The sequence below is a fragment of the Massilia agrisoli genome (genome assembly GCF_020831365.1).
In the GTDB taxonomy this organism is placed as follows: Bacteria; Pseudomonadota; Gammaproteobacteria; order Burkholderiales; family Burkholderiaceae_D; genus Telluria_A; species Telluria_A agrisoli.
The window spans coordinates 55147-275388 of sequence record NZ_JAJHPV010000002.1 but is presented as its reverse complement, the minus strand read 5'-3'; the positions used below and the strand labels follow the sequence as shown (position 1 = coordinate 275388).

Sequence of the window (220242 nt, the reverse complement as noted above, 5' to 3'; positions counted from 1 at the left end):
CGCCAGGTTGCCCCGCGCTGCCGTTCGACTTGCATGTGTAAAGCATGCCGCCAGCGTTCAATCTGAGCCAGGATCAAACTCTTCAGTTTAATCTCTGTTTGTTGACATTTCTGTCACTCGCATTGCTGCGAGGTCGCTCACTCAAAATACTGACCGTTACTCATTGCTGAGCAACGTATTTCTTTTTTGTGAACATTTGATAATTTAAGTATTCAAGAACCGAAGTTCTTGGCACCTTCATCAAACGCCCACACTTATCGACTGTTAATTTTTAAAGAACTTTATTCGGTGCTACTTGCTGCTCATCGACAAAGCGTTGTGTTTGTCAGCAACAGAGAAGTGAGATTATGCAGTGTTTCGCGATGATCGTCAACTTCTTTTTTGCTACCGTCTCTTCAGAAGACGCCCGATGAATACTTCGCAACTACTTGATTTCGTGTGCAAAATCACCGGGAGGCGAACTATAGCAAACCTTGGCGCGGGCTTGCAAGTATTTTTAATCGGACTGCTTACCCCTGGCTAAGCCGCCTCCAACTCCACACGGCCAGAATCAAAGCCAGCGGCAACATAAGCCCGTGTACTACTGCCGTCCAACCTGGATTGACGCTCACATTCAACACTGCGACCTCGTTTAAAGCCAGGTACCCAAACACACAGGCCAACAATTCAAAGGTCCGGGAGTTTCCCGTCAGCGCGCCGAACGCCAGCGACCATGCGGGGATCGATGCGGCAACAATCACAATCGCGACAGCGACAACAGGCTCGGACACGCTGAAGCGCAGCACGGCAGGCAGGTTCACCAGCACTCCGAGGGCGGACAGGACGATCCATCGCGCCTGCAAGACCCGTTTGCCCGCCCCGCTAGCGCTAAAGACGATCGCGCCTGTACGAGTGCTGCGCTCCTGCAATGCGGCCTGCCCATACTTATCGAGCAGCAGCCCCCAGCTCACAACGACCGCCAGCGCCGCACCGGGCATCGGCGCAATCATCCCTGCACCGGAAGCAGCTAGTACAGCAAGCCACCACCAGCCAGCCCTCTGCCGCAGGGTCAGCTGAAGCTCGGCGGCAACGAGGGTGCCCAACTGCGTTTTCTGGAGCGGCGTCATCATCACTTCCAATAAACGCAGCCTGCGCCCGCTGCCGTTGGCGGAGTTAGTCCGTGTCTTTTCGCAGCTGGCCGCCGCTCGGTCAATCCACCGCGAGCTTAGCAGAACGCCACCGACGGCCAGAAGCAGCCATAGCATGCGGCCCAGTACCATCGTTCCATCCAGCCTCCACTCGTCCCACATGAAAGTGGCTCGTTGGTCTTTTTTAACACCGCAGACCACGCAGAAGCCATTCTTCATCTGCTCGTCTTTAAGCTGGGGCGCCACCTGGCGGGCTACCGAGTGCTGAAATGCCACCATGCCGCGCGGATCACCGAGCCAGGGCGCGCCCTCAGCCGGATTGACCGACTGGATCGCCGGCGCGGTTGCCGCCAGCGAGGCTACCCATAAAATAAAGAACAGCACATTGCCCGCAGTGCGCCGCAGCCAAGGGACCAGATCGAACACCAGCGCCAGCAAGGAAGTCAGTGCCAGGGAGGGAAGCGCCAGCAGCAGCGCCGGCTTGACCAGCTCGACCAGGTTCACATGCATGTTTTCCGCGCGCACCAGCTGCGCCACGACGCCCACGGCCAGCGCGCCGGCCATCACCAGCGACAGGACAGCCATATTGCTGCACCATTTGGCCAGCAGGTACGAGGAGCGGGTCAGCGGCGTCGCTACCAGGAGCTGCCATACGCGCGTCTCGAAGTCCCGCACCAGCGTCCCGCGCACAAGATAGAAGCCGATCAGCGACAACCATATCGCCAGCATGGCAACGACCATGCCGATCCACGCGCTGGAGTATTCGCCGCGCAGGTGCCCGTTGAGCGCCAGCACCATATAGTCCTTCTCCATGGTCGGAAAACTCCACCAGCTGGCAATGCACAGCAAGCCCTGGATCACCCAGAACCGCGCCGAGCGTATCCGTTCCAGCAAGTCGGCGCCGACGATGGCGCCAAATCGGCGCACGCTTTCCATATCAGTTCCCCTCGCTGTCGGCCAGCAAGGACACGTAAGCATCCTCCAGCGATGGCATCACCGCCTCCGCTCCCTGCCCCGGCGACACAGGCGACATCAGGCGCACGCGCACGCCATCGGCACGGCGCAGGCTGTTACTGACGTGATACGCGGCGCGCACCTCGTCCAGGCGCTCGGGCTGGACAGTCCAGTCCCACACCTTGCCATGAGCGCGGCCGAGCAACGCATCCGGGCTGCCGGAAAACACCAGCTTACCCTTGCGCATGACGGCCAGCGAGGTGGCGGACGCTTCCACATCCGACACGATATGCGTGCACAGGATCACCAGGCGCTGTCCGCCCAGTTCCGTCAGCAGATGCCTGAAGCGCAGCCGTTCGCCCGGGTCGAGGCCGACAGTCGGCTCGTCCGCGATCAGCAGCTGGGGGTCATTGAGCAAGGCCTGGGCGATGCCGACGCGCTGCCGCATGCCTCCGGAAAAGTCGCCCAGCCGCCGGTCGGCGTCCCCGGCCAGGCCTACCTGTTCGATGCACGCGTCAACGCGGTGGCGCGCAAGCTTCTGCGGCAGGCCCTTGACCGCGGCGAGGTAGCGCAGGAACTCGCGCGCGCTCAGGGCCGGATAAACCCCAAAGTCCTGCGGCAGGTAACCGAGCGACACGCGCAGCCCATCGGGATGGCGCGCAATATCAACGCCATTCCAGATAATGCGCCCTGCCGTTGGCCGGGTCAGCGTGGCCAGCATGCGCATCATGGTCGACTTGCCGGCGCCGTTGGGACCGAGCAGCCCCAGGATGCCGGGACCCAGTGACAGGCTGACGTCATCCACCGCCGCGTGTCCGCCCGGATAGCGGAAGCTTACCCCGTCGAGTCGAAGCAGGCCGCCCTGCGCCATATGCGTTGGCGGCGCGGCGTGAAAGGTTTGGTCGAATGGCGCCATTGTTGTCTCCTGATTTTAAATCCAGGCTGTATTAGACGGCAGGGGCGGCGCCGGCGGTACTGTCAACACTGACAGTCGGCGATGGGGAACTAGAGTAGCCGAAGCATGGCCGCCTTGATGACGGCGGCGGTCTTGTTGGTCGTGCCCAGCTTTGCGATGGCATTGTTAACGTGAAAATTTACCGTGCGCTCGGAAATATTCATGATTTCGCCAACCTCGCTGGACGTCTTGCCGTCCGCCGTCCAGCGCAGCACCTCGGTTTCGCGCGCGGTCAACGCAACCGGTTCATCGCTGCCACCCTTGGCCGACAAAAGCGAGGTCATCCGCTCGTGGGCAAGCTGCACCAGCCAGGCCATGCGCGGGGCGTTATGGCGCAGCTCCGCTTCGGACAGTGATTCTTCGGAACGGGCCAGCGACAGCAAGCCGGCCACGCCCCTGGCGTCGAAAGAAGACTGCGCCCAACCCACCCGCACGCCGTGCGAATTGGCGTCTTCCCAAAAATGCCGGCAGTCCTCGAACACCTTGTCGGACCACACCAGCGGCATGACCGACTTCATGCCATGCGCGACTGTCGGGTCGATGGACAAATAATTTTCGGCGACGTAACGCTCCTGCCACGCTGGCGCGTAGTTATTGAGCATGAAGGTTTTGGGATTGGAAAACGGCAGCGGCTTGCGCATGCCGTAAGCGCAATAGTCGAAGCCGAGCTCTTTGGCCGCCTTCGACAGGCTGGCAAAAAACTCTGCTTCTGTTTTGGCAGACAGGAAAGCGTGCAGGTGCGCGTCCTGCCAATCGATCATCTTGTAACCCACAACGCTCCTGGTCGCGTCAGTCGTATGCAAACACCATATTGACGCGACAGTAGCATGACGGTTACAGGCGGGCAAGTCAAAAAAGCAACTCGCCCGCTGCAGTGCGCTTGCTTACAGGCCGTCGAAGTTCGGCGTGCGCTTTTCGAGGAAGGCGTGCATGCCTTCTTTTTGGGCAGGGGTGCCGAAGCCGGCGTGGAAATAACGGCGCTCGTAGCGCACGCCTTCGGTCAGCGTGGTTTCAAATGCGCGGTTCACCGCGTCCTTGATCTGCATGGCAACCGACACCGGCATCGCCGCGATCTGGGTCGCAACGGCGATCGCTTCTTCGAGCAGTTTTTCGGTAGGCACAACGCGCGACACCAGGCCGGTACGTTCCGCTTCGGCCGCGTCGATCATGCGGGTGGTCAGCAGCATGTCCATCGCTTTCGACTTGCCGATGGTGCGCGGCAAACGCTGGGTGCCGCCGGCGCCCGGGGTGACGCCGACCTTGATCTCCGGCTGGCCGAACTTGGCATTCTCGGCCGCGATCAGGAAATCGCACATCATGGCCAGTTCACAGCCGCCGCCCAGCACGTAGCCAGCGCAGGCGCCGATGACAGGCTTGCGGATGTTCAGGATATGTTCCCAGTTGCGGCCGATGTAGTTGCCGCCGTGCGTATCCTGGTAGTTATAGTCGGCCATGGCCGCGATATCGGCGCCCGCGGCGAAAGCCTTCTCGCTGCCGGTCAGGACGATGCAATTGATGTTGCTGTCGGCGTCAAACTTGTACAGCGCGTCGCCCAGCTCGTTCATCATATTGTCGTTAAGCGCGTTCAACGCTTTTGGACGGTTCAGGCGAATGACGGCAACCTTGCCATGGGTTTCGATCAGCAAATCAGAGTACTGCATGGGACACCCCTTTATTAGAATGGTACGGAATTCGCGATTGTAGCGTCTGTTACCCGGTCCGGGAAACGCCCGGCGCAGACGCGCTTACTGGCCGACACGCTTGGGCATCAGCACCCACACCTGGCCGCGCTGCTTCATGCGCCCCGCCTTGTCCCCCGCTTCGCTGCCGAAGCCGTAGAAAAAGTCAGCCCGCACCGCACCGCGAATGGCGCCGCCGGTATCCTGCGCCATCATCAGGCGCTGCATCGGCACTTCGCTGGCGGCCTCGGTAGTGGACAGGAAGATCGGCGCACCAAGCGGAATGAACTTTGGATCGATCGCCACCGAGCGCGCCGGCGTCAGCGGCACGCCCAGCGCGCCCTTCGGCCCCACGCGCGGGTCAGGCAGGCGCTCCTCCTTGAAGAAGATATAGCTCGGGTTGGCGTTGAACAGCTCCTGGCGGCGGGTCGGGTTGGCTTCGATCCAGCCCTTGATGCCTTGCATCGTCGCCTGTTCGACGGTCAGCTCGCCCTGCTCCACCAGCCAGCGGCCAATCGCCTTGTACGGATGGCCGTTCTGGTCGGCGAAAGCAACGCGCACTGTCTCGCCGGTATCGGCCAGCTCGACCCGGCCTGAACCCTGCACCTCAAGGAAGAACGCATCGACCGGGTTGTCGACCCACAGCAGTTCCTTGCCGTTGGCGTCGGCTCGCTCGATCTCGGCGCGGGTGCCGTACGGGATGACTTTCTTGCCCACCAGGCGGCCGCGCAGGCGCATGCCCTTCAGGCTCGGGTAGACGCTGGCCAGGTCCACCGTCAGCAAATCATCCGGCACTCTGTATAAAGGCGTCTGGAATACGCCGCCGCGTTTGCGGGCGCCACGCAGCAAGGGCTCGTAGTAGCCGGTGATCAGGCCGGTGTCCGACCCGTCTTCGGCGCGGATCAGGTTCGGTACGAAGTAGTTCTCGAAGAAGGCGCGAACGGCGGCGCCATCATTGGCATCGATGACCCGCGCGGCGTTGCACGCCTCGGTCCAGTCGACCCTGCGCACCAGCACGATGCACGAATTCATGAACGACGGCCATGCTTCGCGCACTTCGTCTCGGTCCCAGCCTGGCAAGGCGCTGAACGTGGTCGGCGTCATCAACGGCGCTGGCTCCGGCTTGGGAGGCGGAACCGGCACTGGCTCAGGGGGCGGAACCACTTTGACCGGCGGCGGCATAATGATGGGCGGCGCCGGCTGGGGCGGCGGCGTGGTCGTGCAGGCAGTCAAGGTCAATGCGACGACTCCCAGCGAAACGAGTAAACTGCGGCGTGTAGATAACATAAGGAATGATATGTGGTTGCTGATGATTGAAGCGGGTATCGCGCTGTTCTTACTGCTGTTTATCGTATGGTGGACCATGTTTTCTGGCCCCAAGCCTACCGATGACCAGCAAGCCGATACGCCGAACGTGCCCGCCGATGACAAAGCGCCGGGCGAGCAGGACCGCTGATCAGTGCAAAGTGCGCGGCAGCGACAGCACAAACTCGGGAATCTTTACCTCGAACTGATGGCCGTCCTCCGCAACGCAGAAGTATTCGCCGAACATGGACCCCTGCTGCGTCGCCAGCTGGGTGCCGCTGGTGTATTCGAACTGCTCGCCGGGCTTGAGCAGCGGCTGGTGGCCGACAACGCCCAGTCCGCGCACTTCCTGCACCTGGTTATTAGCGTCGGTAATGACCCAGTGGCGTGAAATCAGCTGCGCCGGCACGGTGCCGGTGTTCTTGATGGTGATCGAGTACGTGAAAAAATAATTGGTGCGGCTTGGATCGGACTGCTCCGGCAGGTATTGGGTCCTGACGGTTACAGCGAAGTCATAAACGGCCATCGGTGCCCCTCGCGTAATGCTGTTTGTGTTGCTCTTGTGAACTAAAGGTGCCCGCAGGGCGGGTGTTCCGTCCATGATACAACGGGCCGCAAAATATAGGCGTGGCGCAAGGGCCGGTGGCGAACAGCGTAAAATAGCGCATCTTTAATCCAATGCAAGACCACGTCATGACCACTTTCCGCATCGCTCCCAGCATTTTGTCCGCCGACTTCGCCCGCCTTGGCGAGGAAGTCCGCAATGTCGTCGCAGCCGGCGCCGACATCATCCATTTCGACGTGATGGACAATCATTATGTTCCCAACCTGACGATTGGGCCGCTGGTATGCCAGGCGATCCGCCCGCACGTGCAAGTGCCGATCGACGTGCACCTGATGGTCAAGCCGGTCGACCGCATCATCCCCGACTTCGCCAAGGCAGGCGCCAACATCATCACCTTCCACCCTGAAGCGTCCGAGCACATCGACCGCACACTGCAGCTCATCCGCGACAACGGCTGCAAGGCCGGCCTGGTGTTCAACCCGGGCACGCCGATGCACTACCTCGACCACGTGATGGACAAGATCGACATGATCCTGATCATGTCGGTGAACCCGGGCTTCGGCGGCCAGTCGTTCATTCCTGAAGCGCTCAACAAGATCGCCTACGCGCGCAAGAAGATCGACGAATCCGGCCGCGACATCATGCTGGAAGTCGATGGCGGCATCAAGATCGACAACATCGCCGCCGCCGCAGCCGCTGGCGCGGACACCTTTGTGGCCGGCTCGGCCATCTTCGGCCAGCCAGACTACAAGGGTGTCATCGACGCGATGCGCGAACAGCTGGCCACCACCGGCAAATAATGAAGGCCGGCGCTTCCCCGATCCGCGCGGCGATCATCGACCTGGACGGCACGATGCTCGACACGATTCCTGACTTCCACGTCGCGATCAACCGCATGCGTGCGGAGTTCGACCTGGCCGCCATCACGCAGGAAGCCATTGCGCTGATGGTCGGCAAAGGCTCCGAGAACCTGATCCGCAGCGTGCTGGCGCAGGACTACGACGCCGCCGGCGTCGAGCACCGCATCGGGGAGGCGCTCGATTCCTACCAGCGCCACTACCTGGATATCAACGGCCAGCACAGCACGCCCTACATCGACGTCGAAGCGGGCCTCAAAGCCATGCGAGCGCAGGGCCTGCGCCTTGCGTGCGTGACCAACAAGCCGGTGGCGTTCGCGCTGCCGCTGCTGGCGCAGAAGGGCCTGGCGCCCTACTTCGAGATCGTCTACGGCGGCGACTCCTTCCCACGCAAGAAGCCTGACCCGATGCCGCTGCTGCAGGTGTGCAGCGACTTTGGCCTGAAACCGCATGAGGTGGTGGCCATCGGCGACTCATCCAACGACGCCGAAGCGGCGCGCGCGGCCGGCTGCTACGTGCTGACTGTGCCATATGGTTATAACCACGGACAGTCTATACACGAAACGGATTCCGATGGTATAGTTGAATCGTTGCTTCAAGCAGCAACCCTGATTCAAACGCATAACCACAGCGCACACTGAACAAAAATCGCATGTTTTTCATCAAAAAACACAATGTCACGCAAGCCGGCTCGATTGAGGCCTGGCTTTGGCGACGCTGGCAATCCTGGGCTAAGTAACCCGTACTGATTGCTGTCGCCTGCACCTGCACGTCGACAGGTTTTTTGAAACCCACCGCCATCCCCAACTATGCCTGGCGGCCCGGAGAAAAGCATGACCGAACTCGAATTCCAATCGCTGGCCGCTGAAGGCTACAACCGTATTCCACTGATCGCGGAAGCCTTCGCCGATCTCGAAACGCCGCTCACGCTCTACCTCAAGCTGGCCCAGACGCAGAACGCGGGCAAGAACACCTTCCTGCTCGAATCGGTGGTCGGCGGCGAACGCTTCGGCCGCTACTCCTTCATCGGCCTGCCTGCGACCACCGTACTGCGTACCTTTGGCAGCCGCACCGAGATCGTCAAGAACGGCAGCGTCATCGAAACCCACGACGGCAATCCGCTCGACTTCATCGAACAGTACCAGGCGCGCTTTAAAGTCGCGCTGCGCCCAGGCATGCCGCGCTTCTGCGGCGGCCTGGCCGGCTACTTCGGCTACGACACGGTGCGCCACATCGAACGCAAGCTCGCCGAGGGCGCGCCGAAGGACGACCTGGGCCTGCCGGACATCCAGCTGATGGTGACCGAGGAACTGGCGGTCATCGACAACCTGTCCGGCAAGCTGTACCTGATCGTCTACGCCGACACCACCCAGCCAGAGTCGTTCTCGAAGGCGCGCCAGCGCCTCAAGGACCTGCGCATGATGCTGCGCCGTGGCGTGGGCGCGCCGGTGACATCGAGCTCGGTACGCACCGAAGCGATCCGCGACTTCAGCAAGGAAGACTACCTGAAGGCGGTCGCCCGCGCGCACGAGTATGTGATGGCCGGCGACCTGATGCAGGTGCAGATCGGCCAGCGCATCCGCAAGCCCTACGTCGACAATCCGCTGACCCTGTACCGCGCGCTGCGCTCGCTGAACCCGTCGCCGTATATGTATTACTACAACTTCGGCGACATGCAGATCGTCGGCGCCTCGCCGGAGATTTTGGTCCGCAACGAGACCCTGCCTGACGGCGGCCGCAAAGTCACGCTGCGCCCGATCGCAGGCACACGCCCGCGTGGCGCGACACCGGAACGCGATGCCCAGCTGGCCGAAGAACTGCTGGCCGACCCGAAGGAAATCGCCGAACACGTGATGCTGATCGACCTGGCCCGCAATGACCTGGGCCGCATCTCGGAGATCGGCAGCGTGGCTGTCACCGACCGCATGGTGATCGAAAAATACTCGCATGTGCAGCACATCGTCTCGAACGTCGAAGGCAAGCTGAAAAAAGGCATGTCGAACCTCGACGTGCTGCGCGCGACCTTCCCGGCCGGGACCCTGACCGGCGCGCCGAAAGTGCGCGCGATGGAGGTCATCGACGAGCTGGAGCCGACCAAGCGTGGCATCTACGGCGGCGCCTGCGGCTACCTGTCGTTCGGCGGCGAGATGGACGTGGCCATTGCGATCCGCACCGGCGTGGTCAAGGACGGCATGCTGTACGTGCAGGCAGCGGCAGGCATCGTGGCCGACTCGATCCCCGAGATGGAATGGCAGGAAACCGAAAATAAGGCGCGCGCCGTGCTGCGCGCGGCAGAACAGGTGCAAGACGGCCTGGATGGGGAGCTCTGACATGCTGCTGATGCTCGATAACTACGACTCGTTCACCTACAACCTGGTGCAGTACTTCGGTGAGCTGGGCGAGGAAGTGCACACCGTGCGCAACGACGAAATCACGATCGAAGAGATCGAGGCGATGAATCCCGACCGCATCTGCATCTCGCCAGGGCCTAAAACCCCTGCCGAAGCAGGCATCTCGATTGCGATCCTCGAACACTTCAAGGGCAAGCTGCCGATCCTTGGCGTCTGCCTCGGCCACCAGGCCATGGGCGCCGCTTTTGGCGGCAAGGTTATCCGCGCCAAGCAGGTCATGCACGGCAAGACCTCGCTGATCGCCCACACCGGCGAAGGCATGTTCAAAGGCATTCCAAGCCCGTTCACCGTGATCCGCTACCACTCGCTGGCGATCGAACGCTCGTCGCTGCCAGCCTGCCTGGAGGTCACCGCGTGGACTGACGACGGCGAAATCATGGGCGTGCGCCACAAGGAATACGACATCGAGGGCGTGCAGTTCCACCCCGAGTCGATCCTGTCGGAACACGGCCACGCACTGCTGAAGAACTTCCTCGAGCGCACAGCGCGATAACCCAGGAGCCACCATGCCTATCACCCCACAAGAAGCCCTGCTGCGCTGTATCGACCACCGCGAAATTTTCCACGACGAGATGCTGCACCTGTTCCGCCAGATCATGTCCGGCGAAATGTCGCCGACGATGGTTGCGGCACTGACCATGGGCCTGCGCGTCAAAAAGGAAACCATCGGCGAGATCGCCGCCGCGGCGCAAGTGATGCGCGAGTTCTCGACCAAGGTGCCGATGGCCGACACCACCAACCTGCTCGACATCGTCGGCACGGGCGGCGACGGCGCGCACACCTTCAATATCTCCACCGCGTCGATGTTTGTCGCCGCCGCCGCTGGCGCGCGCGTTGCAAAACATGGCGGACGCAGCGTGTCCTCCTCGTCCGGCAGCGCCGACGTGATCGAAGCGCTGGGCGCCAACATCAACCTCAAGCCAGAGCAGATCGCGCAGTCGATCGCGCAGACCGGCATCGGCTTCATGTTCGCGCCGAACCACCACGCAGCGATGAAGCATGCAGCGCCGGTGCGCAAAGAGCTGGGCGTGCGCACCATCTTCAACATCCTCGGGCCGCTGACCAATCCGGCCGGCGCACCGAACATCCTGATGGGTGTTTTCCACCCCGACCTCGTCGGCATCCAGGTGCGCGTCCTGCAGCGCCTCGGCGCGCAGCACGCGGTCGTGGTCTGGGGCCGCGACAACATGGACGAAGTATCGCTGGGCGCCGCGACGATGGTCGGTGAACTGGTCAACGGCGAAATCCGTGAATACGAAATCCACCCTGAAGACTTCGGCATGCAGATGATCGCGAGCCGCAACCTGAAGGTAGCCAATTCGGCCGAATCGATGGCGAAAATGATGGAGGCGCTGAACGGCGAGCCGGGCGCGCCATACGACATCGTCTGCCTGAACGCGGCGACTGCGCTGTACGCCGCCGGCGTGGCATCCTCGATCGAAGACGGCCTGGCCAAGGCGCGCGCAGCAATCAACTCGGGCGCGGCGACTGCCAAGCTCCAGCAGTTTGTACAAGTTACCCAGCAACTCGGAGCGGGATAATGTCCGACATCCTCAATAAAATCCTCGCCGTCAAAGCTGACGAAGTCGCCGCCGCAAAAAAGCACCGTGACCTGGCCAGCCTGCGCCGCGAAGTCGAGGCAGACGACGAGGGCCGGCGTGGCCTGCGCGGCTTCGAGGCCAGCCTGCGCAAGCAGATCGCCGCGGGCAATGCCGGTGTGATCGCGGAGGTTAAAAAGGCCTCGCCGTCGAAAGGCGTGCTGCGCGCGGACTTCCGTCCGGCTAATATCGCCGAGAGCTACGCGCGCCACGGCGCCGCGTGCCTGTCCGTGCTAACGGACGTGAATTTTTTCCAGGGCTCGGTCGAGTACCTGAAGCAGGCCCGCGGGGCTGTCGACATTCCGGTGCTGCGCAAGGACTTCCTGGTCGACCTGTACCAGGTCTACGAAGCGCGAGCGATGGGGGCCGATGCGATTTTGCTGATCGTCTCGGCGCTCGACCATGGGCTGATGGCGGAGATGGAAGCCTGCGCGCTCGAACTGGGACTGGATGTGCTGGTGGAGGTGCATGACGGCGATGAGCTGACCGCGGCGCTCAAGCTGCGCACGCCGCTGGTAGGCATCAACAACCGCAACTTGCGCACCTTCGAAACGTCGCTGGACACCACCATCGGCCTGCTGCCGCGCATTCCGGGCGATAAGCTGGTGGTGACCGAATCGGGGATCATGGTGCCCGATGATGTGAAGCGCATGCGTGACGCGAATGTGCATGCGTTCCTGGTTGGCGAAGCGTTTATGCGCGCGCCTGACCCAGGCGTTGAACTGGAGCGCCTGTTCGGATAAAAAACGGCGGATGCGGCCTTCGGCCTTATCCGCCCTACAAGTAAGCAACCACGTAGGGCGGATAAGCGCGAAGCGCGCATCCGCCGATTTAAAAGCTCAACGCGCCGCGCTTGGCCGCATCAAACCCTTCACCTTTTTCTCCGGCGCCGCCAGCGTCACCGTCGGTACCCGGTCACCCTGCAGCACCACATCGAACGTCATCAGCTCATCGCGCCTGAACGCGTGCACCGTCACCGTATCGCCAACCTTGAAGCGCGACAGCAGCCCGTCCAGGTTGTTCGGATTACCCGCCACCCGCAGCCCATCCACCGCCACCAGCAGGTCACCCGCCGACAAGCCCGCCGCATGCGCAGCGCCGCCCTCGTGCACCTGGCTCAATTTGCAGTCCGCGCCTTCGCGCCCGATGCTCGCGTCGAGTGAGGGCTTGGCGTTCTTCCGCTCGTCCGTCAGCTTCACGCCAAATGGCGCATACAGTTTCGCCAACGGCAGGTCTTCGGTGCCGCGTACATAGCGCTCGAACATCGGTTTGAGTTTCAGCCCGCTGACTTCATCGAACAGCGCCTCGACTTCCGCCTCGGTGACGCCGCGCCCCACGCTCGGATAGAAGTCATGCCCGAAGCGCTGCCACAGCGCCAGCATGATGTCGTCGAGCGATTTGCGGCCTTCCGTCTTCGCGCGGATCGTCAGGTCGAACGCCAGCGCGATCAGCGAGCCTTTGCCGTAATAGCTGACGATCGCGTTCGGCGCGTTTTCGTCCTGCCGGTAGTATTTGCTCCACGCGTCAAAGCTCGAATCGGCCACGCTCTGCTTGGTGCGGCCGCTGCCGCGCAGCACGCCGCCAATCGATTTGCCCAGCAGCTTGAGGTAGACCGCTTCGGTAATCAGGCCGCTGCGAAGCAGCAGCAGGTCGTCGTAATAGCTGGTGAAGCCTTCGAACAGCCAGAGCAGCGGCGTGTAGGTTTCGGCTTGCAGGTCATATGGGGCAAAGGCCGCAGGCTTGATGCGCTTGACGTTCCAGGTGTGGAAGTACTCGTGGCTGCACAGCCCGAGGAACTTGACGTATCCGTCGCCCGGCTCGGAAAACTTGGGCGCGTTGGTACTCGGCAGGTCGTTGCGGTTGCAGATAAGCGCGGTGGAAGCGCGGTGCTCAAGCCCGCCGTAGCCGTCGCCCACTGCCATCGTCAGGAACACGTAACGGTCCATCGGCGCGCGCTTGGTGCGCGGCTCAAAGAACGCGACCTGGGTTTCGCACAGCGTTTTCAGGTCCGACTGCAGGCGAGCCATGTCCAGGTTGGGAACGCGGCCGGTGATGACGATGTCATGCGGGACGCCGTGCGCCTTGAAAGTGCCAAGCGCGAAGTCGCCCATCTCGACCGGGTGGTCGATCAGCTCATCGTAGTTCGATGCCACATACGTACCAAAGCCATAGCGCCTGGCGCCAAGCTCTGCCATCGCCGTCGCGACGCGCCACGTGGTGGCGGCAGGGTCGAGCGGGCGCTGGATATCGACTTCATGCGCCAGGTCCTCTTGGCCCGCCACGCGCAGGAATACGCTGGTGCCGTTGAAGAAGCCGTGGGTCTGGTCCAGGTGGGCGGCGCGCACCGACAGGTCCCATGCATATACTTCATACAGCAAGGTCAGCGGCCCGGCCACGGGCGCCGCGCGCCAGGTGTGCTTGTCCACCTTGGTCAGGGCAACCGACTTGCCGTTCGATTCGGCGCGGATCTGGACGATATTGCGGGCGAACTCGCGGATCATGTAACTGCCGGGGATCCATGCGGGCAGCGCGAACTCCTGACCGTCCGGCGCAGGCGCCGCCACTGTGACGGTGACGTCGAACAGGTGGCCCGCGAGGTTCTTTGGAATGATGGTGTACTGGATGGCTGGCGTCTTTTTCGCCGATGTCTTTTTCATACTTATCCTGTAGGTCGTCACGCTTGACGGCATAGTTTAGCCTGAAACACCCCGGGTACTGAGGTCGGCGGCGGTGTCGATGTCCTGGAATATGCCTGGATCGTCGACCTCGACCTCACGCACAGGATTCGCCTTGACGATATTGCGGGCGCCCTGGTCGCCACCCGCCGCCAGCAGTCCCGCCAGATGCTGGCGGCCGAAGGCAACCGGGTTGCCGCGCCGTCCCTGCATTACCGGTACCGCGATGCCGCTACCCTCTTCCACCGCATTCGCGAGCGCGGCGATGGTCGACGGCTGCACATGGGGCATGTCGCCCAGGGCGATCAGCCATCCGCCTGCCTGGCCAGACTGGCCGATGGCATGCGCCAGCGAGGCGCCCATGCCATCGTCGGCGCGGGCACACACCGTCACGTCGCAGCCGAGGTCGCGCAGCAGGGCTGCAACCTCCCCGCCCTGCGGCCCGACCACGGCAACCACCTTGGGCAGCGCAGCAAGCATGGCCTTCGCGCTCGACGCGACGACCGTTGCGCCGCCGGGCAAGCACTGCAACAGCTTGTTCCGTCCACCGGACGGATCAAAGCGCCGCCCCCTGCCGGCGGCAAGAAGGATGCCGACAATGGCCATGGCGCCTTACGCCGACTTCAGGTCGAACGGCAGCTTGCGCAAGCGTTTGCCGGTAAGCCGGAACACGGCATTCGCAAACGCCGGCGCCAGCGGCGGGAGGCCCGGCTCGCCAATCCCGGTCGGCGGATCGGACGACGGAACGATGTGCACGTCGACCTGCGGCATGTCGTTCATGCGCGCGACCGTGTAGTCGCCAAAGTTCTGCTGCTCGACGACGCCGTCTTTCAGCGTAATCGCGGCGCCCGGCAACGTGGTTCCAAGCGCCATCAACGCCGCGCCCTGCACCTGCGCTTCAATCGTCAGCGGATTGACGGCGAGGTTACAGTGCACGCCGGCGGTCACCTTGTGCAGCTTCGGCACGCCTTTTGTCACCGAAGCTTCGACGACATACGCCACCACCGAGTTGAACGACTCGTGCACCGCCACGCCCCATGCGCGCCCCTTCGGCAGCTTCTTTTTACCGTAACCCGACTTGGCCACTGCCAGGTCGAGCGCCGCGAGGTGGCGCTTATGCTTCTCGCCGATCAACTTGCGGCGGTACGCGACCGGATCGGCGCCCGCGATGTGCGCGGCTTCGTCGATCAGCGTTTCCATCACGAAGGCGGTGTGGGTCGAACCCACCGAACGCCACCACAGCACCGGCACATTCACTTTCGGCGAATGGACCGACAGGTTGAGCGGCACATCGTATGGCGCCCCCATGCCCTCCACGGTGGTGGCGTCGACGCCGTTCTTGACCATGAAGGCTTCGAACATCGTGCCGGACGTGATCGACTGGCCGACGATCGTATGGTCCCAGGCGACGATGTTGCCCTTCGCGTCCAGGCCGATGTCGGCGCGGTGTACGTACGACGGGCGGTAGTATCCGCCCCGGACGTCATCCTCGCGGCTCCACACCACCTTTACCGGCCCGCCCTTGCCCGTAGCATTCCAGGCCTTGGCCACATGGACCGCTTCGACGATGTAGTCGGAAGTAGGCACCGCCCTGCGGCCGAAACCGCCGCCCGCCATCATCGTGTTGAGGGTCACCTGTTCCGGCTTGAGGCCGGAGGTTTTGGCGATGGCCGCGTGGTCGGTGGTCTGGAACTGCGAACCCGCCCACACGGTGCAACTGTCCGCCTTCAGGTCGACCACGCAGTTGAGCGGCTCCATTGGCGTATGCGCGAGATACGGGAATTCGTATTGGGCCGATATCTTCTTTGGCGCGGTGCGCAGGGCCGAAATGTCAGCCTTCATCGCAACCGCGCCCGGCGTCTTGGCCAGTGCGGCAAATTCCGCCAGCTGCTTGTCGCTGCTGACCTTCTCGACGCTGGCGGTATCCCACTCGATGGCCAGCGCTTCGCGGCCCTGCTTCGCAGGCCAATAGCCGGTGGCGACAACCGCTACGCCGCTGCCCCCACGGTCGGCCGGGACTTCGAACACGGCGAGCACGCCCTTGATGGTTTTCGCCTTGGTCGCGTCAAACTTCGCCACCCTGGCGCCAAATACCGGCGGATGCGCAATCAGCGCAACCTTCGCGTCCGGCAGGGTGAAGTCAATGCCGAATTGCTGCGTGCCGTCGGACTTGGCGCGCGCGTCGAGCCGCTTGGCGGGTTTGCCGATGAAGCGGAAGTCCTTCGGGTCCTTGAGCGTGACGGTTGTTGGCACCGGCAGCTTCATCGCCGCATCCGCAAGCGAACCGTAATCCGCCTTCTGGCCCGCAGGCCCGATGACGAAGCCATTCCCGGTGCGGCACTGCTCCGGCTTGACGTTCCACTGCTGCGCGGCGGCCTGGACCAGCATCGCGCGCGCTTTTGCGCCGATTTCGCGGTACTGCATGAACGAGTGGGCGACGCTACCCGAGCCGCCAGTCATCTGCATGCCGAACGCGGGGTCCTTGAAGGCGTCGCCGGCCGGGGCCAGCGCCCCGCGTACCTGCGACCAGTCGGCATCCAGTTCTTCGGCAATCAGCATCGGCAGCGCAGTGTGCACGCCCTGTCCGAATTCGAGGCGGTTGACCATGACAGTCACCGTATTGTCCGGCGCGATGCGCAGGAAGGCGTTGGGTGCGAATACCGGTTTCGGTGCGCCGGCGGCCTGCGCGATCTTGTTCGCGCCTGGCAGGAAGAAGCCCAGCACCAGGCCACCGGTAGCAAGCGTGCCGGCCTTGATGAAGCTGCGGCGCGACATGCCGCCTTGCTCAGGTCGCGCGAGCGCGGCCTGGTCGATCCATTCTTTACGCATGGTGCTCTCCTCAGGCCAGGGTTTTCGCGGCGTCCTTGATGGCGGCGCGGATGCGTTGATAGGTGCCGCAGCGGCAGATGTTTCCGCTCATGGCGGAATCGATGTCGGCGTCGCTCGGCGCCTTGTTCGTGCGCAGCAGCGCGGTCGCGCTCATCACCTGGCCGCTCTGGCAGTAGCCGCACTGCGGCACGTCGTGGCGTACCCACGCATCCTGCACTGCCTTGCCGACCTTGTCGGCTTCCATCGCTTCGATGGTGGTGATCTTCTGGCCCACGGCCGCCGCGATCGGGGTGACGCACGAGCGCACCGGCGCGCCATTCAGGTGCACGGTGCACGCGCCACACAGGGCCGCACCGCAGCCGAACTTCGTGCCGGTCATGTTGAGGTTATCGCGCAGCGCCCACAGTACCGGCGTCGAGTCGTCGGCGTCGACCTGCATGTCGCGCCCGTTGATATTTAGTGTGACCATGCCCTGCTCCCGTTTGGACTGATATTTTTTTGTATTTGGTACCGCAGATGTGAAACGCGGGCCCAAAGGCCCGCGTACAATTTATTTGATTGAAGCGAACTTCGCTTCGAGCACCTTCAAATCCACAGCGCCCGGAATCCGTGTGCCGTCGGTGAAGAAGATGGCCGGCGTGCCCTCAATGCGCATCTTGCGGCCCAGCGCGAAGATCTTGTCATGCGGGTCGGTGCACTTGGCCGGCGCGGCGGCGGCGACTTTACCGTTGAGCATCCACTCGTCCCATGCCTTGTTGCGGTCAGCCGAGCACCAGATGTTGCGCGACTTGGCGATTGAGTCTTCCGACAAGATGTTGTACATGAAGGTGTAGACGGTGACGTTATCGACTTCCTTCAACGTGGTCTGGCGGAAGCGCTTGCAGTAGCCGCAGTTAGGATCTTCGAAGATCGCCATCACACGCTTGCCATTCCCCTTGACCATCTTGAGCGCCGATTCAAACGGCAGGTCGGCGAAATTGATCTTGTTGATCTCGTCGAGGCGCGCCTTGGTCAGGTTCTCCGAGGTCTTTGCGTTGAACACCTGGCCGATGAACAGGTATTCGCCTTTCTTGTCCGTGTAGATGACATCGCCGCCGGCGCGGATTTCGTACAGCCCGGAATAAGGCGTGGCCTTGACCGAATCAATCTTGACGCCTCCACCGAGGCGCGGCTCGATCACTTTCTTGATGTTTGCTTCCACTGGCGTCTGGGCATTGCCGCATCCAGCGGCCAGCGCGGTCAACATCAACAGTGCGAGTTTACTTTTTACCATGACTTCTCCGGTTGTCCTGCAAGTGAATTTGAGCCGGTAAAGGCTCATTTGCCCATTGCATGCGTGATGAGCCGACGCTTGAGCATCGGCAACTTATCCAGCAAGTTTAATCCCAAATTGCGCGCAACGCGCACGGGTTCGAGGTCGGTGCTGAAAAGACGCGCCAGTCCGTCGGTGGCAAACTGCATCAGGAAGATGTCTTCCTTGCGCGCGCGGGCATAGCGGGCCAGCACGCGCTCGTCGCCGATCGCGCGGTGGGACTCGCGGCCGGCGACAGCCTTGAGCAGTTCGGCCACGTCGGCGAAGCCGAGGTTCATGCCGTGGCCGGCCAGCGGATGCACGACGTGGGCGGCGTCGCCCACCAGCGCCACGCGCGGCGCGGTAATGGCATGCGGGCGAATCAGCGCCAGCGGGAAGTCCCTGACCGTCTCGGGCTGCAGCGGCCGCAGTACGCCCAGCTTTTCTTCGGCCAGCTCGGCCAGGCGGATGGCCAGTTCACCCTGGCTTTCTCGCATCAGGGTATCGGCCAGCGCATCGGGCGCGGACCAGACCAGCGACACGCGGTTGCCCGGCAGCGGCAGCAGCGCCACGATGCCATCGGCGCCGGTGAACCACTGGTAGGCCACGCCGTGGTGCGGCTTCTCGCACGAGAAATTGGCGACCACAGCGCGCTGGTGGTATGAGCGGTAATCGAGGCCGATGTCGCACTGTCCGCGCACCCACGAGTGGCCGCCGTCGGCGCCGACGAGCAGCGAGCTCGCCACCGTCTTGCCGCCTTCGAGGTGGACCAGCGCGCCGTCGTCGCTGGTCTCGATGCGGATGGCACGGCCACTGACGATGGTCACGTTCGGTGCAAACTTGAGCGCTGCGTCGAGCGCCTGGCACAGGTTGCGGTCTTCGACGATCCAGGCCAGCGCGCCGACGTGGGCGCCGAAGGCGTCGAATTCGACATCCCCGGCTTTTTCGCCGTCGCCGTTGACCGCCATCGAGTCGACTGCCTGCACGCGCGACTGGTCAAGCGCGCCCCAGACCTTGAGCGAAGACAGCAAGGTGTGGGCCGTGTGGTTGAGGGCGTAGACGCGCACGTCCCAGGGCTGCTCACCGGCGGCTGAAGGGGACGATGCGCCCGGCGCCGCAGGGGGAACGATCATGGTCACGCTGTGGCCAGCCTGGGAGAACCCAAGCGCCGCGGTTTTGGCGATGGCGCCATTGCCGACGATGCAGACGTCGCCCGTGGTGCGCGCAGTAGGAGAAGTTGGAGTAGTCATGGCTTCCATTATAGCGGGTAGAAAAAGCAACGTTTCCGTGCACGCTAGCTGGCATTTTGAAAAAATTGTCTTGCCTGCCCTTGCAATCCGCAAACTGGCTGACTATAATCATGCCTCTTGGCCTGGTAGCTCAGTTGGTAGAGCAGAGGATTGAAAATCCTTGTGTCGGTGGTTCGATTCCGCCCCGGGCCACCAAGAATAAATAAAACGCCACCTTCGGGTGGCGTTTTTGTTTTTGGCCGTCGTTCCCGCGAAGGCGGGAATCCATGCAAGGTGCGCTTAGTCAGAAAACTGGTACCACTAAGTCAGGGCCGAGTGGGTTCCCGCCTGCGCGGGAACGACGGATCTGGCGGTGATATCGCTTTACCGCCCCGCTCTCACACGGCCTGCAGCCCAAGGGAACGATCAGTCCGATTTCCTCGGTAACCGAAATGAAGTCGTTCGGCGACACCAGGCCGCGCTCCGGGCTGCGCCAGCGCACCAGCGCCTCCATCGCCACGACGGCGCCGCTGGCCACATTGATCTTGGGCTGGTAATGCAGCTCGAATTCATTGTTGTCCAGCGCCCGCCGCAGTTGCTGCTCCAGCAGCAGGCGGGCACCGGCCGCCGCATTCATCTCCGGCGCAAAAAACTGGTGGTTGGCGCGGCCCATTCTTCTTGGCGTGGTACATGGCGCTGTCCGCGTTGCTCATCAACTCGCGCAAGGTGGTGCCATCGGCCGGGAACATGCTGATACCGATACTTACCGACACGCTCTGCTGTTGCTCCTCGATCACGATCGGCAAGGCGAGCGTGTCGAGCAGTTTTTGGGCAATGTTGGCGGCCGCGGTCGGCCCGCTCACTTCGTCCAACAGCACCACGAACTCGTCGCCCCCGAGCCGCGCCACGATGTCTTCGACGCGCAGGCAGCCGGTGAGGCGGGCCGCCACGCCCTGGAGCAGTTTGTCGCCGTAATGGTGGCCGAGCGAATCGTTGATGGTCTTGAAGCGGTCGAGGTCGAGAAACATCAGCGCAAAGCGCTTGCCGCCACGTCCGCCTGCCGCAATGGCGTGTTCGATACGGTCTTCAAGCAAGGTGCGGTTGGGAAGGCGGGTCAGCGCATCATGCAAGGCAAGGTGGTGCAACTGGCGGTTGGCGTGGCTGAGCGAATGCACCAGCCTGGCTAGACGGAACACTCGATGGGCGATCTGGCCAGCGTCGGGGCGCTCATGTAAAATACTGGCCCTTGGCCTGGTAGCTCAGTTGGTAGAGCAGAGGATTGAAAATCCTTGTGTCGGTGGTTCGATTCCGCCCCGGGCCACCAAGAACATCCCAGTGCAAACGCCAACCCTCCCGGTTGGCGTTTTTCATGGAGCACCCAGGCAACCTGGGCCGCTGCTCCGGCACCGATCGCAAACAAGCTCCCTTTCGCGCGTTCATGGCGCGTCCGATTGACACTCCTTGAAAATTGGCACAAACTCATACACAGTTTTGGAATCGTTTCCAATTTCAGCTTACGCGGTCCGATTGAAGCGCTTCCAAGACGCTAACTATAAAAAATTCACGGAGATACTGCAAAATGCACAACATCGATTCATCCCGGTTTACCCCGCTACGCTCGCTGCTGTTTGCCTGCGCATTCCTGGCTGCCCCTGCTTCCTACGCGCAGCAATGCCCAAGTGCCACGCCCGTTTTTGCCGACGAGTTCAACGGCACCGCCGTCGACACCAGCAAATGGCAATTCCAGAACGGGGACGGCTGCAGCTACGGCATCTGCGGCTGGGGCAACAACGAACTCCAGTCCTACCAGACCGCGAACGCCACGGTCGCCAATGGCGTGTTGTCGATCACGGCCAAGAAGCAGCGCGTCGGCTCAAAGGCATACACATCGGCCCGCCTCAGGACGCTGAACATGCCCGGCAGCGGGCAGTGGACGCATGGACGTTTTGAAGCGCGCATGAAGATCCCTACCGGTGGCGGCATGTGGCCAGCCTTCTGGGCGCTGCCGGCCAATACCACCGTGGCCTGGCCTGCCAGCGGCGAAATCGATGTGCAGGAGTCAACCGGCCAGAAGCACATGTTCGCGCTCGGAACGATCCACTACGGTTCGTCGAATGCCAATCACCAATTCCTTACCAGCAGCATCTACAAGCAGCCCGACAGCTGGGCCGACGCGTTCCATGTGTACTCGGTGGTCTGGACACCGTACAAGATCAGCTGGTACATCGACGACCTGCTCTACGCCACCAAGACACCGTCGGACATGGCCAATCCGGCTGACTGGACGTTCGAGAATTATGCCTATTACCTGATACTGAACATGGCGGTCGGCGGCAGCCTGGGCGGCAAGGTCAACGACGCCGCCCTGCCCCAAACCCTGCAGGTCGACTATGTGCGCGTCTACGCCAATCCGCAGCCATCGCTGAGCGGTCCGCACATCGTGGAACCGAACACGGCAGCCACGTACAGCATCGTCGACGAGGCGGGTACCGGATCAAGTTATGTGTGGACCTCGCCAACCGGCCAGACCTCGAACGCCAAGTCGCTGACGGTCAACTGGGGCAGCACCGGCGGCCCGGTGTCGGTTGCCATCAGCAACAGCTGCGGTACGTTCAACAAGAGTGTGCCGGTCCTGGTCTCGCCGCAACTGACGCGCACCGCCATCCTGGACGACTACGAAAGCAATCGTAAAGTCAGCTACACGACCGTCACCGGCCAGCTCACCCAGTCGAGCGCAAATCCCGCCCCGAATGCCGTCAATGGCTCGCCAACGGTGGCGAAGTACGTGCGCAGCGCGGCCAGCAGCTATGACCTGATCACCATGGGGACGACGCTGGTGCCTGACGCCTCGTTCTATGTGCGTGGCGACAAGGCCTTCTACCTCGACGTCTACAGCAACGCGCCGGTCGGAACGCCAATGCTGCTCCAGCTTGAAAACGCGAATGTGGCAACTGCGAGCAATTTCCCGCTCGGGCGGCACTCCAAATACATCGCCTACACGACGGTGCAAAACAGCTGGCAGCGCCTGAAATTCCTGCTCAATGACAGGATCGACGGCAGCACCGCCGATACCGCTGTCAACCAGTTAGTGTTGCTGCCGAATCCCAACACCCTGACCGGGGACACGTACTACCTCGACAACCTGGCGATCTACGGTCACTGACCCCTGCCTGCTGACGTATCGCATAGGCAAACTGAGGGCTGCCGCGTACTAGCCACGTACCTGGTCGCTCTCGATGTTGCCGTCCACTAGCCTGATCGTGCGGTCGCACTGCTCGGACAGGCGTGGATCATGCGTCACCAGCAGGACCGCACAGCCGAACATGCGGTTGAATTTGCGGAACAGCTCGAACACTTCGGCGGCGGATTTGGTGTCAAGGTTGCCTGTGGGCTCGTCGGCCAGCAGCAACGCCGGGCGGGTCACCAGCGCGCGCGCCACCGCCACACGCTGCTGCTGGCCGCCGGAAAGCTGGTCTGGCTTGCGCTGTTCGAGCCCTTCCAGGCCCACCTCGGCCAGCAGGTCCTTCGCGCGCGCGAGCTGTTCGGGCGTGGGTTTGCCGGTGGCCACCATCAGCGGCATCAGCACGTTTTCGAGCGCGGTGAACGCCTGGATCAGATGGTGGAACTGGAAAACGAAGCCGATTGCGCTGCCGCGCAGCGCGGTGCGGCGGGCGTCGTCCATGTTCCGGGTCGGCTCCCCAAGTAGCAGCAGCTCGCCCGCGGTCGGCCGGTCCAGCAGGCCGATCACGTTCAGCAGCGTGCTCTTGCCCGATCCCGACGCGCCCACCAGCGCAGCAAAGTCGTTGCGCTGCAGGCGCAGGTCCAGCCCATGCAGCACTTCCACTTCGGTGGGCTTTCCAACGTTGTAGCTTTTCCGAAGTCCCTGCAGGCGCAGGACCTCCTGGCTGGCATCGTGCTCAGACATGGCGAATTGCCTCCACCGGGTCGAGCGCGGCGGCGCGGCGCGCCGGCACCGCTGCCGCCAGGATGCCGGTGACCGTGGCCAGCCCCATCGCGGCAACCGGCAGCCATGGATCCACCGGGATATAGAACAGCCTTGGACCGAAGGTGTTGAACGCACCCACCAGCCCATAGCCCGCAAGGCCACCCAGCAGCGAGCCGGACAAGCCGAACAAGGCGCCCTGGACCAGGAACACGCGCAGCATCTGTTGCCGTGTGGTGCCCATCGCGCGCAGGATGCCGATCTCGCGCGTGCGCTGGACCACGCTCACCGACAGCACGCTGGCGATGCCCAGCGCGACGCTCAACGCCACAAATACGCTAATCATCCGGGTGGACAGGCTTTGCGAGCGCAGCGCGTTCATCAGCTGGGCGTTGGTCTCCATCCAGCTTTCCGCCTTCAGCCCCGTCAAGCGGGCGATATGCGCGGCGATGGCCTGCGCGTCGAAGATCTCATCCACCGTCACGTCGATGATGGTGGCCGCGCCAGGCAGGTTGAGCAGGGACTGCGCCTGTTTCATGTCCAGGTAGACGTAGCGCGCATCAAGCTCGCGCACGCCCAGTTCGAAGATGCCGGCCACGTTGACGACGCTCTCGCGCCCCTGGCCGCCGTCCAGCCGGAGTTTGTCGCCCACCCGCATGCCGAGGTCGCTTGCCAGTTGCTTGCCGATCACGGCGTCGCCGGCGCCGATGCGGAACACGCCGGCAATGATGTCGTCCTGGATCGGAATGATGCGCTGGTAGCGCGGCGCGTCGATGCCTACCAGCGCCACCGACTGCAGCGCCTCGCCGCGCCGCGCGAAAGCCGGTCCGGAGATCAAGGGCGACACCGCCGCAACACGCGGCAGCGTGTCGAGCACGTCGCGCACCTGCTGCCAGTTGTTGATCGAGCGCAGGCGCTGGGCGCGCTTACTCTCCAGCAGCAGCTGCGCGCTTCCCGCGGCAGGGGCGAAGACGTGGTTGCGCTCGTCGGGAGGCAGCACCTTGATATGGGCCTGGGTGCCGAGGGTGCGTTTGATAATGTTGCCTTGCAGTCCAGTGATCAGCGCGGTGAGGAAGACAATCACGGCGACACCGACTGCGATACCCACCAGGATCAGCGTGCTCTGCACCCTGCCTTCGCGCAGGAACCTGGTGGCGATGGTCCACTCGATCCACATCGGGTCAGTCCAGCTTGACCGGCAATTCTTTGCGTGTGGCAGGATCGGCGCCCGCGCCCGCAGCTACCACGCGCACGCGGTCGCCTTGTTCGAGCGCGGCCTGCGCATCCGCCAGGACCCAGTCGCCGGCCTGCAGGCCGGACGTCACTTCTGTTTCGGTCAGGCCGCGCAGGCCGAGCTGCACCTGGCGGCGCGTGGCGCGGCCATTGGCCACCAGCCACAGCGCGGCGCGGTTGCCGTCCATGGCAGCCAATGCATCGTTAGGCACGACGATGGCCCGGTCCCGGCGGCCCGTTTCCACGTTCACGGAGACCGTCATCCCCTGGCGCAAAAATGCAGTGGCCGGAGGCACGGCGAGGCGAATATCCACGGTGCCGCGTTGTGGATCGACGCTGGGGGCAATGAAGCTGACCGTGGCGGGGAACGGCCGCGCCGGGTGGGCGTCGGCGACGCACATCGCGGCTTGGCCGATGGCAAGCACGTCGAGGTTTTTCTCATCCAGCGGAACCAGGATTTCGGTGTCGCCGGCGCGGGCGATTTCGAACAACACGCGGCCGGGCTGCACCAGGTCGCCCGGTTCGGCGTTGCGCGTCAGAAGGGTGCCGGCGACTTCGGCGCGGATGATTGTCTTGGCCAGCTGCGCCCTGGCGCTGGCGACCCGCGCGCGCGCAGCGGTTTCATTCGGATTGCCGGCCAAGAATGACCGCGCAGCCAGTTGCGCCTGTTCGACCGCGATGCGGGCGATGGTTTCGGCTTGTGCCGCCTGCTCCATGGCTTCGCGCGTGATCATCTGGCGCTGGTACAGGTCGCGGCGCCGCCGGGCTTCACGGCCGGCCTGCTCCAGCCTTGCCTGCGCCTCGCGCAATGTGGCTTGCGCCTGCGGGCGTGTCGATTGCTGTAACTGGGCCAGGGCAGCCTCTGCTTCACGGACGGATGCCTCAAGGTCGTCGGCGCGCAGCACCGCAAGGACGTCGCCAGGCTGCACCTTGTCGCCCTCGCGCACGCGCCGTTCGACCACCACGCCGGTGACCTGGCTGCCGACCTGTGCGCGCGACACGGCGGCGACCCGGCCGGTGGCCACGACGGTCTGCACCAGTGGCCGCGCGGCCACTTCGTAACCGGGCAGCGTCGGCCCGCGCATCCCCTGCACCAGCCCCCATGCCACGACGCCGACGGCCACGAAGGCGAGAGTGACTAGCAGCGGGCCGCGTTTCATCGAGTGAGGTGGAATGTAAATGATGACAACGATTTTAACCGATACCGCGCAGGGCCACGGCACGGCGCGGTCACATCGTCGTTTCCGTCATTCTTTCTTTTCCCTGAATTCGCCATCGATCACCATGTCGTCCTTGGCGGCAGGAGGGTTTCGGCCAGCGAATGTGAGGAAAGACGATAACATTCGCTCGAAGATTGCTCGCCTCAACCAGGGATAGGCAAGAAGAAAAGTCGTCGTGAAACCAGTAAAAGCTGCGGGCACGTACTCGCCTCGGGCCAGGAAGTTCAGCAAGCAAAGCGCCAGCAAGCCCACCATGAGCGGACGACGGACAGGTTGAGGCAATACGCCAACGATGCGCAGCTTGCCTTTGCTTATCCAAGGAAATCTTGCAAAAAGGGCGGCAAGCAGCAAGCCTGCCGCGACGCGCCCTGTGCCGAGGTGATCAGCCAACACCCCGACGACAAGGAAACCGGTGTAGGTCATCGCGCTGGCCAACGCTGCCAGCACGAGTAATGCAAGGGCGATCGTCAGCTTCGGCATGCGCATCGCCGCTATGAGGAAAAAACGTAGGATTTTGTGTACTCCGGCAATTGGAAATCGGAAGGCTGCCGCAAATTTTACAGCACGCTCCGGCGCCCTGCGCGTTCGCGCCGGTTCAACGATAATGATGATCATTTGTTCACAAGAGGATGACCATGACCGGAATCGCCGACTTCCCCATCCATGCCAAATGGCCTGCAGCCTTTCCCGACCGCATCCAGCTGTATTCGCTGCCCACGCCCAACGGCGTCAAGGCCTCGATCATGCTCGAAGAAACCGGCCTGCCCTATGAACCGCACCTGGTGAACTTCGAGACCAATGACCAGCTGTCGCCGGAGTTCATGTCGCTGAACCCGAATAACAAGATACCGGCCATCATCGACCCGAACGGTCCGGACGGCAAACCGCTGGCGCTATTTGAATCCGGCGCCATCTTGCTGTACCTGGCCGACAAGAGCGGCATGCTGTTGCCGAAGGACGCAGGCGCGCGTTACCGGGCCATCCAGTGGCTGATGTTCCAGATGGGTGGGGTCGGGCCGATGTTCGGGCAGTTGGGCTTCTTCCACAAATTCGCCGGCAAGGACTACGAGGACAAGCGCCCGCGCGACCGCTACCTGGCCGAATCCGTGCGCCTGCTCGGCGTGCTGGAGCGCCACCTCGAAGGCCGCGAGTGGATGATGGGCGAGCAATACACCATCGCCGACATCGCGATCTTCCCGTGGGTGCGCAACCTGGTCGGTTTCTATGCCGCAGGCGACCTGGTCGGTATCGACAATTTCCCCAACGTGCAAAGGGTGGTGGCCGGCTTTGCCGCGCGCCCTGCCGTCGAGCGCGGACTGAACATTCCAGCCCGGCCTTAGAAGACTGTCGTCCCTGCGAAGGCAGGGACCCATAGCACGTCAGGTCAGCTGGTGTACAGGTTCCTGCTTTCGCAGGAACGACGTGCTGTCGTCCCTGCGAAGGCAGGGACCCATGGCACGTCAGGTCAGCTGGTGTACAGGTTCCTGCTTTCGCAGGAACGACGCTAATTTGCTGGCTTACTTGCGTTCAGCTGCGGACTTGTCGCGCGCCGCGCGGAACTCCGAATCGACTGACCAGTTCGGCCAGGTCTTCGAATTGGCCAGGTCGGCGCCCAGCGAGTACAGCACTTCGAGGTCGCGCGCCATGCCGGTGAAGGTCCACTTCGGATCGAATTCGTCGGCAGGCTGGTGGTAGGCCTTCTCGGTGTACTCGGCTTCGGCCGCTTCGCCAGCTTTCACGCCGCCTTCCACCCAGTCGTTCCCCGAACCGAAGGACAGCGCAGGCACGCCGCGCTTGGCGAACGGGAAGTGGTCGGAACGGAAGAAGTAGCCTGCTTCCGGCTTCGGATCAGGCGAGTAGGCGATGTCCCACTGCTTGGCCTTGGCCACCAGCTGGTCCAGCAGGTCGAGCCGGGCGCTGCCCGAGATGTTGAAGTTGCGCGAAGGGCCACGCGGGCTGAGCGCGTCCATGTTGATCACGCCGACGGTCGACGCCAGCGGATACAGCGGGTTCGACGCGTAATACTCGGAACCGAGCAGGCCCTTTTCTTCCGCGGTCACCGCCAGGAACACCACGCTGCGCTGCGGCGCCGGCTGCTTGGCGTAGACGCGCGCCAGTTCCAGCATGGCGGCGATGCCGGTGGCGTTGTCGACAGCGCCGTTATAGATCTTGTCGCCGTTGGCGTCTGGCTGGCCCACGCCAAGGTGGTCCCAGTGGCCGCTGTACATGACGTACTGCTTCGGCAGCTTGCTGCCTTCGCGGATCGCCACCACGTTCTTCGACTTGATGACCTGAGCATCGACGGCGTAGTTGGCCGACAGGGTCACGCCCTTGAGTTCGATCGGCTTGAAGGAGCGGGCCTGGGCCTGCTTCTTGGCTGCCTCGAAATCGATGCCGGCCGTCTTGAACATGTTTGCTGCCAGATCGCGCTGGATCCACGCTTCCATCGGCGCGTGCGATTTGCGCGGCTCCTTGCGCACGACGTCGTACATGACGTTGGTGTTCGAGTTCTTCACCGTCGGCCAGCCATACGATGCCGGCGCGGTCTCGTGGACAATGATCGTGCCGAGCGCGCCGCGGCGCGCCATCTCTTCGTACTTGTAGGTCCAGCGGCCGTAGTAAGTCATCGCCTTGCCGCCGAAATCGCCCTGGCCGGTTTCGAAGTCGGGATCGTTGATCAGCACGACCGCCAGCTTGCCCTTCAGGTCCATGCCCTTGAAATCGTCCCACTTGCGCTCAGGCGCAGTGACGCCGTAACCGACGAAGACCAGCGGCGCGTTCTTGAAGTCGACGGTCTTCGCGCCGCTCATCGACGCGCGCACCGCCATGTCGTCGCCCTGGGCGAGCGGGCGGCTGTTCTTGCCTTCGTGCAGGGTCAGCTTGACCGGGCCCTTGATCTCGAAGCGGCCGAGCGGAACGTCCTGCGTCCAGCTGCGCTTGCCGCCCGCCAGGTCGCCGCCCGGCTGCAGGCCGGCGGCCTTGAATTGTTCGACGAGGTAATTCACGGTTTTGGTTTCGCCGGCGGTGTTCGGGCCGCGGCCCTCGAACTCGTCCGACGACAACACTTTGACATCCTGGGACAGGCGCTTCGGATCGAACTTCGGCGTGTCAGCAGCGTGCGCGGACGCTGCGGCAAGGGTCAACAATACTAAGGTGGCGTTTTTCAATGCTTGTCTCCATCAAATAAGAACGGCAAGATCGGCACAGTATCATAGCCGGCTCAGCGGCGGAACAACCAGACCAGCAGTGACAGCACCAGGGAAATCACGATGCAGGTCACGATCGGGAAATGAAAGCTGACGCCTTCCCGGACGATATGGATATCACCCGGCAGGCGGCCCAGCGGCAGCTTGCTCAGCCATGGCCACGCGAGGCCAGCGGCGGCGATCAGCAATCCAATGACAATCAGTGCGCGTTGCATGGCTATGCCCTCCTCATCCGGCGCGAGATTAGCAAGAATTGCCTTTCGGTGGCGCGGCCACGGACATTGACAAGGGTGGTGGGAAGAACCCGCGCCGGCTGCCTAAATTTTTTTGAGCGCACTTGCCTTGTGTGCAGCTTCGGCGCCGGTCTTGTCGCTGACCACAAGGTACTCCGGATGGTCCGGCGATGCGGCGACATGATGCCCCTTGATGTCGGTTGGCGCGGTCAGCTTTTTCTTGATCTTCCCATCTACCGTTCCCTGCGGCGAATGCCATTGCACCTTGTCGCCGACCTTGAATGCGTCTGCCATGCTGAGCTCCCTGGAGTGTCTGCGCGGACGATTTGAACATACAATCGCTGATTTCCGGCGCTTCGCAGGCCAGTTTCCTTAAGAGCAAGAACGTATGCAGAACTTTGAACGGCGGCGCGACCGCTTTGAACTTTTCGACCGGATGGACAGCCCCGCAGTCAATCTGAGTTTCACGATGGACTTGCCGGACTTCCGGCCATGGTGCAAGGCGCAGGGCTTGCCGCCCTTTCATGTGCTGCTGTGCGCCGTGCTGCGCGCGGTGCTGAAGGTCGAAAACTTCCGCTACCGCATTTTCGAGGGTGAAGTGATTTGCATCGACCGGCTGACGCCTTCCTATACCGTGGTCAACCAGCACCATGACCTGAATTTCGCGCAGTTCGCGTGGTCGGATGACCTGCGTGAATTCGTCGCGCGCAGCCTGGTGGCGCGCGACGAAGCGAGCCATATGGGCGCCTTGAACGACACTTACCAGGGAATGTCGCCACGCGAGTGCAAGAACCAGGTGTTCGTCACCTGCATCCCGTGGCTGGATTTCACATCCATCCAGCACCCGATGGCGTCGGTGGGCTCGCCGGACATTCCTTCGCTCGCATGGGGGAAATTCAGGGACGGCGCGAACGGACGGATGCAGCTGCCCTTCTCGGTCCAGGCGCACCACGGCTTCGTCGATGGCTATCACATCCACCTGTTGGCCCAAACCATCGCCGCCGAACTGTCCTCCCTTATTCAGTAAGCCCTGTTGCCGTCGAGCCCCTCCGCCAGCGCCAGCCGTTCCATTGCTGCCTCGAGGACCGTGCGGGCAGCGCCCGCCGCATGCTCCAGCTCAGCGTGCAACCGTGCGTCGGCCTCGTTGCGTGAAGCGCACTGCGCGCTGTAGCGTTCGAAGCTGCCAACCATCATCAACAGATCGGCCAGGTGGCGCGGGCATTCGCATTCGAGCCTGTTGCCAGCGGCCGCATACGCGGCCAGGGTAGCGTCGTCGAAGCGGCGCGGCGCGACCGCCTCGCGCGCGGGCAAGGCCAGCAGCGGCTTGCCTGACGAAGCGGTCCGGCACAACATCACCAGCTCGCCCAGTTCCGCCGGCACCCGCGCGACCAGGCAGCCCTGCGCGCGCAGTTCGCGAATCGTCGCGCTGGCGCAAAAGCGGTACATCACCAGGGTTGCCGCAGCGCCTGCCTGCTGGCGGGCCGCCGCAATTTTTGGCAAGGCGGCGTCGTCAAGCTCGGACAATTCGACCAGCAGCACTTCCGGCCTGATATCGTGCAGCATCGATTCGGCCTGCTCCAGGCGGCCGCAACTTCCCACCATCTCCAGCTGGTTGGCATAGCGCCCGTCGGCGGCGATGCGGCGCCGCAAACCCTCGCCGATGACGGCCACCCGCACCGGCCCCGCATGGCTCGCCGCACCGGCTGCAGCCGGGGCCGCGAGCGCACTGAGCTGGTCCGCCGGCAGGCCGGCGATCGAGCCGATTGGATGTCCCTGGTCGACCAGCTGCTTGAGCAGGCCGAGGCGCCGGACCTGGTCGGCCGAATACAGGCGCTGGCCATGCTCGGAACGCTGCGTGTCCGACACCCCGTAGCGCCGCTCCCACACCCGCAAGGTCTCTACCGGCAGGCCCGCTAACCGGGCGGCAACTCCGCTGCGGTAAGCGGCCTGGCCTGCCTCGGCTTTATCTTTGGCTTCCATTCTCATGACCCGTTCTTGAACCGATAATGTCTGTATTTTATCGCGTCATCAACGGGACGGCTAGAAATTCAGGCGCATAATTCTTTACATAACGGTTCAAAAACAGTGCAGAGCCGTTGAGCGGTTCAATCTCATCTACCCAAGGAGCGAGCAATGAAAAAAGTTTTGATGGCAGTCTCAATGTCCCTGGCATTTGGCGCGGCGCAAGCGGCAGACATCGTCGATACCGCCAAGTCGGCAGGCAACTTCAACACCCTCGTCACGGCAATCGAAGCGGCCGGCCTGGTCGATACGCTCAAAGGTCCCGGCCCATTTACGGTCTTTGCCCCGACCGACAAGGCGTTCGCCAAGATCCCCAAGGCCAAGCTCGATGCCCTGCTGAAGGATAAGGCCGCGCTGACCAAGGTGCTGACCTACCACGTGGTTCCAGGCAAGGTCATGGCTGCTGACGTCAAGCCGGGCGCCGTGAAATCCGTCGAAGGAAGCGCGCTGACGGTCAGCATGATGGGCAACAAAGTGCGCCTCGACAAAGCGACGGTCGTGCAGACCGATATTGCCGCTGACAATGGCGTGATCCACGTGATCGACACGGTAGTGATGCCGAAGTAATGCGCAAGGGAAGCGCCATCCTCGGGGTGGCGCTCCTAGGATGTTCCAAAGCGTCATCAACTGAAGGCAATGTTCAGCCCACTCGGTTAATCCGCCAACACACACCGGGCAGCGTGATTGATAGGATGTCCTGAATCAGTCAGCCGAGGAGCACTTCATGGATTCAATCAACAAGCAGCAGCCCGAACATAATTTTGAAGACCTGTCCGGGGCGCCGGCAATCAAAAAACTAACGGAACTGGTGAAAGAAGCGGAAACGTGTTTCTTCTGCACCGAGGGCGGAACGGGCGGCAGCTCAGGCGTCCGGCCGATGAGCGTGCAGCAGGTCGACGAGCAAGGCAACCTGTGGTTCCTCAGCGCCAGCGACAGCTACAAGAACCGCGAAATCGCAGCGAACCCTTCCGTGAAGCTGTTCTTCCAGGGTTCAAAACACGCCGAGTTCCTGAGCCTGGAAGGGCATGCCAGCATCTCGCGCGACAAGGCCAAGATCAAGGAGCTGTGGAACTTCATTCTCAAGACCTGGTTCACCGAGGGCGAGGACGACCCGCGCATCACGGTCATCAAAGTGGCGCCGTCGCACGGCTACTACTGGGACAACAAGCATGGCAGCGCCATCGCGGGCGCGAAGATGCTGATCGGCGCCGCCATCGGCAAAACCCTGGACGACTCGATTGAAGGAAACCTGCGGGTCTAAGGGTTTTCGTCGCGCACTACCCGGCGCTGCCTGTGGGGCCGCGCCGCCATCCCGTATGCCAGCCCTTGTCGGCTACGTGGATCCTGGTTTTGACGTGCTTGAGGTTGGCAACGATCGTGAAGGTCATGATCACCATCAGCGACCATGAGCTCCATTTGCTGACGTGCACCAGTGACCATGCGCCGAGCTGGTTGGGATAGCGCCACACGCCCCAGAAAGTACCGACGTTTTCGGCCAGCCAGACGAAGAAGCCGATCAGCACAAATCCCAGCATCAGCGGCATCTGGCGGTCGCGGTCGAGCGGCCGGTACACCACTGAAGTGCGGAAATACAGCGCCAGCGCGCAGGCCGCGAGGTACCAGCGGTAGTCGCCGATGTAGTGGTGGGTAAAGAAGTTTGCGTAAATGAGGATGGCCACCGTCGCCGCCATCCAGTACGGCGGGTGGTGGCGGATGCGCAGGTCGAACAGCCGCCAGGCCTGCACCACATAACTGCCGACCGCCGCATACATGAAGCCCGCAAACAAGGGCACGTCGAGTATCTTGGTATAGCCGAAGTCCGGATAGCTCCACGACCGGATGCTGCCCGATACCTTGAACGCCTCGAGGGCGAAGCCGACCATGTGGAACAGGCAGATGGCTTTCAGCTCGTCCATGGTTTCAAGCTTCGAACAGACCATCCAGAACTGGATGAGCAAGGCCACCGCCAGCAGTACATCGTAACGCGGCATGCCGCCGATGCCCGCGCGCGGTATCGCCATCATCGCGATGAAGAACAGGCCGACGAACAGGCAGGCGCGCGCATTCTTGATACCGAAATACCAGAACTCAACCAGGCCGCGGCGCCAGCCGCTCAGTTCCCGCGCGCGCATGTCGAGCAGGTGTACATCGAGGGCGGACAGTACCCTCATTGCGCCGCCCGCTGTGTTGCACAGTTGTCTGAAGCTGCAGGATTGTTTTTCATGTTTACGCCAAGCAGGTGTGCGGGACCGGCGCCATACCGGATCGAATTGATGCCTTGACGTAAAACTTACCCTAAATCATAAGTGGGCGCACCAAAAACATTGTCTTGGCCTGTTACCACATCAAGTCGTCAGGAATCTGGAAGGCTGCGTATGGATCGTCTTCGTCCACTTCGTTGCTGACTTTTTTGACGCGCACCACCAGCGAGGCATCGCGCTCGGCGATCTTGTCGGCGATGACCTTCGGCACCAGTTCGGTCACACCGCCCAGGCACACGATCACCAGGCGCCCTGCCATCAGGTGGGCCTGGACCGCCGCCGAGACGTAGATGCGCTCGATCTTGCTACCGTGGGTGAAGTTGTAGGCGATGTCGCCATTGCCCTTGCTTTGGCGGTTCTGCTTGACCATCTGGGCAATCTGCGCCGCAATCGCCTTCTGCGACGCCGCCGCATCGCGCTGCGCGTTCAGCTCACGCGCCCGCTCGGCGTTCTTGCGCTGCAATTCCTGCGCGGCGATGCGCGCTTCGTCGACGCTGACCGTGCCGGTGCGGCGTTCGACCTTCTTCTGCTTGCTCTTGTCCTGGTTGACCAGCTTGACCTTGTTCTTGTCGACCAGTCCGGCTTTCAAAAACTGCTCTTGCAAAGAGGCCATGTTTGCTACTCCATAAATGAATTGCGCCAGCGCGGGTCGCGTCCCGGCCTTTGAAAGCCGACAGCATAGCAAACTGCGGCTGCGGCGGACGAAATCGCCGCGCACGGATCAGCCGGGGCCTGCACGCGCACGGGGTTGCGGTGTATGCTTTCCCGTTAGTTAGTGAATTACAGGCAGGTCATTTGAACATCAAGCTCCCGGCCGTGAGGCCACACGCGATCTTCGCTTGCGTTCTCGCCAGCGCCGGCCTGTTTGCCGCACACGCTGCGCATGCCAAGGGCAACGACCAACTGGTCAGGCTGATCAACGCATACCGCGCAGCCCCGCCTTCCTGCGGCGGCAGCCAGGTGAGGCCAAGGGCGCCGCTGGCGGCGCATCCTGCGCTGGCGCGCGTCAAAGTCGCGGCCGGCACATTCCTTGACCAGGCCATCGAGCAGGCCGGATACCAGGCCGCAAAGGCAGAGGCGATCTACGTCGCCGGACCGCCCGACGCGCCGGCGGTGATGGCTTCCATCGAAGCGAAATATTGCAATTCGCTGCTGAATCCGGATTTTTCCGATATCGGCGCAATCCGCTCTGGCGACACTTGGCTGATCGTGCTGGCCACGGCCGCGCCACCGCCCGCGATCAACCTGCTTCCGGACCCGGAAACCGCGGGCAAGGCAGTACTTGAGGCGGTCAACGCCGCGCGCGCCACCCCGCGCAACTGCGGCGCCCGCTATTTTCCGGCCGCCCGCAGCGTGTCGTGGAATGCTTTCCTGGGCCATGCGGCGCTCACGCATAGCCGCGACATGGCGGCGACAAGGGATTTCAGCCACAAGGGCAAGGATGGCAGCAACGCGGCGGAACGCGCCAGGCAAGCCGGCTACCGCTGGTTGCGTGTCGGCGAGAACATTGCTTCAGGACAGACTTCACCGGAAGAAGTGGTGGCGGGCTGGCTGACCAGCCCCGGCCACTGCGAAAATATCATGAACAACGCTTTTACCGAGATGGGCGCCGGCTACGCCGTCGACCGGTCGCGCAAGGTGCCGCGGGCGTACTGGACGCAGGTATTCGCCGCGCCGCGCTGATTGCCCGGCTATTTCACTTTCAAACGGCCTTTCCGTCCCCATAACAGGAACAGCAACCGCCCTTACCGCAAGCGAAAGAAGCCATGATTCCCTTTTCCGTCCTCGACCTCTCCCCGATTACCGAAGGCAGCGATGCCCGTACGTCGTTCCATCGTTCCCTCGACCTGGCCCAAAGCGCCGAGCGCTGGGGATTCAATCGCTACTGGCTGGCCGAACACCATGGCATGCCAGGCATTGCCAGTGCTGCCACAGCGGTGTTGCTTGGCTATATCGCGGGAGGCACGTCGACCATCCGGGTCGGCGCGGGCGGCATCATGTTGCCCAACCATTCGCCGCTGGTGATCGCCGAACAGTTCGGCACGCTTGAATCGCTCTACCCGGGCCGGATCGACCTGGGCCTGGGCCGCGCGCCAGGCTCAGACCAGGCCGCCGCGCGCGCGATGCGCCGCAACCTCGCCTCGAGCGCCGATGAGTTCCCGCAAGATGTCGTGGAACTGATGGACTATTTCGCGGGTTCCTCGCGGCGTTCCGTGCAGGCAGTGCCGGGCGCTGGCCTCAAGGTGCCGGTCTGGATCCTCGGTTCCAGCCTGTTCGGCGCGCAGCTTGCCGCGTCGCTGGGCCTGCCGTACGCGTTCGCATCGCATTTCGCGCCGACCATGATGATGCAGGCCATCGACTTCTACCGCAGCAACTTCAAGCCGTCCGCGCAGCTGGACAAGCCCTACGTCATGCTCGGCTATAACGTGTTTGCCGCAGACACCGACGCCGAAGGCCAGGTGCTTGCCAGCTCGATGCAGCAAGCCTTCGTCAACCTGCACAGCGGACGGGCGTCACGCCTGCAGCCGCCGGTGGCTGGCTACCTTGACCAGATCGGGCCGACTGGGCGCGCGATGCTCGACCAGGTGCTGGCCTGCTCGGCAATTGGTTCACCGGACACGGTGTCGCGCGAGATACAGGCATTCATCGCCCGCACCGGCGCCGACGAACTGATGATTACCTCGCAGATCTACGACCACGCGGCGCGCCTGCGCTCGTACCAGATTACCGCCCAGGTGCATCGCGACCTGTCGCAGCCGCTCGACCCTGCCGACAAGCACCACAAAGCGTAAGCGCCTGCGGCGAAAAAAAAAGGCTATGTCACGGTTAAGTGTGGAAGCGCTACACCCTCGTCGTTCCCGCGCACGCGGGAACCCATACTGAAGACGATCAGTAATAAAGCGATTCGACGTCCAGCGCATCATAGTATGGGTTCCCGCTTTCGCGGGAAGTCGGGTCCGCCAGTGGCGGGCACGACGTGCTCAATTCCATACCTAACGGTGACAGAGCCAAAAAAAAGGCGGCGCACCATGCGCCGCCTGTTTGTCTCGCAAGCAGGTTCAGTAGAGAACGACCGAGCGGATCGATTCGCCGCGCTTCATCAGGTCGAAACCTTCGTTGATGCGCTCGAGCGGCAAGGTGTGCGTGATCAGCTCGTCAATGCGCAGCTTGCCGTCCATGTACCAGTCGACAATCTTCGGCACGTCGGTACGCCCGCGCGCGCCGCCGAACGCGGAGCCTTTCCATTCGCGGCCCGTCACCAGCTGGAACGGACGGGTGCTGATTTCTTCGCCCGCCGCCGCCACGCCGATGATGTACGACTGGCCCCAGCCCTTGTGGCAGCACTCGAGCGCCTGGCGCATCGTCGTGGTATTGCCGATGCACTCGAACGAATAATCGGCGCCGCCATCGGTCAGCTGGACGATCTGGTCGACCACATTCGCCACTTCTTTCGGGTTGATGAAGTCGGTCATGCCGAACCGCGTCGCCATCTCGACGCGCGCCGGGTTGATGTCGACGCCGATGATCTTGTTGGCGCCCACCATCTTGGCGGCCTGGATCACGTTCAGTCCGATACCGCCCAGGCCGAACACCACCACGTTGGCGCCCGCCTCGACCTTGGCCGAGAACACCACCGCGCCCACGCCGGTGGTCACGCCGCAGCCGATATAGCAGGCCGTCGCGAAGGGCGCGTCCTTGCGGATGTTGGCCAGCGCGATTTCAGGCACCACGATGTAGTTCGAGAACGTCGACGTGCCCATGTAGTGGAACAGCGGCTTGCCGTCGATCGAGAAGCGCGAGGTGGCGTCCGGCATCAGGCCGCGGCCCTGGGTCGAGCGGATCGCCTGGCACAGGTTGGTCTTGCGCGAGAGGCAGAACTTGCACTGGCGGCATTCCGGCGTGTAAAGCGGGATCACGTGGTCGTCCTTCTTCACCGTCGTCACGCCCGGCCCCACATCGACCACCACGCCGGCGCCCTCATGCCCCAGGATCGCCGGGAAGATTCCTTCCGGGTCCGCGCCCGACAAGGTGTAGTAGTCCGTATGGCAGATGCCGGTGGCCTTGATCTCGACCAGCACTTCGCCGGCCTTCGGGCCTTCCAGGTCGACTTCCTCGACCGTCAGCGGGGCGCCGGCCTTCCATGCGATAGCGGCTTTTGTTTTCATAGTGAGCAATTGGTAATTGGAAAAAATGAAGAAAGATCATAGCGCACCTGCGCCGCGCGCGCCGGCGGCCCGGTCAGGACGCTGCCTGCGCCAGGGTTGGGTAATCGATATAGCCTTCGGCACCGCCGCCGTAATACGTGGCCGGGTTGGGCGCATTGAGCGCCGCGCCGCGGCGCAGGCGCTCTGGCAGGTCGGGGTTGGCAAGGAATGGCTGGCCAAACGCAACCAGGTCCGCCAGGCCCGCCTTCAGCACCGCATTCGCGCGCTCGTGGTTGTAGCCGCCCGCAACAATCAGGGTGCCCGGATACAGCGGGCGGAAATAGCGCGCCGACAAATCGGGCAAGGGGTGCTCGCCTGGCGTGGAGGACGGTTCGATCAGGTGCAGGTAAGCCAGGTTCAAGGTGGACAACTGCCTGACAACGTAGCCGAAGGTATCGTGCGGATGCGATTCGCACATGTCGTTGAAGGTGCCGCCGGGCGACAGGCGCACCCCCACCCGGTCGCTGCCCAGCACCTGGCTGGCTTGCGCGATCACTTCAAACAGCAGGCGCGCACGGTTTTCGATGCTGCCGCCGTAGTCGTCGCTGCGCTGGTTGGTGCCGTCTTCGAGGAACTGGTCGAGCAGGTAGCCATTGGCCCCGTGGATCTCGACCCCGTCGAAGCCGGCCGACTTGGCGTTCGCGGCGGCGGCGCGAAATTCGCCGACGATGGCGGCAATCTCGTCCTTTTCGAGGGCGCGCGGGGTCGGGATGTCTTTCAGCCCCTGCGCGGTATAGGTCTGCACGCCGCGCGGGGCGATGGCTGACGGCGCAACCGGCGCCTCGCCGTTGCGGAAATCGGGGTGCGAGATGCGGCCCACGTGCCACAGCTGGACGAAGACCAGGCCGCCCCGCTGGTGCACGGCGCCGGTGACCTTGCGCCATGCGGCCACCTGTTGCTGGCTGTGGATGCCGGGCGTGGCGATGTAGCCTTGCCCGCCAGCACCTGCCTGGGTGGCCTCGGTAATGATGAGGCCAGCGCCGGCGCGCTGGCTGTAATACTCGGCGGCCATGTTCGATGGCAGGTTGCCAGGCTCGGCGCGGCTGCGCGTCAGCGGCGCCATCACCATGCGGTTTTTCATTTGCAGCGGGCCAAGCCGGTATGGAGAAAAAATATCGATGGCGCCGGGGTCGATCGCGTTCATGGTGTTTCCTCCTTCCTTGCTGTGATGGCGGGTTGCGGCTGCTGGCCTATCCGCCCGACTGGTCAAACCTCCACGTTACTCCCGACCCGCGCCCGGCGTAGCACGCCAGGGACCCAACGGGCAGCCGGGGAGGTCGATATAATCCTCGCAAGGCCCTCGGGGCCGGCAACCCGGCGGCGTAGCCGGGCCACACCCAATACCGGCCGGGGACGCCCATGCATGAACTTCTCCTTACCCCCATCGTCTTCCTCGTGGCGGCAGTCATGCTGGTGCCCCTGGCCCAGCGGCTCGGACTCGGGTCGGTGCTGGGCTACCTGATCGGCGGATGCATCATCGGGCCGTGGGGCCTGGCGCTGATCGGCAATCTCGAGCTGATCAGCCATGTGGCCGAGATCGGCGTGGTAATGATGCTGTTCCTGATCGGGCTGGAGCTGCAGCCGAAGAAACTGCTGGCGATGCGCGCGCTGGTGCTGGGCGGCGGCGCCTTGCAAGTGGCGGGCTGCGGCGCGGCGCTGGCCGCGGGCGCCTGGGTACTGGGCATGCAGTGGACGGCGGCGCTGGTTGCCGGCTGCGCGCTGGCGCTGTCATCGACGGCCATCGTGGTGCAGAGCATGCAGGAACGCCATCTCGACCACACCCCCGCCGGCAGGGCCGCGTTTGCCATCCTGCTGTTCCAGGACATGGCCGCCATTCCCCTGCTGGTCGTGACGCCGCTGCTGGGCTCGGCCGCCGCCAGCGGCCCCGGCTTCAACTGGGCGCTGGCCGCCGCCGTGATCGCCGCCGTGCTGGTTATCGGCCGCTACCTGATGCCGCTGGCGCTGCGCCTCATCGCCAAGACCGGCCTGCGTGAAATCTTTACCGCGTTCGCACTGCTGCTGGTGCTGGGCATCGCCCAGCTGATGACCCTGGCCGACCTGTCGATGGGCCTGGGCGCCTTCCTGGCCGGCGTGCTGCTGGCCGGCTCTGAATACCGCAAGGCGCTGGAGGCCGACCTGGAGCCATTCAAGGGATTGCTGCTGGGACTGTTCTTCACGTCGGTGGGCATGTCGGTGAACATTGGGCTGCTGTCCGACGGGCCGCTGCAGATTGTTGGCCTGACCATCGCCTACATGGCGCTCAAGATGGCGCTGCTGGCGCTGCTGGCGCGCGCCCTGCCGATACCGGCCGTGCAGCGCTGGCCGTTTGCCGCCCTGCTGGCCCAGGGCAGCGAATTTGCGTTCGTGGTGTTTGCCGTGGCGCGGCAGGCGCAAGTGCTGCCGCCGGCAATGAATGAAACCCTGGTCGTGGTCGTCGCCGTGTCGATGGCCCTGACGCCACTGGCGCTCGTAGCCGGCAACTGGATCAGCGCACGCCTGCACAGCCGGCCTGCGATGGAGCCGGACGTGATTGAGCCAGAAGGCGCGCGCGTGATCATCGCCGGCCTCGGCCGGGTCGGCCAGATCACGGCGCGCCTGCTGATTGCCTCGGGCATCAAGGTGACGGTCCTCGATAACGATCCCGACCTGATCGAGACGGTACGCAAATTCGGCATGCGGGTGTTCTACGGCGACGCGACCCGCCTCGACCTGCTGCGCGCTGCCGAAGCGCACAAGGCGCACCTGCTGATCAACGCGATCGACGACATGGAGGGAAGCCTCAAGCTGACCGACGTGGTGCGCGAGAACTTCCCGCAGCTGAAGATCATTGCGCGGGCGCGTAATGTGACGCACCTGTTCGAATTGCGCAGCCGCGGCGTCGAACTGGTGGAACGCGAAACCTTCGACACGGCCTTGCTGATCGGCCAGCACGCACTGGAAAAAATGGGCATTGACCCGGTAACCGCCGAGCGCGCGCGCCTCAAGTTCCGCGCGCACAACCTGTCGACGCTGGACACCATTTTCCCGAACTACCGCGACGAGAAAGCCATGATCTCCATCGAGCAGGCCGCGCGCGACGAGCTGGCACGCTCCTTTGAACAAGACCGGATCGGGCTTGGACAAGGAAAGGGCTGAGCGCCCGCCCTGCGCACCACGTGCGCGAATGTCAGGTGCTGCGCTTGGTAACGACCACCTCAAGGTATTCGGCCGGCACCACCAGCGACGCCGGGCCCGCAATGTTGAAGCGGTCCAGCAAGGCAAGGATGTCCTTTTCCAGGGCTTGCTGGCCTGCGGGGTCCAACGCGGCAAAGGCCTTATGGGTGGGTCCGTAGAAATCACGGAATACCTGCAGCCAGTGCGACGGCGACGCGTAGCGGAAATTGAACATTTTGCGCGCCGCATGGATGCTCGCCGCCTGCTGGCCGAACAGCTGGCCGAGATGGGGCTCGGTCCCCCACAGCGCGGGCGATTCCAGGCCGGCCGGCGGCGCGATGTGCGCGCCGATGGTTTTGAACAGCTGGCCGACGAAGCCTTCCGGCGTCCAGTTGGCAAGCGCGATACGGCCGCCGTCGCGCACCACCCGCAGCATTTCGCTGGCGCAGCGCGCGTGGTCGGGAGCGAACATGACGCCAAAGGTGGATATCGCCACGTCGAAGCTGGCGTCGGGAAACGGCAGGTTTTCGGCGTCGGCTTCACGGAATTCCACCTGCAGCCCTTCGGCCTCGGCGCGCCGCCGGCCTTTTTCAAGCAGCGCCGGGACATAATCGGTGGAGGTCACTTTCGCGAAGCGGTGCGCCGCCGCCAGGGTGGCGTTGCCGTTGCCGGCGGCGATATCGAGCACGCGTTCGTTGGCGCGGATATCGGCCGCTTCGGCCAGCGACTCACCGACAATCTGCAAGGTGACGCCGATAACGGCAAAGTCGCCGCTTGCCCACGTGGCTTGCTGGCGCTGCTTGATCGCGCCGAGGTCCGGCATGTCGGGCGGCCGCGGCGCCTGGCCGGCGGCCGGGGATGGAACAGGTTCGGTCATGACGGATCCTCCTGGTTATCGGAAGCCACTCTTCATACCGTTTGACGCGAACCGGCCTGCCAAGTTCGCGCCTACCGTCGCCGTCTTACTGGCGGCTCTTGACCACTTCCCCCGCCTTCATCACGAAATCGACTTTCTTGAGCACGGTGACATCGGCCAGCGGATTCGCGGCAACCGCAATCAGGTCGGCGCTCTTGCCTGCCTCGAGCGTTCCCGCCACGGCGCTGATGCCGAGCAGGTCCGCGGCGTTCACGGTGGCGGCCTTGATCGCTTCGGCCGGGGTCATGCCGAACTGGACCATCAATTCGAACTCGTCGGCATTGCGGCCATGCTTGGACACGCCGGCATCGGTGCCAAACGCAATCTTGATACCGCGGCTATGCGCCTGGCGCAGCGCCTTGCCGGTAATGCCGATGCGCCAGTCGATCTTGGCGCGCACCGCTGGCGGGTAGGCGTCCGGGTTGTTGGCGATCCTTTCCTTGTAGCCGTTGACGGTCGACAGGGTCGGGACGTAATACGCGCCGGATTTGAGGAACAGCCTGATGCCTTCCTCATCAAGCAGCGTGCCATGTTCGATCGAATCGGCCCCGGCCGCCAGCGCCAGGCTGATGCCGGTGGCGCCATGCGCGTGCACCGCGACCTTCTTGCCGTACAGGTGGGCAGCCTCGATCAGCGCCTTGGCCTCGTCGTCGAACATCTGCTTGCCGACGCCGGCGCCGACCACGCTGTTGACGCCCCCGGTGGTGGCAATCTTGATGACATCGACGCCCCGGCCGATCTGCACCCGCACCGCCTTGCGGCAGCTCTCGGGGCCGTCGCACAGGTTGGTGGTCGGCACGGCGTGCTGCACCCAGTCGGCGTAGCCGAGCCGGCCGTCCATGTGTCCCGACGTCGCTGAAATCGGGCTGCCCGCGTCAATCACGCGCGGTCCCTGCACCCAGCCCCTGGCGATGGCGTCGCGCAGCGCCAGCGTCACGCCGCCGCCGTCGCCCAGGTTGCGCACGGTGGTGAACCCGGCCTGCAGGGTCTTGCCGGCGTTCATCTGCGCCTCGTAGGCCGATGCGGCGACGTTGTCGGTAACGCCGGCGAGCTGGCCTTCGATTCCGGCGCGGTCACTGGTCAGGTGCACATGGCTGTCGATCAGGCCAGGCAGCACGTAGCGGTCGCGCAGGTTGACGACCGCTGCGCCGGCGTAGCGATCGGGGCTGACGAAGCCGTCCAGCACTTCGGCCACCTTGCCGTCCTTGATGACCACAGTCGATGCGCCGCGCTGGGCATGTCCCGGGCGGTCGAGCAGGTGGCCGGCATGCACCAGCGTAACGGCCCCGGCGGCAGCGGCATTGATCGACAGCGCCAGCAAGGCGCCGGCAAGCAGTGTTTTCATCGGTATTGTCGGCATCGGGTTCATAATCCAGGGAGTTGGGGTTAAACGGCAAACCGCCCATGCTGGCACAAGAATGTGCTGGAGGCAAATGCGCTCACGCACGCCAGAAACTGCGCGGAACTCGGAAAAGCCATACGACTCTAAACACCAGCCCCGTTCAACCTGGTGGTTCCTTCCGAAAAGGGGACGCTGATGAATAAGAAAAAGCTTGCAGCCGCAATTGCGGGCGTGGCTGGCGCTCTGCTGGCCTTTACGCCGACACTGGCCGAACGCCAGCCCGCTGGCGGGGCCGCCTTCGATCCCTTGTTTGCCAGTGGCGCCAATTGCGCGCCGCGGCAGGGTGGCCGCCCGCCCCTGCTCGAGCAGCTGGTGCTGGCGCAAGCGCAGGCCGAAACCGCGCCATTCAAGCCGGGCCAGCAGGCAGCAGCGTCCGCCGCTGCCGACAAGCCTCCGCTCTACAAAGACCTCGGCAAGCTGCACGTACCGGTCAGCACACGCAATCCCGCCGCGCAGGCCTATTTCAACCAGGGCATCCGGCTGGCCTACGCCTTCAACCACGCCGAAGCGGCGCGCGCATTTCGTGCCGCCCAGCAGCTCGACCCACGATGCGCGATGTGCTTCTGGGGCGAGGCGCTGGTGCTGGGTCCTAACATCAATGCGCCGATGTTCCCCGCTGCGGTAGCGCCGGCAGTGGCGGCGGCGGCCAACGCAAGCCGCCTTGCCGCAGGGGCCACGCCGGCAGAACAGGCGCTGATCCGCGCCGTGGCGCGCCGCTACGATCCAGCCGCTGGCCCGGACCGTTCGGCGCTGGACAAGGCCTATGCCGACGCCATGGCCGATGCCGCCAAGGCATTTCCCAATAACGACACCATCCAGGTGCTGTTTGCCGAATCGCTGATGGACCTGTCGCCCTGGGATTACTGGGAAGGCGGCGGCACCCGGCCCAAGAACCGCACCGCCGAGCTGGTCGATGCGCTTGAACGGGTGCTGGAGCGCAACCCGACCCATCCAGGCGCTGCGCACTACTATATCCACGCCATGGAGGCCTCGGTGCACCCCGAAAAAGCGCTCGCCCCGGCGCGCGTGCTGGCCAGGCAGATTCCGGGCGCCGGCCACATCGTGCACATGCCCTCGCACATTTACTACAGGGTGGGCCTGTACAAGGAAGCGCTGAAGTCGAACCTCGACGCCATCGCGGCGGACGAAAAATACTTCCGCCAATCCGGCAGCGACCCTGTCTACCGGGGCGCCTACTATCCGCACAACATCCATTTCGTGATGGTGTCCGCGCTGATGGGCGGCGACGGCAAGACGGCCCTCGACGCGGCGGCCAAGCTGGACAAAGCGCTGCCGCCCGAGCTGCTCAAGGATTTCGCCGGCATGCAGCCGGTGAAGGCCGCGCCGTATTTTTCGCACGTCCAGTTCAGCAGCCCCGAGGTGCTGGTGGCACTGCCCGACCCGGGCCCGGACTTTGTGCTGGTCAAGGCGATGTGGCACTACGCGCGCGCCACCGGGTTTGCCCGCCAAGGGGCGCTGGCTGACAGCCGCAAGGAAATTGACGCGTTGAGGCAGCTGGAACGCGCGGCGGATTTCAAGCCGATTCAAGCATGGGGCGTGCCGGCGAAAGAAATTGTGCACACGGCGCGCGCCGTCGCCACTGGCCGGCTGGCCGATGCGCAAGGCGATGGGCCCGGGGCCATCAAGGCTTACCAGGAAGCGATTGCGGTCCAGGATGCGCTGCCCTATACCGAGCCGCCTTACTGGTATTACCCGGTGCGCCAGTCGCTGGGAGCGGCGCTGCTGCGCGCCGGCCAGCTCGACGCGGCGGAACAGGTGTTCCGCGCGTCGCTGGCGCGCACGCCGAGCAACGGATGGGCGCTGCGCGGGCTGATCGAGGTATACGACAAACGTGGCGACACCGCAGCGCTGGCGGCCGCGCGCAAACGGTTCGACACGACGTGGCTGGGCAAACGTGAGGGGCCGGACCTGGCGTTGCTGTGAAGGTGGTTCACGCGAAAACGGCGGATGCGCAGCACGCATCCGCCGAATTGCACGACCCCGCGCCCCGTAGGGCGGATAAGTGCGCAGCACGCATCCGCCGAATTGCACGGCCCGCAGCACCGTAGGGCAGATCAGTGCGCAGCACGCATCCGCCAAACTGCACAGCCTCGCAGTGCCCTGGCCTTTATTTCGGTGCGTCCGCCACGCACTTCTTCATGAACGAGCTTTTTGCAGCGCCCGCCAGGGCCTTGCCATTCTTGCCCATCGCCTTGGCCTCGCAGTTGCGCGCCACCGGGTCCATGCTGTCGGCTTCGCATTTCTTCATAAACGACTTTTTCGCCGCTCCCGCGAGCATCTTGCCGTTCTTGTCGATGGCGCGCGACTCGCAGCCCTGCGCGCCGGGCGCGGTTGCCACTGAGGAAACAGGGGCTTGGGCGACAGCGAGGCTGGACAAAAACAGGCCGGCTACAGCAAAGATGAACTTGTTCATTGCGTTTTCCTCAGTAAATGGCGAAATGCTAAGAAAGAAAACGCGCCGTAACCCTGTCTCGTTGACATCTTTCTCTGGCAGGATCGGCCGGCGGTTCAGGCCAGTGACTTGTTTGCCTCGAGCAGCGCCATCACCTGGTCGGCGCTGACGGCGCGGCTGAACAGGAAGCCCTGGAATTCGTCACACTGCATTTCGCGCAGCATCGCCAGCTGCTCTTCGGTTTCGACGCCTTCCGCCACCACCGCAAGCTTCAGGTTGCGCGCCAGGCTGATGACGGAATGGACAATGGCGGCGCTGTCATCGTCCTGGCCAAGGTCGCGGATGAAGGTGCGGTCGATCTTCAGCCGCTGTACCGGGAAGCGCTTCAAGTAAGCAAGGCTGGAGTAACCGGTGCCGAAGTCGTCGATGGACAACTCGACTCCCAGTGCGCGAATGCCGCGCATCAGCACGTCGACTTCCTGCTCGCGGCTGACCAGCGCGGTCTCGGTGATTTCAAGCTCGAGCGAGCCCGGTGGCACGCCCCAACGGCCGACGCAGTCGCGGATGCTCGGCAGCAGGTCTTTCTGGTGGAACTGGCGCGGCGACAGGTTGACCGCCACCTTGACCGGCACACCGGTTCGCGCCGTCCAGCTGCGCATCTGGCGGCAGGTCTCCTCCAGGACCCAGGCGCCGATTGCAATAATCAGTCCGGTCCGCTCGGCAATGGGGATAAACCGGACCGGCGACACTTCCCCCAGCATCGGGTTGGCCCAGCGCAGCAGTGCCTCGAAACCGACGATGCGCCCGTCTGCGATGTTGACCTTGGGCTGGTATTCAAGGCGAAACTCCTGCCGCTCCAGCGCGCGGCGCAACTGGGCCTCGATCGCCAGCCGCTCGTCGAGGTCGTGATGGGTGCTGGCGGAGAAGAAGTGGATGGCCTCATCATCATTGCCTGTTTCGCGGTTGCGGGCGCTTTCCGCGCACCGGTAGAGTTCGTCCGCCGTCGTTCCGTCTTCAGGAAACACCGACACGCCCATCACCGGTCCCAGGTAAAAATCGCGCCCGCCGATGGTCATCGGCCCGGACAGCCGGTGCTGCAGGTCGCCCACGAAGTCTTCGATCGCCAGGCGGCCACGGTCCGCCGCGACGATGACGGCAAATTCCGTACTCTTGATACGCGCGACAATCACCGCGCGCGGTTGCAAGGCGCGGAAAGTCTCGCCGACTTGCCGCAGGGCGCGCTCCCCGGCCTCCTGTCCCAGCAGGTCGCTGATTTCATGCAGCCGGGTCAGCGATACCACCACGGTGCCAACACTGCCGTTATGTTGCGCGGCATCGGCCGCCACCGCAGCGAGCACGCGCCGGAACTGGTTCTGGTTCGGCAAGCCGGTCAGCACGTCAAAGTCGGCCAGGTAAGCCAGGCGCTGCTCGGCTCGCTGGCGCTCGGTAATGTCGGTCAGCACGCTTACCAGCTGGGCCTGGCCGTCCTGGTCGACCAGTTTCGAGGTGAGCTGGATCACGGTGCGCGTTTGCCCCGCCCCATCGCGCAGTTCGCCCAAGGCTTCGCGCGTCCGCGCGTCGTCGAGCACTTCCCGATAGCGGCGCTCGCGCTCGTCCAGGTTGCCCGGGTCGAGCACCTCGTGCTCGGCCCGACCGCCCAGCTCCTGTGCGCGACGGCCGACAAAGCGGGCGAAGGCTTCATTCATCATGACAAACTTGCGCGCACTGTCGAGCACCCAGATCGGCGTGCCGACCGCGTTGAGGATGTTTGCAAGATAACCGGCGCTCGCTTCAGCCCGCGCTTCGCTGGCTGCCAGCCGTTCGATCAGGCGGGCCTGGCGCGAGGCGTCGCGCGCGACCCGCCATGCCAGGAAGACCAGGGCCAGCGCGACCAGCGAGAAGAACCCGAGCGCGGTCCACAGCCTGCCATACCAGGTCGCCAGCGCATCGCCCATGTTCATGCCGGTGACAATTACCAACGGAAAACCGGGCACGGTATCGTAACCGTACAACCGTACCACAGCATCGATCGGGCTGACCTCTCGCATGCCGCCGCGCTCGGCGGCAGGCAGGTAGCGCGTGAACAGCGGCGTATCGCGGAGATTGCGGCCGATGCGCGCAGGAAGGCTGGGACCGCGCACCAGCATGGTGCCGTCGCGCTGGAACAGTGTGACAGAACCGCCCTTGCCCAATTCCACCAGGCCATAAATTTGTTCGAATCGCCTTGAATCGACCTGGGCCAACACGGTGCCGATACGCTCTCCCCGCGCGTTGCTGATGGCGCGCGAAAAATTAATCACGCCGCGCCCGGTTTGCCGGTCGATGCCGCTGATCGTGATGCCGACCCCGTCGCGGCTTTCAACAGCAGGCGCCCGGTCCGGCGCACGCGCAGCCTCGGACGCAATTGCCACGCTGGCCGGGGTGCCGCTGGCGATTGGCTGGCCGGCCGCGTCGTACAAGTGTACCGCGAGCAGGTATTCCTGGGCCGGTCCATTCTCCGTAAACAACGGCGCCAGGGACACCGCACCGGTCCGGTAGGCCCGTCCAACCTGCCGCATCAGCTGGTCGACGGCTTGCGCGACGGTCAGCGTCTGGGCTGCAAAGGCAATTGACAGGTTGCGCAGGCTGGCCTGCTGCGCCCGCAATGCGTCATGGTAGCTGGCGTACAGCATCACCGACGTGGCGGCGCCCAGCACCGTGATCAACAACGCCGTCGCGGCGGCCAGGCGCCTGAGGGAATATGGCCTGGTCTTGCCAGCTGGTGCTGTCGGATCGGGGGACAAGGTCATATGCGATCTGCAATCGATGGCGGCGATAAAGGAGCCAATTCTACACGCCGCAGCAATTCGCTCCGTTCTTCCAATACATGCAAATTGCATAGATCGAAGCGCGGGGAATAGGCGTCCGGGATGACCGGTGTTGCGCGCCTGTGTTTAATTTTAAAACATTGGTTTTCCATATGTTTATTTCCCTGAAGAAATAGCGTATTGTGCATGGCGCGACGGCGCGTGCCGTATTGATATGACTTCTTCCCGTGGAAAAATTGTGAAGCAACCAATAACGATTAAGAAACTTTTTACGCTTGCCTTGTTCGGCTGGCTGGCCTTCGCGCTGGTGTTCATCGGCGCACTATTCCAGGTGTGGCGTACCGGGGCCGAAGTTGCCGCCACCAACGAGATGCGGTACCAGTCCTATATCCTGGCCGATGAACTGCGGCAGAGCTCGGACGACCTGACCCGCCTCGCCCGCACTTACGTGGTGACCGGCGACGCGAGCTACGAGCGCCAGTACATGGATATCCTCGACATCCGCGGCGGCAAAAAGCCGCGCCCGCTGAACTACGAACGCATCTACTGGGATTTCGTGGCGGCCGGACAAGCCAGCCCGCGCGGCGAAGGCGAGACCGTCGCCCTGACCGAGCTGATGAAGCGCGCCGGCTACTCGGACGCGGAATTCGCCAAGCTGAAGGAGGCGCAGGACAATTCCAACGCGCTGGTGAAAACAGAAGTCATCGCCATGAATGCCGTGAAAGGCTTGTTTGATGACGGCAGCGGCAAGTTTGTCCCGGGCGCCGGACCAGACATGGAGATGGCGCGCCAGCTGGTGCACAGCCCTGACTATCACAAGTACAAGGCGCAGATCATGAAGCCGGTTGACGAGTTCTTCGTCCTGCTCGACGAGCGCACCGGGCTGGCCGTACGCGCTGCAACCGAGGCGAGCGAGCGGGCGTTCATGGCCGCCGCCGCACTGATGCTGATGTCGGTGGTCGGCATCGCCGGCGCGTTCACCGTGTTATATCTGCGCATCAGCCGCCAGCTTGGCGCGGAACCGGCTACCGCCCAGCAACTGGCAAACGAAATCGCCGCGGGCAACCTGGCCGTGGCCATTCCGGTCGCGCCCGGCGACCAGACCAGCTTGCTGCACGCGATGAAGACCATGCGCGACAACCTGGCCGGCATCATCGGCAACGTGCGCCAGGGAACGGAAACGATCGCCACCGCTTCGGGTGAAATCGCATCGGGTAACCAGGACCTGTCCGAGCGCACGGAACAGCAGGCCTCGGCGCTGGAAGAAACCGCGTCGTCGATGGAGGAGCTGACCTCCACCGTCAGGCAAAATGCCGACAACGCCCGCCAGGCCAACCAGCTGGCGGTATCGGCGTCGGAGGTGGCGGTCAAGGGTGGCGCGGTGGTCGCGCAGGTGGTCGACACGATGGGATCGATCGATGCGTCGTCCAAGAAGATCGTCGACATCATCAGCGTCATCGACGGCATCGCGTTCCAGACCAACATCCTGGCGCTGAACGCGGCGGTCGAAGCCGCCCGCGCCGGCGAGCAGGGCCGCGGGTTCGCGGTGGTTGCCGCGGAAGTGCGCAGCCTCGCGCAGCGTTCGGCGGCGGCAGCCAAGGAAATCAAGGACCTGATCGACGACTCGGTCGAAAAAGTCGAGGTGGGCAGCAGCCTCGTCAACCAGGCCGGCTCGACGATGAATGAAGTGGTCGACAGCGTACGCCGGGTCACCGACATCATGAGCGAGATCATGGCCGCCAGCCAGGAGCAGAGCGCGGGCATCGAACAGGTTAACCAGGCCATCAGCCAGATGGATGAAGTGACCCAGCAAAACGCGGCGCTGGTCGAAGAAGCGGCGGCCGCATCGGCGTCGATGCAGGACGAGGCGCAGCGCCTGTCCGACGCAGTCGGCGTCTTCAAGCTGGCTGGCGGCAACGCCTCACCAGCGCGCGCCCGTGCCGTGGCCCCATCCCGGCACAAACCGGTCGCCGCGCACCGCCGCATTGCGCGCCCGCAACCGGCAGACCAGTTCGAATCGCTGGACGCCTGACCGGCCCGGCGCACGGCCCCCGGAAGGGGGCTTTTTTACGCCTGCGCTGATAAGCATTGCAGAATTTCTTGGTTCGGTTTCGCGAACCCGGCCGTTAGACTCGATCCCTGTCCATTCCACCAAAGATCGAGGAAACCATGCTCCGCCCTGCCCGCCGTTCGCTCATCCTTGCCACCCTGCTTGCCGGCTTTTCCGGCGCAGTACTGGCGCAAACCACCTTGCTGAACGTGTCCTACGATCCGACCCGCGAACTGTACGCGGAATACGACCAGGAATTTGCCAGGTACTGGAAGGGCAAGACCGGCGACACCGTCACGGTGCGCCAGTCGCACGGCGGCTCCGGCAAGCAGGCGCGCGCCGTGATCGACGGGCTCGAGGCCGACGTCGTCACGCTCGCGCTGGCCTACGACATTGACGCCATCGCCGAGAAAACCAAGCGCCTTCCCGCCGACTGGCAAAAAGCCCGTCCCAACAACAGCTCGCCTTACGTATCGACCATCGTGTTCCTCGTCCGCAAGGGCAATCCGAAAGGCATCAAGGACTGGGGCGACCTGGTCAAGCCGGGGGTGCAGGTCATCACGCCGAACCCAAAAACTTCCGGCGGCGCGCGCTGGAACTACCTGGCCGCCTGGGGCTACGCCCTGAAGCGCCCGGGCGGCAACGAAGCCAGGGCCAAGGCCTTCGTGGCCGAGCTGTTCAAGCATGTCCCGGTCTTCGATTCCGGCGCCCGCGCCTCGACCAATACCTTTGTCCACCGTGGCCTCGGCGATGTCCTGCTGGCATGGGAAAACGAAGCCTTCCTTTCGGTAAATGAGCTGGGCCCGGACAAATTCGAAATCGTGGTGCCGTCGGTGTCCGTGCTGGCCGAGCCGCCGGTGGCGGTCGTACCCGGCGTGACCGAGCGCCGCGGCACCACAAAGGTAGCGTCCGCCTATCTGGACTACCTGTATTCGCCTGCGGGCCAGAAGCTGGTGGCGAAGCACTACTACCGCCCGGTCAAGCCGGAACTGGCCGACCCAAAGGACGTGGCGCGCTTCCCGAAGCTGAAGACGTTCACGGTCGACGACACCTTCGGCGGCTGGCAGAAGGCACAGAAGACGCACTTCGCCGACGGCGGCACCTTCGACCAGATCTACGCGTCGAAGTAAGCTGGCGCTGCGGCGCTTAGCTCTTTTCGTAATAAATTGTTGAGTTTTTTGTATTTCCGGATACAGCGCCACCCGGCATAGACTGGCTGCCACACCAGGTATCCGGACCCATCATGAACTTCCAGCAATTGCGCATCATCCGCGAAACAGTGCGCCGCGGCTTCAACCTGACCGACGTGGCCGGTGCGCTGTTCACCTCGCAATCGGGGGTGTCCAAGCACATCAAGGACCTCGAAGACGAGCTGGGCATCGAGCTGTTCGCGCGCAAGGGCAAGCGTTTGCTGGGCCTGACCGAGCCGGGGCAGGAATTGCTGGCCATGGTCGAGCGCATGCTGCTGGAGGCGGCCAACATCAAGCGCCTTGGCGACCAGTACAGCCAGCGCGACGTCGGCCAGCTGACCGTCGCCACTACCCACACGCAGGCGCGCTACGCGCTGCCGGCCGTGATTACCGGGTTCAAGCGGGCCTACCCGAAAGTCCACCTGAAGCTGCACCAGGCCAGCCCGGGCGAAATCGTCAAGCTGCTGCTCGACGGCGAGGCCGACATCGGCGTGGCGACCGAGGCGCTGGCCGATGTTCCGGCGTTCGCCTCGTTTCCTTTTTATCGCTGGCATCACTCGGTGATCGTGCCCGCCGGCCACCCGCTGGAAGACGTGCGCCCGCTCACGCTGGAAGCGATCACCGAGCATCCCGTCATTACCTACCACGAGGGTTTCACCGGCCGCACCCACCTGGACAAGGCGTTTGCGGCGGCCGGGGCGGTACCGGACATCGTGATGTCGGCGCTGGACGCGGATGTGATCAAAACCTATGTCGGGCTGGGGCTTGGCGTGGGGATCGTGGCGTCGATGGCGGTCGACCCGACGCGCGACAGCGAACTGCGCCAGCTCGACAGCGCCCACCTGTTCCCGGAAAACGTTGCGCGCATCGCCGTGCGGCGCGGCCATTACCTGCGCCGTTATGCCTACCGCTTCATCGAGCTGTGCGCCGCCGAACTGAGCGAAGCCAGGGTCACCCAGGCGCTGCGCAAGGAAGCAGAAGCCGAAGCCTTCTAGCCGCCGCGCAACGCGCATTGCCGATCGATAAGCTTGCGCTTGTGATGAAGTCCTTGAGGGGGCGAAGGATGCGTGCCATTTGCGACACAGGCCCATCAATACGTTGACCTGTTTCCTGGCGAGGACTACTATTTCCTTACGGAATCATCGGGACGGCACGCGCTCCCGCCCTCCTGGTTCCGCATTGTTAGCCCGCATCTCATGCAGGGGGACGCCGGTCCCCGCTGCCATCGTTGAAGGATAGCGCCATGAATTTCCTGTCTCTGCACTCCATGAGCATGGCAAAGAAACTCGCCGTGCTGATCGTCAGTTCCTTCGTCGGCATTGTCTTGCTGACATCATTTTTCCTCGTTTCCGAACGCAACCTGATCCTGGAAGAACGCAAGAGCAATGTGCGCCAGGCGGTAGAGACCGCGCACGGCGTGCTGGTCCACTACCACAAGCTTTCCGTGAGCGGCGCGATGACGGATGCCGATGCCCGCAAGGCGGCGCTGGCCGCCTTGCGCGGACTGCGCTACGGCGGCACCGAATATTTCTGGGTCAACGACATGCAACCAGTGATGGTCATGCATCCGATCAAGCCCGAACTGGAAGGCAAGGATCTTTCCACGAACAAGGACCCCGATGGCAAGTTCCTGTTCGTGGAATTCGTCAACACTGTCAAGGCGAACGGCGCCGGCGCGGTCGACTACAAGTGGCCAAAACCGGGCAGCGACCTGCCGGTGCAGAAAGTCTCTTACGTGCAAGGCTTTGCGCCATGGGGCTGGATCATCGGCTCGGGCGTGTACACCGATACCGTCGCGGCAACCATCACGGGCCGAATCATCACCTTCTCGCTGGCGGCGCTGGCGATGGCGGCCGTGCTGATGGGGATCGGCTTCGTGATCCGGCGCGCACTGCTGCAACAGCTGGGCGGCGAACCGGCCTACGCGGCCGGCATCGCGCGCCGCATCGCCGAGGGCGACCTGGGCGTGCAGATCGAGGTCGCGCAGAACGACCGCTCCAGCTTGCTGCACGCGATCCGCGCCATGCGCGACGACCTCGCCAAGATCGTCACGGAAGTGCGCGACGGCACCGACACCATTGCCACCGCCTCGAGCGAAATCGCCTCGGGCAATATCGACCTGTCGGCACGCACCGAAGAACAGGCCAGCTCGCTGGAGGAAACCGCCGCCTCGATGGAAGAGCTGACCAGCACCGTCAAGCAGAATGCCGACAACGCGCGCCAGGCCAACCAGCTGGCCGCGTCGGCGTCGGAGGTGGCCACGCGGGGCGGCGCGGTGGTCTCGCAGGTGGTCGATACGATGCAATCGATTAACGATTCGTCGAAGAAGATTGTCGACATCATCAGCGTCATCGACGGCATCGCATTCCAGACCAACATCCTGGCGCTGAACGCCGCGGTGGAAGCGGCCCGCGCGGGCGAACAGGGCCGCGGCTTTGCGGTCGTGGCCTCGGAAGTGCGCAACCTGGCGCAGCGCAGCGCGTCGGCGGCCAAGGAAATCAAGGCGCTGATCGGCGACTCGGTCGACAAGGTCGAAGTCGGCAACAAGCTGGTGTCGGATGCGGGCCAGACGATGGATGAAGTCGTGGCCAGCGTGCGCCGGGTCACCGACATCATGGGTGAAATCACGGCCGCCAGCAGCGAGCAAAGCGCCGGCATTTCGCAAGTGAACCAGGCGATCGCGCAGATGGATGCGGCAACCCAGCAGAATGCCGCATTGGTCGAGCAGGCCGCGGCGGCCGCCGAAAGCATGCAGGGCCAGGCTGCCCGCCTGCTGCAGGCGGTACGCGTGTTCCACCTCGAGACGGCGGGCGCGCCAGCCGGACGCCAGCTGGCGGCGGCGCGTCCCCGCCCTGCCCTGGCCAGCAGCAGCCACTAAAAGCGCGACTCCCAAAAAAAACCCGCCTGATGAAAATCAGGCGGGTTGTTTATTGGCCAGGCCAGCGGAACGTTTGACGTCGTTTCCACGAAAGCGGGAATCCATACTTTGCCAGACAGTACCGCGGCGCCCTTGCTCAGGCAGTCACACGGAGCATGGGTTCCCGCCTGCGCGGGAACGACGCTGCCGGGGGATCTTATTTCTTCGGCTTCAGGTACTGGTCGAGCCAGCCGATCACCGTGTGGTGCCACATCAGCGAGTTGGCCGGTTTCAGGACCCAGTGGTTCTCATCCGGGAACACCAGCAGCTTGCTGTCGATGCCCTGGCGCTGCAGCGCGGTGAAGGCGCCCAGCGCCTGCGAGGTCGGGATACGGAAATCCTTCTCGCCCTGGATCACCAGCATCGGCGTCTTCCACTTGGCGACGTGGTGCACCGGGTTGAAGCGCTCGTAGTTGTCCGGCACCGCAAAGTAGGTGCCGCCGTTTTCCCACTCGGTGAACCACAGTTCCTCGGTCGAGTACGCCATGCCGCGGTTGTCGAACACGCCGTCGTGGTTGACGATGCAGCGGAAGCCATCGGACCAGTTACCCTGGATCCAGTTCATCATGTAGCCGCCATACGACGCGCCCAGCGCGCAGCTACGCTCGCGGTCCAGCCATGGGAACTTCTTGACGGCTGCCTCCAGGCCCTTCTGCAGGTCGACCAGCGGCTTGCCGCCCCAGTCGTTGCTGATCGAATCGGTAAAGGCCTGGCCGTAGCCGGTCGAGCCGTGGAAATCGATGAACACGGTGGCGTAGCCGGCGCCCGCGTACACCTGCGGGTTCCAGCGGTAGCTCCAGCCGTTGCCGAAGCTGCCTTGCGGGCCGCCGTGCACCAGGAAGGCGACCGGGTATTTCTGGCCCGGCACCGCATTCCATGGCTTCATCACGTGGCCGTACACCGTTGCGCCATTCGCGCCGGCAAACGAGAACTGCTCGTACTGGCCCCAGCGCACGTCGGCCAGCGCCTCGCGGTTCTGCCAGGTCAGCTGCACCGGCTTGCCTTTCAGGCTGGACTTGAACAGCTGCGCGCCCGACTCCAGCGTCGACAGCGTGTACGCGATGGTGTCGCCGCGCACGTCGAAGCCGCCGACGGAACCGGGGCCGGTCAGGGCAGTCACCTTGCCGCTGGCGACATCGATGCCGAACAGGCGGTGCTGGCCGATGTCCTGCGCATCCACCACCAGGGTCTTGCCGTCGGCAGTCCAGCGCAGCTCGCCTGCGGAACGGTCCCAGCTTTCGGCCAGCTTGCGTTTCTTGCCGGTGGCGACATCCATCAGCATGACCTGGAAGCGGTCCGCCTCAAAACCCGGGCGGGCCATGGCCAGGTACGCCAGGGTGCGGCCGTCCGGCGAGAACGTGCCCTTGGTGTCCCAGGCCGGGTTCTCGGCAGTCAGGTTGCGCGGGGCGGCGCCACCGGCCGCGGGAACGCTGTACAGGTCGAAGTTGGTCGACCACGATTCTTCCTTGCCGGCGATGCGCACCGAGAACACGATGCTCTTGCCGTCCGGGCTGAAGCGGTATTCCTCATGGTCGCCGAAGGGCTTGGAGGGCACGTCGCCGTCCAGGGCGCCGGTCAGGCTGACCGGGGAGGCGGTCACCTTCCCGCTGCTGTCGACCGGCGCCGAGTACAGCACCGCGTTGCGGCCGTCCGCCCAGGTATCCCAGTGGCGCACGAACATGCGGTCGTATACGCGGCCGGACGCTTTGCGCTTGCCGGCCTGGTCGAGGCGGGTCTTGGTGCAGGCCAGGTCGGCGCAGTCGCGGAACACGGACAGGCTCATGGCCAGGCGGTCGCCGGTCGGCGCCAGCCGGAAGTTGTCGACGTCGAGCGGCAGGTCGGTGACGCGCGCGGCTTCGCCGCCGGCCAGCGGCAGGCGCCAGATTTGCGACGAGCCGGAGCGGCCAGACAGGAAATAGATGGCGTCGCCGGCCGGCGCCCATTGCGGGTCGCTGCTGCTGGCGGCATGGTTGGTCAGGCGCTGCGGTACCGGCTTGGCGGCGCGCAGGTCGACCATCCACAGTTCGGTATGGCCGCGGTTTTTGTCCAGTTCGGTCGTGCGCACCGTGTACACGGCGCGGCTGGCGTCCGGCGACAGCACCGGGCTGCCGATCCGCTCCATCGCGACCAGGTCTTCCACGGTAAAGCCGCGCGGCGCGGCGATGGCGCTGCCGGCCGCGACAGCCGTTCCCAACAACAGCAAACGTAACTTCATGCAATCCCCTCCTGGCGCAAAGGCCAATGATTTATCGTGTAGTGATTCAGGAGGGGGATTGTAGCCGATGCGGGGGCGCCATCAGGAAGGGCTGGCCCGCCAGCAGCTGTTCGAATTCGGCCGGCAGGAGCGGCTGGCCGAACAGGAAACCCTGCAGGTAATCGCAGTGCTGCGCCGCCAGCCAGTCGCGCTGCTCGGCCGACTCGACGCCTTCGGCAATCACTTTCAGGCCCAGCTTGTGCGCCATCACGATGATGGTTTCGGTAATCGTCTGGCTGGTGCGGTCATGCATCATTTCACTGACGAAGGAGCGGTCGATCTTCAGGTAGTCGATGTCGAGCCGCTTCAGGTAGGTCATCGATGAATAGCCGGTGCCGAAGTCGTCGATCGACACTTCCATGCCGCCGCGCTGCAGCTCGTGCAGCTTGTCGAACACCTCGTCGGTCAGGTTCAGCAGCAGGCCTTCGGTGATTTCCACCGCGATGCTGTTATGCGCCAAGCCGGATGCGTCAAGGTAGCTGACCCAGTCCATCGCGCGCGCGTGCGGCTGGAACTGGACGGGCGACTTGTTGATGCTGACCTGGAAAGGCCGCCCCAGCATGCCGCTCCAGCGTTGCGACCAGGCCGCCGCCTCGCGGAACACCCAGTTGCCGATTTCGTGGATCAGGCCGGTTTCTTCGGCGATGCCGACGAATTCGGCCGGCAGCGCCAGCGCGCCGCCCGGCCTGCGCCAGCGCAGCAGCGCTTCGGCCTTGCAGACGCTGCCATTTTCGACGTCGATGATGGGCTGGAAATGCAGCTCGAGCTGGTCGTCGGCCTGGGCGCGGCGCAACTCGCTGGTCAGCTTGAGCCGCCGCATCGCCGCTTCCTGCATCCCCGACTCGAAGAAGGTCAGCTGGTTGCGCCCGGCGGCCTTGGAGCGGTACATCGCATGGTCGGCGTTGCGCATCAGCTCTTCCGGCCCCTGGCCGTCGCCCGGATACACGGTGATGCCGATGCTGGCCGATACATAGGCCTGCTCGATGCCGAGCTGGAAGGGCTGGCGCAGCACGTCGAGGATGGCCTGCGCGGTTTGCTCGACGTGCGGCAGCTCCGCCATCTCGGTGAGGATGACGGTGAATTCGTCGCCGCCCAGCCGCGCCACCGTGTCGCCCGGGCGCAGGCAGCCTTCGATGCGGCGCGCGGCGCCGGTCAGCAGCATGTCGCCGGCGTCGTGCCCCAGCAGGTCGTTGACTTCCTTGAAGCGGTCGAGGTCGATGAACAGCAGCGCCATCGTGTGCGAGGCGCTGTGGGCGTGCTTCATTTCCTGTTCCAGCCGGTCGCGGAACAGCACCCGGTTCGGCAGGCCGGTCAGGGCGTCGTAATGGGCGCGCCGCTCCAGCTTTTCATTGAACAGGCGGATCGTGTGCTCGTGGCGCTTGCGTTCCGAAATGTCGGTGGTGAAGCCATGCCAGACAATCGCGCCGTCCTGGCTGCGGGTCGGCTTGGCGCTCAGCTCGCGCCAGCACACGCCCTTGTGCGGCAGCATCACCCGGTAGTCGATGTGCCAGGTCTGCATCTTGTCGGCCGCCTCGCGCAGCGACTGGCGCATCCTGGGGCGGTCCGGACGGTACACGCGGCTGTGCAGGCAATTGATGTCGTCCTCGATCTCCCTGGGCGTGCGCTCGAAGATCTCCTCGCTCATCGCGCTGATGAAGGTGCAGCCGAGGCGCCCGTCGGGCTGCATGACGAACTCGAACAGCGCGCCCGGAACCTGCTGGGTCAGCTTGGCGAACAGGTTGTGGCTCGCTTCGAGCTCCTCGCGCAGCAGCTTGGTGGCGGTGATGTCGGCGATGGTGCCGACCATCCGGCGCGGCTTGCCGCCGGCGTCGCGAGCGACGATGCTGCCGCGCGTCTCCACCCACACCCAGTGGCCGTCCGCGTGCCTGAGCCGGTGTTCGCAGACGAACAGCTGGCGGTCCAGGCCAAGCAGGTACTGCGCGAACGCAACCGGGTCGGCCACATCGTCCGGGTGGATGCGGCCCCACCAGTAGCCGGTGTCGTTGCGCGGATCGTCCGGGAGGCCCAGGATGGCGCGAAAGCGCGCCGAATAGAACACCGTGCCGGCGGCGATGTTCCAGTCCCACACGCCTTCGCCGGTGCTGTCGAGCGCAAACGCCAGCCGCTCCTCGCTGATGCGCAGGTCGTTGGCCAGCCGCGCCTGTTCGGCCCCGGCGTGCTCGAGGTTGGCGTTGGCCACGCGCAGCGCATCTTCGGCATTCTTGCGGTCGGTGATGTCATGCACTGTGCCGATCAGGTCGGTACAGTTGCCGAACGCGTCGAACACCGGCGTGACCGACACCGAGCCCACCTTGCGCCCGGTCGGATAGTCGGTGACTTCTTCCCAGTGCACGGTGGCGCGGCGCGCCATCGCGTCGCGGTAGTGGCCAAGCACCAGCGAATACGAGGGTTCGGGAATGACTTCCTGCACCAGCTTGCCGATCACATCCTGCTTGCACAAGCCGGTAGCGTCGAAGAATGCCTTGTTGACCGAGACGAAGCGGAAGCGTTCGCCCGGTTCGACGGTGGCGTGGTACACCACTTCCTCCATGTTGGAGTACACGATGCCGTATTCGGTGTCGCGCGCGCGCGCCGCTTCCTCGAGCTGGGCGACGCGCTGGCCGAGGCGGACCTGGGCGGTGCGGTCGGCCACGGCGCACAGCACCGCCGCGACCTCACTGTTGCCATCGAGCAACGGCGTGCAAACCAGGCTGAACCACATCGCCGCCTGCCCGCGGGCGTGCCGCGCCGGGACGGTGAAGGTGCGTCCGTCGGTGGGAATGCCATTGAAGCAGGCGTCGGCGCCGGCGCGCGCGGCGTCCTCCACGGCGGCCAGCAGCGCATCGACGGGCACGCCGTGGGCGTGCGCCAGCGCGATGCAGCTGTCGTTGAAGGCCAGCCTGCGTTCCGCCCCGCTCACCAGTACCAAGGGGACGCGCGCATCAGCCAGGGCGGCGCCGGGATCGACGCCTGCAGGCCATTCGAGGCGCGCGCAGCCACCGGACAGCCCTTGCGGCGATCCGCCAACGGCGCGTGTTGGCCGCGTAGTGATCGACATCGTTCCCCCTCAGCCTGCGCGCGGCAACAGGACAGTTTGACATCGGGAAATCCTGCTGGTTCCGCGCCTGAATAAGGCAGTGACCTAAATGAAAATCATACCTTTAAAACCATGCTGGTACGGTGCGCACGCGCCCGCTGTTGCTGTTCGCGCGACAGCCGAGTATCCTAAGAGCACGAAAAGGATGGCTGCCCATGCTCGATAATTTCGAAATATCCATAGACCAGCTTGAAGTCGGCCTGTACATCCACCTTGACCTGAAGTGGTTCGAGCATCCTTTCGCCTTCAGCCATTTCAAGATCAAGAATGAAGAGCAGATCCGCACCATTGCCGGCCTCGGCCTGGCCAAGGTGCGCTACGATCCTGCGCTGTCGGACGTGGCGCCGCGCCTGCCGGCGGCGGCCCAGCCGGCCGGCGCCGCGGCCGCGCCCGCCGCGCCGGCCGCGGCGGCGCCGATGTCGCCGGCCTTGCAGGCCAAGCTGGCGCTGATGGAGCGCATCAAGGACCAGCGCGCCGCCGCCGCGCGCATCGAAGACGCCTTCCTGAACACCGCGCGGGCCATCCGCGACATCGAAAAAAACCTGTTCCCCCAGCCCGAAGAAAGCCTGCGCAAGGCCACCGCGCTGATCGGCCAGATTGTCGACTCGATCCTGGTGGCGCCCGAGATGGCGATCCACGTGATGGGCGACAAGATGGGCGGCGAGGAGGTCTACTACCACTCGCTGAACGTGACGATGCTGTCGATGATCATCGCGCGCGACATCAAGCTGCCGCCGGAAGTGGCGGCGCCGATGGCGCTGTCGGGACTGTTCCACGATGTCGGCCACAAGAACATCCCGGACAAGATCCTTAACAAGCGCGACCCGCTGACCCAGGCCGAGCGCAACTTCTACGAACTGCATACCCAGTACGGCGTCGAGATCGGCGAGCGCCTGCACTTCCCGGCGCCGGTGATTTCGGTCATCCGCGACCATCACGAAGCCTTCGACGGCACCGGCTACCCGCGCAAGCTCAAGGGCGATGCCATCGGCGTGCTGCCGCGCATTATCGCCATCGCCAACTGCTACGACGAACTGTGCAACCCGCTGAACGTGGCGGCGGCGCTGACGCCGCACGAGGCGCTGTCGATGATGTTCACCAAGCTGCGCAGCAAGTTCGACCCGAAGCTGCTGCAGGTGTTCATCCGCTGCCTGGGCGTGTATCCGCCCGGGACCATCGTGCAGCTGTCGAACGGCGTGATCGGCATGGTCGCCACCGTCAACACCACGCGGCCGATGAAGCCGGTGCTGGTGATTTACGACCAGGGCGTGCCGCGTGAAGAAGCGATCCTGGTCGACATGGACCGCGAGACCGACCTGAACATCGTCAAGTCGATCCGCCCGGCCCAGGTGCCGCGCGAAATCTATATGTACCTGAGCCCGCGCAAGCGGGTCAGCTACTACTTCGACCCCGGCGCCGGAGCACCTGCCTGATGAGCAATCTTCAGCAACTGATGCTGGACCACAGCCCGAACATGATGCTGCTGGTCGAGCCGGCCGGCCTGCGCATCGTGCTGGCCAACCGGGCGGCCGCGCAGGCGCTGGGCTACAGCCAGGAACAGCTGCTGACGATGACGATCACCGATATCGAAAGTTCGCTGCAGGACGTGTTTTACTGGGAAGACGTGCGCAACGGCCAGTACCTGGACATCGATGCCCAGGAAGGCGAGTACCAGTGCGCCGATGCCTCGCAACTGACCGTCACCAAGCAGGTACGGGTGGTCGACCATGACGGCGCCGCGCTGCTGCTGGTGCAGGCGCGCGACAGCCGCCATGAACGCAAGGTCGAGGACGCGCTCGACCATACCTTGTCGCAGCTGCGCGCCACCCTGGAGTCCACCGGCAACGGCATCCTGGTGCTGGACTGGCACGGCAAGATCGCCAGCATGAACCGGCTGTTCAGCAAGATGTGGGCGATCCCCGATGCCTTGCTGCAAGAGCGCAACGACGCTGCGATCCTCGACTACCTGTGCAGCCAGGTGGTCGACCGCGCATTGTGCGTCACCCGCCTGCACGAGGTGGTGGACCGCAACGAGGCCGAGGATGTGTTCCGGCTGCGCGACGGCCGCGTGTTCGAATGCCGCTCGCGCCCGCAATACCTGGGCGAACGCATCATCGGCCGGGTGTTCGGGTATACCGACATCACCGAGCGCCAGCTGGCCGCCGAAGCCCTGCGCGAATCGCGCGACCAGCTTGAACAGCGGGTGCGCGAACGCACCGCGGCGCTGCAGCAGGCCAATGCCACGCTGGAGACGGAAAAGTCGCTGCAGGCCGACCTGATCCGCAAGCTGGGCGAGGCGCAAAGCCAGCTGCTGCAGTCGGAGAAGATGGCCTCGATCGGCGTGCTGGCGGCCGGCGTGGCCCACGAAATCAACAACCCGATCGGCTTCGTCAATTCCAACCTCGGCACCTTGCAGCGCTACACCACCGACATGCTGCGCCTGATTGATGCCTACGAGCAGCGCGAGCCGGGCCTGACGCCGGCCGAGCGCCAGGAGCTCGGCAAGATCAAGCAGGAAATCGACGCCGCCTACCTGCGCGAAGACGTTGGCAGCCTGCTGGCCGAGTCGCTCGACGGGCTGGAACGGGTCAAGCGCATCGTGCGCGACCTGAAGGATTTCTCGCATGTGGACAGCGGCGGGCACCAGCAGGCCAACCTCGAAACGGGGCTGGACAGCACCCTGAACGTGGTCTGGAACGAGCTCAAGTACAAGTGCGAGGTCGTCAAGCAGTACGCGGGCATTCCCGCCATCGACTGCTACCCGTCGCAGCTGAACCAGGTGTTCATGAACCTGATCGTCAACGCCGCCCATGCCATCGAGGACCGCGGCAAAATCACCCTGCGCACCGGTTTCGACGACGACTTCGTCTGGGTCGAAGTCGAGGACACGGGCAAGGGCATTCGCGAGGAAAACCTGGGCCGCATCTTCGAGCCCTTCTTCACGACCAAGCCGGTTGGCAAGGGCACGGGCCTGGGCTTGTCGCTGTCTTACGGCATCGTCAAAAAGCACGGCGGCCAGTTCGAGGTGCGCAGCGAAGTGGGCACGGGCACCGTGTTCAAGGTTGTGCTGCCGCGCAAGGCCGTGTTTGACGCCGGCGAGGCTGGCGGCGGCGCCGCCGCTTAAGCCACCCGCCCGGCGGTTTTGCCTCCGTCGCCGGCAAGGTTTGACTGCATCATGTCGATCACGCGGCAGTCGCCGCACATGCGGATGCGGTCGAGGTTGCCCTGGAAGGCGCTGTGCTGCGCCAGCTTGCCCAGCATGCTCTGGATCATCAGCAAGGTGCCGAAGGGCTTGTTGCAGCGGATGCAGCAGAACGGCTCTGTTTCGTTGAGCACCACCGCCTTGTTCCAGGTATCGGCAAACGACATGCGCGGCACCAGCGCGATCGCGTCCTCCGGACAGGTGTTGGCGCACAGTCCGCACTGCACGCAGTTCTTTTCCACGAAACGCAATTGCGGGGCCGCATCGCTGTCCATCAGGGCCGACGACGGGCAGGCGCCCACGCAGGACATGCACAGGGTGCAGCTGGCCTTGTCGACGGCGATCGCGCCGAACGGCGAACGCGGCGGCAACGGCACGTGCACCGGCTGGAGCGTGGCGTGCCGGAACAAGTGGTCGAGGGCCATGTCGAGGGCGTTGCGTTTTTCCTGGGCCAGGTGGAAGGTGGCGGCCTGGCGCGGCGCGACGCCGGCCGGCGCGTTGGCCAGCGCCTGGCCAAGCCCTGCGGGCGTTGCGGCCCGCACCAGCTGGAAATGCACGCCGGCGTAACCGAGCGCCGACAAAATTTCCTGCGCCATGCCCATCTGGTCTTCCAGCGCGTCCGCGTACTGCGGCGCTTCCTCGTCGGTGACCAGCACAGAGATGCCGCTGGCGCCGTAGGCGATCGCGCTCAGCCACACGTCGATGCCGGTCGCCGCCATGTGGTGCAGCTCCAGCGGAATCACGCGCGCCGGCAAGCCGTATGGCTGGCCTTCGCTGTTGGCGTCCAGCATCGAGACGACACTGCTTCCCTGCCCCGCGCCATGGAACAAGATGACCGGGTCGAGTCCGCCCTCGCGCGCATAGCTGGCCAGCACGGCGCGCAGGCGGTCGCCCGTGTAGGGCGCGCCTGGATAGGCGTAGGCCAGGGCGCCGGTCGGGCACACGGTCGTGCAGGCGCCGCAGCCGGCGCACAGGTAGGGGTTGACGCGGACCAGGTCGCCCGCGCTGGCAATCGCGCTGGCCGAGCAGATGTCGATGCAGGCGCTGCAGCCGGCCTGGCCATTGCGGCTGTGCGCGCACAGCCTGTCCTTGTACCTGAAGTATTTGGGCTTGTCGAACTCGCCGATCATCTGGGCCAGGCTGTCGATCGCGGCGGCGATGTCCGCGTCGCCGGCCCCCGGCGCAAAGTAGCCGTGCGGCTTCTGGTGCGAGCCGATCAGTGGTGCGGGCGACAGGTCGAGCACCAGGTCGAAGCGGCCCTCCCGGCGCAGCACGCCGCGGCCAGCGTCGCGCCAGCGCGCGTCGAATGCGCCCAGCCAGCCGCTGAGCTCGATTTCGCTGCAGTGCAGCGCCTGGTAGGCAGGCGACGCTGGCTGCGCGGCCGGGCCGGTCAGCAGCACCGTCACTGGCAGCACGCCGCACAGCTGGTCGGCGCACCTGAGCGCCAGGTCGGGGCTGCCGATCACCAGGGTCTTGCCGGCCGACGTATAGGACACCGTCTGCAGGCTGTCCGGCGGCGGCGCCAGGACGACGGCGAGGGCCGCCTCGCGGGCGGCGGCGTTGCGGTGTTCCTGTACCCAGTCAATTGCTGGCCTGTCGTTCATGCCTGGTCCTCGGTGATGGTTCTGGTGGCGGCGGTGGTGGCGGCAGCTGCTGCTGTGACTGGCGTCGATGGTTCCGGGATGCAGGGCGCAGGCGCGCCGGCGGCTTGGTCCACGGCTGCCAGCGTGCCGGTGTCCACGCCCTGGCTGTCCTTGTCCTCCTCATCGGCCTTCTGGTCCGGATAGGCCTGGGCAAAGAAGCTCTGCGTGTGGCGCAGCGCGCTCATCATGGCCGCCGGGATCGGGTCGGGCTTGTTGTAGTCGCCCATGTACAGGTCAAGCCCGTCGCCAATGTTGAAATGCGGGTCGGCAAACAGCTTCTTCAATGCGCCGCGCCGCACCGAGGTGTCGACACCGCGCGCGACGAAGGCGGAATAATCGGAGTCGGGCCGCAGTTGCGCCACATCGTCGAGCGTCGGCGGGCGTACCGCCGGCTGCTGCCCGTCGGCCTGCGGTTCCGGCTGGGCGGGCCGGTTGTCCGGCACCGGCGCGACCTCGCGCTGCGCGCCAGGCGGCCTGTCGTCCGCCACCGTGCCAGCAGGCACCGGTTCGGTTTTCAGGCGCGACCAGCGCTGGAAGAAGCCTTCAGCCGGCATGGCCGTCCTGCTTGCGTTGTTTGTATTCCTTGCCGCGCCGGACCGGTGGCGCGTAGTGGGTGCGCAGGTACTCCGCCAGCCACGCATGGATGTCGGACGGCATCGGCACACCGTCGGCGCTTTCACCCGAATCGAACATGCGGGCGCCGTCGGCGTAGCTGACCGAGGCCTGCACCGGCATCGCCCGGCCTTCTTCCATGCGCCACTTGATGAACACCTTTGCTTCGGGCGCCACGCAGTTCTCGAAGTAGCCGTCGTTCTCGTCAGGGTACAGCTCGAGCGTCAGGCCGCCGACCAGGTAGGTCTCGCGGTGCTCGTCCTGGCTGAGCACCCGGTACGGCGGCAGGCCGCCGTCGGCGACCACGCCAACGGCCGACCATGCCTCGGTGGCCCAGCGGTGTTGCAACGAGCGCCGCTGCATGATGACTGCAATCGGCAAGCTGGCCATGCGCATGCTGTTTCCTTTACTTTTTTTGCTGGTAGGGCTTCGACGGCGCTTTTTTCACGTCGGCGCTGGGGGCGGCGGTGCCGCTTTTTTCGCTGGTCATCGGCGCAAGCTTGGCGGCCGGCCCCATCACCCCGCCAGGTTGGCCCGACGGGCTGGTCTGGGTGTTCGGCTGCACCAGCGCCGGCAGCGGGGCGGCAAGCGACACCGGGGGATTGGCCTTCCAGCCTTCGCTGGCGGCGCGGCTGCGCCAGCGCGCCGACAAGGCGTCCATCGACGCGACCAGCGCCAGCTTGTCCTTTTCGGCCTGCGCCGCGGCCTGGGCCTTTTTCTCGGCAGCTAGCTGCGCCTGGGCCGGCGTGGGTGGCGGCAGCCTGGCCAGCCCCAGTGCGGGCATGGCCAGCAGCAGCAAGACCGTCGTGGTTTTTATCAGGGACATGGGATCACCGTTGTTCAGGGTTGGGGCGGGCGGGGCGGCGGCTCGCTGCCCGCCGTCGGTATCTGGCCGATGGTGGGGGCCGTGCCGCCACGCGGCGAGGCGCCCGCGGGGGGCACGGTGCCCACAGGCGCGGCCGACGGCGCAGGGCCGCCCGGCGCGATTGGCGCTACCGGGCCGGCGCCCGCTCCGGTCACCGGCGCAGTGCCCGACGATGGGCCCTGCCCCGCTTCGACGACGGTGCCCGCGGTGGCGGCGCCACCGGTGTTGCCGCCGCTGCCGCCGGCAATGCCCGGGGTGCCGCCCGCGTAGGTGGCGTCGGTTTCAGGGCGCGCGGTGCGCGCCATTACCGCACCGCTGGTGCCGCCGCCGGCGGTAATTTGTCCGGGGAAGGTGGTCTGGCGCACGCCGGTGGTCGCGCTGGTGGCGGCAAGGTCGCGCTCGCCGCAGCCGCCGGCCAGGGCCAGCAGCGCCAGCGCCGCGGGAAGGTGGAGATGTCGTTTCATGTGCCTTTTCCCTGCAAGGTCAGTGCGCGCGGCCGGGACTGGTCGTATCCGGCCCATAGGGGCCGGAACCCGGCGGCGCCGCGCCCGGGGTGCCGTCGATCACTTTCTGGTACCAGATCTCGTGGTGGGTGCGCGCCCATTCCTCGTCGACCGTGCCGTGGCGCATGCCCTCGTAAGCGCCGGGCGTGCCCAGGGTGCCGATGTAGATGTGGCCGAGCGAGGCGGCGATGTACAAGGTGGCGCCGACGATGTGCAGGATGTTCGCGACCTGCAGCACGTAGCGGGTCTGGCCGACGGTGACGAAATCGAGTATCAGCCCGGTGACCGACATCACGAGGCCCAGCAACACCACGCCGCCCCAGAACCAGATTTTTTCACCGGCATTGAAATAATCGGCGGGAATATGCTTGTGGCTGATCAGCCCCCCGCCCTGCTTGATCCAGGTCCAGTCCCAGCGCCGGAAGACATTGCGTCGCAGGAAGGTGAAGAACATGATCACCGAACAGACGATGAACAGCGGCCCGATGAAGTTATGCACGTATTTGGAAATGATGGCCAGCCATGAGAAGGCGGTGGCGCCGACCAGGGGAATCAGGAGCTTGCCGAACATGATCAGGAGGCCAGTGACGGCGAGCAGGATGAAGCTGATCGCCGTGGCCCAGTGCACCAGCCGTTCCCATGCGGTGAAGCGGACGATGCGCCGCCCCGATTCGCGCTGCTCGACGCGGGCCGGCCCCGCCATCAGGTAAAAGCCGAACAGCAGCAGCGGCACCACCAGCAGCACGGTGCCGCTGAGGGTGGCCATGGGGCCGTTGCGCAGCACGCGCCAGGTATTGCCGCCCCGTTGCAGGATGACGTTGCCTTCGCTGGCGCCGTATTGCCCGAGGAAGTTGCGGTCGACATGCACCTTGCCCGATGCCGACGAACCCCACCCGGGCGAGCGCGCCACCGAATCGTGTTCGGCCTGCATGATGGTCTGTTCCTCGGCATAGGCCGGCACCGCATCCTTGTTGGGCACCTCGGCCCGGGCGGCTGAAGGCAGCAGCAGCAATGCGCACAGCAGCGCCAGCAAGGCGGCAAACGGCAGCCGGCGCAGGAGGTCGATCGGAGTCATTGTGTGTCCTTCCTCATGGCATGGCGCGCAGGTACTCGTTCTGCTTGAGCGTGCGGTTCTGGATCGCCGCCGACCACGCCAGCTTGTCGTTGTGAAACCAGACCTGGTACGGCAGGTTGTCCGGCTTGCCGGCGATCTGGCCTTTCACCCATACCGGGTGCTGCTCGACTTCCAGGCAGCCGCCGAGCAAGGCGCACAAGGCTGCCAGCGCTGCGATGCGCGCCGGCCTCATGTCGGGAACCTGCGCGGGTTGTTCTGGGCGTCGCCGGTGTCCTGGTTCTCGCGCCTTGCCTTGGTCGCCTCGGTGCGCTGCTTGCGTCCGTAGGCGATTTTCCAGCCCCACAGTTCCGGGCCGTAGCCGCGGATTTCCACCCGCTGCCGGTAGATGTCGGCGATCACGTCGGCGTCGCCGGCCAGCAGGGCCTTGGTCGCGCATTGCTCGGCGCAGGCGGGCAGCTTGCCTTCGGCGATACGGTTGCGCCCGTACTTCTTGAACTCGGCCGAGGAGGTGTCGACTTCCGGGCCGCCGGCGCAGAAGGTGCACTTGTCCATCTTGCCGCGGTGGTTGAACATGCCGGTCTCGGGGAACTGCGGGGCGCCGAACGGACAGGCGTAGTAGCAGTAGCCGCAGCCGATGCACTGGTCCTTGCTGTGCAGGACGATGCCGTCTTCGGTATGGTAGATGCAGTTGGTCGGGCACACCGCCAGGCAGGGCGCGTCGGTGCAGTGCATGCAGGCGACCGAGATCGAGCGCTCGCCCGGTATCCCGTCGTTGATGGTGACCACCCGCCTGCGGTTGACGCCCCACGGCGTCTCATGCTCGCTCTTGCACGCCGTAACGCAGCCGTTGCAGTCAATGCAGCGCTCGGTGTCGCAAATGAACTTCATCCTTGCTGCCATCTTCGTCTCCTGTTGTTCGCGCGGGCAGCCCTCAGGCGGCCGCCAGCCTGCATAACGACACCTTGGTTTCCTGCATCATCGTCACCGCGTCGTAGCCATAGGTCCAGCCGGTATTGACCGCTTCGCCGCGCGCCAGCGGCGCCGCGCCGGCGGGGTATTTTTCCAGCTGGTCTTCGCCCATCCACCATCCGGCGAAGTGGAAAGGCATCCAGACGATGCCGGCCGGCACCCGCGGCGTGACCATCGCCATGATCTTCAGGCGCGCGCCGCTCGGGGTTTCGACCCACAGGTAGCGCCCGGTCTGGACCCCGGCCTGGGTGGCGTCGTGCGGATTGACTTCGATGAACATGTTCTGCTGCAGCTCGGCCAGCCATGGGTTGGAGCGGGTTTCGTCGCCGCCGCCTTCGTATTCGACCAGCCGGCCCGAGGTCATGATCAGCGGGTAGTCCTTGGCGAAGTCGACCGTCTGCACCGACTTGTAGAGGGTCGGCAGGCGCCAGAAGTTCGCCTTGTCGTCGTAGGTCGGGTATTTGGCCACCAGGTCGCGGCGTGGCGACATCAGCGGTTCGCGGTGCACGGGTACCGGGTCGGGGAAGTTCCACACGTTGCAACGCGCCCTGGCATTGCCGAACGGCGCGCAGCCATGCGCGATGACGACCCGGATGATGCCGCCGGAGGCATCGGTTTTCCAGTTCTTGCCTTCGGCCTGGGCTTGCTCGGCCGGGGTCAGTTCGCTCCACCAGCCCAGCTTTTTCAGGAACACGTGGTCGAATTCGGGGTAACCGGTGTCCAGTTCACTGTCCTTCGTGGCCGAGCCGTCCGCCGCGAGCAGGGTCTTGCCGTCGCGCTCGACGCCCCAGTTGGCGCGGAACGGCAGGCCGCCCTCGGCCACCGACTTCGACTCGTCATACAGGATCGGCGTGCCCGGGTGCTTCATTTCCGGCGTGCCCCAGCATGGCCACGGCAGGCCGTAGTAGTCGCCCTTGCAGGGGCCGGCCTCGGCGCGCAGGGTGGTCGGGTCGAAGGTGTGCTTGTTTTCCATGTGCAGCTTGAGGCGCTCGGGCGAGCAGCCGGTGTAGCCGATGGTCCAGCACGAACGGTTGATCTCGCGCAGGATGTCCTCGATGACCGGCTCGTTGTGCACCACCTTGATGTTCTTGCAGAACTCGTTCGCGAAACCGAATTTTTTGGCGAACAGGTACATGATCTCCTGGTCGGTCTTGCACTCGAACAGGGGCTGGATGACCCGCTCGCGCCACTGGATGCTGCGGTTGGACGCCGTCACCGATCCCTGGGTTTCGAACTGGGTGGTGGCCGGCAGCAGGTAGACGCCGTCCTGGCGCCCGTGCATGGCGGCGGTGGCGGTCGGATAAGGGTCGATCACCACCAGCAGTTCCAGCTTTTGCATCGCCTCCTTCATGTCGGGCAGGCGGGTCTGGCTGTTGGGCGCGTGGCCCCAGTACAGCACGGCGCGCAGGTTGGACGGCTGGTCGACATAGTCGTTCCGCTCCAGCACGCCATCGAACCAGCGCGATACCGTCAGGCCCGGCTTTTCCATCAGCTCCTTCGAGCCGTAGCGCGACAGCAGCCAGTTGTAGTCGACGCCCCAGGCATTGGCGAAATGCTTCCAGGCCCCTTCGGCGATGCCGTAGTAGCCGGGCAGCGAATCGGGATTCGGGCCGACGTCGGTGGCGCCCTGCACATTGTCATGGCCGCGGTAGATATTGGCGCCGCCGCCCGCCACGCCGATGTTGCCAAGCGCAAGCTGCAGGATCGACAGCGCGCGCACATTGGCGGTGCCGACGTGGTGCTGGGTGATGCCCATGCACCAGACCACCGACGAGGGCCGGTTCTTGGCCAGCATCTCGGCCGCCATGAACACGGCCGACTCCGGCACGCCGGTGACGTCCGATACCTTGTCCGGCGTCCATTTGGCCACTTCCTTGCGCACTTCTTCCATGCCGTAGGTGCGCTGTTCGATAAAGGCCTTGTCTTCCCAGCCGTTCTGGAAGATGTGCCACAGCAGGCCCCACACCAGCGGGATGTCGGTGCCCGGCCGCACCCGCACGTAGTGGTCGGCAAAGCGCGCGGTGCGGGTGAAGCGCGGGTCGATCACGATCATCTTCGCGCCCAGCTCCTTGGCGTGCAGGAAGTGCAGCATCGAGATCGGGTGCGCCTCGGCCGGGTTGGAGCCGATGAACAGCACCGCCTTGCTGAAGTGCAGGTCGTTGAACGAGTTGGTCATCGCGCCGTACCCGAAGGTCTGCGCCACGCCGGCCACGGTGGTCGAGTGGCAGATGCGGGCCTGGTGGTCGCAGTTGTTCGAGCCCCACATCGACGCGAACTTGCGCATCATGTAGGCCTGCTCGTTGTTGTGCTTGCTGCCGCCGATGATCATGATCGAATCGGGCCCGGCCTGCTGGCGCAGCGACAGCATCTTGTCGCCGATTTCGTGGATGGCCTGGTCCCACGAGATGCGCTGGTATTTGCCGCCGATGAGCTTCATCGGGTAGCGCAGCCGGTGTTCGCCGTGGCCGTGCTCGCGCACCGAGGCGCCCTTGGCGCAGTGGGCGCCCATGTTGATGGGCGAATCGAAGGCCGCCTCCTGGCGGATCCAGACGCCGTTGCTGACCACGGCCTCGATCGAACAGCCGACCGAGCAGTGGGTGCACACGGTGTGCTTGATTTCGGGCGGCGCGGCCGCGGTGGTTTTGTCGGCGGCCTGGGCCGGCTGGATCACGTTGAGCGGCAGCTTGCGCGCCAGCGCGGCCGCGCCCGCCGTTACCCCGGCGCCGACCAGGAAGGAGCGGCGCCGCAGCGTGGCCCCTGCCGAACGGCTTATCCCCTGGGGCAGCGCGGCGCTTGCCGTGGACGCGCCGCTGCCAGCAGTCTTGTCAGTCTTTACCAGCGTCATGGAGTAGTGCTCCTGTGCTTGCCCGCCTTACCAGTAGCGGGCGGTACTGTAGTACTTCTGGATGTGTTCGGTAACGCGGTAGCCCTTCGCTTGCGGCGCGGCCGCGGCCGGCTCCGGCGCGGGCGCGGCCTCGGCGGCACCGCCGGCAGCCGCGGCCGCCAGCACGCCGAGCGCGCCGGCGCCCCTGGCCGCCTTCAGGAACGAACGCCGCGATTCATCGGGCATCTCGGTATCGTGCTTGTCCATGTGTACTCCGTTGGCGCCGCTCACGCGGCTTCGCATTGTTCGCCGAGCGCGAAGGCTTCGGCTTCGACGTCGAGGAACGCTTGGGCAAAATCGGCGACCAGGCGGTAGAAGTTCGCCTCCGGGGCCGAGCGGATGTCGTGCAGGCAGCGCCCGTACCAGGACGCGATATGGGTGTCGAAGAACTGCTGCTGCAGCGCCAGCGGCTGCATGGCGCCGCCGCCGGCCCCGCTGATCATCAGGCGCATCGCTTCGCACAGGGCGCCGAGGTGGTCTTCCATTTCGCGCTGGCCCGGCGCGCGCCCCAGGCCGAGGCGCGCGAGGTCGTCGCGCAAGGCCACCAGCGGCTTCTCGTTGATGAAGCCGGACAGGTAGAGCGAAGCGTAGGGGTTGATGCCGGGGGTGCCGACGCTGATGAACAGCGCGTCGAATTCTTCCGCCACGGCGCGCTCGTCCATGACGCCGGCGGCGAGCACCAGGCGTTCCCAAGCGCGGTCGAGCGGATGGCCGGACTGGCCGGCCACGATGGCGTCGGCGCCCGCGAGGGTCGCCAGCATTGGCGCGTCGGGGGCGGCATGCAGCATGCGCGCAAGCAGCGCGTACATGTCGGCGCGGGCCTGTTCCTCAGGCGCCACCGCCATGCCATCGCTTGCGCCTGCATCGAGCTGCCCTGCTGTCGGCGGCTGCCTCACATGACCCCCTGTCGTAATGGACAAAACCGAGTCTATGCGGGTATGTATATCTTGTCTACCCCGCACGATTGCCGAGCAGGGAAGATTTTTTTACAAGCTGTGCAGGGGAAGACGCGGCCCGGCCCCTCCGCATTCACGGGCGGCGCCGCGTTCGCGGGCCGCCTTACCTGGCCGGGTTTGTCTTGTGCAGTGCGGCGAAATCGAAGCCGTTGACGGCTTCGGCGGACAGGGTCCCGAGGCGCGCGTACAGGTCGAGGATGTTGTTCCGGTCGTCCGGATACACCCGGTTCGACAGCAACACATAGAAGGTGCCCGACGCCGGGTCGATCCACAGGATGCAGCCGGTGAAACCGGTATGGCCGTAGCTGCCCAGCGGGAACAGCTTGCCGCGCGGGCGCGCGAACGGCGAGTCGATGTCCATGCCCATGCCGCGCTGGGCCACGATGGCCGGTCCGGTCTGCGCTGTCGTCATCAATCGCACGCTGTCGCGCGACAGCACCCGCACCCCATCGAGCTCGCCGCCGGCCAGCAGCATGCGCGCGAAGCGGGCCAGGTCGGCGGCGGTGGTAAACAAGCCGGCCGAGCCGGCCACCCCGTCCATCCGGCGCGCGGTCGGGTCGTGCACCTCGCCCTGCAGCAGGCGCAGGCCGTCGCCGGCAAGGCGCTGGGTGGGCGCGATGCGGGCCGCCTCCAGCGCCGCCAGCGGCACGAAGCGGCTGTCGCGCATGCCCAGCGGCGTAAAGATGCGCTGCCGGGCGAAACGGTCGAGCGGCTGGCCCGAGACGCGCCGCACCAGCTCGCCCAGCAAGATGTAGTTGACGTCCGAATAGCGGAACGCCGTGCCGGGAGGGTCGGTCGGGGTGCGGCTGCAGGCCAGTTCAAGCGCGCGCGCCAGCCCGTGCCAGCCCGGGGTGGCCGGCAAGCCGGCCGGCAGGCCCGAGGTGTGCGTCAGCAGGTGGCGCACGGTGATCGGGTCGCGCCCCTGGCCGGCGCATTCCGGCAGGTAGCGCACCAGCGGCGCGTCGAGCGCGATGCGGCCTTCCTCGGCCAGCAGCATGACCGAGGGCGCGGTGGCCACGATCTTGGTCAGCGAGGCGGCGTCAAACACGGTCGCGGGCGTCACCGCGGCGGCGCCCTTTTCATAGCTGTAGCTGCCGTAAGCCTTCTGGTAGGCCATGCCGGCGCGTTCGAGGTGGAACACCGCGCCCGGCATGCGCCGTTCGGCAATCACGCTGCCGATCGCATGGTCGATGGGCGCGAAGCGCGCCGCATCGAGCGGGGCCGGGCGCGGCCCCAGCCAGGCGCAGCCGGCCGTGCTGAAGGCGATACAGGCGCTGGCGGTCATGGTAATCGCACGGAGGAGCACCCTCATTGGCAGGTCGGCATGGCGTAGTCCAGTCGGAGAATGGGCGGTTGAACGAAGGCCGGCTCCGCTTGGCGAACACGGCTGTACGCGAAAAGCATAGATAGTTCGCCCGGCCAGGTCAAGGCCGCAGGCCGATCCGCCACCTCAGGCCGGCAGTCCAGCGGCCAGCTTCGCCGCCGCCCTTGCCCCCTTCCGCGCTGCCTGCCCCGCCGCGGCACTGCCCTCAGCGCCCTGCGCGCCCGCCCGCTGCGGCGCTGCGCCGCGCCGCCCGCTTGTTGGCCTCGGTGATGGTCCAGTAGTAAATCGTGCGGCCGTCCACCTCCTCTACCCGCTCCGGCGGCCACTCGTCGCCCATGTCGAACGCGTGCGAGACCACGCGCGTGCCGACCTTGAGCTGCTTCCACAATTGCGGGCGCAGGTCGCGGTTGACGCTGTTTAGCAAATACAAGGTCACCACACTGGCCTTGGACAGGTCGGTCTTGAACAGGTCACCGTTGATGAACTGGACCTTGCCTTCGACCCCGGCTTCGCGCGCGTTCTCGCGCGCTTCGCGGATGCGCTGCGGGTCGAGGTCGATGCCGACGCCGCGCGCGCCGTAGCGTTTGGCCGCGGTGATGACGATGCGGCCGTCGCCGCTGCCGAGGTCGTAGATCAGGTCGTCGGGCTGCACCTTGGCCAGGTCGAGCATGCGGTCGACCACCGGCTGGGGCGTCGGCACGAAGGGCACGTCCAGGCGCGGCGACTGGCTCCAGGCCTGGGCGACGGCGGCGCCGGCAAGCAGCAGCAACAGGGCCAGCCGGGACAACAGGCCGGCCAGGCCGGGGGGATGTTCGATGCGGTGCGGGTATCTCATGTTGACTCCTTAAAAAGACCGATGGAAGAAGGGATCAGGCCGCCGCAGGCTTGCGGCCCGCGGCCAGCAGCAACAGGCCGCCCAGCGCCAGCACGGCGACCCCGACCCACGCCGCGTTCCATCCGCCCAGCGACTGGCTGTACACGTATGACAGGCTGGACCACAGCATGTAGGCGCACATGGCGCAGAAGGCCAGCGGCACGAAAGGAAACAGCGGCACCCGGAACGGCCGCGCGGTGGCCGGCTCGCGCACGCGCAGCACGAACAGCGAGAGCCCGGCCAGCAGGAAGAACAGCCAGAACACGGGGGCGGTGAATTCGACCATCGACTTGAAGCCGCTGCCGGTCCATGCGCCGGCCAGCACCAGCAGCAGCGCGGCGGCGCACTGGACCCGCAGCGCGTTGGCGGGGGTGCCGCGGCGCGGGTCCCACACCGCCAGCCGGCGCAGCAGCGGCCAGTCGCGCCCGGCCGCGTAGCTGCAGCGCGCGCCGACGATGATGGTGGCGTTGATCGAGGTGAGTGCGGCAATCGCGATGACCAGCGAAATGATGGCGGCGCCGGGTGCGCCGAAGGCGGCGCGCAGCAGGTCGGCGGCCACGGCGTCGGAGCGGCTCATGGCGGCCATGCCGAGGCCTTTCCAGTAGGCCCAGGTGACCAGCAGGTAGAGCGCGGTGATGATCAGCAGCGACAGCACCAGCGCGCGCACCATGTTGCGGCGCGCGTCGAGCAGCTCGGCGGAGAGGTAGGCCGCCTCGTTCCAGCCGCCGTAGGTCAGCAGCACGAACACCATCGCCAGGCCGAACGATGCCGGCCAGGCCGGCGCCGCGGCGGCCGGGTCGGCCGGCGGCGCGCCCCCGCCCGCCACCAGGAACAGCGCGGCAAACACGATCAGCACCAGCCCGCCCACCTCGATGGTGGTCAGCCAGGCCTGGGCGAAGGTGCCCGCCTTCACGCTGCGCATGTTCAGCCACGACAGCGCGATGATGGCCAGCGCGGCGTAGGCCGCCGCGCCCCACGGCGCCTGCGGGTCGCCCAGCGGCAGCACGCGTTGCATGTAGTCGCCGAACACGAAGCCGAGCAGCGCGATGGAGCCGGTGGCGATGACCGAGAAGCGGGCCCAGGCAAACAGGAAGGACACCTGGCGGCCGTAGGCGCGACGCAGGAAATGGTAGTCCCCGCCGACGTGGGCGTAGGCGGTGCTGAGCTCAGCGTAGCAGAGCGCCCCGGCCACCGACATCAGCCCGCCCAGCGCCCAGGCCGCAAACATCCAGCCGGGCTGGCCGGTGAGGCCGGCCACCAGCGCCGGCGCCTTGAAGATGCCGGCGCCGACCACCACGCCGATGATCAGCGCAACCGCCTCGGCCAGCCCGATCACCTGGCGCGGGGCGGCGGCGCCGGCGGCGACGGCAGCTTGCTGGTCGGGGGGAAGTTTGGCCATGGGGAAGCACGCGCGGTAGTCGGGGTCCATGTAGGATGGACCTGCGCGCGCTTCGTTTTGGCATTCGGTCGCGCGCTTGAGGCATCTCAATCATGCCCGCGCGGCCCGTTTATTTCGAGAACGTATCGCCGAAGAAGTCGTCCTTGTTCCAGGCCGGGCGCGCCGGCGCGTCGGCGATCTCGCGCGCGATCATGTAATTGAGCTGGGCGAAGCGCGCGGCGGCGTCGTAGTTGATCGGCTGGGTCAGGTCGTCGTTGGGCTGGTGGTAGCGTTTGGTGAGGAATTCGTTCCACAGCCTGCCCGGGTTTTCGTCCTTGCGCGCCGAGCCCATGCCGGTGGCGAGGAAGATCGACGGAATCCCCTGGCGCACAAACATATAGTGGTCGGAACGGGTGAACAAGCCCATTTCAGGCCACGGGTCGGCAATCAGGTCCATCCCCATTTTTTTCAGCGCGCGCGTGGCGGTGTCCTTCAAGGTCGAATGCTCGGCGCCGAACGCCATCACATTGTTAAAGTCGTAGACCAGCAGCGGCATGTCGAGGTTGACGTTGGCCACGATCGAGCCGCGCGGCACGGTCGGGTTGGTGGCGAAGTAGTCGGCGCCCAGCAGGCCTTTTTCCTCGCCGGTGACGGCGATGAACAGGACCGAGCGCTTCGGCTTCACGCCCGAGGCCGTAAACAGGCGCGCCGCTTCGATCAGGGTTGCCACGCCAGTGCTGTTGTCCATCGCGCCATTGAAGATATTGTCGCCGCTGCGCTCCTTGACCTGGCCAAGGTGGTCGAGGTGGGCGGAAAACACCACGTATTCGTGCTTCAGCACCGGATCGCTGCCTTCGATCATGCCGGCCACGTTGCTGCTGGCCACCTCGCTACGCACGCTCTTCTTGAACATGCGCATCGACAGCTTCAGGTCCAGGCGCGGCAGCGGCCGGTTGGCCTGGGCCAGCGCGTAAATGTCGTCGAGCCGCAGGTCGACTTCCGAGAACAGCTTCTTCGATGCCGGAATGCTGAGGCTGATCCGGTTCTGCATGGCCGCCGCTTCGCGCGCCGGCGTGCCGTCGGCCTGCACCCAGCTCATCGACGGGATATGGCGGTAGTCCCTGTTCCTGGCAAACGGCGCGGCCTTTTCCGCCACCGGGGTCTGCAAGGTCACCATGCCGACCGCGCCGTGCTGCAGCGCCAGGCTGCGCTTGTGCTCGCCGCTGGCGAAATGGGCCCCCTCCTCGGTCGGGAAACTGCCCGGCTTACCGGACAGCACCACCACGATCTTGCCTTTCACATCGATGTTGGCGTAATCGTTGTGGCGCAGGCGGTCGGCGTGGATGCCGTAGCCGACGAACACCAGTGGCGCCGCCACCTCGGACTGGTCCTCCAGCAAGCTGCCGCTGACCGCGTAATCGTCGAGATAGGCAAGCGTTTCGGCGCCGCGCGCGCTGCGCAGCTCGACCACCGGCGACTCCTGCACCAGCCGGGTCGCGCGCAGCGGCACATGTTGCAGGAAGCCGCCCTTGTCGCCCGCCGGCCTGACCCCGTACTGGAGGAACTGCGACGCCACGTAGCGGGCCGCGATGTCGTAGCCGCGGCTGCCGGTTTCGCGGCCCTCGAGCAGGTCATCGGCCAAAAAGCTCAGGTGGGCGCGCAGCATGTTCTTGTCGGCGACGGCTTCGGCGCCGGCGCTGCAACTGGCGGCCAGCGCGAGCATGCCGCTGGCAAGGATCAGTCGGTGTTTTAGCACGGTAATTCCTCGGGGATTCGGGGGGTGGATCGGAGGCACACTCTAGCAGATGCGATGGGCCGATGGTGCTGCACTGCAATGTGTCGGCAAACGTGCGGCGCTTGCCATTTTGGTATTGACGGTACAAGATAGGCGGCATGAACAATCCGACACTGCTCCGCTCCGCGCGCTTTGGCGCGCTCGCCCTGTTGCTAGGCCTGGCCGCCTGCAGCGGCGTTTCCGCTAACGGCGATGCGCCCGCGGCGCCCGTGCCGCCCGCGGCTGCGCCGCCCGCGTCCACGTCACCGTCACCGTCACCGGCGCCGGCCCCGGCTCCGGCCCCGGCGCCAGGCGGGCAGGCCCACCTGGCGCTGTGGAAGAAGATCCAGGACGAAATCGGCACTGCCGAGTGCGACAACGCCAGCCAGTGCCGCACCATGCCGGTCGGCCACAAGGCCTGTGGCGGGCCGGAAGGCTATGTAGCGTACTCGACCAAGTCGGGCAACAGCGCGCGCCTGCTGGCGCTGGGCGAGCAGTATGCGGCGGCCCGCAAGGCCGAAAACGAGCGCAGCGGCATGTTGTCAAACTGCATGGTTGAACGCGACCCGGGCGCCACCTGCGTGGCCAATCGCTGCGTGCTGGTCAAGGGCGGCGCCGGGGTCAGCGCCGAATAAGGCTTGCCAGGCTGGCAAGCCCGCCAGGGATGGCGGCGTGCATGCGCACGGTTGCATGCACGCTTTGGCTCGTCCGTGTATCATGGAAGGTCTGTGAACATGGAGGAGGACCACCATGAACCAACGCCGTTCTTTCCTGAAAAGCTCAGTCGTCCTGGCTTCTGCCCTCAGCGTCCCGGCCTTTGCCCGCGCTGCCCAAACCACCAAAGTCGAGCCTGTCGAGCGCACCTTGCGCCTGTACAACACCCACACGGGTGAGAGCCTGCGCAGTATTTTCTGGGCCGAGGGTCAGTTCGTGCCTGACGCACTCAAAGACATCAACAAGCTGCTGCGCGACCACCGCAGCAATACCATCGCGGAAATTGATCCGCAGCTGCTGATGCTGCTCGACCGCGTGTCCGGCAAATTCGGCGGCAGCGATGTGTTGCACGTCATTTCCGGCTACCGTTCGCCGGAAACCAACCGCAAACTGGCGGCGGCCAGCGGCGGCGTGGCCCGCCACAGCATGCACCTGGACGGCAAGGCCATCGACATCCGCCTGCCGGGGCGCGACCTGGCGCAGCTGCACAAGGCGGCGCTGGCGGCGCGCGGCGGCGGTGTCGGCTACTATCCCAAATCGCAGTTCGTGCACATGGATACCGGCCGCGTCCGTACCTGGTAGCAACGGGGGGCTGAACTCAGCCCCCCACCCCCGTGTCTAATGGTCTTTCTCACCAAAGCAGGTGAAGGCAATGCACAGTCACGGGCCGCAAGCACACCTGGTCCAGTTTTACGAAAACGACCGATTCCTCATCAACGGGCTGGCCGATTTCATCGGTTCGGCCCTGTCCGCCGGCGACAAGGGCATCGTCATCGCCACGCGCAAGCACCTCGACCAGCTGGAAAAAACGCTGGCCCAGCGCGGCCTGCCCGGCGCTGCGCACCGGGACAATTACATCCCGCTCGACGCCAACCACATGTTGCCGCTGTTCATGGCCAACGGCCTGCCGGACCAGACCCGCTTCCACGAAGCCATCGGCAATGGGCCTCCGACGCCCACCAGGGCGACGTCTACATTTTTGGCGAAATGGTGGCGCTGCTGTGCGCCGGCGAGTACTGCCATGTGCACACGGTCGGCAAGCACCAGGCCGCGATCCACGTCGAGAACTATTTCAACGAACTCCAGCAGCAGCACCCGTTCACCTTGTTGTGCGCCTATCCGCTGAGCGCCTTCCCGCATGGGGACGACCGCGCCATGTTCGGCGAGGTGTGCCGCCTGCATACCGAAGTGCTGCCGGCCGAAAACCTCGACATGGGCGCCGACCTCGACACCATGCGCCGCACCATCGCGCTGCTCCAGCAACAGGCTTACGCGCTGTCGACCGAGGTGTACGACCGCAAGCAGGTCGAACGGGCGCTGCGCGAAGTCAATTTCGACCGCCTGACCGGCCTGCCCAACCGCAGCGTGTTCCACGACCGCATGGAAATGGACATCAAGCGCTCGCGCCGCACCCAGCGTCCGGTGGCCCTGCTGTTCATCGACCTTGACCATTTCAAGGAAATCAACGATACCCTCGGGCACGCCACCGGCGACGTGCTGCTCAAACAGGTGGGCAAGCGGCTGGCCTCGTACGTGCGCGCCAGCGATACCGTCACCCGCCTCGGCGGCGATGAATTCACGATCACCCTGGCCGAACTGACCAACATTGCCACCGTCACCGACGTGGCCCAGAAAATCCTCGACGACCTGTCCCATCCGTTTCAGCTGGATGACGAAGTCGCCTATATTTCGGCCAGCATCGGCATCACCTTGTATCCGCAAGACGCCGCCAGTGTCGGCGAACTGCTGCGCAACGCCGACCAGGCCATGTACGAATCCAAGGCGCTCGGCCGCAACCGCTTCTGCTACTTCACGCACAGCATGCAGGAGGCGGCGCAGACGCGCATGGCGATCAGCAACGACCTGCGGCGCGCCATCGGCAATGACCAGCTCACCGTGTTCTACCAGCCCATCGTCGACATGCATGCCGGCGGCATCGTCAAGGCCGAGGCGCTGCTGCGCTGGCAGCATCCCGAGAACGGCGAGATCAGCCCGGTCGATTTCATTCCCATCGCCGAGCACACCGGCATGATTGTCGGCATCGGCAACTGGGTGTTCCAGCGCGCGCTCCAGCAGGCCGGCGAATGGCGCATCACGCAGCCGGACTTCACCGTCAGCGTCAATGTGTCGCCGGTCCAGTTTTACCGCAGCAACGAGGCCTATTACCGCGAATGGCTGAACAACTGCAAAACGCTGGGCGGGCCGCCGGGCGCCGGGCCGGCCGTCAGCATTGAAATCACCGAAAGCCTGATGATGGCGTCGGACGAAACCGTGATGGACAAGCTGGCCGCCTTCCAGAACGCGGGCATCAAGATCTCGCTCGACGACTTCGGCACCGGCTACTCGTCGCTGTCCTACCTGCGCAAGTTCAACCTCGACTACCTGAAGATCGACCAGTCCTTCGTCCACAACCTGGAACAAGATACCGCCAACTGCGCGCTGTGCGAAGCCATCATCGTGATGGCCCACAAGCTCGGCCTGAAGGTGATCGCCGAAGGCATCGAGACGCCGGGACAGCGCGACATGCTGGCCCGCGCCGGCTGCGACTATGGCCAGGGCTACCTGTTCGGCCAGCCGATTCCCGCCGACCAATTCGATGTGCTGCTCAAAAATGCGCCGCCCCGGCTCGCCGGCCAGCCTGTCCACGCCTGACCCGGCGCGGCACGGCAGCGGTGCGCCGGACACAGGCGCGAAGGCCTAAACTTGGCCCATGTTCACACCCTTGCTCCCAGCCGCCGCCCTGGCCATGCTCGCGTCGACGGCCGCCGGGCCGGCGCTGGCCGCACAGGACAGCCAGGCCGCGGCGGCGCCGGTTGCAACCGTGCACGTTCCCTATGTGCGCGACCCGGTTGACAAGTCCTACCGCAAGATGATCAATGGCATGGACAGGTTCGCGCGCGACCGCGCCTACGCGCCCGCCGCCATCCTGCGCTTTCGCCTGCTGCCCCGGCTGCCGAACGCAAAGATGGAAGGCATCACCTTGCGCGTGGCGGGCGACAACATCACCTTGCCGATCAAGCTTGCCCCGGACAACAGCTTCACCCTGGAACGCAATGAGCAGGCGCTACGCGAGGACGCGGCCGTCGTCGCCAACCGCAAGTCGACCAGCATGACCTGGCGCGCCTGGGTGCAGACGCCGGGCCTGCCGGAAGGAAGCCGGCGGCTGGGCGACCTGCGCCTCGAATGCCGGGTCGGCATGGATTCCGGCCTGATCTCGAACACCTCGCCGATGTTCGCCTGGCTAACCAACGCGCTCACCGACACCGAGCAGGTCTGCTCCTCCGAGGACGGCAACTACCTGTTCTTTGCCGAGCGGCCCGTGTTCAGCGTCACCCTGCGCCACGGCGGCCGCAGCGAAGTGCTGCCGTTCAAGCTGCTCTACGCAGGCGGCAATGAAACGAAAGCGTCGCTGCCCTTCTGCGACTGCCAGGTGCTGCTCGACCGCAGTTACTACGCGCCGCTGTGGGACAAGTCCTGGCCCGACGACACCCTGGTCGAGTTCGAGTACATGGAAGATCCACCGGGAGCGCCGCAATGAATCGGCTGCGCACCCGCGTGTTGCCGGTGCTGTGTGCGCTGCTGGTGCTGGGCGCCTGCGCCAGCGCCCCGCCGCCGCCCGGCACCGTCGTGACCGCGGCGCGCTTCGCGCAGGCGGTAGTCCCCGGCGTCACCACCCGGGCCGAGCTCGCCGCCAGGCTGGGCAGCACCCGGTCCGTCGTGTTCGACAGCGGCTATGAAGCCTGGCTCTACCTGTCCCCGGCCGGCGCCGGCCGCTACACCGAGTTTGTCGTGCTGGTCGGCCCCGACGGCGTGGTCAGGAAAGCGCGCACGCGCGATCCCTGATGCCGCGCCCCCTATACCTGGCCGTTCCCGCGCAAGCGGGAATCCGAGCTGGGGCGCCCGCAACTGCATCAGGCCCAAGCCGGCAATTTCTTCCAAGCATGTTATTCTTTCACGATCGGTGCGAGTGCAAGCGCCAACCCGTGAAGACATGAACAACGCCGCGCCCGCCCGCAACACGATCCCGATTCTTGCCGTCACTCAGGTGATTGCCTGGGGCACGCTGTACTACGCGTTCGCGATTCTTGCGGGCGACATCCAGCGCGAACTCGGCTGGCGCGCCGAAACCGTGTTCGGCGCTTTTTCCTGGTGCCTGCTGGTCGGGGGACTGGTGTCGGCGCCGGTCGGCATGCTGCTCGACCGCTTCGGCGGTCGCTTCGTGATGGGCGCCGGCTCGCTGGCCTGCGGCCTCGGCTTCCTCATGCTCAGCCAGGCGCGCGACCTGGCTTCCTACTACCTGGCCTGGACCCTGCTGGGCGTGTCGATCGCCGCGACCCTGTACGAAGCCGCGTTTGCCACCATCAACCATCAATACGGCCTGTCCGCGCGCAAGGCGATTTCCACCCTGACCTTGTTCGGCGGCTTTGCCAGCACCGTGTTCTGGCCGCTGACCCTCAAGCTCAACACCCTGGTCGGCTGGCGCGACACCTATCTGTACTATGCCGCGCTGCAGCTGTGCGTGTGCCTGCCCCTGCACCTGATGCTGCGCGGCAGCGCGCCGCGCCACGGCCAGGCCGCCCGGGCGCCCGGCGCGCCCGCCGACTTCACCCTGAAACAGGCGCTGCGCCACCCCGCGTTCTGGACCCTGGCTTTTGCCTTCTCGGCCAACAGCTTCATCTTCTCGGCCCTGTCGGTGCACCTGATCCCTATCCTGCAGCGCTTCGGCCATCCAATCGGCACCGTCGTGTTCATGGCCGCGCTGATCGGGCCGATGCAGGTGGCCGGACGGATCGGCGAAATGACGCTCGGGCGCAAGCTGATGCCCCAGACGGTCGGCAAGATCACCTTCGCGCTGCTGCCTGCGGCCCTGCTGGCCCTGCTGTTCTTCGGCGCCCGCCAATGGGCGATGGCGCTGTTCTGCACCTTCTATGGCTTGTCCAACGGTATCCTGACGATCGTGCGCGGCACCGTGCCGCAAGCCATGTTCGGCACCAGGAACTATGGCGCCATTTCCGGCGCGATGGCCGGCCCGTCGATGCTGTCGAAAGCGGCCGGGCCGCTGGCGGTCGCCGCCATCATCCAGTACAACCCGGCGCCGCTGCTGCTGTTTAGCGTGCTGTTGACTGTCGCCGTCGCTTCACTGATGTGCTACCTGATGGCGGTCCGCACCACGCCCCGCCTTGCCCATGACCTCCCGAGCCCGACCTGATTGGAAACCCCAGCTTATGAAACCTTGCGCCCTCGTCCTTGCCCTGCTGTCCGCCCTGTCCGCCAGCGCCGCCCACGCCCAGCAGTTGTCGCCGGTCGAAGAGCGCATCGTCGCCGCAGTCCGGGCGCGCGCGCCGGCCGCGCTGGCCCTGCTCGAACGCAGCGTCAACATCAACAGCGGCACCATGAACCACGCCGGCGTGCGCGAAGTGGGCAAGGTCTTCCGTAAAGAGTTCGACGAACTGGGCTTTTCGACCCGCTGGATCGAGATGCCGGCCGCCATGCAGCGCGCCGGCCACCTGCTTGCCACCCGCGACGGCAAGCAAGGCAAGCGCCTGCTGCTGCTCGGCCACCTCGACACCGTGTTCGAACCCGACAGCCCGGTCCAGAAATGGCAACTGAAGGGCGACCGGGTCAGCGGCCAGGGGGGTGTCCGACATGAAGGGCGGCAATGTGGTCGTGATCGAAGCGCTGCGCGCGCTGCACAAGGTCGGCGCGCTCGACAACACCAGCATCGCCGTCATGTTCACCGGCGACGAGGAAGACGCGGGCGACCCGAAAGAGGTCTCGCGCGGCGACATGATCGCGCTGGCGAAAAAGAGCGACATCGCGCTGGCCTTCGAGGGCACCGTGCTCGACAAGGAAGGACGCGCCACCGCCACCGTCGGGCGCCGCTCATCGTCGGCCTTCGCGCTCGAAGTGCGCGGCAAGCAGGGCCATTCTTCGGGCATCTTCAGCGAGCGCGCCGGCTACGGCGCGGTCTATGAAGCGGCGCGCATCCTCGACGGCTTCCGCCAGCAGGTCATCGAGCCGGACCTGACCTTCAACCCGGGCGTGATCCTTGGCGGCACCCAGGTCGGCTACGACGAGGCCGGCTCGCGCGGCACCGCATTTGGCAAGACCAACGTGATCGCCAACACCGTCACCGTCAAAGGCGACCTGCGCTACCTCGACACGGTCCAGCGCGACCGCGCCCACGCCAGGATGCGCGCCATCGTCGCGCAGAACCTGCCGGGCACCAGCGCCAGCATTGCCTTCGAGGAGTCCTACCCGCCGATGGCCGTCACTCCCGGCAACCTGAAGGTGCTCGAACTGTATTCCCAGGCCAGCAGCGACGCCGGCCTGGGCGCGATCGCCGCCGTGCCGGCCGGGCTGCGCGGCGCCGGCGACATCCAGTTCGTCGCCCCCTACGTCGACAGCCTCGACGGCATCGGCGCCACCGGCAGCGGCGCCCACTCGCCGCTGGAAGACCTGGAACTGGCGTCGATCGAACGCGCCGCCATCCGCACCGCCATCTTCCTCTACCGCCTGACCCGCTGATAGCTTGACGCGGCGCGATGGCGCATCATTTTGCGCGCCTTGCGGCGCCCGAAAAGGGGTAGACTGGCAGCTGGCCACAGCCACCAATCTGCCCCGCGGAGAACCAGATGCTGACCGATCGTGCGCGCCTCATCCTGTTGTCGTTTGCGTTCTCCCTGCTGGCCGCCTGCGGCGGCAGCGGCGATGACCGCGACGATCCGCCGCCAGCCGGCACCGCCAGCCTCGCCATTACCCTGGCCGGCCTGCCCGCCGGCGTCGGCGGCCCGGTCAAGGTCGCCGGCCCGGCCGGCTTCGCGCGCGACCTCAGCCAGACCACCACGCTGGCTGGCCTGGCCGCCGGCAGCTACACCGTCACCGCCCAAAGCGTCGTCGGCGGCGCCACCACCTACTCGCCAGCCCTGCCGGAACAGACCGTGGCGCTGGCCGCGGGGGCCAGCGCCACGGTGACCGTCAACTACCGCGCGGCGGCGCTGGCGCTTGGCCTGCGCGAGGTCGCCGATGTCGAGAATGCCGTCTTCGTCACCGCGCCCGAGGGCGACCCGCGCCTGTTCATCGTCGACCGCAGCGGGCGCATCCGCATCATGCGCGACGGCCGCATGCTGACCCAGCCCTTCCTCGACATTTCAGGCCGCATCAGCATGCAGGGCGAAGGCGGCCTGCTGTCGATGGCCTTCCATCCCCAGTTTGCCAGCAATGGCCACTTCTTCGTCTATTACACCGACTTCGACCGCAATATCGTCGTCGACCGCTACACCATCTCGCTGAACCGCGACCTCGCCAGCCCCACCTCCGGCTTGCAGATCATCAGCATCGCGCACCAGGCCTTCACCAACCATTACGGCGGCCTGGCCGCGTTCGGCCCGGATGGCTTCCTCTACCTCGGCACGGGCGACGGCGGCGGCGCCGGCGACCCGCTGCGCAATGGCCAGAACCTCACTTCATTGCTCGGCAAGATGCTGAGGCTGGACGTCAACAATTCCAGCGCATCGAGCCGCTATGCGATCCCGCCCAGCAATACGTATGTCGGCATGAGCTCGCGCCGCAACGAAATCTGGGCCAGCGGCCTGCGCAACCCGTGGCGCTTCGCCTTCGACACCACCGGCCTGTACATTGCCGACGCGGGCCAGGACCGGCGCGAGGAAATCAATATCGCCACCCTGTCGCAATCTGCGCTGAACTACGGCTGGAACATCATGGAAGGCACCTTGTGCTTCGGCGCGGCCACCTGCAACCAGGCCGCGCTGACCTTGCCGGCCTTCGAATACGACCACGGCACCAACGACATCAACGGCTGCTCGATCATCGGCGGCTACGTCTACCGCGGCAAGGCGCTGCCCGAACTGGCGGGGCGCTACTTCTATTCGGACTTCTGCGGCGGCTACCTGAAGAGCCTGCAGGCGACCGGCGCCGGCAACGGCGTGCGCGAACATGTGGACTGGAATATCCCCGATATCGGCAACGTCGTTTCCTTCGGGCGCGATGCCGATGGCGAGCTGTACATGGTGGCCTCGGACGGGCGCATTCACAAAATTATCCGGAGTTCGCCGCCGGCAGGCTAAAATTTGACTCCGCACATTGCGAGAGACCAAGCACATGGCACGCCTGCACCTGGATTTTCCTGAAGACCAGTACTACTACACCACACCGATGTCGGTCCGCGTCACCGACATCAATGCCGCCAACCATCTCGGCAATGATTCGATGATCTCGATGATTTCCGAGGCGCGCGCGCGCTTCCTGTTCGAGTTCGGCGTGCCCGAGACCGAACGCGACGGCACCGGCATCATCGTCACCGACCTGGCCACCACCTACCGGGCCGAAGCGCACGCGCGCGACCAGTTGCTGTTTGAAGTGGGGGTCATGGACTTCAATAAATACGGCGGCGACATCACCTTCCGCGTCACCCGTCCCAAGGACAAGGTGCTGGTCGCCATGGCCAAGTCCGGCTTCGTCTTCTTCAACTACAAGTCCAGCCAGGTGGTCGCCATGCCTGAAGAATTCCGCAACAAGTTCAGCCGGGTTAACTGGATCGATTAGCGCCAAGCGCCATCGTCGCAAAATAGCTGGAACTTTTTGGCCCCGTGCCGGGAATACAGTGAAAGAAGACGACGATGACCACGACCACGCACCCCATCCCTGACACCGAACTGCTGCGCCAGATGCGCAGCGGGACGGCAGCCGCTTTCCAGGCGCTGTACCGGCGCCACCAGGGCCCGCTCTACCGCTTCGCGGTGCTGCGCTGCGGTTCGCCCGAAGTGGCTGCCGACGTGGTGCAGGAAGTCTTCATGGGCGTGCTCACCGACGCCCTGCGCTTCGACCCGCTGCGCGGCCAGCTGCAGCATTTCTTGTTCGGCGTGGCGCGCAACCTGATCCTCAAGCACGAACACCTGCGCGGCCGCGGCGCCAGCCTGCCCGACGATGACGACCCGGATTCCGACGGCGCCGCCGACGACGGCGCCGAACCGCTGGCCCGCATGCTCAGCAACGAACTGGCCGAACAGGTGCGCTGCGCCCTGGCCCAGCTGGCCCCGCATTACCGCGACGCCCTCATCCTCTACGAAATGCACGACCTGTCCTACCAGGAGATCGCCGGCATCTGCCAGGTAGACATCGGAACGGTACGTTCGCGCCTGTCGCGCGGGCGCGCCCTGCTGGCCAAACGCCTTCGCGCCTACCGCCCCGGCACGGTCAACGCCTGAATCAGGAAAAACATGGACACCACTACCCACAACGACGGCCTCGACGGCCACCTCACTGCCTTGCGCACCGCGATGGACGAGGTCGACGCACCACGCTGCGTCGAAAAGGAACTGATGGCCGCCTTTGCCAGGCAGCATACGCGCCGCCGCTGGTACCAGCGCATCCCGCGCGCGGCCTGGGCCGGCGCCGGCAGCCTCGCCGCGCTGGCCGTGGTGGCCGTGCTGGCCCTCGGCTTGTCCGCGCCCCAGTCCGGCGGCCCGCAACTGGTCCAGCGCGACGAGCGCGGCTACTTCATCGCGCTCGACTCGCTCGAGCGCATCGAGGGCGAACCAAACCCGCGCATGATCGAAACCGAGGTGCCGCGCATGGAGCTGGCCAGCCTCGGCGTGCCGGTCAGCCCGGAAGACGCGGGCGAATCCGTCCTTGCCGAAATGCTGGTCAGCGCCGACGGTGAGCCGCTTGCCCTGCGCCTGACGGCGACCCACTAACCCCCACCAGAAAGAGGATGACATGAAGACCAAGCAACTCGCACTCGCCGTATTGATGGCCGCCTGCCTGCCCGCGTTCGCGCTCGCCGCTCCGTTGATGATCCATGAAGGCAAGGTCGTCAAGAACGCCCCCTACTCGGCCCAGGCCGTCTCGGAAAAGGTGCAGTCCCTGTCCGACGGTAACCAGATCACGGTGCGCAACGTCAGCACCTTTTACCGCGACAGCGCCGGCCGCACCCGCCGCGACATGACGGGCGATGATGGCGAGGCGCGCAACATCATGATCCGCGATGCCGACGGCGTCACCTATGTGCTGCGCCCGCGCGACAAGACCGCTATCCGCATCGGCGCCCGCGGCGAAATGGCCGCGGCCGCCCGTGAAAAAGCCCGCGCGCGCATCGCGCAGTTGCGCAAGGAGGGCAAACTGCCGGCCAGCGCCGCGGCGCGCGAGGCGATCATCGTCAAGCGGGTCGAGCGGATTGCCGGCGAAGCCGGCCACCGCCACGGTCACGGCCTGGGCATGCGGATTGCCGGCGCATTCGCCGACCGCGAATGGTCGTCCAAGGCAGTCACGCGCGAGCTCGGCAGCCGCGAGTTTGGCGGCATCAAGGCGGAAGGGAAAATGCGCAGCTACGAGATCCCTGCCGGGGAGCTGGGCAATCGCAACCCGATCGTCGTCACCCACGAAACCTGGTACTCGCCGGAACTACAGCTGACGCTGTACACCAAGCACAGCGACCCGCGCACGGGCGAGAATACCTACCGGGTGGAAAACCTGAAGCGGGAAGAACCGGCGGCCTCGCTGTTTGCGGTGCCGTCGGACTACACGGTCACGGATGCAGGCATGCGCATGGAAAAGCGCAAGGAAGAAAAGCAGTAAGGCCGCAAACGGCCACAGCGCCAGGTACCGCGGCGGGTACCTGGCTTGGAGCCTGCGCCTAGCCGACGCGCTTGGGCGCGATCTTCTTATTGAACCATTCGTCGATCATGCGCTTCTCGTAGCGCAGCGGATCGCCGGACGAATAGCGGTTGCGCAGGTTATCGAGGTACATCATGTCGCGCAGCCGCTCTTCGCCGCTGGCGATCACCGCGCCGTTTTGCACCAGGGTGTAGCGCAGGTGGATGACCGGCCAGTCGGCGCCATTGTTGCGCATCACCCGGATTTCATTCGCGCGCCGGTGGTGCAGCCGTCCGGCCAGGTCGATGTCGAGCACCTCGACATTCATATCGACGCCAGGCGGCAGCGTTTCCGCCAACTTCTGGAAATGCTTGGTCAACGCATCGAGTACATCCTTGCGCTCCCAGGAGGCGAACGGCAGGTCGGAATATTTTTCCGGCTGCGAATACGATACCGTGACGCCGGCGAATGCGCTGCCGGACGACATCAGCACCATGCTGGCCAGGGCCAGCCCCTTGATCGCGGTTTTCATGCTGGTTTCCTTTCGAAAGACACGTGTTCCTCATCCCAATATACGCCGTTTCGCCACGCGCGGTTAGCGACGAAATGTCGTGTTTTGTATCGAAATGTTAGGCACCGCACCGGGGCTTTCCTTGTTCCCCACGACAATCGGCGGAAAGGAGGCTCATCCATGCCCGAAGGACCATCACTTGTTATCCTGCGTGGAGAAAGCAGCCGCTTTGTCGGCAAGACCATCGCCACTGCGCAAGGCAACACCAGGGCGATCGACCCGGAGCGGCTGGCCGGACAAAAAATCGTCTCGATGCGCACCTTCGGCAAGCAGTTCCTGATCGAATTGCCCAGCCTCGCCATCCGCATCCATTTCCTGCTGTTTGGCAGTTACCGCATCGACGAACGCAAGCCCGGGCGGGTGCCGCGGCTGTCGCTCGGCTTCGCCGACGGCAGCGAGCTCAACTTCTACGCCTGCTCGGTGCGGGAGATCGGCAAGGACCTCGACGCGGCCTACGACTGGAGCGCCGACGTCATGTCGCCCAGCTGGGACGCGGCCAGGGCGCGCAAGAAACTGCGCGCCGCGCCGGACATGCTGGCCTGCGACGCCCTGCTCGACCAGGACATCTTCGCCGGCGTCGGCAACATCATCAAGAATGAAGTCCTGTTCCGCATCCGCCTGCACCCGCTGTCCACCATTGGTGCGATGCCGGCGCCGAAACTGCGCGCGCTGGTCGAACAAGCGCGTGAATACAGTTTTGACTTTTTGGAATGGAAGAAAAAATACCAACTGAAAAAACACTGGCTCGCGCACGCGAAGGCCATTTGCCCGCGCTGCAACATCAAATTCTCGAAAGCGGTACTGGGGCGCGCCAAACGCCGCAGTTTTTACTGTGACCGTTGCCAGAAGCGCTATTCGTAAAGACAGCGCGGCAAATCCCTCAAACAATATGTCGTATTCCACATAAAGCCCATCTATTGCCTGTTGTTAATAGACTGGGGGCATACTACAATCGGAGCGAAGTGGACCGTTAAATATCGATGGCGGCAACCGCGCTCACACGAAACATCACCGGTATCGGAATCGCAACCATGTCATTCTTGTCCTCAACTACGCCTAAGTTAGCGCCATGGAAAGTCTTGCTCGTCGACGACGAACCGGACATCCATGACATTACCAAGCTGACGCTCAACCGGTTCCGCCTCGACGGCCGGGCGCTGACCTTCCTGCACGCCTACAGCGGTGCGGAAGCGAAGGAGGTGCTGGCGCGCGAACCGGACATCGCCCTGGTGTTCCTGGACGTGGTGATGGAAAACGAAGACAGCGGCCTCGAGGTGGCGCGCTGGATGCGCGAAGACCTGAACAACACCTTTACCCGCATCGTGCTGCGCACCGGCCAGCCCGGCCAGGCCCCGGAAGAGCGCGTGATCGTCAACTACGACATCAACGACTACAAGGAAAAGACCGAGCTCGACCGCACCAAGCTGTTCACCACCACCTTTGCCGCGCTGCGCGCCTACCGCGACATCATGAAGGTGGAAGACGCCCGCCGCGTGCAGATGACCTACCGCGAAGGCCTCGAGCGCGTGATCGCCGCCTCGGCCCACATTTTCCAGCAGCGCAACCTGAAAGACTTCGCCAGCGGCTTGCTGCAGCAGGTCGTGGCCCTGCTGCGCCTAGAACAAAGCATGCTGCTGCGCATTTCCGGCGCCAGCATCCTGGCCGGCGACACCGAATACGAAGTGCTGGCGCAGATCGGCGACATCGGCGCAGAGATGCTCGGGCCTGAACTGATGGCCCAGCTTGACGACGCGCGCAGCAACCGCATTTCCAAGCTGCAGGGCGACACCTATGTCGGCTACTTTCCGAACAACAGCGGCAAGGCGTCGCTGCTGGTGCTCAAAGGCGTGGAAGAAATTTCCGAGATCGACGCCCAGCTGCTGGAAGTGTTCTGCTCCGGCGTGGCGATCGCCTTCGACAATATTTTGCTGACCCAGGAAATCACCGACACCCAGGCTGAGCTGATCCTGCGCCTGGGCGACGTGGTCGAATCGCGTTCCAACGAAGCGGGCAACCACGTGCGCCGCATGTCGCAGGTCTGCCATTTGCTGGCCCAGGCATCCGGACTGCCGGACGATGAAACCGCCGTGCTGATGCACGCCGCGCCGATGCACGACATCGGCAAGATCGCCACCCCGGACGCGGTGCTGCTCAAGCCGGGCGCCCTGAGCCCGGAAGAGTGGGAAATCATGAAACAGCACCCGACGGTGGGCCTGTCGATCCTGGATGGCTCGACCCGCCCGATCCTGAAGGCGGCGGCGGTCATCGCGCACCAGCACCATGAGAAATATGACGGCAGCGGCTATCCGCAGGGCCTGAAGGGTGAAAACATCCACAAGTACGCGCGGATCGTGGCGGTGGCCGACGTGTTTGACGCCCTGAGCCACAAGCGCTGCTACAAGGAAGCCTGGCCGATGGAGCAGGTGGTCGGGCACATGCGTGAAGTGGCGGGACGGCATCTCGACCCGCACTATGTCGAGCTGCTGATCCAGAATATCGACAAGGCGCAGGAAATCAACCGCAACTGGCCGGATTAAGGTTTAATTCGGCGGATGCGGCGTTCGCCTTATCCGCCGAATTCGCCGCTTACGCCGCCGCCTTCGCCTCCCGCCGGCTGCGCGGGAACCGCAAGCAATACTGCAAGCCCTTGCCCGGCTCGCTTTCCACCTTCACCGTGCCACCCAGCGGCCCCGTCGCCAGGTTGTACAGGATGTGCGCGCCCAGCCCGCTGCCGCCCTGCCCGCGCCGGGTCGTAAAGAACGGGTCGAACAGCTTGGCCAGCATCTCCGGTTCCATTCCCGCGCCATCGTCGCTGTACGCGAACACCACCGTGTCGTCATCCTCCAGCGCCGCTGAAATCCGGATCTTGCCGGCCTGGTCGCGCTGGTATCCGTGCACCAGCGAGTTCATCACCATGTTGGTCACGATCTGCGATACCGCGCCCGGGAAACTCTCCAGGTGGATGTCGTCGGCGCAGGCCACTTCCACTTTCACCGGCCGGCCCTTGAGCTTGGGCTGCAGCGACAGCAGCACTTCATCCAGGTAGCTCTTCAGCCTGAAGGTGCGGATGTCGTCGGACGACTGGTCCACCGCCACCTGCTTGAAGCTGCGCACCAGCGCCGCGGCGCGCTGCGTGTTGGTCGTCAGTATCCGCAGCGACTGGTCGATAATTTCCAGGAACTGCTGGAGGCTGTCTTCGGTCATCTCGCCCGCTTCCAGTTCCTCGCGCGTCAGCTTGAGCTCTTGCACCAGGTGGCTGGTCGCCGTCACGCAAATGCCCAGCGGGGTGTTGATCTCATGCGCGACGCCGGCCACCAGCCGGCCCAGCGAGGCCAGTTTCTCCTGGCGCACCAGTTCCGACTGCGCTTCCTGCAGCGCGGTCAGCGCCGAGTTCAGCGCGGCATTCTGTTCCTCCAGCCTTTCCTTGGTTTTGCGGATCGCCTGGTCGGCCTGCATGCGCGCCAGCGCCACCGCCACATGGCTGGCCATGAAGGCCAGCAACTCCAGGTCGGCCGCCGTGTAGACGATGGCCGGGTCATAGCTCTGGACAATGATGACCCCGTACGCCTGGTCGTTCACCAGCATCGGCGCACCCATCCAGCTGGCGATCTCGGTGCAGCCAAGCGGCTCGTCGACCAGGCCGTCCGCCACCAGCCTGGCGAAACTGGCGCCGTCGTGCAGGCTGGCCTGCTTGCTGGCCAGTACGTACGAGCTCATGCCGATGCCATAGCGGAAGCGCGCCAGTGGCGCCTCGGCGTGCTTCTGGTCGACAAAATACGGAATGCTGATTTCTTGCGAGCGCGGGTGATACAGCGCGATCAGGAAATTCTCGGCAACGATCAGCTCGCTGATGATGCGGTGCAGGCTGGCCGACAGCTTGTCCGATTCGATCGCCGCCGCCGACAGGTTGGCGATCTCATACAGCGCGTGCTGCACCGACTCGGCGCGGCGCCGCTCGGACACCTCATGCGCCAGCAGCGCGGTGCGCTCCTGCACCGCGCGTTCCAGGCGGTCCATGCTCTGCAGGCCCTGCAGGGCGTTCGAGACGTGGCTGGCGATCAGCGCAAACAGCGCCTGGTCTTCGTCGCTGTAGGTGTGTTCCGGGGTGTAGCTCTGGATGACGATGGCGCCCAGCGCCTGGTGCTGCTGGTCGAGCAGCGGGCAGCCCATCCAGTGCTCCGACATGCTGCCGCGGCCCCAGCCGCTGCCGTCGCCGCGCGCGTTGAACTCGTCGGCCGTGACGACCATGTTGCGCCGGTTCAGGATCACCCAGGCGGTAGGCGACTGGTCTGGCGAAGCCAGCGTCACCCTTTCGGCCGGGTCGGGGGTTTCGTCGCGTTCGTCGACGAAGTAGACGAAACGGACGGTGCCGTCCTCGCGGTCGCTCAGCGCCACATAAAAGTTTGCGGCGTACATGATGCGCCCGAGCGCGCGGTGCACGGCGCGGATGAATTCGGTGATGTCGACGCAGGAGGTCGACAGCTGGCCGATTTCCAGCACCATGGCTTGCACCGCTTCGAGGCGTTTAAGACGGCTTTCCATCAATATTCCCTTTTCTAATGCACTCGGGAAATACTATCAGGAGAGGGGGAAAAAGCGAAGCAGGATCACCGCCAGGCGCCGGGGCGGGGCCCCGGTTTCGCACAGCAGCAACTAACGCGGGGCGCGGAAGCCCGATTCGACCCAGGCCGCGGCGCTGCCCGGCGACAGTTTGAAGCTGGCCGCGACTTTCTCCTGGGCCAGCTGTTCGCCCATTTCGTCGATCGCCGTGAGCACCGCGTAAGGATGGTCGTCGTCCGGAATGATGTCCAGCGTAACCTTGATGACCGCCTCGTCGGTCGCAACGACCGTGCTCTTGTGCAACTGCGCGTGCAGCTGCTGTTCGTGGCGGCGCAGCACCTCGGATGCGGTTTTCACCAGCGTATTGAAGGCGTTGGTATCGAGCGGCTTGGGGTTTTTCTTGTCGCGGCCCATCGTCCACGGGCCGACCAGCGCCGGTTCCGGCTCGCCGTCCTTGATCATCGCCACGGCCCAGCCTTCGTCGTCTTCATTCTTGATGACACGTGCCGTCCAGCCGTTGCCTTGCCACACGCGCGCCTCCTGGATGGGCGCGTCGTCCGGCAGCTCAGGTCCTTCATCAATCATTGGGTAACTTTACTAATAAACATCGAAGTGACGCATGATAGACGAATTCGGCCGGGCGCACACGAGCGTGTCCGCAAAACCAGCTGTGTTTACAGGTAGTTAGCTGGGAAGTGCCGCGGCGCGGATGCGCGGCTGGCCGGGCGGCACCAGCGGCGGCCGCGCCGGCGTGATGGCCGGATCGATCGCCGGACGGGGTGTGTGGTAGCTGAACGGATTGATGATGATCGGGGGCACTGCCGGCGGCGCGGAAGGCGGGCCTTTTTCGCCAAAGTAGTCGTATCGCATCTGATCCCCCAAAGCAAGGCAGGCATTCAGTATAGGAAAGGACCGAAGTTTTACAAGGCTGAACCCGGCAAAACTCTTCGTCACGCATTCTGGCTGGCCCGACCCGCAAAAATTGCAGTCTGTCGCAATCCGATGGCTGATGCATATGGGCATGGCTACAGTGGAGCCATACCAACGACACCACCACGAGGTCCTGCCATGAAAAAGATCGCCCCCTACATCATCCTGTTCCTGGTCGCACTGATCGCCTGGGACATGTTCGCCGACACCAGCGGCTTCCACATGGACATCGACGGTGAAGAATTCGACGGCCCGCTGGGCGCCCTGCTCGGCCTGCTGTTCGGCAGCCTCGGCCTGATCATCGGCACGATCGTCGCCGTGTGCGTCGGCGCCTTGCTGGTGGTGGTGTTTGCCGGCGTGGGCGTGATGCTGGTGGGGGCACTGGCGCTGGCCGCCTGCCTCGGCTTGCTGGCGGTGTCGCCGCTGCTGCTGCCGCTGCTGATCCCGGTCGCGATCGTGTGGTTCTTCGTCAGCCGCTCGCGCCGCAACCGCATGAAGCAGGAAGCGCCTGCCATCTGAGCCTGGCCGGCCTCAGATGCCTTCCACCAGCCGCATCGCAAACACGATCGGCAAGCCTTCCGCGATCACCCGCCGCGCCGCGGCGCCGTGATCGTAAGCCACCCTGAAGTAAGTCAGTTCGCGTGCTTCGTCATCGTAGATGGCGTAGCACGCGGCGCAGTTGCCGTCGCGCGGCTGCCCCACCGACCCCGGGATCACCAGGTACTGGTGCTGCGGCGCGATACGCACCATTGCCCCCGGCTTGGGCGCATGGGCGCCCATGCGGCCGTCGTCGGCGCGGCGGTACAGCGCCGGCGCGTGCACATGGCCCGAGAACACCATCCGGCTGTGGCTGGCGCGCAGGCTGCGTTCCGCTTCGGCTACGCCCATCACGTACTCCCAGCGCTGCGGCTCGTGCGCGCTGGCGTGCACGAACATCATGTTGCCCAGTTCAGAGGTCAGGGGCAGCGCATCGAGCCAGGCCAGCTGCGCCTCGCTGAGCTGGCCGCGCGTCCAGGCGATTACTTCGCGCGCCTCGGCATGCATGCCCGGACGCGGGCCGCTGGCGGTGGCTTCGTCGTGATTACCCTTGACGACGATGGCGCCGCGCGCGGCATGCGCCATCACCGTGTCGAGCACCCGCGCCGGGTCGCCGCCGTAGCCAACCAGGTCGCCGGTAAAGGCATACTTGTCGGCGCCCTGCCGGCCCGCATGCGCAAGGCAGGCGTCCAGCGCTTCGCGGTTGGCGTGCAGGTCGGTCAGCAGCGCGATCCGCATGCCTTAGCGGGCGCCTTTGGACTGCACGAACTGCTGGTAGCCGCGCGCGCGCAATTCGCACGCCGGGCAGGCGCCGCAGCCATAGCCCCACGGGTGCAGGGCACCGCGCTCGCCGAGGTAGCAGGTGTGCGTTTCAGTGCGGATCAGGTCGACCAGCGCCTGGCCGCCGCTCGCTTCGGCCAGCTCCCAGGTTTCCTTTTTATCGATCCACATCAGCGGCGTCTCGACCTTCAGGCGCGTCGCCATGCCCAGGTTGAGCGCGACCTGCAGCGCCTTCATGGTGTCGTCGCGGCAGTCGGGGTAGCCGGAAAAATCGGTCTCGCACATGCCGCCCACCAGCACGGTCAGGCCGCGCCGGTAAGCCAGGGTGGCCGCGACCATCATGAACATCAGGTTGCGGCCCGGAACGAAGGTGTTGGGCAGGCCATTGGCCTGCATCGCAATCTCCACGTCGCTGGTCAACGCGGTATCCGAAATTTTGCCGATCAGGGACAGGTCGATCATGTGGTCTTCGCCGAGGCGCGCGTCCCATTCCGGCGACAAGGCGCGCACGCCGGCAAGCACGCTCGGTCGCACCGCCAGTTCGATGGCATGGCGCTGGCCGTAGTCGAAACCGATGGTTTCGACCCGCGCGTAACGCTCGAGGGCCCAGGCCAGGCAAGTGGTAGAGTCTTGTCCGCCGCTGAACAAGACCAGCGCGCTGTCGGATTGATGCATGTTGTCGATTCCAGAGAGTGTTAGGCGTTCGCCATCATTTTTGCCGATCCGGTAATATGTTTTCAACATTTTCCCAGACGGAGAGACATGTTTCTCGCAAGACCAACAATAAGCGCAGTGCAGGCGGGGCGAACACGAATTTTGGCACAGATTGCCGTCATCGTGTTCGCCCTTCCTGCCGCTGGAAGCGCCTGCGCCCAGGCCATCGACTACACCGTGCAGATCGATGCGCCGGGCCGTCTCGACGATCTCCTTGAAGACAACCTCGACCTGGTGCGCTGGCGCGGCAACCCGCGCCTCGACCTCGAACAGCTGCAGCGCCTCGTCAAGGACGCGCCCGAGCAGGCCCGCACCCTGATCGCCACCGAGGGCTATTACTCGCCCAAGGTCAGCGCCGGCCTCGATACCAGCACCACGGTGCCGGTGGCGCGCGTGATCGTCGATCCGGGCGAGCCGGTGCTGGTCGGCGACGTCGACCTGGCCTTGCGCGGCTTCGAACCGCTCGCCCCGGGGAGCAAGCCGTTCGACCCGGCCACCTTGCGCAACAACTGGACCCTCAACGTCGGCGAGCGCTTCCGCCAGGCCGACTGGGAAGCGGCCAAGCGCAACCTGCTGCGCCAGGTGATGCAGACCCGCTACCCGCGCGCCCAGCTGGTGGAAACCAGCGCCACGGTCGACCCGGACGTGCGCCGCGCGCTGCTGCGCGTGGTCGTCGACAGCGGCCCCGAAGTGCGCCTGGGCAAGCTGCGCATCGAAGGCCTGAAGCGCTACCCTGAGCGCATCATCACCAACCTTAACCAGATCAAGCCGGGCGACGAGTACAGCGAAGCGGCGCTGCAGTCGTTCCAGGCGCGCCTGCAGGACACCGGCTACTTCAGCACAGTTGAAGTCTCGGCCGACACCGCCGCTGTGCTCGACGAGAACATCGAGGAACTGAAGGAGCAGCAGCAAGGCGCGCCGGCGCTGCGGCCCTCCGGCCCCGAAGTGCTGCCGGTGCTGGTGCGCGTCACCGAAAACAAGCGCCGCAATGCGTCGGTCGGCCTTGGCTACTCGACCAACACGGGCGCGCGCGCCCAGGTCAACTACGACGACCTGAACGTGTATGGCCTGCGCATGAAAAGCCAGCTGATCGCCGAAACCAAGCGCCAGGCGGCGCGCGCCGACTTCTACTTCCCGACCACCGCCAAAGGCTACAACGACAGTTTCGGCGCAGGCTTCGAGCGCAACGACGTGCGCGGCGAAATCACCAACGTCGCCACCGTCGCGGTGCGCCGCTCCTGGGGCACCCCGCTGCTCGAACGCAGCCTGACTTTTGAATACCTCGCTGAAAAGCAGACCGTCGAAGGCCAGCTGTCGCGCAACAGCAAGAGCCTGCCGCTCACCTACAGCATCACCAAGCGCAAGCTGGACAACCTGGTGCTGCCGACGCGCGGCTACGTCATCAACGCGCAGCTGGGCGGCGCGCTGCTGCCGGTGCTGACCGACGAGCGCTTCGTGCGCGCCTACACCCGCTTCGTCAACTACCGGCCGATCTCGGTGGACTCCACCCTGATCCTGCGCGCCGAAGCCGGCGCCCTCGGCTCGAAAGACAAGGAAGGCGTGCCAAGCACCTTCCTGTTCCGCGCCGGCGGCGACCAGTCGGTGCGCGGCTACGGCTACCAGGAGCTGGGCGTCGAGGAAGGCAACGCCGTCGTCGGCGGGCGCTACCTGCTGACCGGCGGCGTGGAGTACCAGTACTGGTTCCGGCCGCCATGGGGCGTGGCGGTGTTCGTCGACGCCGGCAACGCCGCCGACCGCATGGCCGACCTGAAGCCGGAGTTCGGCTACGGCATCGGCGCGCGCTGGCGCAGCCCGGTCGGCCCGATCAATGTCGACCTGGCATATGGCCAGGCGATCAAAAAAGCACGCCTGCATTTCTCCGTCGGGTTCACGTTCTGATGACTACTGAAGAAACCACACCACCCCAGGCGCCGGCGCCACACAAGCGCCGCTGGCCGCGCTACGTCGCCATTGGCCTCGGTGCCACCGGCGTGCTGCTGGCTGGCGCCTACTGGTACCTGGGCCGCGAGACCACCTTGCAGATGCTCGCGCAGAGGGTCGCCAGCGCCAGCGGCGGCAGCATCGTCATCACCGGCGTGCGCGGCTCGCTGTACGGCGCAATGCAGATGGACAGCCTGGTCTACCGCAGCCCGGAACAGCTGATCACCGCCAAAAAACTCGATATCGACTGGTCGCCGTGGCAGTACCTGTCGAGCGGGATCGCGATCAGCAAGCTGCACGTGGCCAGCGTGCAGGTCGACACCCTGCGCGAATCGGAAGAGCCGGCCAAGATGCCGGTGTCGCTGGCGCCGCCGTTTACCTTGTCGATCGCCGACGCGCGCGTGGCCAGGCTGACGATGAATAACGCAGGCGCCAAAACCGTCATCGACGACGTGCGCTTCAAATTAAACGGCGACAAGCAAAAGTGGGAACTGCGCGACGCCACCGCGCTGACGCCGTGGGGCAAGGCCGCCGCCAGCGGCAGCATTGAATCCACGCGGCCGTTCAAGCTCGATGCCGCCGCCACCCTGGTCCAGACCGGTGCCAAGGCGGGGCAAACACCGGCGCAGCTGTCCGTGCGCGCCGGCGGCGACCTGGTGAGCACCCAGGTCAACGCGGCCGGCCAGGCCGGCAAAGCCGTGGGCGACATGAAGCTCACGCTGGCGCCGTTCGAGCCGGTTCCGCTACGCGCGCTCGACCTCCAGGGCCGCAACATCAACCCCGGCTTCTTCAACCCGGCCCTGCCCGCCGCCGACCTGTCGATGGCGGTCAAGGCGAAAATCGACCCGGCCAAGGCCATCTCCGGCGCCGTCGACATCGCCAACGACGGCAAGGTCGGGCCGCTCGACAAGCAGCTGCTGCCGCTGCTGTCGATGCGCGGGCGGCTGGGCGGCACGCTGGCGGCCATGCAGATCGACGATGTGCTGGTCGACCTGGGCGCGGCCGGTAAATTTACCGGTGGCGGCGCCGTGCAGCGCGGCCCCGACGAAAAAGGCATCGGCGGCGCGCAGTTCAAGCTGCACACCGACCGCATCAACCTGAAGGCCCTGTACAGCACCATGAAGGCGACGGCCATCGCCGGCGACATCCAGCTCGCCAGCACCGGCGACATCCAGACCTTCGGCGCCCAGTTGTCCCAACGCGGCATGCGCCTCGATGCGCAGGCCACGCTGGCCAAGCAGGTGCTCGACATCAAACGCGCGCGGCTGACGGCCGGCAGCGGCCACCTCGACCTGGCGGGCAGCGCCAGCCTCGAAGGCAAGCGCGAATTCAAGGTCGGCGCCACCGCGGTGCACTTCAACCCGGCGGCACTGGGCGACTTTCCTGCCGCCGACATCAATGCGCTGGTCAACGCCAGCGGTGCGCTTTCGCCTGCATTGCGGGTGTCGTCCGACTTCACGCTGCGCCCGAGCCGCCTGTTCGGACAGCCCTTGTCCGGCAAAGGCAAGTTCAGCGCCGACGCCGAACACGTCACCGGCGTGGACGCCAGCTTCGCCATGGGGCAGAACACGGTCGACCTGCGCGGCAGCTTTGGCGCACCGGGCGAACGCCTGCTGTGGAAGCTCGATGCCCGCCAGCTGTCGGCCCTGCGCGCAGGCCTTACCGGCGCGCTGGCGGCCAACGGCGTCGTCAGCGGAACGATGGAAGCGCCGCGCACCACCTTCGTGGCCGATGCGCGCGGCCTCGGCTTCGCCCGCAAGGCCGGCAAGGCCAACAACAGCGTGCTGCACGCCAGCGGCGAGGCATGGCTGGCCGCCGGCGACATCAACCTCAAGACCAGCGGCACCGCGCGCGGCTTCGACCCCGCCGCCTTCGGCTCGCCGCTGGCTGGCAGCATCAACGGCAAGTTCGACGCCAATGGCCGCCTCGCCAAAAACTGGAGCGGCAGCGCCGGCATCGTGCTCGAACCGTCGACCTTGTCGAACGCCCCGCTGTGGGGGCACGCGCGCCTCGGCGGCAGCGCGCAGCGCATTTCCAGCGCCGACGTCGACCTGCACGTCGGCCCCAACGTCATCGCGGCCAAGGGCCAATTCGGCGCCCCGGCGGACCGGCTCGACTGGCGCATCGATGCGCCGCAGCTTGCCGTGCTGGGGGGCGACTTCGGCGGCCTGCTGCGCGGTTCGGGCACGCTGTCGGGCACCGCTCAGGCGCCCGCACTGACTGCCGCGCTCGAAGGCCAGAACGTCAAGGTGCTGGGCCGCCACCAGGTCAGGGCGCTGCGCGCCAGCGCCAACATCGGCGCGCGCCAGGGCGGCGCGACCCCGATGGTATCGAACGTCGAGATCACCGGCTACACCAGCGGCGACACCAGCATCGACAGCGCGCGACTGCAAACCACCGGCACCCGCGCCGCGCACACCCTCAGCCTTGCCGCGCGCGGCGAGGCCTTCGACGCCGCGGTCCAGGCCAGAGGCGGCTGGAACGGCGATGCATGGTCCGGCGTCCTCGAAAGCCTGCAGAACCGCGGCCGCTACGCGATGTCGCTCGCCAGGCCGGTGCCCCTGCGCCTGGCCGTGGCGCCGGGTGCCGGCGCGATGGGCCTGGCGCGGCCGCAGCAGATCGCATTCAACGGCGCAGTCATCGCCCTGCCAGCCGGCACCATCAACATCGCGTCGCTGGTCAAGGACGGTTCGCGCTGGAGCAGCAAGGGCACGGCGACCGGCGTGCCGCTCAGCTACCTCGCCCAGTTCTCGCCCGCGCTGCAGGACAACATGCGCGGCGACCTTGCGCTCGGCGGCGAATGGGGGCTCGACCTGCAGGCCGCGGGCGCGGCGGGCGGCGCGCCGCAACTGGCCGGCATGGTCCACGTATTCCGCGAACGCGGCGACCTGATTGTCGGCTCGCAGGTGCCTGTGGTGCTTGGCCTGCGCACGCTCGACCTGCGCGCCGATGTCGCCGGCGGCGCTCTGCGCACCCGGGTCAATGTCGACGGCGCCAAGGCTGGCGTTGCGCGCATCGACGCCACCACCCAGCTGCTCAATGGCCGGCTCGGCACCGGCAGCCCGCTGCGGCTGTCGGCCAATGCCGACATGGCCTCGATCGCCTGGATGGCTCCCCTGCTGGCCCAGCCGGGGCTGGAACTGAACGGCGCGATGAAGCTCGCGGTCACGGGCGCGGGCACCATTGGCTCGCCGACCCTGAACGGCACGGTCAGCGGCGACAACCTGGCCGTGCGCTGGCCCGAGCAGGGAGTCAGGCTGCGCAACGGCCAGCTGCGCGCCCAGCTGGCGGGCGACCAGATGCTGCTGCAGCGCCTGAGCTTCGACGGCGTGCAGGGCAATGCGGTGGCCGACGGCGCGATCCGTTTCGCCGGCGGCGAAGCCACCATGCAGCTCAAGCTGGTGGCCAACAAGCTCGAAGCGCTGTCGCGGCCCGACCGCACCGTGGTCGTTACCGGCACCGGTACGGTCAACCGCACCGCAACCAGCTTCAATGTCGACGGCAAGTTCCGCGTCGACCGCGCACTGGTGGAACTGGCGCCGCAAGGCCGCCCTACCATGTCGGACGACGTGATCGTGCTGGGCCGCACCAGCGCAGCCGCCAAGGCGCGCGAGAAAGCCGCCATCCCGCTGGAAGCGGACGTCGAGATCGACATGGGCGACGCGTTCCGCCTGCGCGGCATGGGCGCCGACGCCGAACTGGCCGGCACCGTGCGGGTGCGCACCGGCGACAACCGGGCGCCGCGGGTCAACGGCACCATCCGCGCGGTTAACGGCACCTATGCCGCCTACGGCCAGAAGCTGGCCATCGAGCGCGGCATCCTGACCTTCAGCGGGCGTTACGACAACCCGGCCCTGAACATCCGCGCCGTGCGCAAGCGGCCGGAGGGCGAGCAGCTGTCCGAGACCAATGTGGAGGCGGGTGTGGAGGTACGCGGCACGGCGCTCGCCCCGGTGGCGAAGCTGGTGTCCACGCCATCGGTGCCCGACAGCGAAAAGCTGTCATGGCTGGTGCTCGGCCACGGCATGGAAGGCGTTTCGGGTAACGAGGCGGGCCTGCTGAGCGCTGCCGCAGGCGCCTTGCTGGGCGGCTCGGGCGGCAGCGGCGGATTCCAGTCGCGCCTCAAGGATTCGCTGGGCGTGGACGAACTGGGCGTCTCCCAGGCCAAGGGGCTGGAAAGCACCGTGGTCACGATCGGCAAGCGGCTGTCCTCGCGCGCCTACCTGAGCTTCGAGCAGGGCGCGACCTCGGCATCGAGCCTGGTGCGTATCCGCTACAAGCTCAACCCGCGCGTGACCCTGCAGTTCCAGACCGGTACCAACACCGCCCTGGACGTGCTGTATTCGTGGGCCTTCGATTAATGCAGGACCTTGGGATTGTGGTCAGGTACCGGGTCTTCGTTCTGCGGCGTCTGCACCGGCGGATGGTGCGGATGCGGATTGTCGAACGGCTCGGGCGTCGGTTCGTCGATGGGGCCGGGCGGCTCCGGGGCGCGGTGGGCTTCGATGGCGGCAAGGTTCATGTTCGGGTCCTCGATTGTCATTAAATTATGACGTTACCATGGGCTGCGACGGGTGGGCGTACGGTACGCAGCGGTGGTTTACAATTGCCGCTCTTTATAACTTTCAGACTCCATGAACATTCAGACTATCGCCCTGCTCATCCTGGTTCCGCTGCTGATGTGGCGCGTGTATGCGCGCCTGAAGCGCATGATGGCGCGCCAGCAGTCGGTCATGTCGCGCCACTGGACCGGCCTGGCGGTGTTCACCGCGATGGTGCTGGTGCCCGGTTCCGAACTGGTGGTCCAGCAACCGGCCTCGATCGGCTGGCTGGCGGTCGGCACGGCGGCGGGCATCGCCTACGCCGTCTGGGGCCTGCGCAAGACGCGCTACGAAGTCACGCCTGAGGGCTACTTCTTCACGCCCAATGCGCGCCTCGGCATGCTGGTGGCGATGCTGTTCGTCGGCCGCATCATCTATGTCGGCCTCGAGATCTTCGTCAACCAGGGCACCGCCAACACGCTGCCGCGCTTTACGGACAGCCCGCTGACCCTGATCTGCCTGGGCGTCTTCGCCGGCTACTTCGGCGCCTACTCGGCCGGCATGCTGCGCTGGCGCTACGCCATGAAAAAAGCCGCCGCCAACGATTAAGCTGGCGACGGCTTGGCGGGACCGTGCGGCTGCTTTATGCAGCCGCTTTTGCTTCCAGGGTACGGCGCTGCAGCACGAAGATCGGCTGCGCCCACGGCGTGTCCTTCTTCTTTTTGCTGGTGATGAGGGTCAGCTCGGATGGATCGTAGACGTCGGTGTTGTGCGTCAGCGGCGTCGTCATCAGGTACTGCGCCTCGGTGTTCTTGAGGAACTCGCCGACCAGCTGGATGTTGCGGATGTCGAGGTGGGCAAACGGTTCGTCGATGAACACGAAGCCGCCCGACCCTTCCTCGGACTTTAGCAATCCGATCAGCAGCACCAGCGACTTCATCACCTGCTGGCCGCCCGACGCTTCGCCGTCGTTCATGCCGATCTGGTCCTTGCCGTCGAACTTGAAGCGCACGTGCAGGCCAGCCTGCGACAGCTGCACGTCGTCGTTCTCCAGCCGCACCGGGTCGGCATGCACGTCGATACCCGCCAGCTCGCCCAGTTCCCTGATGTTCTTGCTGTAGGTCTTGATGGTGTAGCGCAGCCGCTCGATGTAGGCGCCGCGCGCGTTGGCGGTCGCTTCGATCGCGCGGTTGTTCTGGTAGCGCCGCTCGTCGGTCTCGGACTGGCGGCCATGCAGCTGGTCGTTCAGGCGCTGGTACTGGTCGATCACGGTGGCGTCGAGCTCCCAGTCGTCGCGCGCCAGCGAATGCTGGAGCGAAGTGACGCGCAGGTCGACCTGGTGCGAGTTCTGGTGCTCGGACACCAGGGACGCGCGGCGCGCGGCGCGGCGCCAGCTTTTCGGCAGGTGGCGCCAGTTGCGGCGCAGCTCCAGCAGCGCCTGCGCGTGCTCGGCGCGTTGCTCGATCTGGCGGCGGTGGCCAAGGCGCAGGCCCGCTTCCGCTTCCGACAATGCCATGCGCGCGTTCTGCCAGGTGGTGTCGGCGCGGGTGCGCGTTACGGTGGCCGCCTTGGTCAGCGACTGCAGCTCGCCCAGGCGCGAACCGACTTCAAGGCGCTCGGCCTTAAGCGGTTCGATGCTGCGCAATGCTTCCTCGAACTCGGCCTGGCGCGCGGCCAGTTCCTTGGCGGCGTCGACGCCGGCGATGCGGCCCTTGAGCGCGCCCACTTCCGAGGCCAGCTTGCTGATTGCCAGCGTCAGCGTATCTTCCTGTGCTTCCAGCGCGGGCAGCGACTTCTGGATCGCTTCCATGCGCTGGGTGCGGCCGGCCTGGCCGAAGCGGTAGCGCGAGGCTTCCACGAACAGCGAGCGGCCGCCGCGGCGTTCGCGGTGGTAGGCGTCCGGCGTGATCCACTCTTCGTCTTTCGACAGGCGGAAGCCTTCGTCGACCGAGTCGACCCGGCTGATGCGCGACAACTGGTCGATCAGCCATGACGGCGCCGGCGCGGAGAAGCGCACCACCGACAGCAGGCTGTCGTCCTTCGACTGCGGCGCTTCGACGCATTCCGGCACGATAAAGTGGCGGTAGCGCTCCTTCTCCGCCAGGCGGTACGCGGCGGCAGCGTCCTTGGCGCGCTCCAGCAGCACCACCGATGCATAGCCGCCCAGCACGCCTTCGACGGCGCCCTGCCACTTGGCGTCAGTCACCTCGACGATATCGGACAGCATCGCATGCGGGATGCCGGCGTCGCGCAGGGCGCGGCGCATGCCGCGTACCGCTTCCGGCTCCGGCATCGCGGTCTTGCCCTGCAAGGCGGAGATGGTCGACATTTCGGAGGCGATGCGCGCCGAGATGGCCTCGCGCGCCTGCTTCTGGCGCGCCAGTTCGGCTTCCTTGGCTTCCAGCTGGGACGCGACTTCGGCGATGTCCGCGCCGGCGTCCGCCGCCAGCTTCTGCAGGCGGTCGCGCTGTTCGATCAGGCTGTCGAGCGGCTTGAGCTTGCCGTTAAGCTGGGTCAGGCGGCTGGCCAATGCGGCTGCCTCCTGCTCCAGCAGCGTTTCCTGCTGCTGTGCGTCGGTCAGGGCGCGCGCCTGCGCGGCGACCGCATTGCGCTTTTCGGTCAGCTGCGAATCGGCCTGCGCCAGCGGACGGCGCGCGTCACGCAGCGATTTGCTGACCGAGGCGGCCTTCTCGCGCGCTTCGTGGTACTGCAGGCTTGGCAGCACTTCTTCGAGCAGGTTGCGGCGTTCCTTGTGCAGGTCTTCCCACTGGCGGTAGTTGGCCACGCGCAGGCGCAGGCCTTCCAGGTTGGTGCGCGAGGCTTCCAGCTCGGATTCGAAACGCTTCAGTTCCGTCTCGGTGTCGCGCTGGTGGCGCTTGGCCTCGTCGTAAGCGTCCAGCACTTCCTTGTCGCCGAAGACCTGGAACACCAGGTCGAGCAGCTGGCGCGGCGCGTATTCGCACAGCTTGTCGGTTTCGCCCTGTTCGAGCGCCAGTACTTTGGCCATCGCCGGCGACAGGCCCGCGTTGGCCAGGCGCTTGCGGTAGTTCTCGACGCCGAGCCAGTCGGTCGCCTCGGTTACTTCCTCGATCTGCACGTTCCCGGGGCGCATCAGGTACTGGCGCTTCCAGTCGCCGCCATTCTTCTGGATCTGGCAGAACAGCGTCACTTCATCGTCGCTGAAAAAGCCGGAGCTGCGGAACGGGCGGTTCGACAGCTGGCGTCCGACTGCCTGGTTGTCGACCACCGCGCGGATCCACGCGGTCTGCTGGCCGGAGTGGCGCGCGTAGTGCTTGTAGGTGCGGCCCATCGAGCAATCAAGGCCGAACAGGGTGCGCAGCGCGTCCAGCAAAGTGGTTTTGCCCGAGCCGTTCTGGCCTGCGATGGTGATGATCTTCGCGTCCAGCGGGATGTTCTTGATCCGCTGCCAGTAATCCCAATGGACCAGTTCTAGTGATTTGATGTGGAACATGGATCAGCCTCAGGTTGGGGTGTCGATGGCGTCGGGCGCATCGGTGTGAGGGTCAGGCTCGTCGATGGCGGCTTCTTCGACAGCCACCTCCCCGGCCGGGGCGCGCCGCGCTGGCGCCACCGCCAGCGGCGCGCGCTTGAACACGTCGGCCAGCGCGCCGTTGATGATGCGCTCCTTGAGCACGTCGGTGTCCATCATCAGGTCGAGCAGCGGGCCTTCGAGGATCACGTCGCCGCGCCGTTCGATGAAGCCCAGCTTCGACAGCGTGCCGAGGTTCATGTCCATGCGCGTCTTCTTGCCCAGCTTTTCGCCGAAGTCCGCCAGCAGCGCGGTGTACGAGATGCCGATCGAGGTATCTTCGGCGCGCGGCATCGGCTTTTCCTTGCCAAACAGGTCGGTCTGGTCGTCGTCGGCGCTCTGGTGGGTCTCCTGGCGTTCGCGCTTGGGCAGGATGATCTGCGCCCACAGCACCACCAGCAGCGCCACGCCGTCGCGGGTCAGGCCGAAATTATTGTTCTGCCAGATGTCCTTGGCGCCGAAGATCTTCGGTTCCACCGCGCGGTGCAGCGCCAGCGTGACATGGTCGGCATAGACGTTATCGAGCAGCTTCAGTCCCGATTCGAGCAGGCGCTTGTCGACTTCGGCGCGGAACTGTTCGTCCGACAGCACGCGCTTGACCATCTTGTCGTCGCGGCGCAGGGTCTGGTGCGTCAGCAGGCGCGCAATCAGGATTTGGGAGTCGTCATTCATCAAGCGGGCCGCTTTCGAGGTCGAGTGAGAGGGTCGCAATCGAGATGGCGGCGACGTGCGGATCGTCCAGCTGCACCATTTCGTCGGTCGGGGTGAAGGTCACGGGCAGGCGCGCCAGCTGCGCGGTGGCGCCCTGCAGGCTGGCCTCGGCAGCGTCGCCCAGCAGCGGCAGCATCGAGGCGCGGTAGGACGCGACGGCAAAGCTGGCCGGCAGCAGCGAATCCTGGATCGGCACCGATTTCGGCCCCTCTTCCGAGAAGCTGGGGAAGTTGCCCAGGTTGGCAAAGTCGGACAGGCGCGCCAGCCAGTCATCGAGTTCGACCTGGATGGCCGGCGCATCGTTGACGGTTAGCGGCGCATCCTGGCCTTCCGGCAGGCCGGCCGGGCCGGCCACAAGGCTGCGTTCGGCGAGCAGTTCGGTTTCGGCGACGTCGATCATCTCGGCCGGGGTGCCGAACAGCGGCACCACCGGGCGGTCGATCGCGCCCGCGGCCAGCGACGACAGGTCGTCGTGCGCCAGCAGCCAGCGCTTGACGTCGGTGGTCGACAGGCCGGACTGGCCGAGGTGCACGCGCTGGCGCTCGATCTGGTTGAGCGCGCGCGAGAACATGCCCTGCATGTTCAGCAACGCGCTCTGGGCGCGGCCGATCGCCTGGGCCGCCTTGTGGGTGGCCGAATCGGCGCGCTCGTCGGAGGTGATCGCGCGCAGGATCTCGGACCCCTTCTCGACCCAGTCGCAAGCCATATGCCACTTGGCCTGCGAGGTACGCAGGCGGAATTCGGAACCGGAGGCGATCGCGTCGCGGAATTCTTCGGTCAGGTCGACCAGGCGGCCGAGCAGGTGCTTCAGTTGTTCGACGGTGACGCCGCCGACCGCCTGCGCGCCCGCGACCTGCGACAGCAGGAAGCCCATTTCGGCTTCGTCATCGGCCTGGCCCATCGACAGCATGGTGTCGAGCGCGGACAGGACATTGCGCGCCATCGGCGTGATGCGGTAGACGGCAGCCGACGCATCCCAGGCCAGCAGGCCGTGCGAGCGCAGGCGCCCCAGCACGGTTTCCAGGCTTTCGGGGATCAGGTAGGCGAGCTTCTGGTTGATGTCGGAGCGCGAAAAGCCGGCGCTCGCGGTGTCGGAAGCCAGTTCGCGCAGCACCAGCAGGCGGATCAAGACGCCGTCGAAGCCGCCATGGAACAGCGCCGTGAAGGCCTGCAAGGTCGGCTGGGCGCGCTTGAGGTGGAATACCTGCTCGATTTCATCGGCGGCGATGCCGGCGTGGAAATGCGCCTGCAGCGAATCCGCGTCGTCTTGCCCGATTGTCAGTATTTCCGCGGCCGAGGCCGCACCTGCCGTTAATTCCATCATTGTTTCGGGCGTTTCTTTAACTCATACACGGGGCGTCAGTATATCAGTTAAGCCCGAGCAACCAGAACCAAAACCATCCCCCTAAGCAACAGTCGCCCGAGGGGGAAAGCAGCCGCTCAGCGTTTTGTAATTTTGGAAATGGTTTGTTCGACGACGTCGCCGCCGTCGTTGTCGCTGAAGCGTATCTTCACCGGGTACCACTCGTGCGCCGGCGCCAGCCAGATGTCGATCTGCTGGTCCTTCGAGCCGCTTGAGGGCGCCTTCACCAGGTGGACGGCGTCGAGCTGCCCCATCTGGGTGCGCAGCTTGTCGGTCTTGGCCACCTTGAACAGCCACGACTCGGCATCGCGCCGCCCCGCGACGACGATGCGCCACTCGGACCCGGCGACGAACTTGCCCGGCATGCCGCGCGCCATGCCCGACAGCTGCCAAGGCACCGAGGCGCGGTCCTGCTCGCCGCCCTTGATCGGATAGCCCTGCTTGCCTTCGGTGAAGTGGATGGCGCGCGCGGCGCGGTCGAACGTCACCGAATACGGGTCCTTGCGGAAGCGCTTCTCGGTATATTTTTCCGGCGCCAGGCCCTGTTCGTCGACCAGGCCTTCGCTGCGGTTCTCGTTGATCTTGCCCAGGATGGACGCGCGCGATTCGCTCGACAGCGAGTATTTACCATCGCCGGCGCGCCATTTGACGGTCGCCTCGCCGTCCAGCGCCAGTCCTTTTTGTTCAGCCTTGATGGCGTACTTGAGGTCCGCCGGGGGCGGCAGGCTGAAGGCGCGCGCCGGCGCCGCATGGCTAGCGGCCATCGCCAGCGCAAGCGCCGTTCCCGCCATGGCCGTCTTGAAAACATTATTGTGCATTTGCTGTTCCCGAATCTCTGACTACGATCTGCGTAACCGTCTGCGTGGTCACTGCGCCATTAGCCTCCGTGTTGCGGATGCGGACCGGATACCATCCCCGGTCCGGCGCCAGCCACACGTCGAGGCGCGAATTGTACGAACCGGGCTTCGGAGGCCGCGACAGGCGCCAGGTTTGCAGCTTGCCCAGTTTGGTCTCGATCTCTTCCTGCCCCAGCACGACAAAGCTATAAACGCTTGCGCCGCGTTCTTCGCCGACAGTAATTTCGAGGCCGCCCTCGAATTGCGCCGGATCGGCGCGCGCAATTGCCGCAAGCTGCAGCGGCAGCGTGGCCTTGTCCTGCGCGCCAGGCACCAGCGGCACGGTATTTTGCGACGCCGAAAACGTGATGCTGCCCTGCCCGGCATTGAAGTGGGTAGCCGTCTGGGGCCTGCCCCGGCGCTGTTCGGTCGCCACCCGCGGCACAAAGCCGCTCTCGCCGATGCTGCCCTCGCTCCCCATCGACAGCAGGTTGAACCGCGTGACCACCATGCTGATGCCGGCGTCGACTTTCACCGCGTAGCTGCCGCCGCTGGCCTGCCACGACATTTCGGCCACCCCGTGCCAAAGCGTGCCTTTGGCGTCAATACGCTCCAGGTCCAGCGCCAGTTCGGACGATGGCGGCACGTCTGCCCTGTACTGCCGCGGCAGCGCTTCGGCGGGTGCTTCGTCAGGCTTTTCTTCCGCCGGTGCTTCGTCGGCCGCCACTGCCGGCGGCGCTTCCTGCGCCGCTGGAGCAGCTTCCTCCAGCACCGGCGCTTCTGCCGGCACAGGTTCCGTCACCGGCGCGGGCGCCGGCGCCCGTGCCGCCATCTTGCGCTGGGGCGCAGGCTTTGGGCTCGCCTCGGCGGCAGGGGCCGGCGGCGGCGGCGCGCGCAGCTGCGCCACGATTGGCGCCGCTGCTGCCGGCTCGACCCTTGGCTGCGGCAGCCCGATGCCCTTCCCCACCCAACTGATCGCGGCATAATGCAGCAACAGCGTCGCGCCCAGGAGCAACGGCAGGCGCAAGCGGAATGATGGCAAGGCAAAGGTCATATTGCTAGTGTAACGCGGCATGGCAAATTTCCGCTGAACACTATTGAGCACCACCTGATGGCGCTTGGCTTTTGCACAAGAATCGTTTGAGCGGCGCTTGCATAATCTGCTACGCTAAGGGTTCAACCCGACGGAGAGAGACGATGCAAAATTCCCCAATGCCAAACATGTCCGGCGCCGGCGCCGTGACCGACACACTCGAGTTCGTCAAGAATTTGTGGGGTGGGATGGGCGTGCCTGGCATGGCTGCGCCGACGCTCTCCGTCGACGACCTCGACAAAAAAATCGCCGACCTGAAGGCGGTCGAAGCCTGGCTTGCGCTCAATTCGTCGATGGTGCGCGGAACCATCCAGGCGCTGGAAGTACAGCGCGGGACCCTGGCGGCGCTAAAATCGATGGGCGACGCGTTCGCCAAGGCGGCGGCGCAGCCGGCCGGCGGCAAGGAGGGACAACCCGCCGAAGCCGGCGCGGCGGCGCCGCAGTTTGCCGATCCGGCCGCATGGTGGAACATGCTGCAGGATCAGTTCAAGCAGGCGGTCAGCAGCGCGATGTCGCCCGACGCCATGGCCGAAGCGACGGCGCGCGCCCAGGAGGCTGCGGGAAAAATGGCGGCGGCCATGCCTGGCGCCGAGATGGGCAAGGCGGTGGTGGAGTCGATGGCGAAGGCAGCCGATGCCGCGCCCAGGAAAAACCCAAGCAAGCCACGCGCCGCCAAGCCCTAGTTTGGCGCGGCTTCCCCGGCCGGCGGTTCGGATGGATCGGCCGGCGCCGGCGTCAAGGCTGCCAGCTGCTCCATCAGCTGCGCGAAACGCTGCTGGCCAGGCTGGATTTTATCGACGTGCAGCAGCACTCCGGACGTCTCGGCCGACAGCTCCGCGTCATAGCCGTGCTTGTCCATGTGCGAGATCAGGATCTGCGCGGAGTTGAACAGGATGCGCAGGTTGTTCGGCAGCGCCGCGCGGGCGTCGCGCATCCACGCCACCGCTTCGGCCAGCTTGCCGGTCTTCCATAGCAGGACGCCCTGGTTCATCATGTCGGTCGCCTCCTTGCGCGACTTCCTGATCAAGGCCTCGCCCTCTTCGCCCAGCCGGGCCTTGTCGAAGATCCGCTGCACCTCGTCGAGCAGCAGGATGTTGTCGTGGTTGTTGCGGATGACGTAGCACAGCAGCTCGGCCGGCGCATCCTTGACGCCCACGGCGAACAGCAATGTCGCCAGTTCGATGCAGGTGGCCGTATCCGGCCGCGCCGGGTCGGCATTGAGCATCTCTTCCAGCTCGTCGCCGGTCTTGCGCGCGCGGCGGAAGTCGCCGCTTTCGTGGTACACCAGGCCTTCGGTGATCTTCGCGCGCAGCTCGATGTCCTCGTCCGGAAAATCGCGCCGCGCGGCCGCCAGCAGCTGCAGCGCTTCCTTGGTCTCGTTCTTCTGGCCGCACACGCGCGCCAGGCCGAAGTAGGCGTCGACTGACCTCATCACCGAGTATTCGCCGATCGCGATGCACTTGCGGAAGGCCTTCTCCGCCACGCCGATATTGCCCAGCTTGAGCGACACGTCGCCGAGCCTGCGCTGGCGCTGTACCGAATTGGGTGACAGCTTGGCGGCGCGTTCCAGCACGTCGCAGGCCGCCTCGGGCTGGCCCATGTGCTGGTGCGCGAGCGCCATCTGGTCGTAGGCATCGATGTAGTTGCGGTTCTCCGCGATCACGCCCTGGAAAATCTGGCGCGCCTGTTCGTACTCGCCATTGGCCATGCGGATCTTCGCCAGGCCCGACCTCGCCCACTGGTACTCGCGCTCCTTGAGCACGCGCTCGAACGCTTCGCGCGCCTTTTCCGGCTCGCCGCTCTTGAGCATCAGCGTGGCCTTCATGCGCAGCAGTTCTGTTTCGTGGACCTTGTTCGCTTCGATCTGCTCGTCGCACAGCCTGGCCGCGCGCAGGTAGTCCTTCTCGGCGTAAGCCTGGTCGATCGCGCGGAACACCTGCTTCTTGTGCCACACGCGGTTCAGGCGCGTCAACAGCATGCCTTCGGTGATCGGCTTGATCAGGTAGGCGTCGGGCTGGTGCTCGGCCGCGCCCATCACCGATTCGACGCTCTTCTCGGCCGACACCATCAGCCACACGCTGCTGGGCAGCAGCAGGTTGCGCACGCGCGCTTCTTCCAGCACCTGCTGGCCGTTCTTGCCTTCGCCGAGGTTGAAGTCGCACAGCACGACGTCGTAGCGGACCTTGGCGAGCATGCCCATCGCCTCGCCGCCGGACGAGGCCTGGTCGATATTCTTCGCGCCCAGGTTGCGCAGGCTTTCGCGCAGCAGCTGGCGGATGCCGACAAAATCATCGACTACCAGGTAGTTCTTGCTGGCCCAGTCGACCGCGCGTTCATCGAGGCTGGCGACGCTCATGGCAACCTCAGTACAAAGCACCCGCCGCCGTAGGCGCCGCCGTTTTCAAGCCTGATTGCGCCGGTGCGCTCGCGGTGCTTGTGCATCTTCGCCACTTCGCTTGAAAAGTAGAGGCCAAGGCCGGTGCTGTTGGTAAGGAAGTTGACGCCCGAGTGGATACCGCTCATCGCCGACACGCCCGCGTCCAGCATCGACTGCGGATAGCCCTGGCCATTGTCCTCCACCCGGATCTCCAGGCAGCCGTCGACGACGCCGATCGCAAAGCGGATCTTGTCGAGCGTGTAGTGCACCGCATTGTTGATGGCGTGCCCGATCACGCCGATGACCAGGTCCTCGTCGAAGTGCCAGATCAGGGCCGGGTCGACATCGGTTTCCAGCGTGACGCCGCGCGAATCGAGCAGCACGCGCACGCTGGCGATCACCTGGTCGACGAAACCGCCGATTTCGAGCGCCTGCACATCGAATGGATAGTCGGGCTTGCCCACCTGCTTGTACAGGGCCAGCAGCTGGATCAGGTTGTCGTTCAGGCGCTTGGTCTGGTACAGCATGTGCGCCATTTGCGGATACGCGGCCTCGGTCTCGGGCGAGGCGCCGGCCAGCAGCTTTTCCAGCGTTCCAGCCAGGACGCTGACGGAATTCTTCATGTCATGCGCGGTGGATGCGAGGAACAGGGATAGCTCGTTCGAGCCAGGGTTGTCATTCATCGGCGGCGTCTCTGCTTGGGGTTGGCGCCACTATATCGTGTTTTCGCGCGCGGCCGAGCATGAAACGGGCGGGGTCGAGCGCTTCGGCCAGCGCGCGTTCCAATGGCAACGGTTCGCCTTCCAGCTGCGCGGCCAGCAGTTCGGCGGCCAGCGGCGCCCAGATCAGGCCGCGCGATGCATAGCCGAGCAGCCCGTACAGGCCCGGATGGCGCGGCAGGTCGCGCAGCCGCTCCGCGCGCCCGGTCGGCCTTGCGTCGGCCAGCGCGCCGACCAGCGGCAGGCGGTCCGGCGCCACGCAGCGAAACCCGGTGCGCCCGCGCAGTGGCGCGCCGCGCGCGGCGTCTTCCATGCCAAGCAGCGAACGCACCTTGGCCAGGTTCTCGTCGTGGCTCGACTGGCGCACCTGCGGGTCGGGGTCGTTCAGGTCGTAGGTCGCGCCGGCGCACTGGACTGCCCCCGGCGCGCTCGTCAGGTAGGCTTCGCGGCACAGCACGAACGGCAGCGCTGGCAGCGTGCCCGCCGCCAGGTGCGACACCTGGCCGCGCACCTTCGCCAGCGGCAGCTGGGACGCTTCGCTGACCGAGGTCGCGCTTGTGCCATTGGCCAGCACCAGCACTGGCGCCTGCGCGATGACGCCGCCGGCAGCGTCGAGGACCCGCCACTGGCCGTCCCGGCGTTCGATGCGGGTGCTGCCCGCATTGAATACCGCGGCCAGCCGGTCACCGCAGGCAGCCAGCATGGCTGCGCACACACTGCCCGGACGCGCCCAGCCGCCCTGGCGGAAAAGCCAGGCGCCGTCGGGCGCTGGAGAGCCAAGCATGGCGCCCGCCTCTGCGGCTTCCAGCCATTGCGCGAATTCGGCGGGATAGCGCCACTGCTGCGCGATCTCGCGCTGTACCCTGGCGTGCGCGGGGTCGCGCGCCAACTGCATCACGCCGCACTGGCCGCCATCGATGGCCTGGCCGATCCCGCCCAGGTTGTTCCAGTAGTCCAGCGCAAACAGGTAGGCGGCGCGCGTCAGGCGCGTGGGGATGTTGTCGTCCCGCGACAGCAGCGGCATGAAGATGCCTGCCAGGTTGCCGGACGCTTCCATCGCCGGCTGCGCATGGCGCTCGACCAGCGTCACCTGCCAGCCGCGCGCACACAGGCGCTCGCAGGCAGCGCTGCCGGCAACGCCGGCGCCCACCACGATGGCGCGGCGCTCGGCGGGCGATGGGCGTGGCGCGAACGGCTTGCGGCTGGCGAAGATCGACGGCCCGTTGGCGCTGCTGGCGAAGCCGGCCTTCGCCAGCGCTTCTTCCTGCTCGCCGTCCAGGCCTTCGGAGAACAGCACCGTGCCCGGCGCCGCCAGCTTGGCCAAGGGTCGCACGAACGCTACGCCGGCGCCTTCGAGTTCGTGCAGGACGATGGCGTCCGCGCGTGCATCAAGCTGCGCCAGCGCCTGTTCGATCGGCGCATGCAGCAGGTCCAGCGTGACGTTGCTGTCTTGCTGGGGAATGCGCCGGAACCCCGGCAGCGCGGGGTCGGCGATGGCGATGTAATGCAGGCGGCGCGGCCGCTGTTCGTCGGCGCGCCAGGCGGCAAGGACGGCGCGCAAGCGCTCGCCAGCGCCCCAGGCGGAATCGAGGATGACGAAGCGGTCGCGCCCGCGCCAGTGCGGCGCCAGGTCCACCTGTGTCACCCCGTGCGGCAGAAGCATGCCATGTCATGGTCGTTGACCATGCCGATGCCCTGCATGTAAGCGTAAATGATGGTCGAGCCGACGAACTTGAAGCCCCGTTTGGCCAGGTCTTTCGAGATGCGGTCCGACAGTTCGGTTTTTGCCGGACGCTCGCCGTTGGGGAAGCTGTTCACGATCGGCTCTCCGCCGACGAAGCCCCACAGGTACTGGTCGAGCGAGCTGCCTTCGGCGCGCAGGCGCAGGTAGGCCTGCGCATTGGTGATCGCCGCTGCCACCTTCAGGCGGTTGCGGACGATGCCGGCGTTGGCCAGCAGCTCGGCCACTTTATCGGGACCGTAGCACGCGATTTTTTCGGCATCCCACCCATCGAAGGCGAGCCGGTAGTTCTCACGCTTGTTGAGGATGGTCTCCCAGCTCAGGCCCGCCTGCGCGCCTTCGAGGTTGAGCATTTCGAACAGCCGGTTCTCGTCGTGGCAGGGCACGCCCCATTCCTCGTCGTGGTATTGGACGTAGCGGGGGTTGGCCATATTGGCCCATGTGCAGCGGATCGGAGTCATGGCGGGAGTATAAATCATCGCGTCTTGCGAAGCACCGACGCCAGCACGCTGACGCCTTGCCTGATCTCCGCGGGAGGTATGGCCGAAAAGCCCAGCAGCAGGCCGGGAGCAACCGCGCATGCGTGCGTGGCGGCCCGGTTGGCGTAGTACGACAGCGGCCGCAGCTCGACGCCCTTGGCGAGCGCATCGCGCACCACTGCGGCTTCGTCATGCGGCTGGCGGAAGTGCACGCACAGGTCAAGGCCCGCGTCCGATGGTCCGCAAGCGAGTTCTTCGTCAAGTTCGCTTGCTATCGCCGACAGCAGCGCCTCGCGCCGCTCCGCATACGCATCGCGGGTACGCTTGATGTGGCGCCCGAAGTGGCCGCCCGCCATGAAGTCCGCCATGACCATCTGCGCAACGATCGGGCTGTGGCGGTCGACGACTGCCTTGGCGCGCACCAGCGGCTCGACCAGCGCGGGCGGCGCCACCAGGTAGCCGAGGCGCAGGCCCGGGAACAGCACCTTCGACAGCGTGCCGACATAGATCGCGCAGCCCGTGCGGTCCAGGCTTTGCAGCGAGGCCAGCGGCGGGCCTGTGTAGCGATACTCGCTGTCGTAGTCGTCCTCGACGATCCAGGCCTTGTTCGCCCCGGCCCAGCGCAGCAGCGCAAGGCGGCGCTGCAAACTCATGGTGACGCCCAGCGGAAGCTGGTGCGATGGCGTGGCCAGCACCATCTTCGCATCGGGGTAGTGGCGCGCCGCGTAGTCCACATCCATGCCTTCGGCGTCCACTGGAACCGTGCACACCCGGGCCGACGCGGCGAACAGCGGCGCGCTCGCGCCCTGGTAGCCGGGCGACTCGATCCATACACCATCGCCGGGGGCCAGCAGGAGCTGCGACAGCAGGAACAAGGCCTGCTGCGAGCCCGACGTGATCACTATCTGGTCGGGCGAGCAGTTGACCCCGCGCGAGGCGCGCAGGTAGACGCACAGCAGCTCGCGCAGCGGCAGGTATCCGGCGGGGTCGCTGTAGCCCAGCTGATGGTCCGGGCGGCGCCAGCGGCGCGCCTCGAGCCGGCTCCAGGTATCGAAGGGGAACAGGTCGATGCCCGGCATGCTGGCGCGGAAGGCGCGCAACTTTCCCTCGTGGTAGCGCACGTAGGCCATGGCGCACGCGTACTCCTCGCCGCGGGCCGACAAGGGCCGCAGCAGGCCAGTACTGGCGGGCGCAGCGTCGCGCGCGGCGACCGGCAAGTGCGCGCTGACGAAGGTACCCTTCCCGACGCTGCCGCTCAGGTAGCCCTCGGCCGTCAGCTGGTCATAGGCGTTGAGCACGGTCTGGCGCGAGACGCCGAGCAGGCGGCAGAACTCGCGCGTCGGCGGCAGCTGCATGCCGGGGCCAAGCGTGCCGCGCAAAATGGCGTCCCGCACCCCGGCGTACAACTGGCGAAACAACGGTTCCGGCGCGCCGCGGTCGAGCGGCAGTGCCGCGAGGATGTCCGAACTATGCATGCTGGGTCAAAGTGGATTGGTATTTCAATATTCGCGCTTATTGGCCATTTAAGCAAGCCAAATCAGGCGTTACGATAGCCTGTCTTTTCGACCAATAGCAGGAGCACAGCATGAAGCAGTTCGAGGCAAAGCTGGCATGGCAGCGCGGCGGGCAGTCGTTCGCGGACCAGCGCTACAGCCGCGCGCACGAGTGGATTTTCGACGGCGGCCTGCGCGTGCCGGCGTCGTCGTCGCCGCAGTCGGTGCCGGTGCCGATGTCCGATCCGGCCGCGGTCGATCCGGAAGAAGCGCTGGTGGCCGCCGCGTCCAGCTGCCACATGCTGTTCTTCCTGTCGATCGCGGCGCAGCGCGGATTTGTGGTCGACGATTACCACGACCACGCGGTCGGCTACCTGGAAAAGAACGATGAAGGGAACATCGCGATGACGAAGATCGTGCTGCGCCCCGCCATTACCTTTTCGCTGACGCCGCCGAACGCCGCCGAGCTGGCGGCGATCCACCACGCAGCGCATGCAAAATGCTACATCGCCAATTCGATCAGGGCCGATGTGGTGGTGGAAGAGGCGCGCTGACGATGTACATTCCCGCGAAATATGAAGAGGCCCGCACCGACATCCTGCACGGCCTGATCGCCGCCCATCCGCTCGGCATGGTGGTCACGCACGGGGCCAACGGCCTGTCTGCGGACCACATTCCGTTTGAAGTATCGGCCCCGACCGCGGACGCGCCGCTTGGCGTCCTGCGCGCCCATGTCGCGCGCGCCAATCCCTTATGGCGCCGCGATGGCGCCGGGGTACTGGCCGCGTTCCAGGGCGAAGCGAGGTATGTGTCGCCGTCGGAGTTTGAAGAGAAGGCTGTCAGCGGCAGGGTCGTGCCGACCTGGGATTACGCCGTGGTGCATGTGCACGGCGCCTTGCGCGCGGTGGACGACCCGGCGTGGCTGGCGGCGCTGCTCAAGCGCCTGACCAGCCGCCACGAGGCGGGCCAAAGCGCGCCGTGGGCCGTCAGCGATGCCCCGCCCGACTACATCGGCAAGCTGATGGCGGCCATCGTCGGCATCGAGATCCGCATCGACCGCATGGAAGGCAAGTGGAAGGTAAAGCCGGCCCGCCCTACGCCTTGAGCTCGGCCGGCATCACCAGCCGGCGTTTCTTCGGCCCGGCTGTCACCAGCGGGCTTTCGAGATTGGTCACCAATTTCACCTCGCCGTCGGCCAGCACTTCGTCGAAATGGTGGATCAGGCGCTGGAACAAGCCGTCGGGATTGGCCTGCGGCGTGCTGTAGATGGCCGCCCAGGCATTGCGGCCGGAGCGCTTGGCCAGGTACAGGCCCTGGTCGGCCAGTTCGACCACCTCGGACCACGACATCAAGCGTGGCTGCGACTGCAGGAACGGGAAGCAGGCAAAGCCGATCGAACAGGTTTTCTTCAGGCGGGTGCCGTCGGGAAGCTCGAAGTCGCGGTTGGCGACAGCGCTGCGGATCCGCTCGGCCACCAGCTTCGCATCGTCGCGGTAAGTGGCGCGCGCCAGCACCAGGAATTCTTCGCCGCCCCAGCGGATTACGTAATCGGACTCGCGGAACACTTCGCGCAGGCGCTCCTGCATCTGCACCAGCACCGCGTCGCCGCTGGCGTGGCCGTGCTGGTCGTTCACTTCCTTGAAATGGTCGATGTCCACCATGAAGAAGACCAGGTCGCGCGGCGGCGAATCGCGGTCCGCCATGTTCGGGCGCTTGGTTTCGTCGTAGCTGCGCATGCTGAGCCCAACGTCCGCATCGACGTGCTGCAGGAAGAAGCGGCGGTTGCGCAGGCCGGTCAGCTGGTCGGTAAGGCTGACGTCTTCCAGCGCCTTGTAGGCCTCTTCGAGTTCGAGGTTCTTTTCGACCAGCTGCGCCTGCGTGGTGCGCAGCGCCTTCAAGGTGGCGGCAACCTGGCGGTAGGCGTCGGCGTTGTCGAGCGCGATCGCGCCGTAGGCGCACAGCGTGCGGAAGATCAGCCGTTCACGTTCGCCGTAGGCGCGCGGCGCCAGTGACTGCACCGTCATTACGCCCATCACGCGCTCGCCGATCAGCAGCGGAGCAAACAGCAGGCTGAGTGTCGGCAGCGTGCCGGGGATCAGGTTCGGAGTGGTTTCCTGGGCGTCGATTTCGACCAGGATCTCGCGCCGCTCGCGCACGCAGCGTACCGAGTTGGCGTGGGTGTCGGACAGTTCGAGCTGGGTCGCCGGCAGCGGCTGGCCCGCTTCGATACCGAAGGCGCAGCGCAGCGAGCGGCCGTCCGGCTCGATCATGAAGATCGAGAAGTGGGTCGCGTCGAGCAGCCCGTGCACATGGCGGTCGAGCGCGCGGAATACGGCGGCGGCGTCGAGGTGGGTAGTGATCTCCTGGCCGATGGCGGACAGGTGTTCGAGGGTTGCGCTGGTTTGCAGCAGCACTTCAGCGCGCTGCGCCTCGGCCGCGGCCAGTTCGCGGTGGTGCTCCCCTTCCGTTTCGGCGCGCTCGGTCTGGTACTGCACCTGCATCGCAATGGCGCGGTTGGTCGCTTCCTGGCTGTGGGTCTGGTCGCGCGCAGCGCTGGCCTGCAGCGCCACCGCGTAGGCCTGGGCGTAGTCGCCGATGCTCGCATACTCGCGCGCGACGGCGTCGAGCAGTTCGCCGGGCACGGCAAAGCCTTCGATGCCTGAGGCGACATCGAGCGCCTGCTGCAGGTAGTGCAGCGCCGGACTTGGCGCGGCCATCGCATCTGGCTGGGGCAGCGCATGGCGCGCGTGGATCGCGGCCAGCACCCGCAGCGCGGAAATCTGGTTGCTGGCGTCGCCGTATTCGCGCGCCAGCGCCAGCGCGGCCTCGGCCACGGCCAGCGCTTCCTGCGGGCGGTTCAGGTGCGACAGCGCGTGGGCCTGCCCGCGCCGCGCGCCGCTGCGGAAATCGGCCTGGCGCAGTGCGTCGCCGCGTGCTTCCAGCTGGCGGAAGCTTTCCAGCGCGCGTTCGTAGTCGCCCACGTCGAGCGCCAGGTCGCCCTGGTATTCCAGCGTGATCGCATATGCGCGCGACCTGGGCAGCGGCGCGAGGGTTACCAGCGCCTCGGCCAGCAGTTCGCAGGCGGCGTCGCGCTGGCCTAGCTGGCGCAGCGTTTCGGCGCTTTGCATCAGGCCCAGGCCGATGCACATCGGCCAGCCGGTCGGACGCGCGAGGTCGAGCCCGCGCTGCATCCATTCAAGCGCGGCGTGGTGCGCGTTCAGTCCCGTGAAGGCATTGCCGATGTTGGTGGCGATGCTGGTGGCGCGGCGCAGCTGGCCGGTTTCCATCGCGGCCTGGTAGGACCTGGTCAGCAGGCTGACCGCACGGCCATAGTCACTGGCGTGGAAGGCGGCGATGCCGCGGAAGTCGTTGATCCACCCGCTCGCGGCAGGATGCAGTGCGTCCGTGTCGGCATCGAAGCGCTTGCCCCAGCGGCCGAGGGCCTGGCGCAGGTCGCAGAACACGGCGAACAGCGCGGCCGCCGCGTCGAAGACATCGGTGCGCACAGGGTCGCCGGCTTCGCGGGCATCCAGCGCGCCCGCCGCCAGCGCGGCGTCGCAGGCTTCGGAATGGCCCAGGTCCGATTCGATCCAGGCGCCCAGCCAGCGCGCGTCGGCGCGGCCAGCCGCGTCGCCATGCTGTGCAAACAGCGCGAGGGCGTCGTTGGCCAGCGCGCGCGCCGCCTCAAGCTCGCCGGAGAGCCAGCGCGACTCCCCTTCGACGAGTATGAAGCGCGCTTCGGCGCTGCGGCGGACGGCGTCGGGGAGCATGTCGAGCATGGGCGAGGCTTCGCGCGCCAGCGCGGCGGCGCGCTGCGGGTCGCGCTGGCGCAGGTGCCACGCCAACCGGATAGCCAGGTGCACCCGCGCAGCCCCGCGCACGGAAGGCAGCTCGGCCTCCCATGGCAGGAGGTCCCGGTCCAATGCAAACATGTCTAACACTTGATGTCCCTCGTTAACCGTTTAACCGCGACAAAACATGCGATTATTTCACGAACTGGCGATTAACAAAAGACAACTTTTTCATTCGGAAAGAATAATTTCTCCGAAAGGCAGTATTTACTGCTTGGCAAGTGCTGGGTACCAGCGCGCCAGCGCCTTGAGCCTGTCGGCCACCAGTTTGCCGACGGTGTCCGGGTGCAGCTGGCGGCGCACGTCGCGCGCGGCGCGCTGGCCGATCGCTTCGCGCAGGCCAGCATCGTCGAGCAGGCGGCGGATGCATTCGGCGGCGTGCCCGACGTCCGCTTCGGCCCACAGCGGGCCGGCGGGGTAAGCGCCGACGGCCTCGGCAAGCGGCGCCAGCGTGTAATGGACCGGCATCGAGTTTTCGGCATCCATGAAGTCCATATTGGCCGACCAGCCGGTCGCGACCACCGGTTTACCGAGATACATCATCTCGGCAGGCGCCAGGCCGAAGCCCTCGGCGCGGTGCAGGGAGACCAGCATGTCGCAGCAGGACTGCAGGTCCCAGGTCTGCTGGCGCGTCAGGAATTCGTCGATCACCACGGTGCCCGGCAGGTCGGCCAGGCTGGCGCGCAGCTCGGCCTCGGCTTCGGGATGATGGCTGCCGTTGATCGTCTTGACCACCAGCGCGCAGTCGGTGCGGCCCGCCTGCGCCATGCGGAAGGCGGCGATGGCGGCCTGCGGGTTCTTGCGGTGCTGGTAGGAGTGGAAGTCGTACATGACCAGCGCGAGCGTTTTGTCGTCAGGCAGGCCGAAGGCGCTGCGCGCGATGCCGGGCGTGGGCGCGAACTGCAGGGCGTGCGGGATCACCACCACCGGCAGCGGCGACACCGCGGCCACCGCGTCGCGCACGAAATTGGAGGGCACCCATATTTCGTCAAGCTCGCTGAATGCGCCCAGGTGGGCGTCGGGCAGCTGCGGCTGCTCCCAATGCCAGAAGCCGATACGGTAGCGCGACGACAGGCCCTTCGACTTCAGGTGCGCGACGGTGCGCGGGGTCTGGTCGGCGTTCACGTACAGCAGGTCGATTTCGTAGCGCCTGGCGCTGGCGTTGGCCAGTGCCTGGGTGTCGCGCTGCAGGTTCGAGGTCTGGTAGCCGACATCGACCACCGAATACGGCACGCCCGAGGCAGCGCAGGCACGCGCCAGCGAGCGCGCGGCTTCGCCGATCCCAAGCTCCGCGGCGATGTAGCCGACCAGGTTGATGCCGGGCGCGCAGTCGGGCGCCGGCGCCGCCTCATGCGCCCTCGCTCGTGCAGGTTCACCTGCCGGCGCGGCGTCCGGCATGGCTGCCGGCGCGTGCGCGGTGGGCGTCATGCGCATGCCGGCCACGGGCCACATCAGCAGGCGCCACACCCAGCCCGGCTCCCTGCGGCTTTCGGCCGAACGGCCAACGCCGATCGCGGTGCGCAGGTAGCCTGGCAGCGTGGTGCAGCGGTGCGAGAAATCCCTGAGTGCGCCCACGTCCGCAGGACGGCCGAGGAAGTATTTGTAGATGCCCGTCAGCCGCGCCGGGCCGGTGAACGCGCTGCTTCGCGCCAGTGCGGGATGATCGAATGGCTTGCCCGCTGCGAGCAGGCGAAGCTGGCCGCTTACCCGGTACGCCGCGCGCACTGGCGCGGGGATAGGCGAACCGTCGCGGAACGTGGCGTACCCATACGGCAGCTTGCGGTAGTTTTCCTGGCCGTTTGCGACAACCCGCTGGCAGTATTCGACGAACAGGCCGCGCACAATGGCGCCGACGCTGTCGAGGTTATGGCGGTCCTGGTGCTTCGACACCGGCTGCGGGTTCTGCGGATCGATGCCGCTGTAGTGGAAGAACATCAGCGGCTCGCCGTTGACCAGCAGGCCGCCCTCGCCCTGGGCAAAGCTGCGCTGGGCGAGGTTCCAGTACGCCACGTTGTAGCCGGGATGGCGCAGGATGCGCACATTGTCGAACATGCCTGGCACGAGGTCGATCCAGCTTTGGTCGACGAACACGCCGTTGGGCATGTCGACCACGCAGTCGCGCGCGAGCTTTCCTTGCCACCAGCGCAGGAAAGCGCGCGTTTCGAGACGCTCGGCGATGGCGCAGAAACCCAGGTTGTAGGTGCCGGCCATGCGGATCGACGCTTCGGTCGGGTTGCGGTCGTCGTCGTACGGGGCCAGCATGTGCGGCGTGAGGACGATGCTGGCCCCGCTCGACAGGTGCCGCATCACGTCTTCAAGCGGGCGGTACAGGTAGATGTCAGGATCGATGTACAGCACTTCGCTGTGCCCACGATCGAGCAGGTGCTCCAGCGCCCATGGCTTGACGGCGGTATTGAGCTCCAGGATGGTGTACTGGAAGTAGAAATCGTCGCCGTATGGCAGCCCGAGTTCCGGCATGGCGATGGCGGTGAATTCATCGGCCAGCGCAGCGCCCGGCGCCATGTCGGTATCGACAATCACGCAGTAGCGTTCGGCCTCGGGATGCTGGAGCGCCACGCTCTGCATCAGGGTGCGCGCATAGTGAAGGTAATTGTTCGAGACGATCGTGACGACGGCTGTTTTTTTCATTGGGGCGGGCTGAAAGTGAGTTCCGAGCGACACTCTACAATAAATTCGCCCGTTACCAAGCCCTCGCAGGACACAAGCTCGCCAGCGCCAGCCCCGCTGCGCGCCCGCTGCCCGCCCTGCCCTGCCTAGCTTCGCAGCCGCGCTTCGCGCAGCGGCTGGTCGACGATGGCATCGGTCATCAAGGACAACTCCATCGCCAGCAGGTTGATCAGGTCATCGGCGGTGACGATGCCGAACAGCGCGCCGGTCGAGGTGACCACCGGCAGCCGCCGCACTTTGTGGCTGCGCATCATCCGCAAGGTCTCGACAATGCCGGCCTCGTCCGGCACGGTCGCCAGCGGCATGCTCATCAGGTCGCCGGCGGTGAAGGCGGCAACGTCCACCTGGAGCGCAATGGTCTCGATGACGATGTCGCGGTCGGTGACGATGCCAACAGGCACCTTCTTGCCACCCTGATCTTCGGTGACGATGACGTCGCCGACATGGTGCTTGCGCATCAGTCCCGCAACGTCCGTCACGGCGGTATCGGCGTCGCAGCAGACGACGTCGACATTGCAGCATTCGCTCACTGGCATGGCTGGTCCCTGGAGTGATGAGGCATCGGCAAGCCGCTAGACGCGCTCAAGCGCCAGCGCAATGCCCTGGCCGCCGCCGATGCAGAGGGTGACGATGCCGCGCCTGAGTCCGTCGCGCCGCATCGAATGCATGAGCCGGGTGACGAGCACTGCGCCCGTCGCCCCGATCGGGTGGCCGTGCGCAACGGCGCCGCCATCCACGTTGACGATCTCTTCGGGAAAGTTGAGCTCCCGCAGGCAAGCGAGCGCGATGGCGGCGAACGCCTCGTTGATCTCGACACGTTCGACGCTGGCTGCCGACCAGTCTGCGCGCACCAGCGCCTGGTGCACGGCAGGCACCGGGCCAAGCCCGAACATGCCTGGCTCGACCGCGGCGATGCCAAAGCCCGCCAGCCGCGCCATGGGTTCGAGGCCGTTGTCCTCAGCCCATCCGCGGCCTGCGACCAGCATCGCAGCGGCGCCCGAGTTCAGGCCAGGGGCATTGCCGGCGGTGATGGTGCCGTCCTTGCGGAACGCTGGCTTGAGTGTGGCGAGCATCCCGGCAGTTGTGTCCGGACGGTTTTGCTCGTCCTTGTTGAAACTCACCGGCCCTTTGCGCGAGGCAAGCTCCAGCGTGACGATCTCTGCATCGAAGCGGCCGGCGGCTTGCGCCTGGGCGAACCGCTGTTGCGAACGCAAGGCCCAGCGGTCTTGCTCCTCGCGCGCGATGGCCAGCTTGTTGACCAGGTCCTCGGTATGCCAGCCAGCATGCTGGCCGCTGAACGCGTCGTGCAGGCCGTCGCGCAGCATGGCGTCGCACATCGTGACGTCGCCCATCCGCGCACCCCAGCGTCCTTCGGGGAGCAGGTAGGGTGCGCGGTCCATGTTTTCCATGCCGCCGGCGAGGGCGCAGTCGATCAGCCCGGCGCGAATGTCGGTGGCGGCGCTGACGATAGCCTGGGCACCGGAGCCGCAGACCCGGTTGACGGTCAGCGCGGGGACCTCGACCGGGACGCCTGCGGCAATAGCCGCCTGGCGCGCCGGGTTCATGCCGACGCCGGCCTGGATGACGTTACCCATGAAGACGGACTGCACTGTATAAGGGGGCAGGCTGGCGCGCTGGATCACCTCACGCAGCACGGCCGCGCCCAGGGTCGGCGCCGGCGTGTCTTTCAGCACGCCGCCGTAGGCGCCGATGGCCGTGCGCACGGGATGGCACAGGACAATGTCTACCGGGTTCATAGCGTTCACCTCTGCAGGTGGTGGATGCGAAGGTCCAGATTAGGCCAGCGGCCCTGGGCTGGTTTGAGGTCGCTCAATTTCGCGGTGCAGCACCAAGAAAGGGATGGAGGTTATGGCCGCCGGTGCGCCCGGCCAGCCGCTTTATGCCGCCCGCGCGGGCGCCGCGTCAATCCACAATTTCTCATGAAACCGGTTGACCTTCGTCCCCATCGCGTCGCTCAGCGCGGTGATGCGCCTGGCGATAAAGTCAAACTGCGCGCCAGTCGCGGGACGTGCCTGGCAGTCGCCGATGAACACGGGATGAAGCAAAATCCTTTGCACGGCGCCGTTGTCGATCTCCATGTCGTACAGAAGCTGGTGGTCGTTCCTCAGCACGGGATCGACTGCATAATCATCGACCAGGTCGCCAGCGGCATACAGGATCGGACAACCGCGGTAGAACTCGATCCCCTGGAAAATATGCGCGCTGTGCCCGAACAGGATCTTCCAGCCCATCTCGATGGCGGCGTGCGCAATGCGCCGGAACAGCGGCGACGGCTCGGGAACCATGTTCGGCCCCCAGTGCAGCGACAAGATCGGCCAGTCAGCGCCGGCATTGCGCACAGGTGCAAGCACTTTCTCGATGAGGTCGAGCGCTTCGGACTCATCGGCAAAGTCGATGTACGCCATCCCGGGCCGGTCTGGCGTGGCGGCAAAGTCGGCCTGGTGGTCGCACATGGCCACCATCGCGAAGCGCGAACCTTTGCGCTCGATAACGGCCGGGGCGAGCGCCTCGCCGATGTCCGCGCCCGCGCCCGCGTTGGCGATGCCTTGCGCGTGCAACTGCCACAGCGTATCGGCCAGACCCTCGAATTCGTAATCGAGGATGTGGTTGTTGGCCAGGCTGACGAGATCGATGCCGGCATCGGACAGCGCATTGACGGCCGCCAGCGGCGCGCCGAAATAGAATGCCTTGGGTTCACCCTTCCAGCGTTGCAGCGATTCGGTGATGGCGCACTCAAGGTTGACTACGGCCAGGTCGGCATCGCGCAACTGGCGCGCCACACCCTTGAGCGGATAATGCGGGCCGAAACGCCTGATCCAGGCGGCCACAGTCCGGCCGAGCATCACGTCGCCGCCAAACACCACACGCACGGGCGGCCTTGCAGCTTGCGTGCCGGTGGCCATGGTTAGCTTGCTGCTTCCGGATGCACCGCCATCGCCGCCGCAGCGCTAGCGCCTGGTGCGCAAGTAAGCGCCGACCAGTTGCGCGGCCGGATACAGTATTTGCTCTTCTTCGGCCGCGTGGGCGGCCAGCTGGTCAGCAAACGCGACCGCATCGGCATTGCCATCTTGCAGCGCGGCCTTACGCAGCGTGCCCAGCGCCGCCGCGATGCCCTGGTGTTCCCGCAACATCTCAGGCATTTGGGCCGTTAGCTTGTCGGCCAGCGCAAGCGCACCTGCCGGGTCCGCCGGTGCGGCGCCCTGCGCCAGCCCGGGCAGCAGGCCTAGCAGCGGCAGCGCCAGCTGCTCCTCCTTGCGGAAGTGCGGTTGCAGTATCCGGTCGAGCTCGACAGCCGCAGCGCCGGTGCGCCCGCCCGCGTTGGCGATGGCCGCCAGGCGCACATGCAGCTGCCGGTGCGCGGCTTGCACCGGGCCTGGAATGGACAGCGTGGCCGTCGCAGCGCGGGGGGCCGGCTGCGTGGCTGGCGCCTGGGCGTGCGCGGATGGCCAGAGCAGCAGCGCGGCCACGGCCGACACCGCCGCAAGTCGTATGGGTAGCATGGTGATGCTCCGAAAAGTCCGAGTGACCGATCCATGATCGGCCACCGAATCGATCCGGGTTTGAGGTGTATCAGTCGTGCGCTGCGCTCAGTACTTGGCGGTGAAGCAGGCGAAGGCGCGTTCCACTTGCGCATGGGCGCCAGTGTCGATAATCGCGTCATGCGCGACGATCGCGCGCTCGAACGGCCACGCCAGGATGCGGCGGGCGCTGGCCGCGAACGCCACCGGGTCGCGCACGCCGGCACGGATGGTGCGCGGCACGCCGAGCCGGGCGCGCACGCCGGTGACGCCGGCGTACAGCTTTGCAGGAAGGTTGAGGTCGCCAGTCCACCACTGGCACAGGTCGGTCATGATGACGGTGCGCGAGGCCTTGTGATAAAACACGGTCTCATTGGCAAACGGAAAGCCTTCGGCAAACACCTGGTCGAGCTCGGCGGCCCATTCCTGCGGTACCGTGGGCGTAAGCGTCTGCAGGTTGCGCAGGCCGGGACGCTTTTGCGCCAGGCCCGGCGCGCCGTACAGCACGGCCTTGGGGAACGCCTTGGCGGCATCGCCTGCGAACATGTGGTGCACCTTGTTCGGCGCGACAATGAAGGCAACCTCGCCCAGTCCGGCGAGCTGCTCGCGCACCGGCGCACTGAGCGGTACCGGGGAGTGCAGCCACAAGCGCCCGTCATCGAAGCGCACCACCGTCATGCGCGCGCTGATGCCGATACCCAGCGCGGAAAATCCATGCTGGAGATGCCAGAGGTTGGGTGCAATCTGTTGCAGCAAGGCAGGCTCCTGTTGAGGTAAAGAAACCTGATACTACCTTGAAAATGTAATGACGGAAACTACCTGGCTTGCCCGGGCAAGGCGCCCGCGCGGCTCATGTCGCGCCGCTGCGTTGTCGTCAGCACGCGCACGGCCACATGCATCGGGACCCCGCGCGCCAGCAGGTACTGCGCCGCGTCCTGGGTTGACGAGCAGCGCTGGATGATCAGTCCCTTTTCTACCTTGAGTGCGGTGTGCCGGTCCGTACGCTCTTGTTTCATGACAGCCTCCCGCCGCCAATATACCTTAGGCGAGGGCGGCAAGCCCACGCGCCCCAGCCGGCGCAGTGAGCCCTTGTGCAAGGTTTCCATTGTATGATTGCCCGAACCCAACTGGAGGAATCACGAACATGCGCCAATCCCTGCTCTCGCTTTGCTTGCTGTCACTGGTGTCCTCCGGCGCGTTCGCCCAGCAAGCGTGGACCCCGGTCCAGAGCGGCACCAGCGCCGAGCTGCGCGGGCTGTCGGTGGTCAGCGCCAGCGTCGCATGGGCCAGCGGCGCACGCGGCACCGTGCTGCGCACCGCCGACGGCGCGCAATGGCAGGCCATCAGCGTCCCCGGCGCCGAGAAGCTCGATTTCCGCGACATCCATGCGGTCAATGCCGACACTGCCCTCGTGATGAGCGCGGGCCCGGGCGATGCGTCGCGCATCCTGCGCACTGACGATGCCGGCAAGACCTGGCGCCAGGTGGCGCTCAACAGCTACAAGGATGGCTTCTGGGATTCGATGGGGTTCTGGGACGCCGATAACGGCATCGTGTTCGGCGACCCGGTCGACGGCAAATTCCAGGTGTACGTGACCGCCGACGGCGGCGCCACCTGGCGTGAGCTGCAAGCGGCGGGACTGGAGTCGCAGAAGGACGAAGGCGCGTTTGCCGCCAGCGGCACCGCGTTGACCGTGCACGGCTCGCGCGACGCCTGGATTGCCACCGGTGGCGCCCAGGCCGCGCGCGTGCTGCGCTCGTCAGACCGCGGCGCGAGCTGGCGCGCGGCAACGCTGCCGATCCCGGCGGCGGCGCCGGGCAAAGGCATCTTCTCGGTCGGTTTTCTTGATGCGCAACACGGCATGGCGGTCGGCGGCGACTACAAGCAAGCGCTGCTGGAAGGCGTGAATGGCGCGCGCACGGCCGACGGCGGCGCCACATGGCAAGCGGCAGCGGTACTGCCAACTGGCTATATGTCCGTGGTCATGCCGGTGCCAGGCGGCGGGCGCGCGCTGGTCGCGGGCGGCCTGGCCGGTTCGGGCTACTCGGTGGACGGCGGCCAGAGCTGGAAAGTGCTCGACCGCACGCCAATCAACACGGTGGGCTTCGCCAGCCCCGCTACCGGTTGGGCAGTCGGGCCGAAGGGCCTATTAATGAAATATAGCGGCCCTTCGCTGGCTGCAGCGGCTAAATAAACGCCACGTTGTTGATGTCCATGCCGCGGTAGCGGCGGCGGTAGAGCACCAGCGTGGCCGCCGCGGCAAGGGTGACGAACACGGCGAGCAGGAATTTCGTTCCGCCCTTGTCGACAACGGGCACGGCGGTTGAGCGCATCGTTGCCGCCTCCAGCTTGCGGTTGTAGGTTGCGCCAATCACCTGCTCCACGTCGTTGATGCTGTTGATCAGGTGCAGGCCCTTGCCGCCGCGGTGGACGGTCATCACGCCGTCGCGCCAGACGAAGGAGCGCCGCTCGTCGCCGATCAGCACGGTGCCGACCACATGGCCGGCATTGTTGATGTCGGTGGCATAGCTTGAGCCGTAGCCGATCAGGGCGCCGAGGTCGACCATCCGGGTGCCGTCATGCAGGAAGGCGCGCCACCGGCGGTCGCTTGTTTCCGAAGCGCCAACGACCACGCCGGCGTCATTGATTGCTGTTGCCGAGCTGGAGCGCCCGCCCAGCGTGCCGAGGTCGACCATGCCACGCTTGGCGTCCCAGATGAATGCGTGGCGGTAGTTGCTCGGCAGTGCAGCCGTACCGACGACCTGCCCGGCATTGTTCACCCCCGCCGCGTAACTGATCTTGCCGCCAAGGGTGCCCAGGTCCGCCAGCGCGCCGCTGCCGGTGTACAGGAAGGCGCGGTAGTCGCCGTCGAGATTGTCGGCATACCCGGCGACATGTCCGGCGTCGTTGATGGCCGTGCCGAAACTGCCCGGGCCACCCAGTGTCCCCACGTCGCGCATGCCGCCCGGGCGGTCGTAGATAAAGGCGCGCCAGCGGCCATCGGCGTCCTGCGCCGCACCAACCACCTGGCCGGAACGGTTGATCGCGCGGGCCTCGCTGTAGTCGCCGCCCAGCGAGCCAAGGTTGGTCACTTCGCCCTTTTCGAACATCACCGCGCGCCGGCGGCCGTCTGAGTCTTCCACCACGGCCGCAACCTGGCCGCGCACGTTGACGTCGTAGGCAATCGCCGCGTCATCGGCCGGGATGGCGATCGGCTTGGTGACGGTGGCGGTGGGAATGGCGCCAGCGTGGCCGGCGGCAAGGGAGAGCAGGACCAGGCAGCCTTTCAAAACTCGTGACATGGGCGAATCCTTTCGGTGGGTTAAGGGCGGGAGGTGTTCAAGATGTTGGGTAAATATACGCCAATATTGATGAAATAAATACAAATCTCGCACCAGCTGTCCGGTTCCGGACACCGCCCTGCTCACCGCAAGAATGTCACTCGGGGTGGAACTCCTCGGCCGAAGCAAACAGGTCCCACGCGGCAATGAACAGCGCCGCGATCACCGGGCCGATTACAAAGCCGTTCAGTCCGAACAGCGCCATGCCCCCAAGGGTCGACAGCAACACAACGTAGTCGGGCATCTTGGTGTCCTTGCCTACCAGGATAGGGCGCAGCACGTTGTCGACCAGCCCGATCACCAGCACGCCGAAAGCGATCAGCACAATGCCCTTCCAGGCCACGCCCGTGATCAGGAAATAGATCGCGACGGGCGCCCAGACCAGGGCCGCGCCCACGGCAGGCAGCAAGGACAGGAAAGCCATCAGCACGCCCCACAGCAGCGCGGCCTGGACACCGAGGAACCACAGGATCAGCCCGCCGAGCAGGCCCTGCGCCGCAGCGACCAGGACATTGCCCTTGACGGTGGCGCGGATCACGGTGGTGAAGTTGGTGAACAGGCGCTGCTTGTACTTGCGGCTCATCGGCAACGCATGGCGGATGCGGGCCGCCAGCCCCTGGCCGTCGCGCAGCAGGAAAAACAGCAGGTACAACATGACGGTCAGGCTGACCAGGAAGTCGAAAGTATTGCGGCCAAGGTTGATGGCCTGGGAAGCGATCAATTGGCTCACCTGCGCAGCGCCAGCGGACAGGCGTTGTTGCAGGGTCGCGAAGTCGGTGAGGTTGAAACGTTCCAGCAGGTTGACCAGCCATTGCGGCAGGGCCTGGATGATTTGCTGGAATGAAGCGGCCAGGTCGAGCCGGGCCGGGCTAAGCAGTTCATAGGCCCGGGCCGCCTGGTCGATCAGCGAGGCCCCGACCAGCGACAGCGGCAGGATCACCATGACCAGGATCGATAGCAAGGTGATCAAGGCTGCGGCGTTCGGCTTTTGCCTGGTGCCGGCCAGCAGCCGGCGGTACAGCGGCGCAAACAGGATGGCGAAGACAACGCCCCAGAAAACCGCGCCGAAGAATGGCCAGAGGATCCAGCCGAAGCCGATGGTGACCAGGGCGAGGAGAAGCAGGAAGGTTTTTTGCTGGAGCGAATATTGGTTCATAAAGGAGGTTGCAATATTATTTAATAAATAAGCAACCTCATATTAAACGATCCTGCGCCGGTCAGTCACATAACGATGGGATTAGCGATCTACACTCCGGGTCGAATGTTCTGGTTACTGCGGAACAGGTTATCCGGATCGTACTGCGCCTTCACTTCCTTGAGCCTGCGGTAGTTGGGGCCGTAGGCCGCGGCGATCCGGTCCGCTTCGTCCTCATTGAGGAAGTTGATGTATACGCCGCCGGCGGCATGGGGAGCCGCCGCCTTGAAGAACTCGCGCGCCCAGGCCAGGCAGGCTGCGTCTTCGGCAGGGTCCAGCCAGCGCGTGTGGACGTTCATCGCGTACAGCGCCTCGCGGTGCGGGTAGGCCGTCGCATCCGGGGCGTGGGTATTGGCGGCGCCGCCGAGCAGTCCGAGGAAAATTTCGCTTTGCTCGGACGGCAGCTTGCTGGCATAGGCGATCACCACGTCGATGGCAGCGTCGCTGAGCTGATTGAAGTTGTGGGACTTCCAATAGTTGCGCGCCGGCGGTATCAGGAGCGGATCGAAGACCTGCTGCCATGCGGCATAAGGCACGGCGCCGACATGTTCGCCCACCGGCTCGCCGAAGGCGCGCACGTCGGCAATGGCAGACTGCACAGCTTCGGGCGGCTGCGGCGAGAAGAATGCGAGCGCGACGACATCGGTTCCGTGCACGGCCGCAGGCAGGAACGGCAGCGGCGGCGCCTTGCGCAACACTGCCCACACAGAAACGTTGTCGTCCAGCGCCTCGACATAGTCCCGGTATTTCCTCAACACAGGCCCGGCCTGGGCAAACGGAAAGACGATCAAACCGCCGGTGACCATCGGCCCGACGGCATGGAGCGCGAATTCAAAGGTGGTCACGACGCCGAAGTTGCCGCCGCCGCCGCGGATGGCCCAGAACAAGTCGGGATGGCTGTCGTGATCGATATGCAGCCGTTCGCCACTGGCGATGACGATGTCAGCCGAAACCAGGTTGTCGACCGCCAGTCCATGTTTGCGCGTCAGCCAGCCAAAGCCCCCGCCGAGCGTCAGGCCGCCTACGCCGGTGGTGGAATTGATGCCGAGCGGTGTTGCTAACCCAAAAGATTGTGCCTCGTGGTCGACGTCGCCCAGGATGGCCCCACCCTCGACCCAGGCCCGCATGTCGTGCGCGGCCACCTGCACCGAGCGCATCCTGCTCAGGTCGATTACCAGCCCGTCGTTGACGAGGGCGCTTCCGGCAATATTGTGGCCACCACCGCGAACCGCCAGCGGCAGGCCATGGTCACGCGCGAAGTTGACCGCTGTGCGTACATCGGCCGAGCCGGCACAGCGCGCGATCATGGCTGGACGCTTGTCGATCATCGCATTCCAGATCTTGCGTGCTTCATCGTAATCCGGTTCGCCCGGCACCAGCAAGCTGCCCCTGAGACTACGCTGGAGCTCGTCGATCTCGCTCACCCCTATCGTACTCATCACGCACCTCCGCGAAGATTCGCTGACAATACTTCATCATAGGGAAGCGAGGCAGATATACAAGCGGAGTCACCGTTCGCCGTGCCGGGCGCAGCTTTACGCGAACCTCGAGAAATCCGGCTTACGCTTTTCCATGAAGGCCGTCATGGCTTCCTTCGCTTCAGGGGCCAGCAGCATCGCGGCGAACAGCTTGTTCTCCGCGGCAATGGCGTCATTGATCGCAGGGGTGCGGGCGCGCTTCATCAGGGCCTTGGTGGCGCGCACCGATGCCGCCGGCAGCGCCACCAGCTTGGCGGCCTGGCTTTCGGCGAAGGTGCGCAGCTCTGCCAGCGGCATGACTTTCGATACCAGCCCCATCTCCAGCGCTTCCTGGGCCAGGAAGGCTTCGCCCAGCAACAGCTTTTCGGCGGCGCGCGGATAGCCGGCCAACTGCGGCAGCAGCAGGCTTGACGCGAATTCAGGGCACAGGCCGAGCTGCGAGAACGGCATCGAGAACTTGGCGTTGTCGGCTGCGTAGACCAGGTCGCAGTGCATCAGCATCGTGGTGCCGATGCCGACCGCCGCGCCGGATACCGCTGCGACCACCGGCTTGGTGCTGCCGGACAGTGCGCGCATGAACTGGAAGACTGGACGCGCTTCCGGCGGCACGCCTTCGACAGGCTTGGAATTCTGCAGGAAGTCGGGCAGGTCGTTACCGGCCGTGAAAATCTCAGGCTTGCCGACCAGGAGGATGGCGCGCACGGCGCTGTCGGTTTCCGCTTCGTTGATCGCGTCGGCCATCGCCTGGTACATCACCGCGGTGATCGCATTCTTGCGCTCCGGGCGGTTGAATTCGATGGTCAGGATGCCGTCGGCTTTGCTGGTGAGGATATCCATTGTCTCTTGTGTTCCTTTGTTAGCCCGTCGTTCCCGCGAAAGCGGGAATCCCATTGACACTCAGTATGGGTTCCCGCTTTCGCGGGAACGACGGAGGGGGATGAACAAAGGGCGCCGGGTAATCTACCGCAGCGCCCTTTCTACTCAACTATTCTAAACGACGTTTAAACGCGTTCGATGATACCTGCTGCGCCCATGCCGGCGCCAACGCACATCGTCACCATGCCGTACTTCAGGTTGTTGCGGCGCAGTGCGTGCACGACGGTCGCGGCGCGGATCGCACCGGTGGCGCCCAGCGGGTGGCCCAGCGCAATCGCGCCGCCCATCGGGTTGACCTTGGTGGTGTCGAGGTTCAGGTCGCGGATCACGGCCAGCGCCTGCGCTGCAAACGCTTCGTTCAGCTCGATCCAGTCCAGCTGGTCCTGGGTGATGCCGGCAGCAGCCAGCGCCGCAGGAATCGCGAACTTCGGACCAATGCCCATGATTTCAGGTGGCACGCCGCGCACCGCGAACGACGAGAACTTCGCCAGCGGGGTCAGGTTGTGCTCGCGCAGGATCTTTTCGCTGACGACGATCAGCGCACCGGCGCCGTCCGACATCTGCGACGAGGTAGCGGCGGTCACCGTGCCCTTGGCCGCGAACACCGGCTTCAGCTTGCCCATCGATTCCATGCTGGCGTCCGAACGCGGACCTTCGTCCAGGTCCACTGTGCGCTTGCCGATCTTGATCTCGCCGCTTGCCAGGTCCGGCGTGCGGGTGGTGATTTCAACCGGGGTGATCTCGTCCTTGAACTGGCCGGCCTGCTGCGCGGCGATGGCGCGGCGGTGCGATTCCAGGCCAAATGCATCCTGGTCTTCGCGCGACACTTTCCACTGCTGCGCCACTTTTTCAGCGGTCAGGCCCATGCCGTAGGCCAGGCCCACGTTCTCGTCCTTGAAGGTGTCCATGTTGATCGATGGGTGGTGGCCCATCATCGGCACCATCGACATCGACTCGACGCCGCCTGCGATCATCACGTCGGCTTCGCCAACGCGGATGCGGTCAGCGGCCATCGCCAGCGCGGTGATGCCCGATGCGCAGTAGCGGTTGACGGTGACGCCGCCGACGGTGTTTGGCAGGCCTGCCAGGATCACCGAATTACGCGCCACGTTGAAGCCCTGCTCCGCTTCCGGGAACGAGCAGCCGATGATCGCGTCGATGATCAGCGCCGGGTCGAGGTTGGGAACCGCTGCCATCGCGCCGCGGATCGCGTGCACCAGCAGGTCGTCCGGGCGGGTCTTGTTGAACATGCCGCGCGGCGCCTTGCCGATCGGGGTGCGGGTCGCTGCGACGATGTATGCGTCTTGAAGTTGTTTGCTCATGATTTTCGTCCTAAGTGTTCTGCGGCGATCAGTTGCGGACCGGTTTGCCAGTCTGAAGCATGCCCATGATCCGTTCCTGCGATTTAGGGTTGTTCAGCAGTTCAAGGAATGCCTTGCGCTCCATGTCGAGCAGCCACTGCTCGCTGACCATGCTGCCCTGGTCGATGTCGCCGCCGCTCACGATCTCGGCGATCATGTCAGCCAGCTTGAAGTCGTGCGCCGAGATGAAGCCGCCGTCGCGCATGTTGACCAGCTGGCCGCGGATCGTCGCCCAGCCGTAGCGGCCGGTGACCGGCACCATGCGCTGGATCGGCGCGCGGTAGCCTGCGTCGAACATCGAGCGCGCGGTCACCTTCGCCACGTGCAGCAGTTCGTACGGGTTGAAGACGATGATGTCGTCTTCCTTCAGGTAGCCCATCGCCTTCGCTTCCAGCGCCGACTTCGACACGTTGGCCATCGCCGCGTTGGTGAAGCCGTTCTTCAAGAATTGCAGGATGTCGTTGCCCTTCGCGTCACGCGCTGCGCGCACTGCCGCTTCTTTCAGGCCGCCGCCCGCAGGAATCAGGCCCACGCCCACTTCCACCAGGCCGATGTACGACTCGATCGAGGCCACGCGCTTCGATGCGTGCAGCGCCATTTCGCAGCCGCCGCCCAGCGCCAGGCCAGCAACCGCTGCCACGACGGGGACGTTCGAGTACTTCAGCTTCATGAAGGTGTTCTGCAGTTCGGCCACGATCGGGCCGAGCGCCTTGGCGCCGCCTTGCATGAACAGCGGGAGCGATTCCTGCAGGTCCGCGCCTGCCGAGAATGCGCCGCCGTCGGCTGCATCGGTGTTCCAGATGACTAGGCCCTTGTAGCCTTTTTCAGCTTCTTCCAGGCCGCGCTGCAGGCCCTTGATGACGCCGCCGCCGATGACATGCATCTTGGTCTTGAGCGACAGGACCAGCACTTCGTCGCCCGAATGCCACAGGCGCACGGATTCGTCCTCGAACACGGTGGTGCCCGCGGTCTTGGCGTCGGCACCGCCGGTGCCGATGACCGGCGCACGGAATTCCTGGCGCTTGTAGACGTCCAGCGTCGAACGCGGCACGTAGCTGTTCGACTTGGCCGAGTACGAACCTTCGGCGGTGTGTACGCCCTTCTCTGCCACCGGGCCTTCGAACACCCATGCTGGCAGCGGTGCGTTGGTCAGCGCCTTGCCTTCTTCGATGTCCTGCTTAACCCATTCAGCGATCTGGGTCCAGCCTGCGGCCTGCCACGTTTCGAACGGGCCGACGCTCCAGCCGAAGCCCCAGCGCATTGCGAAGTCGATGTCGCGCGCGTTGTCGGCGATGGTGTCGAGGTGGTACGCGATGTAGTGGAAGGCGTCACGGAAGATCGCCCACAGGAACTGGCCTTGCGGGTTGGTCGACTCGCGCAGTGCCTTGAATTTCTTGACCGGGTCCTTCTCTTTCAGGATGCGGCCGATGATGTCCGCTGCCTTGGCGCCGCCAGCGACGTATTCGCCGGTGGCGAAGTCGAGGCGCTGGATGTCCTTGCCGACCTTCTTGTAGAAGCCTGCGCCGGTCTTCTGGCCCAGCGCGCCCTTTTCGACCAGCTTGGCCAGTACGTCAGGCGTCTTGTACAGCGCGAAGAACGGGTCGTCGGCCAGGTTGTCCTGCATGGTCTTGATTACGTGGCCCATCGTGTCCAGGCCGACCACGTCCGCGGTGCGGAAGGTGCCCGACTTGGCGCGGCCCAGCTTGGCGCCGGTCAGGTCGTCGACCACGTCCACCGACAGGCCGAATTTTTCGGCTTCGTGGATGGTGGCCAGCATGCCGAAGATGCCGACACGGTTGGCGATGAAGTTAGGGGTGTCCTTGGCGCGCACGACGCCCTTGCCCAGCACGGAGGTCAGGAAGGTTTCGAGCTGGTCGAGGATTTCTGGACGGGTCGCTTCGGTCGGGATCAATTCGACCAGGTGCATATAGCGCGGCGGGTTGAAGAAGTGGACGCCGCAGAAGCGCGCCTTCAGGTCCGCGTCGAAGCCCTCGGCCAGCTTGTTGATCGACAGGCCGGAGGTGTTCGATGCGAAGATCGCGTTGGCGCCAATGTGCGGGGCGACCTTCTTGTACAGGTCGTGCTTCCAGTCCATGCGCTCGGCGATTGCTTCGATGATCAGGTCGCAGTCGGCCAGCTGGTCGAGGTTGTCTTCGTAGTTCGCGACCTGGATCAGGGCTGCGTCTTCCTTGTCGCCGAACGGCGCAGGCGACAGCTTCTTCAGGTTCTCGATGGCGCGCAGCACGATGCCGTTCTTTGGCGTTCCTTCCTTGCCTGGCAGGTCGAACAGGACGACCGGCACTTTCGCATTCACGCAGTGGGCGGCGATCTGCGCACCCATCACGCCGGCGCCGAGCACGGCTACTTTTTTAACGGTGAAATTGGTCATTTTTTATGTCCCTAAATTTACCGTCGTTCCCGCGAAAGCGGGAACCCATACTGAGCCTGCGTGGTATAGGTTCCCGCCTGCGCGGGAACGACGGGGTAGCGGTGTTAGAACAGGTCTGCGTCGAGAGCCATCAGGTTGGCCGAGCCGGAACGCGCCTGGCGAATCAGCATCGCGGTTTCCGGGTACAGGCGCGCGAAGTAGAAGCGCGTGGTCGCCAGCTTGGCCTTGTAGAAGTTATCACCCGAGTCTTCCTTGGCCAGCGCGATCTTCGCCATCTGCGCGAAGAAGTAGCTGTACACCAGGTGGCCGACAACGCGCAGGTATGGAACCGCAGCGGCGCCGACTTCGTCCGGGTTCTGGAAGGCCTTCATGCCGATTTCCATGGTCAGCTTGGTGACCTTATCGCCCAGGTCGCCCAGCGGGGTGATGAACTCGGACAGTGCTTCGTCGGTGCCGTTCTCTTCGACGAAGGTCTTGATCTTCTCGCCGAACTTGCGCAGCTTGGCGCCGTTGTCCATCAGGATCTTGCGGCCCAAAAGGTCGAGCGACTGGATCGTGTTGGTGCCTTCGTAGATCATGTTGATGCGCGCGTCGCGCACGTACTGCTCCATGCCCCACTCGGCGATGTAGCCATGGCCACCGTACACCTGCATCGCTTCCGAAGTAGCGATCCATGCGTTGTCGGTGATGAAGGCCTTGATGACTGGGGTCAGCAGCGCGACTTCGTCGGCGGCTTCCTTGCGCACTTCTTCGTCAGGGTGGTTCAGTTCGCGGTCGATCTGCAGCGCGACGTACGACGAGAATGCGCGCGCGCCTTCTGCGTAGGCCTTGGCGGTCAGCAGCATGCGGCGAACGTCCGGGTGGACGATGATCGGGTCGGCTGCCTTCTCGGGCGCCTTGGGGCCCGACAGGCTGCGCATCTGCAGGCGGTCCTTGGCGTAGACCAGCGCGTTCTGGTACGCGACTTCGGTCAGGCCCAGCGACTGCATGCCGACGCCGAGGCGCGCTGCGTTCATGAACACGAACATCGCGTTCAGGCCCTTGTTCGGCTGGCCGATGATCCAGCCTTTCGCGCCGTCCAGGTTCATCTGGCAGGTCGAGTTACCGTGGATGCCCATTTTCTCTTCGATCGCGCCGCAGGCGATCGGGTTGCGCTCGCCAACGGAGCCGTCGGCGTTCGGCAGGAATTTAGGCACCAGGAACAGCGAGATGCCTTTCGAGCCTTCCGGTGCGTCCGGCACGCGTGCCAGCACCAGGTGGATGATGTTCTCGGACATATCGTGTTCGCCAGCCGAGATGAAGATCTTCGAGCCGGTGATGCTCCACGAACCGTCTTCGTTCGGCAGCGCCTTGGTGCGCAGCATGCCGAGGTCGGTGCCGCAGTGCGCTTCGGTCAGGCACATGGTGCCGGTCCACTCGCCCGACACCAACTTTGGCAGGTAGTATTTCTTCTGCTCGTCGGTGCCGTGCTCCAGCAGGCACTCGTAGGCGCCGTGCGACAGGCCTGGGTACATCGACCATGCCTGGTTGGACGAGTTGAGCATCTCGTAGAACGAGTTATTCAGCACGATAGGCAGGCCCTGGCCGCCGTATTCAGGGTCGCACGCCAGCGCCGCCCAGCCGCCTTCGACGTACTGCTTGTATGCTTCCTTGAAGCCCTTCGGCGTGGTGACGCTCTTGGTGCCGGCGTCGAAATGGCAGCCTTCGCGGTCGCCCGAGTGGTTCAGCGGGAACAGCACGTCCTGCGTGAACTTGGCGCCTTCTTCCAGCACCTGGTTAATGATGTCGGCGTCGACATCTTCGAATTTCGGCATCTGCTTCAATTCGTCGGAGACGTTGAGGAACTCGTGCAGCAAGAACTGCATATCCCGAATTGGCGCGACGTACTGACCCATGATTTTCTCCTGACGAACGATGATTGAATGACTGAGCGAGCGGTGGCTGCGCTTAAGTTTTTTGCGGATTCTGGTAATTCTGGATGAGGCGCTCAAAGCCGGCGCGGGCACGGTCGACGCTGCCCGGCATGCGCAGGAAACGCGCGTCGTGGTGCAGGGCCAGGATCAGGCCGTACATCTCGTAGACCAGCTGCTGCGCATCGGTACCGGGCTTGAGGTCGCCCACTTCGATGCACTGCTCGACGCAGCGCAGCAGCGCGCCCTGCCAGGCGCGCACCATGGCCACCAGCTCCTCGCGGATCGGGCCCGGACGGTCGTCATACTCGACGGCGCCACTGATGTAGATGCAGCCGGAGGCGATTTCGACGCTGACCCGCTTGATCCAGCGCGTGTACATCGCCTTCAGGCGCGTGATGCCGCGCGGCTCCTTCAACGCAGGGTAGAACACTTCCTGCTCGAAGCGGTGGTGGTACAGCTTCAGGACTTCAAGCTGCAAATCCTCGCGCGAGCCAAAGTGCGCGAACACGCCGGACTTGCTCATGTTCATCTTATCGGCGAGCAAGCCAATGGTCATGCCCTCGAGACCGTCGCGGCTGGCGAGGTCGAGCGCTACGTCAAGGATGGCGGCCCTGGTCAGTTCGCCCTTGCGCATGAATTTGACTGAAGTATTAATAGATCTACCCATCAGAGGTTAAAAATCCGAACGCTCGTACTATTATCCACTAGAAGTGAAATGTCAAACACGAACTTTAGAGGGCAGGTTCTATTGAGCCCGGACAAGGGGTGGCTGTCCTTGGCGGATCATGGCGGATGCGGGCCTTACCCTTATCCGCCCTACCGGTACCACGGGCATGTAGGGCGGATAAGGGCACCGCATCCGCCATGAGTCGCCGTGGCAGGGTTATTCGCCTGCTTTCCCCAACTGCCTCCGGTCCCGCTTGGTTGGCCGCCCCTTGATGGTACTTGCCGGCTCGCGGTAGATCTTGCGCGCCTGCGAATCATTTTCCCGCTTCACGATGCTTGCCTCGGTCTCCTCGTACAACGCGCGCGCGACCGGCGCCGAGCCGCGCTTGTCCGAAATCCCCAGCACCACCACTTCCCAGGCATCCGAGCCGTTGTCGATGCTGAGCTTGTCGCCCACCTTGACGGCGCGCGCAGGCTTGATGCGGTCGCCGTCGAGCTTCACCCGCCCGGTGTCCACCGCGTCCGTCGCCAGCGAGCGCGTTTTGAAGAAGCGCGCCGCCCACAGCCATTTGTCGATCCGTACGTTATCCATGTGTCGTCAAGCGTAACCGATTGCGAAGATCCGCATCGTCAATTTATAGAAAAGATAGGCCACGCCATAGCCCGCGCGCCGCACCCAGCTTTCGTTGGCGAATTCGTCGCGCTCCACGGCCACGCCATCGGCCATGCCGCGCTCGATGTGCTCGCGCACGCTGGCCGCGAAATTGATGTCCCTGACCACGATATTGGCTTCCTGGTTCAGGAACAGCGACAACCCGTCGCAGTTGCTCGATCCGACCGTCGACCAGTCGTCGTCGATCACCGCCACCTTCGCATGCAGCTGCGTCTTGCGGTACTCGATCACCTGCACGCCGCTGGCCAGCAGCTTCGGGTAGAACGAGCGCGCGACCATATCCTGCAGCCAGATCTCGCCCACGCCGATCAAGAGCTTCACCTCGACGCCGCGCTGGGCGGCCATGGCGAGCGCCTTGCGGAACTTGTGGCCCGGCGCGAAATAGGGGTTGGCGAGCAGGATGCTGTTTTTGGCGCGGCCGATTGCCTGCAGATAGGCGCGCTGGATGGTGTGGCGGTTACGCAGGTTGTCGCGCACAACAAAGGCGGCCAGCATCGGCTTGTCGCCATCCATCGGCAGCTGCTTGCGCATCTCGCGGAACAGGCCGATGCGCCGGATCAGGCCGAGGTGGCCGACACGCGCCCACTGCACCTGCATTTCGAAGTGGATGGCAGCGACGAGGGGCCCGCGCACCTGGGCCGCAAAGTCCCAGCGCGGCGCCGGCAGGCGTGTCTCGGGATCGTAGTCGCAGTACCAGTCGTCGTTGACGTTGATGCCGCCGACAAAAGCCACTTCGCGGTCAATCACCGCGATCTTGCGATGGGTGCGCGTGACGCCGCGCTTGAACCATGGATTGAAGACGCGGTAGCGCACGCCGGCCTCGGCAAAGGCCAGGCCAAGCCGCGTGCAGCCGCGGTGGCCGGTGCCCCACCAGTCGGCCAGCACGCGCACCTTGACGCCACGCCTGGCGGCGCGGATCAGCGCCTCCTGGACCGCATTGCCGGCGTCGTCGCAGGCCCAGATGTAGGTTTCGAAGTAGATGTCGTGTTCGGCTGAATCAATCGCCGACAGCAGCGCCGGAAAAAGCGCGAGTCCGCTTTCCAGTAGTTGAATGTCGTTATCGGAGACAAATTGTATCTGGCGCATTTTCAGGTGTGTTGCCGGCCTCAGGACAGCTTCAGTTCCGCCACGATCGGTGCGTGGTCCGACAGCTTTGCCCAAAGCGGGCCATGCAACACCAGCGCCGAGTCCACCTTGAAGCCACGCACATAGATGCGATCCAGCCGGAACCAGGGCAATGCGGCAGGGAAAGTGCGCGCCGGCGTGATGGCGGGCTGGCGGCGTGAGAAGTTGTTGACCAGCTGGCGGATCTTGGAGTGCGACTTCGCCCCGCTCAATTCGTCGAAGACCTCGGCCACGCCCAGTTCCTGGCGCAGGCGGTCGCTGAGCGTATTGCGCCAGTCGTTGAAGTCGCCCGCGATGATCACCGGCTCGCCATTCGGGGCCGAATCGTTGACGGCGTCGATCAGCGCCTGGGTCTGGCGCCCGCGCCCGGATTCGAACAGGCCGAGGTGGACAACGTAGCAGTGCACCGGGCCAACATCGGTTTTCAGGACGCAGTGAAGGATGCCGCGCTGTTCGTACGAGTGGTCCGACACGTCGTGATTGCGCGCATTCTCGATCTCGAAGGTACTGAGCAGGGCGTTGCCATGGTGTCCGTGGTCGTAGACGGCGTTCATGCCGTAGGCGCAATGATGAGAATCACCCGCAAAAAACTCATGCTGGGCGCGTGCCGGCCAATTGCGGTGGCCGCGGCTTTCCTCGCCATAACGCGCCGTCAGCCGGTCATGCCGCCCCTGCACTTCCTGCAGGAACACCACATCGGCGTCGAATGCGGAAATTGCCTTTTTCAAGGCGTGCACGCGCGGCTGGGTCCGGATCGAGGACACGCCTTTGTGGATGTTGTATGTTGCTACACGAATCTTCATGGGAACATTCTAACCCCATCAGTCCGTGTTTTTCAGAAGCAACGCAATCGTGCGCGGTGGAGCAGGCCCGCGCAAGTGACTACTATCAACTTGCTGGTGACTGGATGAGCCGGAAACGTTGGAGTTGTCCTCTAACTGGAAACAGAGGCTCGGGTACGATCCCAGTGCCCCAATAGCAAATGCTCGACGCTGATGTCCTCATCCAACTTATCCCAGTGAATGCCCGTACCGCACCACTGATGACGTACTGGAAAATGTTCCTTCCATGCTTTGGCAAATGCATTCTTACGCTCGCGCGGTATGCCTTCATTAGAATAAAAGAAGAACGTGTACCCCTTGTATCGTAACACCACAGGCATGGTGATGCTCCCCGCCTCATTCAGGAATGAGATGCTAGCGTGCGAATCACCCTAGACGGCTTAATGCGCGTCAAAGCAAGCTAGTCTTGCGGGGATGTGAGGTGCCTGGGGAGCTGAAGAATTGCCTCTGCATTAGATGATGAGAAACAACGATCAGCCGCTTCAAGGTAAGGCAGCCATGCGTATTGAAGGTGTTCGCGGTCACTCAGCACGATCGGAGTATTTCGCGGCACGCAAACGCTGAATACGTGCTCGGTGTTGCGCGTGACGCCGGGCGCATAGCGGTGCCGCCAGGTCGGGTAGATTTCGTAGATGTTGGAGAGGTGCCAGTCGTGCAGCACGATGCTGCTGCCGTCGGCGACGATGCCGGTTTCCTCGAACAGCTCGCGCGTGGCTGTGTCGAGCAGCGGTTCGTCAAGGGTGTCGAGGGAGCCGGTGACAGATTGCCAGAAGCCTGGACGGTCGGCGCGCTCGATGAGCAGTACTTCCAGGTCGGGCGTGTGGATCACGACCAGGACTGATTCGGGGATTTTGTGGGGGGTGGTCACGCTTGCTCAGCATGGGTTCCCGTCTTCACGGGAACGACGCATTCCTGCCGTCGTTCCCGCGCAGGCGGGAACCCAATTTGGATTTAGCTTACGCCACCTTCGGCTCTGCGTTACGCAGGCGGATGTGCAGTTCGCGCAGTTGCTTCTCATCGACCTCGGAAGGTGCGTTGGTCAGCAGGCACTGTGCGCGCTGGGTTTTCGGGAAGGCGATCACGTCGCGGATCGAATCGGAACCGGTCATCATGGTCACGATACGGTCCAGGCCAAACGCCAGGCCGCCGTGCGGCGGCGCGCCGTACTGCAGCGCGTCGAGCAGGAAGCCGAACTTCAGCTGCGCTTCTTCCGCGTCGATCTTCAGCGCGCGGAATACCTTGCTCTGCACTTCTTCGCGGTGGATACGGATCGAGCCGCCGCCCAGCTCCCAGCCGTTCAGCACCATGTCGTAGGCCTTGGCGATGCAGGCGCCCGGATTCGTCTCGAGCATGTCTTCGTGGCCGTCTTTTGGCGCGGTGAACGGGTGGTGGGTCGCAGTCCAGCGGCCCGACTCGTCGTCGTAGTCGAACATCGGGAAGTCGACAACCCACAGCGGCTTCCACACGTCGTCGAACAGGCCGGCCTTCTTGCCGAAGTCCGAGTGGCCGATCTTCACGCGCAGCGCGCCGATGGCGTCGTTGACGACTTTCGCCTTGTCGGCGCCGAAGAAGATCAGGTCGCCGTCTTCCGCGCCCGTCAGTTCAAGCACTTGTGCCAGCGCTTCGTCCGACAGGTTCTTGACGATCGGCGACTGCAGGCCGTCACGGCCCTTGGCCTTCTCGTTGACCTTGATGTAGGCCAGGCCCTTGGCGCCGTAGATCGCGACGAACTGGGTGTACGCGTCGATTTCCGAACGCGCCATCGAGCCGCCCTGCGGTACGCGCAGGCCGACCACGCGGCCGCCTTCCATGTTCGCAGCACCTGCGAACACCTTGAATTCGACCGACTTCATTACGTCGGTCAGGTCGGTGAATGCCAGCTTGACGCGCATGTCCGGCTTGTCCGAACCGTACAGGCCCATCGCGGTGGCGAAGTCCATGACCGGGAACGGGTTAGGCAGTTCGATGCCGAGGGTGTTCTTGAAGACGACGCGGATCATGTCTTCGAACAGGTCGCGGATTTCCTGCTCGGTCAGGAACGAGGTCTCGCAGTCGATCTGGGTGAATTCAGGCTGGCGGTCGGCGCGCAGGTCTTCGTCGCGGAAGCACTTGGTGATCTGGTAGTAGCGGTCGAAGTTCGACACCATCAGGAGCTGCTTGAACAGCTGCGGCGACTGCGGCAGCGCGAAGAAGTTGCCCGCGTTGACGCGCGACGGCACCAGGTAGTCGCGTGCGCCTTCCGGGGTCGACTTGGTCAGCATCGGGGTTTCGATGTCGATGAAGCCCAGGTTGTCGAGGTACTTGCGCACTTCCATCGTGACCTTGTAGCGCAGGCGCAGGTTGTTCTGCATCTGCGGGCGGCGCAGGTCGAGCACGCGGTGGGTCAGGCGGGTGGTTTCCGACAGGTTGTCGTCGTCCAGCTGGAACGGCACCGGTACCGATGCGTTCAGCACTTCAACCTGCGAGGCCACCACTTCGATGGTGCCCGACTTCAGGTTGGCATTGGCCGTGCCTTCGAGGCGCTTGTTGACCACGCCGGTGATGCGCAGGCAGTACTCGTTGCGGACGTGTTCCGCAGCCTTGAATACGTCTGCATTGTCTGGATGGCAGACTACCTGCACCAGGCCTTCACGGTCGCGCAGGTCGATGAAGATCACGCCGCCGTGGTCGCGGCGACGATGCACCCAGCCGCACAGGCTGACGGTTTGGCCGAGCAGCGCTTCAGTGGTGAGGCCGCAGTAGTGTGAACGCATGGTGGACATAGGATTTTCAGTCTAGGTTGGTTATTCGGTGGAGGCGGTGAAGCGCGCCTCAGATCTTGGTTGGCGAATGCTCGGGGGCGACGACGCCCATCGAGACGATGTACTTCAGGGCCGCGTCGACACTCATGTCGAGTTCAACGACCTTGGAGCGCTCCATCATCAGGAAGAAGCCCGAGGTCGGGTTCGGCGTGGTCGGCACATAGACACTGACAAAGTCGCCCAGCAAATGGTTCTTGACGTCGCCGCCAGGGGTGCCGGTCAGGAACGCAATCGTATAGCTCTCGGCGTGCGGGTAGGGAATCAGCACCGCCTTGCGGAACGCGTTGCCCGACGATGAGAACAGCGTGTCCGATACCTGCTTGACGCTGCCATACAGCGAGCTGACGACAGGAATGCGGTGCAGCAGGCGTTCCCACAGGCGGACGAAGTAATTGCCGATGAGGTTGTTGGCCAGCAGGCCAGTCACGAACACGATGGCAATGGTCAGGATGGTGCCCATGCCCGGAATGTCGAAGCCGACCAGGGTACGCGGCTGCCATTGCTCCGGCAGGATCAGCAGCGACTGGTCCATGGTACTGATGACAGCGTTCAGGACCCACGCCGTGATGGCGATTGGGACCAGAATCAGCAATCCGGTAATAAAATATTTACGCATCGAGCTCTCAAGTTATGGGCTGCACGCAGCCCTGCCGTTCTCAGTCCGTGCTGGTCTTTGCCGCTGGCGCAGCTGCAGGCGTTGCCGCAGGGGCTGCCGCTGGCGCTGCCGGTTCCGCTGGCCCGGTGGCGGTTCCCGTGGACGGCGCAGCGCCTCCGCGGAAATCGGTCGCATACCAGCCAGTGCCCTTCAGCTGGAAGCCGGCGGCGGTTAATTGCTTCTTGAAAGCAGACTTGCCGCAGGATGGGCATTCGGTCAGTACCGGGTCGGATACTTTTTGCAATACATCCTTGGCAAAACCGCATTCATCGCAGCGGTAGGCGTAAATCGGCATCTAGTACTCCGCAAAAATCGTCAAAACCCTGAATTATATGCCTTTTTGCCCTCTCCCAGCAGAAAGTCGGCGGATCGGCTGCCTGCAAGCAACGCGTGACGGGCGTGCCGGAATGGTAATATGCGCGCTCCCCTGCATCCGCCGGGCCAGAACTGAAAAAGGAAATGCAATGATGTTGAAGAAGTCCCGTATTTTGCTCATTGGCGCGGCATCCGTGCTGGCCCTGGGTGCGTGTGATTCGAAAGACGCGATCAAGACTGCCCCGAGCAAAGAGCCGGTCGCGGCGACGGTGAATGGCGTGGCGATCCCTGCCAGTACGGTTGAACTGATGGTCAAGGAGCGTACCGCCCAGGGCCAGCCGGACAGCCCTGAGCTGCGCAAGGCGATCATCGACAACCTGGCGATGCAGCAGCTGGTCGCGGCTGAAGCGGTCAAGAAAGGCGTCGACAAGCAGCCTGAGACCCAGCGCCAGCTGGAACTGGTGCGCCAGTCGATTTTGGCTAACGCATTCGTGGCCGACTACATCAAGAACACCCCGGTGACCGACGAGATGCTGAAGGCGGAGTACGACAAGGTCGCCGCGCTGGCAGGCGAGTACAAGGCGCGCCACATCCTGGTCAAGGAAGAAGCTGAAGCGAAGGCGATCATCGCCGAGCTGCAGAAGGACGCCAGCAAGTTCGCGGCGATTGCACAGGAAAAGTCGATGGATCCTGGTTCGAAGGTCAACGGCGGCGACCTGGGCTGGTTCGACCCGCGCAGCATGGTGCCGGAATTCGGCGCGGCTGTGTCCAAGCTTGAAAAAGGCAAGTTCACCGACGTGCCGGTCAAGACCCAGTTCGGCTACCACGTGATTTTGCTGGAAGATTCGAAGAAGGCAGAAGCGCCGCCGTTCGAGACCGTCAAGGAACAGCTGAAGCAGCAGGTGCAGCGCACCAACCTGACCAAGCTGTTTGACGATATGAAGGCGAAGGCGAAGATTGAGATCGCTGGCCAGCCTGCGGCGCCTGTCGAAGCCAAGTAACAACGTCCGTCGTTCCCGTGAAAACGGGAACCCATACTTCGCGGCATAATTCGCCCGGCATGGGTTCCCGCCTTCGCGGGAACGACGTTATTTACGCTCCCACACCATCCATCGCTCCTTCCCCGCAAACACGGGAATGGAATCGGCGACCGCGGCGTCCTCGACGCACTCAAAATCTTCACCCAATAACTGATCCAACTCGCCCCGGCTGATGCCGAACGGCGGTCCTTTTGGCGCGTCGCCGAAAAAGAAGAACCCCGCCAGCAGAGCGCCCGGCGGCAGCAGTTGCGCCCAGCGTGCGGCCACCTGGGGCCACATCGCCCGCGGCAGCGCGCACAGGAAGGCGCGCTCGTAGATCATGTCCAGCCCTGCGGCCGGCTCATACGCGAAGAAGTCCGCCTCCACCACGCGCTCGCTCCACTGCCCCGTTATCGCACGCGCCCGTTCGACGGCGGCCGGCGAAAAGTCGATCGCCGTCGCGTCCCATCCGGCTTCTGAAAAATACACCAGTTCATACGCCGCGCCGCAGCCGGGAATCAGCACAGTTTTGGCTTTCGACCGCGCGACGAATTCGCGTACCTGCTCCGGCACACCGCCCCTGTCCCAAGGCGTGAAATCACGTTCAAACCGCTCGTCCCAGAAGGCCGGCGTGCGCGGGTCGCGGCTGTCGAATTCAGGCATTACTGCCCCCCGTACAAGCGCAGGTAAAGCTGGATGCCCGCCAGCCCAAGGCCCAGCGTCGCCGCGAAGACGACCATGAAGGCCAGCATGCGGTTGGTGCGGCGCTGTTCGATCACCAGCGCCAGCAGCAGCTCGCTGTCCGGTCCGCGCGGTTCGGCCTGGCGCACCAGCGCGTTTTGCAGCAGCCGTGGCAGCTGCGGGATGATGTGGGTGTAACCCGGCGCCTCGGCCTTCAGGCGCTCCCACATGCCCTGTACGCCCACCTGCTCGGCCATCCAGCGCTCCAGGTAAGGCTTGGCGGTCTTCCACAGGTCGAGGTCAGGGTCGAGCTGGCGGCCGAGGCCCTCGATGTTGAGCAGCGTTTTTTGCAGCAGCACCAGCTGCGGCTGGACTTCGACATTGAAGCGGCGCGAGGTCTGGAACAGGCGCAGCAAAATCTGGCCGAACGAGATGTCCTTCAGCGGCCGGTCGAAGATCGGCTCGCAGCAGGCGCGCACTGCCGACTCCAATTCATCCACGCGGGTTTCGCGCGGCGCCCAGCCCGACTCGATGTGCGCCTCGGCCACGCGCTTGTAATCGCGGCGGAAGAAGGCCAGGAAGTTTTGCGACAGGTAGTCCTTGTCGAAGTCGTTGAGCGTGCCGACGATGCCGAAGTCGAGCGCGATGTAGCGGCCGAAGGTCTTCGGGTCGATCGAGACCATGATATTGCCGGGGTGCATATCGGCATGGAAGAAGCCGTCGCGGAACACCTGCGTGAAGAAAATTTCCACGCCATCGCTCGACAATTTCTTCAGGTCCACGCCTTCGGCGGCGAGGCGGTCGATCTGCGAGATGGGGATGCCATGCATCCGTTCCATGACGATCACGTCCGTGGAGCAATAGTCCCAGTACATCTCCGGCACCATCAGCAAAGCCGAGTTGGCAAAGTTGCGGCGCAACTGGCTGGCGTTGGCCGCCTCGCGCATCAGGTCGAGCTCGTCGTGCAGGTATTTGTCGAACTCGGCAACCACCTCTTTCGGCTTCAGGCGCTTGCTGTCGGCCCACAGGCGCGACAGCAGGTCGACCGCCATGTGCATCAGCGCCACGTCTTCGTCGATCAAGCGTTTCATGCCTGGGCGCAGCACCTTGACCGCGACTTCCTTGCCGTCCTTCAGGGTCGCAAAGTGCACTTGGGCAATCGATGCGGACGCGACCGGCGTGCGCTCGAAGCTGGCAAACAATTGATCGGGGTGGGCGCGCAGCGAACGGGTGATCTGGGCAATGGCGAGATCGGAGGGGAACGGCGGCACCCGGTCTTGCAGCAGCGCCAGCTCATCGGCGATGTCGAACGGCATCAGGTCGCGCCGGGTCGACAGCACCTGGCCGAACTTGACGAAGATCGGTCCCAGCTCTTCCAGCGCCATGCGCAGCCGCACGCCGCGCGGCTGGGTAATGGTGCGCCAGAAAAACATTGCATTGATCAGTTTGGCAGTGCGCGGAACCTTGAATCCGGAGAAAGCAATTTCATCGAGGCCGTATTTGATGGCGACGCGAAAAATTTTTAGAAGGCGCAGGAATTTCAAGATCATCAATGGTCCAGGTTTATTTTTGTCCGGCGCTGCCAGCCGGGGTGTCGGTTTTAGCGGCCAGCTTCTGCTCGAGCCGCGCGATGCGCTTGGCGGCGCGTTCCACGTCGTCGCGCAGGCGCGTCACATCGTCGGTAAATTCTTGCACTGCCACCTTGGGCACCAGTAGCGGATTTTCCTCGACGAAGTATTCCGCGAGGTTTTCGGTCACTTTCTTGTGCGTCGTGCGCACGTGCTCGAAGGCCGAGCGGGCGCCGCCGGCAATGCGGGTCGCGGCCACCGGCCCCATCAGGCGTTCGATGTCGTGCTCGGCTTCCCAGCGCAAGCCTTTCGACAACTGCGAAATGGTGTTGGCAAACTCGGCGTCGCCTTCGATCTTCACGTACGAAAACGCGCGGTCGCGGTTGCGGGCAATCAGCGGCAGGTCGGCCAGCTTGACCCGGATGGTGACGTTGGCCGGCTCGTCGGACCGGCTGGCCTCGACCATGCCGTCGCGCGTGACGCGCATGCGCAGCCCCATGCCGGAGGCATCGATCAGCGCTTCCTTGCCGGCGTGCAGCTCGAGGGCGTCGCGCGCCCAGGCTTCCTGCGCCAGCAGGTGGTTGATGGCCTTGATAACCGGGGTCGTCAAGGCGGTCTGTGAAGTGAACGGGTTCGCTGTCGCCATAATGTCGTACGCCTGAAAAACAAAAACCGCCCGGTGTTAGCGGGCGGCCTTGATCTTACCATTTGCCGGGCATAATTCCGCCCGCACAATTAATTTCCTAAATAATAATTAGGAAAGCTGCTGGATACCTGCGAGAACCCAACCGGTGCTGCCGTCGGTCGGCTTGCTCATGTTCCACACCTCGGTGAACGGCTCGGCCAGCGCGGTCGGGTCGGTCTTGATCTTGCCGGTGAACTTGACGCTCGCCAGGTAGTCGGTCGCGGTGGTCTCGATGCCCAGCAGTTCGGCGTCGATCGACACCACATCGGTGAAGTCGGCCACGTCGCCGCGTTCCTGGATCTGCATCTTCAGCTCTGCGTACACTTCCGGCGTGGTGAATTCACGCAGGTCGTTGAAGTCGGCCTTGTCCCATGCGGCTTGCATGCGGATGAAGCTCGACTTCGCGTGGCGCAGGAAGGTTGCGCTGTCGAAGTCCGATGGCACACCGTAAGGCGTGGTCACGTGCGGCTGGCTGCTGCCGGCGCTGGCTGGCATCTGCTGTGCAGGCTGGAAAGCGCTTGGCTGAGCCGCAGGCTGGAAGCCCGAACGCGGCAGGGCCGAACCGATTTCAGGCGTACCGGCGCCAGCGCCAGCACCCGCGCCCGCTGCGACCGGCTTGTTGAAGCCTTCGAAACGCGAGTTTGCTGGCGTATCTTTACGCTTGATCATGCGCCAGATGAACAGGCCAGCCATTGCCAGCAGCGCGATCATCAGGATGCTCGCGATCATGCTGGCCGCTGCGCCGCTCAGGCCCATCGAGGACAGCAGCGCGCCCAGGCCGAGGCCCAGCAAGGCGCCGCCCAGCATACCCTTCCACATACCGCCCTTGGCCGCTGCTGCGGCAGGTGCGGCGGCGGCCGCGCCGGCAGCTGCCGGGCGCTGTGCCGCCATTGGTGCCTGTGCCGGCGGAGGCGTATTAGCCTTTTGCATGGCAGCTGGCGACTGGCGGCCAAATGAGCGCTTGCCGCCGAGCGGACGCGCGGTCGCTTCCACCACCATCGACATCGTCGTAATGGCAAGCATCATGGTCACAAGTAGTTTTTTCATCGCTTTTGTCATCCTAAAGTTTAATACCAGTGTGAAGAGCGGCCACACCTGCCGTGAGATTAAAGTATTCCACCCGTTCCAGCCCGGCCTCCTGCATCATCGACTTGAGTGTTTCCTGGTCGGGATGCATGCGGATCGATTCAGCCAGGTAACGGTAGCTGTCTGAATCACCGGCAATCTTCTGGCCCAGCCAAGGCAGGACCGAGAAGGAATATACGTCATACGGTTTCTGCAGCGGCGCCGCCACTTTGGAAAACTCCAGCACCAGCAATTTGCCACCCGGCTTCAGGACGCGCTGCATTTCCTTGAGCGCCTGGTCCTTGTGCGTCATGTTGCGCAGGCCGAAGGCCACGCTGACGCGGTCGAAATAATTATCCGGGAACGGCAATTTTTCGGCATCACACAGCAAGGTGGGGGTGACGATCCCGTTATTCAATAGCCGGTCGCGGCCAACGCGCAGCATCGACTCGTTAATGTCGGTGTGCCACACCTCCCCCGTCGGGCCCGCTTTTTTCGCGAACGCCATCGACAAGTCGCCGGTACCGCCCGCAATGTCGAGCACCTTGAAACCCGGGCGCACCGCTGCGTTGGCGATCGTAAACGTCTTCCAGATGCGGTGCAGGCCGCCCGACATCAGGTCATTCATCACATCGTATTTCGACGCGACCGAATGGAAAACCTTGGCGACCTCGCGGACCTTGTCGTCCTCCGACACGGTCTTGTAGCCGAAGTGGGTTGTGTTGGTCATATTTACAGGCAAGATTTATATTCACCCATTATACAAGCGCGCCGGGTTGTGGGGAGCGAGGCTAAGTTTGGCTTAAGTTTCAAGCGGAACAGCCCCGGATGCGTGGCAGAATATTTCGCTTGGAAGCGACGGAGTCTCTTATGAACAACCCTACTTTCCCACCGGATAGTAAGTACGAGGTCGCCAGCATCATGGGTGGGCTGTACGGTGACGGGTTCATCGCCTGCAAGGGTGCGTTTTCGCGCGAGTGGGTCTATGAGCTGGGCGCCGACATTGCCATGCTGTTTGAAGAGGCGCTGGCCACGCCGGGTGGCGCACTGGCGCGCGGGCCGAGCAGGTATTACGTCGAGATTCATCCGGAAAGGCTCAGCGGCTTTGCCGACATCATCAGCCATCCCTGGGTGGTGGCGGTATGCAGGGCCGTGCTGGGGCCGGATTACAAGGTGGTCGAGGCCGGGTTCGATGTGCCGGGGCCAGGCGCGATGAAGCAGCCGTGGCACCGGGATTTCCCGTCGCCCGAGGCGACGCTGGTCGGGCGCAGGCTCAATTCGCTGGCTTTCAATATCACGACCGTGGATGTGACCGAAGAGATGGGCCCGTTCGAGATCGCGCCGGGGACGCAGTGGGATGACCTGACGGGCGGGGACCTGATGTTCCCGGGGCCGGAATGGAGCGAGCGGTATGAAGCGCGCGCGCAGAAGAAGCTGGCGCAGATGGGCGATATATCGGCCAGGTCGGCGTTGACCATTCACCGGGGGACGGCCAACAGGTCGCAGAGGTCAAGGCCGGTGTTTGTGCTGGGGGTCGATGCGCCGGACGGGACCAACGCGGACAAGCATGATTTGCAGGTGACCAGGGGATATTACGAATCGCTGCCGCAGGAGGTGCGCAGGCACCTGGCTGCACGGGTGGTCGACAGGCTCGATCCGATCGTGCAGGGCCACGCGATTGAAGGGCTGAAGATGGGGCAGATGGGGTAAGCGCCGCGCACTACGGCCTGCGCGTTGCATCGCGTTGATGCCAATTCGGCGGAGGCGCGCTACGCGCTTGTCCGCCCTACGGGCCGATCGTGCAGGTTCACGCGATTGTAGGGCTGAAGATGGGGTAAACGTCGCGCACAACGATACGTAGGGCGGACAAGGGCGAAGCCCGCCTCCGCGTTGCGTCCCGTTGACACCAATTCGGCGGAGGCGCGCTACGCGCTTGTCCGCCCTACGTTAGTGGCCGCCGCAGCCTTTCGCTGCAACCGGCGCGCCCGCGATGATCGCACCGGGTTCACGGCCGCTATCGCCGTCAAACCCCGCTGCGTGCAAGCGCTTCATATAATCCGCCCACAAGGCCTGCTGCTCGCTACCCAGCTTGTACAGGTACTCCCACGTGAACAAGCCGGTGTTGTGGCCGTCCGTGAACGTCGGCTGCACCGCATAATTCCCCACCGGTTCCAGCGCCGTGATGCCCACGTCGCGCTTGCCCAACTGGAGAACTTCCTGCCCGGTGCCGTGCCCGCGCACTTCCGCCGATGGCGAATACACGCGCAGCAGCTCGAATGGCAGCGAGAACGCGCTGCCGTCATCGAAGGCGATATCCAGGACTTTCGATTTCTGGCGTACGGTCAGTTCAGTCGGTGTCATGCTCTTTCCTCAAACCGCCGCGCAATGTCGGCGGCCAGTTGCGGCAGCAGCGCGCGGCGCGCCGCCAATACTTGTTCATCGGTGGTGCGCACTGCCGGCGCCCATACCGGGCTCGGGAACTGGGCGTCGTCTTCATAACGGGGAATCAGGTGCCAGTGCAAATGCGGCACCATGTTACCCAGGCTCGCGAGGTTGACCTTGAACGGCTTCATCACGCCGACCAGCGCCAGCTCGACCTGGTAGACTGCTTCGTTGATAGCCAGGCGGTCTTCCTGCGACAGGTCGCTCATCTCCTTCACATGATCGTTCCAGATCACGCGGCAGAAACCAGGATACGCCGCATCGTCGACGATGATCACCGACAGCTTGTCGTCGCGATACACCGTCGGCACCTTCAGGTCACATAGCTCACACGTCATACCAGCACTCGTTCGATACCACCGTTATTGGCACGCGCCACATACTCGGGCAGCCAGTTCTCGCCCAGCTTGTGCCGCGCGATTTCAATCACGATGTAGTCCGCAGTGGTGCCCGAATCGTCATTGTAGCGCGACAGGCCCTGCAGGCAGGACGGGCAGCTGGTGAGGATCTTGACATCGCCGCCGAAGCCGTCGGTGCGCAACTTGGCCGCGCCCTTCTCCATCTCGTCTTCCTTGCGGAAGCGCACTTGCGTGGCGATGTCCGGACGCGATACGCCAAACGTGCCCGACTCGCCGCAGCAGCGGTCGTTCTTCTCGATCTTGACGTTGTCGATGGTCGAGACCAGCGCATTGACCGTCTTGACCGAATCCTGCAGCTTCATCGGGTTGTGGCACGGCTCGTGGTACATGTAGCGGGTACCGGTCACGCCTTCGAGCTTGACGCCCTTCTCCAGCAGGTATTCGTGGATGTCCATGATGCGGCAGCCAGGGAAGATCTTGTCGAACTCGTAGGTCGCCAGCTGGTCGTAGCAGGTGCCGCACGATACGAGCACCGTCTTGATGTCGAGGTAGTTCAGCGTGTTGGCCATGCGATGGAACAGCACGCGGTTATCCGTCATCATCTTGTCGGCCTTGTCGTACTGGCCGGCGCCGCGTTGCGGATAGCCGCAGCACAGGTAACCCGGCGGCAGCACGGTCTGCACGCCCACTTCCCACAGCATCGCCTGGGTTGCCAGGCCCACTTGCGAGAATAGCCGCTCCGATCCGCAGCCCGGGAAGTAGAACACGGCTTCGGTATCGGCCGTGGTGTTCTTCGGATTGCGGATGATCGGGATGACCTTGTCGTCCTCGATGTCGAGCAGCGCGCGCGCGGTCTTCTTCGGCAGGTTGCCCGGCATTTTCTTGTTGATGAAGTGGATCACCTGCTCGCGCACCGGCGGCTTGCCGGTGGTCGGCGGCGGCGCCTTGGTCTGCTTTTTTGCGAACTTCTTGAGCAGGCTGTTACCTACGCGCTGCGCCTTGTAGCCCCAGTCGATCATCGCCTTGCGGGTGGCGTTGATGGTGGTCGGGTCGGTCGCGTTCAGGAAGAACATGCCGGCCGCGGTGGTCGGGTTGAAGCTCTTCTTGTCCATCTTGCGCAGCAGGTTACGCATGTTCATCGAGACGTCGCCGAAGTCGATGTTGACCGGGCACGGCGTCACGCATTTGTGGCACACGGTGCAGTGGTCGGCCACGTCTTCGAACTCTTCCCAGTGGCGGATCGAGACGCCGCGGCGGGTCTGCTCTTCGTACAGGAAGGCTTCGATCAGCGCGGAGGTCGCGAGGATCTTGTCGCGCGGCGAATACAGCAGGTTCGCGCGCGGCACGTGCGTGGTGCAGACCGGCTTGCATTTACCGCAGCGCAGGCAGTCCTTGATGCTGTTGGCGATCTCGCCGATATCGCTTTGCTGCATGATCAGCGATTCATGGCCCATCAGGCCGAACGACGGCGTGTAGGCGTTGCGCAGGTCGGCGTTGAATTCAGGGTTGTTGAGCAGCTTGCCCTTGTTGAAGCGGCCTTCCGGATCGACGCGCAGCTTGTAGTCGCGGAAGTCCTTCATTTCGTCTTCGGTCAGGAACTCCAGCTTGGTGATGCCGATGCCGTGTTCGCCCGAGATGACGCCGTCGAGCGAACGCGCCAGCTTCATGATGCGGCCGACGGCTTCGTGCGCGTCCTGCAGCATCGCGTAGTCGTCCGAGTTGACCGGCAGGTTGGTGTGCACGTTGCCGTCGCCGGCGTGCATGTGCAGCGCGACGAACACGCGCGAACGCAGCACGCGCTGGTGGATCGCGGTCGCTTCGTCCAGGATCAGCTTGAACGAGCCGCCGTTGAAGATGTGGCGCAGCTCGGCGCGGATCTCCTGCTTCCACGAGATGCGCACCGTGCGGTCCTGCACCACGTCGAACAGCGTCGCGCCGGGCCGCTGCGTTTCCAGTTCTGGCATGCGTGACGTCACTGCCGCCAGCGGCTGGTCCAGGTTCGCCAGCACGAAGGTCCAGCGCTCGCGCACCGCGTCGAGCATCTCGAGCGCCTGCTGCGGGCGGTCGCCCAGCATTTCGTCGGCGCCAATGCCTTCGCGCGCCGCGTCGTCGCCTTTGGCAACCGGCAGGTGGCCGGCGGCGATGAAGTCGCGCAGCTGGTCGACCAGTTGCAGCTTGTTCTTGATCGACAGCTCGATGTTGATGCGCTCGATGCCGTCGGTGTACTCGCCCATGCGGTTCAGTGGAATCACCACGTCTTCGTTGATCTTGAAGGCGTTGGTGTGCTTGGCGATGGCGGCAGTGCGGGCGCGGTCGAGCCAGAACTTCTTGCGCGCTTCCGGGCTGACCGCGACAAAACCTTCGCCGACGCGGGTGTTCGCGATGCGCACCACTTCCGAAGCGGCGACAGCGACCGCGTTTTCATCGTCGCCGACGATGTCGCCGAACAGCGCCATCTTCGGCAGCACGCCGCGCTTGGACTTGGTGGCGTAGCCGACTGCGCGCAGGTAGCGCTCGTCGAGGTGCTCCAGGCCGGCCAGGCGCAGCGTGGAAAACGCTTCGCCGCCCTTTGCGGGCAGGCCGTCGAGGTAGTCCTTGATTTCGACGATCGATGGAATCGCGTCGCGCGCCTGGCCGAAGAACTCCAGGCAGACGGTGCGCGTGTGCTTCGGCAGCTTGTGCAAAATCCAGCGGGCCGACGTGATCAGGCCGTCGCAGCCTTCTTTCTGGATGCCCGGCAGGCCGGCCAGGAATTTGTCGGTGACGTCCTTGCCCAGGCCTTCCTTGCGGAAGCGGCGGCCTTCAATTTCGAGGATCTCGGTCTTGAACGGTTCGGTCTTGGCCGCGCCGCGCGTGGACGGATGCGTCCATTCGAGCTTGAAGCGCGCCAGCGGCGTGTCGTGGATCTTGGACAGGTTGTGGTCGATGCGGGTCACTTCGAGCCAGTCGCCGTTCGGGTCGACCATGCGCCACGAGGCCAGGTTGTCGAGCGCGGTGCCCCACAACACGGCCTTCTTGCCGCCCGCGTTCATGGCGATGTTACCGCCGATGCAGGATGCTTCCGCCGACGTCGGGTCGACCGCAAACACGAAGCCTGCGCGCTCCGCGGCGTCGGACACGCGCTTGGTCACCACGCCAGCGCCGGAGTAGATGGTCGCGTATTCGCGCTCCACACCCGGCAGCATGGTCATTTCGACTTCGCCCAGCGCGATCAGTTTTTCGGTGTTGATCACGGCCGACATTGGCGTCAGCGGAATTGCGCCGCCGGTGTAGCCGGTGCCGCCGCCGCGCGGGATGATGGTCAGGCCAAGTTCGATACAGCCTTTGACCAGTCCCGCCATTTCGTCTTCGGTGTCCGGCGTCAGCACGACGAACGGATATTCGACGCGCCAGTCGGTGGCGTCGGTGACGTGCGATACGCGCTTGATGCCGTCGAAACGGATGTTGTGTTTCTCGGTGTAGCGGCCCAGCACCTTGGTGGCGCGCTTGCGCAGGTCATAGGTGGCGCGGAATTCGTTGCCGAAGTCTTCGACCGCGCGGGTCGCGGCGGCCAGCAGTTTTTCAACGGCCGCGCTGCGGCTGCGCGCCAGCTCGGCGTCGGTGTCGCCTGCTTCGAGCGAGTCGACGGTGAGGCGGCGCTTGTCGACTTCCGACAGGCGGTGATGCAGCGCGTCGATCAGTTCCTGGCGGCGGGTCGGGTTGTCCAGCAGGTCATCCTGCAGGTAGGGATTGCGCCGCACCACCCAGATATCGCCCAGCACCTCGTACAGCATGCGGGCCGACCGCCCGGTCTGGCGCGCGCCGCGCAAGGCGTCGAGCAGCTCCCACGCTTCTTCGCCCAGCAGGCGGATCACAATTTCACGATCGGAAAACGAGGTGTAGTTGTACGGGATTTCGCGCAGGCGGGTGGTGGCTGGACCGTTCGGCGTTTCCGCCAGCAGTGCCTGGATTTGTGCGGGGGCGTTCATGTATCGTGGACTTCTCGGACTGACCCTAGGGAAGAACATTCTAGCGTATTGCGCTGCACAACGCCCGGGCAGGGGCCGTTTTTCCGGTCTATACAGCCAGTCGCCGACGTCGTTTATTTGCAAAATTTACATTTTAAGCAAATGTTATTTGCACAGACCGTCATTTATGCACCAGATATTTGCATGATTTTCATGCAGGCAGGATATTCAGGCGAGCATCTGGCCCAGTTGTTTCCAGAACCCGTCAGGCACATAGAGCAGCACCGAGGTCATGGTCAGGTAGCGCCCGAATTTACCGATGGCCATGTAGCCGATGCTTGGCCAGAACGGCAGGTGCAGCCAGCCGCCCAGGGTGCACAACGGGTCGCCGACGGCCGGCACCCACGACAGCAGCATCGCCTTCGGGCCGAAGCGCGCCAGCCATTTGAACCATACCGTTTCACGCTCCTTGGCGAACGCCACCTTGGCGCGGTAGCCGATGAAGTAATCGACCGCGCCACCCAGCGTATTGCCAAGCGTGGCGACGAGGATCGCGGGCCAGAACATTTCATGGTTGGCCTTGACCACCGCGAACACGGCAGGCTCCGAGCCCAGCGGCACCAGGGTGGCTGAAACGAAGGAGATAATGAAGACCGAACTGAGGCCGACCGCAGGGGCGGCCAGCACTTTGAGCAGCCAGAGAACTGCGGATTCGATCATGGGGGCAAAAGACGGCTTGGGAAGCGTCCATTATAATGAGGAAAACCTATCGCAACGACACGATAGGCAGAGCCCGCCAACCGCGCTCGCCTGTCGCACTGAACGCCTCGGCCATAACCCGATCAGGACAGTCATACGAACGCGTCACCAAGTGCGTCGTTCCCGCCATTGGCGGAAACGACTTCCCGTGAAAACGGGAACCCATGCGCCGCTGGCTACTGAGATTCAGTATAGGTTCCCGCCTGCGCGGGAACGACGGTGGCTTTGAACCTTATGCTTGCAGACCATGACAATCGACTATCTCAAGAAAATCCTGACCGCCCGCGTCTACGACGTTGCCGATGAAACCCCGCTGGAACTTGCCCCTACCCTGTCCGAGCGTTTCGACAACCGCATTTACTTCAAGCGCGAAGACATGCAAAGCGTGTTCAGCTTCAAGCTGCGCGGCGCCTACAACAAGATGGCCAACCTGAACGCCGCGCAGTTAAAGCGCGGCGTGATCTGCGCCTCGGCCGGCAACCACGCGCAGGGCGTCGCCCTTTCGGCTGGCAAGCTGGGATGCCGCGCGCTGGTCGTGATGCCGACCACCACGCCGCCGGTGAAGATCGAAGCGGTCAAGGCGCGCGGCGGCGCGAATGTCGAAGTGGTGCTGCACGGCGAGTCGTACACCGACGCCTACAACCACGCGCTGACCCTGGAAAAAGAACAGAAGCTGACCTTCGTGCACCCGTTCGACGACCCGGACGTGATCGCCGGCCAGGGCACCATCGGCATGGAGATCCTGCGCCAGCACTCCGGCCCGATCCATGCGATCTTTGTGGCGATTGGCGGCGGCGGCCTGATCGCCGGCGTGGCCGCCTACGTCAAGCAGGTGCGCCCCGACATCAGGATCATCGGCGTGCAAACGATGGACTCCGACGCGATGGCGCGCAGCCTGAAGGCCGGCCAGCGCGTGACCTTGTCCGACGTCGGCCTGTTCTCGGACGGCACCGCGGTGCGGCTGGTCGGCGAAGAGACCTTCCGCCTGGCGCAGAAGTACGTCGACGAGATCATCATCGTCGACAACGACGCCATCTGCGCGGCCATCAAGGACGTGTTCCAGGACACCCGCAGCATCCTCGAACCGGCAGGCGCCCTTGCCATTGCTGGCGCCAAGGCCTACGTCGAGCGCTCCGCGATGTCGAAAAACCCGGTGCGCAACGAGTCGCTGGTGGCGATCGCCTGCGGCGCCAACATGAACTTCGACCGCCTGCGTTTTGTCGCCGAGCGCGCCGAGGTGGGCGAAGCGCGCGAAGCCGTGTTCGCGGTGACGATTCCCGAGCAGCGCGGCAGCTTCCGCCGCTTCTGCGAACTGGTCGGGCCGCGCAACGTCACCGAATTTAACTACCGCGTCAGCGACGAGCGCGAAGCCCACGTGTTTGTCGGCATCCAGGTCTCCGCGCGTGGCGAGTCCAGCGTACTGGCGCGCACCTTCGAGCAGCACGACTTCCGCACCCTCGACCTCACCCACGACGAGCTGGCCAAGCTGCACATCCGCCACCTCGTCGGCGGCAAGAGCGCGCTGGCGCACGACGAGCTGCTGTATCGTTTCGAATTCCCGGAACGCCCCGGCGCATTGATGCGCTTTCTCGCCAGCATGGCGCCGAACTGGAACATCTCGCTGTTCCATTACCGGAACCAGGGCGGCGACGTCGGCCGCATCCTGGTCGGCCTGCAGGTGCCGGGCGGCGAGATGGACGAATTCCGCCAGTTCCTTAACACCCTCGGCTACCGTTACTGGGACGAGAGTGCCAACCCCGTGTACAAGCTTTTCCTTTAAACGCCAATGACCAACACCGCCGACCAGTCTCCGCTGGGTAAAACCTCCGCCTACCAGACGCAGTACGCACCGGAACTGCTGTTCCCGATCGCGCGCCAGCAAAAGCGCGACGAGCTGCAGATCACCGGCGCGCTGCCGTTCTTCGGCGTCGACATCTGGAACGCCTACGAGCTGTCGTGGCTGAACATGCGCGGCAAGCCGCAGGTGGCGATTGCGACCTTTACTGTGCCGGCCGATTCCCCCAACATCATCGAATCGAAGTCGTTCAAGCTGTATCTCAACTCGTTCAACCAGACCCGCCTCGCCAACCAGGACGCGCTGGTCGAACTGCTGCGCGAAGACGTCTCCACCGCGGCAGGCGCGCCGGTGCATGTGACGGTGACGATGCAGGAAGACTTTGGCCGCCTGAAGATGGGCGAGCTTGACGGCCTGCTGCTGGACCGCCTCGACATCGAGGTGGATAACTACTCGCCCAGCCCGGCCCTGCTGACGGCGGCCAAGGGTGAGCCGCCGGTGGATGAAACCCTGGTGTCGCACCTGCTCAAATCGAACTGCCTGGTCACTGGCCAGCCCGACTGGGGCAGCGTGCAGATCCATTACGTGGGCCCGCAGATCGACCAGGAGGGCCTGCTGAAGTACCTGATCGGCTTTCGCGAGCACAACGAATTCCACGAGCAGTGCGTCGAACGCATTTTTGTCGACATCATGCGCCAGTGCGCCCCGCAAAAGCTGGCCGTGTATGCGCGCTACACCCGCCGCGGCGGGCTCGACATCAATCCATGGCGCGCCAACTTCACCACCGGCCGCCCGCCCAACCTGCGCAACGCCCGCCAGTAAGGCGCTGATACAGGTCAACGATTGCAATCCGCACCGCCTGCAAGCATTGACCTAGTTTCCGTACGGGAATACCTTTAGCCCGAATGCAACGCTTCCCACACAGCCGGGGCAGCCTTGATTTTCGTTAAAACAACGCCATATGGTGTTGTGGCTGGCCCGGTGCACGGCATTGCCGGGTTCCCCAAGTCGAAATCGAATTACACGGCTGCAAAACAGGCCTATAATTCTGGCTCGCAAGCACCTTTGTGCACTGCAACATTACACAGAGTGTCATGACCAATCTTAGCAAAATCCTGTCGCCCGAGAACGTGCTGCTCGATCTCGAAGTTTCCAGCAAGAAGCGCGCCTTCGAGCAAGCCGGGCTGATCTTCGAAAATAATTGCGGCATTGCGCGCTCGACCGTATCGGACAACCTGTTCGCCCGCGAGCGCCTCGGCTCCACCGGCCTCGGCCACGGCGTCGCCGTCCCGCACGGCCGTATCAAGGGCAGCAAGAGCCTCAAGTCGCCGCTGGGCGCGTTTGTGCGCCTGGCCGAGCCGATTCCGTTCGAGTCCCCGGACGGCCAGCCGGTCAACCTGCTGTTCTTCCTGCTGATTCCTGACCACGTCACCCAGCAGCACCTGGAAATCCTGTCCGAGATCGCAGAGATGTTTTCGGACGACGCTTTCCGCACTGCGCTGTCGACTGACCCGGATCCGAAGTCGGTGCATGCGCGTATCACCAGCTGGCAACCAAGCCTGCAGGCCTTGGGTTAAACTTGGCGGACCAGGCGCGCCGCGCCTCACTACAAAGACCCGTTCATGCTGCAAACCCCGCTGACCATCCAAAGGCTGTACGACGATAACCGCGAGTCTTTGGAGCTTGGCTGGTTCGCCGGCTTCCCCGGCGGCGAGCGCCTGATCTCGGGCGATGTGGCTTCGGCCGCCGACCAGGTCGGCCACCTGAACCTGATCCACCCCGGCCGCATCCAGGTGTTCGGGCACCAGGAACTGGCCTACTACCACCGTCTTAAATCGAGCTCGCGCGCGCACGTCATCTCCGAACTGATCGGCGGCGGCCCGCCGGCGCTGATCATCGCGCAGGGCCTCGACACGCCGCCCGACATCCTCGCCATCTGCGACGAGCAAAATATCCCGCTGTTCTCGACGCCGCTGCCGGCCGCGCAGGTGATCGACTACCTGCGCGTCTACCTGTCCAAGAAGCTCGCGCAGCGCATCATCATGCACGGCGTGTTCATGGACGTGCTGGGTGTCGGCGTGCTGATTACCGGCGACTCGGGCCTGGGCAAGAGCGAGCTTGGCCTCGAACTGATTTCGCGCAGCCACGGCCTGGTGGCCGACGACGCGGTGGAGTTCTCGCGCATCGCGCCGAACATGATCGAAGGGCGCTGCCCGCCGCTGCTGCAAAACCTGCTCGAAGTGCGCGGCCTTGGACTGCTGGATATCAAGGCGATCTTCGGCGAGACCGCCGTGCGCCGCAAGATGCGCCTGAAGCTCATCGTGCACCTGGTGCGGCGCGGCGCGGCGGAAGAAGAGGTCGAGCGCCTGCCATTCAACTTCCCAACCGAAGACGTGCTGGGCCTGCCGGTGCGCAAGGTGGTGATTCCTGTTGCCGCCGGCCGCAACATCGCGGTTCTGCTGGAGGCTGCCGTGCGCAACACGATCCTCCAGCTGCGCGGCATCGATACGCTGCAGGAATTCATGGAGCGTCAACGCCAGGCCATGACAGGCGACTGAAGATCGAACCATACCAGGGCATTAACCAGACGGCGCGAGCCGTCTTTTTTTTGCTTTGAAATAAAAGTTTATTAAGCTAATATCATTTTGTTAACTTGCGGTATAGCCAATCAATAGACTTTACGGGAACACATATGTCGGCGAAATTAAGGCAGTGGATTTTATGCTCGGCTTATGCATTCCAGGTCCTGGCCCTTTCCGCATGCGGAGGGAGTGGCGACAGCGCCCAATCGGCACCGCCGCCTGCAAATAATGCGCCAGCTCCGGCGCCTCTCCCTGTACCGCCAGTACCTGTACCGCCTGTACCTGTCCCGGAACCCGCCCCCCTTCAATTTGAGGAAGTGCGTGCCAAGCCAGTCAATATCGCGATGGTTGTTTCATCCTCCCAAATGCATGCGAATGGTGCGAAAATCCAGCAGTTTTCTGCTGCACTTTCCGGCGACCTGAACCGGCGCGCCACCGCCCGCTCGGGATCGAATGGGCCAATCTATTCGGTGGACGTTCTCAGCGCCGGCGCAGATGCCCCAGCGGTCCGGAACCAGCTGAAGCCTTATGATGGGGCGATCCTGATCGGCGTGGTTCCGGTGCCTCTTGTCATTGATGGCATAGATGGATTTGCGAAGCCGTTAATGGATCCATTCCGGTTGCCATCGTGCGGCGAGTATCGCTTTTCAGCCAACAGCAACCGCATCGATTCAGTTCCCCAGGAAATCGACAACGACCCGTCGTGCCGGCACGGGATGCCTGTGGCTGTATTGCGCGGCCAAAGCCAACTATCGGACCTGGCGGACGTTGAAAAAAAACTTGATCAATTCATTGCCTATCACAAGGCCAGCGATCAAAACAATTTGAATTGGTCGCCTGATTTTCAGTACACCTGGGCGTTATGGGGCGGATCTGCGCCCTACCTCCCCGCAGATACGCTGGCGGACATTTGGCCAGCAATGACGCTCAACGGTGGACTTCAACATTATCCCTCGCCCGCTTTCGTTACGGATGGGACAGCCGCCTTCCGCAAAGACACATTCAAACGATGCCTGGCAAGCGAAGGGGAAATGTGTGTGGTCGGGGGACATGGAAACTCGAGCAGCATTTTGTTCGAAGGCCCCGACGCGCTGGGGAAGTATTATTCTGACGATCACGTCAGTATGGCAAGCAGCGAGATTCAATCCAACGGCGCCAGTGCGAAATACGTTGAAATGTTAGCGTGCTCCTCGCAAGATTTTCTTCGCAGCGGCTCATTCGCAACGACGTTGCTGATGTCAGGGAAGACGATGCTCACTATGGGATCTTCTACCACTTCATGGGGAAGCTCTAATTTCGTGTTCGAGCAAGCGCAGGAGGTCTATCCTTACCTGGCGCTCGGGAGCACCTTTGCGGAAGCAGTCAGGGGAAGTTTGAGGGGCAATGCGATTTCGATGCAAGGCGATCCATACATTTCCTTCCGTCCCGTGCCCGCACGCGCGCCCAAACTTGTGATTAATGGGAAGCACTATAACGATGGAAACTTCATCTTCCCGATGGTCTTTGCGGACTCCATCGCCGGCTCAAGTTCACAAGCCGTCCTTCACCTGTCCAATGCCGGTATGGCTGACCTTCATATTCAACTGGCCTGGGCCTCGAGAGCATGGAGTATCGACGGCAAGCCGACTCCGGAAGGTGGATTCAATGGCGGCTTTTCCCTGGTCGATCCGTATCCGATCTCAGGAAGCAATCATGGTTCTGGAATTGGAAACAAAATTTTTACGATCAAACCGAACCAGACGATGAAGGTGACATACAAAATGGCGCCATTGGTTTATAGCCCTCCGGGAGCGCCGGTCACGGGGATTCTGGGCTCCACCTTGCAGCTTTTTTCCGACGACCCTGCTTCCTACAAAATCACGCTTGATGCCACAATGAGGATTCACTAGCGATCAACTTCGCGAACTTTCGGGCCGGGCGCAAAGTCGAACCAGCATCCCACCCAGAGTCCGGAGGCTGGCATGTCGATCGCAAAGCTGGTCTCCAGCGTATTGATGGCGCTGGGCTTCTGCGGCAGCGCCCTCGCCCAGGCAATTTCGGAAGAAACCCCGCCCACCACCTGCGGCAACCGCCTTGTCGCCGGGATCACCTGCACCGGCCGCTACTGCGACAATATCGAAGCGATCTGCGGGGCGGGCCGGCGCGAGCTATACGACATCCGCTGGTCCAGCTTTGTCTCGGAAGAAGGCGAGGCGGTCGCGCAATGCAACGTCCCCAACCCGTACGAGCGCGGCGACTGGCCCGCCGGCGAGCCCGCCTTCATCAGCGGCTTCTCCTGCAAGGGCAGGTACTGCGACAACATTGCGCTGGAATGCGTGGCGCTCAAGGATGCGTTTCCCGCGACCCTGGGCGGGCCGAGCTGCCAGTGGACCAGCTGGGTCTCGGAGGAAACACCGACCCTCCGCTTTCCACCCGGCTTCGGCGCCATCAGCATGGCATGCCGCGGCAACTACTGCGACGACAAGCGCTTCCTGGTCTGCCCGATTGCGCCGCGATGATGCCCGCGGCGCGGGTAGCAAGCCCAAACGCTGAGCGAAAATGATGCCATTGCGGTATCATCAAGGCATGCGAATCGTACTCATCACAGGAATTTCCGGCTCCGGTAAATCGGTGGCCCTCAATGTTCTTGAAGACGCCGGCTACTACTGCGTTGACAACCTGCCTCCCGCGCTGCTGCCAAGCCTGGTCACCGCGCTGGTCGCCGACGGCACCGACAAACTGGCCGTCGCCGTCGATGCGCGCAGCGCCCAGTCGCTGGTCGAACTGCCAGCCAACGTGCGCCAGCTGAAAGACGATGGGCACGACGTCAAGATCATGTTCCTGACCGCAAATACGCACTCGCTGGTGGCGCGCTTTTCCGAAACGCGCCGCAGCCACCCGCTGTCGCACCAGTTGCGTCCGGACGAAAATCCCGCATCGCGCCGCACGCTGATCGAATGCATCCTTGAAGAACGCGAGCGCCTGTCAGCTATCGAGCAGCTCGGGCACGTGATCGACACGTCCGAACTGTCGGCCAACAAGCTGCGCGCATGGATCAAGGAACTGGTGGAGATTGAACGCGCGCCGCTGACGCTGTTCTTCGAATCGTTCGCCTTCAAGCTTGGCGTGCCGCTCGATGCCGACTTCGTGTTCGACGTGCGCGCGCTGCCGAACCCCTACTACGACCTGGCGCTGCGTCCGATGACGGGCAAGGACGCGCCGGTGATCGCCTTCCTCGACGCGCAACCTAGCGCCGCGGAACTGTTAAACGATATCCGGGTGTTCATCGAAAAATGGCTGCCGTCGTTTAAGACGGACAACCGCAGCTACCTGACGGTGGCGCTGGGCTGTACCGGCGGCCAGCACCGCTCGGTGTACATGGCCGAACGGCTTGCTGCCTATTTCAGCCCGACCGAGCGCGTGGTCTTGAGGCACCGCGAGCAATCGTAAAGTTCGACGGCGCCACCCGCAGGGCGGATAAGCGGGCTGCCGCCGAGGCCGCATCCGCCGTACGTTTTTTACGCTTTAGAACGTGATGTTGACCGATACCGCGCTGCGCTTCGCCTCACCGTGGTGCACCGCCTCGAGGTTGTTCCCATCCGGATCCAGCACGAACGCGCCGTAATACCCCGGATGATAGGCACGCTCGCCCGGAGCGCCATTGTCGCGCCCCCCATGTTCCAGCGCCGCCTTGTAGAACGCATCAACCATCGCGCGGTCTTGCGCCTGGAACGCCAGGTGGTGGCGCCCGGTCAGCACCCCCTGCGCCGCCTCGCTGCCGGCCGTCGAGATAAACAGCTCGTCGGCCCAGAAGTAGTCTTCGCCTTCGCCGCCCAGCGGCACCTTCAGCACATCGAACACCGCGGTATAAAACGCGCGCGATGCCGGCAGGTCTCGCACAACGAGCTGGATGTGATCGATGAGACGTCCGCGATGAAGTTCCATTGTTTCCATGCCAGCCTCCTTGTGAAGACAATCAAAGATTACAGATGGCGCAGCGGATGCGCCCGTGCCGGCCACACCGGCGTAAAGAACTTCTCCACCATCTCCGGCGTGACATCCTGGAGGCCAGCCGGATTCCACTTCGGCGCGTTGTCCTTGTCGATCACCAGCGCGCGCACGCCTTCCAGCACTTCGCCGTGCTCGAAGTTGTGCCGCACCAGGGTGCGTTCCATGCGCAGGCAGTCCGCCACATCCAGCTTGGCGCCGCGCACCAGCAGTTCATGGGTCACGCACATCATCAGCGGCGAACGCTGGCGCATCGCGCCCAGCGCCTTCTGGAAGAACGCGCCGTCATCCTGCTCCAGCGACGCCATCACCGCAGCTACTGAACCGGCGCCAAAATGCTTGTCGATACCGGCGCGGTTCGCTTCCAGCGTGCTGTCCCCGGCCTGTCCCTTGAACTGCCCGGCAAACGCAACAATGGCCGGGCGCAAGCCGCCGCCCGGCGTCGTTTCAATCAGTTCCTTCAGCGCCGCCATCTGCGCCTGCGGCACAAACAGATCGGCCAGTCCCACGTACAGCGCATCGGCCGCCCCGATTGTGAGTCCGGTCAGCCCGAGGTAGTTCCCCAGCTGCCCCGGCGCGTGCGACAGGAAGTGCGAGCCGCCGACGTCCGGGAACAGGCCGATGTTCACCTCCGGCATCGCCATCTTGGTGCCTTCGGTGACGATGCGGATGCCGCAATCGGGCCCGCCTTGCGCAATGCCCATGCCGCCGCCCATGACCACGCCTTCCATCAGCGCGACGTAAGGCTTCGGGTAGTAATGAATCAGGTGGTTGAGCGCGTATTCTTCGGTAAAGAAGTCTTCGAGCAAAGCGCTGCCGCCCATCGGCGTGGCGTGGCCCACTTCATGGAAGAAGCGGATATCGCCGCCCGCGCACAGGGCTTTCTCGCTGCTGCTGGTAATAACCACTGCATCGACGGCGGCGTCGTCGCGCCAGCCTTCCAGCACGTCGGCCAGGTCGCGCACCATGCCAAGCGATAGCGAGTTGAGCGCCTTCGGGCGGTCAAGCGTAATGATGCCGGTGCGGTTGGCGATGCGGGTTTTTACGAATTCGCTCATGACGGTGTGTGTAAGATTAAAAGACTGATATTTTATCGGCAAACCAGCGGCCACAGACGCAAAAAAGGCGTCCGCAGACGCCTTTCATCAGGAAGGGAAATTAAGCTCAGGCCGCAGCCGGCAGTTCCGCTTCAGGCATGCGTTTAATCGCCTCGCGATTGTGGTCCTGGAGTTTGTTTTTGTATTTCATGACCTGGCGGTCAAGCTTGTCGATCAAGGTATCTATCGCTGCGTACAGGTCCGCTGCCACACTCTCGACGAATACCGTCTTGCCCGACATATGCAGGTTAATCTCCGCCTTCTGGCGTTTTTCTTTTTCAGTGAGATTGTCGACGGTGAGAATGACGGAGATATCGATCACTTGATCAAAGTGGCGCTTGACGCGCTCGAGCTTCGATTGGACGTATTCACGAATGGCGGGGGTGACTTCGAGATGATGACCACTGATGGTGAGATTCATACACACTCCTTTGATGACGTTGCTAACACTTCCGGTTCTTGCGCGAATGAATCGCGTAGAGGAATCGATAGCTACAAAGACTGGCGGGGTATGGAGGGGTGAAGTGAGTGCAAGCGAAGGGGCACGGTATTGTGCCGACGCGAAACCCTTTCCCAGCATGTCCGCAAATCTTACTGTCGGAAAATGGATTTCTTAGGGTTCTGCCTCCTTCTAGATGCGAAAAAGCATGAGTTGGCACACAAGAAACATGCCCTCATGTAAACCTAGTGTACCAGCTATTCCGCGCAAAACAAGGGGTGCACGGCAATTGAACCGGGTCGCCGCGGAACGTGCCCCGACGCTACCCGGGCACCACTGCGGTGACCTCGATTTCAACGCGGGCGCGGTCTTCCACCAGGCCCGCGACCTGCACCGCACTCATGGTTGGGAAATGGCGCCCGATGATCTCGCGGTATGCCGCGCCGATCTCGGGATAGGCATTCACGTACTCTTTTTTGTCGACCACATACCAGGTCATGCGCACGATGTGATCGGGCTTCGCGCCGCCCTCGGCCAGCACGGCAACCACGTTCTCAAGTGCCTGGCGCACCTGTCCCGCGAAGTCGTCGGTGTGAAACTGGCACTGCGCGTCCCAGCCGATCATGCCGCTCACGAAGACCATGCGGCCCGTGGCCGAGATACCGTTGGCGTAGCCGCGCGGGCGCTGCCAGCCTGGGGGTTGAAGGAAGTCCATGGTGCCTCTCACTGTGGTTGGTTAAGCTGCTTCGCCCCGGCCTCTGCCAGCAGTTCGCGCGCGATGATCAGCTGCTGCACTTCGGTCGCGCCTTCGTAGATGCGCAGCGAGCGGATCTCGCGGTACAGGCGCTCCACCGGCTGCTCGCTGACCACGCCGAGGCCGCCGAACATCTGCACCGCCGCATCGATGACCTGCTGCGCCGTTTCGGTGGCCGTCAGCTTGGCCATTGCCGCTTCCTTGGTCACGCGGCGGCCCTGGTCGCGCTGCCACGCCGCGCGGTAGGTCAGCAAGGCTGCGGCATCGATACCGGTGGCCATCTGCGCCAGCTTCGCCTGCGTCAGCTGGAAGTCGGCCAGCGTTTTGCCGAACATCTTGCGCGACATCGCGCGCGCCGTGGCTTCATCGAGGGCGCGCCGCGCGAAGCCAAGCGCCGCTGCCGCCACCGAGGTGCGGAAGATGTCGAGCGTCGCCATTGCGACCTTGAAGCCCTTGCCTGCCTCGCCCAGCCGCTTGCTGGCTGGTACCCGGCAGTCGCTGAAACGCAGCCGCGCCAGCGGGTGCGGCGCGATCACGTCGATGCGCTCGGCAATCTCGAAGCCGGGCAGGCCGGCGTCGACGATGAAGGCCGAGATGCCGCGCGCCCCCGGCGCTTCGCCGGTGCGCGCAAACACCACGTACATGTCGGCGATGCCGCCGTTGGAGATCCAGGTCTTTTCGCCATTGAGCACGTAGTGGTCGCCGTCCAGCACCGCCGAACAGGCCATCGCGGCCACGTCGGAACCGGCATCCGGCTCGGACAGCGCGAACGCCGCAATCGCCTCGCCGCGGCCTACGCGCGTGAGGTAATCGCGCTTGTTGTCTTCGCTGCCGAACAAGGTGATCGCACCGCTTCCAAGGCCCTGCATGGCAAACGCGAAGTCCGCAAGGCCGGAGTGGCGCGCCAGCGTCTCACGGATCAGGCACACCGCGCGCGTATCGATCGCATCGCCATGTGCGCCATAGGCGGCGCCCCCGATCGCGTGCCTGAGCCAGCCTGCATCGCCAAGCTGGCGCACCAGGGCGCGGCAGGTTTCGTCCACGTCGTGGCCGTGCTCTTGCGGGATGTTCTGCGCCGCCCACGCATCGAGCGACAGCGCCAGCTCGCGGTGGCGCGGCTCAAGGAAAGGCCAGCTGAGGTAATCGGTATCGGCCATGGTCAGTCGCCTTCGAATTGAGGTTTTTCCTTGGCCACGAAGGCGTGGTAGGCGCGGTGGAAGTCGTTGGTCGCCATGCAGATCGCCTGTGCCTGCGCTTCGGCTTCGATCGCCTCGTCCACGCCCATGTTCCACTCCTGCTGCAGCATTTTCTTGGTCATGCCGTGCGCAAAAGTCGGGCCGCTGGCCAGCATTGCGGCAAACGCCTGCGCGTCGGCCAGCACGGTTTCCGGCGCGCACAGGCGGTTGTAGAAGCCCCAGCGCTCGGCTTCTTCGCCACCAAGGCTGCGGCCCGTGTACAGCAGTTCCGACGCGCGTCCCTGGCCGATCACGCGCGGCAGCAGCGCGCACGCGCCCATGTCGCAGCCTGCCAGGCCGACCCGGGTAAACAGGAAAGCGGTCTTGCTGCGCGCGGTGCCGTAGCGGATATCCGAGGCCAGCGCGATGATGGCGCCAGCGCCCGCGCAGATGCCGTCGATCGCGGCGACAATCGGCTGCGGGCAGGCGCGCATGGCCTTTACCAGGTCGCCCGTCATGCGGGTGAACGCCAGCAGGCCGGGCATGTCGAGCTTTGTCAGCGGGCCGATGATCTCATGCACGTCGCCGCCCGAGCAGAAGTTTTCGCCCGCGCCGGTGACGACAATGGCCTTGACTTCATCGGCGTAGGCGAGCCAGCGGAACACGTCGCGCAGTTCCGCATACGAGTCGAAGGTCAGCGGGTTCTTGCGCTCCGGACGGTTCAGCGTCACAGTCGCCACGCCCTGGTCGACGCTGAACAGGAAGTGCTGCGGCGTGTAGTCGGCTACAGCCATTCCGCTGCCTTGCAGCTGGTGGGGTTCGCCCCTGAGGTATCGCATTCGGTTCTCCTATTCGTTGTCGTTCAGGCGCTGCTTCATTTTCGAGAGCAGCGCGATCAGCGTGGACTTGTCGCTTCCGTCCAGGCCATCCATCAATTCAGTGATCCACCCCTCATGCACCGACGCCATGCGGTTGAAGGCGCGGCGGCCTGCCGGCGTCAGCTTGACGCTGTAAGCGCGGCGGTCATCGGCTACCGGCGCGCGCACCACCAGGCCTTCCTGCTCCAGCTGGTCGGTGATGCCGGTGACGTTACCGCCGGTGACCATCAGCCGCTTCGACAGCTCGCCCATGCGCAGGCCGTCGGGGTGGCGGTCGAGCTGCGCCATCAGGTCAAAGCGCGGCAGCGTAATGCCGAATTCCGCGCGCAGGCGCGAGCGGATCTCCGTCTCGATCAGCGTGGTACACGACAGCATGCGCAGCCACAGCTTGAGCGACTGGTGATGGTCGTCGGTCAGGCGGGTCTCGACATCGAGCACTGGCGCTTCGTTTTTATCGGCCATGATATGTTTTCCTTTGTCCGCACGCTTACATTACTTCGCCGCCGTCGACCGCAATCGACTGGCCGTTCATCGCGCCGGAGCCGGGCATGCAGAGCCACAGCACGGCGTTGGCTACTTCGGCTGGCTGCACCAGCCGTCCCTGCGGATTCGACGCGGCCAGCTGGCGCAGCGCTTCCGCTTCGCTGCGGCCGGTCTTGGAAACGATATTGGCCACCGCGCCGCGCACGATGTCGGTGTCGGTGTAGCCGGGACAGACCGCGTTGACGGTGATGCCCTTGGTGGCCACTTCCAGCGCCAGCGACCGGGTCAGCCCGATCACGCCATGCTTGGCCGCGCAGTAGGCGGCGACATAGCCGTAGCCGGTCAGCCCGGCCGTGCTGGCAACGTTGACCACGCGGCCCCAGCGCGCCGCCACCATGCCGGGCAGCGCCTCGCTGGTGCAGTGGTAGGTGCCGGTGAGGTTCACAGTCAGCATGCGGTTCCACATTTCCTCGCCCGTTTTAAGGAAGGGCGCGGATTCGGCCTGTCCCGCATTGTTGACCAAAATATCGACCGGGCCGAAACGCGCGCGCGCTTCTTCGAATGCCTGCGCCACCGAGTCGCGCTGGCCCACGTCGATGGTGACGCAGGCGATCTCGCCCAGCGACGACAACTCGGCCACCGTGGCGTCGAGCACGTCGCGGCTGCGGCCCGAGATGGTGACGCTGGCGCCGGCCAGCAGCAGCTGGCGCGCGATGGCCGCGCCGATGCCGCGCCCGCCGCCCGTCACCAGTGCGTGTTTACCGGCCAGCGCTTCTTGTGAGGCAGCGATCATGATCAGCCCTCCAGCAGTTTGGCAGCGACCTGCTGCGGGGTCAGCCCGGCGCTGGCGGCAGCCACCTGGCGTTCGCGCTCGAGGTTGCGCTCCATTTGCATCTTGCCCGCGTGGTACTGCTTCGGCCAGGCCAGGCCGGTGTAGCCCAGCTTTGCGGTTTCATGCAGCGTCCACGCCGGATCGGCCAGGTGGGGGCGCGCGATCGCGCACAGGTCCGCGCGGCCAGAAGCGATGATGCTGTTGGCATGGTCGGCTTCGAAGATCGCGCCCACCGCAATGGTCGGAATGCCGACTTCGTTGCGGATGCGGTCCGCGAACGGCGTCTGGAACATGCGCCCGTAGACCGGCCTTTCCTTTTTGCTGACCTGGCCCGAGGACACGTCGATCATGTCCGCACCGGCTTCCTTGAACATGCGCGCGACCTGCACCGCGTCGTCCGGCGTGATGCCGCCTTCGACCCAGTCGTGGGCAGAAAGACGTACGCTGATCGGCTTATCCGCAGGCCAGGCGGCGCGGACGGCGGTAAAAACGTCGAGGGGATAGCGGCAGCGGTTCTCCAGCGAGCCGCCGAATTCATCAAGGCGCTGGTTGGTCAGCGGCGAGATGAAGCTCGACAAAAAATAGCCGTGCGCGCAGTGCAGTTCGAGCCAGTCGAAACCTGCCTTGTGCGCCTCGCCCGTGGCGCGCACAAAGTCGTTAAGGATTCGTTCCAGATCTTCGCGCGTGGCCTCGCGGGCCACTTGCGACACGCCCTCCAGGTACTGCTGGCTGGAAGCCGATACCAGCGGCCAGTTGCCTTCGTCGAGCGGCAGGTCGGTGCCGTCCCACGCGCGCCGGGTCGATCCCTTGGCGCCGGCGTGGCCCAGCTGGATGGCGATCTTCGCATCGCTGCTGGTGTGGACGAAGTCGACGATGCGCTTCCATGCCGCCGTGTGCGCGGGTTCGTACAGGCCCGGGCAGCCCGGGGTGATGCGCGCGTCGGCCGACACGCAGGTCATCTCGGCGAATACCATGCCGGCCCCGCCAAGCGCGCGGCTGCCAAGGTGCACCATGTGGAAGTCGCCAACCGTACCGCCGTCAGCGGAATATTGCGCCATGGGCGAGACCACGATGCGGTTCTTCAGCACCGTGCCGCGCAGGCGGAATGGCGTCAGCATCGGCGGAATACCGGCCGCAGTGGCGGGCATCGGCAGGCCGGCCTGCTCGAAGGCGCGGCCGGCGATCCATTCCTCGAAGCGGCCCACATACGCCGGGTCGCGCACACGCAGGTTTTCATGCGACAGGCGCTGGCTGCGGGTGAGCATCGAGTACGCGAACTGCTCCGCTTCCATCGCCGTGTAACGCTCGACGTTCTCGAACCACTCCATCGAATTGCGCGCGGCGCTTTGCAGCTTGAGCACTTCGACCGAGCGCAGCTTCTGGTAGCAGGCCATCACCTTGCCGATGCCGTCGCCGTCCTGCTGCGTGAAGCAGCGCGCCAGTTCTATGGCGTCTTCCAGCGCCAGCTTGGTGCCCGAGCCGATTGAAAAGTGCGCGGTGTGCGCGGCATCGCCCATCAGCACCACCGGCACGCGGCGGCCATCAATCGTGTTCCACTGCACCCACTCCTCGCAGACGATGCGCGGGAACTTGATCCACATCGCCGAACCGCGCAGGTGCGAGGCATTGCTCAGCAGCGCGTTGCCGTCGAGGTATTTGGCGAACAGCTTCTCGCAGAAAGCGATGCCCTCCTCCTGGCTCATCTCGTCCAGGCCGGACGCGCGCCACACTTCTTCCGGCGTCTCGACGATGAATGTGGAGGTGTCGCCGTCGTACTGGTAGCAGTGGGCCTGGAACCAGCCATGCGCGGTCTGCTCGAACGCGAAGGTGAAGGCGTCGAACTTCTTCCTGGTGCCGAGCCAGACGAAGCGGCAGTGGCGGGTGTCGATGTCGGGACGGTAGGTATCCGCGTAACGCGTGCGCACGCGGCTATTGAGGCCGTCGCAGGCGACCACCAGGTCGGCGCCATACTGCGCGGCGATGGCCTGGTCGTCGGCGACATCGGTTTCGAACACCAGGCGCACGCCAAGTTCTTCGCAGCGCGCCTGCAGGATGTTCAGCAGCCGCTTGCGGCCGATGCCGCAAAACCCGTGGCCGCCGGAGGTAATGGTGCGGCCCTTGAAATGGACGTCGATGTCGTCCCAGTGGTTGAACGACTGCAGGATGGTGCGGGCGGTCTGTTCGTCGGCCGCCACCAGGTTGCCAAGGGTCTGGTCGGAGAACACCACGCCCCAGCCGAACGTGTCGTAGGGGCGGTTGCGTTCGATGACGGTGACCTCGTGCGATGGGTCCTGCTTTTTCATCAGCAGCGCAAAATACAGGCCGGCCGGGCCTCCGCCTATGCACACTATCTTCATGACCGCTCCTGATCGTCCTTTAACCTGGACGTATACTACATGCTTAAATAGTTTAGGTGTCAATGAACACCAAGGCACGGTAAGATGGCAGCCCAACAATTCAACCGGACTACTTCATGCCAGCCAGGATGCCGCTTCGCCCAGTTTGCACCGCCTCCTTCCTCTGCGCCGCGCTGGCCTTCGCCGCCGGCGCAAGCGCTGCAACAGCGCCACTGCCCCAGGGCTGCGAGCCTGCGGTTGCGGGCGTTGTGGTCGCACCGGCGTTTCCGCCCAGTGCCCCTGCATTCCCGCCGCTCCAGCTGCAAATGCGCACGCCGCTCGAGCCCACTGTGCTCCCTGGCGGCGGCAGGAACTACCTGGTCTACGAATTACATCTCCAGAACTTCTCCGCCGACGCCATGACACTGCGCGGCATCCAGGTTCTCGACGCCGATAAAGCAAACGCCGCGCCGATCGCCGACATCAAGGAGGCGCAACTCGAAGCCCACCTGCGCACGGTCACCATCGGCGATAACGAAGGCACCAAACGCACCCTGGGCAACGGGCAAGGGGCGGTAGCGTTCCTGTGCCTCGCGTTCGACAGCAAGACGCAGGTGCCGGCGCGCCTGCGCCACCGCGTGCTGCTCGATGGCGCGGCCGCTTTTGGCCCTGTAATCGGCACGCGTGCGACGCCGCTTCCTGTGCTTGGAGGCCCGGTTGCCGGAACCAACTGGAGTCCGGACAACAGTCCGAGCCTGCATTCGCATCACCGGATGGGGTTGTGGGTCGTCGATGGCACTGCGCAGATTGCACGCCGCTATGCGATCGACTGGAAGAAGTACGGCGCGGACGGCAAACCATGGACGGGCGACCAGCGCGATGTGCGCTCGTATCACGCCTACGGCGAAAAGACAGTGGCCGTCGCGGACGGCACAGTGGTCGTTGCGCAGGACGGGTATCCCGACAATATTCCGCGCACCCCCGCAGGATTCGAGCCGGCGGTACCGGTCACCATGGAATCGGTCGCCGGCAACCGGGTTGTCATCGACCTCGGCGGCGGGCAGTTCGCCTACTACGCGCACTTAATGCCGGGCAGCGTGCGCGTGAAGGCCGGGCAGCGGGTCAGGCGTGGCCAGGTGGTCGGCGCGGTCGGCAATTCAGGCGACGCGCGCCAGCCGCACCTGCACTTCCAGCTGACGACCAATCCGGATGTGATGGCCAGCGAGGGCCTGCCGCATGTGTTTGAAACGTACCGGATGAAGGTAGGCGACGGCGCGTGGGAAACCCGCTCGAACGAGTACCCGATGGGGAATGTGGTGCTTGATTTCGGCCCGGAAGCGCGTAACTGACGTCGTTCCCGCGACAGCGGGAACCCATGCCGGGCCACTGGCGCACGCACCATGGATTCCCGCCTTCGCGGGAATGACGGGACTAGAGCGACTTGCGCAGGGCCACTGGCGGGATCTTGAGCGCTTCGCGGTACTTCGCCACCGTGCGGCGGGCGATGACCATGCCCTGCTCACCCAGCATGTCGGCGATCTTGCTGTCCGACAGTGGGCTCCTGGGGTCTTCGGCGCTGGTCAGCTGAACGATCAGCGCGCGGATCGCCGTCGACGATGCCTCGCCGCCGGCATCGGTCGCCACATGGCTGCCGAAGAAGTACTTGAGCTCGAACATCCCGTGCGGCGTCATCATGTACTTTTGCGTCGTCACGCGCGAGATGGTGCTCTCGTGCAGGCCGAGCGTATCGGCGATCTCGCGCAGCACCAGCGGGCGCATCGCCACCGCCCCGTGCGAGAAGAAGTTACGCTGGCGGTCGACAATGGCCTGCGACACGCGCAGGATGGTGTCGAAGCGCTGGCGCATGTTCTTGATCAGCCACTTGGCTTCCTGCAGCTGCGTGTTGAGCTGCCCTTCGCCTTTGCCCTGGCGGAGCAGGTTTGCGTACATGCTGTTCACGCGCAGGCGCGGCATCACGTCGTTATTCAGGGTGACCACCCAGCCGCCGCGGCCGCGCCGCACGATCACGTCCGGCACCACGAAATCGGACACCCCGCCGCCATAGGCAGCACCCGGATGCGGATTGCACTGGCGGATAACGGCCTGCGCTTCGCGCAGGTCTTCGTCGTCGCAGTCCAGGGCTTTTTTCAGCTTGTTGAATTCGCGCTGGGCGAACCAGGCCAGGTGCTTTTCGACGATGGCCAGCGCCATCCGGCGCGTCACCAGCGGCACGCCCGGCATGCGGCGGATCTGCAGCGCCAGGCATTCGGACGCATTGCGCGCGCCCACGCCGGTCGGGTCAAGGCTCTGCACCAGCGCCAGCGCGGTGTGCAGTTCGTCGATCTCGATGTCGAGTTCGGGCGGCATGCGCGAGTGGATGTCTTCCAGCGGCTCTTCGAGGTAGCCGTTGTCGTCAAGCGCGTCGATGATCAGTTCGACCAGCGCGCAGTCGCGCGCGCTCAGGCAGGTGACGCGGACCTGTTCCGTCAGGTGCTCGCGCAGCGTGGTGGCGCTGGCTTCGAGCTGGGGACGCGAATCTTCATCATCCGGCGCCTTGGCGCTGCCGACGTCACCCCAGTCGCCATCGCCCTCGCCTTCGCCAGCGACGCTGGCCACTTCAGGGCTGTCGAAATTGTCGCCTTCGGCCGCCGGAGCGGCTTCCTGCGATCCCGGCTCGGTTGGCGCTTCGCCAGGCGTGGCGGTGTTGATGGCGCCGTCGGCCAGCAGGCGTACCGAGTGGTCGAGCGGATCGTCCAGCCGTTCGAGCATGGGATTGTCCGACAGCGCCTGTTCTATCTCCTGGTGCAATTCGAGCGTCGACAGCTGCAGCAGCCGGATCGACTGCTGCAGCTGGGGCGTAAGCGCAAGATGCTGCGACGTCCGTAATTGCAGGGATTGTTTCATGATATGGCTTACATCCGGAAGTGTTCGCCGAGGTACACGCGCCGTACCGACTCGTCGGCAATGATGTCGTCAGGCCGGCCCGAGGCAAGCACCGCCCCCTGGTTGATGATGTAGGCGCGGTCGCAGATGCCGAGCGTTTCACGGACATTATGGTCGGTGATCAGCACGCCGATCTTGCGCTCCTTCAGGAAGCGCACGATGCGCTGGATTTCGATCACGGCGATCGGGTCGACACCCGCAAACGGTTCGTCGAGCAGCACGAAGCGCGGGTTGGTCGCCAGCGCGCGCGCGATCTCGACGCGGCGGCGCTCGCCGCCGGACAGCGACATCGCCTGGTTCTCGCGCAGCTTTTCGATTTGCAGGTCGGCCAGCAGCGAGTCGAGGCGCTGCTCGATCTCGCCTTTCGAGAGCGGCTTGCCGTCGACCTTCTGCAGTTCCAGCACGGCGCGGATATTGTCTTCCACGGTCAGCTTGCGGAATACCGACGCTTCCTGCGGCAGGTAGGACAGGCCCAGCGTGGCGCGGCGGTGGATCGGCAGGCTGGAGATGTCGACGCCGCTGATGTCGATCGAGCCGGCGTCCGACGGCACCAGGCCGACGATCATGTAGAACGAGGTGGTCTTGCCGGCGCCGTTAGGCCCCAGCAGCCCGACTACTTCGCCGCACTCGACCTGCAAGGAGACGTCGCGCACCACCAGCCGCTTGCCGTAGCTCTTTTGCAGGCCGCGGACGATCAGGGTGCTGCCACAGTTTTTTGCTTCCATTGTTTTATTTTCCTGGCGTGGCCGGCGCTGACGGCTTGTTCGATGGCTGGATCACCATCCGGACGCGGCCCGCGCCTGGCTTGCTCTCGCCGGTTGCGGTGTTCTCGACAGCGAAGAATTCCTTGCGGCTGTCGTAGGAGATGAAGGCGCCTTCGACCTCGTCGGTCACGCGGCTGCCTTCGAGGCGGGCCAGCTTGGCCTTCGAGAACAGCTTCACGATCTCGGTCTTGTTGTCGTATTCGATGCGTTCGGCCTGGCCTTCAACCCACAGGTCGCCGCCGTCGCGCTTCTGGCGGAAGGTCGCCACCGTGCCAGGGGCCGCGGTAAAGGTCACGAACTGGTAGCCTTCCGGATCGACGCGGAGGACGGCCTTACCGGCCTTCATCACCAGCGTGCCGCGCGTGAGGATCACATTGCCCGTCAGCGTACGGATCTGCTTCACATCGTCGTCGGATGCCGAGTCAGCGAAAATTTCGGTCGGCTTGTTCGAGTCGGCCTTCTCGGCCATCGCAGAACCTGCAACAACGCCGCACAGTGCGATACAAAGCAGGATTTTCTTCATCGGTAGCTCGCTCATTTATTTTTTGATTACTGGCGCGGCGGATAAACGATCCGCACGCGGCTGGACACATTGACCTGGCGCGTCGTGTTGTCGACAAACAGGCCAGTGCCCGTCATCGTCGCGCCGTCGGAGATGACCTCGACCGGCTGGTCGGTCTTCATCTGGTCGTCGTCCGGGTACACCGTCAGCGCCTGCGTACGCATGCGCACCGGCCTGCTCGTGGCTGTCGCCTTGCGGTCGATATCGACGTCGCCCATCAGGTGCACCTGGGTGTTGCCGTGGTCGACGCGCGCCCGCCTGGCGCGGATCGTCGTCGGCGGCACGCCTTCGCCAATGCTCTGCACCAGTGGCTTCTCGATTTCCGCGGTGTCATCCACGGGCCGGTGCGTCAGCTTGTCGCCCGAAACGATGTAGCGCGGCTGCCCGCTTGGCGACATGCGCACCACGCTGAAGCGTTCGACGATGTAGTCAGGCTCGTTCTTAAGCGCGTCCGACGAGATGCCCGGATCGTTTTCCATCATCTGCGCCACCCAGAAGCTGCCGAAGGCGAGGAAGGTCGCGGTCATCATGATGGCCGTGAGCTTCCAGCGGTGGGCGGTTCGCTTGTGTTGTTGGCGCGGCACGGCGGTCTAGGCGAAGTACGGCGCAAGCGCCTGTTCATAGGTGCCCTGCGCGCGCATGACCATGTCGCAGACCTCGCGCACGGCGCCGCGCCCGCCATTGGCGCGCGTCACGTAGTGGGCGCGGTGCTGGACCTCGGCGTGCCCGCTCGGTACGGCGACGGCAAAGCCCACCTGCAGCAGCAGCGGCAGGTCGATCACGTCGTCGCCGATATAGCCGCACTGGTCGGCGGTGACGCCGGTTTCTTCGAGCAGCGAGTTGAACGCGATGCGCTTGTCATGGATGCCCTGGTAGACATGGGTGATGCCCAGGTCGGCCGCGCGCTTGACCACGATGGGCGACTGGCGCGCGCTGATGATCGCCGTCTTCACGCCGGTCTTGTTCAGCAGCTGGATACCGAGGCCGTCGAGGACAAAGAAGGTCTTGGTGACTTCGCCATCGGCGCCGTAGGTCAGGGTGCCGTCGGTCAGCACGCCGTCGACGTCGAAGATCATGACCTTGACGCTGGCGGCGCGGCGCATGTGTTCGAGTTCGCGCATCAGATCACCTTGGCGCGGGTCAGGTCGTGGATGTGCAGCGCGCCGACCAGCTTGCCGTCGGCGTCCACCACCAGCATCTGGTTGATGCGGAATTCTTCCATGATCGCGACCGCGTCGACTGCCAGCTGCTCGGGATGCACGGTGCGCGGGCCGGCGTGCATGACGTCGCGGATCGTGACCTTGGTGAAGTCCTGCACTTTTTCGAGCATGCGGCGCAGGTCGCCGTCGGTGAACACGCCGACCGGGTGGCCCGCGTTGTCGACGATGGCGGTCATGCCCATGCCCTTCTGGGTAATTTCGAGCAGCGCCGCCGACAGCGGTACGTCGGCGCTAACCATCGGGATGGCGTCGCCGCTGCGCATGACGTCGCGCACATGGGTCAGCAGGCGGCGGCCAAGGGCGCCGCCCGGGTGCGAGCGCGCGAAGTCTTCTTCGCGGAAGCCGCGCGCGTCGAGCAGCGCCACGGCCAGCGCGTCACCCAGCGCCAGCGTCACGGTGGTGCTGGCGGTCGGCGCCAGGTTCAGCGGGCAGGCCTCTTTCTCAACGGCAATGTTCAAATGCACGTCGGCCAGCTGGGCCAGGCTCGACTGCGGCTTGCCGGTCATGGCGATCAAGGGCGCGCCCATGCGTTTGACGATCGGCAAGATCGACAGCAGCTCGGCCGCTTCGCCGGAATAGGAAATTGCAATGAAAGCATCTTCCGCCGTCACCATGCCGAGGTCGCCGTGGGCCGCTTCGGCCGGGTGCACGAACATGGCCGGGGTGCCGGTAGAGGACAGGGTGGCCGCGATCTTGCGGGCGATGTGGCCCGACTTGCCGATGCCCGACACCACCACGCGGCCGCTGCAGCCGAGCAGCATGCCCACCGCGCGGCCGATGCTGTCATCCCCGAGCAGGCGGCCGTGCGCAGCGCGCAGCGCGTCAGCCTCGATGTCGAGGGTCTCGCGCGCCAGTTCCATTGCGCGCTGCAGGGCGGTGTTGTCAAAAGCTTTCAGCATTGTTTTTTCATCGGTTACACTCATGCTGGAAGTATAAACGAATTGCGAAAGCAAAAAACTTGCCAGACGCAACAAATAACGATTTAGCCGTGAGGGGACGCAGGCGCGCATGTATTCTGGACTGGAACTGACCCTTCTGTTACTTGGCAGCGCCGTCCTTGGCGTGGTCGCGTTCCGCATGCTTCACCTGCCCCCGATGCTGGGCTACCTGGCCGTGGGTATCCTGATCGGGCCGCATGCCCTCGGCCTGGCCGAGAACGACCACACCACCCATACGCTGGCCGAGTTCGGGGTGGTGTTCCTGATGTTCTCGATCGGCCTGGAATTCTCGCTGGCGCAGCTGAAGGCGATGCGGCGCGTGGTGTTCGGGCTGGGCATGGCGCAGGTGGTGCTGACCATCGCCGGCGCGATGGCGTTCGGCTGGCTGGCCTCGACCCAGCTGCCGGCCAATTTCCAGATCAGCTGGCAGGCCTCGTTCGCGCTGGGCGGCGCGCTGGCGATGTCTTCGACCGCCATCGTGGTCAAGATGCTGACCGAGCGGCTGGAGCTGGAAAGCCCGCACGGCCGCAAGATCATCGGCATTTTGCTGTTCCAGGACCTGGCCGTGGTGCCGCTGCTGATCCTGATTCCGTCGCTGGGCAAGCCGCCCGAAGTGCTGGTCGAGACGCTGGCCTGGGCCGCCGTCAAGGCGGTGATCGTGCTGGTGCTGCTGCTGTTTATCGGCCAGAAGCTGATGCGGCGCTGGTTCTCGATCGTGGTCAAGCGCCGCTCGCAGGAGCTGTTCATGCTCAACCTGCTCCTGATCACGCTGGGCGCGGCATGGATCACCGAGCAGGCCGGCCTGTCGCTGGCGCTGGGCGCGTTCGTGGCCGGCATGCTGATTTCGGAAACCCAGTACAAGCACCAGGTGGAAGAAGACATCAAGCCGTTCCGCGACGTGCTGCTTGGCCTGTTCTTCATCACCGTCGGCATGATGCTCAACGTGCAGCTGGTGGTCGAGCACCTGTGGCTGGTGCTGGTACTGACCGCGATACCGGTCATGCTCAAGTTCGCGCTGATCGCGCTGCTGGCCAAGTGGTTCGGCGCCTCCGACGGCGTCGCCATGCGCACCGGCCTGGGCCTGGCGCAGGCCGGCGAATTCGGCTTCGTGCTGCTGACGCTGGCCGCTGGCGCCAAGCTGCTCGACCCGTTCATGATCCAGCTGGTGCTGGCGTCGATGGTGCTGTCGATGCTGATCGCGCCGTTCCTGATCGAGAAGTCCGACCAGATTGTGATGAAGGTCGCGTCCAACGAATGGATGATGCAGTCGCTGCAGCTGACCCAGATCGCCACGCGCACCATGGCCGCGCAAAAGCACGTGATCATCGCCGGCTTCGGGCGCAGCGGCCAGAGCCTGGCCACCTTGCTGACCGACGAAAAAGTGCCCTACCAGGCGCTCGACCTTGACCCAGAGCGCGTGCGCGAAGCGCAATCGGCCGGCGCCAATGTGTCGTATGGCGACGCGGCGCGGCGCGAGAGCCTGGTCGCCGCCGGCATCTACCGCGCCAGCGCGATGGTCATCACCTACGCCAATACCGCGTCGGCGCTGAAGATCCTGCACCAGGTGCACGAGCTGGCCCCTGCCCTGCCCGTCATCGTGCGCTGCCATGACGACTCCGAACTGGACACCCTGAAGAAGGCCGGCGCCACCGAAGTGGTGCCCGAGTCGCTCGAGGCCAGCCTGATGCTGGCGTCGCACGCGATGGTGATGATGGGGGTGCCGCTGCGGCGCGTGGTGCACCGGGTGCAGTCGGTGCGCGAAGAGCGCTATGCCTCGATGCGCGGCTACTTCCACGGCCTGTCGGACGCGGCCGACGATCCCGAGCACCTGTTCGTGCGCCTGCATTCGGTGCCGCTGGTGGACGGCGCAGGCGCCATAGGCAAGCGCATCGGCGAGCTGGAACTGGAAGAAGTGGGCGCCGAGGTGGCGGTGCTGCGGCGCGGCCGCGAGCGCGTCGACGCCAGCCGCGAGTCGGTGCTGGCGGAAGGCGACGTGGTGGTGGTGCGCGGCTCGGCCGAAGCGGTCAGCCGCGCGGAAGAACGCCTGCTGAATTAAGCGATTGCGCTAGTCGAACGACACCACCCGGTTGCGGCCTTCGGCCTTGGCCTGGTACAGCGCGGTGTCGGCATGCGCCACCAGCTGGTGCGCCACGCCTTCGATGGCGTGGTCGCGCTCGAAGTCTTCCAGGGTCGCCACCCCGATCGACACCGACAGCTCCAGCTGGCCGCCGGTCGACAGGTGGAACGGGTGGCTGGCCACGCTGTTGCGGATGCGCTGGGCCACCGCGATGGCGCTCTCCAGGTCGGCGTCGATCAGCAGCACGACAAATTCCTCGCCGCCGAAACGCCCCAGCGCGTCCGACATGCGCAGCTCGTTCTTGATGCGCGTGGCCACTTCGCGCAGCACTTCATCGCCGCCCTGGTGGCCGACCGTGTCGTTGACCTGCTTGAAGTGGTCGATATCGATGTACATGCACGAGATGCGGTAGGCCTGGCGGCGCGCCCGCGCGATCTCTTCGATCAGGCGGCGGTCGATGTAGCGGCGGTTGTACACGCCGGTCAGGGAGTCGGTCAGCCCGATGTACTTCAACATCTCGTTGCTGATCACGTTCTCGAGGCAGATCGCGATGATCGAGGCCATGTGCTCGACGAAGTCGGTGCCCAGCGCCGGCGTAAAGCGGGTCGGGTCGAGGCTGCCCAGGTTCAGGCTGCCGATCAGGCGGCGGTTACGCAGCAGCGGCACCAGCGCGATGCTTTGCAGGCCGGCCGGCGGGTTCGGGAACATCGCCTGGTGCAGCACCGGCGAATAGGGTCCGAGCAGCGGTTTGGGCGGGCCGGTCAGGGCCGCGCTACGCGACGGCACGAAGCCCAGCGCGGCCTCGGTGGCCACGAAATGCAGTTGCGGGAATTCGCCAAAATCCACGCCCAGCACGTTCATCACGGTCTGGATGTCGGCTTCCTCGTCGACCAGGCTGAGGGTGACGATATCGAGTTCGGAGATCACCGGCAGGCTGCGGAAGATCGCGGTGACGAGCTTGGGGAAGTTGTCGCAGCCGACGATCTCAAGGTCGAAGGCCTGGTGGCGGCGCATGATCTCGTGATTGCGTTCGGCCTGCTCCATCAGGTAAGCCATGCGTGCGCGCAGGGACTCGTTCTCCGTCATCAGCTCGCTCGTCGTTGGGCCCGAATCGTGCATAACGCTCCTTCGTCGCAATAGTTAAACTCGCGCCATCTTACCCGAACAGGCTATTGGCGGGTCAGAATGCCAGTGCGGCCCCGACCTGCTGGCCGACGAACAGGCGCTCGCCGTCGCCCTTTGTCACGATGCAGTTCATGCCGAAGCAGACCGCGTCATCGAGCTGCGGCTTGTTGCGGTAGGACTGCAGGATGTCGAGCGGGTCGGGGCCAGGCAGGCCCGTGGCCTGGTCGACCGCGGGGATCGGGCAGCGCGGGCATGGCTTGACCGGCTTCAGTTCGGCGCCGCCCATGCTGAAGGCGCCGACGTAGTCTTCCTCGTACGGCTCCATGCCGTCGACCACGACGTTGGGTCGGAAGCGGTCCATCGGCAGCGGGTCGCGCCCGGCGGCCACCAGCCTGCCGTTCAGGTCCGCCAGCGAGGCCGAGCCGATCACCAGCACCGGGTAGCCGTCGGCGAACAGCGTCGGCGCCTCGACGCCGCCAGTCCATTTGGTGCTGGCAAAGCGCTGGGCGCTGGCGTGGAAACGCACCAGCCGGCATGGCGCGCCGATCACCTGGGAGAACCAGGTCGCGGTGGTTTCGTCGCAATCGTAGGCCAGCACCGTGTCGTCCCAGAGCTTCACTTCGCGCAGCACTTCGTTTTCCGGGGCCGGCAGGTCGAGCGGGATTTCAAGGCGCAGCATGCCGGGCGCGCGCAGTTCGATGGTGTCAAGCTTGATGCGCGGGGACACCAGCGCCAGCCGCGGATACTCGCGCTGGGTCAGGAACTGGCCCTGCTCGTCCACCACCATCCATTCACGGTCGTAGACATTGTCGACCGACAGGCCGGCGGTGGTCAGGGTGGCCTGGCGCACCGAGATGCCGGCGCAGGATTTGATCGGATAAAGGATGAGCTCAGAAATAACCGGCATTGCGCGTACTATCATTTTTGTGTAGGGGCCGCCAGTATCGCATCAATCGCCGGCGGACCATGAGCCAGCCTGTCGCCAATACCTTCTGCGCCCAACGCCCCCGGGTGCTAAGATGAGGTCATGGCCTGCGCCGCAAGGGCGGCGCGCAGCCTGGGGCACACAAGGGGAGTGCCGGCACGGCTGCAGGTGCCGGGTCCAACGGGTCCAACAATGTATGACTTCGTCATCGTCGGCGGCGGTTCCGCGGGTTGCGTGTTAGCGAACCGGCTATCTGCTGACCCCGCCATCCGCGTTTGCCTGCTCGAAGCGGGGCCGCGGGACAGCAGCCCGTTCATCCGCATGCCGCTCGGGCTGGTTCGCATGATGATGAGCAAAAAACTCAACTGGCATTATTTCACCACGCCCCAAGCCGAGCTGGAAGGACGCCGTCTTTTCATGCCGCGCGGCAAGACGCTCGGCGGCAGCAGCGCGACCAACGCCATGATCTACACGCGCGGCCACGCCAGCGATTACGATCATTGGGCCGCGCTCGGCAACCGCGGCTGGAGCTATGCCGACGTGCTGCCCCTGTTTATGCGCTCGGAGCATTACGAGGACGGCCCCGGCCCTTTCCACGGCAGTGGCGGCCCGCTCAATGTCGCCCGGCTGCGCTCGCCCAACCTGCTATCGCGCACCTTCATCGACGCTGCCGCCCAGACAGGGTATCGACTCAATCCTGACTTCAACGGCCCCACCCAGGAAGGGGTCAATTGCTACGCGGTTACCCAGAAGGACGGCCAGCGCTGGAGCGCGGCGCACGCCTTCCTGCACCCCGCCAGCGGACGTCCGAACCTCGACGTCATGACGCACGCCCTCGCCAGCCAGGTGGTGTTCGAGGGCGGACGGGCCGCGGGCGTGGCCTATCTGCGCCACGGCAAGAAGGCAACCGTGCAGGCGCGGCGCGAAGTGCTGCTGGCAGGCGGCGCCATCAATTCACCGCAATTGCTGATGCTGTCCGGCATCGGGCCGCCCGACGAGCTGGCGCGGCACGGCATCGCGCTGCGCCATGCCGTGCCCGGCGTCGGCCGCAACCTGCAGGATCACCTCGACGCCCTGGTGGTGCATCAGTGCAGCAAGCCGGTATCACTCGGTATTTCGTTGGCGACGCTGCCGTCGCTGGTGCGCCACGGGTTCGACTATCTACGCCACCGCCGCGGCCCGCTGACCAGCAATTCGGCCGAATGCGGCGGCTTTGCCAGCAGCGCGCCGGGCGTGGCCGTCCCCGACCTGCAGTTCCATTTCACCCCGGCGCGGCTCGACGGGCACGCCAGGACGCTGCGCAGCGCCTTGTTTACCCTCCTCGGCCATGGCTACGCGCTGCACGTGTGCAGCCTGCGGCCACGCAGCCGCGGCCGCATCACGCTGGCCAGCGCCGAGCCATCGGCGGCGCCGCTGATCGATCCATGCTACCTGGCCGATCCTGCGGACCTGCCGCTGATGGTGGCAGGCGTCAAGGCGGCGCGGCGCCTGCTGGCGGCACAGGCATTCGACCCTTACCGCGGACGCGAAATCTTCCCGGGGCCGCAGGTTCAGACCGACCACGACATTGCGCAGTTCATCCGCCGCAAGGCCGAGACGATCTACCACCCGGTGGGCACCTGCAAGATGGGGCATGACGCGATGGCGGTGGTCGACGATACGCTGCGGGTGCGCGGCGTGGCGGGCCTGCGGGTGGTGGATGCCTCGATCATGCCGACCCTCATCGGCGGCAATACCAACGCCCCGACCATCATGATTGCCGAAAAAGCGGCCGAACTGATCCTCGGCGGCGCTGCCAGCCCGGTGGACTAAAGGAGACCATCATGCGTTATTTCATCACCGGCGCGACCGGGTTTATCGGCAGGCGGCTGGTCCGCGTGCTGCTGGAGTCGCCATCGAGCACAGTATATTTCCTGGCGCGCGACGCCAGCCGCGACAAGCTGCCCGCCCTGTTCGCGCTCTGGAAGGCCGATGCCACCCGCGCCATTCCGGTGAGCGGCGACGTACTGTTGCCGGAGCTCGGCCTTTCCGCTCAACAGCGCGACGAGCTGGCCGGCCGCATCGACCATTTCATCCACCTCGCCGCCATCTATGACCTGCGCGCCGATGCCGCTGCGCAGGCATCGACCAATATCGAAGGGACGCGGCGGGCCGTTGCGCTGGCTGGCGAACTGAAGGCGGGCTGTTTCCATCATATGAGCTCGGTTGCGGCGGCGGGGCTGTACCAGGGTGTTTTTCGCGAAGACATGTTCGGCGAAGCCGAACAGCTGTGGCATCCCTATTTCGCCAGCAAGCACGCTTCGGAACAGGTCGTGCGCGAAACCTGCGCCGTGCCGTGGCGCGTCTACCGGCCGGGGCTGGTCATGGGCGATTCGCGCAGCGGCGAAACCGACAAGGCCGACGGGCCCTATTACTTCTTCAAACTGATCCAGCGCATCCGAGCCCTGCTGCCGCCCTGGATGCCGGCGCCGGGCATCGAGGGCGGACGCATCAATATTGTGCCGGTCGATTACGTGGTTGCTGCGTTCAATCATATTGCCCACCTGCCCGGCCTCGATGGCAAGTGTTTCCACCTGACCGATCCTGAGTCCAGGCGGGTTGGCGATGTCCTCAACATCTTCGCCCGCGCCGCCCACGCACCGAAGATGAGCCTGCGTATCAACGCCGCCTTGTTCAGCTACTTGCCGGAATGGCTGCGCCAGGGCGTGGCGGCGCTGCAGCCGGTGCGGCGCATGCACGATGCAATCATGAATGATCTTGGCCTGCCCGACGGCATCATGCAGTTAGCCAACTGGCCAACCCGTTTCGACAACCGCGCAGCCGCCGCCGCGCTGGCAGGCAGCGGCATTGTCTGTCCGCCGCTCGAAGACTACGCCGGCCCGGTATGGGATTACTGGGAGCGCCACCTCGATCCTGCGCTGTTGATCGACCGCAGCCTGCGCGGGCGGGTCGCGGGCAAGGTGGCGCTGGTCACGGGCGGGTCGTCCGGCATCGGGCTGGCCACCGCCCACCGGCTTGCCGCGGCCGGCGCCACCACCCTCATTTGCGGCCGCGACCTGGCCAAGCTTGAGGCGGCGCGCGCGCAGGTGCAAGAGCGCGGCTTCGACCTGGCCATCTATCAGGCCGACCTGGCCGACATGGACGATTGCGCGCGCTTGCTGCAGGTGCTGCTGGCCGACCACGGACGCGTCGATATCCTGGTCAACAACGCCGGACGTTCGATCCGCCGCGCGGTCGAGGAAAGCTATGACCGTTTCCATGATTTCCAGCGCATGATGCAGCTCAATTATTTCGGCGCGCTGCGCATGACGCTCGGCTTGCTGCCAGCCATGGTCGCGCAGCGCGCCGGGCAGGTCATCAATATTTCATCGATCGGCGTCTTGACCAGCGTGCCGCGCTTTTCCGGTTACGTCGCCTCGAAGGCGGCGCTGGAGGCCTGGTCGTATTGTGCCGCCGCCGAATTTTCCGACCTCGGCATCGTCTTCACCACCATCAACATGCCGCTGGTGCGGACCCCGATGATCGCTCCGAGCAAGGTATACCGCGACGCGCCGGCCATCACCCCGGAACAGGCCGCTGAGCTGGTAGTCGAAGCCGTCATCGCGCAGCCGGCGCGCATCGCCACCAACGTGGGCATGCTGGGACTGGCCATGCATGCAGCGGCGCCACAGCTGTCGCAGATCATCATGAGCAGCGCATACCGGCTGTCGGCCGCCTCCGACCCGTCCGCGCCGGGCCCTGCCCAGGACAGTTCGCCCGAACTGCGCGCGCTCCAGCAGTTGCTGCACGGCGTGCACCTGTAGCATGGCCGCGCAGATGTCCCAGGAAGAATGGCTGTCGGCAGTCGATGCCGCATGGCTGCGCATGGACCGGCCGACCAACCTCATGATGATCTGCGGGATGATGATGCTTGACGGCCATGTGGAGCTGGAGCGCCTGAAAGACGTCATCCGTACCCGGATGCTGTGCCTCCACCGGTTCCACCAGCGCGTGGCCGACACGGGGTCCCGGCCACGCTGGGAACTCGACCCCCACTTCGACCTCGACTGGCATGTGCGCCGCGTCGCACTTGGCGAGGCCAGCCTGCAGGAGCTCACCAGCGACCTGATCAGCACCCCGCTCGACCCCGCCAGGCCGATGTGGCAGTGGCACCTGGTCGACGGCCCGGGAGGAAGCGCGCTCATCATGCGGATCCACCACTGTTACGGCGATGGCTTTGCAATGCTGCATGTGATCGAGGCGATCACCGACCTGGGTGAACGCGTGACGCGCCCGCCGCCGGGCGACCTGGACGGCGCCGATGCCGGCCTCAGCGCCCTCGAGCGCGTCCTGGGACCGGTGGCATCGACGCTGGGCGACGTGCTGCGCGGCGCCGCAGCGTTGGCGGACGCCGGGGCCGGCCTGCTGCGCCATCCCGGCAACGCCTGGTCGAGCGGCACCAGCGCCGCCAGCCTGCTTTACCAGGCGGGCGCGATCGCTGCGATGACGCCGGACTCGCCGACCCGCCTGAAGGGCGACCTGGGCGCCATGAAGCGCGCGGCGTGGTCGGCACCGCTGCCGCTGGCAGAGGTGAAAGGCCTGGCATGCGCATTCGGCTGCTCGGTCAACGATGTGCTGGTGGCCTGCGTGACGGCGGCGCTGCGGGCGTATCTGCTCGAGCGCGGCGACGTCGTCGATGGCAAGGAAGTGCGCGCCCTGGTGCCGGTCAACCTGCGCCCGCCAGGGCCGATCAGCGAACTGGGCAACCGGTTCGGACTGGTCTTCCTGGATCTGCCGATCAGCATCGTGGACCCGCTGGTGCGGGTACACGAAGTGCATCGCCGCATGCTGGCATTGAAGCAATCCCAGCAGGCTTTGGTAGCGTTCGGCATTCTTGCCGGCCTGGGCGTGGCGCCGGACTTCCTGAAAGAGCGCGTCGTCGACGCACTTGCGGCCAACGCAAGCATGGTGGTGACCAATGTGCGCGGCCCCGGGCAGCCGCGCTGGCTGGCCGGCCGACGCATCACGCGCCAGGTGTTCTGGGTGCCTCAGTCCGGCGGCATTGGCCTGGGCATCAGCATCCTCAGTTATGCCGGGGAAGTCAGCTTTGCTGCGGTGTCCGACGCGCAGCGCATTCCCGACCCGGCCACGCTGATGGAACGCGTCGCCACCGAATTCGAAGCCCTCGTGCTTACCGCGCTGATGAGCCACTGGCCAGGCGAACCAACGCGGCGGCGGCGCCCGGCCAGCCGTGCACCAGGCCGCCGTTAGCGCGCGGCGCAGCAGTGGCTGGACTCAGTGGCGCACCTTTGCCCCGCCGGCCGGGGGCGGCGGTGACAAGGCGCCTTGCGGCAACGCTGCCTGGATGGTCTGCCCCAGTCCGCCGGCAATGCCGACGAGCACATCGCGGACCGTGCGCACTGCCGTGTTGCTGATGTCCCCGGCAGCGCGGATCGCGCCCTCGGCGCCCTTGGTTCCGACCTGGCCGGCATCGGCGCCCAGGTCGGCCGATGCCTCGATCAGCGCAGACACGGCATGGCGCGCGACGGCGCCAATATCGGCGCCAAGCGCCGCGGCGACCCGGACGATGGCGCGCATGGTTTCGAATGAAGCGGCGACAACATCGCCGCCCACATCGTGCACGCCACTGACGATGCCCTTGGCAACGCTGCGCACGCTGATGTTGAGCCCGCTGCCAACCTGTTCGCTCGCTTCGATGGCGCCCCTGACGACGTGCTCGACGACGTGCACGAGTTCGCCTGCCGCGGCCCCGCCCGTACCCAGCGAATTGGCCACCGTCTGGCGTACCAGCGCGGTGATCTGCGTTTCGATCGCGCCAAGTGCACCAAGACTGTCGACAATGCCCTGTCGTACTACCTGCGCCGCGCTTTCCGCCGCAGCCTGGCCGTTGCCCGCCCTTGCGGGATGATGCGCCGCATCGGCGGGATGGACATTGGCGGCCGGTTTTGTAGGTGTGCTTGGCATGCTGGACTCCTTGACAGGTTGCGGCCGGGGGTGGCCAGATAATTGGACCGTGGCGCCACACCGATGGTTCGGAAAATCTTGCGTGTTCGCCGGCGGCCGGGCAGACGCGATGCGCGCGCACTGTGGACGCTTTGATGCAAATCAAAGACAAGCGCGGACGCGCGGCGCATCGTGCTCAAGAAGGCACCGCCCAGGACGAACTCTCCTTCATAGCGGTGCCGGAGGGTCATTGTCATGAACAAGATCTGGCTTCAAAGCTACCCCGCCGGCGTCCCGCCGGCCGTCAAGGTCGACCGGTTCGCGTCGCTTCCCGAGCTGTTTGCATGGGTATGCAGCCAGTTCCGCGGCGCGCCTGCCTTCAGCAACCAGGGCGCCACCATCGACTGGCTGCGGCTCGACGCGCAGTCGCGTTGTTTTGCCGCCTACCTGCAGCACGCGGCCGGGTTGCGCAAGGGCGACCGCATCGCGCTCATGCTGCCCAACCTGCTGCAATACCCGGTGGTGCTGTTCGGCGCGTTGCGCGCAGGGTGTGTCGTGGTCAATGTCAATCCCCTGTACACGCCGCGCGAACTGCAGCACCAGCTGGCCGATTCGGGCGCCACTGCCATTGTCGTGCTTGATAACTTCGCCCATACGCTCGAGCAGGCCAAGCCCGCCACGCCGGTGCGCCACGTCATCACCACGCGGGTCGGCGACATGCTGCCCTTCCCCAAGGCACAGATCGTCAACCTGGTCGTCAAGCACGTGCGCCACATGGTGCCGGAGTGGCACATCCCCGGCGCGGTGCGCTTCACCGATGCGCTACGCAAGGGCGAGGGTTTCAGCCTCGAGCCGGTAGCGCTGAGCGGCGACGATACCGCCTTCCTGCAGTACACGGGCGGCACGACGGGCGTCCCCAAGGGCGCCGTCTTAAGCCACCGCAACATCCTGGCCAACGTCGAACAGACGGCCGCCTGGGTTGCCGGCGTGCTCGAACAGGGCAAGGAAACGGCCATCGTGCCACTGCCGCTTTACCACGTGTTTGCCCTGACGGCCACGCTCACGTTCTGCCGCCTTGGCGCACATGTCGTGCTCGTTACCAACCCGCGCGACATCGCCGGGTTCATCAAGGAGCTCAGGCACACGAAGTTCAGCGTCATGATCGGCGTCAACACCCTGTTCAATGCGCTGCTCAACGCGCCGGACCTGCGCGAGGTTAACACCAACGGCGTCAAGCTGGTGGTCGCAGGCGGCATGGCGGTGCAGCGCGCCGTCGCCGAAAAATGGCAACAGGTATTTGGCACGCCGCTCATCGAAGGCTACGGCCTGACCGAAACCTCGCCCATCGTGTGCGCCAATCCGGTCGACCTCGACCACTTTTCCGGCGCAGTCGGGCTGCCGTTGCCGTCGACCGACGTCGCGATCCTGGACGACGACGGTGCGGAGCTGCCGCAGGGCGCCACCGGCGAGATTGGCGTGCGCGGGCCGCAGGTCATGCAAGGCTACTGGAACATGCCCGAGGAAACCGCCAAGGTGTTCACCCCCGGCGGCTGGCTGCGCACCGGCGACATCGGCTGCCTGACCGACAGCGGCTACGTGAAGGTGGTCGACCGCAAGAAGGACGTCATCGTCGTGTCCGGGTTCAAGGTCTATCCCAACGAAGTCGAAGATGTCGTGACGATGCATCCGGGCGTCCTTGAGGTCGCGGCGATACGCGCCACCGACGAGCATTCCAACGAGGTCGTCGAGATCGTCGTCGTGCGCCGCGATCCGGCACTGACCGCGCAAGACCTTGTCGAGCACTGCAAGAAATACCTGACCCCCTACAAGGTGCCAAAGCGGGTGCTGTTCCGCAGCGATCCCCTGCCCAAGTCGCCTATCGGAAAGATCTTGCGGCGCATCGTGGCCGAGGAGGAAGCGAAGGCTGGCGCTGGCGCACCGAGGGTCCTATCCTGAAGAAAAACATCGGCATGAGGCGCCGCCCCGTGCTGCCCACCACCCGACGATCGGAAACTGACATGGACAAGAAACCCAACGAAAAAGCAACGCCGGAACAACACGCCCTGCTCGAAGCGGTCCGCAATTCTGCCCAGCAGATCTGGCAAGCTGGCCTGGGGGCCTTTTCCAGGGCCCAGCAGGATGGCGGCGCCATCTTCGACAAGCTGGTGCGCGATGGTTCCGAACTTCACCGGCTGAGCCAGTTCCTGCCCGACGGCGGCGCCGCCATGGCCGACAAAGTCAGCAGCTTCGCTGGCAACGTCGGCAAGCAAGCCACCGGTTCCTGGGATAAGCTTGAAAAAATATTCGAGGACCGGGTGGCGCGCGCGCTGCGCAGCCTGGGCGTGCCCTCGCACGAGGACGTCGAAAGCCTGCGCGCTGACATTGCGGTGCTCAAGGCAGCGCTGGCGGATGCCGCGCCGGCGCCGCGCAAGGCGCCAGCGAAGCGGGCCGCAAAGGCGGCGACAAAACCGGCAGCCAGGGGCACCCTGCCGGGCGCTGCGAAAACCCTCAAAAAAGCCGCTCCCAAGCCTCGCCAGGCCCGCGCCGGCTCGGGTACGCATTGATTGCAGGGGGCCGCCGGCGGGCGCCGGCGGTTATCGGCAATGCGCCTAACAAGGAGCACGCCATGGCCTGGACCACATTCCCCTACCCCGACCCGTCCTACAACTACAACGCGGCAAGCCTGCGCAAGGCGTGGAAGCACCTGCACGCCGGCGATGCCGAACCGTGGCCAGCGGAAGCTGCCGTGCTCAAGGCGTGGATTGCCTTTCACGCAGGCGAGTTCGAAAGCGCCGCGCGCCAGGGCCTCGCCGCGGGGCCGCCTGGCTACGCGCCGGCCAACAAGGCAAGCTGCATCCACGCGGCCTACCTCGAGGAGTCGACGCCCGACAAGCACCGGCGCCTGCTGGAAGTGGCGCAGCGCTGCGAGCAGCAGCAGCAACAGGAGCCCGGGAATGCCGCCGCGTGGTACTGGCACGCATATGCGCTGGGGCGCTATTCACAAGACATTTCCGTGGTCAGGGCACTGGCGGAGGGCATCGGCAGCAAGGTCAAGGACAGCCTTGAGGCGGCGCTTGAACTGGCCCCGCGCCATGCCGATGCGCACACGGCGCTCGGGCTTTACCACGCTGAAGTCGTCAGCAAGATTGGCAGCCTGATCGGCGGGATGACCTACGGCGCCAGCGCCGACAAGGCGGTCCGGCATTTCAAGGCCGCGCTCGCGCTGAATCCGGACTCGGCAATTGCCCGCCTCGAATATGCTAACGGGCTGATCATGCTCGACCAGCGCGACAACGCTGCCGAGGCACTTGCACTGCGGCGCGACGCGGCGGCCATGACGCCGCACGACGCAATGGAAAGGCTGGACCTTGAACTCGCCAGGCAAACACTTGAACAATAGGGACGGCGCGCGCCATGTGCATCCGGCCGACCTGCACGGGGTAGCCCGGCTCGCCCTGAGCGCGGTGCGCGTCGTACTCGAGCAGGCCGAAGCGGTACACAGGCGGATGGCGGGCGTGCGCATGCTGCGCGCCACTGTGGGCGGCATCACGGGCTTTGCCTTTCGCCGAGTGCGCCAGACAACCGAGGCGGCCGCGCGCTGGTCCGATGCCCGGTTGTCGCGTAGCGCCCCCGGCACACACCTGTCCACTGTCGAGCGCGAGGTGGTGCTGGCAGCGGTAAACGGCCTGTTTGGAGACCTGTTGGCCGAGTCCGGAAATCCGCTTGCCATCGCCATGCGGCTGCGCAGCGACGGCCACCCGCTGGTGCTGTCAAAGGCCGGCCTGTCAGCAGCACTGGGCGAGCCGACCGGCAAGATCGTGGTGCTTGTCCACGGGCTGTGCCGCTGCGACCTGCAATGGCGCCGCGCCAACCACGATTATGGCCAGGCACTGGCGCATGACCTGGGGTACACGCCGGTCTACCTGCATTACAACAGCGGGCGCCACATATCCGTCAACGGCCGCGAGTTTTCCGGCCTGATGGAGCAGTTGGTACAGGCATGGCCGGTGCCGGTCGAGCAGGTGGCCATACTTGGGCACAGCATGGGCGGACTGGTGGCGCGCAGTGCATGTTTTTACGCGAAGGAACAAGGCCATGCCTGGCTGCGCCACCTTGACCACATGGTCCTGATCGGCACGCCGCACCACGGCGCGCCTCTCGAACGGCACGGCAACTGGCTCGGCGCCGTCATGGGGCGCAGCGCCCTGACCGCACCGCTGGCCCGGCTCGGCGAAATGCGCAGCGCCGGCATCACGGACCTTCGCTACGGCAACCTGGTCGACCAGGACTGGCACGGACGCAACCGCTTTGAACATGCGCAAGACCAGCGCCTTCCGGTCCCGCTGCCGAAAGGCGTCAAGTGCTACGCGATTGCCGGCACCACCGGCCGGCGGCTCGGCGATATCCGCGACCGCTTGCTGGGCGACGGCGTCATTCCGATGGATACGGCGCTGGGGTTGCACGAGGATCCGGCGCGCAACCTGAATTTTCCGAAAACTCGCCAGTTCATCGCCTTTGGCGTGCACCACCTTGACCTGCTGAGCCGCGCCGACGTGTACGGCAAGATCCAGGACTGGCTCAGCGCCGGGCCGCGCCGTCCGTAATCAGCCGCTAGCGCGACTTCGGCATCCTCAGTATGCGTTCGGCCAGCTTGCCAAACGGTGGATAGAGCCAGCCCACCAAGCTCAGCGGCGCCTGCGTGAACACCGGCTTGAAATGGCTGAAGGTGCGAAAGCCGGCCTCGCCGTGGTAGGCGCCCATGCCGGAGGCGCCGACGCCGCCAAATGGCAGCGATTCAGGCGCCACATGGAGGAAGGTGTCGTTGACCGTGACGCCGCCCGATACCGTGTGCGCCAGCACATGCGCGACGATCTTGCGGTCGCGCTCGAACAGGTAGAGCGCCAGCGGGCGCGGGCGCGCATTGATCCATGCCATCGCCTCGTCTAGTTGGTCGTAGGCCAGCACCGGCAGCACCGGGCCGAAGATTTCTTCCTTCAGCACGGTGCTGCCGGGCGCGACCGCGCTCAGCAGTACCGGCGGGAAGATCCTGCGCTGCGGATCGGGCTCGGCTGGCGACAGCGGCCACGCGGTGGCGCCGCGCGCGATGGCGTCATCCACCAGCGCCTGCAAGCGTTCAAAATGGCGTGCGTTGATGATGCTGGTGTAGTCGCCGGTGCCTGCCAGCGATGGATAGAACGCCTTCACCGCACGCCCGGCCGAATCGATGAACTGCGCCAGCCGGGCGCGCGGCACGAAGGCGTAATCGGGGGCGATGCAGGTTTGACCCGCATTGAAGGTTTTGCCGATCACCAGGCGCCGCACCAGCAAGTCAAACTGTGCGTCGGACATGGCCGAAGGGCCGATGATGGCTGGCGATTTGCCGCCGAGTTCGAGCGTGACGGGGGTGAGCGTGTCGCTGGCGGCGCGCATCACGTGGTGTCCGACGGCGGTCGAGCCCGTAAACAGCAGGTGGTCGAACGGCTGCTGGCAGAACTGCCGGGAAAACCCGGCGTCGCCGTTGAACACACGCAGCTCGTCCTCGGCAAAGTGCTGCGCCACCAGCGCGGCCATCAATTCGCCGAAACGCGGGGTCAGTTCGGACAGCTTGACGAGGGCGCGGTTGCCGGCGCACAGCGCGCCGTTGAGCGGGCCCACCGACAGCGCCAACGGATAATTCCAGGGCACGACGATGCCGGCCACGCCCAGCGGCTGCGGCATCAGCGACGCGGCGCCCGGCTGGTACTTGAAACTGACCGCGCGCCGCCGTTGCCGCATCCAGGCCGGCCCGTGCCTGAGCGAATGCGCAATCCCGTCGAGCAGCGGGTTAATTTCGAGCAGCTCTGTTTCGTGGTGCGAACGCTGGCCGAAATCGGCCGAGATGGCCGACGCAAGCGCCCCGCGATGGTCGCGCAGCAGCTTGCGCAGGCGCTCGAGGCGGTCGGCGCGTACTGCCCATGGCGTGTCAGGGCTGGCGCGGGATGCTGCATGCTGAAGCGCAAAGATGCGCGTCAGTTCGGTGGTCGGTTGAGGTTCCATGTGCCGATTGTATCCCGCGGCGGCGGCGCGCGAGGCGCGTCAGTGCCGCGGCGGCGCGGCCACGGCCTTCACGCCGCGCTCGGAGCCGATGCGCGCGGCCAGCTTTGCCTGCGCCCCCTCAGCCAGTGCGCGGCAGGCGCCGGTGTCGATAAACGGATTGTGCAAAGGCGTTTTGGCGGCAAGCTTTTCCATGATGCCGGATGCACCTGGATGGGTTGTCAGCAAGACGTCGCACTTCAGCGCGCCGATCTTGTCGATGCTGGCTTTGAACAAGGTCGAGACATCGGCTGCGCCCTTGCCTCCTGAGAAACGGTAATCGCCCAGCGACACCGCCGTCACACTGTCTGCGTACACGACGTCAAGGCATTTCGCGCCGTCGCATGATTGCCAGGTCCAGGTAGTGCTGCCCGGAGTATGGCCGGGCGTCATGTGTGCGGTGACCGAAAGGGCGCCCGCCTTGAGCACCTCGCCGTCACGGACCGTCTTTACCTGCGCCACTTTCGGGAAATGATCGGGCTTCGCTGCCGTGTACTGCGGATCGTCCTTGCCGATGGTGCCGTCCCTGAGTACCTGGGCGCCGTGGGCGCTGGCCGCAACAACCGCGCCGCTGGCGCGCTGCAACGCCGCGATCCCGCCGGCGTGGTCGATGTGGGCGTGGGAATTGACGATCAGCTTGACGTCCTCGACCTTGAAGCCAAGTTCCCTGATGTTTTTTTCGATGAGGGGCGCCGACTCCGGCACGGCGCCGTCGAGCAGGACGTGGCCTTGCGGGCTGGTGATCAGGATCGCGGACAACTCTTTGGTGCCGACATACCAGGTATTGCCGAACACATTGAAAGGCTGCTGGGGATCGTTCCACGCTGCATAAGCGGGGGCGCTGCTCGCCAATACGGCCGCCACTGCCAGCGTCGTCATCCTTATCATGTTCGTTGTCTCCGAAATTTTTCCCGGCATTATAAACAGAATGAAAAAGCCCTCAGAGGTGCTTTCCATAAATACGCTAATTCGCCTAGAATGATCCACAGTCAATTAACGTCGAATAACAATAGTGACGGTTGCGGCAGTGCTCCCGTTGCGACGAAGGCGATATGAATAAATCCATCGCGATCGCCTTGACGCTCGTCGTCGCCACGGTCGCCGTCGGCCTGCCCGTCTGGCTCGCGATTGTCGAATCGGAGCGCCAGGGGCTTGAAGCGGTCACCGAACGTACCCTCGGCTACGCGCGCGACGTCCTGCGGCGCTCCGATTCCACTGCCGACCAGGTGGCCAACGGTTTCGCACGGCTTACAGCCTCCGCAGATGGCAATCCCTGTTCGGAAACTCAGCTTGGCATGATGCGGCAGATCGACTTGTCGTCAAAGTACGTCCAGGCCATCGGTTACCTGGAAGATGGACGCCTGCTCTGTTCGTCCCTGGGCAGGGACACCAAGGGCCTGCTGATCGGATCGCCCGATTTCATGACATCCGGTGGTGTCGCAGTGCACAAAAACCTGCGCCTGCCTTTCGCACCCCTGGAAACATTTATCGCCCTAAGGCAGAATCACTACGTCGCGGTCATTCACAAGGATCTGCCGATCGATATCACGACCACCGAGCAAGACTCGTCGCTGGCGATCTTCGTGCTGGGGGAAGCGACGCCCATGAGTTCGCGCGGCTTCGTCAATCGCGACTGGGTCGGGCGCCTGGGTAGACGCAGTGAGGCGACCTTTATCGACAGCGGGCACGTTGTTGCGGTCGCCAAGTCGACACGTTACCGGTCCGCGGCAGTCGCCGCGGTGCCCATGCACCATCTTTCCACCCGCACGCGCGAGGTGGCCCTGCGTTTGGTACCGGTAGGAATAGTCGCCGGGGTCGTATTGGCCATTGCGGTGCTTTTGCTGGCCCGCACGCAAATGGCCATTCCCGCAGCGATCAAGTCCGGGCTGAAACGGCGCCAGTTCTTCCTGCTCTACCAGCCAGTGGTCGACCTGGCGACCGGCGAATGGGTCGGCGCGGAGGCCCTGATTCGCTGGCGCAGGCCGGGCGGCGAACTGATCATGCCAGATTTTTTCATTCCGCTCGCCGAGCAAAACGGATTGATCGAGCAACTCACGCATTGCGTATTCCAGCTGGTGGCGCGCGACGCCGGCACGTTCATGCAGCGCCACCCGGCCTTCCACATTGCCATCAACTTATCTGCTGCGGACCTGCACTCCCCGCACCTGCTGACTCTGCTTGACGGCTTATCGGCCGAAACCGGCGTCTCGCCGCACAACGTACTGGTGGAAATAACTGAACGCGGGCTGGTCAATGTGGATGCGGTGCGCCAGGTGTTGCACGATGTACGCGCCAAGGGATTCCGCATCGCAATCGACGACTTTGGCACCGGCTATTCCAGCTTGTCCTACCTCGAAGCGCTCGAGGTCGATTACCTGAAGATCGACAAGAGTTTCATCGACGCTATCGCGACCGAAGCGCCGACCAGCAACGTGGTTCACCATATCATCGGCATGGCGAAAAGCCTGGAGCTGCGGATGATCGCCGAGGGTGTGGAAACCCAGGAGCAGGCGCACTTCCTGCGCGAGCGCGGGGTCGAATTTGCCCAGGGATGGCTGTTTGGGAAAGCAATGCCGTTCACTGAACTGGAGCAGCAGATGCTGGGCCGCGCGACGGCGGCGATGGAAGAGCAGCAGCAGGTGTAGCCGCCCGGCACAGTGCCGGGCGGCAGACAGGGCAAGTCTTTAGACGTTGAACAGGAAGTTCAGCACGTCGCCATCTTTGACCACGTATTCCTTGCCTTCAGCGCGCATCTTGCCTGCTTCTTTCGCGCCGGCTTCGCCCTTGTAGGTGATGAAGTCGTCAAACGCGATGGTCTGGGCACGGATGAAGCCGCGCTCGAAGTCGGTGTGGATCACGCCGGCTGCGTTGGGCGCGGTGTCGCCGATGTGGATGGTCCATGCGCGCACTTCCTTCACGCCGGCGGTGAAGTAGGTTTGCAGGCCCAGCAGCTTGTAGGCGGCGCGGATCAGGCGGTCAAGGCCTGGCTCGTCCATGCCCATGTCGGCCAGGAAGGCGGTCTTGTCTTCGTCTTCCAGGTCAGCGATTTCGGCTTCGATCGCGGCGCAAATGGCGACGATAGGCGCATTTTGCGACTTGGCGTATTCGGTCAGCTGGTCCAGCAGCGGGTTGTTGGTGAAGCCGGTGTCGGACACGTTGGCCACGTACATGGCTGGCTTGGCGGTGATCAGGCACAGCGGCTTGATGATCGCCATTTCGTCCTCGGACAGGCCCATCGCGCGAACTGGCTGCGCGTCGTTCAGTTGCGGCATGATGCGCTCAAGCAGGGCAACCAGCTTGGCGGCGTCCTTGTCGCCCGAACGTGCTTTCTTCTGCTCGCGGTGGATCGCTTTCTCGACAGCGGTCATGTCGGCCAGCGCCAGCTCGGTCTGGATGACGGCGATGTCGTCCAGCGGGCTGACCTTGCCGGCGACGTGGATCACATTGTCATCTTCGAAGCAACGCACCACGTTGACGATCGCGTCGGTCTCGCGGATGTGCGCCAGGAACTGGTTGCCCAGGCCCTCGCCCTGCGACGCGCCAGCCACCAGGCCCGCGATGTCGACGAACTCGACGATAGCATTGACGATGCGCTCAGGCTTGACGATGTCCGACAGCTGCTTGAGGCGCGGATCGGGCACTTCGACCACGCCGACGTTCGGCTCGATCGTGCAGAACGGATAGTTCTCAGCCGGGATGCCGGCCTTGGTCAGGGCGTTGAACAGGGTGGACTTGCCGACGTTAGGCAGGCCGACGATGCCGCATTTGAGACTCATGGGAAGACTTTCTAATTCGATTGACGGTGGCGGCCCGCGCGCGGACGTGCCTTAACCCCACATTGTACCCCGCGACGGCCCGGTTAGCCGCAAAATGCGCGGGGTTGACAACTTGACAGGTAGGTACGTCAGGTCTGGCTGCAGGACTGCATCAATTTCGCCCCCCTACACGACTGCTCAACCGGGATTCAAGGTCGCAGGCGGAGAAAGGACCTCAAAACCTAAGCTTCCAAGAAATTTGTCGAACTTCGGCATCTCATCGGCGGAAGCTCCGGAGTAAGTTTCAATCCAGGTAATAGCGCTAATAGCGGGCATATCCCAGTACGCCAGCTCAGAGAGAGCTTCTGGATAGCCAATCAATGCGTCGATGAGGATATTCGTGTCAAAAATCACTGCGGTCACTCGGACCTCAGCATGCGCTGATACTCAAGGCCGTCGCGAGGAATATCCGCGCGATCAGCCCATATGCCGGCAATCAGCTTCAAGGCTTCAACGCGTTGCTGCCGTCGCCTCTGCGCCAGTTCTTCGCCGCTCGCCTCGCGTTTATCGCCATGAGCAAGATCGAGTTCACGTTCGCCACGCGTCTTCTTCACGACAGCCATTGCTATGCTCCGATAGATAAGCTACGACGGTTAGTCTACCCAATCCGCCACGTTTTCGCCGCGTGTTCAGCAAGCGGGAACTAATCAGATCGGCTTTACTTGCGCGAGGTCAGGCTTCTCCGCGAACGCTGCCAGTTCATCACGCAAGTGTTGCCCTTCCGACATCGCGATCTTCCAGTTGCGGATGCGCTCGTCATGATTGAGGCCGTAAAACTTGAAGTCTTTCCGGTCAGGCAGCTTGCCAAGCGGTAGCGTGCGCAGGAACTCGCGGGTGGGCGCGACGATGACAACATTGTCGAGCCAGCCGCGATTCGGGCCGCGTGCCGCACGCCGCCATGGCAGGCCTTTGTCGAGCCAGCCCGGAACAATGTGCTCGGTAAAGTGCGGGTAGAGGACCAGCGACCCGGCCGCCTCGCCATTTGCCAGCCGCGAGTAAGGCAGCGCCAGGTGATAGTCGATGATTCCGCCGTCCCAGTACGCCCCTCCCGGCGCGCCCGCAAGATCGCGTACCGGCTTCATGATCAGTGGCAGGGTGCCGGAGGCCAGCAGCGCGGAGGCGAGGTTGCCCTTGTCGAGGTGCGAAAAGTGCGTTGTGAACGAATCGAACTTCTCTTGCAGCCAGGGCGACGCGTCGCGGCTGTCACCGACCACCACGCGCTCAAGCATATGGGCCAGCCGGTCGCGCGACGCCAAGTTAAGCAGCGATGCCGCGGCAAAGCCGCGCATTTCCGCGCGCGGGTGCGCAGGCGAGGCCAGCCCGCGCAAGCCGCGCACCGTCAGCAGCTTAAGCCGGTAGTGCGGATGGTTGAGGATTTCCTCCTCGCGCCCGCCGACGAATGCGCGCAGCAGGTTCTGGCAGACGTCGTCGATTTCCTGCTGGCTCGGCTTGGCGGTGTAGCGCTGGCCGCAATAGAGGTCGCCAAGGCGCGCAAAAGCGCCTACCGGGTCGGCCTGGCAGGCCGCCGCCATGCGCCACGCGCCGATGGACGAGCCGATCAGGGTACGCTCGCGCGGCGCCGACGGCAGCCAGGAACCAAACATCCATTGATCGAGCGCCTGGAAAATCAGGCCCTTCGGCCCGCCGGCCGCTGCGGGAACGACGGCGATATCTTGCGCTTGCAGGCCGTGCTTGCTGAGGTGCTCAAGAGCGCGCGGCCCTGCGTGGAAGGAAAGTGCGTTCATGGCAGGATTATCGCGGGTGCGGGTAAGATCGTCCAGCAAACGGCTGCCCGGCGCGCTCCCTTGCATCGGTGCTATATTGGCGGACACCCGGCCATTCATTCGCCCCGCATTACAGCGATTACCCGGTCTTCCAGGCAGCCGGTAACTGTTTTCGGAAGTGGACAACCAACTAAAGGATGTGACATATGCGCTTACTCTCCAGCACCAGAAAATCCCTCATTTTCGCTTTCGCCGCATCGGTCGTGTCGGTCAGCGCGCTCGCGCAGGGCTGGCCAACCAAGACCGTTACCGTGGTCGTGCCATGGCCGCCTGGCGGTCCTTCGGACATCGCGGCACGCCCGCTGTCGAAGGGGCTTACCGAAAACCTGGGCCAGTCCTTTGTCATCGATAACCGCGCTGGCGGCGGCGGCAACATCGGCACTGCGGCGGTTACCCGCGCCAATCCGGACGGCTACACCCTGTTGATCACGTCGAGCGCGCCAATCGTGATCAATCCTAGCCTCTACAAGAAAATGAGCTTTGATCCACTGAAGGAACTGACGCCGGTGACCAACCTGCTGCGCGCGCCGCTCGTGCTGGTAACCAACCCTTCCATCCCGGCGAAGAACCTGAAAGAGCTGATGGCCTTCATCCAGTCGAAGGGCGGCAAATTCTCCTACGCGTCGTCGGGTAACGGCACGCCGCAGCACCTGACCAGCGAATTGTTCGCCAGCGTGGCCAAGCTCAACATGGCGCACGTTCCTTACAAAGGCTCGGCGCCGGCAATCTCCGACCTGTTGGGCGGCCACGTTTCGATGATGTTCGATAGCACCATCGCGATCATGCCGCACATTAAGGCCGGCAAGGTCAAGCCAATCGCCATTTCCAGCGCCAAGCGCTCGCCGCTGCTGCCGGATGTTCCGACCTTCGCCGAAGCTGGCCTGCCGCAGATCGAATCGTATGCGTGGTACGGTATGTTCGCGCCGGCAAATACGCCGAAGGATGTCATCGCCAAGATCAACGCCGAAGCGATCAAGGTCATGAAGCAGCCTGCGTTTGAAAAAGTTCGTGCCGAAACCGGTTCGGACTTCGTCGGCGATACGCCGGAAAACTTCAGCAAGTTCGTCCAGGCTGAAGCTGCGCGCTGGTCCAAGGTCGTCAAGGAAAGCGGCGCCACCGTCGACTAAACCAATCGCTGTGGGCACAAGGGGATTGCAGTTCGCTGCAGTCCCTTTTTTTTGCACCAGGCGCCGGGCTTGCGAGGTGTCAAAAGGAAACAGCACAGCATGGGTAGCATGGATTCTTTCGTCCAGCCGGGGAAGATGATGCTGCGCTCCATTGCCATATTGTGTTTTTTGCTGATCACCCGGGCAGCCGCCGCAGTACCCGCAGACACCGGCACCGATCCCTCGCTGGTGATCGACAAGCACCGCCAGCACTTCGTCGTGAACCGGGACGGAAGCTTCACTTACACACTCGACATGGTGACCACCATTGTGGAGCCGCGCGCGGTGCAGGCGAACAGCCAGCGGTCGGTCAGCTACAACACGGCGCTGGAAGAGATCGTTGCGATAAAGGCCCACACGCAAAAGCGCGACGGCCGCATCGTGAGAGTCACCAGCGACCAGATCAAGGACCAGCAGGAGTCGGCATCCAGCGATGCACCGATGTTCCGCGACACGCGCGTCAAGGTCGTGGTTTTCCCTGACGTTGAAGTGGGCGACAAGCTGGTGCTGCACTTCGTGCGCAAGCGCCATGCGCCCTTGTTCCCCGGCCATTTCGAGGACTTGTCAGCGTCCGAGTTCTACGACAACAAGCAGTTCGACCTCATCTACGACATGCCGGCATCGATGCCGCTGTACGCCGATGCGGTCGGCTTCGCTCCCGTACCGATCGACAGTCCGGCAGGGCGCAAGCGCTACCAGTGGCGTTACGTCGACGGCCCCAACCAGCGCCTCGAGGCGGACTCGGTCAGCTATTTTGACTACGGCAAGCGCCTTGCCGTCTCCACTTTCGCAGGCTACCCGGCGTTCGCGCAGGCCTACCACGGCCGCGCTGGCGACAAGGCGCGCGCCAACCCGGCCATCACATCCCTTGCCAGCAAGCTCACCGGCGGCATCGGCACGCGCCGCGACAAGGCGCTTGCGCTCGCTGACTGGGTGCGCAAGAACATCCGCTATGTCGCGGTCTATGTCGGACCGGGCGGCGTGGTGCCCCACGCAGCCTCGACGGTGCTGGAGAACCGCTACGGCGATTGCAAGGATCATGCGGTGCTGCTTGAGGCGCTGCTCAGCGCGTCAGGCATCGCCAGCACGCCAGCGCTGATCAACAGCGGCAACGCCTACCGGCTGCCAAGCGCGCCGACCCTGGGCATTTTCGACCACGTAATTACCTACATCCCGGAACTGAAGCTTTATCTCGATTCGACCGCCGCGGAAATTTCCCCCGGCTACCTGCCGGTGCAGCAGCTTGGCAAGCCGGTGCTGCTGACCAAGACGGGGACGATTGCCACGACGCCGGCGACCCAGCCCCTGCGCAATCACACAGCTGCGAGGTATGTCGTGGCGGCCGACGGCAAGAGCCAGCTGACGGTAACCAAGACCACTGGCGGCGCGGTCGCCGAGCAGTACCGGCGCACCGTGCGCGACACGCCTCCCGGCGAACGCGACCTGTTTGTCGAACGCATGCTTCAGGGAATCGGCAAACAAGGCAGCGGCGTGTTCGATCCGGGCAAGCTGGATGGCGACGGCGATGAGTATGTCCTGGGGTTCAAGGCGACCAGCGAGAACTTCATCAATCTCCCGGGGCCCACCGGCGTTGCCACCACGATCAATTACTGGGTTGGCCTGGGCGACGCGGTCTATTCGATGACCGGGGAGAAGGATCGGACCCAGGACTTCGTATGTCCGAGCGGATATGACGTGGGGGATGAGGCAGTGTTCGAGTTTGCCGAGGCCATCGAAATCCTTGCCGTGCCGACGTCATTCAAACTCAGGGATGAAAATTTTGAGTATGACGCCGAGTACCACCGGAAAGGGAACTCGGTCGAGATCAAACGCAGGCTACGGTTTAATAACGGCAGCACCGTGTGCACGCCCGCCGATTTCAAACGCATGCAGCCGGCGGTCCAGCGGATGGTGCGCGATTTGCAGGGGCAGATTATCGTGAAGGGAAGTTGATTGCGACCAATGGGTTCCCGCTTGCGCGGGAACGACGCCAGCTTATGCGGTGTGCAATTGCATGGTTGCGATATCGAACTTGCCCTCAACCGCCAGCGGCAGCACGCGCAGGCTTTTCTCGATCGATTCCTCGATCAGTACCTGCTCTTCCTTGCGTGGACGGTGCAGCACGAAATCGGCCACCGCCTGCTGCGAATTCAGGCTGCGCGGATGGCCGATGCCGAGGCGCAGGCGCCAGTAGTCCTGGGTGCCGAGCGCAGCCGTGATGTCCTTCAGTCCGTTATGCCCGCCTGACGATCCGCCCTTCTTCATCTTGACCACGCCCGGCGCCAGGTCGAGCTCATCGTGCACGACCAGCACTTCGTCCGGGTTGATCTTGAAAAAGCGCGCCAGCGTGCCGACCGACTGCCCGGAGCGGTTCATATAGGTCTGCGGTTCGAGCAGCCACACTTCCTGCCCTGCAATCGAGGTCTTGGCGACCAGCGCGTTAAAGCGCGCCTCGCGCTGCAGGCGGCAGCCGGGAAGGCTGTTGGCCAAGTTGTCGACGAGCCAGAAGCCCGCATTGTGGCGGGTCTGTTCATATTCGGGGCCGGGGTTGCCGAGGCCGACGATCAGGCGAATTGGCATGCTATTCCAAATAGAAAAAACGCTATTATCCGTGAAAACGGACGAAAAAAACCCCCGTTAGCACTTGGCGCGATCTTGAGCGCGCTAAGGCTTACGAGGGTTTTCCGGCAGCCGCATCACTGCGGCATGCAGATTACTTCTTCGCTTTTGGCTTTTCTTCAGCAGCAGCTTCGGTCGTTGCAGCAGCTTCAGCAGCAACGTGGCCAGCTGGTACAGCTGCGGTAGCGACGGTCTGGTTCGAACCGTGGGTGATCGCGGTCACGCCTTTTGGCAGCGACAGGTCAGCTACGTGGATCGAGTGGCCGACGTCGATGTTTGCCAGGTCAACATTGATGAACTCTGGCAGGTCAGCTGGCATGCAGGAGATTTCCAGCTCTTGCATGACGTGCGACACGGTTGCGCCGTGCAGCTTGACCGCTGGCGATACGTCAGCGTTGATGAAGTGCAGTGCTACTTTCTTGTGCACTTTGCTCGATGCGTCAACGCGCTGGAAGTCAGCGTGCAGGACCAGTTGCTTGTATGCGTGCATCTGGAAGTCGCGCAGCAGGACTTGCTGGGTCTTGCCGTCGATTTCGAGGTCGAGGATCGAACCGTGGAACGCTTCTTTCTTCAGCGCGTGCCACATGGCGTTGCCATCCAGCGAGATCAGTACTGGGGCTTCTGCGCCGCCGTAGATGATACCTGGGGTCTGGCCAGCATTGCGCAGGCGGCGGCTCGCTCCGGTCCCCTGCAAAGTGCGGTTAAATGCGATAACTTTCATGTGAAACTCCAAAAAATGCGGGGCTTGATTGCCCTGCGTTGTGAGACCTCCCGCGACCAGGAGACCTCGAGAATGGATGCAGCTTCGCACCCATGAAACCTTGAAACCTTGAAGACACAACGGCGCGCTGGCATTTTCGCCAGCGCGCCGCATGAATACAGCTAACTTTTCCGAGCGCTTAGTCGATGAACAGCGACATGACCGAGTCGCCCTTGCTGATACGCTTGAACGTTTCAGCCAGCAGCGGTGCACAGGTCAGCTGGCGGATCTTGGTGCAGGCTTGCGCCGCAGCCGACAGCGGGATCGTGTCCGTCACCACCAGTTCGTCCAGCGGCGACGCGCTGATGCGGTCGATCGCCGGGCCGGACAGGACCGGGTGCGTGCAGTAAGCGATTACTTTCTTGGCGCCGCGCTCCTTGAGCACTTCAGCAGCCTTGGTCAGGGTGCCTGCGGTGTCGACCATGTCATCCATGATCACGCAGTTGCGGCCTTCGACTTCACCGATGATGTTCATCACTTCCGACACGTTCGCCTTCGGGCGGCGCTTGTCGATGATGGCCAGGTCGCAGCCGAGGCGTTTTGCCAGCGCGCGCGCGCGCACCACGCCGCCGACGTCCGGCGATACCACCAGCAGGTCGTCGTAGTTGCGCTTTTGCAGGTCGCCCAGCAGGATCGGGGAAGCGTAGATGTTATCTACTGGAATATCGAAGAAGCCCTGGATCTGGTCAGCGTGCAAGTCCATGATCAGGACGCGCTCGACGCCGGCTTCTTCCAGCATGTTGGCGACGACTTTCGCCGAAATCGCCACGCGGGCCGAACGCGGACGGCGGTCCTGGCGGGCGTAGCCGAAGTAAGGGATAGCTGCGGTAATGCGGCCGGCGGAAGCGCGCTTGAGCGCGTCGACCATCAGCATGATTTCCATCAGGTTGTCGTTGGTCGGTGCGCAGGTCGACTGCAGCACGAAGACATCTTTGCCGCGGACATTCTCGTTGATCTCGACCATGACTTCGCCGTCCGAAAACTTCGAGACGACTGCCTTGCCGAGGGGGATGCCGAGATTTTTTGCGACTCCTTCTGCCAACGCAGGATTAGCGTTGCCGGTAAAAACCATCAGGTTTTCGTAAGCCATGGGAGTCCCAAGAGGTAAGCGTTGAAATCTTGAATGTCGCCGCCCGGATCGGCCGGTCGGCGCTGTGTTAAAAGTGACTCGCGAGAGCGAGGCCACCGACTTTACCTGCTGGACGCCAACTTCGCATCGACAGAACAGGCAAAATTGAATGGCAGGGGAACAAGGATTCGAACCTTGGTATGCTGGAATCAAAATCCAGTGCCTTAACCAGCTTGGCGATTCCCCTACGCAACTGACTGCTTGTCGTTACATTCCACGTATTTCACATCGAATCTAACGCCAAACGAATTCTAGTCTATAACTCCATCAACTTGCAACACCTCAGCCAGTGGATGTCGTGCCAGCGATTTTGCTTTCCACGCGGTCCAGACGGCAGGCACATCACTGAGCACTTCGTCGGCTTCGCTTTCAGTGGAAAACGCGCAAAACACACACGCCCCTGAGCCAGTCATCCTGGCCTTGCCGTATTGCCCGAGCCATTCGATCGCCTCTGCTACCGGCGGGAACAAACTCTCTGCTACAGCTTGCAAGTCGTTCTTTCCAAACCCGCCCGGATTCGTTTGACTCACGAGGCATCTGGAAAAGTCCGCTATTGTGACGGGTTCTGTGTTCCTTGTCAAATCTTCTGACGAAAAAATTGCCGCGGTGGGCACGGAAACACCCGGCTCGATGACCACGTACCAGCAGTCCGGCACATCCACCGGCTGCAGCGCCTCCCCCACACCTTCGGCGAACGCGGTCTGGCCGAAAATGAAGAACGGAATGTCGGCGCCCAGCGGCAAGCCAAGCGCCATCAGCTCGTCGCGGTCCATGCCTGCCTGCCACAGGTGGTTGGCGGCCATCAGCGCGGTGGCGGCGTCGGACGAACCGCCTCCCAGCCCTCCTCCCATCGGCAGGATCTTGTCGATTTCCACATCGATGCCGGGCGCGGCGCGGCCGTGGCGGCGTTCGTACTCGGCCGCCAGCAGGTGCAGTGCGCGCACGATCAGGTCTTGCTGCTCAGGCACGCCGGGCACATCGGTCAGCCGGCGCACCTGGCCGTCGCTGCGCAAGGTGAAATGCAGCGTGTCGCCATGGTCGACCATCTGGAATACGGATTGCAGCAAGTGGTAGCCATCGGGGCGGCGGCCGCACACGTGCAAAAACAGGTTGAGCTTGGCCGGCGCGGGACAATCGCGCAAAACAGTCTGCGCCATTGCTCAGCCCTGGCCGTCGATAACGATGCGAATTGCCAGCGGTTCGGAGGTCGCGGTGGCGACGCGCTCGGCGTCAATGCGCTTCGGCACGGGCTGGGCCGCGGCTTCATCCTGCCAGGACACGAAGGTCAGGCGCCAGCCGTCGGCGGTGGTGACGGTATTGGTGGCCGGGGACGCGGCAAAGCGCTTGCCGCCAGGCGCGGTGGCGTAGCCCTGCAGCCAGTCGCGCAGGCCTGATACCGGCAGCGACCAGCCGAGGGTTTGGGCGGTCAGGCTGTCGATGTCTTTCGCCACGCGCGGGGCCTGGTCGGTCTGGGTCAGGGTGGCCGAGTCGGGGGTGACGCTGATTTTTGCCAGGGTCTGGCCAAGCGGCGACGCCAGGGCGACGTCGATGCGCTCGCCTTTTTGCGACCAGTTGAACTTGCCGGACAGGGTCTCTGGCTTGCCGTCTTTTTGGTAGTTGACGGACAGGCGGCCGGCCAGGTCGATCACGTCGCGGTAGGCGGCAACGGGGGCTTGCGACATGCTGGTTGGGGCCGTGGTTGCGCAGGCGGACAGCAGGATCGCGGCGCACAGCGCAGCAAAGGGTTTCAGCTTTTTATTCATTAATGTCATAAAGTGTCGTCGTTCCCGCGAAGGCGGGAACCCATACTGCGACTTGCCTGCCCGCAGCGCATGGGTTCCCGCTTGCGCGGGAACGACATTGATGGATGAGCCAATTATCTCAGAGCTTGAGTTGCAGGCGCGCCAGCGTGTTCTTGAGCGTATCGTTCTTCGGGTCCTTCGCGCGCGCCTCGCGCAGCAGCTTGCGCGCTTCTTCCTGCGCGCCCTTGCGCCACAGTACCTCGCCAAGGTGCACGGCAATCTCCGCATCCTTGCGCAGCGCATACGCCTTGCGCAGCTGCTGCTCGGCGGCATCAAGGTTACCCATGCGGTAATGCACCCAGCCCATGCTGTCCATGATGAACGGGTCTTCCGGCGCCATCTTCAAGGCCTTGTCGATCAGCGCCAGCGCCTCATCGAGGCGCACATTGCGCTCGGCCAGCGAGTAGCCCAGCGCGTTATAAGCGTGATGATTATCCGGCGCCAGCACCATCACTTCGCGCAGCGCCTTTTCCATCACCTCGACCCGGCCCAGCTTCTCGGCCTGCAGCGCGAAGTCGTACAGCAGGTCGGGGTTTTTAGGGAACTTGCGCGCCCCGTCTTCGAGCACCTGGTAAGCGGCCTTGGCCTGCCCCGCATCGCGCAGAATCTGGCCTTCCGCCAGCACCACCTGCGCCTGCTGCGTGGCTTCCGATGGCGACAACCCGGCAAGCAGCTTGCGCGCCCCGGCCAGTTCGCCCTGCCGGGCCATCAACTGCGCGCGCTTCACCTGCGCGCCAAAATACAGGGCCGGATCTTCGCTTTCGATCTTGCCGATCCATTTCAGCGCCGCCGGCACGTCACCGCGCTGCTCGGCCAGTTGCGACAGCATCAGCAGCACCCGCGACGGATCGCGCTCGTCCTCCGGGCTCCTGGCCAGCACCTCGGTGAAGTGGACCAGGTATTCCTCGGCGGACTCGGGGTCGTCCAGCTGCATCGACAGGATACCCAGCGCGTACAGCGTGCCAAGGTCCTCCGGCTGGTCTTTCAGCAGCACCTCGAAGGAATCCCGCGCCTTTTCGTACTGCTTCTGGTCGACCAGGATGCGCGCATGCGCCGCGCGCACTTCGCGCGCTTTGGGATTGGCTGCGATGAACCTGGCCAGCATCGGTTCGACGCCGCCCTGGTCCAGCGCCACCTGCGCCAGGGTCAGCACGGCGATTTCGGAATCCGGCTTGAGCGCCAGCGCGGCGCGCGCTTCGCTTTCCGCTTGCGCCTTGTCGCCGCGGGCAAATGCGCTCTGCGCCAGCAGGATGCGCGCCTCGATCATGTGGCGGTATGGCGACAGCAGCCGTTCGAACATGGCCGCCGCCATTGCCTTGTCCTTGGCGCGGCCGAGGAACTGGCGCGCCTGGAACATGGCGGCGCCGCGCTCGGTAATCGGGGCCTCGGCCAGCCGCTGCTGGAGGATCGCTTCGGCTTCGGGCAGCTTGTCGGTCAGGACCGCCAGGCCCAGATAGGCGCGTGCCGCCTCTTCCGAATCGGGCGACAGGCCGCGCCAGGCCGCTACCGCCTCCAGCGCGCTTTGGTGTTCGTTGACGCTCAGCGCCATTTCGGCGGCGCGGCGCGCAAGGCGCGGGTCGCGCGTCAGTTTGGCGGCGTCCAGCAGCGCGGCGTAAGGCTCCTTCCAGTTGCCTTCCCTGAAGTCGAGCTCGGCCTTCATGAGCTTGTAGAGCAGGTCGCTGGTCAGCGCGACTTTGGGCAGCCTGGCCTGCTCGCTCGCGTCGTCGGCGTCGTCATCCGCAGCGTCCGTGACCTCTGGCGCTGCGGTTTCATCGGCCACGGCGGCCGGCTTTCCCGGCACCGGCGGCACGGGCCCGGACTGCGGCGGTTGCGCCACAGCACACGCCGATAACAGACCCGAGAGGGTTACAATGACGAAAGCGTTTTTCAAAGCAATTCCAGAATGACATCGATGATTTCTGATTCTACGCCTAACCTTCCGGTAGCGTGCGCACCCGCCCCCGCCACCCCAATGTACACGATCTGAACCCGCCCCGATGCCAGAATTGCCAGAAGTCGAAGTTACGCGGCGCGGCGTCGCGCCGCATATCGAAGGACGCATGGTCGAAGGCGTGCTGCTGCGCCGCGAGGGCCTGCGCTGGCCGTTTCCGGACGGCCTGGACGAGCTGCTGGCCGGCCGCCGCGTGCTGTCGACCGGACGGCGCGGCAAATACCTGCTGATTCACTTCGAGCACGGGACCCTGATCGTCCATCTGGGCATGTCCGGCCACCTGCGGGTGCTGCCAGACGGCACCGAATTCAAGAAGCACGACCATGTCGACCTGGTCATCGCCGGGCCGGAGGGTCGCCAGGTGCTGCGCCTGCATGACCCGCGCCGCTTCGGCGCCGTCCTGTGGCATGGCAACGATGAAGGCAAGCTGGACGAGCACCTGCTGTTGCGCGGGCTTGGGGTCGAACCGCTCGATGACGCCTTTTCGGGCGACACCTTGTTCCGCGCCACCCGCAAGCGCAAGGCGCCGATCAAGCAGGTGCTGCTGGCGGGCGACATCGTGGTTGGCGTGGGCAACATCTACGCCTGCGAAAGTCTGTTCCGCGCGGGCATTAATCCGAAAACCCATGCCGGGCGCATCAGCGCCGCGCGCTACGACCGCCTGGCCCTGGCCATCAAGGAAATCCTTGCGGAGGCAATTGTGCAGGGAGGCAGCACTTTGCGTGACTTTATTGCCGTAAACGGCCAATCCGGCTATTTCCAGCAGACGTATTTCGTCTATGATCGTGCAGGGATGCCGTGCAGAAACTGTGGCGCCGGGATTCGCCAGATCAAGCAAGGTCAGCGGTCGACTTTTTATTGTGTAAATTGTCAGAAATGACGGGAAGCGCCGTTCGAATGGAACGGCACGCGAGGGCAATGTGAGCAAAATGGTGCAGGATTTCGAGCAGTACAGCGCGTGGCGCCAGAACGTGGCGGTGGCGCTTGAGGCTTACCAGGCTGGCGTAAGCCAGGCCGGGCTGTTTGATGCCGCCAGCGAGCAGCGCGTCGCCCGCGCGCTCGAGCGCATCCGTGACGACAAGCTGTCGGTCGCCTTCGTCGCGGAATTCTCGCGCGGGAAGTCGGAACTGATCAACGCCCTGTTCTTTGCCGACTACGGCCAGCGCATCCTGCCGTCCAGCGCCGGCCGCACCACGATGTGCCCGACGGAGCTGATGTACGACCCCGCGTACCCGCCCTGCCTGCGCCTGCTGCCGATTGAAACGCGCGGCGAGCAGCTGTCGACCAGCGACTACCGCGACGACCCGGGGGCATGGACCGTGCTGCCGCTGTCGCTCGACGCGCCGGACAGCATGATCGACACCTTCAAGCAAGTCAGCCTGACCCGCTACGTCAGCGTCGACGAAGCGAAGCGTTTCGGCCTGTACGACGAGACCGACCCGGACGCCAGCGCATCGCTGAACGACAAGGGCGAGGTTGAAATCTCGCTGTGGCGCCACGCGATCATCAACTTCCCCCACCCGCTGCTCAAGCAGGGCCTGGTCATCCTCGACACGCCTGGCCTGAATGCCATCGGCACCGAGCCTGAACTGACGCTGAACCTGATCCCGAACGCGCACGCGGTGCTGTTCATCCTTGCCGCCGAAACGGGCGTGACCAAGAGCGACATCGAAGTCTGGCGCACCCACATCGGCGCGGGCGCCGGCCGCATGGCGGTGCTGAACAAGATCGACGCGATGTGGGACGAACTGAAAACCGACGCCGAGAACGACGCCGGCATCGAACGCCAGCGCGCCAGCGTGGCGCAGCTGCTCGCGCTCGACCCGCGCCAGGTATATCCGGTCTCGGCGCAGAAGGCGCTGGTCGGCAAGATCAACGGCGACATGGCGCTGCTCGAAAAAAGCCGCCTGGGCGCCCTTGAAAGTGCGCTGTTCCATGACTTGATCCCGTCCAAGAAGGACATCATCCGCAACCAGTTGGCCGAAGAACTGGCCGGCGTGGTCGGCACGCAGCAAGGCATGATCACGGCGCGCACGCGCGACATCGTCGAGCAGCTGCAAGAACTGAAAAGCCTGCGCGGCAAAAACCAGAGCGTGGTCGCGCACATGATGCGCCGCATCGACGTCGAGAAAAAAGAATTCGACGCCAGCCTGTTCAAGCTGCAGGGCACGCGCGCCGTGTTCGCGCGCCTGTCGACGGAGCTGTACACGACGCTCGGCATGGACGTCGTGCAGAAGGAGATTGACGGCGTGCGCGACGCCATGGCCGCGACCCGCTTCGCGACCGGCATGCGCGCGCCGGTACGCCAGTTCTTCGACCAGGCACGCCGCAACCTCGACGCATCGAACATCAAGATCGGCGAGATCAGCGCGATGATGGAATCGATGTACCGCAAATTCTCGGCCGAGCATGGCCTGTCGCTGTCGATCCCGATGCCGTTCTCGCTGAACAAATACAAGCGCGAGATCGACGCGATTGAAGAAGCCTATGCGCGCCAGTTCGGCACCACGACCCTGATCATGAGCAGCCGTAACACGATCATGGAACGCTTCTTCGACTCGATCGCATCGCGCGTGCGGCGCAGCTACCGCGCCGCCAATGCCGATGTCGAAGCGTGGCTGAAAGTTGTCATGGCGCCGCTCGAATCGCAGATCCGCCAGCACAAGGACCAGCTCAAGCACCGCCTAGCCTCGATCCAGCGCATCCACGATGCGACGGACAGCCTGGAACAGAAAATCACCTCGTTCGAAAGCACGCAGGACGAACTGGACCAGCTCAAGGCGCGCCTTGGCCAGCTGGCCGGCGGCGTGACGAAGGCAATCGACTCCGACCTGCGCGTGCTGGAAGCGGCCGCGTGAAGCGCGCCACCGAATTCGACGACCTGGCCGATCCAACGTTTTCGGCCGCCGTCATCGGCTGGCAGAAACAGCACGGACGCCACGCGCTGCCGTGGCAGAACACGCGCGACGCTTACCGCATCTGGCTGTCCGAGATCATGCTGCAGCAGACCCAGGTCAGCGCGGTGCTGGGCTACTACGCGCGCTTCCTCGAACGCTTTCCGACCCTCGCCGACCTCGCAGCCGCGCCATCCGAAGACGTGATGGCGTTGTGGAGCGGGCTTGGCTACTACACCCGTGCGCGCAACCTGCATGCCTGCGCCAAGCGCGTGATGGCCGAATACGGCGGCGTGTTCCCGAGCGACCCGGCGCTGCTTGCACAACTGCCAGGCATCGGGCGCTCGACGGCTGCGGCCATTGCGGCGTTTTCGAGCGGAACGCGGGCTGCGATTTTGGATGGAAACGTCAAGCGCGTGTTTGCGCGGACGTTTGGCGTCGACCAGTTCCCGGGTTTGAAGCCGGTTGAAGATGCGCTGTGGCGGCGCGCCGACGCGCTGCTGCCCGCTGAAGGCATCGAGTCGTACACGCAGGGCCTGATGGACCTCGGGGCCACTTTGTGCACGCGTAGCAGCCCGGATTGCGGACGCTGCCCGCTGCAGCAGCGCTGCGTCGCGTTTGCGACGGGACGGACGGCGGAGCTGCCGGTGCGTAAGCCGAAGAAGGCAGTGCCGGAGAAGCAGGCAGTGCTGATGGCGGTGGTGGATGGCGGGCAGGTGCTGCTGGAGCAGCGCCCGGATTCCGGCATCTGGGGCGGGCTGATGTCGCTGCCGGAGCTCGACGGGCACCAGGCCTGCGATGGAGCGATCCCCATCGATGACGTGGTGCGTGCTGCTGGCGTTTTCGGCGACGTCGAGGAAACCGAGGCGCTGATGCCGCTGGTGCACGTCTTCACGCATTACAAGCTGCACATTGCACCGTACCGCATCGCGATTGCGAAGCGCGCGGAACTCGACTCGGGTTATGTGTGGTGGGATCTGGCGAGGATTGAACAGGCGCCCTTGCCTGCGCCGGTGAAAAAGCTGCTGGCGCAGTTGGCGATGCCGGGGCTGTTTGGCTGACTTGGCAAATTCGGCGGATGCGCGCTTGCGCGCTTATCCGCCCTACGGCCCTCGACTTTCCGACATGTAGGGCGGATAAGGGCGACGCCCGCATCCGCGCCCTGCCTGCGGCTACAGCTCTTCCAACGAAAAAATCCTGCGGTGCTCGCGAATCGCGTACCGGTCCGTCATGCCCGCGATGTAATCGGCGATCATGCGCACCTGCTTGCCTTCGTCACCCGATTTGTCCTGGTAATCCGGTGGCAGCAGCACCGGTTCGTCGCTGAACGCATCGTACAGCTCGCGCACAATCCGGCTCGCCTTCACGCGCATCCGGTTCACCTGGTAATGCCGGTACAAATTCTGCCGCAAGAATCGCTTCAGTTCTGTCGCGTCCTTGCGCATCCCATCCGAGAACCGGATCAACGGGCCGCTGGCCCGCACTTCATCGACGCTGCCCGGCTGCGCATCGGCCAGCAAGGCGCTCGACGTCGCGATCAAATCATCGGCCAGCGCCGTAATCAGGCGCCGCAAGGTCTCGTAAATCGCGCGCCGCCCGGACACGCCGGGATACGCCGTCTGAACCTCATGCCACAGCCGCGCGAAGAATTCGACTTCTTCGAGCTGCTCAATCGTGATCAGCCCCGAACGCAAACCATCGTCGATGTCATGGCTGTTGTAGGCGATTTCGTCAGCGAGATTGGTCAGCTGCGCTTCCAGCGAAGGCTGGGTGCGGTCGATGAAGCGCTGAGCGACCGGGCCAAGCATTTTTGCATTGGCCAGCGAGCAGTGCTTGAGGATGCCCTCGCGCGTTTCGAACATCAGGTTCAGCCCGTCGAACGCGCCGTAGCTTTGCTCCAGCTTGTCGACCACGCGCAGGCTTTGCAGGTTGTGCTCGAAGCCGCCGTGGTCCTTCATGCATTCGTTCAGCACGTCCTGCCCCACGTGCCCGAACGGCGTGTGTCCAAGGTCGTGCGCGAGCGATACCGCTTCGACCAGGTCTTCGTTAAGCCGCAGGTTGCGCGCCAGCGAGCGGCCGATCTGCGCCACTTCGAGGCTGTGCGTGAGCCGCGTGCGGAACATGTCGCCTTCGTGGTTCAGGAACACCTGGGTTTTGTACTCCAGCCGGCGAAATGCGGAGCAGTGGATGATGCGGTCGCGGTCGCGCTGGAACTGGCTGCGCGAGGCGTGCGCCGCCTCGTCATGGCGGCGCCCACGCGCCGTCTCCGATTGCACGGCGTAGGGCGCGAGGTACTGTTCGGGGGTCATGGCGCCACGCAGGCGTCGATGGTCGCCAGCAGCGTTTCGTGCGGCACCGTGGTGATGACCGCGCTGCCGAGGGGCTTGAGCAGGATGAACCTGATCGCGCCGCCTTCGTTTTTCTTGTCGACTTCCATCAGCTCGAGCCAGCGCCCGGTGCCGAGGTCCGGCGCGCCGGTCGGCAGGCCCGCGGCATCGACCAGCGCGCGCACGCGCTCGACGACAGCGCGCTCGATGTAGCCCATGCGGCACGACAGTTCGGCAGCCATCACCATGCCGCAGCCGACCGCTTCGCCGTGCAGCCATTTGCCGTAGCCAAGGCCGTTCTCAATGGCGTGGCCGAAGGTGTGGCCGAAATTGAGGATGGCGCGCAGGCCGCCTTCGCGCTCGTCCTGGCGCACGATGTCGGCCTTGATCTCGCACGAACGGGCAATCGCATGCGCCAGCGCGGCCGCGTCGCGGGTGAGCAGCTTTTCGATGTTTTGCTCGATCCAGGCGAAGAACGGCTCGTCGATGATGGCGCCGTGCTTGATCACCTCGGC

Annotated in this window: 198 protein-coding genes, 3 tRNA genes, 1 rRNA gene and 1 pseudogene (1 of these 203 only partly in view); 71 read left to right on the top strand and 132 right to left on the bottom strand. The window is 64.6% G+C overall.

Annotated elements, in window-relative coordinates:
• The 6 genes from LMJ30_RS01340 to mltA all read right to left on the bottom strand — a co-directional run.
• Positions 1–89, bottom strand: a 16S ribosomal RNA gene (locus LMJ30_RS01340); the annotation flags it as partial.
• A 420-nt stretch (positions 90–509) separates the two neighbouring features.
• Positions 510–2063, bottom strand: coding sequence for an ABC transporter permease (locus LMJ30_RS01335; protein WP_229430532.1), 1554 nt, complete (start codon positions 2061–2063; stop codon positions 510–512).
• A 1-nt stretch (position 2064) separates the two neighbouring features.
• Positions 2065–2997 carry an ABC transporter ATP-binding protein gene (locus LMJ30_RS01330; RefSeq protein WP_229430531.1) on the bottom strand — a complete coding sequence of 311 codons (933 nt, stop codon included), beginning with the start codon at positions 2995–2997 and terminating at the stop codon, positions 2065–2067.
• An 89-nt stretch (positions 2998–3086) separates the two neighbouring features.
• Positions 3087–3797 (bottom strand): LuxR family transcriptional regulator, encoded by a 711-nt coding sequence (locus LMJ30_RS01325; protein WP_229430530.1) that lies wholly within the window; start codon positions 3795–3797, stop codon positions 3087–3089.
• Positions 3798–3920: 123 nt separating this feature from the next.
• Positions 3921–4697 (bottom strand): enoyl-CoA hydratase, encoded by a 777-nt coding sequence (locus tag LMJ30_RS01320; RefSeq protein ID WP_229430529.1) that lies wholly within the window; start codon positions 4695–4697, stop codon positions 3921–3923.
• Between the two features lie 84 nt (positions 4698–4781).
• The gene (gene mltA / locus LMJ30_RS01315; RefSeq protein ID WP_229430528.1) at positions 4782–6002 is read right to left on the bottom strand and encodes a murein transglycosylase A; all 1221 of its coding nucleotides are present in this window, start codon (positions 6000–6002) and stop codon (positions 4782–4784) included.
• On the opposite strand from mltA, the gene LMJ30_RS01310 reads away from it, so the two are divergent.
• Positions 5899–6171, top strand: coding sequence for a hypothetical protein (locus tag LMJ30_RS01310; protein WP_229430543.1), 273 nt, complete (start codon positions 5899–5901; stop codon positions 6169–6171). The two genes, mltA and LMJ30_RS01310, sit on opposite strands and share 104 nt — an antisense overlap.
• Here LMJ30_RS01310 and apaG read toward each other — a convergent pair whose 3' ends face one another.
• Positions 6172–6546, bottom strand: a complete 375-nt coding sequence (apaG, locus tag LMJ30_RS01305; protein ID WP_229430527.1) for a Co2+/Mg2+ efflux facilitator ApaG/CorD — start codon at positions 6544–6546, stop codon at positions 6172–6174.
• A 167-nt stretch (positions 6547–6713) separates the two neighbouring features.
• Between apaG and rpe the strand changes: the two genes are divergently transcribed.
• From rpe to trpC, 6 genes are all read left to right on the top strand, one after another.
• On the top strand, positions 6714–7385 hold the full coding sequence (rpe, locus tag LMJ30_RS01300) for a ribulose-phosphate 3-epimerase (protein ID WP_229430526.1): 672 nt from the start codon (positions 6714–6716) through the stop codon (positions 7383–7385).
• Positions 7385–8083 carry a phosphoglycolate phosphatase gene (locus LMJ30_RS01295; RefSeq protein ID WP_229430525.1) on the top strand — a complete coding sequence of 233 codons (699 nt, stop codon included), beginning with the start codon at positions 7385–7387 and terminating at the stop codon, positions 8081–8083. Before rpe ends, LMJ30_RS01295 begins: the two co-directional genes overlap by 1 nt.
• A 192-nt stretch (positions 8084–8275) precedes the next feature.
• A complete protein-coding gene (gene trpE / locus LMJ30_RS01290) occupies positions 8276–9772 on the top strand; it encodes an anthranilate synthase component I (protein ID WP_229430524.1) in 1497 nt (498 codons plus the stop codon).
• Between the two features lies 1 nt (position 9773).
• Positions 9774–10346, top strand: a complete 573-nt coding sequence (locus LMJ30_RS01285; protein ID WP_229430523.1) for an anthranilate synthase component II — start codon at positions 9774–9776, stop codon at positions 10344–10346.
• 13 nt (positions 10347–10359) lie between these two features.
• Entirely contained in the window at positions 10360–11394 is a 1035-nt protein-coding gene (gene trpD / locus LMJ30_RS01280) for an anthranilate phosphoribosyltransferase (RefSeq protein ID WP_229430522.1), read from the top strand.
• Complete coding sequence (trpC, locus tag LMJ30_RS01275; RefSeq protein WP_229430521.1) at positions 11394–12194, top strand: indole-3-glycerol phosphate synthase TrpC; 801 nt, start codon at positions 11394–11396, stop codon at positions 12192–12194. The genes trpD and trpC overlap by 1 nt, the downstream gene beginning before the upstream one ends.
• Before the next feature lie 96 nt (positions 12195–12290).
• On the opposite strand, the gene LMJ30_RS01270 is transcribed toward trpC, so the two are convergent.
• The 6 genes from LMJ30_RS01270 to LMJ30_RS01245 all read right to left on the bottom strand — a co-directional run bounded on the left by LMJ30_RS01270 (position 12291) and on the right by LMJ30_RS01245 (position 19496).
• Entirely contained in the window at positions 12291–14108 is a 1818-nt protein-coding gene (locus LMJ30_RS01270; protein WP_229430520.1) for a M61 family metallopeptidase, read from the bottom strand.
• Positions 14109–14144: 36 nt separating this feature from the next.
• Positions 14145–14732 (bottom strand): nucleotidyltransferase family protein, encoded by a 588-nt coding sequence (locus LMJ30_RS01265; RefSeq protein WP_229430519.1) that lies wholly within the window; start codon positions 14730–14732, stop codon positions 14145–14147.
• Positions 14733–14738: 6 nt separating this feature from the next.
• Positions 14739–16955, bottom strand: coding sequence for a xanthine dehydrogenase family protein molybdopterin-binding subunit (locus tag LMJ30_RS01260; RefSeq protein WP_229430518.1), 2217 nt, complete (start codon positions 16953–16955; stop codon positions 14739–14741).
• A 10-nt stretch (positions 16956–16965) separates the two neighbouring features.
• The gene (locus LMJ30_RS01255; protein ID WP_229430517.1) at positions 16966–17424 is read right to left on the bottom strand and encodes a (2Fe-2S)-binding protein; all 459 of its coding nucleotides are present in this window, start codon (positions 17422–17424) and stop codon (positions 16966–16968) included.
• A gap of 81 nt (positions 17425–17505) precedes the next feature.
• Positions 17506–18228 (bottom strand): DsbC family protein, encoded by a 723-nt coding sequence (locus LMJ30_RS01250; protein WP_229430516.1) that lies wholly within the window; start codon positions 18226–18228, stop codon positions 17506–17508.
• A 44-nt stretch (positions 18229–18272) separates the two neighbouring features.
• Positions 18273–19496, bottom strand: coding sequence for an FAD-dependent monooxygenase (locus LMJ30_RS01245; protein ID WP_229430515.1), 1224 nt, complete (start codon positions 19494–19496; stop codon positions 18273–18275).
• 119 nt (positions 19497–19615) lie between these two features.
• On the opposite strand from LMJ30_RS01245, the gene LMJ30_RS01240 reads away from it, so the two are divergent.
• Positions 19616–19691, top strand: a tRNA-Phe gene (locus LMJ30_RS01240).
• An 88-nt stretch (positions 19692–19779) separates the two neighbouring features.
• On the opposite strand, the gene LMJ30_RS01235 is transcribed toward LMJ30_RS01240, so the two are convergent.
• Together LMJ30_RS01235 and LMJ30_RS01230 are read right to left on the bottom strand one after the other, a co-directional pair.
• The gene (locus LMJ30_RS01235) at positions 19780–20112 is read right to left on the bottom strand and encodes an EAL domain-containing protein (protein ID WP_229430514.1); all 333 of its coding nucleotides are present in this window, start codon (positions 20110–20112) and stop codon (positions 19780–19782) included.
• Positions 20045–20671 (bottom strand): diguanylate cyclase domain-containing protein, encoded by a 627-nt coding sequence (locus LMJ30_RS01230; RefSeq protein WP_229430513.1) that lies wholly within the window; start codon positions 20669–20671, stop codon positions 20045–20047. Before LMJ30_RS01230 ends, LMJ30_RS01235 begins: the two co-directional genes overlap by 68 nt.
• Positions 20672–20723: 52 nt before the next feature.
• Between LMJ30_RS01230 and LMJ30_RS01225 the strand changes: the two genes are divergently transcribed.
• Positions 20724–20799: transfer RNA gene (locus LMJ30_RS01225), tRNA-Phe, on the top strand.
• 255 nt (positions 20800–21054) lie between these two features.
• On the top strand, positions 21055–22638 hold the full coding sequence (locus tag LMJ30_RS01220; protein WP_229430512.1) for a family 16 glycosylhydrolase: 1584 nt from the start codon (positions 21055–21057) through the stop codon (positions 22636–22638).
• 48 nt (positions 22639–22686) lie between these two features.
• Here the strand turns inward: LMJ30_RS01220 and LMJ30_RS01215 are convergent, their stop codons facing one another.
• From LMJ30_RS01215 to LMJ30_RS01200, 4 genes are all read right to left on the bottom strand, one after another.
• Positions 22687–23400, bottom strand: coding sequence for an ABC transporter ATP-binding protein (locus LMJ30_RS01215; protein WP_229430511.1), 714 nt, complete (start codon positions 23398–23400; stop codon positions 22687–22689).
• Positions 23393–24595 (bottom strand): ABC transporter permease, encoded by a 1203-nt coding sequence (locus LMJ30_RS01210; RefSeq protein ID WP_229430510.1) that lies wholly within the window; start codon positions 24593–24595, stop codon positions 23393–23395. Before LMJ30_RS01210 ends, LMJ30_RS01215 begins: the two co-directional genes overlap by 8 nt.
• Positions 24596–24599: 4 nt before the next feature.
• Positions 24600–25811 carry an efflux RND transporter periplasmic adaptor subunit gene (locus tag LMJ30_RS01205; protein ID WP_229430509.1) on the bottom strand — a complete coding sequence of 404 codons (1212 nt, stop codon included), beginning with the start codon at positions 25809–25811 and terminating at the stop codon, positions 24600–24602.
• A gap of 87 nt (positions 25812–25898) precedes the next feature.
• Positions 25899–26486, bottom strand: coding sequence for a hypothetical protein (locus LMJ30_RS01200; protein ID WP_229430508.1), 588 nt, complete (start codon positions 26484–26486; stop codon positions 25899–25901).
• Between the two features lie 20 nt (positions 26487–26506).
• Between LMJ30_RS01200 and LMJ30_RS01195 the strand changes: the two genes are divergently transcribed.
• Entirely contained in the window at positions 26507–27211 is a 705-nt protein-coding gene (locus LMJ30_RS01195; RefSeq protein WP_229430507.1) for a glutathione S-transferase N-terminal domain-containing protein, read from the top strand.
• Between the two features lie 177 nt (positions 27212–27388).
• On the opposite strand, the gene LMJ30_RS01190 is transcribed toward LMJ30_RS01195, so the two are convergent.
• From LMJ30_RS01190 to LMJ30_RS01180, 3 genes are all read right to left on the bottom strand, one after another.
• On the bottom strand, positions 27389–29038 hold the full coding sequence (locus LMJ30_RS01190; protein WP_229430506.1) for a M28 family metallopeptidase: 1650 nt from the start codon (positions 29036–29038) through the stop codon (positions 27389–27391).
• Between the two features lie 53 nt (positions 29039–29091).
• Positions 29092–29292, bottom strand: a complete 201-nt coding sequence (locus LMJ30_RS01185) for a DUF2905 domain-containing protein (protein WP_229430505.1) — start codon at positions 29290–29292, stop codon at positions 29092–29094.
• 102 nt (positions 29293–29394) lie between these two features.
• On the bottom strand, positions 29395–29604 hold the full coding sequence (locus LMJ30_RS01180) for a hypervirulence associated TUDOR domain-containing protein (RefSeq protein WP_229430504.1): 210 nt from the start codon (positions 29602–29604) through the stop codon (positions 29395–29397).
• Positions 29605–29698: 94 nt separating this feature from the next.
• On the opposite strand from LMJ30_RS01180, the gene LMJ30_RS01175 reads away from it, so the two are divergent.
• Positions 29699–30337, top strand: a complete 639-nt coding sequence (locus LMJ30_RS01175; RefSeq protein ID WP_229430503.1) for a CatA-like O-acetyltransferase — start codon at positions 29699–29701, stop codon at positions 30335–30337.
• Here LMJ30_RS01175 and LMJ30_RS01170 read toward each other — a convergent pair.
• Entirely contained in the window at positions 30331–31296 is a 966-nt protein-coding gene (locus LMJ30_RS01170; protein WP_229430502.1) for a MerR family transcriptional regulator, read from the bottom strand. The genes LMJ30_RS01175 and LMJ30_RS01170 overlap by 7 nt on opposite strands.
• 147 nt (positions 31297–31443) lie before the next feature.
• Here LMJ30_RS01170 and LMJ30_RS01165 point away from each other — a divergent pair, with 147 nt between their 5' ends.
• The gene (locus LMJ30_RS01165; protein WP_229430501.1) at positions 31444–31899 is read left to right on the top strand and encodes a fasciclin domain-containing protein; all 456 of its coding nucleotides are present in this window, start codon (positions 31444–31446) and stop codon (positions 31897–31899) included.
• Positions 31900–32056: 157 nt separating this feature from the next.
• Positions 32057–32593 carry a pyridoxamine 5'-phosphate oxidase family protein gene (locus tag LMJ30_RS01160; RefSeq protein WP_229430500.1) on the top strand — a complete coding sequence of 179 codons (537 nt, stop codon included), beginning with the start codon at positions 32057–32059 and terminating at the stop codon, positions 32591–32593.
• Between the two features lie 16 nt (positions 32594–32609).
• Here LMJ30_RS01160 and LMJ30_RS01155 read toward each other — a convergent pair whose 3' ends face one another.
• Complete coding sequence (locus tag LMJ30_RS01155; protein WP_371872960.1) at positions 32610–33464, bottom strand: DUF817 domain-containing protein; 855 nt, start codon at positions 33462–33464, stop codon at positions 32610–32612.
• A gap of 205 nt (positions 33465–33669) precedes the next feature.
• Positions 33670–34206: a DUF2058 domain-containing protein gene (locus tag LMJ30_RS01150; RefSeq protein WP_229430498.1), complete on the bottom strand. Its 537-nt coding sequence runs from the start codon at positions 34204–34206 to the stop codon at positions 33670–33672.
• Positions 34207–34388: 182 nt separating this feature from the next.
• On the opposite strand from LMJ30_RS01150, the gene LMJ30_RS01145 reads away from it, so the two are divergent.
• Both LMJ30_RS01145 and LMJ30_RS01140 read left to right on the top strand, forming a co-directional pair.
• Positions 34389–35276, top strand: coding sequence for a CAP domain-containing protein (locus tag LMJ30_RS01145; RefSeq protein ID WP_229430497.1), 888 nt, complete (start codon positions 34389–34391; stop codon positions 35274–35276).
• 83 nt (positions 35277–35359) lie between these two features.
• Positions 35360–36385 (top strand): LLM class flavin-dependent oxidoreductase, encoded by a 1026-nt coding sequence (locus tag LMJ30_RS01140; protein ID WP_229430496.1) that lies wholly within the window; start codon positions 35360–35362, stop codon positions 36383–36385.
• 267 nt (positions 36386–36652) lie between these two features.
• Here LMJ30_RS01140 and LMJ30_RS01135 read toward each other — a convergent pair whose 3' ends face one another.
• Positions 36653–37759 carry an S-(hydroxymethyl)glutathione dehydrogenase/class III alcohol dehydrogenase gene (locus LMJ30_RS01135; protein WP_229430495.1) on the bottom strand — a complete coding sequence of 369 codons (1107 nt, stop codon included), beginning with the start codon at positions 37757–37759 and terminating at the stop codon, positions 36653–36655.
• Between the two features lie 73 nt (positions 37760–37832).
• The gene (locus LMJ30_RS01130) at positions 37833–38942 is read right to left on the bottom strand and encodes an alkene reductase (protein WP_229430494.1); all 1110 of its coding nucleotides are present in this window, start codon (positions 38940–38942) and stop codon (positions 37833–37835) included.
• A gap of 215 nt (positions 38943–39157) precedes the next feature.
• On the opposite strand from LMJ30_RS01130, the gene kefC reads away from it, so the two are divergent.
• Complete coding sequence (kefC, locus tag LMJ30_RS01125; protein ID WP_229430493.1) at positions 39158–40933, top strand: glutathione-regulated potassium-efflux system protein KefC; 1776 nt, start codon at positions 39158–39160, stop codon at positions 40931–40933.
• A 31-nt stretch (positions 40934–40964) separates the two neighbouring features.
• Here the strand turns inward: kefC and LMJ30_RS01120 are convergent, their stop codons facing one another.
• Positions 40965–41828: a class I SAM-dependent methyltransferase gene (locus LMJ30_RS01120; RefSeq protein WP_229430492.1), complete on the bottom strand. Its 864-nt coding sequence runs from the start codon at positions 41826–41828 to the stop codon at positions 40965–40967.
• Between the two features lie 85 nt (positions 41829–41913).
• Positions 41914–43212, bottom strand: a complete 1299-nt coding sequence (locus LMJ30_RS01115) for a metal-dependent hydrolase family protein (protein ID WP_229430491.1) — start codon at positions 43210–43212, stop codon at positions 41914–41916.
• Between the two features lie 192 nt (positions 43213–43404).
• Between LMJ30_RS01115 and LMJ30_RS01110 the strand changes: the two genes are divergently transcribed.
• On the top strand, positions 43405–45213 hold the full coding sequence (locus tag LMJ30_RS01110) for a tetratricopeptide repeat protein (RefSeq protein WP_229430490.1): 1809 nt from the start codon (positions 43405–43407) through the stop codon (positions 45211–45213).
• 184 nt (positions 45214–45397) lie between these two features.
• Here LMJ30_RS01110 and LMJ30_RS01105 read toward each other — a convergent pair whose 3' ends face one another.
• Both LMJ30_RS01105 and LMJ30_RS01100 read right to left on the bottom strand, forming a co-directional pair.
• Positions 45398–45703 carry a hypothetical protein gene (locus LMJ30_RS01105; protein WP_229430489.1) on the bottom strand — a complete coding sequence of 102 codons (306 nt, stop codon included), beginning with the start codon at positions 45701–45703 and terminating at the stop codon, positions 45398–45400.
• Positions 45704–45798: 95 nt separating this feature from the next.
• Complete coding sequence (locus tag LMJ30_RS01100; protein WP_229430488.1) at positions 45799–48471, bottom strand: bifunctional diguanylate cyclase/phosphodiesterase; 2673 nt, start codon at positions 48469–48471, stop codon at positions 45799–45801.
• Between the two features lie 256 nt (positions 48472–48727).
• Between LMJ30_RS01100 and LMJ30_RS01095 the strand changes: the two genes are divergently transcribed.
• From LMJ30_RS01095 to LMJ30_RS01080, 4 genes are all read left to right on the top strand, one after another.
• Positions 48728–50521, top strand: coding sequence for a methyl-accepting chemotaxis protein (locus tag LMJ30_RS01095; RefSeq protein ID WP_371872958.1), 1794 nt, complete (start codon positions 48728–48730; stop codon positions 50519–50521).
• Between the two features lie 137 nt (positions 50522–50658).
• Positions 50659–51669, top strand: a complete 1011-nt coding sequence (locus LMJ30_RS01090; protein WP_229430487.1) for a sulfate ABC transporter substrate-binding protein — start codon at positions 50659–50661, stop codon at positions 51667–51669.
• A 113-nt stretch (positions 51670–51782) separates the two neighbouring features.
• Positions 51783–52724: a CysB family HTH-type transcriptional regulator gene (locus LMJ30_RS01085; RefSeq protein ID WP_229430486.1), complete on the top strand. Its 942-nt coding sequence runs from the start codon at positions 51783–51785 to the stop codon at positions 52722–52724.
• Between the two features lie 248 nt (positions 52725–52972).
• Positions 52973–54607: a methyl-accepting chemotaxis protein gene (locus LMJ30_RS01080; protein WP_229430485.1), complete on the top strand. Its 1635-nt coding sequence runs from the start codon at positions 52973–52975 to the stop codon at positions 54605–54607.
• 196 nt (positions 54608–54803) lie between these two features.
• Here the strand turns inward: LMJ30_RS01080 and LMJ30_RS01075 are convergent, their stop codons facing one another.
• Entirely contained in the window at positions 54804–56861 is a 2058-nt protein-coding gene (locus LMJ30_RS01075) for a S9 family peptidase (RefSeq protein ID WP_229430484.1), read from the bottom strand.
• Between the two features lie 46 nt (positions 56862–56907).
• Positions 56908–59958, bottom strand: coding sequence for a sensor domain-containing protein (locus tag LMJ30_RS01070; protein ID WP_229430483.1), 3051 nt, complete (start codon positions 59956–59958; stop codon positions 56908–56910).
• Between the two features lie 194 nt (positions 59959–60152).
• On the opposite strand from LMJ30_RS01070, the gene LMJ30_RS01065 reads away from it, so the two are divergent.
• Both LMJ30_RS01065 and LMJ30_RS01060 read left to right on the top strand, forming a co-directional pair.
• Complete coding sequence (locus LMJ30_RS01065) at positions 60153–61430, top strand: HD-GYP domain-containing protein (protein WP_229430482.1); 1278 nt, start codon at positions 60153–60155, stop codon at positions 61428–61430.
• Positions 61430–63121, top strand: a complete 1692-nt coding sequence (locus LMJ30_RS01060) for a PAS domain-containing sensor histidine kinase (protein WP_229430481.1) — start codon at positions 61430–61432, stop codon at positions 63119–63121. The genes LMJ30_RS01065 and LMJ30_RS01060 overlap by 1 nt, the downstream gene beginning before the upstream one ends.
• Here the strand turns inward: LMJ30_RS01060 and LMJ30_RS01055 are convergent.
• The 15 genes from LMJ30_RS01055 to LMJ30_RS00985 all read right to left on the bottom strand — a co-directional run bounded on the left by LMJ30_RS01055 (position 63118) and on the right by LMJ30_RS00985 (position 78038).
• Complete coding sequence (locus LMJ30_RS01055) at positions 63118–64803, bottom strand: 4Fe-4S binding protein (RefSeq protein ID WP_229430480.1); 1686 nt, start codon at positions 64801–64803, stop codon at positions 63118–63120. The two genes, LMJ30_RS01060 and LMJ30_RS01055, sit on opposite strands and share 4 nt — an antisense overlap.
• On the bottom strand, positions 64800–65396 hold the full coding sequence (locus LMJ30_RS01050; RefSeq protein ID WP_229430479.1) for a DUF3306 domain-containing protein: 597 nt from the start codon (positions 65394–65396) through the stop codon (positions 64800–64802). Before LMJ30_RS01050 ends, LMJ30_RS01055 begins: the two co-directional genes overlap by 4 nt.
• Entirely contained in the window at positions 65386–65850 is a 465-nt protein-coding gene (locus LMJ30_RS01045; RefSeq protein WP_229430478.1) for a DUF3305 domain-containing protein, read from the bottom strand. Before LMJ30_RS01045 ends, LMJ30_RS01050 begins: the two co-directional genes overlap by 11 nt.
• 10 nt (positions 65851–65860) lie before the next feature.
• Positions 65861–66280, bottom strand: coding sequence for a hypothetical protein (locus tag LMJ30_RS01040; protein ID WP_229430477.1), 420 nt, complete (start codon positions 66278–66280; stop codon positions 65861–65863).
• A 14-nt stretch (positions 66281–66294) separates the two neighbouring features.
• Entirely contained in the window at positions 66295–66783 is a 489-nt protein-coding gene (locus tag LMJ30_RS01035; protein ID WP_229430476.1) for a hypothetical protein, read from the bottom strand.
• Positions 66784–66802: 19 nt separating this feature from the next.
• The gene (locus LMJ30_RS01030) at positions 66803–67897 is read right to left on the bottom strand and encodes a formate dehydrogenase subunit gamma (protein WP_229430475.1); all 1095 of its coding nucleotides are present in this window, start codon (positions 67895–67897) and stop codon (positions 66803–66805) included.
• Positions 67898–67910: 13 nt separating this feature from the next.
• Positions 67911–68129: a hypothetical protein gene (locus LMJ30_RS01025; RefSeq protein ID WP_229430474.1), complete on the bottom strand. Its 219-nt coding sequence runs from the start codon at positions 68127–68129 to the stop codon at positions 67911–67913.
• Positions 68126–68797 (bottom strand): formate dehydrogenase FDH3 subunit beta, encoded by a 672-nt coding sequence (gene fdh3B, locus LMJ30_RS01020; protein WP_229430473.1) that lies wholly within the window; start codon positions 68795–68797, stop codon positions 68126–68128. The genes LMJ30_RS01025 and fdh3B overlap by 4 nt, the downstream gene beginning before the upstream one ends.
• A gap of 31 nt (positions 68798–68828) precedes the next feature.
• Positions 68829–71711, bottom strand: coding sequence for a molybdopterin-dependent oxidoreductase (locus LMJ30_RS01015; RefSeq protein WP_229430472.1), 2883 nt, complete (start codon positions 71709–71711; stop codon positions 68829–68831).
• A 27-nt stretch (positions 71712–71738) separates the two neighbouring features.
• Positions 71739–71957 carry a formate dehydrogenase gene (locus LMJ30_RS01010; protein ID WP_229430471.1) on the bottom strand — a complete coding sequence of 73 codons (219 nt, stop codon included), beginning with the start codon at positions 71955–71957 and terminating at the stop codon, positions 71739–71741.
• A gap of 20 nt (positions 71958–71977) precedes the next feature.
• On the bottom strand, positions 71978–72646 hold the full coding sequence (locus LMJ30_RS01005) for a TorD/DmsD family molecular chaperone (RefSeq protein WP_229430470.1): 669 nt from the start codon (positions 72644–72646) through the stop codon (positions 71978–71980).
• A 163-nt stretch (positions 72647–72809) separates the two neighbouring features.
• Positions 72810–74018 (bottom strand): serine hydrolase domain-containing protein, encoded by a 1209-nt coding sequence (locus tag LMJ30_RS01000; RefSeq protein ID WP_229430469.1) that lies wholly within the window; start codon positions 74016–74018, stop codon positions 72810–72812.
• 217 nt (positions 74019–74235) lie between these two features.
• On the bottom strand, positions 74236–74865 hold the full coding sequence (locus LMJ30_RS00995) for an SAM-dependent methyltransferase (protein ID WP_229430468.1): 630 nt from the start codon (positions 74863–74865) through the stop codon (positions 74236–74238).
• A gap of 34 nt (positions 74866–74899) precedes the next feature.
• Positions 74900–76303 (bottom strand): APC family permease, encoded by a 1404-nt coding sequence (locus LMJ30_RS00990; protein ID WP_229430467.1) that lies wholly within the window; start codon positions 76301–76303, stop codon positions 74900–74902.
• A gap of 109 nt (positions 76304–76412) precedes the next feature.
• Positions 76413–78038: a M28 family metallopeptidase gene (locus tag LMJ30_RS00985; protein WP_229430466.1), complete on the bottom strand. Its 1626-nt coding sequence runs from the start codon at positions 78036–78038 to the stop codon at positions 76413–76415.
• A gap of 137 nt (positions 78039–78175) precedes the next feature.
• On the opposite strand from LMJ30_RS00985, the gene LMJ30_RS00980 reads away from it, so the two are divergent.
• The 7 genes and pseudogenes from LMJ30_RS00980 (at position 78176) to LMJ30_RS00950 (ending at position 83979) form a co-directional block, all read left to right on the top strand.
• Positions 78176–78691, top strand: coding sequence for a hypothetical protein (locus LMJ30_RS00980; protein WP_229430465.1), 516 nt, complete (start codon positions 78176–78178; stop codon positions 78689–78691).
• Between the two features lie 115 nt (positions 78692–78806).
• A complete protein-coding gene (gene mepK / locus LMJ30_RS00975) occupies positions 78807–79352 on the top strand; it encodes a peptidoglycan L,D-endopeptidase MepK (protein ID WP_229430464.1) in 546 nt (181 codons plus the stop codon).
• A gap of 70 nt (positions 79353–79422) precedes the next feature.
• A pseudogene (locus LMJ30_RS21810) lies at positions 79423–79635 on the top strand (MEDS domain-containing protein); the annotation flags it as partial.
• Positions 79636–79757: 122 nt separating this feature from the next.
• The gene (locus LMJ30_RS00965) at positions 79758–81422 is read left to right on the top strand and encodes a putative bifunctional diguanylate cyclase/phosphodiesterase (protein ID WP_229430462.1); all 1665 of its coding nucleotides are present in this window, start codon (positions 79758–79760) and stop codon (positions 81420–81422) included.
• 58 nt (positions 81423–81480) lie between these two features.
• Entirely contained in the window at positions 81481–82308 is an 828-nt protein-coding gene (locus tag LMJ30_RS00960) for a hypothetical protein (RefSeq protein ID WP_229430461.1), read from the top strand.
• On the top strand, positions 82305–82613 hold the full coding sequence (locus LMJ30_RS00955; RefSeq protein ID WP_229430460.1) for a hypothetical protein: 309 nt from the start codon (positions 82305–82307) through the stop codon (positions 82611–82613). The genes LMJ30_RS00960 and LMJ30_RS00955 overlap by 4 nt, the downstream gene beginning before the upstream one ends.
• Positions 82614–82737: 124 nt before the next feature.
• A complete protein-coding gene (locus LMJ30_RS00950; protein WP_229430459.1) occupies positions 82738–83979 on the top strand; it encodes an MFS transporter in 1242 nt (413 codons plus the stop codon).
• On the opposite strand, the gene LMJ30_RS00945 is transcribed toward LMJ30_RS00950, so the two are convergent.
• Positions 83879–84418 carry a hypothetical protein gene (locus LMJ30_RS00945; protein ID WP_229430458.1) on the bottom strand — a complete coding sequence of 180 codons (540 nt, stop codon included), beginning with the start codon at positions 84416–84418 and terminating at the stop codon, positions 83879–83881. The two genes, LMJ30_RS00950 and LMJ30_RS00945, sit on opposite strands and share 101 nt — an antisense overlap.
• Between LMJ30_RS00945 and LMJ30_RS00940 the strand changes: the two genes are divergently transcribed.
• From LMJ30_RS00940 to LMJ30_RS00915, 6 genes are all read left to right on the top strand, one after another.
• Positions 84417–85298 (top strand): M20/M25/M40 family metallo-hydrolase, encoded by an 882-nt coding sequence (locus tag LMJ30_RS00940; RefSeq protein WP_229430541.1) that lies wholly within the window; start codon positions 84417–84419, stop codon positions 85296–85298. The genes LMJ30_RS00945 and LMJ30_RS00940 overlap by 2 nt on opposite strands.
• A gap of 107 nt (positions 85299–85405) precedes the next feature.
• The gene (locus LMJ30_RS00935; protein WP_229430457.1) at positions 85406–86857 is read left to right on the top strand and encodes a PQQ-dependent sugar dehydrogenase; all 1452 of its coding nucleotides are present in this window, start codon (positions 85406–85408) and stop codon (positions 86855–86857) included.
• Positions 86858–86891: 34 nt separating this feature from the next.
• Positions 86892–87335 carry a thioesterase family protein gene (locus LMJ30_RS00930; protein ID WP_229430456.1) on the top strand — a complete coding sequence of 148 codons (444 nt, stop codon included), beginning with the start codon at positions 86892–86894 and terminating at the stop codon, positions 87333–87335.
• Positions 87336–87409: 74 nt separating this feature from the next.
• Complete coding sequence (locus LMJ30_RS00925) at positions 87410–87997, top strand: RNA polymerase sigma factor (RefSeq protein ID WP_229430455.1); 588 nt, start codon at positions 87410–87412, stop codon at positions 87995–87997.
• Between the two features lie 12 nt (positions 87998–88009).
• Entirely contained in the window at positions 88010–88486 is a 477-nt protein-coding gene (locus LMJ30_RS00920) for a hypothetical protein (protein WP_229430454.1), read from the top strand.
• Between the two features lie 22 nt (positions 88487–88508).
• Complete coding sequence (locus tag LMJ30_RS00915; protein ID WP_229430453.1) at positions 88509–89366, top strand: hypothetical protein; 858 nt, start codon at positions 88509–88511, stop codon at positions 89364–89366.
• A gap of 58 nt (positions 89367–89424) precedes the next feature.
• Here LMJ30_RS00915 and LMJ30_RS00910 read toward each other — a convergent pair whose 3' ends face one another.
• Positions 89425–89916, bottom strand: a complete 492-nt coding sequence (locus LMJ30_RS00910; RefSeq protein ID WP_229430452.1) for a DUF3016 domain-containing protein — start codon at positions 89914–89916, stop codon at positions 89425–89427.
• 159 nt (positions 89917–90075) lie between these two features.
• Between LMJ30_RS00910 and LMJ30_RS00905 the strand changes: the two genes are divergently transcribed.
• Positions 90076–90816 carry a DNA-formamidopyrimidine glycosylase family protein gene (locus LMJ30_RS00905; RefSeq protein WP_229430451.1) on the top strand — a complete coding sequence of 247 codons (741 nt, stop codon included), beginning with the start codon at positions 90076–90078 and terminating at the stop codon, positions 90814–90816.
• A gap of 170 nt (positions 90817–90986) precedes the next feature.
• The gene (locus LMJ30_RS00900) at positions 90987–92492 is read left to right on the top strand and encodes a DUF3369 domain-containing protein (RefSeq protein WP_229430450.1); all 1506 of its coding nucleotides are present in this window, start codon (positions 90987–90989) and stop codon (positions 92490–92492) included.
• Between the two features lie 49 nt (positions 92493–92541).
• Here the strand turns inward: LMJ30_RS00900 and LMJ30_RS00895 are convergent, their stop codons facing one another.
• The 3 genes from LMJ30_RS00895 to LMJ30_RS00885 all read right to left on the bottom strand — a co-directional run bounded on the left by LMJ30_RS00895 (position 92542) and on the right by LMJ30_RS00885 (position 95385).
• The gene (locus tag LMJ30_RS00895) at positions 92542–94497 is read right to left on the bottom strand and encodes a GAF domain-containing sensor histidine kinase (RefSeq protein ID WP_229430449.1); all 1956 of its coding nucleotides are present in this window, start codon (positions 94495–94497) and stop codon (positions 92542–92544) included.
• Positions 94498–94608: 111 nt separating this feature from the next.
• Entirely contained in the window at positions 94609–95100 is a 492-nt protein-coding gene (locus LMJ30_RS00890) for a hypothetical protein (protein WP_229430448.1), read from the bottom strand.
• 99 nt (positions 95101–95199) lie between these two features.
• The gene (locus tag LMJ30_RS00885; protein ID WP_229430447.1) at positions 95200–95385 is read right to left on the bottom strand and encodes a hypothetical protein; all 186 of its coding nucleotides are present in this window, start codon (positions 95383–95385) and stop codon (positions 95200–95202) included.
• Between the two features lie 198 nt (positions 95386–95583).
• Here LMJ30_RS00885 and LMJ30_RS00880 point away from each other — a divergent pair, with 198 nt between their 5' ends.
• A complete protein-coding gene (locus LMJ30_RS00880) occupies positions 95584–95964 on the top strand; it encodes a hypothetical protein (protein WP_229430446.1) in 381 nt (126 codons plus the stop codon).
• A 12-nt stretch (positions 95965–95976) separates the two neighbouring features.
• On the opposite strand, the gene LMJ30_RS00875 is transcribed toward LMJ30_RS00880, so the two are convergent.
• Positions 95977–96720, bottom strand: a complete 744-nt coding sequence (locus LMJ30_RS00875; RefSeq protein WP_229430445.1) for a metallophosphoesterase family protein — start codon at positions 96718–96720, stop codon at positions 95977–95979.
• Between the two features lie 3 nt (positions 96721–96723).
• Complete coding sequence (gene queC / locus LMJ30_RS00870) at positions 96724–97437, bottom strand: 7-cyano-7-deazaguanine synthase QueC (RefSeq protein WP_229430444.1); 714 nt, start codon at positions 97435–97437, stop codon at positions 96724–96726.
• 141 nt (positions 97438–97578) lie between these two features.
• On the opposite strand from queC, the gene LMJ30_RS00865 reads away from it, so the two are divergent.
• Entirely contained in the window at positions 97579–99375 is a 1797-nt protein-coding gene (locus LMJ30_RS00865; protein ID WP_229430443.1) for an autotransporter assembly complex protein TamA, read from the top strand.
• On the top strand, positions 99375–103778 hold the full coding sequence (locus LMJ30_RS00860) for a translocation/assembly module TamB domain-containing protein (protein ID WP_229430442.1): 4404 nt from the start codon (positions 99375–99377) through the stop codon (positions 103776–103778). The genes LMJ30_RS00865 and LMJ30_RS00860 overlap by 1 nt, the downstream gene beginning before the upstream one ends.
• Here LMJ30_RS00860 and LMJ30_RS00855 read toward each other — a convergent pair.
• Positions 103775–103960: a hypothetical protein gene (locus tag LMJ30_RS00855; protein ID WP_229430441.1), complete on the bottom strand. Its 186-nt coding sequence runs from the start codon at positions 103958–103960 to the stop codon at positions 103775–103777. The genes LMJ30_RS00860 and LMJ30_RS00855 overlap by 4 nt on opposite strands.
• 91 nt (positions 103961–104051) lie before the next feature.
• Between LMJ30_RS00855 and LMJ30_RS00850 the strand changes: the two genes are divergently transcribed.
• Positions 104052–104567, top strand: coding sequence for a CcdC protein domain-containing protein (locus tag LMJ30_RS00850; protein WP_229430440.1), 516 nt, complete (start codon positions 104052–104054; stop codon positions 104565–104567).
• 34 nt (positions 104568–104601) lie between these two features.
• Here LMJ30_RS00850 and LMJ30_RS00845 read toward each other — a convergent pair whose 3' ends face one another.
• The 5 genes from LMJ30_RS00845 to LMJ30_RS00825 all read right to left on the bottom strand — a co-directional run bounded on the left by LMJ30_RS00845 (position 104602) and on the right by LMJ30_RS00825 (position 111493).
• Positions 104602–107430, bottom strand: a complete 2829-nt coding sequence (locus tag LMJ30_RS00845; RefSeq protein WP_229430439.1) for an ATP-binding protein — start codon at positions 107428–107430, stop codon at positions 104602–104604.
• Between the two features lie 9 nt (positions 107431–107439).
• The gene (locus LMJ30_RS00840; protein WP_229430438.1) at positions 107440–108180 is read right to left on the bottom strand and encodes a hypothetical protein; all 741 of its coding nucleotides are present in this window, start codon (positions 108178–108180) and stop codon (positions 107440–107442) included.
• The gene (locus LMJ30_RS00835) at positions 108173–109543 is read right to left on the bottom strand and encodes a hypothetical protein (RefSeq protein ID WP_229430437.1); all 1371 of its coding nucleotides are present in this window, start codon (positions 109541–109543) and stop codon (positions 108173–108175) included. Before LMJ30_RS00835 ends, LMJ30_RS00840 begins: the two co-directional genes overlap by 8 nt.
• 116 nt (positions 109544–109659) lie before the next feature.
• Positions 109660–110400 (bottom strand): DUF3108 domain-containing protein, encoded by a 741-nt coding sequence (locus tag LMJ30_RS00830; RefSeq protein ID WP_229430436.1) that lies wholly within the window; start codon positions 110398–110400, stop codon positions 109660–109662.
• Complete coding sequence (locus tag LMJ30_RS00825; RefSeq protein ID WP_229430435.1) at positions 110390–111493, bottom strand: DUF3108 domain-containing protein; 1104 nt, start codon at positions 111491–111493, stop codon at positions 110390–110392. The genes LMJ30_RS00830 and LMJ30_RS00825 overlap by 11 nt, the downstream gene beginning before the upstream one ends.
• A 122-nt stretch (positions 111494–111615) precedes the next feature.
• Between LMJ30_RS00825 and LMJ30_RS00820 the strand changes: the two genes are divergently transcribed.
• A complete protein-coding gene (locus LMJ30_RS00820) occupies positions 111616–112194 on the top strand; it encodes a PhaM family polyhydroxyalkanoate granule multifunctional regulatory protein (protein WP_229430434.1) in 579 nt (192 codons plus the stop codon).
• On the opposite strand, the gene LMJ30_RS00815 is transcribed toward LMJ30_RS00820, so the two are convergent.
• The 5 genes from LMJ30_RS00815 to pdxR are packed head-to-tail and all read right to left on the bottom strand — an operon-like array spanning position 112191 to position 118302.
• A complete protein-coding gene (locus LMJ30_RS00815) occupies positions 112191–113867 on the bottom strand; it encodes a tetratricopeptide repeat-containing response regulator (RefSeq protein ID WP_229430433.1) in 1677 nt (558 codons plus the stop codon). The two genes, LMJ30_RS00820 and LMJ30_RS00815, sit on opposite strands and share 4 nt — an antisense overlap.
• Positions 113864–114571 carry a sensor histidine kinase gene (locus LMJ30_RS00810; protein ID WP_229430432.1) on the bottom strand — a complete coding sequence of 236 codons (708 nt, stop codon included), beginning with the start codon at positions 114569–114571 and terminating at the stop codon, positions 113864–113866. The genes LMJ30_RS00815 and LMJ30_RS00810 overlap by 4 nt, the downstream gene beginning before the upstream one ends.
• The gene (gene mnmC1, locus LMJ30_RS00805) at positions 114564–116270 is read right to left on the bottom strand and encodes an FAD-dependent 5-carboxymethylaminomethyl-2-thiouridine(34) oxidoreductase MnmC1 (RefSeq protein WP_229430431.1); all 1707 of its coding nucleotides are present in this window, start codon (positions 116268–116270) and stop codon (positions 114564–114566) included. Before mnmC1 ends, LMJ30_RS00810 begins: the two co-directional genes overlap by 8 nt.
• Complete coding sequence (locus tag LMJ30_RS00800; RefSeq protein ID WP_229430540.1) at positions 116249–116809, bottom strand: DNA-3-methyladenine glycosylase I; 561 nt, start codon at positions 116807–116809, stop codon at positions 116249–116251. The genes mnmC1 and LMJ30_RS00800 overlap by 22 nt, the downstream gene beginning before the upstream one ends.
• 14 nt (positions 116810–116823) lie before the next feature.
• A complete protein-coding gene (gene pdxR, locus LMJ30_RS00795; protein ID WP_229430430.1) occupies positions 116824–118302 on the bottom strand; it encodes a MocR-like pyridoxine biosynthesis transcription factor PdxR in 1479 nt (492 codons plus the stop codon).
• 110 nt (positions 118303–118412) lie between these two features.
• Between pdxR and LMJ30_RS00790 the strand changes: the two genes are divergently transcribed.
• Positions 118413–118874, top strand: a complete 462-nt coding sequence (locus LMJ30_RS00790; protein ID WP_229430429.1) for an OsmC family protein — start codon at positions 118413–118415, stop codon at positions 118872–118874.
• A gap of 2 nt (positions 118875–118876) precedes the next feature.
• Complete coding sequence (locus LMJ30_RS00785) at positions 118877–119425, top strand: FMN-binding negative transcriptional regulator (protein WP_229430428.1); 549 nt, start codon at positions 118877–118879, stop codon at positions 119423–119425.
• Here the strand turns inward: LMJ30_RS00785 and LMJ30_RS00780 are convergent.
• The 8 genes from LMJ30_RS00780 to LMJ30_RS00745 form a co-directional block, all read right to left on the bottom strand.
• The gene (locus LMJ30_RS00780; protein WP_229430427.1) at positions 119415–122252 is read right to left on the bottom strand and encodes a sensor domain-containing diguanylate cyclase; all 2838 of its coding nucleotides are present in this window, start codon (positions 122250–122252) and stop codon (positions 119415–119417) included. The two genes, LMJ30_RS00785 and LMJ30_RS00780, sit on opposite strands and share 11 nt — an antisense overlap.
• Before the next feature lie 126 nt (positions 122253–122378).
• Entirely contained in the window at positions 122379–124820 is a 2442-nt protein-coding gene (locus LMJ30_RS00775) for a glycosyltransferase family 4 protein (protein WP_229430426.1), read from the bottom strand.
• A 125-nt stretch (positions 124821–124945) separates the two neighbouring features.
• Complete coding sequence (locus LMJ30_RS00770) at positions 124946–125395, bottom strand: CBS domain-containing protein (protein WP_229430425.1); 450 nt, start codon at positions 125393–125395, stop codon at positions 124946–124948.
• 36 nt (positions 125396–125431) lie between these two features.
• On the bottom strand, positions 125432–126616 hold the full coding sequence (locus LMJ30_RS00765) for an acetyl-CoA C-acyltransferase (protein WP_229430424.1): 1185 nt from the start codon (positions 126614–126616) through the stop codon (positions 125432–125434).
• A gap of 141 nt (positions 126617–126757) precedes the next feature.
• Positions 126758–127783 carry a CapA family protein gene (locus LMJ30_RS00760; RefSeq protein WP_229430423.1) on the bottom strand — a complete coding sequence of 342 codons (1026 nt, stop codon included), beginning with the start codon at positions 127781–127783 and terminating at the stop codon, positions 126758–126760.
• Positions 127784–127828: 45 nt separating this feature from the next.
• Positions 127829–128380, bottom strand: a complete 552-nt coding sequence (locus LMJ30_RS00755; protein ID WP_229430422.1) for a hemerythrin domain-containing protein — start codon at positions 128378–128380, stop codon at positions 127829–127831.
• An 87-nt stretch (positions 128381–128467) separates the two neighbouring features.
• Positions 128468–129154, bottom strand: coding sequence for a DUF4336 domain-containing protein (locus LMJ30_RS00750; protein ID WP_229430421.1), 687 nt, complete (start codon positions 129152–129154; stop codon positions 128468–128470).
• 59 nt (positions 129155–129213) lie between these two features.
• Complete coding sequence (locus LMJ30_RS00745; RefSeq protein ID WP_229430420.1) at positions 129214–129414, bottom strand: hypothetical protein; 201 nt, start codon at positions 129412–129414, stop codon at positions 129214–129216.
• 128 nt (positions 129415–129542) lie between these two features.
• Here LMJ30_RS00745 and LMJ30_RS00740 point away from each other — a divergent pair, with 128 nt between their 5' ends.
• The gene (locus tag LMJ30_RS00740; protein WP_229430419.1) at positions 129543–130592 is read left to right on the top strand and encodes a WD40/YVTN/BNR-like repeat-containing protein; all 1050 of its coding nucleotides are present in this window, start codon (positions 129543–129545) and stop codon (positions 130590–130592) included.
• Here LMJ30_RS00740 and LMJ30_RS00735 read toward each other — a convergent pair.
• The 16 genes from LMJ30_RS00735 to LMJ30_RS00665 form a co-directional block, all read right to left on the bottom strand.
• Positions 130585–131700, bottom strand: coding sequence for an HAF repeat-containing protein (locus LMJ30_RS00735; RefSeq protein ID WP_229430418.1), 1116 nt, complete (start codon positions 131698–131700; stop codon positions 130585–130587). The genes LMJ30_RS00740 and LMJ30_RS00735 overlap by 8 nt on opposite strands.
• Before the next feature lie 136 nt (positions 131701–131836).
• The gene (locus LMJ30_RS00730; protein ID WP_229430417.1) at positions 131837–132895 is read right to left on the bottom strand and encodes an AI-2E family transporter; all 1059 of its coding nucleotides are present in this window, start codon (positions 132893–132895) and stop codon (positions 131837–131839) included.
• Positions 132896–132984: 89 nt separating this feature from the next.
• On the bottom strand, positions 132985–134373 hold the full coding sequence (locus tag LMJ30_RS00725; protein WP_229430416.1) for an FAD-binding oxidoreductase: 1389 nt from the start codon (positions 134371–134373) through the stop codon (positions 132985–132987).
• A 96-nt stretch (positions 134374–134469) separates the two neighbouring features.
• Positions 134470–135249, bottom strand: coding sequence for an enoyl-CoA hydratase (locus LMJ30_RS00720; protein ID WP_229430415.1), 780 nt, complete (start codon positions 135247–135249; stop codon positions 134470–134472).
• A gap of 164 nt (positions 135250–135413) precedes the next feature.
• Entirely contained in the window at positions 135414–136610 is a 1197-nt protein-coding gene (locus tag LMJ30_RS00715; RefSeq protein ID WP_229430414.1) for an acetyl-CoA C-acyltransferase, read from the bottom strand.
• Positions 136611–136638: 28 nt separating this feature from the next.
• Complete coding sequence (locus LMJ30_RS00710) at positions 136639–139038, bottom strand: 3-hydroxyacyl-CoA dehydrogenase/enoyl-CoA hydratase family protein (protein WP_229430413.1); 2400 nt, start codon at positions 139036–139038, stop codon at positions 136639–136641.
• Between the two features lie 104 nt (positions 139039–139142).
• Positions 139143–140933 carry an acyl-CoA dehydrogenase C-terminal domain-containing protein gene (locus LMJ30_RS00705; protein ID WP_229430412.1) on the bottom strand — a complete coding sequence of 597 codons (1791 nt, stop codon included), beginning with the start codon at positions 140931–140933 and terminating at the stop codon, positions 139143–139145.
• Between the two features lie 52 nt (positions 140934–140985).
• On the bottom strand, positions 140986–141585 hold the full coding sequence (locus LMJ30_RS00700) for a TetR/AcrR family transcriptional regulator (protein WP_229430411.1): 600 nt from the start codon (positions 141583–141585) through the stop codon (positions 140986–140988).
• 249 nt (positions 141586–141834) lie between these two features.
• On the bottom strand, positions 141835–142209 hold the full coding sequence (locus LMJ30_RS00695) for an RNA-binding S4 domain-containing protein (RefSeq protein ID WP_229430410.1): 375 nt from the start codon (positions 142207–142209) through the stop codon (positions 141835–141837).
• 6 nt (positions 142210–142215) lie between these two features.
• Positions 142216–143376, bottom strand: coding sequence for a cardiolipin synthase ClsB (clsB, locus tag LMJ30_RS00690; RefSeq protein WP_229430409.1), 1161 nt, complete (start codon positions 143374–143376; stop codon positions 142216–142218).
• 20 nt (positions 143377–143396) lie between these two features.
• Positions 143397–144218, bottom strand: coding sequence for an endonuclease/exonuclease/phosphatase family protein (locus tag LMJ30_RS00685; RefSeq protein WP_229430408.1), 822 nt, complete (start codon positions 144216–144218; stop codon positions 143397–143399).
• Between the two features lie 131 nt (positions 144219–144349).
• A complete protein-coding gene (locus tag LMJ30_RS21805; protein WP_371872957.1) occupies positions 144350–144577 on the bottom strand; it encodes a DUF2442 domain-containing protein in 228 nt (75 codons plus the stop codon).
• A gap of 80 nt (positions 144578–144657) precedes the next feature.
• On the bottom strand, positions 144658–145125 hold the full coding sequence (gene nudB / locus LMJ30_RS00680) for a dihydroneopterin triphosphate diphosphatase (RefSeq protein ID WP_229430407.1): 468 nt from the start codon (positions 145123–145125) through the stop codon (positions 144658–144660).
• Positions 145126–145213: 88 nt separating this feature from the next.
• Entirely contained in the window at positions 145214–147019 is a 1806-nt protein-coding gene (aspS, locus tag LMJ30_RS00675) for an aspartate--tRNA ligase (RefSeq protein ID WP_229430406.1), read from the bottom strand.
• A gap of 49 nt (positions 147020–147068) precedes the next feature.
• Entirely contained in the window at positions 147069–147674 is a 606-nt protein-coding gene (locus tag LMJ30_RS00670; protein WP_229430405.1) for a DUF502 domain-containing protein, read from the bottom strand.
• A 40-nt stretch (positions 147675–147714) separates the two neighbouring features.
• Complete coding sequence (locus LMJ30_RS00665; protein WP_229430404.1) at positions 147715–148008, bottom strand: FmdB family zinc ribbon protein; 294 nt, start codon at positions 148006–148008, stop codon at positions 147715–147717.
• 169 nt (positions 148009–148177) lie between these two features.
• Here LMJ30_RS00665 and LMJ30_RS00660 point away from each other — a divergent pair, with 169 nt between their 5' ends.
• Positions 148178–149029 (top strand): foldase protein PrsA, encoded by an 852-nt coding sequence (locus LMJ30_RS00660; RefSeq protein WP_229430403.1) that lies wholly within the window; start codon positions 148178–148180, stop codon positions 149027–149029.
• A gap of 87 nt (positions 149030–149116) precedes the next feature.
• On the opposite strand, the gene LMJ30_RS00655 is transcribed toward LMJ30_RS00660, so the two are convergent.
• From LMJ30_RS00655 to ubiE, 5 genes are all read right to left on the bottom strand, one after another.
• A complete protein-coding gene (locus LMJ30_RS00655; protein ID WP_229430402.1) occupies positions 149117–149710 on the bottom strand; it encodes a methyltransferase in 594 nt (197 codons plus the stop codon).
• Positions 149710–151278 carry a ubiquinone biosynthesis regulatory protein kinase UbiB gene (gene ubiB, locus LMJ30_RS00650; RefSeq protein WP_229430401.1) on the bottom strand — a complete coding sequence of 523 codons (1569 nt, stop codon included), beginning with the start codon at positions 151276–151278 and terminating at the stop codon, positions 149710–149712. The genes LMJ30_RS00655 and ubiB overlap by 1 nt, the downstream gene beginning before the upstream one ends.
• A gap of 13 nt (positions 151279–151291) precedes the next feature.
• Positions 151292–151942 (bottom strand): ubiquinone biosynthesis accessory factor UbiJ, encoded by a 651-nt coding sequence (locus LMJ30_RS00645; protein WP_229430400.1) that lies wholly within the window; start codon positions 151940–151942, stop codon positions 151292–151294.
• 108 nt (positions 151943–152050) lie between these two features.
• Positions 152051–153028: a Tim44 domain-containing protein gene (locus LMJ30_RS00640; RefSeq protein ID WP_229430399.1), complete on the bottom strand. Its 978-nt coding sequence runs from the start codon at positions 153026–153028 to the stop codon at positions 152051–152053.
• Positions 153029–153041: 13 nt separating this feature from the next.
• Positions 153042–153776 (bottom strand): bifunctional demethylmenaquinone methyltransferase/2-methoxy-6-polyprenyl-1,4-benzoquinol methylase UbiE, encoded by a 735-nt coding sequence (gene ubiE / locus LMJ30_RS00635; RefSeq protein ID WP_229430398.1) that lies wholly within the window; start codon positions 153774–153776, stop codon positions 153042–153044.
• Positions 153777–153916: 140 nt separating this feature from the next.
• Between ubiE and LMJ30_RS00630 the strand changes: the two genes are divergently transcribed.
• On the top strand, positions 153917–154756 hold the full coding sequence (locus LMJ30_RS00630; protein WP_229430397.1) for a phytanoyl-CoA dioxygenase family protein: 840 nt from the start codon (positions 153917–153919) through the stop codon (positions 154754–154756).
• Positions 154757–154993: 237 nt separating this feature from the next.
• On the opposite strand, the gene LMJ30_RS00625 is transcribed toward LMJ30_RS00630, so the two are convergent.
• The 4 genes from LMJ30_RS00625 to LMJ30_RS00610 form a co-directional block, all read right to left on the bottom strand.
• Complete coding sequence (locus LMJ30_RS00625) at positions 154994–155407, bottom strand: gamma-butyrobetaine hydroxylase family protein (protein WP_229430396.1); 414 nt, start codon at positions 155405–155407, stop codon at positions 154994–154996.
• Complete coding sequence (locus LMJ30_RS00620; protein WP_229430395.1) at positions 155404–155826, bottom strand: HIT family protein; 423 nt, start codon at positions 155824–155826, stop codon at positions 155404–155406. Before LMJ30_RS00620 ends, LMJ30_RS00625 begins: the two co-directional genes overlap by 4 nt.
• Positions 155823–159815: a DUF3683 domain-containing protein gene (locus LMJ30_RS00615; RefSeq protein ID WP_229430394.1), complete on the bottom strand. Its 3993-nt coding sequence runs from the start codon at positions 159813–159815 to the stop codon at positions 155823–155825. The genes LMJ30_RS00620 and LMJ30_RS00615 overlap by 4 nt, the downstream gene beginning before the upstream one ends.
• A gap of 207 nt (positions 159816–160022) precedes the next feature.
• Positions 160023–160514, bottom strand: a complete 492-nt coding sequence (locus LMJ30_RS00610; RefSeq protein ID WP_229430393.1) for a YqaA family protein — start codon at positions 160512–160514, stop codon at positions 160023–160025.
• A gap of 286 nt (positions 160515–160800) precedes the next feature.
• Between LMJ30_RS00610 and ilvA the strand changes: the two genes are divergently transcribed.
• From ilvA to rapZ, 7 genes are all read left to right on the top strand, one after another.
• Positions 160801–162333 carry a threonine ammonia-lyase, biosynthetic gene (gene ilvA, locus LMJ30_RS00605; protein ID WP_229430392.1) on the top strand — a complete coding sequence of 511 codons (1533 nt, stop codon included), beginning with the start codon at positions 160801–160803 and terminating at the stop codon, positions 162331–162333.
• 6 nt (positions 162334–162339) lie between these two features.
• Entirely contained in the window at positions 162340–163170 is an 831-nt protein-coding gene (queF, locus tag LMJ30_RS00600; protein ID WP_229430391.1) for an NADPH-dependent 7-cyano-7-deazaguanine reductase QueF, read from the top strand.
• Between the two features lie 272 nt (positions 163171–163442).
• Positions 163443–163925 carry a PTS sugar transporter subunit IIA gene (locus tag LMJ30_RS00595; protein WP_223464375.1) on the top strand — a complete coding sequence of 161 codons (483 nt, stop codon included), beginning with the start codon at positions 163443–163445 and terminating at the stop codon, positions 163923–163925.
• Positions 163926–163970: 45 nt separating this feature from the next.
• Positions 163971–164906, top strand: coding sequence for an HPr(Ser) kinase/phosphatase (hprK, locus tag LMJ30_RS00590; RefSeq protein WP_229430390.1), 936 nt, complete (start codon positions 163971–163973; stop codon positions 164904–164906).
• 134 nt (positions 164907–165040) lie between these two features.
• The gene (locus LMJ30_RS00585) at positions 165041–166819 is read left to right on the top strand and encodes a hypothetical protein (RefSeq protein WP_229430389.1); all 1779 of its coding nucleotides are present in this window, start codon (positions 165041–165043) and stop codon (positions 166817–166819) included.
• Between the two features lie 72 nt (positions 166820–166891).
• Positions 166892–167428, top strand: a complete 537-nt coding sequence (locus LMJ30_RS00580; protein ID WP_229430388.1) for a hypothetical protein — start codon at positions 166892–166894, stop codon at positions 167426–167428.
• Between the two features lie 67 nt (positions 167429–167495).
• Positions 167496–168359: an RNase adapter RapZ gene (rapZ, locus tag LMJ30_RS00575; RefSeq protein ID WP_229430387.1), complete on the top strand. Its 864-nt coding sequence runs from the start codon at positions 167496–167498 to the stop codon at positions 168357–168359.
• A 75-nt stretch (positions 168360–168434) separates the two neighbouring features.
• Here the strand turns inward: rapZ and LMJ30_RS00570 are convergent, their stop codons facing one another.
• From LMJ30_RS00570 to LMJ30_RS00530, 9 genes are all read right to left on the bottom strand, one after another.
• Entirely contained in the window at positions 168435–168863 is a 429-nt protein-coding gene (locus LMJ30_RS00570) for a VOC family protein (protein WP_229430386.1), read from the bottom strand.
• Between the two features lie 29 nt (positions 168864–168892).
• Positions 168893–169975 carry an enoyl-CoA hydratase/isomerase family protein gene (locus LMJ30_RS00565; RefSeq protein ID WP_229430385.1) on the bottom strand — a complete coding sequence of 361 codons (1083 nt, stop codon included), beginning with the start codon at positions 169973–169975 and terminating at the stop codon, positions 168893–168895.
• Positions 169976–170081: 106 nt separating this feature from the next.
• The gene (gene hpf / locus LMJ30_RS00560; RefSeq protein ID WP_229430384.1) at positions 170082–170435 is read right to left on the bottom strand and encodes a ribosome hibernation-promoting factor, HPF/YfiA family; all 354 of its coding nucleotides are present in this window, start codon (positions 170433–170435) and stop codon (positions 170082–170084) included.
• A gap of 340 nt (positions 170436–170775) precedes the next feature.
• The gene (locus tag LMJ30_RS00555) at positions 170776–171168 is read right to left on the bottom strand and encodes a RidA family protein (RefSeq protein WP_229430383.1); all 393 of its coding nucleotides are present in this window, start codon (positions 171166–171168) and stop codon (positions 170776–170778) included.
• Positions 171169–171176: 8 nt separating this feature from the next.
• Positions 171177–172364 (bottom strand): acyl-CoA dehydrogenase family protein, encoded by a 1188-nt coding sequence (locus LMJ30_RS00550; protein ID WP_229430382.1) that lies wholly within the window; start codon positions 172362–172364, stop codon positions 171177–171179.
• A gap of 2 nt (positions 172365–172366) precedes the next feature.
• Positions 172367–173221 carry an enoyl-CoA hydratase family protein gene (locus LMJ30_RS00545; protein ID WP_229430381.1) on the bottom strand — a complete coding sequence of 285 codons (855 nt, stop codon included), beginning with the start codon at positions 173219–173221 and terminating at the stop codon, positions 172367–172369.
• A gap of 9 nt (positions 173222–173230) precedes the next feature.
• Positions 173231–173722: a MarR family winged helix-turn-helix transcriptional regulator gene (locus tag LMJ30_RS00540; RefSeq protein WP_229430380.1), complete on the bottom strand. Its 492-nt coding sequence runs from the start codon at positions 173720–173722 to the stop codon at positions 173231–173233.
• A gap of 25 nt (positions 173723–173747) precedes the next feature.
• On the bottom strand, positions 173748–174533 hold the full coding sequence (locus LMJ30_RS00535) for an SDR family NAD(P)-dependent oxidoreductase (protein ID WP_229430539.1): 786 nt from the start codon (positions 174531–174533) through the stop codon (positions 173748–173750).
• A gap of 5 nt (positions 174534–174538) precedes the next feature.
• Positions 174539–176932, bottom strand: coding sequence for a bifunctional salicylyl-CoA 5-hydroxylase/oxidoreductase (locus LMJ30_RS00530; RefSeq protein ID WP_229430379.1), 2394 nt, complete (start codon positions 176930–176932; stop codon positions 174539–174541).
• 116 nt (positions 176933–177048) lie between these two features.
• Here LMJ30_RS00530 and LMJ30_RS00525 point away from each other — a divergent pair, with 116 nt between their 5' ends.
• Complete coding sequence (locus LMJ30_RS00525) at positions 177049–178260, top strand: M23 family metallopeptidase (protein ID WP_229430378.1); 1212 nt, start codon at positions 177049–177051, stop codon at positions 178258–178260.
• An 82-nt stretch (positions 178261–178342) separates the two neighbouring features.
• Here LMJ30_RS00525 and LMJ30_RS00520 read toward each other — a convergent pair whose 3' ends face one another.
• The 6 genes from LMJ30_RS00520 to LMJ30_RS00495 are packed head-to-tail and all read right to left on the bottom strand — an operon-like array spanning position 178343 to position 183299.
• Entirely contained in the window at positions 178343–179815 is a 1473-nt protein-coding gene (locus LMJ30_RS00520; protein ID WP_229430377.1) for an RNA polymerase factor sigma-54, read from the bottom strand.
• Positions 179816–179823: 8 nt separating this feature from the next.
• Complete coding sequence (lptB, locus tag LMJ30_RS00515) at positions 179824–180579, bottom strand: LPS export ABC transporter ATP-binding protein (RefSeq protein WP_229430376.1); 756 nt, start codon at positions 180577–180579, stop codon at positions 179824–179826.
• A gap of 4 nt (positions 180580–180583) precedes the next feature.
• Positions 180584–181156, bottom strand: coding sequence for a lipopolysaccharide transport periplasmic protein LptA (gene lptA, locus LMJ30_RS00510; protein ID WP_371872956.1), 573 nt, complete (start codon positions 181154–181156; stop codon positions 180584–180586).
• A gap of 11 nt (positions 181157–181167) precedes the next feature.
• Entirely contained in the window at positions 181168–181764 is a 597-nt protein-coding gene (gene lptC / locus LMJ30_RS00505) for an LPS export ABC transporter periplasmic protein LptC (RefSeq protein WP_229430375.1), read from the bottom strand.
• Between the two features lie 6 nt (positions 181765–181770).
• Positions 181771–182301: a KdsC family phosphatase gene (locus LMJ30_RS00500; protein WP_229430374.1), complete on the bottom strand. Its 531-nt coding sequence runs from the start codon at positions 182299–182301 to the stop codon at positions 181771–181773.
• On the bottom strand, positions 182301–183299 hold the full coding sequence (locus tag LMJ30_RS00495; protein WP_229430373.1) for a KpsF/GutQ family sugar-phosphate isomerase: 999 nt from the start codon (positions 183297–183299) through the stop codon (positions 182301–182303). The genes LMJ30_RS00500 and LMJ30_RS00495 overlap by 1 nt, the downstream gene beginning before the upstream one ends.
• A 109-nt stretch (positions 183300–183408) precedes the next feature.
• Here LMJ30_RS00495 and LMJ30_RS00490 point away from each other — a divergent pair, with 109 nt between their 5' ends.
• Positions 183409–185394: a monovalent cation:proton antiporter family protein gene (locus LMJ30_RS00490; protein ID WP_229430372.1), complete on the top strand. Its 1986-nt coding sequence runs from the start codon at positions 183409–183411 to the stop codon at positions 185392–185394.
• 9 nt (positions 185395–185403) lie between these two features.
• On the opposite strand, the gene LMJ30_RS00485 is transcribed toward LMJ30_RS00490, so the two are convergent.
• Positions 185404–186534 carry a GGDEF domain-containing protein gene (locus LMJ30_RS00485; RefSeq protein WP_229430371.1) on the bottom strand — a complete coding sequence of 377 codons (1131 nt, stop codon included), beginning with the start codon at positions 186532–186534 and terminating at the stop codon, positions 185404–185406.
• Positions 186535–186595: 61 nt separating this feature from the next.
• Positions 186596–187447: an MOSC domain-containing protein gene (locus LMJ30_RS00480; protein ID WP_229430370.1), complete on the bottom strand. Its 852-nt coding sequence runs from the start codon at positions 187445–187447 to the stop codon at positions 186596–186598.
• Between the two features lie 210 nt (positions 187448–187657).
• Between LMJ30_RS00480 and LMJ30_RS00475 the strand changes: the two genes are divergently transcribed.
• The 3 genes from LMJ30_RS00475 to LMJ30_RS00465 are packed head-to-tail and all read left to right on the top strand — an operon-like array spanning position 187658 to position 192715.
• Positions 187658–189277 (top strand): GMC family oxidoreductase, encoded by a 1620-nt coding sequence (locus LMJ30_RS00475; protein WP_229430369.1) that lies wholly within the window; start codon positions 187658–187660, stop codon positions 189275–189277.
• Positions 189278–189288: 11 nt separating this feature from the next.
• On the top strand, positions 189289–191268 hold the full coding sequence (locus LMJ30_RS00470; RefSeq protein WP_229430368.1) for an SDR family oxidoreductase: 1980 nt from the start codon (positions 189289–189291) through the stop codon (positions 191266–191268).
• A gap of 13 nt (positions 191269–191281) precedes the next feature.
• Positions 191282–192715, top strand: coding sequence for a wax ester/triacylglycerol synthase family O-acyltransferase (locus tag LMJ30_RS00465; protein WP_229430367.1), 1434 nt, complete (start codon positions 191282–191284; stop codon positions 192713–192715).
• Between the two features lie 24 nt (positions 192716–192739).
• Here the strand turns inward: LMJ30_RS00465 and LMJ30_RS00460 are convergent, their stop codons facing one another.
• Positions 192740–193429, bottom strand: coding sequence for a hypothetical protein (locus tag LMJ30_RS00460; RefSeq protein ID WP_229430366.1), 690 nt, complete (start codon positions 193427–193429; stop codon positions 192740–192742).
• Positions 193430–193663: 234 nt separating this feature from the next.
• Here LMJ30_RS00460 and LMJ30_RS00455 point away from each other — a divergent pair, with 234 nt between their 5' ends.
• The 4 genes from LMJ30_RS00455 to LMJ30_RS00440 all read left to right on the top strand — a co-directional run bounded on the left by LMJ30_RS00455 (position 193664) and on the right by LMJ30_RS00440 (position 198012).
• A complete protein-coding gene (locus LMJ30_RS00455) occupies positions 193664–195364 on the top strand; it encodes an AMP-binding protein (RefSeq protein WP_229430365.1) in 1701 nt (566 codons plus the stop codon).
• 62 nt (positions 195365–195426) lie between these two features.
• A complete protein-coding gene (locus LMJ30_RS00450) occupies positions 195427–195972 on the top strand; it encodes a phasin family protein (protein ID WP_229430364.1) in 546 nt (181 codons plus the stop codon).
• A gap of 62 nt (positions 195973–196034) precedes the next feature.
• Positions 196035–196808, top strand: coding sequence for a tetratricopeptide repeat protein (locus LMJ30_RS00445; RefSeq protein ID WP_229430363.1), 774 nt, complete (start codon positions 196035–196037; stop codon positions 196806–196808).
• Positions 196798–198012, top strand: coding sequence for an esterase/lipase family protein (locus LMJ30_RS00440; protein ID WP_229430362.1), 1215 nt, complete (start codon positions 196798–196800; stop codon positions 198010–198012). Before LMJ30_RS00445 ends, LMJ30_RS00440 begins: the two co-directional genes overlap by 11 nt.
• 7 nt (positions 198013–198019) lie before the next feature.
• Here LMJ30_RS00440 and LMJ30_RS00435 read toward each other — a convergent pair whose 3' ends face one another.
• Both LMJ30_RS00435 and bla read right to left on the bottom strand, forming a co-directional pair.
• On the bottom strand, positions 198020–199444 hold the full coding sequence (locus LMJ30_RS00435; protein ID WP_229430361.1) for a coniferyl aldehyde dehydrogenase: 1425 nt from the start codon (positions 199442–199444) through the stop codon (positions 198020–198022).
• Between the two features lie 39 nt (positions 199445–199483).
• Complete coding sequence (bla, locus tag LMJ30_RS00430; protein WP_229430360.1) at positions 199484–200368, bottom strand: subclass B3 metallo-beta-lactamase; 885 nt, start codon at positions 200366–200368, stop codon at positions 199484–199486.
• 164 nt (positions 200369–200532) lie between these two features.
• Here bla and LMJ30_RS00425 point away from each other — a divergent pair, with 164 nt between their 5' ends.
• Positions 200533–202125: an EAL domain-containing protein gene (locus LMJ30_RS00425; protein WP_229430359.1), complete on the top strand. Its 1593-nt coding sequence runs from the start codon at positions 200533–200535 to the stop codon at positions 202123–202125.
• Positions 202126–202164: 39 nt separating this feature from the next.
• Here the strand turns inward: LMJ30_RS00425 and ychF are convergent, their stop codons facing one another.
• The 4 genes from ychF to LMJ30_RS00405 form a co-directional block, all read right to left on the bottom strand.
• Positions 202165–203256, bottom strand: a complete 1092-nt coding sequence (ychF, locus tag LMJ30_RS00420; RefSeq protein ID WP_229430358.1) for a redox-regulated ATPase YchF — start codon at positions 203254–203256, stop codon at positions 202165–202167.
• Positions 203257–203433: 177 nt separating this feature from the next.
• Positions 203434–203658, bottom strand: a complete 225-nt coding sequence (locus tag LMJ30_RS00415; RefSeq protein WP_229430357.1) for a PIN domain-containing protein — start codon at positions 203656–203658, stop codon at positions 203434–203436.
• Positions 203655–203858, bottom strand: coding sequence for a hypothetical protein (locus tag LMJ30_RS00410; protein WP_229430356.1), 204 nt, complete (start codon positions 203856–203858; stop codon positions 203655–203657). Before LMJ30_RS00410 ends, LMJ30_RS00415 begins: the two co-directional genes overlap by 4 nt.
• An 84-nt stretch (positions 203859–203942) precedes the next feature.
• Positions 203943–205040 carry a patatin-like phospholipase family protein gene (locus LMJ30_RS00405; protein WP_229430355.1) on the bottom strand — a complete coding sequence of 366 codons (1098 nt, stop codon included), beginning with the start codon at positions 205038–205040 and terminating at the stop codon, positions 203943–203945.
• A gap of 185 nt (positions 205041–205225) precedes the next feature.
• Here LMJ30_RS00405 and LMJ30_RS00400 point away from each other — a divergent pair, with 185 nt between their 5' ends.
• Both LMJ30_RS00400 and LMJ30_RS00395 read left to right on the top strand, forming a co-directional pair.
• Positions 205226–206206: a Bug family tripartite tricarboxylate transporter substrate binding protein gene (locus LMJ30_RS00400; protein ID WP_229430354.1), complete on the top strand. Its 981-nt coding sequence runs from the start codon at positions 205226–205228 to the stop codon at positions 206204–206206.
• A 108-nt stretch (positions 206207–206314) separates the two neighbouring features.
• Positions 206315–208198 carry a DUF3857 domain-containing transglutaminase family protein gene (locus LMJ30_RS00395; protein WP_229430353.1) on the top strand — a complete coding sequence of 628 codons (1884 nt, stop codon included), beginning with the start codon at positions 206315–206317 and terminating at the stop codon, positions 208196–208198.
• A gap of 42 nt (positions 208199–208240) precedes the next feature.
• Here the strand turns inward: LMJ30_RS00395 and pth are convergent, their stop codons facing one another.
• From pth to LMJ30_RS00360, 7 genes are all read right to left on the bottom strand, one after another.
• Positions 208241–208825 carry an aminoacyl-tRNA hydrolase gene (gene pth, locus LMJ30_RS00390; protein ID WP_229430352.1) on the bottom strand — a complete coding sequence of 195 codons (585 nt, stop codon included), beginning with the start codon at positions 208823–208825 and terminating at the stop codon, positions 208241–208243.
• 133 nt (positions 208826–208958) lie between these two features.
• The gene (locus tag LMJ30_RS00385) at positions 208959–209585 is read right to left on the bottom strand and encodes a 50S ribosomal protein L25/general stress protein Ctc (RefSeq protein WP_229430351.1); all 627 of its coding nucleotides are present in this window, start codon (positions 209583–209585) and stop codon (positions 208959–208961) included.
• Positions 209586–209763: 178 nt separating this feature from the next.
• Positions 209764–210714 (bottom strand): ribose-phosphate pyrophosphokinase, encoded by a 951-nt coding sequence (locus LMJ30_RS00380; protein WP_229430350.1) that lies wholly within the window; start codon positions 210712–210714, stop codon positions 209764–209766.
• Positions 210715–210863: 149 nt separating this feature from the next.
• Positions 210864–210940: transfer RNA gene (locus LMJ30_RS00375), tRNA-Gln, on the bottom strand.
• Between the two features lie 64 nt (positions 210941–211004).
• Positions 211005–211910, bottom strand: a complete 906-nt coding sequence (gene ispE, locus LMJ30_RS00370; RefSeq protein ID WP_229430349.1) for a 4-(cytidine 5'-diphospho)-2-C-methyl-D-erythritol kinase — start codon at positions 211908–211910, stop codon at positions 211005–211007.
• A gap of 3 nt (positions 211911–211913) precedes the next feature.
• Complete coding sequence (gene lolB / locus LMJ30_RS00365; protein WP_229430348.1) at positions 211914–212516, bottom strand: lipoprotein insertase outer membrane protein LolB; 603 nt, start codon at positions 212514–212516, stop codon at positions 211914–211916.
• Positions 212517–212634: 118 nt separating this feature from the next.
• Positions 212635–214392: a tetratricopeptide repeat protein gene (locus tag LMJ30_RS00360; RefSeq protein ID WP_229430347.1), complete on the bottom strand. Its 1758-nt coding sequence runs from the start codon at positions 214390–214392 to the stop codon at positions 212635–212637.
• A gap of 160 nt (positions 214393–214552) precedes the next feature.
• Here LMJ30_RS00360 and mutM point away from each other — a divergent pair, with 160 nt between their 5' ends.
• Genes mutM through mutY form a run of 3 tightly spaced genes read left to right on the top strand, consistent with a single transcriptional unit; the run spans position 214553 to position 218461 of the window.
• On the top strand, positions 214553–215386 hold the full coding sequence (mutM, locus tag LMJ30_RS00355) for a bifunctional DNA-formamidopyrimidine glycosylase/DNA-(apurinic or apyrimidinic site) lyase (protein WP_229430346.1): 834 nt from the start codon (positions 214553–214555) through the stop codon (positions 215384–215386).
• Positions 215387–215435: 49 nt separating this feature from the next.
• The gene (locus LMJ30_RS00350) at positions 215436–217364 is read left to right on the top strand and encodes a dynamin family protein (RefSeq protein WP_229430537.1); all 1929 of its coding nucleotides are present in this window, start codon (positions 215436–215438) and stop codon (positions 217362–217364) included.
• Positions 217361–218461: an A/G-specific adenine glycosylase gene (gene mutY / locus LMJ30_RS00345; protein WP_229430345.1), complete on the top strand. Its 1101-nt coding sequence runs from the start codon at positions 217361–217363 to the stop codon at positions 218459–218461. Before LMJ30_RS00350 ends, mutY begins: the two co-directional genes overlap by 4 nt.
• Positions 218462–218572: 111 nt before the next feature.
• Here mutY and LMJ30_RS00340 read toward each other — a convergent pair whose 3' ends face one another.
• Both LMJ30_RS00340 and aroKB read right to left on the bottom strand, forming a co-directional pair.
• On the bottom strand, positions 218573–219709 hold the full coding sequence (locus tag LMJ30_RS00340; RefSeq protein ID WP_229430344.1) for a deoxyguanosinetriphosphate triphosphohydrolase: 1137 nt from the start codon (positions 219707–219709) through the stop codon (positions 218573–218575).
• Positions 219706–220242, bottom strand: the final stretch of a protein-coding gene (gene aroKB / locus LMJ30_RS00335) for a bifunctional shikimate kinase/3-dehydroquinate synthase AroKB (protein ID WP_371872955.1). Its footprint extends 1128 nt past the window's final position; 537 of the gene's 1665 nt are visible here — the last part of the coding sequence; its start codon lies off the right edge, out of view; its stop codon occupies positions 219706–219708. Before aroKB ends, LMJ30_RS00340 begins: the two co-directional genes overlap by 4 nt.

What these genes read in the sequence shown, in the direction of transcription:
- LMJ30_RS01105 (WP_229430489.1), bottom strand. Translation starts at nt 45,703, where the DNA reads ATGAACAAGTTCATCTTTGCTGTAGCCGGCCTGTTTTTGTCCAGCCTC.
- LMJ30_RS01100 (WP_229430488.1), bottom strand. Translation starts at nt 48,471, where the DNA reads ATGACCTTGTCCCCCGATCCGACAGCACCAGCTGGCAAGACCAGGCCA.
- LMJ30_RS01115 (WP_229430491.1), bottom strand. Translation starts at nt 43,212, where the DNA reads ATGAAAACACTGCTTGCCGGCGCCTTGCTGGCGCTGTCGATCAATGCC.
- LMJ30_RS00485 (WP_229430371.1), bottom strand. Translation starts at nt 186,534, where the DNA reads ATGCACGATTCGGGCCCAACGACGAGCGAGCTGATGACGGAGAACGAG.
- LMJ30_RS00705 (WP_229430412.1), bottom strand. Translation starts at nt 140,933, where the DNA reads ATGGGTCAGTACGTCGCGCCAATTCGGGATATGCAGTTCTTGCTGCAC.
- LMJ30_RS01070 (WP_229430483.1), bottom strand. Translation starts at nt 59,958, where the DNA reads ATGTCGATCACTACGCGGCCAACACGCGCCGTTGGCGGATCGCCGCAA.
- ychF (WP_229430358.1), bottom strand. Translation starts at nt 203,256, where the DNA reads ATGAGTCTCAAATGCGGCATCGTCGGCCTGCCTAACGTCGGCAAGTCC.
- LMJ30_RS00630 (WP_229430397.1), top strand. Translation starts at nt 153,917, where the DNA reads ATGAACAACCCTACTTTCCCACCGGATAGTAAGTACGAGGTCGCCAGC.
- LMJ30_RS00470 (WP_229430368.1), top strand. Translation starts at nt 189,289, where the DNA reads ATGCGTTATTTCATCACCGGCGCGACCGGGTTTATCGGCAGGCGGCTG.
- LMJ30_RS00615 (WP_229430394.1), bottom strand. Translation starts at nt 159,815, where the DNA reads ATGAACGCCCCCGCACAAATCCAGGCACTGCTGGCGGAAACGCCGAAC.
- LMJ30_RS01010 (WP_229430471.1), bottom strand. Translation starts at nt 71,957, where the DNA reads ATGGACAAGCACGATACCGAGATGCCCGATGAATCGCGGCGTTCGTTC.
- hpf (WP_229430384.1), bottom strand. Translation starts at nt 170,435, where the DNA reads ATGAATCTCACCATCAGTGGTCATCATCTCGAAGTCACCCCCGCCATT.
- LMJ30_RS00905 (WP_229430451.1), top strand. Translation starts at nt 90,076, where the DNA reads ATGCCCGAAGGACCATCACTTGTTATCCTGCGTGGAGAAAGCAGCCGC.
- LMJ30_RS01235 (WP_229430514.1), bottom strand. Translation starts at nt 20,112, where the DNA reads ATGAATGCGGCGGCCGGTGCCCGCCTGCTGCTGGAGCAGCAACTGCGG.
- LMJ30_RS00580 (WP_229430388.1), top strand. Translation starts at nt 166,892, where the DNA reads ATGTCGATCGCAAAGCTGGTCTCCAGCGTATTGATGGCGCTGGGCTTC.
- LMJ30_RS00940 (WP_229430541.1), top strand. Translation starts at nt 84,417, where the DNA reads ATGAAGGGCGGCAATGTGGTCGTGATCGAAGCGCTGCGCGCGCTGCAC.
- LMJ30_RS00545 (WP_229430381.1), bottom strand. Translation starts at nt 173,221, where the DNA reads ATGCGATACCTCAGGGGCGAACCCCACCAGCTGCAAGGCAGCGGAATG.
- trpC (WP_229430521.1), top strand. Translation starts at nt 11,394, where the DNA reads ATGTCCGACATCCTCAATAAAATCCTCGCCGTCAAAGCTGACGAAGTC.
- LMJ30_RS00685 (WP_229430408.1), bottom strand. Translation starts at nt 144,218, where the DNA reads ATGAAGATTCGTGTAGCAACATACAACATCCACAAAGGCGTGTCCTCG.
- LMJ30_RS00570 (WP_229430386.1), bottom strand. Translation starts at nt 168,863, where the DNA reads ATGGAAACAATGGAACTTCATCGCGGACGTCTCATCGATCACATCCAG.
- LMJ30_RS01030 (WP_229430475.1), bottom strand. Translation starts at nt 67,897, where the DNA reads ATGACTCCGATCGACCTCCTGCGCCGGCTGCCGTTTGCCGCCTTGCTG.
- LMJ30_RS01210 (WP_229430510.1), bottom strand. Translation starts at nt 24,595, where the DNA reads ATGTGGATCGAGTGGACCATCGCCACCAGGTTCCTGCGCGAAGGCAGG.
- LMJ30_RS01285 (WP_229430523.1), top strand. Translation starts at nt 9,774, where the DNA reads ATGCTGCTGATGCTCGATAACTACGACTCGTTCACCTACAACCTGGTG.
- LMJ30_RS00730 (WP_229430417.1), bottom strand. Translation starts at nt 132,895, where the DNA reads ATGAACCAATATTCGCTCCAGCAAAAAACCTTCCTGCTTCTCCTCGCC.
- LMJ30_RS00425 (WP_229430359.1), top strand. Translation starts at nt 200,533, where the DNA reads ATGAATAAATCCATCGCGATCGCCTTGACGCTCGTCGTCGCCACGGTC.
- LMJ30_RS01220 (WP_229430512.1), top strand. Translation starts at nt 21,055, where the DNA reads ATGCACAACATCGATTCATCCCGGTTTACCCCGCTACGCTCGCTGCTG.
- LMJ30_RS01195 (WP_229430507.1), top strand. Translation starts at nt 26,507, where the DNA reads ATGACCGGAATCGCCGACTTCCCCATCCATGCCAAATGGCCTGCAGCC.
- LMJ30_RS00815 (WP_229430433.1), bottom strand. Translation starts at nt 113,867, where the DNA reads ATGAGCGTCGCCAGCCTCGATGAACGCGCGGTCGACTGGGCCAGCAAG.
- LMJ30_RS00810 (WP_229430432.1), bottom strand. Translation starts at nt 114,571, where the DNA reads ATGAATGACAACCCTGGCTCGAACGAGCTATCCCTGTTCCTCGCATCC.
- LMJ30_RS01270 (WP_229430520.1), bottom strand. Translation starts at nt 14,108, where the DNA reads ATGAAAAAGACATCGGCGAAAAAGACGCCAGCCATCCAGTACACCATC.
- LMJ30_RS00890 (WP_229430448.1), bottom strand. Translation starts at nt 95,100, where the DNA reads ATGATTGATGAAGGACCTGAGCTGCCGGACGACGCGCCCATCCAGGAG.
- LMJ30_RS00670 (WP_229430405.1), bottom strand. Translation starts at nt 147,674, where the DNA reads ATGCGTAAATATTTTATTACCGGATTGCTGATTCTGGTCCCAATCGCC.
- LMJ30_RS01130 (WP_229430494.1), bottom strand. Translation starts at nt 38,942, where the DNA reads ATGAACGCGATCGACCCCGGCGCCATCGATATTTTTTCTCCATACCGG.
- LMJ30_RS00710 (WP_229430413.1), bottom strand. Translation starts at nt 139,038, where the DNA reads ATGACCAATTTCACCGTTAAAAAAGTAGCCGTGCTCGGCGCCGGCGTG.
- LMJ30_RS00875 (WP_229430445.1), bottom strand. Translation starts at nt 96,720, where the DNA reads ATGCGGATCGCGCTGCTGACCGACCTGCACGCCAACCGCGAAGCGCTG.
- LMJ30_RS01245 (WP_229430515.1), bottom strand. Translation starts at nt 19,496, where the DNA reads ATGACTACTCCAACTTCTCCTACTGCGCGCACCACGGGCGACGTCTGC.
- LMJ30_RS00480 (WP_229430370.1), bottom strand. Translation starts at nt 187,447, where the DNA reads ATGCCGGTTATTTCTGAGCTCATCCTTTATCCGATCAAATCCTGCGCC.
- LMJ30_RS01110 (WP_229430490.1), top strand. Translation starts at nt 43,405, where the DNA reads ATGAATAAGAAAAAGCTTGCAGCCGCAATTGCGGGCGTGGCTGGCGCT.
- LMJ30_RS00745 (WP_229430420.1), bottom strand. Translation starts at nt 129,414, where the DNA reads ATGAAACAAGAGCGTACGGACCGGCACACCGCACTCAAGGTAGAAAAG.
- LMJ30_RS01330 (WP_229430531.1), bottom strand. Translation starts at nt 2,997, where the DNA reads ATGGCGCCATTCGACCAAACCTTTCACGCCGCGCCGCCAACGCATATG.
- LMJ30_RS01250 (WP_229430516.1), bottom strand. Translation starts at nt 18,228, where the DNA reads ATGGTAAAAAGTAAACTCGCACTGTTGATGTTGACCGCGCTGGCCGCT.
- LMJ30_RS00525 (WP_229430378.1), top strand. Translation starts at nt 177,049, where the DNA reads ATGCCAGCCAGGATGCCGCTTCGCCCAGTTTGCACCGCCTCCTTCCTC.
- apaG (WP_229430527.1), bottom strand. Translation starts at nt 6,546, where the DNA reads ATGGCCGTTTATGACTTCGCTGTAACCGTCAGGACCCAATACCTGCCG.
- LMJ30_RS01200 (WP_229430508.1), bottom strand. Translation starts at nt 26,486, where the DNA reads ATGATCATCATTATCGTTGAACCGGCGCGAACGCGCAGGGCGCCGGAG.
- LMJ30_RS00585 (WP_229430389.1), top strand. Translation starts at nt 165,041, where the DNA reads ATGTCGGCGAAATTAAGGCAGTGGATTTTATGCTCGGCTTATGCATTC.
- LMJ30_RS01085 (WP_229430486.1), top strand. Translation starts at nt 51,783, where the DNA reads ATGAACTTCCAGCAATTGCGCATCATCCGCGAAACAGTGCGCCGCGGC.
- LMJ30_RS00885 (WP_229430447.1), bottom strand. Translation starts at nt 95,385, where the DNA reads ATGCGATACGACTACTTTGGCGAAAAAGGCCCGCCTTCCGCGCCGCCG.
- LMJ30_RS01120 (WP_229430492.1), bottom strand. Translation starts at nt 41,828, where the DNA reads ATGACCGAACCTGTTCCATCCCCGGCCGCCGGCCAGGCGCCGCGGCCG.
- LMJ30_RS00625 (WP_229430396.1), bottom strand. Translation starts at nt 155,407, where the DNA reads ATGACACCGACTGAACTGACCGTACGCCAGAAATCGAAAGTCCTGGAT.
- pth (WP_229430352.1), bottom strand. Translation starts at nt 208,825, where the DNA reads ATGCCAATTCGCCTGATCGTCGGCCTCGGCAACCCCGGCCCCGAATAT.
- lptB (WP_229430376.1), bottom strand. Translation starts at nt 180,579, where the DNA reads ATGGAAGCAAAAAACTGTGGCAGCACCCTGATCGTCCGCGGCCTGCAA.
- LMJ30_RS01065 (WP_229430482.1), top strand. Translation starts at nt 60,153, where the DNA reads ATGCTCGATAATTTCGAAATATCCATAGACCAGCTTGAAGTCGGCCTG.
- LMJ30_RS00860 (WP_229430442.1), top strand. Translation starts at nt 99,375, where the DNA reads ATGACTACTGAAGAAACCACACCACCCCAGGCGCCGGCGCCACACAAG.
- LMJ30_RS01160 (WP_229430500.1), top strand. Translation starts at nt 32,057, where the DNA reads ATGGATTCAATCAACAAGCAGCAGCCCGAACATAATTTTGAAGACCTG.
- aspS (WP_229430406.1), bottom strand. Translation starts at nt 147,019, where the DNA reads ATGTCCACCATGCGTTCACACTACTGCGGCCTCACCACTGAAGCGCTG.
- LMJ30_RS01295 (WP_229430525.1), top strand. Translation starts at nt 7,385, where the DNA reads ATGAAGGCCGGCGCTTCCCCGATCCGCGCGGCGATCATCGACCTGGAC.
- mepK (WP_229430464.1), top strand. Translation starts at nt 78,807, where the DNA reads ATGAACCAACGCCGTTCTTTCCTGAAAAGCTCAGTCGTCCTGGCTTCT.
- LMJ30_RS00855 (WP_229430441.1), bottom strand. Translation starts at nt 103,960, where the DNA reads ATGACAATCGAGGACCCGAACATGAACCTTGCCGCCATCGAAGCCCAC.
- bla (WP_229430360.1), bottom strand. Translation starts at nt 200,368, where the DNA reads ATGATAAGGATGACGACGCTGGCAGTGGCGGCCGTATTGGCGAGCAGC.
- LMJ30_RS01140 (WP_229430496.1), top strand. Translation starts at nt 35,360, where the DNA reads ATGATTCCCTTTTCCGTCCTCGACCTCTCCCCGATTACCGAAGGCAGC.
- LMJ30_RS00490 (WP_229430372.1), top strand. Translation starts at nt 183,409, where the DNA reads ATGTATTCTGGACTGGAACTGACCCTTCTGTTACTTGGCAGCGCCGTC.
- LMJ30_RS01205 (WP_229430509.1), bottom strand. Translation starts at nt 25,811, where the DNA reads ATGAAACGCGGCCCGCTGCTAGTCACTCTCGCCTTCGTGGCCGTCGGC.
- LMJ30_RS01170 (WP_229430502.1), bottom strand. Translation starts at nt 31,296, where the DNA reads ATGAGAATGGAAGCCAAAGATAAAGCCGAGGCAGGCCAGGCCGCTTAC.
- LMJ30_RS00790 (WP_229430429.1), top strand. Translation starts at nt 118,413, where the DNA reads ATGAAGCAGTTCGAGGCAAAGCTGGCATGGCAGCGCGGCGGGCAGTCG.
- LMJ30_RS01180 (WP_229430504.1), bottom strand. Translation starts at nt 29,604, where the DNA reads ATGGCAGACGCATTCAAGGTCGGCGACAAGGTGCAATGGCATTCGCCG.
- trpD (WP_229430522.1), top strand. Translation starts at nt 10,360, where the DNA reads ATGCCTATCACCCCACAAGAAGCCCTGCTGCGCTGTATCGACCACCGC.
- LMJ30_RS00695 (WP_229430410.1), bottom strand. Translation starts at nt 142,209, where the DNA reads ATGGATAACGTACGGATCGACAAATGGCTGTGGGCGGCGCGCTTCTTC.
- clsB (WP_229430409.1), bottom strand. Translation starts at nt 143,376, where the DNA reads ATGCGCCAGATACAATTTGTCTCCGATAACGACATTCAACTACTGGAA.
- LMJ30_RS01050 (WP_229430479.1), bottom strand. Translation starts at nt 65,396, where the DNA reads ATGCCGGCTGAAGGCTTCTTCCAGCGCTGGTCGCGCCTGAAAACCGAA.
- LMJ30_RS00450 (WP_229430364.1), top strand. Translation starts at nt 195,427, where the DNA reads ATGGACAAGAAACCCAACGAAAAAGCAACGCCGGAACAACACGCCCTG.
- LMJ30_RS00925 (WP_229430455.1), top strand. Translation starts at nt 87,410, where the DNA reads ATGACCACGACCACGCACCCCATCCCTGACACCGAACTGCTGCGCCAG.
- LMJ30_RS00945 (WP_229430458.1), bottom strand. Translation starts at nt 84,418, where the DNA reads ATGTCGGACACCCCCCTGGCCGCTGACCCGGTCGCCCTTCAGTTGCCA.
- trpE (WP_229430524.1), top strand. Translation starts at nt 8,276, where the DNA reads ATGACCGAACTCGAATTCCAATCGCTGGCCGCTGAAGGCTACAACCGT.
- LMJ30_RS01185 (WP_229430505.1), bottom strand. Translation starts at nt 29,292, where the DNA reads ATGCAACGCGCACTGATTGTCATTGGATTGCTGATCGCCGCCGCTGGC.
- LMJ30_RS01265 (WP_229430519.1), bottom strand. Translation starts at nt 14,732, where the DNA reads ATGGCCATTGTCGGCATCCTTCTTGCCGCCGGCAGGGGGCGGCGCTTT.
- LMJ30_RS01320 (WP_229430529.1), bottom strand. Translation starts at nt 4,697, where the DNA reads ATGCAGTACTCTGATTTGCTGATCGAAACCCATGGCAAGGTTGCCGTC.
- LMJ30_RS01090 (WP_229430487.1), top strand. Translation starts at nt 50,659, where the DNA reads ATGCTCCGCCCTGCCCGCCGTTCGCTCATCCTTGCCACCCTGCTTGCC.
- LMJ30_RS01045 (WP_229430478.1), bottom strand. Translation starts at nt 65,850, where the DNA reads ATGCGCATGGCCAGCTTGCCGATTGCAGTCATCATGCAGCGGCGCTCG.
- LMJ30_RS00400 (WP_229430354.1), top strand. Translation starts at nt 205,226, where the DNA reads ATGCGCTTACTCTCCAGCACCAGAAAATCCCTCATTTTCGCTTTCGCC.
- kefC (WP_229430493.1), top strand. Translation starts at nt 39,158, where the DNA reads ATGCATGAACTTCTCCTTACCCCCATCGTCTTCCTCGTGGCGGCAGTC.
- LMJ30_RS00665 (WP_229430404.1), bottom strand. Translation starts at nt 148,008, where the DNA reads ATGCCGATTTACGCCTACCGCTGCGATGAATGCGGTTTTGCCAAGGAT.
- rapZ (WP_229430387.1), top strand. Translation starts at nt 167,496, where the DNA reads ATGCGAATCGTACTCATCACAGGAATTTCCGGCTCCGGTAAATCGGTG.
- LMJ30_RS01150 (WP_229430498.1), bottom strand. Translation starts at nt 34,206, where the DNA reads ATGGCCTCTTTGCAAGAGCAGTTTTTGAAAGCCGGACTGGTCGACAAG.
- LMJ30_RS01015 (WP_229430472.1), bottom strand. Translation starts at nt 71,711, where the DNA reads ATGACGCTGGTAAAGACTGACAAGACTGCTGGCAGCGGCGCGTCCACG.
- lptA (WP_371872956.1), bottom strand. Translation starts at nt 181,156, where the DNA reads ATGAGCGAGCTACCGATGAAGAAAATCCTGCTTTGTATCGCACTGTGC.
- LMJ30_RS00395 (WP_229430353.1), top strand. Translation starts at nt 206,315, where the DNA reads ATGGATTCTTTCGTCCAGCCGGGGAAGATGATGCTGCGCTCCATTGCC.
- LMJ30_RS01335 (WP_229430532.1), bottom strand. Translation starts at nt 2,063, where the DNA reads ATGGAAAGCGTGCGCCGATTTGGCGCCATCGTCGGCGCCGACTTGCTG.
- LMJ30_RS00785 (WP_229430428.1), top strand. Translation starts at nt 118,877, where the DNA reads ATGTACATTCCCGCGAAATATGAAGAGGCCCGCACCGACATCCTGCAC.
- LMJ30_RS00720 (WP_229430415.1), bottom strand. Translation starts at nt 135,249, where the DNA reads ATGGATATCCTCACCAGCAAAGCCGACGGCATCCTGACCATCGAATTC.
- LMJ30_RS00435 (WP_229430361.1), bottom strand. Translation starts at nt 199,444, where the DNA reads ATGGAACCTCAACCGACCACCGAACTGACGCGCATCTTTGCGCTTCAG.
- LMJ30_RS00995 (WP_229430468.1), bottom strand. Translation starts at nt 74,865, where the DNA reads ATGAGATACCCGCACCGCATCGAACATCCCCCCGGCCTGGCCGGCCTG.
- LMJ30_RS01310 (WP_229430543.1), top strand. Translation starts at nt 5,899, where the DNA reads ATGATGGGCGGCGCCGGCTGGGGCGGCGGCGTGGTCGTGCAGGCAGTC.
- LMJ30_RS01060 (WP_229430481.1), top strand. Translation starts at nt 61,430, where the DNA reads ATGAGCAATCTTCAGCAACTGATGCTGGACCACAGCCCGAACATGATG.
- LMJ30_RS21805 (WP_371872957.1), bottom strand. Translation starts at nt 144,577, where the DNA reads ATGCCTGTGGTGTTACGATACAAGGGGTACACGTTCTTCTTTTATTCT.
- ubiE (WP_229430398.1), bottom strand. Translation starts at nt 153,776, where the DNA reads ATGACCAACACAACCCACTTCGGCTACAAGACCGTGTCGGAGGACGAC.
- LMJ30_RS01255 (WP_229430517.1), bottom strand. Translation starts at nt 17,424, where the DNA reads ATGGTCACACTAAATATCAACGGGCGCGACATGCAGGTCGACGCCGAC.
- LMJ30_RS01040 (WP_229430477.1), bottom strand. Translation starts at nt 66,280, where the DNA reads ATGTCCCTGATAAAAACCACGACGGTCTTGCTGCTGCTGGCCATGCCC.
- LMJ30_RS00530 (WP_229430379.1), bottom strand. Translation starts at nt 176,932, where the DNA reads ATGAAGATAGTGTGCATAGGCGGAGGCCCGGCCGGCCTGTATTTTGCG.
- LMJ30_RS00840 (WP_229430438.1), bottom strand. Translation starts at nt 108,180, where the DNA reads ATGAATGACGACTCCCAAATCCTGATTGCGCGCCTGCTGACGCACCAG.
- LMJ30_RS00935 (WP_229430457.1), top strand. Translation starts at nt 85,406, where the DNA reads ATGCTGACCGATCGTGCGCGCCTCATCCTGTTGTCGTTTGCGTTCTCC.
- LMJ30_RS00800 (WP_229430540.1), bottom strand. Translation starts at nt 116,809, where the DNA reads ATGACTCCGATCCGCTGCACATGGGCCAATATGGCCAACCCCCGCTAC.
- mltA (WP_229430528.1), bottom strand. Translation starts at nt 6,002, where the DNA reads ATGTTATCTACACGCCGCAGTTTACTCGTTTCGCTGGGAGTCGTCGCA.
- ubiB (WP_229430401.1), bottom strand. Translation starts at nt 151,278, where the DNA reads ATGATCTTGAAATTCCTGCGCCTTCTAAAAATTTTTCGCGTCGCCATC.
- LMJ30_RS00910 (WP_229430452.1), bottom strand. Translation starts at nt 89,916, where the DNA reads ATGAAAACCGCGATCAAGGGGCTGGCCCTGGCCAGCATGGTGCTGATG.
- ispE (WP_229430349.1), bottom strand. Translation starts at nt 211,910, where the DNA reads ATGGCGCAGACTGTTTTGCGCGATTGTCCCGCGCCGGCCAAGCTCAAC.
- LMJ30_RS00755 (WP_229430422.1), bottom strand. Translation starts at nt 128,380, where the DNA reads ATGCTACCCATACGACTTGCGGCGGTGTCGGCCGTGGCCGCGCTGCTG.
- LMJ30_RS00700 (WP_229430411.1), bottom strand. Translation starts at nt 141,585, where the DNA reads ATGCGCAAGGGCGAACTGACCAGGGCCGCCATCCTTGACGTAGCGCTC.
- LMJ30_RS00895 (WP_229430449.1), bottom strand. Translation starts at nt 94,497, where the DNA reads ATGGAAAGCCGTCTTAAACGCCTCGAAGCGGTGCAAGCCATGGTGCTG.
- LMJ30_RS00655 (WP_229430402.1), bottom strand. Translation starts at nt 149,710, where the DNA reads ATGCCTGAATTCGACAGCCGCGACCCGCGCACGCCGGCCTTCTGGGAC.
- LMJ30_RS00735 (WP_229430418.1), bottom strand. Translation starts at nt 131,700, where the DNA reads ATGTCACGAGTTTTGAAAGGCTGCCTGGTCCTGCTCTCCCTTGCCGCC.
- LMJ30_RS00465 (WP_229430367.1), top strand. Translation starts at nt 191,282, where the DNA reads ATGTCCCAGGAAGAATGGCTGTCGGCAGTCGATGCCGCATGGCTGCGC.
- LMJ30_RS01080 (WP_229430485.1), top strand. Translation starts at nt 52,973, where the DNA reads ATGAATTTCCTGTCTCTGCACTCCATGAGCATGGCAAAGAAACTCGCC.
- LMJ30_RS01215 (WP_229430511.1), bottom strand. Translation starts at nt 23,400, where the DNA reads ATGTCTGAGCACGATGCCAGCCAGGAGGTCCTGCGCCTGCAGGGACTT.
- mnmC1 (WP_229430431.1), bottom strand. Translation starts at nt 116,270, where the DNA reads ATGCTTCTGCCGCACGGGGTGACACAGGTGGACCTGGCGCCGCACTGG.
- lolB (WP_229430348.1), bottom strand. Translation starts at nt 212,516, where the DNA reads ATGAATAAAAAGCTGAAACCCTTTGCTGCGCTGTGCGCCGCGATCCTG.
- LMJ30_RS00475 (WP_229430369.1), top strand. Translation starts at nt 187,658, where the DNA reads ATGTATGACTTCGTCATCGTCGGCGGCGGTTCCGCGGGTTGCGTGTTA.
- ilvA (WP_229430392.1), top strand. Translation starts at nt 160,801, where the DNA reads ATGACAATCGACTATCTCAAGAAAATCCTGACCGCCCGCGTCTACGAC.
- LMJ30_RS01035 (WP_229430476.1), bottom strand. Translation starts at nt 66,783, where the DNA reads ATGAAACGACATCTCCACCTTCCCGCGGCGCTGGCGCTGCTGGCCCTG.
- rpe (WP_229430526.1), top strand. Translation starts at nt 6,714, where the DNA reads ATGACCACTTTCCGCATCGCTCCCAGCATTTTGTCCGCCGACTTCGCC.
- LMJ30_RS00550 (WP_229430382.1), bottom strand. Translation starts at nt 172,364, where the DNA reads ATGGCCGATACCGATTACCTCAGCTGGCCTTTCCTTGAGCCGCGCCAC.
- LMJ30_RS01165 (WP_229430501.1), top strand. Translation starts at nt 31,444, where the DNA reads ATGAAAAAAGTTTTGATGGCAGTCTCAATGTCCCTGGCATTTGGCGCG.
- LMJ30_RS00960 (WP_229430461.1), top strand. Translation starts at nt 81,481, where the DNA reads ATGTTCACACCCTTGCTCCCAGCCGCCGCCCTGGCCATGCTCGCGTCG.
- LMJ30_RS00880 (WP_229430446.1), top strand. Translation starts at nt 95,584, where the DNA reads ATGAAAAAGATCGCCCCCTACATCATCCTGTTCCTGGTCGCACTGATC.
- LMJ30_RS01075 (WP_229430484.1), bottom strand. Translation starts at nt 56,861, where the DNA reads ATGAAGTTACGTTTGCTGTTGTTGGGAACGGCTGTCGCGGCCGGCAGC.
- LMJ30_RS00900 (WP_229430450.1), top strand. Translation starts at nt 90,987, where the DNA reads ATGTCATTCTTGTCCTCAACTACGCCTAAGTTAGCGCCATGGAAAGTC.
- LMJ30_RS00520 (WP_229430377.1), bottom strand. Translation starts at nt 179,815, where the DNA reads ATGAAACAATCCCTGCAATTACGGACGTCGCAGCATCTTGCGCTTACG.
- LMJ30_RS00555 (WP_229430383.1), bottom strand. Translation starts at nt 171,168, where the DNA reads ATGGACTTCCTTCAACCCCCAGGCTGGCAGCGCCCGCGCGGCTACGCC.
- hprK (WP_229430390.1), top strand. Translation starts at nt 163,971, where the DNA reads ATGCTGCAAACCCCGCTGACCATCCAAAGGCTGTACGACGATAACCGC.
- LMJ30_RS00850 (WP_229430440.1), top strand. Translation starts at nt 104,052, where the DNA reads ATGAACATTCAGACTATCGCCCTGCTCATCCTGGTTCCGCTGCTGATG.
- LMJ30_RS00845 (WP_229430439.1), bottom strand. Translation starts at nt 107,430, where the DNA reads ATGTTCCACATCAAATCACTAGAACTGGTCCATTGGGATTACTGGCAG.
- LMJ30_RS00920 (WP_229430454.1), top strand. Translation starts at nt 88,010, where the DNA reads ATGGACACCACTACCCACAACGACGGCCTCGACGGCCACCTCACTGCC.
- LMJ30_RS00565 (WP_229430385.1), bottom strand. Translation starts at nt 169,975, where the DNA reads ATGAGCGAATTCGTAAAAACCCGCATCGCCAACCGCACCGGCATCATT.
- LMJ30_RS00820 (WP_229430434.1), top strand. Translation starts at nt 111,616, where the DNA reads ATGCAAAATTCCCCAATGCCAAACATGTCCGGCGCCGGCGCCGTGACC.
- LMJ30_RS00595 (WP_223464375.1), top strand. Translation starts at nt 163,443, where the DNA reads ATGACCAATCTTAGCAAAATCCTGTCGCCCGAGAACGTGCTGCTCGAT.
- LMJ30_RS00765 (WP_229430424.1), bottom strand. Translation starts at nt 126,616, where the DNA reads ATGAACCCGGTAGACATTGTCCTGTGCCATCCCGTGCGCACGGCCATC.
- LMJ30_RS00770 (WP_229430425.1), bottom strand. Translation starts at nt 125,395, where the DNA reads ATGCCAGTGAGCGAATGCTGCAATGTCGACGTCGTCTGCTGCGACGCC.
- LMJ30_RS01000 (WP_229430469.1), bottom strand. Translation starts at nt 74,018, where the DNA reads ATGAGGGTGCTCCTCCGTGCGATTACCATGACCGCCAGCGCCTGTATC.
- LMJ30_RS00830 (WP_229430436.1), bottom strand. Translation starts at nt 110,400, where the DNA reads ATGCACAATAATGTTTTCAAGACGGCCATGGCGGGAACGGCGCTTGCG.
- LMJ30_RS00715 (WP_229430414.1), bottom strand. Translation starts at nt 136,610, where the DNA reads ATGAGCAAACAACTTCAAGACGCATACATCGTCGCAGCGACCCGCACC.
- LMJ30_RS00780 (WP_229430427.1), bottom strand. Translation starts at nt 122,252, where the DNA reads ATGTTTGCATTGGACCGGGACCTCCTGCCATGGGAGGCCGAGCTGCCT.
- LMJ30_RS00930 (WP_229430456.1), top strand. Translation starts at nt 86,892, where the DNA reads ATGGCACGCCTGCACCTGGATTTTCCTGAAGACCAGTACTACTACACC.
- LMJ30_RS00385 (WP_229430351.1), bottom strand. Translation starts at nt 209,585, where the DNA reads ATGAAAGTTATCGCATTTAACCGCACTTTGCAGGGGACCGGAGCGAGC.
- LMJ30_RS01025 (WP_229430474.1), bottom strand. Translation starts at nt 68,129, where the DNA reads ATGAGGCCGGCGCGCATCGCAGCGCTGGCAGCCTTGTGCGCCTTGCTC.
- LMJ30_RS00965 (WP_229430462.1), top strand. Translation starts at nt 79,758, where the DNA reads ATGGTGGCGCTGCTGTGCGCCGGCGAGTACTGCCATGTGCACACGGTC.
- LMJ30_RS00760 (WP_229430423.1), bottom strand. Translation starts at nt 127,783, where the DNA reads ATGGCCACCGGCACGCAAGCTGCAAGGCCGCCCGTGCGTGTGGTGTTT.
- mutM (WP_229430346.1), top strand. Translation starts at nt 214,553, where the DNA reads ATGCCAGAATTGCCAGAAGTCGAAGTTACGCGGCGCGGCGTCGCGCCG.
- LMJ30_RS00410 (WP_229430356.1), bottom strand. Translation starts at nt 203,858, where the DNA reads ATGGCTGTCGTGAAGAAGACGCGTGGCGAACGTGAACTCGATCTTGCT.
- LMJ30_RS00980 (WP_229430465.1), top strand. Translation starts at nt 78,176, where the DNA reads ATGAACAATCCGACACTGCTCCGCTCCGCGCGCTTTGGCGCGCTCGCC.
- LMJ30_RS00740 (WP_229430419.1), top strand. Translation starts at nt 129,543, where the DNA reads ATGCGCCAATCCCTGCTCTCGCTTTGCTTGCTGTCACTGGTGTCCTCC.
- LMJ30_RS01055 (WP_229430480.1), bottom strand. Translation starts at nt 64,803, where the DNA reads ATGAACGACAGGCCAGCAATTGACTGGGTACAGGAACACCGCAACGCC.
- LMJ30_RS00460 (WP_229430366.1), bottom strand. Translation starts at nt 193,429, where the DNA reads ATGCCAAGCACACCTACAAAACCGGCCGCCAATGTCCATCCCGCCGAT.
- LMJ30_RS00775 (WP_229430426.1), bottom strand. Translation starts at nt 124,820, where the DNA reads ATGAAAAAAACAGCCGTCGTCACGATCGTCTCGAACAATTACCTTCAC.
- LMJ30_RS00620 (WP_229430395.1), bottom strand. Translation starts at nt 155,826, where the DNA reads ATGACGTGTGAGCTATGTGACCTGAAGGTGCCGACGGTGTATCGCGAC.
- LMJ30_RS00455 (WP_229430365.1), top strand. Translation starts at nt 193,664, where the DNA reads ATGAACAAGATCTGGCTTCAAAGCTACCCCGCCGGCGTCCCGCCGGCC.
- LMJ30_RS00350 (WP_229430537.1), top strand. Translation starts at nt 215,436, where the DNA reads ATGGTGCAGGATTTCGAGCAGTACAGCGCGTGGCGCCAGAACGTGGCG.
- LMJ30_RS00955 (WP_229430460.1), top strand. Translation starts at nt 82,305, where the DNA reads ATGAATCGGCTGCGCACCCGCGTGTTGCCGGTGCTGTGTGCGCTGCTG.
- LMJ30_RS00540 (WP_229430380.1), bottom strand. Translation starts at nt 173,722, where the DNA reads ATGGCCGATAAAAACGAAGCGCCAGTGCTCGATGTCGAGACCCGCCTG.
- LMJ30_RS01325 (WP_229430530.1), bottom strand. Translation starts at nt 3,797, where the DNA reads ATGATCGATTGGCAGGACGCGCACCTGCACGCTTTCCTGTCTGCCAAA.
- LMJ30_RS00340 (WP_229430344.1), bottom strand. Translation starts at nt 219,709, where the DNA reads ATGACCCCCGAACAGTACCTCGCGCCCTACGCCGTGCAATCGGAGACG.
- pdxR (WP_229430430.1), bottom strand. Translation starts at nt 118,302, where the DNA reads ATGCATAGTTCGGACATCCTCGCGGCACTGCCGCTCGACCGCGGCGCG.
- LMJ30_RS00610 (WP_229430393.1), bottom strand. Translation starts at nt 160,514, where the DNA reads ATGATCGAATCCGCAGTTCTCTGGCTGCTCAAAGTGCTGGCCGCCCCT.
- LMJ30_RS00500 (WP_229430374.1), bottom strand. Translation starts at nt 182,301, where the DNA reads ATGCGCGAACTCGAACACATGCGCCGCGCCGCCAGCGTCAAGGTCATG.
- LMJ30_RS00835 (WP_229430437.1), bottom strand. Translation starts at nt 109,543, where the DNA reads ATGATGGAATTAACGGCAGGTGCGGCCTCGGCCGCGGAAATACTGACA.
- LMJ30_RS00660 (WP_229430403.1), top strand. Translation starts at nt 148,178, where the DNA reads ATGATGTTGAAGAAGTCCCGTATTTTGCTCATTGGCGCGGCATCCGTG.
- LMJ30_RS00645 (WP_229430400.1), bottom strand. Translation starts at nt 151,942, where the DNA reads ATGGCGACAGCGAACCCGTTCACTTCACAGACCGCCTTGACGACCCCG.
- LMJ30_RS00405 (WP_229430355.1), bottom strand. Translation starts at nt 205,040, where the DNA reads ATGAACGCACTTTCCTTCCACGCAGGGCCGCGCGCTCTTGAGCACCTC.
- queF (WP_229430391.1), top strand. Translation starts at nt 162,340, where the DNA reads ATGACCAACACCGCCGACCAGTCTCCGCTGGGTAAAACCTCCGCCTAC.
- LMJ30_RS00380 (WP_229430350.1), bottom strand. Translation starts at nt 210,714, where the DNA reads ATGGCTTACGAAAACCTGATGGTTTTTACCGGCAACGCTAATCCTGCG.
- LMJ30_RS00445 (WP_229430363.1), top strand. Translation starts at nt 196,035, where the DNA reads ATGGCCTGGACCACATTCCCCTACCCCGACCCGTCCTACAACTACAAC.
- LMJ30_RS00825 (WP_229430435.1), bottom strand. Translation starts at nt 111,493, where the DNA reads ATGCCGCGTTACACTAGCAATATGACCTTTGCCTTGCCATCATTCCGC.
- LMJ30_RS00725 (WP_229430416.1), bottom strand. Translation starts at nt 134,373, where the DNA reads ATGAGTACGATAGGGGTGAGCGAGATCGACGAGCTCCAGCGTAGTCTC.
- LMJ30_RS01175 (WP_229430503.1), top strand. Translation starts at nt 29,699, where the DNA reads ATGCAGAACTTTGAACGGCGGCGCGACCGCTTTGAACTTTTCGACCGG.
- LMJ30_RS00495 (WP_229430373.1), bottom strand. Translation starts at nt 183,299, where the DNA reads ATGCTGAAAGCTTTTGACAACACCGCCCTGCAGCGCGCAATGGAACTG.
- queC (WP_229430444.1), bottom strand. Translation starts at nt 97,437, where the DNA reads ATGCATCAATCCGACAGCGCGCTGGTCTTGTTCAGCGGCGGACAAGAC.
- LMJ30_RS00640 (WP_229430399.1), bottom strand. Translation starts at nt 153,028, where the DNA reads ATGAAAAAACTACTTGTGACCATGATGCTTGCCATTACGACGATGTCG.
- LMJ30_RS01260 (WP_229430518.1), bottom strand. Translation starts at nt 16,955, where the DNA reads ATGCGTAAAGAATGGATCGACCAGGCCGCGCTCGCGCGACCTGAGCAA.
- fdh3B (WP_229430473.1), bottom strand. Translation starts at nt 68,797, where the DNA reads ATGGCAGCAAGGATGAAGTTCATTTGCGACACCGAGCGCTGCATTGAC.
- LMJ30_RS01155 (WP_371872960.1), bottom strand. Translation starts at nt 33,464, where the DNA reads ATGCGCGCGCGGGAACTGAGCGGCTGGCGCCGCGGCCTGGTTGAGTTC.
- LMJ30_RS00990 (WP_229430467.1), bottom strand. Translation starts at nt 76,303, where the DNA reads ATGGCCAAACTTCCCCCCGACCAGCAAGCTGCCGTCGCCGCCGGCGCC.
- LMJ30_RS01135 (WP_229430495.1), bottom strand. Translation starts at nt 37,759, where the DNA reads ATGAAAACAAAAGCCGCTATCGCATGGAAGGCCGGCGCCCCGCTGACG.
- LMJ30_RS00915 (WP_229430453.1), top strand. Translation starts at nt 88,509, where the DNA reads ATGAAGACCAAGCAACTCGCACTCGCCGTATTGATGGCCGCCTGCCTG.